General features: G+C 50.2%; 155 protein-coding genes, 1 tRNA gene, 81 pseudogenes, 1 riboswitch and 2 other annotated features (1 of these 240 running past the window's edge). Of the genes and pseudogenes, 125 read left to right on the top strand and 112 right to left on the bottom strand.

Annotation, left to right across the window (positions count from 1 at the left end):
• Positions 1–463 precede the first annotated feature (463 nt).
• The 4 genes and pseudogenes from ACMZI0_RS05695 to ACMZI0_RS05680 all read left to right on the top strand — a co-directional run bounded on the left by ACMZI0_RS05695 (position 464) and on the right by ACMZI0_RS05680 (position 4,753).
• Positions 464–1,015: a VOC family protein gene (locus tag ACMZI0_RS05695; RefSeq protein ID WP_415672236.1), complete on the top strand. Its 552-nt coding sequence runs from the start codon at positions 464–466 to the stop codon at positions 1,013–1,015.
• 200 nt (positions 1,016–1,215) lie between these two features.
• Positions 1,216–1,979: pseudogene (gene cutC, locus ACMZI0_RS05690) on the top strand (copper homeostasis protein CutC).
• A gap of 721 nt (positions 1,980–2,700) precedes the next feature.
• Positions 2,701–4,202: pseudogene (gene proP / locus ACMZI0_RS05685) on the top strand (glycine betaine/L-proline transporter ProP).
• 170 nt (positions 4,203–4,372) lie between these two features.
• The gene (locus ACMZI0_RS05680) at positions 4,373–4,753 is read left to right on the top strand and encodes a DUF4354 family protein (RefSeq protein WP_415672235.1); all 381 of its coding nucleotides are present in this window, start codon (positions 4,373–4,375) and stop codon (positions 4,751–4,753) included.
• Positions 4,754–5,551: 798 nt separating this feature from the next.
• Here the strand turns inward: ACMZI0_RS05680 and ACMZI0_RS05675 are convergent.
• The 6 genes from ACMZI0_RS05675 to ACMZI0_RS05650 form a co-directional block, all read right to left on the bottom strand.
• On the bottom strand, positions 5,552–6,691 hold the full coding sequence (locus tag ACMZI0_RS05675) for a DUF1835 domain-containing protein (RefSeq protein WP_415672234.1): 1,140 nt from the start codon (positions 6,689–6,691) through the stop codon (positions 5,552–5,554).
• 276 nt (positions 6,692–6,967) lie between these two features.
• Positions 6,968–7,462, bottom strand: a complete 495-nt coding sequence (locus ACMZI0_RS05670) for a hypothetical protein (RefSeq protein ID WP_415672233.1) — start codon at positions 7,460–7,462, stop codon at positions 6,968–6,970.
• Between the two features lie 221 nt (positions 7,463–7,683).
• A complete protein-coding gene (gene cmoB / locus ACMZI0_RS05665) occupies positions 7,684–8,655 on the bottom strand; it encodes a tRNA 5-methoxyuridine(34)/uridine 5-oxyacetic acid(34) synthase CmoB (RefSeq protein ID WP_415672232.1) in 972 nt (323 codons plus the stop codon).
• Positions 8,652–9,395, bottom strand: a complete 744-nt coding sequence (gene cmoA / locus ACMZI0_RS05660; RefSeq protein ID WP_415672231.1) for a carboxy-S-adenosyl-L-methionine synthase CmoA — start codon at positions 9,393–9,395, stop codon at positions 8,652–8,654. The genes cmoB and cmoA overlap by 4 nt, the downstream gene beginning before the upstream one ends.
• 115 nt (positions 9,396–9,510) lie before the next feature.
• Positions 9,511–9,906, bottom strand: a complete 396-nt coding sequence (locus ACMZI0_RS05655; RefSeq protein WP_415672230.1) for an MAPEG family protein — start codon at positions 9,904–9,906, stop codon at positions 9,511–9,513.
• 192 nt (positions 9,907–10,098) lie between these two features.
• Positions 10,099–10,911, bottom strand: a complete 813-nt coding sequence (locus tag ACMZI0_RS05650) for a DUF72 domain-containing protein (protein ID WP_415672229.1) — start codon at positions 10,909–10,911, stop codon at positions 10,099–10,101.
• 362 nt (positions 10,912–11,273) lie between these two features.
• On the opposite strand from ACMZI0_RS05650, the gene aspS reads away from it, so the two are divergent.
• The 6 genes from aspS (at position 11,274) to ruvB (ending at position 16,560) form a co-directional block, all read left to right on the top strand.
• The gene (gene aspS / locus ACMZI0_RS05645) at positions 11,274–13,058 is read left to right on the top strand and encodes an aspartate--tRNA ligase (protein WP_415672228.1); all 1,785 of its coding nucleotides are present in this window, start codon (positions 11,274–11,276) and stop codon (positions 13,056–13,058) included.
• A 6-nt stretch (positions 13,059–13,064) separates the two neighbouring features.
• Positions 13,065–13,508: a dihydroneopterin triphosphate diphosphatase gene (nudB, locus tag ACMZI0_RS05640; protein ID WP_415672227.1), complete on the top strand. Its 444-nt coding sequence runs from the start codon at positions 13,065–13,067 to the stop codon at positions 13,506–13,508.
• Between the two features lie 23 nt (positions 13,509–13,531).
• A complete protein-coding gene (locus ACMZI0_RS05635) occupies positions 13,532–14,275 on the top strand; it encodes a YebC/PmpR family DNA-binding transcriptional regulator (RefSeq protein ID WP_415672226.1) in 744 nt (247 codons plus the stop codon).
• A gap of 49 nt (positions 14,276–14,324) precedes the next feature.
• On the top strand, positions 14,325–14,846 hold the full coding sequence (ruvC, locus tag ACMZI0_RS05630; protein WP_415672225.1) for a crossover junction endodeoxyribonuclease RuvC: 522 nt from the start codon (positions 14,325–14,327) through the stop codon (positions 14,844–14,846).
• 81 nt (positions 14,847–14,927) lie between these two features.
• On the top strand, positions 14,928–15,548 hold the full coding sequence (gene ruvA, locus ACMZI0_RS05625; protein ID WP_415672224.1) for a Holliday junction branch migration protein RuvA: 621 nt from the start codon (positions 14,928–14,930) through the stop codon (positions 15,546–15,548).
• 10 nt (positions 15,549–15,558) lie between these two features.
• The gene (ruvB, locus tag ACMZI0_RS05620; protein ID WP_415672223.1) at positions 15,559–16,560 is read left to right on the top strand and encodes a Holliday junction branch migration DNA helicase RuvB; all 1,002 of its coding nucleotides are present in this window, start codon (positions 15,559–15,561) and stop codon (positions 16,558–16,560) included.
• A gap of 7 nt (positions 16,561–16,567) precedes the next feature.
• Here ruvB and znuB read toward each other — a convergent pair.
• Together znuB and znuC are read right to left on the bottom strand one after the other, a co-directional pair.
• A pseudogene (znuB, locus tag ACMZI0_RS05615) lies at positions 16,568–17,354 on the bottom strand (zinc ABC transporter permease subunit ZnuB).
• Positions 17,351–18,100 carry a zinc ABC transporter ATP-binding protein ZnuC gene (znuC, locus tag ACMZI0_RS05610; protein ID WP_415672222.1) on the bottom strand — a complete coding sequence of 250 codons (750 nt, stop codon included), beginning with the start codon at positions 18,098–18,100 and terminating at the stop codon, positions 17,351–17,353. Before znuC ends, znuB begins: the two are co-directional and overlap by 4 nt.
• A 71-nt stretch (positions 18,101–18,171) precedes the next feature.
• Here znuC and znuA point away from each other — a divergent pair.
• The 4 genes and pseudogenes from znuA (at position 18,172) to ACMZI0_RS05590 (ending at position 23,674) form a co-directional block, all read left to right on the top strand.
• Positions 18,172–19,221: pseudogene (znuA, locus tag ACMZI0_RS05605) on the top strand (zinc ABC transporter substrate-binding protein ZnuA).
• A 12-nt stretch (positions 19,222–19,233) separates the two neighbouring features.
• A complete protein-coding gene (gene mepM / locus ACMZI0_RS05600) occupies positions 19,234–20,595 on the top strand; it encodes a murein DD-endopeptidase MepM (protein ID WP_415672221.1) in 1,362 nt (453 codons plus the stop codon).
• 140 nt (positions 20,596–20,735) lie between these two features.
• The gene (gene lpxM / locus ACMZI0_RS05595; protein WP_415672220.1) at positions 20,736–21,707 is read left to right on the top strand and encodes a lauroyl-Kdo(2)-lipid IV(A) myristoyltransferase; all 972 of its coding nucleotides are present in this window, start codon (positions 20,736–20,738) and stop codon (positions 21,705–21,707) included.
• 308 nt (positions 21,708–22,015) lie between these two features.
• Positions 22,016–23,674, top strand: a pseudogene (locus tag ACMZI0_RS05590) (methyl-accepting chemotaxis protein).
• Positions 23,675–23,758: 84 nt separating this feature from the next.
• Here the strand turns inward: ACMZI0_RS05590 and pyk are convergent.
• Both pyk and ACMZI0_RS05580 read right to left on the bottom strand, forming a co-directional pair.
• The gene (gene pyk / locus ACMZI0_RS05585; protein ID WP_415672219.1) at positions 23,759–25,201 is read right to left on the bottom strand and encodes a pyruvate kinase; all 1,443 of its coding nucleotides are present in this window, start codon (positions 25,199–25,201) and stop codon (positions 23,759–23,761) included.
• Positions 25,202–25,495: 294 nt separating this feature from the next.
• Complete coding sequence (locus tag ACMZI0_RS05580; protein ID WP_415672218.1) at positions 25,496–26,368, bottom strand: MurR/RpiR family transcriptional regulator; 873 nt, start codon at positions 26,366–26,368, stop codon at positions 25,496–25,498.
• Positions 26,369–26,733: 365 nt separating this feature from the next.
• Between ACMZI0_RS05580 and zwf the strand changes: the two genes are divergently transcribed.
• Positions 26,734–28,209, top strand: a complete 1,476-nt coding sequence (gene zwf / locus ACMZI0_RS05575) for a glucose-6-phosphate dehydrogenase (protein ID WP_415672217.1) — start codon at positions 26,734–26,736, stop codon at positions 28,207–28,209.
• Positions 28,210–28,387: 178 nt separating this feature from the next.
• Positions 28,388–29,030: pseudogene (locus tag ACMZI0_RS05570) on the top strand (bifunctional 4-hydroxy-2-oxoglutarate aldolase/2-dehydro-3-deoxy-phosphogluconate aldolase).
• Positions 29,031–29,090: 60 nt separating this feature from the next.
• On the opposite strand, the pseudogene purT reads toward ACMZI0_RS05570, so the two are convergent.
• Positions 29,091–30,270, bottom strand: a pseudogene (gene purT, locus ACMZI0_RS05565) (formate-dependent phosphoribosylglycinamide formyltransferase).
• A 178-nt stretch (positions 30,271–30,448) separates the two neighbouring features.
• Here purT and ACMZI0_RS05560 point away from each other — a divergent pair.
• Positions 30,449–32,246 (top strand): annotated as a pseudogene (locus ACMZI0_RS05560) (S9 family peptidase).
• A 285-nt stretch (positions 32,247–32,531) separates the two neighbouring features.
• Here the strand turns inward: ACMZI0_RS05560 and ACMZI0_RS05555 are convergent.
• Positions 32,532–32,762, bottom strand: coding sequence for a DNA polymerase III subunit theta (locus ACMZI0_RS05555; RefSeq protein ID WP_415672216.1), 231 nt, complete (start codon positions 32,760–32,762; stop codon positions 32,532–32,534).
• Between the two features lie 368 nt (positions 32,763–33,130).
• Between ACMZI0_RS05555 and ftnA the strand changes: the two genes are divergently transcribed.
• Entirely contained in the window at positions 33,131–33,637 is a 507-nt protein-coding gene (gene ftnA / locus ACMZI0_RS05550) for a non-heme ferritin (protein WP_415672215.1), read from the top strand.
• A gap of 57 nt (positions 33,638–33,694) precedes the next feature.
• Here ftnA and ACMZI0_RS05545 read toward each other — a convergent pair.
• A pseudogene (locus ACMZI0_RS05545) lies at positions 33,695–33,876 on the bottom strand (DUF2158 domain-containing protein).
• Positions 33,877–33,902: 26 nt separating this feature from the next.
• Positions 33,903–34,949, bottom strand: a complete 1,047-nt coding sequence (locus ACMZI0_RS05540) for a CAP-Gly protein (protein ID WP_415672214.1) — start codon at positions 34,947–34,949, stop codon at positions 33,903–33,905.
• 89 nt (positions 34,950–35,038) lie between these two features.
• Here ACMZI0_RS05540 and ACMZI0_RS05535 point away from each other — a divergent pair, with 89 nt between their 5' ends.
• The gene (locus ACMZI0_RS05535; protein ID WP_415672213.1) at positions 35,039–35,638 is read left to right on the top strand and encodes an energy transducer TonB family protein; all 600 of its coding nucleotides are present in this window, start codon (positions 35,039–35,041) and stop codon (positions 35,636–35,638) included.
• Here the strand turns inward: ACMZI0_RS05535 and ACMZI0_RS05530 are convergent.
• Both ACMZI0_RS05530 and ACMZI0_RS05525 read right to left on the bottom strand, forming a co-directional pair.
• Positions 35,521–35,781 (bottom strand): annotated as a pseudogene (locus tag ACMZI0_RS05530) (autoinducer binding domain-containing protein); the annotation flags it as partial. The gene ACMZI0_RS05535 and the pseudogene ACMZI0_RS05530 overlap by 118 nt on opposite strands.
• A 1,159-nt stretch (positions 35,782–36,940) precedes the next feature.
• Positions 36,941–37,285 (bottom strand): YebY family protein, encoded by a 345-nt coding sequence (locus ACMZI0_RS05525; protein WP_415672212.1) that lies wholly within the window; start codon positions 37,283–37,285, stop codon positions 36,941–36,943.
• Between the two features lie 218 nt (positions 37,286–37,503).
• On the opposite strand from ACMZI0_RS05525, the pseudogene ACMZI0_RS05520 reads away from it, so the two are divergent.
• Positions 37,504–37,698 (top strand): annotated as a pseudogene (locus ACMZI0_RS05520) (DJ-1/PfpI family protein); the annotation flags it as partial.
• Positions 37,699–38,220: 522 nt separating this feature from the next.
• Here the strand turns inward: ACMZI0_RS05520 and ACMZI0_RS05515 are convergent.
• Positions 38,221–38,436, bottom strand: a complete 216-nt coding sequence (locus ACMZI0_RS05515) for a hypothetical protein (protein WP_415672211.1) — start codon at positions 38,434–38,436, stop codon at positions 38,221–38,223.
• 301 nt (positions 38,437–38,737) lie between these two features.
• Here ACMZI0_RS05515 and ACMZI0_RS05510 point away from each other — a divergent pair.
• A pseudogene (locus ACMZI0_RS05510) lies at positions 38,738–39,709 on the top strand (malate/lactate/ureidoglycolate dehydrogenase); the annotation flags it as partial.
• Positions 39,710–39,750: 41 nt separating this feature from the next.
• On the opposite strand, the gene ACMZI0_RS05505 reads toward ACMZI0_RS05510, so the two are convergent.
• The 4 genes and pseudogenes from ACMZI0_RS05505 to yebS form a co-directional block, all read right to left on the bottom strand.
• Positions 39,751–39,942 carry a YebW family protein gene (locus ACMZI0_RS05505; RefSeq protein ID WP_415672210.1) on the bottom strand — a complete coding sequence of 64 codons (192 nt, stop codon included), beginning with the start codon at positions 39,940–39,942 and terminating at the stop codon, positions 39,751–39,753.
• A gap of 83 nt (positions 39,943–40,025) precedes the next feature.
• A pseudogene (locus tag ACMZI0_RS05500) lies at positions 40,026–40,904 on the bottom strand (methyltransferase RsmF C-terminal domain-like protein); the annotation flags it as partial.
• 51 nt (positions 40,905–40,955) lie between these two features.
• Positions 40,956–41,354, bottom strand: a pseudogene (locus ACMZI0_RS05495) (MlaD family protein); the annotation flags it as partial.
• Positions 41,355–41,435: 81 nt separating this feature from the next.
• Positions 41,436–42,692 carry a membrane integrity lipid transport subunit YebS gene (gene yebS / locus ACMZI0_RS05490; RefSeq protein ID WP_415672209.1) on the bottom strand — a complete coding sequence of 419 codons (1,257 nt, stop codon included), beginning with the start codon at positions 42,690–42,692 and terminating at the stop codon, positions 41,436–41,438.
• A gap of 410 nt (positions 42,693–43,102) precedes the next feature.
• Between yebS and ACMZI0_RS05485 the strand changes: the two are divergent.
• The 8 genes and pseudogenes from ACMZI0_RS05485 (at position 43,103) to ACMZI0_RS05450 (ending at position 49,910) form a co-directional block, all read left to right on the top strand.
• Positions 43,103–43,610: pseudogene (locus tag ACMZI0_RS05485) on the top strand (GAF domain-containing protein).
• Positions 43,611–43,694: 84 nt separating this feature from the next.
• A complete protein-coding gene (gene proQ, locus ACMZI0_RS05480) occupies positions 43,695–44,372 on the top strand; it encodes an RNA chaperone ProQ (RefSeq protein WP_415672208.1) in 678 nt (225 codons plus the stop codon).
• Positions 44,373–44,392: 20 nt separating this feature from the next.
• Positions 44,393–46,444, top strand: a complete 2,052-nt coding sequence (prc, locus tag ACMZI0_RS05475; RefSeq protein ID WP_415672207.1) for a carboxy terminal-processing peptidase — start codon at positions 44,393–44,395, stop codon at positions 46,442–46,444.
• Positions 46,445–46,705: 261 nt separating this feature from the next.
• Positions 46,706–46,954, top strand: coding sequence for a FeoA family protein (locus ACMZI0_RS05470; protein WP_195313017.1), 249 nt, complete (start codon positions 46,706–46,708; stop codon positions 46,952–46,954).
• 58 nt (positions 46,955–47,012) lie between these two features.
• The gene (locus tag ACMZI0_RS05465) at positions 47,013–47,240 is read left to right on the top strand and encodes a FeoA family protein (RefSeq protein ID WP_415672206.1); all 228 of its coding nucleotides are present in this window, start codon (positions 47,013–47,015) and stop codon (positions 47,238–47,240) included.
• 82 nt (positions 47,241–47,322) lie between these two features.
• Entirely contained in the window at positions 47,323–48,849 is a 1,527-nt protein-coding gene (feoB, locus tag ACMZI0_RS05460) for a ferrous iron transport protein B (RefSeq protein WP_415672205.1), read from the top strand.
• Between the two features lie 45 nt (positions 48,850–48,894).
• Positions 48,895–49,620: a nucleoside recognition domain-containing protein gene (locus ACMZI0_RS05455; protein WP_415672204.1), complete on the top strand. Its 726-nt coding sequence runs from the start codon at positions 48,895–48,897 to the stop codon at positions 49,618–49,620.
• A gap of 68 nt (positions 49,621–49,688) precedes the next feature.
• Complete coding sequence (locus tag ACMZI0_RS05450; protein ID WP_415672203.1) at positions 49,689–49,910, top strand: FeoC-like transcriptional regulator; 222 nt, start codon at positions 49,689–49,691, stop codon at positions 49,908–49,910.
• 34 nt (positions 49,911–49,944) lie between these two features.
• On the opposite strand, the pseudogene ACMZI0_RS05445 reads toward ACMZI0_RS05450, so the two are convergent.
• Both ACMZI0_RS05445 and potA read right to left on the bottom strand, forming a co-directional pair.
• Positions 49,945–50,545, bottom strand: a pseudogene (locus ACMZI0_RS05445) (extracellular solute-binding protein).
• Between the two features lie 99 nt (positions 50,546–50,644).
• Positions 50,645–51,764: pseudogene (gene potA, locus ACMZI0_RS05440) on the bottom strand (spermidine/putrescine ABC transporter ATP-binding protein PotA).
• 433 nt (positions 51,765–52,197) lie between these two features.
• On the opposite strand from potA, the pseudogene pepT reads away from it, so the two are divergent.
• Positions 52,198–53,428, top strand: a pseudogene (pepT, locus tag ACMZI0_RS05435) (peptidase T).
• A gap of 266 nt (positions 53,429–53,694) precedes the next feature.
• Here the strand turns inward: pepT and ACMZI0_RS05430 are convergent.
• The 11 genes and pseudogenes from ACMZI0_RS05430 to rluE all read right to left on the bottom strand — a co-directional run bounded on the left by ACMZI0_RS05430 (position 53,695) and on the right by rluE (position 63,120).
• Positions 53,695–54,045 carry a hypothetical protein gene (locus ACMZI0_RS05430; protein ID WP_415672202.1) on the bottom strand — a complete coding sequence of 117 codons (351 nt, stop codon included), beginning with the start codon at positions 54,043–54,045 and terminating at the stop codon, positions 53,695–53,697.
• A gap of 25 nt (positions 54,046–54,070) precedes the next feature.
• The gene (locus ACMZI0_RS05425) at positions 54,071–54,349 is read right to left on the bottom strand and encodes a pentapeptide repeat-containing protein (RefSeq protein WP_415672201.1); all 279 of its coding nucleotides are present in this window, start codon (positions 54,347–54,349) and stop codon (positions 54,071–54,073) included.
• On the bottom strand, positions 54,334–54,684 hold the full coding sequence (locus ACMZI0_RS05420) for a hypothetical protein (RefSeq protein ID WP_415672200.1): 351 nt from the start codon (positions 54,682–54,684) through the stop codon (positions 54,334–54,336). Before ACMZI0_RS05420 ends, ACMZI0_RS05425 begins: the two co-directional genes overlap by 16 nt.
• A gap of 416 nt (positions 54,685–55,100) precedes the next feature.
• Positions 55,101–56,222, bottom strand: a complete 1,122-nt coding sequence (locus ACMZI0_RS05415) for a JmjC domain-containing protein (RefSeq protein ID WP_415672199.1) — start codon at positions 56,220–56,222, stop codon at positions 55,101–55,103.
• Between the two features lie 98 nt (positions 56,223–56,320).
• Positions 56,321–57,772, bottom strand: coding sequence for a two-component system sensor histidine kinase PhoQ (phoQ, locus tag ACMZI0_RS05410; protein ID WP_415672198.1), 1,452 nt, complete (start codon positions 57,770–57,772; stop codon positions 56,321–56,323).
• Positions 57,773–57,774: 2 nt separating this feature from the next.
• On the bottom strand, positions 57,775–58,455 hold the full coding sequence (phoP, locus tag ACMZI0_RS05405; RefSeq protein WP_195313029.1) for a two-component system response regulator PhoP: 681 nt from the start codon (positions 58,453–58,455) through the stop codon (positions 57,775–57,777).
• Between the two features lie 217 nt (positions 58,456–58,672).
• Entirely contained in the window at positions 58,673–60,043 is a 1,371-nt protein-coding gene (purB, locus tag ACMZI0_RS05400) for an adenylosuccinate lyase (RefSeq protein ID WP_415672197.1), read from the bottom strand.
• A 150-nt stretch (positions 60,044–60,193) separates the two neighbouring features.
• On the bottom strand, positions 60,194–60,820 hold the full coding sequence (gene hflD / locus ACMZI0_RS05395) for a high frequency lysogenization protein HflD (RefSeq protein ID WP_415672196.1): 627 nt from the start codon (positions 60,818–60,820) through the stop codon (positions 60,194–60,196).
• Positions 60,813–61,931, bottom strand: a complete 1,119-nt coding sequence (gene mnmA / locus ACMZI0_RS05390; RefSeq protein ID WP_415672195.1) for a tRNA 2-thiouridine(34) synthase MnmA — start codon at positions 61,929–61,931, stop codon at positions 60,813–60,815. Before mnmA ends, hflD begins: the two co-directional genes overlap by 8 nt.
• Positions 61,932–62,037: 106 nt before the next feature.
• A complete protein-coding gene (locus ACMZI0_RS05385; protein WP_415672194.1) occupies positions 62,038–62,502 on the bottom strand; it encodes an NUDIX domain-containing protein in 465 nt (154 codons plus the stop codon).
• Positions 62,495–63,120, bottom strand: a pseudogene (gene rluE, locus ACMZI0_RS05380) (23S rRNA pseudouridine(2457) synthase RluE). Before rluE ends, ACMZI0_RS05385 begins: the two are co-directional and overlap by 8 nt.
• A 131-nt stretch (positions 63,121–63,251) precedes the next feature.
• Here rluE and icd point away from each other — a divergent pair.
• From icd to pelA, 5 genes and pseudogenes are all read left to right on the top strand, one after another.
• Positions 63,252–64,505, top strand: coding sequence for an NADP-dependent isocitrate dehydrogenase (gene icd / locus ACMZI0_RS05375; RefSeq protein WP_415672193.1), 1,254 nt, complete (start codon positions 63,252–63,254; stop codon positions 64,503–64,505).
• A 143-nt stretch (positions 64,506–64,648) separates the two neighbouring features.
• Positions 64,649–65,677, top strand: a pseudogene (locus tag ACMZI0_RS05370) (SDR family oxidoreductase); the annotation flags it as partial.
• Between the two features lie 354 nt (positions 65,678–66,031).
• Positions 66,032–66,827, top strand: a pseudogene (locus ACMZI0_RS05365) (DUF1460 domain-containing protein).
• A gap of 24 nt (positions 66,828–66,851) precedes the next feature.
• On the top strand, positions 66,852–68,315 hold the full coding sequence (locus ACMZI0_RS05360; RefSeq protein ID WP_415672192.1) for an SH3 domain-containing protein: 1,464 nt from the start codon (positions 66,852–66,854) through the stop codon (positions 68,313–68,315).
• A 446-nt stretch (positions 68,316–68,761) separates the two neighbouring features.
• Positions 68,762–70,090 (top strand): annotated as a pseudogene (gene pelA / locus ACMZI0_RS05355) (pectate lyase).
• Here pelA and lpxP read toward each other — a convergent pair.
• Positions 70,050–70,973 carry a kdo(2)-lipid IV(A) palmitoleoyltransferase gene (lpxP, locus tag ACMZI0_RS05350; RefSeq protein WP_415672191.1) on the bottom strand — a complete coding sequence of 308 codons (924 nt, stop codon included), beginning with the start codon at positions 70,971–70,973 and terminating at the stop codon, positions 70,050–70,052. The pseudogene pelA and the gene lpxP overlap by 41 nt on opposite strands.
• 623 nt (positions 70,974–71,596) lie before the next feature.
• Here lpxP and ACMZI0_RS05345 point away from each other — a divergent pair.
• Positions 71,597–72,418 carry a gluconate 5-dehydrogenase gene (locus ACMZI0_RS05345; protein WP_415672190.1) on the top strand — a complete coding sequence of 274 codons (822 nt, stop codon included), beginning with the start codon at positions 71,597–71,599 and terminating at the stop codon, positions 72,416–72,418.
• Positions 72,419–72,532: 114 nt separating this feature from the next.
• On the opposite strand, the gene ACMZI0_RS05340 is transcribed toward ACMZI0_RS05345, so the two are convergent.
• Positions 72,533–72,751, bottom strand: coding sequence for a KTSC domain-containing protein (locus tag ACMZI0_RS05340; RefSeq protein ID WP_415672354.1), 219 nt, complete (start codon positions 72,749–72,751; stop codon positions 72,533–72,535).
• A gap of 215 nt (positions 72,752–72,966) precedes the next feature.
• Here ACMZI0_RS05340 and ACMZI0_RS05335 point away from each other — a divergent pair, with 215 nt between their 5' ends.
• The 15 genes and pseudogenes from ACMZI0_RS05335 (at position 72,967) to ACMZI0_RS05265 (ending at position 87,557) form a co-directional block, all read left to right on the top strand.
• Complete coding sequence (locus ACMZI0_RS05335) at positions 72,967–73,173, top strand: DNA polymerase III subunit theta (protein ID WP_415672189.1); 207 nt, start codon at positions 72,967–72,969, stop codon at positions 73,171–73,173.
• Between the two features lie 237 nt (positions 73,174–73,410).
• Positions 73,411–73,842, top strand: a complete 432-nt coding sequence (locus tag ACMZI0_RS05330) for a hypothetical protein (RefSeq protein WP_415672188.1) — start codon at positions 73,411–73,413, stop codon at positions 73,840–73,842.
• On the top strand, positions 73,790–75,202 hold the full coding sequence (locus tag ACMZI0_RS05325; RefSeq protein ID WP_415672187.1) for an inositol phosphate phosphatase SopB: 1,413 nt from the start codon (positions 73,790–73,792) through the stop codon (positions 75,200–75,202). Before ACMZI0_RS05330 ends, ACMZI0_RS05325 begins: the two co-directional genes overlap by 53 nt.
• 253 nt (positions 75,203–75,455) lie before the next feature.
• Complete coding sequence (locus tag ACMZI0_RS05320) at positions 75,456–75,707, top strand: hypothetical protein (RefSeq protein WP_415672186.1); 252 nt, start codon at positions 75,456–75,458, stop codon at positions 75,705–75,707.
• A 656-nt stretch (positions 75,708–76,363) separates the two neighbouring features.
• Positions 76,364–78,529 (top strand): annotated as a pseudogene (locus tag ACMZI0_RS05315) (putative bifunctional diguanylate cyclase/phosphodiesterase).
• Positions 78,530–78,638: 109 nt separating this feature from the next.
• Positions 78,639–79,601, top strand: a pseudogene (locus ACMZI0_RS05310) (LytS/YhcK type 5TM receptor domain-containing protein); the annotation flags it as partial.
• Between the two features lie 88 nt (positions 79,602–79,689).
• A pseudogene (locus ACMZI0_RS05305) lies at positions 79,690–80,022 on the top strand (LytTR family DNA-binding domain-containing protein); the annotation flags it as partial.
• A gap of 177 nt (positions 80,023–80,199) precedes the next feature.
• Positions 80,200–81,423, top strand: a pseudogene (locus ACMZI0_RS05300) (OFA family MFS transporter).
• Positions 81,424–81,694: 271 nt separating this feature from the next.
• Positions 81,695–82,576 (top strand): protease HtpX, encoded by an 882-nt coding sequence (gene htpX / locus ACMZI0_RS05295; RefSeq protein WP_415672185.1) that lies wholly within the window; start codon positions 81,695–81,697, stop codon positions 82,574–82,576.
• Positions 82,577–82,878: 302 nt separating this feature from the next.
• Positions 82,879–84,040 (top strand): annotated as a pseudogene (ogl, locus tag ACMZI0_RS05290) (oligogalacturonate lyase).
• 325 nt (positions 84,041–84,365) lie between these two features.
• Positions 84,366–85,157, top strand: coding sequence for a DNA-binding transcriptional regulator KdgR (gene kdgR / locus ACMZI0_RS05285; protein WP_415672184.1), 792 nt, complete (start codon positions 84,366–84,368; stop codon positions 85,155–85,157).
• A gap of 81 nt (positions 85,158–85,238) precedes the next feature.
• The gene (locus tag ACMZI0_RS05280; protein WP_415672183.1) at positions 85,239–85,658 is read left to right on the top strand and encodes a GNAT family N-acetyltransferase; all 420 of its coding nucleotides are present in this window, start codon (positions 85,239–85,241) and stop codon (positions 85,656–85,658) included.
• Positions 85,659–85,692: 34 nt separating this feature from the next.
• Complete coding sequence (locus ACMZI0_RS05275; RefSeq protein WP_415672182.1) at positions 85,693–85,818, top strand: hypothetical protein; 126 nt, start codon at positions 85,693–85,695, stop codon at positions 85,816–85,818.
• Positions 85,819–85,907: 89 nt separating this feature from the next.
• A complete protein-coding gene (locus ACMZI0_RS05270; RefSeq protein ID WP_415672181.1) occupies positions 85,908–86,177 on the top strand; it encodes a YebO family protein in 270 nt (89 codons plus the stop codon).
• A gap of 124 nt (positions 86,178–86,301) precedes the next feature.
• A pseudogene (locus ACMZI0_RS05265) lies at positions 86,302–87,557 on the top strand (amino acid permease).
• A gap of 75 nt (positions 87,558–87,632) precedes the next feature.
• Here ACMZI0_RS05265 and ACMZI0_RS05260 read toward each other — a convergent pair.
• Positions 87,633–88,067: an FMN-binding protein gene (locus ACMZI0_RS05260; protein ID WP_415672180.1), complete on the bottom strand. Its 435-nt coding sequence runs from the start codon at positions 88,065–88,067 to the stop codon at positions 87,633–87,635.
• 443 nt (positions 88,068–88,510) lie between these two features.
• Here ACMZI0_RS05260 and thrS point away from each other — a divergent pair, with 443 nt between their 5' ends.
• From thrS to ihfA, 8 genes are all read left to right on the top strand, one after another.
• Complete coding sequence (gene thrS / locus ACMZI0_RS05255; RefSeq protein WP_415672179.1) at positions 88,511–90,439, top strand: threonine--tRNA ligase; 1,929 nt, start codon at positions 88,511–88,513, stop codon at positions 90,437–90,439.
• A 3-nt stretch (positions 90,440–90,442) separates the two neighbouring features.
• On the top strand, positions 90,443–90,985 hold the full coding sequence (gene infC, locus ACMZI0_RS05250) for a translation initiation factor IF-3 (RefSeq protein ID WP_415672353.1): 543 nt from the start codon (positions 90,443–90,445) through the stop codon (positions 90,983–90,985).
• Positions 90,986–91,082: 97 nt separating this feature from the next.
• Complete coding sequence (gene rpmI / locus ACMZI0_RS05245; protein ID WP_109054964.1) at positions 91,083–91,280, top strand: 50S ribosomal protein L35; 198 nt, start codon at positions 91,083–91,085, stop codon at positions 91,278–91,280.
• Positions 91,281–91,322: 42 nt separating this feature from the next.
• A complete protein-coding gene (rplT, locus tag ACMZI0_RS05240) occupies positions 91,323–91,679 on the top strand; it encodes a 50S ribosomal protein L20 (protein ID WP_415672178.1) in 357 nt (118 codons plus the stop codon).
• A gap of 236 nt (positions 91,680–91,915) precedes the next feature.
• Positions 91,916–92,040 (top strand) — a sequence feature (Phe leader region).
• The gene (pheM, locus tag ACMZI0_RS05235) at positions 91,921–91,965 is read left to right on the top strand and encodes a pheST operon leader peptide PheM (protein ID WP_415672352.1); all 45 of its coding nucleotides are present in this window, start codon (positions 91,921–91,923) and stop codon (positions 91,963–91,965) included. (Overlaps the previous feature by 45 nt.)
• Before the next feature lie 55 nt (positions 92,041–92,095).
• A complete protein-coding gene (pheS, locus tag ACMZI0_RS05230; protein ID WP_415672177.1) occupies positions 92,096–93,079 on the top strand; it encodes a phenylalanine--tRNA ligase subunit alpha in 984 nt (327 codons plus the stop codon).
• A gap of 15 nt (positions 93,080–93,094) precedes the next feature.
• A complete protein-coding gene (gene pheT, locus ACMZI0_RS05225) occupies positions 93,095–95,482 on the top strand; it encodes a phenylalanine--tRNA ligase subunit beta (RefSeq protein ID WP_415672176.1) in 2,388 nt (795 codons plus the stop codon).
• A 4-nt stretch (positions 95,483–95,486) separates the two neighbouring features.
• On the top strand, positions 95,487–95,783 hold the full coding sequence (gene ihfA, locus ACMZI0_RS05220) for an integration host factor subunit alpha (protein WP_415672175.1): 297 nt from the start codon (positions 95,487–95,489) through the stop codon (positions 95,781–95,783).
• A 14-nt stretch (positions 95,784–95,797) separates the two neighbouring features.
• Here the strand turns inward: ihfA and ACMZI0_RS05215 are convergent, their stop codons facing one another.
• From ACMZI0_RS05215 to nadE, 4 genes and pseudogenes are all read right to left on the bottom strand, one after another.
• On the bottom strand, positions 95,798–96,223 hold the full coding sequence (locus ACMZI0_RS05215; RefSeq protein ID WP_415672174.1) for a nitrous oxide-stimulated promoter family protein: 426 nt from the start codon (positions 96,221–96,223) through the stop codon (positions 95,798–95,800).
• Between the two features lie 159 nt (positions 96,224–96,382).
• A pseudogene (locus tag ACMZI0_RS05210) lies at positions 96,383–98,082 on the bottom strand (ABC transporter ATP-binding protein).
• 79 nt (positions 98,083–98,161) lie between these two features.
• Complete coding sequence (yddG, locus tag ACMZI0_RS05205) at positions 98,162–99,052, bottom strand: aromatic amino acid DMT transporter YddG (RefSeq protein ID WP_415672351.1); 891 nt, start codon at positions 99,050–99,052, stop codon at positions 98,162–98,164.
• A 77-nt stretch (positions 99,053–99,129) separates the two neighbouring features.
• On the bottom strand, positions 99,130–99,954 hold the full coding sequence (gene nadE, locus ACMZI0_RS05200; protein WP_415672173.1) for an ammonia-dependent NAD(+) synthetase: 825 nt from the start codon (positions 99,952–99,954) through the stop codon (positions 99,130–99,132).
• Between the two features lie 226 nt (positions 99,955–100,180).
• Here nadE and osmE point away from each other — a divergent pair, with 226 nt between their 5' ends.
• Entirely contained in the window at positions 100,181–100,513 is a 333-nt protein-coding gene (gene osmE / locus ACMZI0_RS05195; protein ID WP_415672172.1) for an osmotically-inducible lipoprotein OsmE, read from the top strand.
• A gap of 95 nt (positions 100,514–100,608) precedes the next feature.
• On the opposite strand, the pseudogene ACMZI0_RS05190 reads toward osmE, so the two are convergent.
• A pseudogene (locus tag ACMZI0_RS05190) lies at positions 100,609–102,007 on the bottom strand (L-cystine transporter).
• Positions 102,008–102,130: 123 nt separating this feature from the next.
• Positions 102,131–102,403 (bottom strand): annotated as a pseudogene (locus tag ACMZI0_RS05185) (metal-dependent hydrolase); the annotation flags it as partial.
• Here ACMZI0_RS05185 and ACMZI0_RS05180 point away from each other — a divergent pair.
• Positions 102,392–102,811 (top strand): annotated as a pseudogene (locus ACMZI0_RS05180) (fructosamine kinase family protein); the annotation flags it as partial. The pseudogenes ACMZI0_RS05185 and ACMZI0_RS05180 sit on opposite strands and share 12 nt — an antisense overlap.
• A gap of 49 nt (positions 102,812–102,860) precedes the next feature.
• Here ACMZI0_RS05180 and ACMZI0_RS05175 read toward each other — a convergent pair.
• Positions 102,861–103,408: pseudogene (locus tag ACMZI0_RS05175) on the bottom strand (YniB family protein).
• Between the two features lie 270 nt (positions 103,409–103,678).
• Here ACMZI0_RS05175 and hxpB point away from each other — a divergent pair.
• Positions 103,679–104,350, top strand: a pseudogene (gene hxpB / locus ACMZI0_RS05170) (hexitol phosphatase HxpB).
• 43 nt (positions 104,351–104,393) lie between these two features.
• On the opposite strand, the pseudogene ACMZI0_RS05165 reads toward hxpB, so the two are convergent.
• Positions 104,394–104,728: pseudogene (locus tag ACMZI0_RS05165) on the bottom strand (cupin domain-containing protein).
• 695 nt (positions 104,729–105,423) lie between these two features.
• Here ACMZI0_RS05165 and pelW point away from each other — a divergent pair.
• The 12 genes and pseudogenes from pelW (at position 105,424) to rlmA (ending at position 115,939) form a co-directional block, all read left to right on the top strand.
• Positions 105,424–107,052 (top strand): annotated as a pseudogene (gene pelW, locus ACMZI0_RS05160) (pectate disaccharide-lyase PelW).
• Positions 107,053–107,094: 42 nt separating this feature from the next.
• Positions 107,095–107,982 (top strand): annotated as a pseudogene (locus ACMZI0_RS05155) (carbohydrate ABC transporter permease).
• Positions 107,975–108,880, top strand: a complete 906-nt coding sequence (locus ACMZI0_RS05150) for a carbohydrate ABC transporter permease (RefSeq protein ID WP_415672171.1) — start codon at positions 107,975–107,977, stop codon at positions 108,878–108,880. Before ACMZI0_RS05155 ends, ACMZI0_RS05150 begins: the two are co-directional and overlap by 8 nt.
• A gap of 13 nt (positions 108,881–108,893) precedes the next feature.
• A pseudogene (locus ACMZI0_RS05145) lies at positions 108,894–110,022 on the top strand (ABC transporter ATP-binding protein).
• A gap of 15 nt (positions 110,023–110,037) precedes the next feature.
• Positions 110,038–111,325 (top strand): annotated as a pseudogene (locus tag ACMZI0_RS05140) (ABC transporter substrate-binding protein).
• Between the two features lie 245 nt (positions 111,326–111,570).
• Positions 111,571–112,293 carry an oligogalacturonate-specific porin KdgM family protein gene (locus tag ACMZI0_RS05135; RefSeq protein WP_415672170.1) on the top strand — a complete coding sequence of 241 codons (723 nt, stop codon included), beginning with the start codon at positions 111,571–111,573 and terminating at the stop codon, positions 112,291–112,293.
• Between the two features lie 324 nt (positions 112,294–112,617).
• Positions 112,618–113,567 (top strand): annotated as a pseudogene (gene paeX, locus ACMZI0_RS05130) (pectin acetylesterase PaeX).
• A 91-nt stretch (positions 113,568–113,658) separates the two neighbouring features.
• A pseudogene (locus ACMZI0_RS05125) lies at positions 113,659–113,967 on the top strand (metal-dependent hydrolase); the annotation flags it as partial.
• 96 nt (positions 113,968–114,063) lie between these two features.
• Positions 114,064–114,282 carry a hypothetical protein gene (locus ACMZI0_RS05120; RefSeq protein WP_415672169.1) on the top strand — a complete coding sequence of 73 codons (219 nt, stop codon included), beginning with the start codon at positions 114,064–114,066 and terminating at the stop codon, positions 114,280–114,282.
• 371 nt (positions 114,283–114,653) lie between these two features.
• Positions 114,654–114,749, top strand: a complete 96-nt coding sequence (locus tag ACMZI0_RS05115) for a DUF2627 domain-containing protein (RefSeq protein WP_415672168.1) — start codon at positions 114,654–114,656, stop codon at positions 114,747–114,749.
• 62 nt (positions 114,750–114,811) lie between these two features.
• On the top strand, positions 114,812–115,021 hold the full coding sequence (gene cspE, locus ACMZI0_RS05110; RefSeq protein WP_415672167.1) for a transcription antiterminator/RNA stability regulator CspE: 210 nt from the start codon (positions 114,812–114,814) through the stop codon (positions 115,019–115,021).
• A gap of 108 nt (positions 115,022–115,129) precedes the next feature.
• On the top strand, positions 115,130–115,939 hold the full coding sequence (gene rlmA, locus ACMZI0_RS05105) for a 23S rRNA (guanine(745)-N(1))-methyltransferase (RefSeq protein ID WP_415672166.1): 810 nt from the start codon (positions 115,130–115,132) through the stop codon (positions 115,937–115,939).
• Between the two features lie 53 nt (positions 115,940–115,992).
• On the opposite strand, the gene mntP is transcribed toward rlmA, so the two are convergent.
• The 5 genes from mntP to manX form a co-directional block, all read right to left on the bottom strand.
• Entirely contained in the window at positions 115,993–116,565 is a 573-nt protein-coding gene (mntP, locus tag ACMZI0_RS05100; protein ID WP_415672350.1) for a manganese efflux pump MntP, read from the bottom strand.
• A gap of 469 nt (positions 116,566–117,034) precedes the next feature.
• The gene (locus ACMZI0_RS05095) at positions 117,035–117,409 is read right to left on the bottom strand and encodes a DUF986 family protein (protein WP_415672165.1); all 375 of its coding nucleotides are present in this window, start codon (positions 117,407–117,409) and stop codon (positions 117,035–117,037) included.
• A 150-nt stretch (positions 117,410–117,559) separates the two neighbouring features.
• On the bottom strand, positions 117,560–118,402 hold the full coding sequence (locus ACMZI0_RS05090) for a PTS mannose transporter subunit IID (protein ID WP_415672164.1): 843 nt from the start codon (positions 118,400–118,402) through the stop codon (positions 117,560–117,562).
• A gap of 14 nt (positions 118,403–118,416) precedes the next feature.
• The gene (locus ACMZI0_RS05085; protein ID WP_415672163.1) at positions 118,417–119,217 is read right to left on the bottom strand and encodes a PTS mannose/fructose/sorbose transporter subunit IIC; all 801 of its coding nucleotides are present in this window, start codon (positions 119,215–119,217) and stop codon (positions 118,417–118,419) included.
• Between the two features lie 108 nt (positions 119,218–119,325).
• On the bottom strand, positions 119,326–120,258 hold the full coding sequence (manX, locus tag ACMZI0_RS05080) for a PTS mannose transporter subunit IIAB (RefSeq protein ID WP_415672162.1): 933 nt from the start codon (positions 120,256–120,258) through the stop codon (positions 119,326–119,328).
• A gap of 424 nt (positions 120,259–120,682) precedes the next feature.
• Here manX and ACMZI0_RS05075 point away from each other — a divergent pair, with 424 nt between their 5' ends.
• Both ACMZI0_RS05075 and ACMZI0_RS05070 read left to right on the top strand, forming a co-directional pair.
• On the top strand, positions 120,683–120,874 hold the full coding sequence (locus ACMZI0_RS05075; RefSeq protein WP_415672161.1) for a hypothetical protein: 192 nt from the start codon (positions 120,683–120,685) through the stop codon (positions 120,872–120,874).
• A 1-nt stretch (position 120,875) separates the two neighbouring features.
• Positions 120,876–122,389, top strand: a pseudogene (locus tag ACMZI0_RS05070) (TerC family protein); the annotation flags it as partial.
• A 101-nt stretch (positions 122,390–122,490) separates the two neighbouring features.
• Here the strand turns inward: ACMZI0_RS05070 and ACMZI0_RS05065 are convergent.
• The 3 genes and pseudogenes from ACMZI0_RS05065 to pabB all read right to left on the bottom strand — a co-directional run bounded on the left by ACMZI0_RS05065 (position 122,491) and on the right by pabB (position 125,626).
• A pseudogene (locus ACMZI0_RS05065) lies at positions 122,491–123,389 on the bottom strand (serine dehydratase beta chain).
• A 242-nt stretch (positions 123,390–123,631) separates the two neighbouring features.
• Positions 123,632–124,252, bottom strand: coding sequence for a CoA pyrophosphatase (locus ACMZI0_RS05060; RefSeq protein WP_415672160.1), 621 nt, complete (start codon positions 124,250–124,252; stop codon positions 123,632–123,634).
• Positions 124,249–125,626, bottom strand: a pseudogene (gene pabB, locus ACMZI0_RS05055) (aminodeoxychorismate synthase component 1). The gene ACMZI0_RS05060 and the pseudogene pabB overlap by 4 nt, the downstream one beginning before the upstream one ends.
• 125 nt (positions 125,627–125,751) lie before the next feature.
• On the opposite strand from pabB, the gene ACMZI0_RS05050 reads away from it, so the two are divergent.
• A complete protein-coding gene (locus ACMZI0_RS05050) occupies positions 125,752–125,892 on the top strand; it encodes a YoaH family protein (RefSeq protein WP_415672159.1) in 141 nt (46 codons plus the stop codon).
• Positions 125,893–125,937: 45 nt separating this feature from the next.
• Here the strand turns inward: ACMZI0_RS05050 and ACMZI0_RS05045 are convergent, their stop codons facing one another.
• Positions 125,938–126,285 carry a RidA family protein gene (locus ACMZI0_RS05045; protein ID WP_415672158.1) on the bottom strand — a complete coding sequence of 116 codons (348 nt, stop codon included), beginning with the start codon at positions 126,283–126,285 and terminating at the stop codon, positions 125,938–125,940.
• Positions 126,286–126,466: 181 nt separating this feature from the next.
• Here ACMZI0_RS05045 and ACMZI0_RS05040 point away from each other — a divergent pair, with 181 nt between their 5' ends.
• From ACMZI0_RS05040 to rnd, 5 genes are all read left to right on the top strand, one after another.
• The gene (locus tag ACMZI0_RS05040; RefSeq protein ID WP_415672157.1) at positions 126,467–128,392 is read left to right on the top strand and encodes an ATP-dependent DNA helicase; all 1,926 of its coding nucleotides are present in this window, start codon (positions 126,467–126,469) and stop codon (positions 128,390–128,392) included.
• A 57-nt stretch (positions 128,393–128,449) separates the two neighbouring features.
• On the top strand, positions 128,450–129,151 hold the full coding sequence (tsaB, locus tag ACMZI0_RS05035) for a tRNA (adenosine(37)-N6)-threonylcarbamoyltransferase complex dimerization subunit type 1 TsaB (protein ID WP_415672156.1): 702 nt from the start codon (positions 128,450–128,452) through the stop codon (positions 129,149–129,151).
• Positions 129,152–129,217: 66 nt separating this feature from the next.
• Complete coding sequence (locus ACMZI0_RS05030; RefSeq protein WP_415672155.1) at positions 129,218–129,787, top strand: Slp family lipoprotein; 570 nt, start codon at positions 129,218–129,220, stop codon at positions 129,785–129,787.
• 219 nt (positions 129,788–130,006) lie between these two features.
• Positions 130,007–131,710 (top strand): long-chain-fatty-acid--CoA ligase FadD, encoded by a 1,704-nt coding sequence (gene fadD / locus ACMZI0_RS05025; RefSeq protein WP_415672349.1) that lies wholly within the window; start codon positions 130,007–130,009, stop codon positions 131,708–131,710.
• Positions 131,711–131,832: 122 nt separating this feature from the next.
• Positions 131,833–132,960, top strand: a complete 1,128-nt coding sequence (rnd, locus tag ACMZI0_RS05020; RefSeq protein WP_415672154.1) for a ribonuclease D — start codon at positions 131,833–131,835, stop codon at positions 132,958–132,960.
• Between the two features lie 48 nt (positions 132,961–133,008).
• Here the strand turns inward: rnd and minE are convergent, their stop codons facing one another.
• The 3 genes from minE to minC are packed head-to-tail and all read right to left on the bottom strand — an operon-like array spanning position 133,009 to position 134,803.
• Positions 133,009–133,278, bottom strand: coding sequence for a cell division topological specificity factor MinE (gene minE / locus ACMZI0_RS05015; RefSeq protein WP_415672153.1), 270 nt, complete (start codon positions 133,276–133,278; stop codon positions 133,009–133,011).
• A gap of 3 nt (positions 133,279–133,281) precedes the next feature.
• Positions 133,282–134,094: a septum site-determining protein MinD gene (gene minD, locus ACMZI0_RS05010; protein WP_415672152.1), complete on the bottom strand. Its 813-nt coding sequence runs from the start codon at positions 134,092–134,094 to the stop codon at positions 133,282–133,284.
• A gap of 22 nt (positions 134,095–134,116) precedes the next feature.
• Positions 134,117–134,803 (bottom strand): septum site-determining protein MinC, encoded by a 687-nt coding sequence (minC, locus tag ACMZI0_RS05005; RefSeq protein WP_415672151.1) that lies wholly within the window; start codon positions 134,801–134,803, stop codon positions 134,117–134,119.
• A gap of 133 nt (positions 134,804–134,936) precedes the next feature.
• Between minC and ACMZI0_RS05000 the strand changes: the two genes are divergently transcribed.
• The 3 genes from ACMZI0_RS05000 (at position 134,937) to ACMZI0_RS04990 (ending at position 136,738) form a co-directional block, all read left to right on the top strand.
• On the top strand, positions 134,937–135,206 hold the full coding sequence (locus ACMZI0_RS05000; protein WP_415672150.1) for a YcgL domain-containing protein: 270 nt from the start codon (positions 134,937–134,939) through the stop codon (positions 135,204–135,206).
• A gap of 280 nt (positions 135,207–135,486) precedes the next feature.
• The gene (locus ACMZI0_RS04995) at positions 135,487–136,143 is read left to right on the top strand and encodes a fumarylacetoacetate hydrolase family protein (RefSeq protein WP_415672149.1); all 657 of its coding nucleotides are present in this window, start codon (positions 135,487–135,489) and stop codon (positions 136,141–136,143) included.
• A 148-nt stretch (positions 136,144–136,291) separates the two neighbouring features.
• Positions 136,292–136,738: a YcgN family cysteine cluster protein gene (locus tag ACMZI0_RS04990; RefSeq protein ID WP_415672348.1), complete on the top strand. Its 447-nt coding sequence runs from the start codon at positions 136,292–136,294 to the stop codon at positions 136,736–136,738.
• A 477-nt stretch (positions 136,739–137,215) separates the two neighbouring features.
• On the opposite strand, the pseudogene ACMZI0_RS04985 reads toward ACMZI0_RS04990, so the two are convergent.
• Both ACMZI0_RS04985 and ACMZI0_RS04980 read right to left on the bottom strand, forming a co-directional pair.
• Positions 137,216–138,269, bottom strand: a pseudogene (locus ACMZI0_RS04985) (linear amide C-N hydrolase).
• 264 nt (positions 138,270–138,533) lie between these two features.
• Positions 138,534–138,917, bottom strand: a complete 384-nt coding sequence (locus ACMZI0_RS04980; protein ID WP_415672148.1) for a transcriptional regulator — start codon at positions 138,915–138,917, stop codon at positions 138,534–138,536.
• A 678-nt stretch (positions 138,918–139,595) separates the two neighbouring features.
• Between ACMZI0_RS04980 and ACMZI0_RS04975 the strand changes: the two are divergent.
• Positions 139,596–139,763: pseudogene (locus ACMZI0_RS04975) on the top strand (IS481 family transposase); the annotation flags it as partial.
• A 14-nt stretch (positions 139,764–139,777) separates the two neighbouring features.
• Here the strand turns inward: ACMZI0_RS04975 and ACMZI0_RS04970 are convergent.
• A complete protein-coding gene (locus tag ACMZI0_RS04970) occupies positions 139,778–140,656 on the bottom strand; it encodes a DUF3472 domain-containing protein (protein ID WP_415672347.1) in 879 nt (292 codons plus the stop codon).
• A gap of 1,079 nt (positions 140,657–141,735) precedes the next feature.
• Positions 141,736–142,209 (bottom strand): hypothetical protein, encoded by a 474-nt coding sequence (locus tag ACMZI0_RS04965; protein WP_415672147.1) that lies wholly within the window; start codon positions 142,207–142,209, stop codon positions 141,736–141,738.
• 1,512 nt (positions 142,210–143,721) lie between these two features.
• Here ACMZI0_RS04965 and ACMZI0_RS04960 point away from each other — a divergent pair.
• Positions 143,722–143,991, top strand: coding sequence for a hypothetical protein (locus tag ACMZI0_RS04960; protein WP_415672146.1), 270 nt, complete (start codon positions 143,722–143,724; stop codon positions 143,989–143,991).
• A 71-nt stretch (positions 143,992–144,062) separates the two neighbouring features.
• On the opposite strand, the gene dsbB is transcribed toward ACMZI0_RS04960, so the two are convergent.
• On the bottom strand, positions 144,063–144,593 hold the full coding sequence (gene dsbB, locus ACMZI0_RS04955) for a disulfide bond formation protein DsbB (protein ID WP_415672145.1): 531 nt from the start codon (positions 144,591–144,593) through the stop codon (positions 144,063–144,065).
• A gap of 219 nt (positions 144,594–144,812) precedes the next feature.
• Positions 144,813–146,350 (bottom strand): annotated as a pseudogene (nhaB, locus tag ACMZI0_RS04950) (sodium/proton antiporter NhaB).
• 229 nt (positions 146,351–146,579) lie between these two features.
• On the opposite strand from nhaB, the gene fadR reads away from it, so the two are divergent.
• Entirely contained in the window at positions 146,580–147,299 is a 720-nt protein-coding gene (gene fadR / locus ACMZI0_RS04945) for a fatty acid metabolism transcriptional regulator FadR (protein ID WP_415672144.1), read from the top strand.
• 52 nt (positions 147,300–147,351) lie between these two features.
• Here the strand turns inward: fadR and ACMZI0_RS04940 are convergent.
• Positions 147,352–148,894: pseudogene (locus ACMZI0_RS04940) on the bottom strand (SpoVR family protein).
• Positions 148,895–149,176: 282 nt separating this feature from the next.
• Here ACMZI0_RS04940 and ACMZI0_RS04935 point away from each other — a divergent pair.
• A pseudogene (locus ACMZI0_RS04935) lies at positions 149,177–150,437 on the top strand (D-amino acid dehydrogenase).
• Positions 150,438–150,478: 41 nt separating this feature from the next.
• Here the strand turns inward: ACMZI0_RS04935 and ACMZI0_RS04930 are convergent.
• Positions 150,479–151,674: pseudogene (locus ACMZI0_RS04930) on the bottom strand (multidrug effflux MFS transporter).
• Between the two features lie 37 nt (positions 151,675–151,711).
• Here ACMZI0_RS04930 and ACMZI0_RS04925 point away from each other — a divergent pair.
• Entirely contained in the window at positions 151,712–151,843 is a 132-nt protein-coding gene (locus tag ACMZI0_RS04925; protein WP_415672143.1) for a hypothetical protein, read from the top strand.
• A gap of 37 nt (positions 151,844–151,880) precedes the next feature.
• Here the strand turns inward: ACMZI0_RS04925 and ACMZI0_RS04920 are convergent.
• Together ACMZI0_RS04920 and ACMZI0_RS04915 are read right to left on the bottom strand one after the other, a co-directional pair.
• A pseudogene (locus ACMZI0_RS04920) lies at positions 151,881–153,617 on the bottom strand (ABC transporter permease subunit).
• Positions 153,614–154,789, bottom strand: a pseudogene (locus ACMZI0_RS04915) (ABC transporter substrate-binding protein); the annotation flags it as partial. The pseudogenes ACMZI0_RS04915 and ACMZI0_RS04920, both read right to left, overlap by 4 nt.
• Positions 154,790–154,849: 60 nt before the next feature.
• Here ACMZI0_RS04915 and ACMZI0_RS04910 point away from each other — a divergent pair.
• Positions 154,850–155,393 (top strand): annotated as a pseudogene (locus ACMZI0_RS04910) (GNAT family N-acetyltransferase).
• A gap of 48 nt (positions 155,394–155,441) precedes the next feature.
• Here the strand turns inward: ACMZI0_RS04910 and ACMZI0_RS04905 are convergent.
• Positions 155,442–157,353 (bottom strand): annotated as a pseudogene (locus ACMZI0_RS04905) (DUF444 family protein).
• Positions 157,354–157,530: 177 nt separating this feature from the next.
• On the opposite strand from ACMZI0_RS04905, the pseudogene ACMZI0_RS04900 reads away from it, so the two are divergent.
• Positions 157,531–158,281, top strand: a pseudogene (locus ACMZI0_RS04900) (MipA/OmpV family protein).
• 121 nt (positions 158,282–158,402) lie between these two features.
• Positions 158,403–158,738: pseudogene (locus tag ACMZI0_RS04895) on the top strand (aldo/keto reductase); the annotation flags it as partial.
• A 153-nt stretch (positions 158,739–158,891) separates the two neighbouring features.
• On the opposite strand, the gene ACMZI0_RS04890 reads toward ACMZI0_RS04895, so the two are convergent.
• Positions 158,892–159,761 carry a D-hexose-6-phosphate mutarotase gene (locus ACMZI0_RS04890; protein WP_415672142.1) on the bottom strand — a complete coding sequence of 290 codons (870 nt, stop codon included), beginning with the start codon at positions 159,759–159,761 and terminating at the stop codon, positions 158,892–158,894.
• Between the two features lie 72 nt (positions 159,762–159,833).
• Positions 159,834–160,829, bottom strand: a complete 996-nt coding sequence (gene gapA / locus ACMZI0_RS04885) for a glyceraldehyde-3-phosphate dehydrogenase (RefSeq protein ID WP_415672141.1) — start codon at positions 160,827–160,829, stop codon at positions 159,834–159,836.
• Between the two features lie 336 nt (positions 160,830–161,165).
• Between gapA and msrB the strand changes: the two genes are divergently transcribed.
• Together msrB and ACMZI0_RS04875 are read left to right on the top strand one after the other, a co-directional pair.
• Entirely contained in the window at positions 161,166–161,585 is a 420-nt protein-coding gene (gene msrB / locus ACMZI0_RS04880) for a peptide-methionine (R)-S-oxide reductase MsrB (protein ID WP_415672140.1), read from the top strand.
• Between the two features lie 70 nt (positions 161,586–161,655).
• Positions 161,656–161,937: a YeaC family protein gene (locus tag ACMZI0_RS04875; protein WP_415672346.1), complete on the top strand. Its 282-nt coding sequence runs from the start codon at positions 161,656–161,658 to the stop codon at positions 161,935–161,937.
• Between the two features lie 31 nt (positions 161,938–161,968).
• Here the strand turns inward: ACMZI0_RS04875 and pncA are convergent.
• The 3 genes and pseudogenes from pncA to sppA form a co-directional block, all read right to left on the bottom strand.
• Positions 161,969–162,628: pseudogene (pncA, locus tag ACMZI0_RS04870) on the bottom strand (bifunctional nicotinamidase/pyrazinamidase).
• A 19-nt stretch (positions 162,629–162,647) separates the two neighbouring features.
• Positions 162,648–163,673, bottom strand: a complete 1,026-nt coding sequence (gene ansA, locus ACMZI0_RS04865) for an asparaginase (RefSeq protein ID WP_415672139.1) — start codon at positions 163,671–163,673, stop codon at positions 162,648–162,650.
• 72 nt (positions 163,674–163,745) lie between these two features.
• A complete protein-coding gene (gene sppA, locus ACMZI0_RS04860) occupies positions 163,746–165,596 on the bottom strand; it encodes a signal peptide peptidase SppA (RefSeq protein WP_415672345.1) in 1,851 nt (616 codons plus the stop codon).
• A 406-nt stretch (positions 165,597–166,002) separates the two neighbouring features.
• Here sppA and ACMZI0_RS04855 point away from each other — a divergent pair, with 406 nt between their 5' ends.
• The 4 genes and pseudogenes from ACMZI0_RS04855 to ACMZI0_RS04840 all read left to right on the top strand — a co-directional run bounded on the left by ACMZI0_RS04855 (position 166,003) and on the right by ACMZI0_RS04840 (position 170,105).
• Positions 166,003–167,016, top strand: coding sequence for a hypothetical protein (locus ACMZI0_RS04855; RefSeq protein WP_415672138.1), 1,014 nt, complete (start codon positions 166,003–166,005; stop codon positions 167,014–167,016).
• 298 nt (positions 167,017–167,314) lie between these two features.
• Positions 167,315–167,866, top strand: a complete 552-nt coding sequence (locus tag ACMZI0_RS04850) for an NAD(P)H nitroreductase (protein WP_415672344.1) — start codon at positions 167,315–167,317, stop codon at positions 167,864–167,866.
• 2 nt (positions 167,867–167,868) lie between these two features.
• Positions 167,869–169,797 (top strand): annotated as a pseudogene (locus tag ACMZI0_RS04845) (DNA topoisomerase III).
• Entirely contained in the window at positions 169,794–170,105 is a 312-nt protein-coding gene (locus tag ACMZI0_RS04840) for a DUF1496 domain-containing protein (protein ID WP_415672137.1), read from the top strand. The pseudogene ACMZI0_RS04845 and the gene ACMZI0_RS04840 overlap by 4 nt, the downstream one beginning before the upstream one ends.
• Before the next feature lie 46 nt (positions 170,106–170,151).
• On the opposite strand, the pseudogene xthA reads toward ACMZI0_RS04840, so the two are convergent.
• Positions 170,152–170,953 (bottom strand): annotated as a pseudogene (xthA, locus tag ACMZI0_RS04835) (exodeoxyribonuclease III).
• Positions 170,954–171,094: 141 nt separating this feature from the next.
• Positions 171,095–171,187, top strand: a riboswitch (glycine riboswitch).
• Positions 171,188–171,320: 133 nt separating this feature from the next.
• Between xthA and ACMZI0_RS04830 the strand changes: the two are divergent.
• Positions 171,321–171,971: pseudogene (locus tag ACMZI0_RS04830) on the top strand (trimeric intracellular cation channel family protein).
• A 185-nt stretch (positions 171,972–172,156) separates the two neighbouring features.
• Here the strand turns inward: ACMZI0_RS04830 and ACMZI0_RS04825 are convergent.
• The 3 genes and pseudogenes from ACMZI0_RS04825 to ACMZI0_RS04815 form a co-directional block, all read right to left on the bottom strand.
• Positions 172,157–172,241 (bottom strand) — tRNA-Tyr (locus ACMZI0_RS04825).
• 156 nt (positions 172,242–172,397) lie between these two features.
• Positions 172,398–173,246 (bottom strand): formyltetrahydrofolate deformylase, encoded by an 849-nt coding sequence (purU, locus tag ACMZI0_RS04820; RefSeq protein WP_415672136.1) that lies wholly within the window; start codon positions 173,244–173,246, stop codon positions 172,398–172,400.
• 126 nt (positions 173,247–173,372) lie between these two features.
• A pseudogene (locus ACMZI0_RS04815) lies at positions 173,373–173,826 on the bottom strand (YchJ family protein).
• 149 nt (positions 173,827–173,975) lie between these two features.
• Between ACMZI0_RS04815 and rssA the strand changes: the two are divergent.
• The 3 genes from rssA (at position 173,976) to galU (ending at position 177,171) form a co-directional block, all read left to right on the top strand.
• On the top strand, positions 173,976–174,896 hold the full coding sequence (gene rssA / locus ACMZI0_RS04810) for a patatin-like phospholipase RssA (RefSeq protein ID WP_415672135.1): 921 nt from the start codon (positions 173,976–173,978) through the stop codon (positions 174,894–174,896).
• Positions 174,897–175,002: 106 nt separating this feature from the next.
• The gene (gene rssB, locus ACMZI0_RS04805; protein ID WP_415672134.1) at positions 175,003–176,019 is read left to right on the top strand and encodes a two-component system response regulator RssB; all 1,017 of its coding nucleotides are present in this window, start codon (positions 175,003–175,005) and stop codon (positions 176,017–176,019) included.
• A 237-nt stretch (positions 176,020–176,256) separates the two neighbouring features.
• Positions 176,257–177,171, top strand: a complete 915-nt coding sequence (gene galU, locus ACMZI0_RS04800; RefSeq protein WP_415672133.1) for a UTP--glucose-1-phosphate uridylyltransferase GalU — start codon at positions 176,257–176,259, stop codon at positions 177,169–177,171.
• Between the two features lie 116 nt (positions 177,172–177,287).
• Here galU and hns read toward each other — a convergent pair whose 3' ends face one another.
• Positions 177,288–177,695: a histone-like nucleoid-structuring protein H-NS gene (hns, locus tag ACMZI0_RS04795; RefSeq protein WP_415672343.1), complete on the bottom strand. Its 408-nt coding sequence runs from the start codon at positions 177,693–177,695 to the stop codon at positions 177,288–177,290.
• Between the two features lie 564 nt (positions 177,696–178,259).
• On the opposite strand from hns, the pseudogene ACMZI0_RS04790 reads away from it, so the two are divergent.
• The 5 genes and pseudogenes from ACMZI0_RS04790 to oppF all read left to right on the top strand — a co-directional run.
• A pseudogene (locus ACMZI0_RS04790) lies at positions 178,260–179,570 on the top strand (ABC transporter substrate-binding protein); the annotation flags it as partial.
• Between the two features lie 100 nt (positions 179,571–179,670).
• The gene (oppB, locus tag ACMZI0_RS04785; protein WP_415672132.1) at positions 179,671–180,576 is read left to right on the top strand and encodes an oligopeptide ABC transporter permease OppB; all 906 of its coding nucleotides are present in this window, start codon (positions 179,671–179,673) and stop codon (positions 180,574–180,576) included.
• A gap of 11 nt (positions 180,577–180,587) precedes the next feature.
• A pseudogene (locus ACMZI0_RS04780) lies at positions 180,588–181,271 on the top strand (ABC transporter permease subunit).
• Positions 181,272–181,280: 9 nt separating this feature from the next.
• Positions 181,281–182,294 carry an oligopeptide ABC transporter ATP-binding protein OppD gene (gene oppD / locus ACMZI0_RS04775; protein WP_415672131.1) on the top strand — a complete coding sequence of 338 codons (1,014 nt, stop codon included), beginning with the start codon at positions 181,281–181,283 and terminating at the stop codon, positions 182,292–182,294.
• Positions 182,291–183,298: a murein tripeptide/oligopeptide ABC transporter ATP binding protein OppF gene (gene oppF, locus ACMZI0_RS04770; protein WP_415672130.1), complete on the top strand. Its 1,008-nt coding sequence runs from the start codon at positions 182,291–182,293 to the stop codon at positions 183,296–183,298. The genes oppD and oppF overlap by 4 nt, the downstream gene beginning before the upstream one ends.
• A gap of 44 nt (positions 183,299–183,342) precedes the next feature.
• Here oppF and ACMZI0_RS04765 read toward each other — a convergent pair whose 3' ends face one another.
• Both ACMZI0_RS04765 and cls read right to left on the bottom strand, forming a co-directional pair.
• Positions 183,343–183,666, bottom strand: coding sequence for an HI1450 family dsDNA-mimic protein (locus tag ACMZI0_RS04765; protein ID WP_415672129.1), 324 nt, complete (start codon positions 183,664–183,666; stop codon positions 183,343–183,345).
• A 94-nt stretch (positions 183,667–183,760) separates the two neighbouring features.
• Positions 183,761–185,221, bottom strand: coding sequence for a cardiolipin synthase (gene cls, locus ACMZI0_RS04760; protein WP_415672128.1), 1,461 nt, complete (start codon positions 185,219–185,221; stop codon positions 183,761–183,763).
• A gap of 203 nt (positions 185,222–185,424) precedes the next feature.
• On the opposite strand from cls, the gene ACMZI0_RS04755 reads away from it, so the two are divergent.
• Positions 185,425–185,601, top strand: a complete 177-nt coding sequence (locus ACMZI0_RS04755; protein WP_415672127.1) for a YciY family protein — start codon at positions 185,425–185,427, stop codon at positions 185,599–185,601.
• A 113-nt stretch (positions 185,602–185,714) separates the two neighbouring features.
• On the opposite strand, the gene ACMZI0_RS04750 is transcribed toward ACMZI0_RS04755, so the two are convergent.
• Both ACMZI0_RS04750 and ACMZI0_RS04745 read right to left on the bottom strand, forming a co-directional pair.
• The gene (locus ACMZI0_RS04750; protein ID WP_415672126.1) at positions 185,715–186,509 is read right to left on the bottom strand and encodes a methyl-accepting chemotaxis protein; all 795 of its coding nucleotides are present in this window, start codon (positions 186,507–186,509) and stop codon (positions 185,715–185,717) included.
• Positions 186,510–186,837: 328 nt separating this feature from the next.
• Positions 186,838–187,134, bottom strand: coding sequence for a YciI family protein (locus ACMZI0_RS04745; RefSeq protein WP_415672125.1), 297 nt, complete (start codon positions 187,132–187,134; stop codon positions 186,838–186,840).
• A 138-nt stretch (positions 187,135–187,272) separates the two neighbouring features.
• On the opposite strand from ACMZI0_RS04745, the gene ACMZI0_RS04740 reads away from it, so the two are divergent.
• Complete coding sequence (locus ACMZI0_RS04740; protein ID WP_415672124.1) at positions 187,273–187,941, top strand: energy transducer TonB; 669 nt, start codon at positions 187,273–187,275, stop codon at positions 187,939–187,941.
• A gap of 81 nt (positions 187,942–188,022) precedes the next feature.
• Here ACMZI0_RS04740 and yciA read toward each other — a convergent pair.
• The 4 genes and pseudogenes from yciA to ACMZI0_RS04720 all read right to left on the bottom strand — a co-directional run bounded on the left by yciA (position 188,023) and on the right by ACMZI0_RS04720 (position 190,435).
• Positions 188,023–188,443 (bottom strand): annotated as a pseudogene (yciA, locus tag ACMZI0_RS04735) (acyl-CoA thioester hydrolase YciA).
• Between the two features lie 27 nt (positions 188,444–188,470).
• A complete protein-coding gene (locus ACMZI0_RS04730) occupies positions 188,471–189,025 on the bottom strand; it encodes a septation protein A (RefSeq protein WP_415672123.1) in 555 nt (184 codons plus the stop codon).
• 183 nt (positions 189,026–189,208) lie between these two features.
• Positions 189,209–189,961 carry a YciC family protein gene (locus ACMZI0_RS04725; protein WP_415672122.1) on the bottom strand — a complete coding sequence of 251 codons (753 nt, stop codon included), beginning with the start codon at positions 189,959–189,961 and terminating at the stop codon, positions 189,209–189,211.
• Positions 189,962–190,089: 128 nt separating this feature from the next.
• A pseudogene (locus tag ACMZI0_RS04720) lies at positions 190,090–190,435 on the bottom strand (YkgJ family cysteine cluster protein).
• A 330-nt stretch (positions 190,436–190,765) separates the two neighbouring features.
• Between ACMZI0_RS04720 and ompW the strand changes: the two are divergent.
• The gene (ompW, locus tag ACMZI0_RS04715; RefSeq protein ID WP_415672121.1) at positions 190,766–191,404 is read left to right on the top strand and encodes an outer membrane protein OmpW; all 639 of its coding nucleotides are present in this window, start codon (positions 190,766–190,768) and stop codon (positions 191,402–191,404) included.
• A gap of 186 nt (positions 191,405–191,590) precedes the next feature.
• Here ompW and ACMZI0_RS04710 read toward each other — a convergent pair whose 3' ends face one another.
• From ACMZI0_RS04710 to ACMZI0_RS04685, 6 genes and pseudogenes are all read right to left on the bottom strand, one after another.
• Positions 191,591–192,286 (bottom strand): oligogalacturonate-specific porin KdgM family protein, encoded by a 696-nt coding sequence (locus tag ACMZI0_RS04710; protein WP_415672120.1) that lies wholly within the window; start codon positions 192,284–192,286, stop codon positions 191,591–191,593.
• A 508-nt stretch (positions 192,287–192,794) separates the two neighbouring features.
• Entirely contained in the window at positions 192,795–193,601 is an 807-nt protein-coding gene (trpA, locus tag ACMZI0_RS04705; protein WP_415672119.1) for a tryptophan synthase subunit alpha, read from the bottom strand.
• Positions 193,601–194,794: a tryptophan synthase subunit beta gene (gene trpB, locus ACMZI0_RS04700; RefSeq protein ID WP_415672342.1), complete on the bottom strand. Its 1,194-nt coding sequence runs from the start codon at positions 194,792–194,794 to the stop codon at positions 193,601–193,603. The genes trpA and trpB overlap by 1 nt, the downstream gene beginning before the upstream one ends.
• Before the next feature lie 63 nt (positions 194,795–194,857).
• Positions 194,858–196,234, bottom strand: a complete 1,377-nt coding sequence (trpCF, locus tag ACMZI0_RS04695; RefSeq protein WP_415672118.1) for a bifunctional indole-3-glycerol-phosphate synthase TrpC/phosphoribosylanthranilate isomerase TrpF — start codon at positions 196,232–196,234, stop codon at positions 194,858–194,860.
• Between the two features lie 7 nt (positions 196,235–196,241).
• Positions 196,242–197,911: pseudogene (gene trpD, locus ACMZI0_RS04690) on the bottom strand (bifunctional anthranilate synthase glutamate amidotransferase component TrpG/anthranilate phosphoribosyltransferase TrpD).
• Positions 197,911–199,497, bottom strand: a complete 1,587-nt coding sequence (locus tag ACMZI0_RS04685) for an anthranilate synthase component 1 (RefSeq protein WP_415672117.1) — start codon at positions 199,495–199,497, stop codon at positions 197,911–197,913. Before ACMZI0_RS04685 ends, trpD begins: the two are co-directional and overlap by 1 nt.
• 67 nt (positions 199,498–199,564) lie before the next feature.
• Positions 199,565–199,668: a sequence feature (Trp leader region), on the bottom strand.
• A 237-nt stretch (positions 199,669–199,905) separates the two neighbouring features.
• On the opposite strand from ACMZI0_RS04685, the gene rnm reads away from it, so the two are divergent.
• Both rnm and ACMZI0_RS04675 read left to right on the top strand, forming a co-directional pair.
• Positions 199,906–200,829 (top strand): RNase RNM, encoded by a 924-nt coding sequence (gene rnm, locus ACMZI0_RS04680; protein WP_415672116.1) that lies wholly within the window; start codon positions 199,906–199,908, stop codon positions 200,827–200,829.
• A gap of 22 nt (positions 200,830–200,851) precedes the next feature.
• The gene (locus ACMZI0_RS04675) at positions 200,852–201,472 is read left to right on the top strand and encodes an L-threonylcarbamoyladenylate synthase (RefSeq protein WP_415672115.1); all 621 of its coding nucleotides are present in this window, start codon (positions 200,852–200,854) and stop codon (positions 201,470–201,472) included.
• 49 nt (positions 201,473–201,521) lie between these two features.
• Here ACMZI0_RS04675 and ACMZI0_RS04670 read toward each other — a convergent pair whose 3' ends face one another.
• From ACMZI0_RS04670 to ACMZI0_RS04660, 3 genes are read right to left on the bottom strand one after another with little or no spacing between them, the layout of a single operon-like run.
• Positions 201,522–201,674 (bottom strand): hypothetical protein, encoded by a 153-nt coding sequence (locus ACMZI0_RS04670; RefSeq protein ID WP_415672114.1) that lies wholly within the window; start codon positions 201,672–201,674, stop codon positions 201,522–201,524.
• Positions 201,668–201,859 carry a hypothetical protein gene (locus ACMZI0_RS04665; protein ID WP_415672113.1) on the bottom strand — a complete coding sequence of 64 codons (192 nt, stop codon included), beginning with the start codon at positions 201,857–201,859 and terminating at the stop codon, positions 201,668–201,670. The genes ACMZI0_RS04670 and ACMZI0_RS04665 overlap by 7 nt, the downstream gene beginning before the upstream one ends.
• A gap of 32 nt (positions 201,860–201,891) precedes the next feature.
• Positions 201,892–202,365, bottom strand: a complete 474-nt coding sequence (locus tag ACMZI0_RS04660; protein ID WP_415672112.1) for a GNAT family N-acetyltransferase — start codon at positions 202,363–202,365, stop codon at positions 201,892–201,894.
• A 289-nt stretch (positions 202,366–202,654) separates the two neighbouring features.
• Between ACMZI0_RS04660 and rluB the strand changes: the two genes are divergently transcribed.
• Positions 202,655–203,527 carry a 23S rRNA pseudouridine(2605) synthase RluB gene (gene rluB, locus ACMZI0_RS04655; RefSeq protein ID WP_415672111.1) on the top strand — a complete coding sequence of 291 codons (873 nt, stop codon included), beginning with the start codon at positions 202,655–202,657 and terminating at the stop codon, positions 203,525–203,527.
• A 197-nt stretch (positions 203,528–203,724) separates the two neighbouring features.
• Here rluB and cobO read toward each other — a convergent pair whose 3' ends face one another.
• Together cobO and ACMZI0_RS04645 are read right to left on the bottom strand one after the other, a co-directional pair.
• Positions 203,725–204,315 carry a cob(I)yrinic acid a,c-diamide adenosyltransferase gene (gene cobO, locus ACMZI0_RS04650; RefSeq protein WP_415672341.1) on the bottom strand — a complete coding sequence of 197 codons (591 nt, stop codon included), beginning with the start codon at positions 204,313–204,315 and terminating at the stop codon, positions 203,725–203,727.
• A 13-nt stretch (positions 204,316–204,328) separates the two neighbouring features.
• Complete coding sequence (locus tag ACMZI0_RS04645; RefSeq protein WP_415672110.1) at positions 204,329–205,090, bottom strand: YciK family oxidoreductase; 762 nt, start codon at positions 205,088–205,090, stop codon at positions 204,329–204,331.
• Positions 205,091–205,406: 316 nt separating this feature from the next.
• Here ACMZI0_RS04645 and sohB point away from each other — a divergent pair.
• Positions 205,407–206,448: pseudogene (gene sohB / locus ACMZI0_RS04640) on the top strand (protease SohB).
• 51 nt (positions 206,449–206,499) lie between these two features.
• Here the strand turns inward: sohB and ACMZI0_RS04635 are convergent.
• Positions 206,500–206,784: a YciN family protein gene (locus ACMZI0_RS04635; protein ID WP_415672109.1), complete on the bottom strand. Its 285-nt coding sequence runs from the start codon at positions 206,782–206,784 to the stop codon at positions 206,500–206,502.
• Between the two features lie 536 nt (positions 206,785–207,320).
• Here ACMZI0_RS04635 and topA point away from each other — a divergent pair.
• Together topA and cysB are read left to right on the top strand one after the other, a co-directional pair.
• Positions 207,321–209,918: a type I DNA topoisomerase gene (gene topA, locus ACMZI0_RS04630; protein WP_415672108.1), complete on the top strand. Its 2,598-nt coding sequence runs from the start codon at positions 207,321–207,323 to the stop codon at positions 209,916–209,918.
• A 318-nt stretch (positions 209,919–210,236) separates the two neighbouring features.
• Positions 210,237–211,211, top strand: coding sequence for an HTH-type transcriptional regulator CysB (gene cysB / locus ACMZI0_RS04625; protein ID WP_415672107.1), 975 nt, complete (start codon positions 210,237–210,239; stop codon positions 211,209–211,211).
• Positions 211,212–211,321: 110 nt separating this feature from the next.
• On the opposite strand, the gene nth is transcribed toward cysB, so the two are convergent.
• The 9 genes and pseudogenes from nth to ACMZI0_RS04580 all read right to left on the bottom strand — a co-directional run bounded on the left by nth (position 211,322) and on the right by ACMZI0_RS04580 (position 219,822).
• Positions 211,322–211,957 carry an endonuclease III gene (gene nth / locus ACMZI0_RS04620; protein ID WP_415672106.1) on the bottom strand — a complete coding sequence of 212 codons (636 nt, stop codon included), beginning with the start codon at positions 211,955–211,957 and terminating at the stop codon, positions 211,322–211,324.
• Positions 211,958–211,973: 16 nt separating this feature from the next.
• Complete coding sequence (locus ACMZI0_RS04615; protein WP_415672105.1) at positions 211,974–212,678, bottom strand: electron transport complex subunit E; 705 nt, start codon at positions 212,676–212,678, stop codon at positions 211,974–211,976.
• A gap of 3 nt (positions 212,679–212,681) precedes the next feature.
• Positions 212,682–213,267 (bottom strand): annotated as a pseudogene (gene rsxG / locus ACMZI0_RS04610) (electron transport complex subunit RsxG).
• A 42-nt stretch (positions 213,268–213,309) separates the two neighbouring features.
• Positions 213,310–214,149: pseudogene (rsxD, locus tag ACMZI0_RS04605) on the bottom strand (electron transport complex subunit RsxD); the annotation flags it as partial.
• Between the two features lie 27 nt (positions 214,150–214,176).
• Positions 214,177–215,273, bottom strand: a pseudogene (gene rsxC / locus ACMZI0_RS04600) (electron transport complex subunit RsxC); the annotation flags it as partial.
• Positions 215,266–215,661, bottom strand: a pseudogene (locus tag ACMZI0_RS04595) (RnfABCDGE type electron transport complex subunit B); the annotation flags it as partial. The pseudogenes ACMZI0_RS04595 and rsxC, both read right to left, overlap by 8 nt.
• Positions 215,662–215,700: 39 nt before the next feature.
• Positions 215,701–216,242: pseudogene (gene rsxA, locus ACMZI0_RS04590) on the bottom strand (electron transport complex subunit RsxA).
• Positions 216,243–216,441: 199 nt separating this feature from the next.
• The gene (gene araA, locus ACMZI0_RS04585) at positions 216,442–218,091 is read right to left on the bottom strand and encodes an L-arabinose isomerase (RefSeq protein ID WP_415672104.1); all 1,650 of its coding nucleotides are present in this window, start codon (positions 218,089–218,091) and stop codon (positions 216,442–216,444) included.
• 48 nt (positions 218,092–218,139) lie between these two features.
• Positions 218,140–219,822 (bottom strand): annotated as a pseudogene (locus ACMZI0_RS04580) (ribulokinase).
• Positions 219,823–220,264: 442 nt separating this feature from the next.
• Between ACMZI0_RS04580 and ACMZI0_RS04575 the strand changes: the two are divergent.
• The 7 genes and pseudogenes from ACMZI0_RS04575 to ACMZI0_RS04545 all read left to right on the top strand — a co-directional run bounded on the left by ACMZI0_RS04575 (position 220,265) and on the right by ACMZI0_RS04545 (position 227,192).
• Positions 220,265–221,244 (top strand): annotated as a pseudogene (locus tag ACMZI0_RS04575) (arabinose ABC transporter substrate-binding protein).
• A 160-nt stretch (positions 221,245–221,404) separates the two neighbouring features.
• A pseudogene (locus ACMZI0_RS04570) lies at positions 221,405–221,888 on the top strand (ATP-binding cassette domain-containing protein); the annotation flags it as partial.
• Positions 221,889–221,908: 20 nt separating this feature from the next.
• Positions 221,909–222,817, top strand: a pseudogene (gene araH / locus ACMZI0_RS04565) (L-arabinose ABC transporter permease AraH).
• A 121-nt stretch (positions 222,818–222,938) separates the two neighbouring features.
• Positions 222,939–223,874, top strand: a complete 936-nt coding sequence (gene araC, locus ACMZI0_RS04560) for an arabinose operon transcriptional regulator AraC (protein ID WP_415672103.1) — start codon at positions 222,939–222,941, stop codon at positions 223,872–223,874.
• Positions 223,875–223,948: 74 nt separating this feature from the next.
• Positions 223,949–224,995 carry an oxidoreductase gene (locus tag ACMZI0_RS04555; protein WP_415672102.1) on the top strand — a complete coding sequence of 349 codons (1,047 nt, stop codon included), beginning with the start codon at positions 223,949–223,951 and terminating at the stop codon, positions 224,993–224,995.
• 157 nt (positions 224,996–225,152) lie between these two features.
• Positions 225,153–226,191 (top strand): annotated as a pseudogene (locus tag ACMZI0_RS04550) (bile acid:sodium symporter family protein).
• A gap of 92 nt (positions 226,192–226,283) precedes the next feature.
• Complete coding sequence (locus tag ACMZI0_RS04545; RefSeq protein WP_415672101.1) at positions 226,284–227,192, top strand: acyltransferase; 909 nt, start codon at positions 226,284–226,286, stop codon at positions 227,190–227,192.
• 96 nt (positions 227,193–227,288) lie between these two features.
• Here the strand turns inward: ACMZI0_RS04545 and add are convergent.
• The 5 genes and pseudogenes from add to ACMZI0_RS04520 all read right to left on the bottom strand — a co-directional run.
• Positions 227,289–228,363, bottom strand: a pseudogene (add, locus tag ACMZI0_RS04540) (adenosine deaminase).
• A gap of 61 nt (positions 228,364–228,424) precedes the next feature.
• Positions 228,425–228,883: a hypothetical protein gene (locus ACMZI0_RS04535; RefSeq protein WP_415672100.1), complete on the bottom strand. Its 459-nt coding sequence runs from the start codon at positions 228,881–228,883 to the stop codon at positions 228,425–228,427.
• A gap of 30 nt (positions 228,884–228,913) precedes the next feature.
• Complete coding sequence (locus tag ACMZI0_RS04530; protein WP_415672099.1) at positions 228,914–229,408, bottom strand: hypothetical protein; 495 nt, start codon at positions 229,406–229,408, stop codon at positions 228,914–228,916.
• A gap of 66 nt (positions 229,409–229,474) precedes the next feature.
• Positions 229,475–230,014, bottom strand: a pseudogene (locus ACMZI0_RS04525) (DUF945 family protein); the annotation flags it as partial.
• 36 nt (positions 230,015–230,050) lie between these two features.
• Positions 230,051–230,290 (bottom strand): annotated as a pseudogene (locus ACMZI0_RS04520) (type I phosphomannose isomerase catalytic subunit); the annotation flags it as partial.
• A 289-nt stretch (positions 230,291–230,579) separates the two neighbouring features.
• Between ACMZI0_RS04520 and ACMZI0_RS04515 the strand changes: the two are divergent.
• Positions 230,580–230,686, top strand: a pseudogene (locus ACMZI0_RS04515) (lyase family protein); its annotated part runs 651 nt beyond the window's last position; the annotation flags it as partial.

The following is a 230,686-nucleotide window of genomic DNA, read 5'->3' as shown; positions in this document are numbered from 1 at the left end:
CAGAACCGATAAAATGGCTAAAATCATAATTATTTCTCTGTATATACTATTGCGGTACGATAACAAATTACCTGTTTTTGTTAGGTGTTACAATGTGGGCCAAGCGGTTTAAGATTAATCTTTTCTTTTAAGAATATTCCCTAATTCCGTATAATTTGCCTAGGATTCCAGCGTAATTACTTATTGTGGGTCATTTACGATGCTGTGTTTATAAATTCCGCTGCCGTTTGATATCCTTATCAAATACGCTGATGTGATAAATAATGAAGGGATATAGCATAAGGTGATTTTTATCACGTTATGTTTCATGATGTTACAGTACCCGTTTCACGTATCATTAGGCTTTTTGTGCTGTGGCCTGCGCCCTGAGGCGCATGACGCCTGACATGCGCCGTAATGGTGTGAAAATGCGTGTAAAGCGTTACTATTCAAAAATTAATTATTTTTAATGTTGAGATATGCCATGTCTGGATTGCTTCCCTCCGCGCTTCAACAGGATTTGGCCCGCTTCGAGCAGGCGTTGTTACAGTTGGCAGATACGCTTGCATTGGATTTGTCGCAATTCGACGCGGATCATATAGCATTGCGCTGTAATCAAAGTACGACAGCAGAACAGTGGAAAGAAACGTTATTAACGATAGGGGTATTAATATCTGAAAATCAGATTAACGGGCGGCCCATTTGCCTTTTTTCGCTTAACGAAAAAATAGTTGTTGGTCCATGGAAGATCGATTGTATTGAATTACCTTGGCCTGGTCAGCGTTTTTATCCCAATGAAGGTTGGGAGCATGTTGAATTGGTCTTAGCAGGCGATTCTGAGACGCTGCACGCACGTGCTTTGGCGTGTCTTTCCGACCAGGCATTGGCCTCTCCGCGTATTACTCTCAAGTTCAGTCAGCCCGGCAGTGACAAAGAACGACTGCCTAATTCCACGTTAGCGGTGAGCGATGGCGCAACTACCATCAAGTTTCACCCGTACTCGATTCGTGAGGTAATTGCTAGCGAGCAGGGTTAAGCGCTGTCGCTGATGGCTGCTGAATATCTTTTGGTAAAATTTGTGTGACATGTCATGGATAGCACGGGGGCAATCCTGTCCTCTGTGACTCCGCTCTCCTTTGCATTTTTATTCAGATGCCATATTTATCCTAAAGCCATAGCGTGCTATTTGATGGTGCAATGGTCACAGCGCAATGTGACGCAGGCGGGAGAGATCAAATGTCAAAATTGGAAGTGTGCTGTTATAGCGTTGATTGCGCGCTCACGGCAGAGCAAGCGGGAGCAGACAGAATTGAGCTCTGTGCGGGCCAACGGGCAGGTGGGCTGACGCCAAGTTATGGCGTTCTGGCAGAGGCGCGCAGCAAGATATGGCTGCCTGTTCATCCTATTGTACGGCCGCGCGGCGGGGATTTCTGATACAGTAACAGTGAGTTTCGCACCATCCAGTACGATATTCAACGCATCAAAGAGATGGGATTTCCGGGGGTGGTTGTCGGCGTGCTCGATGAAGAAGGGCATATCAATCTGACGCGAATGAAGACTCTGATGGCGCTGTGTGAGGGAATGGCAGTGACGTTCCATCGCGCGTTCGATCTGTGCCTGAATCCGCATGTAGCTTTGCAGCAACCTCACCGATCTGGGCGTGGTGAGCGTGCTTACATCGGGTCAGCAGCAAGCAGAAAACGGATTAACATTATTGCGTGAACTAACCCGTGCGAGTCGTGGTCCAATTATTATGGCGGGAGCAGGTGGTACGTTTAACCAACCTGCATAAATTTCAGCGCAGCGGTATTCAGGAATTACACAATTCAGCCGGTCATTGGCTCCCTTTTACAATGCGTTTTCGCAAAGTGGGGGTGTCCATGTGTTCGGATGCTGAAAGCGATGTGGACGAGTTTAGCCATTATTGCGTTGATGGCGACATTGTTGCTGAAATGAAGCGCGTACTGAATGCCAGTTGCGAATCGGTTACCGTAGCCTGAGGCTGCTGAAAACCCGCTCAACGAGTCCTTTACCGCGCAGCGTCCCTTGATTGGGTTTGCTTGCGAATACCAAGCCCCGGCGTGTTGCCGGGGCTTTTTTTCTTGCGAATATCGCGTTATTGCTTTGGGTGCTAGAGTTATAATTCGTTAAGCAATATTGACGGCGCGCGTATGGGATAAGTAGGGGTGATGCTATTTTATCTAGGCTACGAGGCATCTCCACCCGTTGAGGCATGCTTACTCGGGTAAGATGTCGCTACAATCCACCTTGTCCGGTGTCTACGTTGTAAACGGAGAATTAACGCATTTTTCTGGCAACAATACCCCACGTCAGACACCTTATCGCTATCTATTACACCACAGGTTGCGGGGGTAAATTGATAGAGCTATTTTATTAAAAATTTCGTTTTGAATTTTCTGTCTTTGCCAATTGAAAAAAAGTTATTCGTCAACGCGTTTGTTTATGTGCATGTGGTGAATATAGACTTGATTAACTTTACGTTGCGGTATTGCTATTCATCGCAGGAACGTTCATTTTTCGACTAATTAATGCGTTAACAAATTCGGTTTTACCTTCCTCAATCGGGCACCAAAAATAAACCTGCTACGCTTGTTAGCGGAATTGCAACTGTGCACTTCCGACAATCGATGGTGATATTAGCGCAACTGCGCCTATGAATGTCGTTTGCAATTAAACAGGGCTTGGTCTACGAGGTCAGCTATGCTGAAAAGGAAGAAAGTAAAACCGATTACGCTTCGTGATGTAACTATTACTGATGATGGAAAACTGCGTAAGGCGATTACCGCAGCGTCGTTGGACAACGCGATGGAATGGTTTGATTTTGGTGTCTATGGTTTTGTTGCTTATGCATTAGGAAAGTGTTTTTCCCAGGAGCTGATCCCAGCGTACAGATGATTGCTGCGCTTGCAACCTTCTCCGTTCCCTTCCTGATTCGACCGCTTGGCGGTTTGTTCTTCGGTATGCTTGGTGATAAATACGGTCGCCAGAAGATTCTGGCTATCACGATTGTGATTATGTCGATTAGTATCTTTTTAATCGGCCTGATTCCGTCATATGCCTCAATTGGTATATGGGCCCCCATCTTGCTGCTGTTATGTAAGATGGCACAAGGGTTTTCGGTCGGAGGTGAATATACTGGCGCATCGATTTTTGTTGCCGAGTATTCACCAGATCGTAAGCGCGGATTTATGGGGAGTTGGCTTGATTCCGGCTCAATTGCCGGTTTCGTCATGGGAGCGGGGGTGGTGGTACTGATCTCTACCATTGTGGGTGAGAAGAATTTCCTCGACTGGGGCTGGCGCATTCCGTTTTTCATCGCATTGCCGCTAGGGATTATTGGCCTTTACCTGCGTCATGCTCTGGAAGAGACACCGGCATTTCAGCAGCATGTCGATAAAATGGAACAGGGCGATAGAGAAGGGTTGCAGGAAGGGCCAAAAATCTCCTTTAAGGAGATTACGACGACCCACTGGCGTAGTTTGTTGGTATGTACCGGTTTGGTGATTGCCACCAACGTTACCTATTATATGTTACTTACCTACATGCCGAGTTACTTGTCACACAACCTGCACTACTCGGAAGACCACGGGGTGCTGATTATTATTGCTATTATGATCGGGATGCTGTTTGTTCAGCCGGTAATGGGACTGCTCAGTGACCGTTTTGGTCGTCGTCCGTTTGTTATTATTGGGAGTATCGCGCTATTTGCATTGGCAATTCCGGCGTTTGCTCTAATCAACAGCAACTATATCGGTTTGATTTTTACTGGTCTGTTAATGCTGGTAGTTATTCTCAACTGCTTCACCGGGGTGATGGCTTCGTCATTACCAGCGATGTTCCCGACGCATATTCGTTACAGCGCGCTGGCAGCTGCATTTAATATCTCGGCAATGATTGCCGGTCTGACGCCGACTTTAGCCGCTTGGCTGGTGGAAAGTTCGCAAAATCTGATGATGCCGGCTTACTATCTGATGGTGATCGCCGTGATTGGTATCATGACCGGTATCACCATGAAAGAGACAGCAAACCGTCCGCTGAAAGGGGCTACGCCTGCGGCTTCGGATATTCAGGAAGCGAAGGAAATTTTGGGCGAGCACTATGACAGCATTGAGCAGAAAATTGAAGATATCGATCAAGAGATTGCAGCGTTGCAGGTAAAACGGTCGCGTCTTGTGCAGCAACATCCAAGGATTGATGATTGAACCTGGGGAAGGCGTCTTTAATGGATTGGTTGCTCAAAAGATGTCACATCATTCTACAATATCGAAACATCCCTTTAATGATGGTTTAGGTTACGCAATATACTATTTCAATAGGCTATATCTTGCATATGTACAGCGATTAAGACTTAAACCTACAGAAAGGACAAAATATGAAAATTTCTGCGATTGTTGCATCTTTTGCTCTGGTTGGCTTTTGCTTTACTGCAAATGCCGCGACGCTTAATAATATTGTGGTGTACGCGACAGCACAATCTAATGGCTCAATGTCCGTTGGTGATAAAAGCGCTTACACAAAGACCTTTGAGGTCGTTGTGGCCAAATTATCCGGTAAAGATATGGATTTATCAAAGCTTTGCTTAAAGGCTTACACCCCTGACAATAAAGCGTTCAAACTTGATACAGTCGATGAAGCATTGACCACTGGAATGTTAAAGGATGGGAAACCTGTCAAAGGGATAGCGACGTTCGCCTCTGAGGATGATGCAGTCTTTAAAGCGGCCCTGGTAAAAACATCTGACGATTGTAAATAATAAGAGAAAGCATCCTAACAGGCTGCTTTCTTCGGAATTGCCCTGTATTGTTTTTTTTCGATCGTCTCAGACTGTGATTTTATGAGCCATTGAGGGCTCGTGATTCTGTATTCGTTATGGGTTGGATATTCAATTAGTGAGACCTGAACTCAGCATAATGCTGACGGCCAATAATCATGGCGATATGGAATCGAGTTGCAGGTGGAATACCACATTGTTTCAGATAGTCACAATGCAACCGCATACTTTGAATCAGGTATAAATGCTGTGCTGGCGAAATACGTGGTTGGTTGGTGTTAGACTTTATAAAGACCTCAACGTCTGGTGGCTGTGATAGCCTCGTCGTCCTTGTACTGGCCGTAACAGGGGAATCTGTGGTTATCCAATTGAAAAAGAAAATTTCATTTCTTTGCCTACCACGCCTCAAAGGCTGCAACAGGGTTATACAGCTCGTTGCATCTGTGTAGCGCTCTCTCAGATTTCAATGTTATTTATTGTTGGCGCTTATATTTGGTTGGCACCATAAGGTTAATGCCTTGTTTCCGAGGGATGAAAACAAATTTCACTGCAAAATCTCGGCAATATTTTAAATACGTCACATTGTTCCCCGGCCTATTAACGGGGTTTTTACATATTTATCGAAAGTATTGCTGGTGCGGATAAATATTATGACAGAGGCTAAGACTGGATAATGCCTATAACGCTCGCCATACAGGATGCTGATTATTGCCAAGAGCCCAGTGTTCCTCACGTGGTGTAAGGCAAACGCCGCCCATCCAGCGAGACTGTGGTGCAAAATCAAGCCAATAAGCGCTGCCTTGAAGTACGTCGTGGCCGAGCGGGGGTTAATTCCACCGTTTGCATGGCTTCTTCATCTGCCGCTGTTTTAACACGAAGCAATGGGGTTACCCCAATCATTAAGGGTCTGACGGTGGAATAGAACATCATGTCCCCCATATAGGGCAGCGGATCGCGATGGGTGATCAGTTCTCTGAATACGTTTCTGAGTCTGGTTGGTCCGGATTGCGCAATATACTGTAACGACAGGCGTTCAGTCAGAGAAAGACCGTCGTTGATACCCGGTAATTCTTGCAGCAATCGGCGCAAGGCGCGGGAGAGATAAGGCAATATGGGGTGTTCTCGCTGAGCGAGTGTAAAGAGCGCTTCGGGTGAGGGGGAACACCAGGCTGACCAGGCAAGGCGCGCCAGTGTGAATGCATCGTCGGGCACAGCCTGACGTTGCGTCCAAAGCCAGGCCAACACATCCGGCGATAATTGCCCCAGCCCAATAAACCGTTTCACGCCGGGTATAGCAGCAACCGCGATAAGCTCAAGTTTTTGCGGTAGGCGATCCAATGCTGCGAGTGTGCGGATGAGAAACAACTGGTCGTATGGATCAGCCTCACACCATAACACGGCATGCTCTGCGTCAGGTAAACGCTGCCACAGCGCATATTCCTCGTCAAAACGCCGCGTGACGTCACTGGCATCCAACTGAAATGCTTGTTGAATAAAGGTACAGCGTGTCTTGCGGTAGAGGGAAAACGGTATATCGTCAACCGGCCCCATGGATAGAGGGTCAGTAAACGTGTGGAACGCTCCGTTAAAACCGGCAAGCCGTAGGCTGTGCTCAATATCATTGCCACAGCGCCAATGTTGGGTTTTTGTTTCGTCATCTGCGACGAAATTGGGATGACGTCTGGCAAAGGTAATCGCATCCACATGTGCTTTCAACTTTGGCCAACTGGCGAACCCTAAGTCGCGCGCAATTAACCACTGTGCGCTGGCAAGGGTGATATGGGATGTCGGGTTAAGGCGGTGAAGCAATGCTAACTTTTCAGGCTCAACGCCCGATTTGAGATGTTGAAACAGTTCTTTAGCGCGTTTGCGTTGTTGAACAAGGCTAATGTGGCCATTGTTAACCAGATGTTCAGACATACGATCTCCTTTCCAGAACCTTATCCGCATTCAGGTGGGGAGTCGTAACCTTGAGGTTGCTTACTTGTCTTGGGCACAGCCCTTTCCGCGGAAGGCGGCGCATTCCACGCCGAACCACCACTATACCCCGTGGGCGGAAAGGGTGCAATAACATGTATTAACCTATCTGTTCTTGCCAACGCATTCCTAAAAAAGGTTTCCTCCTACGACCGGTTTAAGAATATTGCGTTTTATGATGTTACAAGAACCGATATCGGGCTTCTCAATATATGACTGTTAAAATTTTCTGAAAAAACGTTTGGCTTCTTTAGCAATTTTGTCCGCGCTGCGTCTAACTTCATTTTCAACCCTTGGAAAAACACGATTAATTTCGTTTCCAATTCGTTCACCTAAACTTGTATTGTTACTATTACTTGATTGAATCAATTTCTCAATATCATCTTTTAACTGATTAAGATGGGCATAGTTTTTAGTGTTATCTTCACCGAGTTCAATATTGTTTTTAATCGCGTTTATCGTAGTTGCAGTGGTTTTTAATAACTCATTAATACTATTATTGGTTTTGCTCACGATAAGGATTTTTGCTTGATTTGTATCAAAGAAATCTTTAAAGCAATTTATTTCGCAACAGGTATAGTCGGGGTGTATTGAAGATAACTTGTTTTTAATAAGTTCAATTCTTAATGCCGTATTTGTACTTTCTTGCGAGGAACATTGAGGTGAGGAAACAGCGTGTGTTGTAACAGAGGTACTCGAAGTAGATGGTAGCATATTCATGACTCCCAGTTGATGAGTGGAAGGATGATATGACAAAAAAATTATCATTATATCAGGTTATTGCCTTGTGTTTTGTAACATAATTATGAATTATGGAATTTTCCTAAAGTAAATACAATGCTCAGTGAAAAATGTCAGATATTAGGTTCTGGTGTGGAGTCTGATGCAGCAATAAACAGGGAGTAAAAACCCGGCTCGGTGCCGGGGATGATATGCTAAGGATTACGTGCAACAATCACTGCACGCAGCGGCGCAGGGTAACCTTCACGGGTTTTGCTGTGGTCGTGAGGGTCGAGGAAATCGGCCAGCGATTCGGTGGTCATCCATGACGTTCTGCGCTGTTCCTCCAGGGGGGTGACACAATGGTCGACGATGCGCACGTCGACAAAACCGCACTTTTCCAGCCAGCGTACCAGCGCAGAGGCAGAGGGAATAAAGTGGACATTACGCATTTGCGCGTAACGCTCACCGGGCACCAGCACGGCATTCTCATCACCCTCGATAACCAGCGTTTCCAGCACCAACTCTCCGCCGGATACCAACTGATTTTTTAGCTGCCAAAGGTGATCGAGTGGTGAACGGCGATGATAAAGTACGCCCATGGAGAACACGGTATCAAACGCGGCGAGTTCCGGCAGTTGTTCGATGCTAAGCGGCAGTACATGCGCACGCTGATCGTTACCAAGCAGTTTACGTACGGCTTCGAATTGGCAGACAAAAAGCTGCATGGGATCGATACCTACGGCCAACTGAGCACCCGCGCCGACCATGCGCCACAGGTGATAACCGCTGCCGCAGCCGACATCCAGAACCAAGCGGTTCTGCAATGGGCTGATGTGGGGAGCCAGACGTTCCCATTTCCAGTCTGAACGCCATTCTGTGTCGATATTCACGCCGTAAAGCGAATACGGCCCTTTACGCCACGGCATCAGTTGACGCAGGCGTACTTCGATCCCTTCGCGCTGGCCAGCGCTGATATCGGGCAGTCGAGCAGCGGTGACGCTCTGTTGCAAATCCAACGTAGAAGGCGTTACGTCGGGCAGATGTTCCACGGCGTTAAACCACTGTTTAAACTTTCCGTGTAGCGATTCTCGCTGCCACGCGCTCAGTTGCGCTGGCAACGTGTTTAACCAATGGCTTAATGGATCTTTTGCGATAAGCTGATAAAAATTGCCGAAATCGATCACGCCTTATCCTCAGCTTTTAGCGCCAGTAACGAACCAAAATTAAAGCATTGAAACCACACTTCGCTGTGTTGAAACCCGGCTTGTGCCAGACGAGATTTGTGGGTTTCTACCGAGTCTGTAAGCATTACATTTTCCAGCATATTGCGTTTTTGGCTGATTTCTAATTCGCTGTAGCCATTTGCCCGTTTGAAATCGTGGTGCATGTTAAATAGCAGCTCACCCACCTTGGCATCTTCAAAGCTGAATTTCTCTGATAACACCAATGCCCCACCGGGGGCCAGGCCCTGATAAATACGGTCCAACAGCGTTTTCCGCTCTTCGGGTGCCAGAAATTGCAGGGTAAAATTGAGTACCACCAGGGAGGCATTTTCAATAACGATATCGCGGATATCGGCCTCGATGACGTCGACGGGGGTGGCAGCGCGGAAAGCATCAATGTGGCGGCGGCAGCGTTCAATCATCGCGGGCGAGTTATCGACAGCGATGATTTGGCATCCCGAGGCCTGAATGTTACGTCGCATTGACAGCGTAGCGGCACCCAGCGAGCAACCCAGATCGTAAATCCGAGTATTGGGTTTGACGAAACGCTCGGCCAGCATTCCAATCATGGAAATAATATTGGAATAACCGGGAACGGAGCGCTGAACCATATCAGGAAAGACTTCAGCGACGCGTTCGTCAAAGGTCCAGTCACCAAGGTGAGCTATGGGAACAGAAAAAAGCGTATCGCGATTTGACATGATGGACACGAAGTAGCAGTGCAGTTAATAAAAAAGGTGGCACAGTCTAGCAAACATCGTTGAGAAAGTCTGTGTACTTGCGGCGCGGCGTATCAAGACGCGCCGTTTAGCGCAGTTAGTAAAGCGTCAGCACCAGTTCCCAGGGGAGATAATAAAGATTGAACAGCGCCATCAATACCAGCGAAGCGTAAGTGGCTTCCATACCGGTACGGCGCCAGCGAAATTCACGCTGGCGCAGGCCAACATAGTGAAAAAGGCGTCCAATAATGAGCAATATACCGCACAGATGAATCATGATGACCAACGCGCCATTCATTTCCATCAACACTAATAAAATCGCCCCAATGGGAAGGTACTCTACCGCATTGCCATGTACCCGAATAGCGGTCTGCAATTCATAAAAACCACCGTCTCCGTACGCGACACGATATTGCATCCGCAGTTTAACCACATCAAGAGACAGCTTTACCAGCAACAATGCGCCAAGCACCACGTAGAGCGCGCTTACCATGTTCCACTCCATTGTCTGACAAAAATTGCCTGACAGAAAATATTTGACCGACTTCGGCTGGCAGAATGATAACTGTCTGTTGTCATACTGTCGCCTTTAATGTTTGCTTTTAAAAAAAAAGCAGTTCAAAACCTGAACTTATAATAAAAAATGCTAAAAAAGCCTTTTAATGCGTTGCTGTTTTAGCTTTGTTTAAAACAAAGCATCCTGTTGCGGCCAGTCAGGGCGCGGCGGGCAGGCAGTGATGACGGGTTCCAGCAGTGGCCAGATCGCCTGCGCCAGCGGTAATACATTGCCAATATCCGGGGTGTGAATAAACAGAAAAGGGGAATACCCCTGCCAGGCCTTCAGCTTGTCAATCCAGGGCGTAAACCAGCGCAAATTGTCTGTAATGTCTTCATTGCCAATAAACCGGATTGACGGTTGCTGTGCTGTCAGTAGCACATGAACTGGCAAGCGCGGTTTTTTTCGCTGGGCTTCCTGCATGGCGGGCGTATCAGGTTGCGCACGATGCACCGGGCGACTGTCCAGCATAATCCGATCGATAGCGCGCTGCGCAAGCCCTTGGTTCAGTTGGCGCTCAGCATCGCCTTTGGCAAAAAACTCAAGGTGTCGCACTTCCACGCCATAGTTGAACGTCTGCGGTAGCGTATCAAGAAAACTCCACAAATCGGGTAACTGCGCAGGCGAAAATGCCGCCGGAAGCTGCAACCAGAATTGTCCAATACGCGGGGCGAGCGGTTGCAGGCAATGAAAGAACTGACGCGTATCCTCATCACAGTGACGCAACGCTGCCTGATGGCTGATGGTCGCAGGAAATTTGAAACAGAAACGAAAATTGTCGTGGGTCATGTCCCGCCAGCGTAATACGCTTTCGGCAGAGGGCAGTGCATAAAACGTCGTGTTGCCTTCCACGCAGTTAAAATAACGCGCGTAGTCGGCCAGATCGCGCAGACCGAACTTGTGCCAGGCGGGATGTTGCCATTGTGGTAAGCCAATAAACATTCCGTTGCAACCCCTTAACAGAGTGGATAACAGTAAAACATTTTTTAACCGAGAGGGAATTCTCACGATTCTTGCGACATATCACCTCCGGAAACCTCTTCACTCTTATCGTTCCGGGGAATATCCTTTATAATAGCCACCTTTTTTTACTGAACAGCAATCCAGAATAACCATACCGCGCAAAAAAACACCGTTATTTCCTTATGCGTGGGGTAAAGCCGCTGTGATGTGTAGAACCTGTGCGTTTTATAGAACCGGGTGTTTTGCATAACACGTGATGATGCGGTCTGGCCGGTGCTCTCAGGTGTGGTTTATATCTCGTTGAGATTGTTTCTAGCGTGATTGCTCAAAAGGACATCGTAATGCGTACTGAATATTGTGGACAACTAAACGCGTCCCATGTGGGCCAGGAAGTGACATTGTGCGGTTGGGTTAACCGTCGCCACGATCTGGGTGGTTTGATCTTTATCGATATGCGTGACCGCGACGGCGTGGTCCAGGTGTTTTTCGACCCCGATCGGCAGGATGCTTTCACTCTGGCGTCAGAACTGCGCAACGAATTCTGCATTCAACTGACGGGCGTGGTGCGTGCACGACCTGAAAGCCAAGTGAATAAAGAGATGTCTACGGGTGAAGTGGAAGTGTTTGCGACAGCGCTGACGATTATTAACCGCTCAGAGCCATTGCCGCTGGATGCTAACCAAACCAACACCGAAGAAGCACGCTTAAAATACCGCTATCTGGACCTGCGCCGCCCTGAAATGGCCACGCGTTTAAAAACCCGTGCGCGTATTACCAGCTTTGTACGTCGTTTTATGGACAGCCACGGCTTCCTGGATATTGAAACACCGATGCTGACCAAAGCCACTCCGGAAGGTGCGCGCGATTATCTGGTGCCTAGCCGGGTGCGCAAAGGTAAATTTTACGCGCTGCCGCAATCCCCGCAGCTGTTCAAGCAATTGCTGATGATGTCCGGTTTCGATCGTTACTACCAGATCGTCAAATGTTTTCGCGATGAAGACTTGCGCGCGGATCGCCAACCGGAATTTACCCAGATTGACGTCGAAACCTCCTTTATGGCGGCACCGCAGGTGCGTGAAGTGATGGAGAAGCTGGTGCGTGAACTGTGGCAAGAAATTTTGAGTGTTGATCTGGGTGATTTCCCGATCATGACCTTCGCTGAAGCCATGCGCCGTTTTGGCTCCGACAAGCCTGACCTGCGTAACCCGCTGGAACTGGTGGATGTGGCCGACCTGCTCAAAGACATCGAATTTAAAGTGTTCTCCGGCCCGGCTAACGATGCCAAAGGGCGTGTGGCGGTGATCCGCGTACCGGGTGGAGCGCAACTGAGCCGTAAACAAATTGACGAATACGGCAAATTTATTGAGATCTACGGTGCCAAAGGTCTGGCCTATATTAAAGTGAATGAGGAGGCAAAAGGACTGGAGGGGATTTCAAGCCCGGTTGCCAAATTCCTGAATGAAACCGTTTTGACAGCACTGCTGGAACGTACTGCGGCGCAGGATGGCGACATTCTGTTCTTCGGGGCAGACAGTGCGAAAGTGGTGACTGATGCGCTGGGTGCGCTGCGTCTCAAATTGGGACGAGACCTCAACCTGACCGATCTGACAAGCTGGAAACCGTTGTGGGTCATCGACTTCCCGATGTTTGAAGAAGATGGCGAAGGTGGGTTGGCAGCGATGCACCACCCGTTCACTTCACCGCGTGATATGACGCCGGCTGAACTGGAAAGTAACCCGATTTCGGCCATTGCCAACGCGTACGATATGGTGTTGAACGGTTATGAAGTGGGTGGCGGTTCTGTGCGTATCTACAACAGTGAGATGCAACAGACGGTCTTCCGTATTCTGGGCATCAACGAACAGGAACAGCGTGAAAAATTCGGCTTCCTGCTGGATGCGTTGAAATACGGTACACCGCCGCATGCCGGTCTGGCTTTCGGTCTGGACCGTCTGGTGATGCTATTGACCGATACGGAGAACATCCGTGACGTGATCGCATTCCCGAAAACCACGGCGGCTGCATGTCTGATGACAGAAGCGCCGAGTTATGCCAATCCGGCAGCGTTGGAAGAGTTGTCTATTGCCGTGGTTGTGAAAACGAAACCTGCGCAGGATGCGGAGTAACAGTAGATGGCCTATAAGAGTCCCGTTTCGGCCCTGATCGTTATCTACGCTCAGGGTACCGGACGGGTGCTGATGCTTCAGCGTCGCGATGACCCCGATTTTTGGCAGTCCGTCACGGGCAGCCTTGAAGAGGGAGAAACCGCGGCGCTTACCGCGCAGCGCAAAGTGAAAGAGGAAGTCAGCATTGATATCGCCGCTGAGGGGTTATCGCTTTTTGACTGTCAGCGCTGCGTCGAGTTTGAGCTTTTTGCTCATTTGAGACGTCGCTATGCCCCCGGTATTACGCACAATATGGAACACTGGTTCTGTTTGGCGTTGCCGCGTGAACGTGAGGTCATTCTCACCGAACATCTTGCCTACCGCTGGTTAGCGGCGCCCGAGGTGGCGCAACTCACCAAATCGTGGAGCAATCGGCAAGCGATTGAAGAATTCGTTATTTATCCGGCCTGAAGAGGCTTTTTTCGGAGATTTTTATGGCAGGTCATAGTAAGTGGGCCAACACAAAACATCGTAAAGCGGCACAGGATGCAAAACGCGGCAAAATCTTTACCAAAATTATCCGCGAACTGGTAACGGCGGCGCGTCTGGGCGGCGGCGATCCAGGCTCCAACCCGCATCTGCGTGCGGCGATCGATAAAGCTCTCTCCAACAACATGACGCGCGATACGCTGAACCGTGCCATTGCGCGCGGTGTTGGTGGAGATGAAGACAACAACATGGAAACCATCATTTATGAAGGTTACGGCCCTGGTGGCACGGCGGTGATGGTGGAGTGCCTCAGTGACAACCGCAACCGTACCATATCCGAAGTGCGCCATGAGTTCACCAAATGCTGCGGTAACCTGGGGACGGACGGTTCCGTGTCTTATTTGTTCACCAAAAAGGGCGTTATCTCTTACGCTCCAGGATTGGATGAAGATCAAGTAATGGACGCAGCGCTGGAAGCGGGCGCTGATGACGTGGTGACTTATGATGACGGCGCTATCGATGTGTTTACCCCGTGGGAAACCTTCGGCCAGGTGAAAGATGCGCTGGATGCAGCCGGTCTGAAAGCGGAGTCCGCTGAAGTTTCCATGATCCCATCGACCAATGCAGACATGGATGCAGAAACGGCACCGAAACTGATGCGTCTGATCGACATGCTGGAAGACTGCGACGATGTGCAGGAAGTTTACCACAACGGTGAAATTTCCGACGAGGTGGCGGCAACGCTGTAATGGCGTTCTCTCCGCTTACGCTAGTCGTGTGCACGGGGGGCGATGCGCTATGACGATTATTCTCGGCATCGACCCCGGTTCGCGTGTTACCGGATATGGCATTATCCGCCAGCAGGGGCGTCAGCTCAGCTATATCGGCAGTGGCTGCATTCGCACTGGTGTGGACGATCTCCCGACACGATTGAAACTGATCTATGCCGGGGTGAGCGAAATCATCACCCAGTTTCAGCCCGATTGTCTGGCGATAGAGCAAGTTTTTATGGCCAAAAATGCAGACTCAGCCCTGAAATTGGGGCAGGCGCGCGGTGTGGCTATTGTTGCGGGCGTCAACCAAGGGTTACCAATTTTTGAATATGCCGCGCGACAGGTTAAACAAACCGTGGTCGGCACCGGGGCGGCAGAAAAAAGCCAGGTGCAGCACATGGTGCGTACCTTGCTGAAACTGTCAGCGAACCCGCAGGCGGATGCCGCAGATGCGCTGGCCATTGCCATTACCCATTGTCATTTGAGTCAGAATTTGGTGCGCATCGGCCCCAGCAGGTTGAATTTAGCGCGTGGGCGATTGCGTTGAACATCAAGCTGGATATTCATCCAGCTTTTTTATGCTATAAGCTAGCAAAAAAGTTTTAACGTAACGAAAAGGAAGGTCAATGTGATTGGTCGTCTCAGAGGCATCATTCTGGAAAAACAACCGCCGCAGGTACTGATCGAAGTCAACGGGGTTGGCTATGAAGTCCATATGCCGATGACCTGCTTTTATGAACTTCCTGATTTGAATCAGGAAGCGGTTATTTTTACCCAGTTTGTGGTGCGTGAAGATGCACAGTTGTTGTTTGGCTTCAACAATAAACAAGAGCGTGCTCTATTTCGTGAGCTGATTAAAACCAACGGTGTCGGGCCGAAACTGGCGCTGGCAATCCTCTCAGGGATGTCTGCGCAGCAATTCGTGAGCGCCGTGGAACGCGAAGAGATTGCCACGTTGATCAAATTGCCCGGCGTTGGCAAAAAAACAGCGGAGCGGTTGGTGGTAGAAATGAAGGATCGCTTCAAAGGGATGAGCGGGGACTTGTTTAACCCGGCGACGATTGATGTTCCGCTCAGCAGTTCAACACCCGCAGCGGACCCTGCGGAGGATCCGGAGAGTGAAGCGGCCTCTGCACTGGTGGCCTTGGGATACAAGCCACAAGAAGCTAGCCGGATGGTTTCCAAAATCGCTCGACCCGGTGCGGATTGTGAGACGCTGATCCGTGACGCCCTGCGCGCCGCACTGTAAGGGGACTGCCATGATTGAAGCTGACCGCCTGATCTCCGCGCAGGAAATACCCGAAGAAGAGGTCATTGACCGTGCGATCCGCCCACGCATGCTGGCCGAATACGTTGGGCAACCTCAGGTGCGCGAGCAGATGGAGATTTTCATCGAGGCGGCGCGCAAACGGGGTGATGCGCTTGATCATCTGTTGATTTTTGGTCCGCCCGGCTTGGGAAAAACCACGCTCGCCAATATTGTCGCTAATGAGATGAACGTTAATCTGCGTACTACGTCGGGTCCGGTGTTGGAGAAAGCGGGAGATTTGGCCGCGCTGTTGACCAACCTTGAACCGCACGATGTACTGTTTATTGATGAAATCCATCGCTTATCGCCCGTGGTAGAAGAAGTGCTCTATCCCGCGATGGAAGACTACCAGTTGGATATCATGATAGGTGAGGGGCCGGCGGCGCGCTCAATCAAGCTCGATCTTCCCCTGTTTACCCTGATAGGTGCGACGACCCGGGCTGGATCGCTAACGTCGCCACTGCGCGATCGCTTTGGTATTGTGCAACGACTTGAATTCTATAAAGTTGAAGATTTACAGCATATTGTTGGCCGCAGCGCGGCTTGCCTGGGGTTGGATCTCACGGACGACGGCGCGTTGGAAGTCGCACGTCGTTCTCGCGGAACGCCGCGTATTGCTAATCGGTTGTTGCGCCGCGTCCGTGATTACTCAGAAGTAAAATCAAGTGGTGCCATTGACGCTGGGATAGCGATGCAGGCGCTGGATATGCTGGCCGTAGACACGGAAGGGTTTGATTATATGGATCGCAAATTGCTGCTGGCGATCATCGATAAATTTACCGGTGGACCGGTGGGGCTGGATAATCTGGCGGCGGCTATCGGTGAAGAGCGCGAAACCATTGAAGATGTGCTGGAACCCTACCTGATTCAACAAGGTTTTATTCAGCGTACGCCACGCGGGCGTATTGCCACCGTGCACGCGTATCGCCATTTTGGTATTGATAAAGCATAACCCGCCTTCAGGCGGGTTGCTTGCGCACCAGACTCAACATAAACAGGAACGAGGCGCACAGCACCACAGAAGGGCCGGCAGGGGTGTTATACAAGGCTGAAAAGATTAACCCACCTGTCACCGCGAATATACCCAGAACCACCGCCAGACCCGCCATCTGCTCCGGCGTGCGCGCAAAGCGGCGCGCGGTGGCGGCTGGAATGATCAGCAATGAGGTGATGATCAGCGCACCCACAAATTTCATCGCTAATCCGATAGTCAACGCGGTCACCAACATCAAGATCAAACGCGTGCGCTGTAAATTGACGTCATCGACGTGTGCCAACTCTTGGCTGATGGTCATTGAGAGCAGCGAACGCCATTGCCAGCACATGATGGCGATCACCACCAGTACGCCAGGCCCAATCAGCCATAAATCTTGCGTGGTTACGGACAGTAGATCGCCAAAACAGATAGGCCATTAAATCAACGCGAATGTTGTTCATCAGGCTGACGACCACTAACCCCAGCGACAGTGCACTGTGCGCCATGATGCCAAGCAGCGTATCGATGGCAAGATAAGGGCGACGCTCTAACCACACCAACCCTAGCGCCAGTAACAGCGTCACCATAATAACGGCATAATAGACGTTGATATCTAACAGAAAACCCATAGCAACGCCCAGAAGAGAGGCGTGGGCCAGAGTATCACCAAAGTAAGACATCCGCCGCCATACCACAAATGAGCCGAGCGGGCCTGCTGCGCACGCCAGAAAAATACCGGCCAGCCAACCGGGAAGCAAAATGTCAATCATGCGTCGTTGCCGCCCTGTCGTTGTAAAATAACGCGTCCGTTCAAATCGTGACGATGATTATGATGATGGCGATATACCGCAAGCTGTTCTGCGCCGCGTGGGCCAAACATGGCAAGAAATTGAGGATGCATAGACACCACTTCCGGTGCGCCGGAGCAGCACACATGCTGATTAAGGCACAGCACTTCGTCCGTCTTGGCCATTACCAGATGCAAGTCGTGCGATACCATCAACACACCACAGTTAAACTCCTGCCGCAATTGGTTGATAAGATCGTACAGCGCCAGTTGGCCATTGACCGTCGGCTCATCCAATACCAGCAACTGGGGTTGATTCAGCAAGGCCCGTGCCAGTAGTACACGCTGTGTCTCCCCACCAGAAAGCTTTTGCATCGGTTGTTCCAACAAATGGGCGGCCTGAACGCTCTTGAGCGCGGGCAAGATATGCTGCTGCTTAACGCCGGGACGTAAACGCATAAAGCGGCCAACGGTCAGGGGTAGGGTGGCATCCAGATGCAGTTTTTGCGGCACGTAGCCAATGCGTAAATTCGGTTGTTTGTGCAGCGTGCCTGCCGTAGGGGAAAGCAATCCGAGCACAACGCGTACCAGCAGCGTGGATTTCCCTGAGCCATTTGGCCCAAGCAGCGTGAGAATGCGGCCCGATTGCAGGTTCAGCGAAATGTCGCTGAGCACGTTATGTTCACCAAAGGCGACGGAAATGCGATCGAGCGAAACGAGTGTAGACATAAAATTCAGTTTGCAGAGTGTCTGTGACGTTATAATTACAAAATTAACGGTAAATGAATGAGAAAACGTGCATGCAATCCAGCTACCCACCGAAAAAATGGTTAAATGAACAAAAATTGAAAGCCCTGTTTACCGCAGGCGCGCTATTCTTTGCTGGCATGAGTGCTATAAGTGCTCAGGCGGCGGTCGTCAGCTCCGTTCGTCCTCTTGGGTTTATCGCGGCCGCTATCGCAGACGGAGTAACGTCCACTGAGGTGTTATTGCCCGATGGCGCATCGACCCACGATTATGCCTTGCGCCCAAGCGATGTCCAGCGTTTTACAGTCGGCAGAGCTGATTATTTGGGTCGGCCCGGAAATGGAAGCCTTTTTAACCAAACAACTGGCACCCCATGCAGCATCGCAGCAGATTGCATTGGCGCATTCAGCGTGCACTGATAAAAGAAAATGAACACCATGGAGAAGAGCACGCTGATGAAGCCGGACACGAGCATCATGAATCTGCGGATCATGACGAAGATGACCATCAACACGTTCATGGCAGCGTTGAATCGCATCACGATCATGCAGCCGATGAGGCCGCTGACGAGCATGAAGGGCACCATCATGGCGAGTACAATATGCACATTTGGCTGTCGCCTGAGATGGCAATCGCAATTCACGCAAAATTATTGGAACTAATGCCACAAAAGAAGGACAAACTAGACGCGAATCTGCTTAATTTTACAGATCAACTCGCGCAGACAGAAGAAAAAGTTGTTAATATGCTTACGCCTGTGAAGGGGAAGAGCTACTTCGTGTTCCACGATGCCTATGGGTATTTTGAAAAGCGTTTCGGGTTAAGCCCGCTAGGCTATTTCACTATTAACCCCGCCATTCAACCCGGCGCACAGCATTTACACCAAATACGAACACAACTGGTTGAGCAGAAGGCCGTATGCGTCTTTGCTGAGCCGCAATTCAGGCCAGCGGTTATCAACGCTGTTGCCAAAGGAACGGAGGGTACGCACTGGCGTACTGGATCCATTGGGAAGCAACATCGCGCTAAGTAAGGACAGTTATGCCGAGTTTCTGTTACAACTGTCTGATCAGTATAGCCGCTGCCTGGAGAAGAGATCATGAGGATGCCGATAAGTGCAGCAGATAGTCCGAACTATCGCTATAGCGTATAACAACTTGCCGCGACCCCATCGCATTATGCTGGGGTCGTTAAGTGTCATCACCCTGGCCATTGCCGTTTGGCGACCCGTCGTTTATCCCCCCGCTGATGATACGCCCGTTACTGTCAAAGAGGTGCCTTCAAGCACCGTTCCCCCTCAAGCACAAACTGTTATGCAACCGCAGACGTTAACGCCTGAGGCCAGTGAGCCCATGGACAGCGAAAGCATTGAGCAACCCACGCCGCCAGTGGAAATTCCGGCAGACGAGCTGGGCACCACCGGCAGTGATGACAGCAGCGTGCACGAATATGTGGTTTCGACCGGTGATACCTTGAGCAGTATCTTGACTCAGTACGGTATTGATATGGCTGACGTGTCCCTGCTGGCCGATAAACACGATGACTTACGTAACCTCAAAATTGGACAGCAACTCTCTTGGGCGGTCAATGATGAGGGTGAGTTGCAAAGTTTGACATGGCAGATGTCACGTCGCGAAACCCGCATCTATGAGCGTGGTGCTAACGCTTTTAAAGAACGTGTCGAGATGCAGAAGGGTGAGTGGCATAATCGCGTTATCAACGGCCGCCTCAGTGGTAGTTTTGTGCAGAGTGCTAAAGCGGCGGGATTGACAGACAGTGAAGTCAATGCGGTGATCAAGGCGCTGCAATGGCAGCTTGATTTCCGTAAGCTACGTAAGGACGATAATTTCTCGGTATTGCTGTCGCGGGAAATTCTCGATGGTCGCAACGAACAGAGTGAATTGATCGGTGTTCGCCTCAATACCGGTGATAAAGACTACTTTGCTATCCGCGCAGCGGACGGCAAGTTCTACGATCGGGAAGGCTCTGGCTTAACCCGTGGGTTCATGCGTTTTCCCACTATGAAGCAGTTCCGTGTCTCTTCTAACTTTAACCCGCGCCGCCTTAATCCGGTGACTGGGCGTGTGACTCCACATCGTGGTGTGGATTTTTCCATGCTAGTGGGCACTCCCGTATTGTCGGTCGGGGATGGTGAAGTGGTGGCTGCATCGCATGGGCCGGATACCGGCAACTACGTCGAGATTCGTCACGGGCGCCAGTATACCACGCGTTATATGCACCTGAATCGGCTGTTGGTGAAGCCGGGGCAGAAGGTTAAACGCGGTGACCGTATCGCGCTATCGGGCAACACAGGGCGTTCTACTGGGCCGCATTTGCATTATGAGTTCTGGATCAACCAGCAAGCGGTTAACCCGCTGACGGCGAAACTGCCGCGTTCGGAAGGGTTGGCTGGCCAGGAACGTCGTGAGTATCTGGCGCAGGTGAGAGAGGTTACACCACAGCTCAAGTTTAATTGATACTCGGCCTGTTTTTCCTTCAGCCGACAGCTTGCTGTCGGCTGTTTTATTTATATCAGCCACACACTGACAGGGAAGATGATTACAAAACCTGAGCGGACAATTATCATTACCCCATGTTGTATTTGAAGAGTTAAGGCATGAATACAGAGAAAAAAAATACCGCCGAGTTTATTCCTGAGTTCAAACGCGAATTTTATCTGCCGCGTTATTGGGGGGTATGGCTAGCCGCAGGAGCCATGGCGGCAACAGCCTATGTGCCTGCCCGTTGGCGCGATCCGGTATTGGGCAAGTTAGGCAAACTGGTAGGCCGGTTTGCTAAAGGGGCGAGAAGACGCGCCCGTATCAATCTGCTTTATTGTTTTCCTGAACTGTCGGAATCAAAGCGGGAAACGATTATCGACAGGATGTTCGCTACTGCGCCGCAGGCGATGGTCATGATGGCCGAAGTGGCCGTGTGTGGCCCTAAGCATGTACAGAAAAAGTTGCGCTGGCACGGCTGGGAAACGGTTGAAGCGCTTCAGGCGCAAGAACGTAATATTATCTTTTTGGTCCCCCACGGCTGGGGCGTCGATATTCCCGCCATGCTAATTTCTGCCAGGGGCCAAAAAATTGCGGCAATGATGCATAACCAAAAAAATCCACTGGTGGATTACCTGTGGAACAGCGCGCGCCTTTGCACCAATGGCCGTGTTCATGCGCGAAACGATGGCATCAAGCCGTTTGTCAGCTCCATTCGAAATGGTTACTGGGGCTATTATTTGCCTGATCAGGATCATGGTCCTGAACACAGTGAATTCGTTGATTTTTTTGCCACCTATAAGGCTACTTTGCCTGCTATTGGTCGCTTGATGAAGGTTTGTAAAGCGTCAGTGGTGCCTTTGTTCCCAGTGTATAACGCCGCAGAAGGGATGCTGGATGTGGTGATTCGTCCACCGATGGATGATTTGCTTGACGCTGATGACGTGCGTATTGCGCGTCGTATGAATGAAGAAGTCGAGCAATTGGTCAGCCCCAATCCTGAACAGTACACCTGGATTTTGAAGATATTGAAAACCCGCAAACCCGGAGAAATAGAACCCTACTGTCGGGATGAACTGTTTCGCGACTAACGTATCCCATATCTTTGCTGTAACAGACGTGTGCTGTAGTTCGCGCCTGTTACAGCGTATCGCGTTTTTCCCTTCTGCTTTCCCAACGCTGCCATCGCCAAATTACGTGTTTTTTAATTATAATAAAAATTTTTTAACGTGAACCCTCAAGTGTATCAATAACATGTCGATAACCTTAACGCATGAGGTGTTACACAAGCATGGACGATCACGGCCTGCAGGTTGACTTGCGCGGTTTCCTCGCAAGGAAGCATGGATTTGGTTCACACCAGTGAACCCCTAATCATTACCTTTCCAGGGCTGATATTATGAATTTTATCCGCGATACTAAAATAAGAACCATGCTGGTGCTTATCCTAATCCTGTTTTCCTTGCTGTGGGGCGGTGTTTCTGCTTTTGCGCTCTATTCGCTCAGCCAGCTTAACGATGAAATTGATCTCACCAACGTACAGCAAATTAACGGCAATATTATTAACGGCGCCAGTGGTCAATATTACCGTGCGAAAAGTGCGTTGGATCGCGCTGCTGAAGCGAAAACCAGCAACAATCCAACTTTACTCGCCACTGAATTGCGCACGGCAGAAGAAGAGTTGGCCCGTCTAAAACAGGGGCTGGAAACCTTTAAGGTGACCAATCACGCCAATATCAATAACGTCACGGTAGATGAGATCTATAACAGCTCCTATCGGCTGTTTAGTCAGGCGATGGTCCCCATGTATGAGGCATTGAAAGGCGATCGACCAGATACGTTTCAACAACTCTCGAGCGGACCATACCGTGAACTGCGCCGTGATTTCACCACCGTCATCGATAAATACAACGCGGTTATCGCAGGTTTAAAAGAGCAGGCGTATCAGCGGTTTGGGTTGAGTGGTGCAAGCGTATCTTGATTGCGGCACTGACAGTAGGGGCTGTTCGTCGATCGCTATCTGGCAGCATTTGTGGTTCGCCCGTTGGAGCGCATCCAGCAGCACCTGCAAATATTGGCGGAAGGTATCTTGCACACACCGTTGGAATCGATGGGGAAAAACTGTGTGGGTAAGCTGGCTCCTTTTGTTCAGCAGATGCAAAGTAACTGGGTTAAGACTGTCTCGGATATTCGCGGTAGTGCTGAAGAAATTTACCGCAGCGCCGGGGAAATTGCGTCGGGTAACACCGATCTGTCATCGCGCACCGAAGAGCAGGCTTCCGCGTTAGAGCAAACGGCAGCCAGCATGCATGGAGCAATTGAGTGCAGTGGTAAAACAAACGCGGATAACGCTAATCAGGCAAGTCTGGTCGCCAAGAACGCTTCTCAGACCGCAAATGAAGGTGGAGACATTGTCAACGACGTGATCAAAACCATGAGCACCATCAGCGGCAGCTCGCAAAAAATTGCCGACATTATTACCGTCATCAATGGCATTGCGTTTCAGACCAACATCCTGGCGTTGAACGCGGCGGTTGAAGCGGCACGTGCAGGCGAACAAGGCCGTGGCTTCGCGGTGGTTGCGGGAGAAGTGCGCAATCTGGCTCAGCGTAGTGCTCAGGCTGCGAAAGAGATTGAAACCCTGATTGATGAGTCAGTGAATAACGTCAAGATCGGTTCCGATCAAGTTGCACTGGCTGGCAGTGCCATGGAGAATATCGTTAAAGCGGTGACCAGCGTGACGGATATCATGGGAGAGATTGCTTCTGCCTCGAGTGAACAGAGCAAAGGGATCAGCCAGGTCGGTCAGGCCGTGGTGGAAATGGACAGCGTGACCCAGCAGAACGCGGCACTGGTAGAACAATCAGCATCCGCCTCTGCGTCGCTGGAAGAGCAGGCGCGTTATTTGAATCAGATTGTCTCTATTTTCCAACTGGCAACGGTTGCATCTGCGCCAAAAGCCGTTGCGGTACGTAAACCTATGGCGACATCCCCGGTCCCTGTATTAACCGCGCAGAAAGCTGCACCTAAAACCGAAGGCAATTGGGAAACGTTCTAAGTTAGCCTCGCCTGCGTTGCAATTTGGCAGCAACAAAAAAAAGCCCCTGACTCAGGGGCTTTTTATCAGACAAATAGCAGGTAGTTATTCTACTCGCAGGATACGGCAGGTGTTGGTGGTGCCTACCGTACTCATTACGTCGCCTTGAGTGACGATAACCAGATCGCCGGACATCAGGAAACCTTTGTCACGTAGACGAATGACGGCATCGTTAGCGGCGGCAACTCCGTCGGTATAGCTGTCAAAATGCACCGGTGTAACACCACGGTAGAGCGCAGTGAGATTCAGTGTGTGCTCATGGCGTGACATGGCGAAAATTGGCAAACCGGAACTGATACGAGACATCATTAGCGCGGTGCGGCCAGACTCGGTCATGGCGATAATCGCGGTAACGCCTTCCAGGTGATTCGCGGCATACATCGTGGACATCGCAATGGATTCTTCGATGTTATCGAATTGCACATCCAGACGGTGCTTGGAAACATTGATACTCGGGATTTTTTCTGCGCCCAGACAAACGCTAGCCATTGCGGCGACAGTTTCAGCCGGGTACTGACCGGCTGCGGTTTCCGCTGACAACATCACCGCATCGGTACCATCCAAAACTGCGTTGGCGACGTCCATCACCTCGGCACGCGTTGGCATCGGGTTAGTGATCATCGACTCCATCATCTGCGTGGCGGTGATGACAGCACGGTTTAACTGGCGAGCCCGGCGGATCAGTTTCTTCTGAATACCTACCAGCTCCGGGTCACCAATTTCTACACCCAGATCGCCACGCGCGACCATCACCACGTCAGACGCCAGAATGATGTCATCCATGGCTTCATCTGTGGCGACGGCTTCGGCACGTTCTACCTTGGAAACGATTTTCGCCTGACTGCCCGCATCGCTTGCCAGACGGCGCGCGTAATTGAGGTCTTCACCGCAGCGTGGGAAAGACACCGCCAGATAATCGACGCCAATCTTGGCCGCTGTGATGATATCTGCTTTATCTTTTTCAGTTAAGGCTTCGGCAGACAGACCACCACCGAGCTTGTTAATCCCTTTATTGTTGGAAAGTGGGCCGCCAACGGTCACTTCGGTAAAGACCTTCATGCCGTCCACGCTCAATACTTTTAACTGCACGCGGCCATCGTCAAGCAACAAAATATCACCCGGTACCACGTCAGCAGGTAAGCCTTTATAGTCGATGCCGACTTTTTCTTTATCGCCTTCACCTTTGCCGAGGTTGGCGTCCAGCAGGAATTTGTCGCCAACATTCAGGAAGACTTTGCCTTCTTTAAAGGTGGAAACGCGAATTTTTGGCCCCTGGAGGTCGCCCAGAATTGCCACATGGCGGCCAAATTTTGCTGCGATTTCACGCACTTTGTCCGCACGCAACTGATGATCTTCGGGCGTACCATGCGAAAAATTCAGGCGGACTACGTTAGCGCCTGCGGCAATGACCTTTTCCAGATTATTGTCGCGGTCGGTAGCTGGCCCGAGCGTAGTGACGATTTTGGTTCTTCTGAGCCGTCTGGACATGTATAACTCCGTTGACTTGTGAAGCAATAGTGAAGTGATTAATATCGAACCGCGCGCTATAGCATCAGGTAAATATCAAACGCGGCCCGCATCCGTGGTTAAGTACGGGTGGCTATACCGGGCAATGGCTCATGTATAGCAGCCATTGTTCCTTAAGGATAGCCAACCCTTCCCCTTGTTATGGTTATCATGTTGGGTAAGTCATTAAATACAAACGCATTGTGCCAACAAAACAATATTTTAATAAAACGAATGTTTATATAAACACAAAAAAACAAAAACATGTGTTTAGTGCTAGTTACCGTAAGAGGGTCCAAAACGATCGCCCTTATCAAAGCGCGATTCCTGTAATGCTTCCTTGACGCGCTTTAAGTTATCCCTGAATTTGGCGCCACGGCGTAGAGTAAACCCGGTTGCCAGTACGTCAATCAGCGTTAATTGAGCGATACGGGACACCATTGGCATGTAGACATCAGTATCTTCCGGAACATCAACGCGTAGCGTCAGGGAAGCCTCGCGGGCGAGGGGGCTTTCGCCTGACGTAATAGCGATAACGGCCGCATCGTTTTCCCGCGTTAACTGCGCCATTTCAACCAGACTTTTTGTCCTGCCTGTGTGGGAGATAAGTACCACGACATCCCCATCGCTGGAGTTCATGCAGCTCATGCGCTGCATGACAATGTCGTTAAAGTAAACGACAGGAATATTAAAGCGGAAGAATTTGTTCATCGCATCATGCGCAACGGCGGCAGAGGCACCAAAACCGAAAAACGAAATTTTTTTCGCCTGCGTCAGAAGATCCACAGCACGATTGACGGCGGTAATATCCAGATTTGATTTAGCGTGCTCTAGCCCCGCCATGGTGGATTCAAAAATTTTGCTGGTATAGGAATCGACGCTGTCATCTTCATCGACGTTACGGTTAACATACGGCGTGCCATTGGCGATGCTTTGCGCCAGATGAAGCTTGAAATCAGGAAATCCTTTGGTTTCCAAACGGCGGCAGAACCGATTGACGGTGGGCTCGCTCACGTCCGCCATTCCAGCCAGTGTGGCAATACTGGAATGGATAGCCGTGTGGGGCGCCGCCAAAATTACCTCTGCCACTTTTCGTTCTGACTTGCTGAGGAGCTCAAGGTGGCTCAGAATTTTGTCCAGCATGTTCATATAATGAGACCATGTGTGGTTTTGTCGATTTCAACCAGAGGGAAACCGATGCAGAATTCATGGGAATATACTACGCCCCTTGCCGGGTTGGCAGGGAAAACTACGTGAGGCCGCGCATTTTTTTCTAAGAACATGACGTGTGTCTAACTTTCAAAAAAGTAACCGACTGTCAGAAAAGACAGAAAATTTCTCTTTTGGAGGAGTGCTTAAACCGTTTCAGTCATTCATACAGTGGGTTTTTTCACGATTACGTGATGCTCAATGTGAAACTTAATGACATTTATTGACGGGTTTACGGGTCCTAGTCAAAAAGAGTACATTATTGTTGTAATAAAATTACAGCATCCTGCAACGAGGAGATGAACATGGCGGTAACTTCAACAGCCCAGGCGTGTGATCTGGTTATTTTCGGTGCGAAAGGCGATTTGGCGCGCCGTAAATTGCTGCCGTCTCTGTATCAATTGGAAAAAGCCGGTCATATTCATCCGGATACGCGCATCATTGGCGTGGGCCGCGCTGAGTGGGATAAGGAAAAATACGTTAGCGTAGTGCGCGAAGCGCTGGACACCTTTATGAAGGAGTCTATCGATGACGGGCTGTGGCAAACGCTGAGCGGTCGACTGGATTTTTGTAATCTGGATGTGCAGGATACCGCGGGTTTTAAACGGTTGGGCAAAATGCTCGATCAAAAGACCCGTACCACCATCAACTATTTCGCCATGCCACCCAGCACCTTTGGCGCAATCTGCCGCGGGTTGGGTGAAGCGGGGCTGAATAAATCGCCGTCGCGCGTGGTGATGGAAAAACCGCTGGGATCGGATCTGGCCTCTTCGCGCGAGATCAACGATCAGGTCGCGGAGTATTTCGACGAATGTCAGGTGTACCGTATTGACCACTATCTGGGCAAAGAGACGGTACTCAACTTGCTGGCGTTGCGTTTTGCCAACTCGCTGTTTTCCGCCAACTGGGATCACCGCACCATCGACCATGTGCAGATTACCGTAGCGGAAGAAGTTGGCATTGAAGGTCGCTGGGGCTATTTCGATCAGGCTGGGCAGATGCGCGACATGATCCAAAACCATCTGTTGCAGATTCTGACCATGATTGCCATGTCGCCGCCGTCGGATTTAAGCACCGACCGTATTCGCGATGAGAAAGTGAAAGTGCTGCGTTCACTGCGCCGTATCGATCGTTCAAACGTGCATGAAACAACGGTGCGTGGTCAATATACCGGTGGTTTTGTGCAAGGCCATAAAGTGCCGGGTTACCTGGAAGAAGAGGGTGCCAACAAAAGCAGTAACACGGAGACCTTCGTCGCAATCCGCGTCGATATTGACAACTGGCGTTGGGCGGGCGTGCCGTTCTATCTGAGCACCGGCAAGCGTTTGCCGACCAAGTGCTCGGAAGTGGTAGTCTATTTCAAAAACCCTGCGTTGAACCTGTTCCATGATTCTTATCAGCAGTTGCCGCAGAATAAATTGATTATCCGTTTGCAACCGGATGAAGGTGTCGAAATCCAGATCTTGAACAAAATCCCTGGGTTAGAGCACAAACATCGTCTGCAAACCGTGAAGCTGGATTTGAGCTTCTCCGAAACCTTCAATCAACAGCATCTGGCAGATGCCTACGAGCGTCTGTTACTGGAAACCATGCGCGGTATCCAGGCACTGTTTGTGCGCCGTGATGAGACGGAAGAGGCCTGGAAATGGGTAGATTCCATCATGGAAGCCTGGGCGATGGATAACGATGCTCCGAAACCGTATCAGGCAGGCACCTGGGGGCCGGTGGCCTCTGTCGCCATGATCACGCGTGATGGCCGTTCATGGAATGAAGTGGAATAAGTCGTTGGCTTCTGCCGCCCTCGACAGCGTGCGGTAGTGCCCGGTAATAGATTGAATTTTTTTTTTGTAATGTTTGGCTAACACGGTGCGGTCGGACGTCTGCTTTTGGCAGATCCCTGTGGCAGGGGCGCGCTATATGACTAATGATGCCTCAGGGCATGACAGGAGATGATGACTGATGAAAAACTGGAAAACGAGCGCAGAGCAAATTTTGACCACGGATCCTGTGGTTCCAGTAATTGTGGTTAACAAACTGGAACACGCAGTGCCGATGGCGAAAGCGCTGGTAGCGGGTGGCGTTCGCGTTCTGGAAATGACGTTGCGTACTGACTGCGCAGTAGACGCGATCTGCGCCATTGCCAAAGAAGTGCCTGACGCGATTGTTGGTGCGGGTACGGTAACCAATCCGCAGCAGTTGGCCGATGTTATCGCCGCTGGCGCACAGTTCGCCATCAGCCCCGGTTTGACCGAGCCGTTGCTGAAAGCTGCCGTTGAAGGCCCGATTGCGTTGATTCCGGGTATCAGCACCGTTTCTGAACTGATGCTAGGTATGGACTACGGTTTGCGTGAGTTCAAATTCTTCCCGGCGGAAGCGAACGGTGGTGTGAAAGCATTGCAAGCGATTGCCGGTCCGGTTCTCCCAGATTCGTTTCTGCCCGACCGGCGGTATCTCGCTGAAAAACTACCGCGATTACCTGGCACTGAAAAGCGTACTGTGCGTGGGCGGTTCTTGGTTGGTGCCGAACGATGCACTGGAAAGTGGTGACTACGCGCGTATTACCGAGTTGGCTCGTGAAGCTGTCGCTGTCGCAACGGCGTAACACGTTGTTAATACGAAAGAGCCACGCAGTGCGTGGCTCTTTTTTTGCCGCAGAGGATGATTATCCGGTCACTTTTACTGCACTTGCGACAGAGACGGCCAGCGCCACGGCATCCTCAATGTTCTGTGCCATTGCCAGTGCTACGCCCATACGGCGTTTACCTGCGATATCCGGCTTGGCAAACAGGCGGATTTGCGTCCCGGGACGCAGGGCTTCTTCTAACTCACTGTAGCTGACGTCATCGCTCACCAACTCGGGCAAGATAACGGCAGAGGCAGCAGGTCCATATTGCCTTACTGCGCAGACAGGCAAGCCAAGAAATGCGCGCACGTGCAGGGCAAATTCTGAAAGGTCCTGCGAGATCAGCGTTACCATGACGGTATCATGCGGACGCGGCGACACTTCGCTGAAAATAACCTCATCACCACATACAAATAGCTCTACACCGAACAGATCATAACCCCCCAGCGCGGTGACCACATCGCGGGCGATCTGCTGCGCACGCGCCAGAGCAAGGTCGCTCATCTGCTGTGGCTGCCATGACTCGCGGTAGTCGCCGTCCTCCTGTCGGTGGCCGATAGGCGCGCAGAAGTGAACACCATCACTGGCGCTGACAGTTAATAACGTGATTTCAAAATCAAAATTGACCAGACCTTCCACGATCACCTTACCGCCGCCTGCGCGTCCACCTTCTTGTGCGTATTTCCAGGCTTGATCCCGTTGTTCTTCACGGCGAATCAAACTTTGCCCTTTACCTGATGAACTCATGACCGGCTTGACGATACAGGGGTAACCGATTTCAGCAATAGCTCGCTGAAATGCGTCTTCGCTTGCTGCAAAACGGTAGGAAGAGGTGGGCAAGTTCAGCGTTTCCGCCGCCAGACGGCGAATGCCTTCACGGTTCATGGTCAGGCGCGTGGCTTTAGCGCAAGGCACAACATGATGGCCTTCCTGTTTCAATATCTCCAGCATATCAGTGGCAATCGCTTCCATTTCCGGCACGATGTAATCGGGACGTTCGAGCTCAATAATGGCACGTAAGGCAGCACCATCCAGCATGTTAATGACGTGGCTGCGGTGAGCGATATGCATGGCGGGGGCATTGGCATAACGGTCGACGCCGATCACCTCCACGCCTAAACGCTGGCACTCCTATCGCCACTTCTTTACCCAGTTCTCCACAACCTAATAACATTACGCGTGTTGCGCCTGTGCATAGCGCTGTTCCAACCGTTAACATCATGCTTTCCCGCTCTGTATTGACATGGCGCGCAGTATAAACGAAAACGTTTGCGTACGCATTAATGGCAAAGCGGCCAGAGGCAATCCGCAATAAATACACCGTGGGTGACAGTGCCTCTTGGATTTATCAATGAATCGTGCCACGGTTTTCTTTCCAGAAAACAGGATGGCACGCAATGAAAGCACCACAAGCAGAAAAACGTCCACACTTCCTTACGACCCACGGTGATTCGCGCGTCGATAGCTACTACTGGCTACGTGACGATACGCGTGAAGATCCGGCCGTATTGTCTTACCTTCAAGCTGAGAATGCGTATTGCGCTGCGCATATGCAACCTTATGAAGCGCTCAAGGAAACGCTGTATCAGGAGAGGAGATGGTGGCGAGGATCCCGGCTCAGGATGCGTCAGTGCCTTACGTTAAACGCGGTTATCGCTATCAGACGCGCTATGAACCTGACAAAGAGTATGCAATCTATGTGCGTCAACCAGCGTCAGAAACGGGACACTGGAAGTTGTTGCTGGATGAAAATGAGCGTGCGGCAGACAGTGAATTCTATAACCTGGGGGGCGCTCTCGGTTAGCCCAGACAATCGTCTGCTGGCTTTGGCCGAAGATAAGGTATCTCGCCGTCAGTATGATATTCGTTTTCGCGATTTGAACACCGGTGAGTGGTTGCCGGAGGTAATTGAGCAGGTTTCGGCCAATATGCAGTGGAATGCCGGTGCCTAGGCCATTTACTATGTGCGTAAGCACCCGCAGACGCTGTTGCCCTATCAGGTTTATCTGCACCGTATCGGTGATGATATCGGCAATGACCGCTTAGTGTATGAAGAGCAAGATGATACCTATTACGTCGGCCTGGGAGAAACGACCTCTGAGGACTATATCGTCATTGGGGAATCTGCACTAAAAACGCTGGTGGCACCTCATGCCAGTCGTGTGCTGGAGAGCTTCGAGCTGTTCCGTGATTGGCTGGTGTTGGAGGAGCGGGAACTCGGGTTAACCGGTCTGCGTCAGATTCATTGGCAGACTGGCGAGGAAAAAAACATCCGCTTTAACGATCCCAGCTATGTTACCTGGCTTGCGTATAACCCGACGCCAGAGACTGCTTTACTGCGTTTCGGCTATTCGTCAATGACGACACCGACTTCGCTGTACGAGGTTGATTTGGACAGCGGTGAGCAGCATTTGCTTAAACAGGCCGAAGTCAAACAGTTTGCCTCCTCTGATTATTGCAGTGAGCGTCTGTGGATTCGCGTGCGTGATGGCGTTGACGTTCCTGTGTCATTAGTCTGTCGCCGTGACAGTTATCAGCCTGGCAACAACCCGTTACTGGTGTATGGCTATCGTGCTTATGGCAGCAGCATGGAGCCCGATTTTAGCGTAAGCCGCCTTAGTTTGTTGGACGGAGGTTTTGTTTTTGCATTGACCCACATCCGCGGTGGGGGGGAACTTGGCCAGTAATGGTATGACGATGGCCGCCTGCTCAACAAAATGCACTCCTTTACTGACTTCATCGATATCTCGCGTGCATTGGTAGCGCAGGGGGGCGGTTGTCAATCAGGCTCCTGAGTTGTTTAAAGGTGTGGTAGCGCAGGTCCCGTTTGTGGATGTGCTCACTACCATGCTAGATGAATCAATACTGCTGACCACGGGAGAATATGATGAATGGGGTAACCCCGAAGAGAAGCGCTATTATGACTACATCAAAGGCTACAGCCCTTATGACAATATCAGTGCTCAGGCTTATCCGCATCTGCTGGTAACCACCGGGTTGCACGATTCGCAAGTTCAGTACTGGGAACCGGCCAAATGGGTGGCGAAGCTACGTGAACTGAAAACCGACAATAACCTGTTATTGCTGCTGACGGATATGGATGCTGGGCACGGAGGAAAGTCAGGGCGATTCAAACAATACGAAGACATTGCGCTGGAATACGCATTTTTACTGATGGTCGAAGATAAGTTGTAAGAGAAGGGGCTGTGTGCTTGAGTAATCCCGCTGAGTGCGGGATTACCCGTTCAGCGCATTAAGGCATCAGCTCACAGTATCTGTTTGCTGAGCACGTTTGGACCGTTTCTCTGCCCGTTTCTCCGCAGCCGTTTTCAACGGTTTCTTTTTGCTGTTTTTCTTGCTGTCCATGCCTTTACTCATTTGATTTGCCTCTCTCGGTAAAAGGTGGTGTGCCTCACTATTAACCGCCTGTTGGGCATAATACGCAAGTGAAAAAATGTGCAATGGACATCAAATTTCGGGCTATTTCGCCTTGGGTTCGTAAGGCAGGCGCGAGAACTGCAACGATTGTTGGCGATAGAACGCAATACGCTCGTGAAAGTAGTCACGCAGGTGCTCTGGTTGCTCTCTCTCTACGACTTCGGGAATGACAGGCATGTTGTAGCGTTCTTTGAACGTCACGCCGGATGCCGCGAGATCAACATTCACTCTCTCCATCTCTTGGGCAGAGAGGTTAGCCAGATTGTACGCCATTGTTCTCATCCTCAGGGCTGTGCTCTTGAAAATGTATAATACCATTTTTTGTGAACCACGCCCATCTGCGCATGTGCAACTGAATAACGATAAACAAGAATTATTATTTTTTATGTTTTCTATTCTGCACGAGAAATGTTTTTTGTTAATTGTTTTGCATAACAGTCATTGAAACAAAAACCATTCTCAATTAAACGAATTTAATTACATTTAAATGAAATTGAAAATTGTTATCAATTGGTTTATTTATATGATATTTATGTCTTTATTTTAATCTTGAGATATTATGATAATAAGATGTTTTTTATTTTTTAACAGCAAGGCATAATGAAAAAATTGACTCGCCTGCCGAAAAGAGGGAATGTGAAATGCTTAAGAAAGAGATGATTCAAAAACTAAACGACCAGCTAAACCTGGAATTCTATTCCGCTAATTTATACCTGCAAATGAGCGCATGGTGTGGTGATAAAGGTTTTGAAGGCGCATCAGCATTTCTGAAATCACATTCGCAAGAAGAGATGGAACATATGCAACGTCTCTTTAATTATCTGGATGATACTGGCAGCATGCCAGTTCTGGGCGCTATTGCAGCGCCGCCGGTTGATTTTGCCTCGCTGGCTGATGTATTCGAGCAAACTTATGAGCACGAACAGTTAATTACGCAAAAAATCAATGAGCTTGCTCATGCCGCAATGACGCAGCAAGACTATTCAACCTTCAACTTCTTGCAATGGTATGTTGCTGAACAGCATGAAGAAGAAAAACTGTTCAAATCCATTCTCGACAAGCTGGCATTGGTCAGTGCGGCACAAGGGGGTCTGTTCTTTATCGACCAGGATCTGAAGAAAATGACGGCTGTACCCGCACAACAGTGATGCTTTGAAAGGCTCCCCTTCAGGCTAAAAATGCTAGTCAGCTTGAAGGGGATTGTTTTAACACACGCCGAAATTGCCTTCTTCTCGGTAAAGCGAGACGCTATCGGCGCTGACTTCTATCTCTTTTTCAATCTGATCGTCAATTCTGGCACAATAACTAGTGTATCGTCCTTAACGCTAAGAACCCGCATTCGTGGTCCGCCGGTTTTGCTTTGAACGATATCTCCAGGTTTAAACATCACAGCCACCTTTTGTCTGGGTAACACTATACATGGCGCTTACTTTTCGTCACATGGCGCTTACTTTTCGTCCCCCAAAAGCCAGCAAGGGTACTGATAACTGCACCGATTAATAGTGCGAAGAATGACCACAGCGCTGCTTTTGTTGCCGCTTTTGACATCTGCTCAGCCTTTTCTGCCGCCTGTTTTTTCCAGCTATCATAACGCTGTTGTGCTTGTTGTATACTGGTTTGTGCTTCGGTGAGACGCTTGCTCACCTCTTGCACCATACGATCGCGAGTATTCAGAATGTTTTCGACCATCCGGTCGGCTTCAACTGGCGTAAGATCGGTATTTTGCGTTAATGCATGCTTAATATCATCACGATTGATATTGGCCGTAATAGTCTTACTGCGCTGCGCGAGTTTTTCGGTTAATTCGGCCGCGACCTGCTCACTCGATTCTGTGCCCACTGCCATACGATGTGCTACCAGCATGATGTCATCTTTGGCACCTTGTAATTGTCGTTTGAGATAATCAGGTTGTAACGTGGGGATACCGGATTTCACCAACGCATTTTCTACTTCGCTCTGTAAGCCATCATTAGAAAGATGCGTATCAAGCACAATCTCCTCAAATAAATGTTGCCCCGCATCCCCCACCCGAGAGAGTCCATTACCCAGTGCTTCGCCACCGCTGGAAATCATGGAACCTGTTGCTAATGCGATCGAGCCTAGCGCATTTCCCGCTGTTTTTATTGACGAACTTACCAGCATGGCACCAAGCACTGAAGCAACCAGTAACGCACTGGCCCAATTCAAAAAACCGTGGATCATTCCGTCGTAACCCGCTAACCGGCCAGCGATAAATGATCCTGCAAATAAACTGATAACAATGGAGAACGCGGTCCATAAACCTACAGCCATACCTGCACCGTTTACGGGATCGTCCGACGTAGGCTCAACCATAGCGAAACCCAGACTGCTACCCAAGGTTGACAATAATATCGATGTGGCCATCACCGTTACTATGCCAGTAATGATACTGCCCCACGATATTGTTCTAATGTCTTTGGTTTCATATGCAATGCTCATAATTTCTCCAGGTTATTTATTAAGCCTTATGAATAAATATCAACGAGTATAGGTGAGGTCGAAAGAGCGTCAGGGATTAGGATTGAAATATGAAATTAATGGAAAGTGAAGTTTTAATAAGGGATTATTTTATTGTGATGTCGATACTAAGAATTGTTTGTCAGGGGGAGAAGCTGATAATATATCTTATTGATAACGATTATCAGAAAAGAACTACGATGATAAAACACATGGTTGTGGCTACTATCTGCCTTCTTTGTGCATGTTCTCAGCAAGAAAACGTGAAGAATGAATCCTCTGTGACATCCAAGTGTACGCAAGCAGTCAGGAGTCACGCGGCTAAGCTTACTGGCTGCTTCAAAGTCCAGTTTGATGTAGATAATGATGGTGTGCCGAAAAATATAAAAGTAACTGAATTTTTACTTAATCGTAGATTAGACAACGAAATAATAAAGGCAGTGGCTAAATGGCGCAAAAGTGGAGCACAATCAAACAAAGTTAAAAATGGCTCTCCATTTACAAGATTAAATTCTTTAGAAAGAGAAAAGATCTTGGTAGGATTTATTTCTAAGAAAGTTGTTATATTCTCATTCCATTCGAATGGAGAACTATGCCTGAGCACCATGATCTCAACGGGGTCTACATATTGGAATTTATTGTCCAGATATGCTTTTACCCATACATCATGACAATTGGAGATTATAAGGATTTCTGAAATAATTTTTTTGTTTATGACACTATAAGCGAATGTTACGTTACTTATAATTTTCAGTTTTTGTTCTAAAAAAGAACATAAAACATCATTGATATTATGATTTAATGTAAATTTCATATTTTCTACATTCATGATTTTTAAGAAATCCACTGTCTAAAACGACAGTAACACCTGTGAAAATGGTCTATTTACAAGTTTAAAATTAATAAGATATAGTTTTTTAAGAAAAAAACTGGCCTCAAGGGCCAGGTGGCGAAATTAGCCAACACCAGGAACTAAAATATCATTATCTTGATTAAACACATAAATAACTATTTATATATGAAAATCAAGAAATAAAAAAATCGTCATAATTATCTGGTGTGTCTAAGCAAATCATGTTGCTATTTAACAATAGAGTGTTAAGAACCCATTATTGTCTGCCTTTAATCTTAGTTTACTAATAAAACTTAAACGAAAAGTAACCAAAATACTATTTATATATCCATTATGGGGTGGAAAATATCAAATAAAAATTCTCGGCTAGAGTTTAGGGTGGTAGCAGAACACTGATGGTGAATTTGAAAACATCATTGTGGAGTTAACTTCACCTTAGAGGAGCTGGTTGTACACCATCGTCACTGAAACATTGCCGAGGTCACATTACCTGCTGTAAGGGAAATCATGAGTGTTCTGCCACACCGGCTTGCTCTGACCGAGAGCCAGCAGAGCGATATACTGATGATCGACTCAGCACTGAAATTCGGACGACAGGCGAGTGTAAGTATCTCGGCAACCCGAACCCATATACGATGATAAACTCAAGCGGGATGTGGCTCATCATCGGTATATTCAACAAAAAATTATCAACATCGGCACACGAATATGCACATATAGCTTTTGACTGATATAAGTACCCATGCTGTCGTTGAGATTGAACCCGGTAAGGCTAACGAATCCTATTTTTCCCTGATAAGCTGCCTTGTGGAGTTCTGGGAGCAGCGTATCAAAAAGCTGGGGCGATCCTACTTAATTATCACTTATCAATCAATAAAAAAAGACCGAATACGATTCCTGTATTCGGTCTAGGGAAATGGCTCTTGGGAGAGAGCCTTGCGCTAAAAGTTAGCATTTATGCAAGCTAAATCAGCCTTGCCCTTTAAAGCGTAGCCAACTTCTCACTGATTACCAGTGTTGTCGCGGAGTTCGTTTCATAAATGGAACACCTTTCACACCCTGCGGTAACGCAATATTAGCCACATATTAACATGTGGCTGAAATGTAGCCAGTTTTTAGGTCACTCAGCGGCACAAAGCTGTTCGCCGCGTTCGATGAACGGTTGTAAATCTTTCTTCTTTCCCGGTGCGTTAGGATCGTCCAGCCATATAACATCAATCGGCTGAGCATTGACCTGGCCATTTTTCATCTGTGTCTGTGCAGCGATGTTAAGTGGATATTGCACCAGAGTTCCCGTGTTCAGCGCAAAAATTGCCTTACCTGGGTGACAAATCAACCGCACCTCTTCGCGGGTAAACGCCCAGCGCTCACCATATTGCTGACGACTCAATGTCACCAGTTTGGCTGCTGCGATAGCATCTGCACCGAGGGTAGCAAGGGTTAGCGCTAAAATGATTTTTTTCATCGAAGGCATCTCTGAGCTAAGCTGATAATGCGGCAAAATTACACATCGTTAATCAGCGAGTTACATAAATGAATTCGAAAGCGATCATAAGGGGTGAGGGCAATGAAGTCGAGCTATGGATACCGTTCATTTCATTAACACCACGTATTTTCCGATTGAATCCATGGTAAAAACCTGCGCATGCTAAGCAATATCACCTAATCATAGAGGATGTTGTCGTGGCTGATTCTCCTTCGCTCTCCATCGGTTTTCTCCTTTTCCCTGGAGTGACCCAATTGGATCTGACTGGCCCTTATGAGGTGTTTGTTCGTGCGTCGGGCGCACAGGTGCACCTGATTTGGAAACAGATCGCGCCGGTTATTTCCGATCGCGGCCTGGCTATCCTGCCAACGGTGACACTGGATGAGTGTCCTGCGCCGCCGTTCAATTCTGGCTCGCCGCGCTCGGCAGAGACAGAATTAGTTCAGGCAGTACGTCTTAGGCAGGTCGCGTTTATTGAGAAACGCAAGCAAGCGACCCAACGGGCCGCAGCACGGTTATAGTCTTTCTCACATCAGGGCGCTTATGCTCCCTGATAGCTTATCGAAAACTATCCTCGTCCACCGTGCCCGCCATATCCAGGGCCTCCTCCACTGCCGCCCGGTCCCATCGGCCCTTGCATCGGGCCTCCGCCGCCATGCCCCCAGCCGGGGCCTGGCCATATGCATCCGATTAAAGATGCTGTTATCACAATGGCCATTAATACGCAGAGCATGTTTTTCATGATTCACCTCTCAGTTGATGGGCGGATTCTGCGTGCAGGTTACACAAAGCGAAATAGGCGTAAGGCGGATTTTCGATTTTTTAACACTTGATAAATATCTGGATACCTCTTGCCCGACATCACTGAGTGTTGTGGGCGAAAACGCGAAGTGATCGCGCGGTGAGGTGGGATGTTATTGGCAGTGGTAAATGGTGTACTCGTTTCTCTCGGGATTAATGATGCAGAAGGTGTTGCCAGAAAGGCGCTGTGCCAGATAGCCCTCTTTGGTCACTGCGGAAGGCACGTAGCGAGCACTGTCGGCGGAATGCAATAAGCCACTTTCAATACGCTGTTTGGGCATCAGTACGCTGAATGCCACCGTATTATCGACAATCACGGCAGACGTCATCCCAATGGGGTGGCCCGGCAGCGTTTTTACTTCACCATTGCATACCCCGCTGCGAAGAACAGCCCGTTATGAGTAACAGCGAAAAAAGAAGGGGACGATGACGCGGTAGTTCATGGCGATCCTTGGGTGATCACAGCCTGAGTTAATAATTATAGCGCAGTTATGCGGCGGACTGGGGGGACGAATTGTGCTGACAATATGTAGCGGTTTTGATCTTGATTAACGCAATAGTGCTCAACGCGTGAAGAGGCATTTAATCCATGCGATTTCAGCGGTAGGATAATGATGCAAACACAACAATCATCTGGTGAATGCCAATCTTAAAGGCCATGATAGCCATGGTGTCGGTATGTTGCCGTACTATGTGTCGTTTATCACCAAGGGGATCATGCACCCTAATACGCCAGTTCGTTTATTGCGTGACGGTGGTGCGGTATTACAGTTTAGCGGCGATCGCGGTTTTGGTCAGCGCACCGGCAAAGAAGCCATGGAGCAGGCGATTGCCAGAGCAAAAACGACCGGGGTGTGTCTAATGACGCTTGCCTCCACATGCCACCTTGGGCGTATCGGTACTTATGGTGAAATGGCGGCAGAGGCGGGTATGGTGGCGATTCATTTTGTCAATGTGAACGATTTGGATCCCATTGTGGCACCCTGGTGTGGTCGTGAAGCGCGTTTTGGCACCAACCCCATTTGTATCGCTTTTCCCAAAAGTGAACACAATGCACCGTTTGTGCTCGATTTCGCCACCAGCATCGTGGCGTTAGGGAAAACCCGAGTAGCCTATCTGGCAGGCAAGAAGTTTGATGAAGAGGTTATGCGCGATAGCCAGGGCGTCTCTACCAACGATTCCAAAGTGATGTGGGAAGATGAAAAGCAAGGTGTGCTGAAGCCCATTGCTCGCCATAAAGGGGGGGGGCTGGTGCCGGCGGCAGAGATGCTGGCTGGGTTACTTTCCGGTGGCGGCACTATCCAGCCGGAAAACGAGCGCAAAGGGGCGATAGTCAATAACATGACCACCATTGTCATCGATCCGACCGCAATGGTGTCGATGGACTGGCTTCAAAAAGAATATGACGCCATGCTGGAATATGTACGGGCCTGTCCGACTGCTGATACCGAACAACCCGTACTGATAGCCGGTGAGCCGGAGCGCATTACCTATGCGCAACGTCAGGCTAACGGGATTACGCTTTCCGATCAGGAGTGGGCAAATATTGTCGCTGCGGGGGTGTCATTAGGTATGGCAGAGCAAGAATTTGCCGTAGTCTGATGCCCTTATCATGACGCGTGTGCCTGCGCAGAGCATGCGCGTCAAAACTCCGCTCGTTTATGGGCTGGCATCCAGTAGCCATCGATAAAATCCTCTATCGGAAAACAGCCCGCCCGACGTAAATACTGCTCATCCATTGCTCTCAGGCATTGTGCTTCGTCAAGATAGGCATCAACAACCAGATTTTCGCAGCCGTGCCCGAGATAGCAGATAAAGACAACCAGTGCGTACATAGGCGCTTACCCTCCCAGACCATTGTGCTAACAATAGTGAGAGTGTAGATGAAAATGGTTCAAGCGGAGTGAAACACTCCCCATTAAACGTCCTGTATGCAGGCACCGTCGCGTACTAATTCGCGCGGAAGATTGTTTTTTATACGGCTGCCGATGCGTTTGGCTAACCCGATCGGCGTATGCTGATAGGTAAGCACTACCTCATCGTGGGTAGGTGGCACATCAGGGTAACTGTCGCGCCCCTGAAGTCATTCACAGGCGAGAGCGTCGCTCAGTGCATAAGCCTGCTTTGCCTGCGCACTTGCCAATGCGACGACCGCTTCATGCTGCCAGCGATAGCCCTTGGCATAACGTTCCGCGAGCTTGAGACCAATACGCGAGAAACGGATTTTGCCAAACAGCTCACCCAGTGCGGTGGGAAAAAGCCAGATTTCATTATCCCGTTGCCAGAGTTGTTGCTGTTCTGTGTCCCAAACTAAGCCCGCTTGATTGGCATGAGGTGTCACGGCTTGCTTGTCTTTGCCATTTAATGGCGTAAAGGGAAATTTGCCCACGTTAAAACGCGGTGCAGGCAAGGGAGCGATGGCTTGTGTTTTGCGTAACCGCGCCACAAAGAAGCCTTCACTGTCATAAACTTGCGGAAACACATGCAGAAACCCCTCTTCAGTGAGCGCATTTTCTGCGCCGGGGAAGAGGTCAGCTAACGAGTCAATCGTGCAGGCATTAGGGAAGGAATTAAGTAGGTGCTGACACACCTGCTGATTCTCCTGCGCATTGAGCGTACACGTTGAGTAAATCAACACGCCGCCGGGTTTTAACGCATGAAATGCGCTGACGATCAGTTCCTTTTGGGTTTGCGCCAGCTCCGCCATACTCTCCGGCGACCAGTGCCGCATTGCATCCGGATCTTTGCGAACCACGCCTTCCCCGGAACAGGGCGCATCAAGCAGAATGGCGTCAAAACACGGCACGTGGCTGCCGTCGCTAATCAAGCGACGGCAGTATCATGTGATTTATTCAGGAATAGCGGTGCCCCATTGACGCCACTCTTTCGGTTCTTCACCCAGTAGCAGGAAATGCTTGCCGGATGTAGCGATCGGCGCCAACGGAATGGCCGGTGGTGTAGCAAAGGCGATACCGCCGCGAATGAATTGCTGGAAGGTACCGGTTTTTAATAGACCGCCGCCCAGACCGAATTGCAGGTTATAGCCTGATGCCAGCCAAAATACCGAGTTGCTACGAACCAGATGCTGGTGGCGCTTGCTGATACGCAGTGCCACCATTACCCGATCCGATAACGGTCCCAGCGATAAGCCGGTTACCGTACCCACTTCAACGCCCTGATAGCGCACGGGGGTTCTGCCAGCCACGATGCCGTCGGCGGAGATAAAATCGATGGTGACGCTGGTGCCGCGCTCCTGCTGGTTGGTGTAAAGCAACCAACCAGCAGGAGCGCAATAAACGGCAGCAGCCAGAATGGCGAAATACGACGCTTATGCTTGATCGCGGTTCGTGTTGACTCGGGTGTTGCTGAATCTTGTTCCATGGGTATCCCATATTAATCGGCTATCCAGCCATTCTGTGGCGAGAATGGTCAAAATAACGGCCGCACCAAAATAGAAGGCCGCCGGGCCTAAGGTAAAAGCCAACAGTTGGTCGCGGTGTACCAGCGACATCATCAAGGCGATGACGAACAGATCGAGCATCGACCATCGGCCAATCCAGATCATGGCACGTAGCGGGAGCATTCGCGTCATAATACCGCGTTGTATGCGCAACTGTATGCTCAACAATAATGCGCTGAGCACGACAACTTTGGTAAACGGTACCAGTATGCTTGCGATAAACACCACCGCAGCCACGGGAACATTACCGTGCGCCAGCGAAATAATGCCGGAAAGAATGGTGTCCTCTTTGCGTGCGCCGTTGACATAAAGAATGGAGATGGGAAGCCAGTTGGCAGGCACCAGAAACACCATCGCACTGATCAATGCCGCCCAGGATTTTTGCAGGCTATGGCGTCGACGTGCGCGTAGCGGGGTATGGCAACGTGGGCAGCGGCCGCGCGCATCCGGCGCGCTGGTAAAATGGCAGGCCAGACAGAGTCGATAACGTTCTGCGTTGATCACCGGATGCAACTGCGGATAGAAACGCAGCCAAAGCTGATCGGGGTTAAGGTGAATGAGCGTTAACAGACTGAGCAGAGTCAGCGTCAAATAGGCCACCATGCCATGCCCCAACTGAATATCGGAAAACTCGCGGATCTTGATGGCGGCAACCGCCAGCCCGACCAGATAAATATCCAGCATCATCCAGGCTTTCAATTTTTCCAGCAGCAGTATAGGACGCAGATTCATGCCAATACGCGGAGCAAAAAAGAGGTAAAGCAACGACGCCATTAGCGTAACTGGAACGCCTACCGTGCAGAATGCAACAATGCTGGCAGTAACCGGGTGGCCTTGTTTGGTCATCTGCCAGATACCCTCAAACAGACTGGTATTGATCGCCACGCCCAGCAGGCGGATATCGAGTAGTGGAGCGGTATAGGCGAAGGGCATCAAGAGCAGCATGGCCATGGCCATTGCGGCCAGACGTGTCATTGACCAGTCGCGTCCAGAGCCGACCCAGGTTGCACACTGCGGGCAGGTAGCATACTCTCCTCTCGTCATTGTTGGCAGAAGGAACAGCATGTCACTGCCGTGGCAACGGTGATAGCGCCCGTCGACAACGACGGAACGTGCCTTGGTCACGGGTGGGCGCGGTGCGTGGCGGAACCGACTATGCTGTATATTCTCATTACGCTGAATTGCGATGTGAAGGTCGTCAGCATGATAGCCTACTTCTGCGTTCACGAGGTAATTGAATCCGTTTACCCGGTGTCAGAAAAATATTATGCGCAGAAGGTTGAATGAATTGTGCGCGACACGCTGACGAAGCGAATGCTCTTGTGGCATGCTGTATGTCTCAATTCAGCGTGTCACGTTTATGTGAATAAAAACGCAAAAGCGTATATCCTTCTTCTCTTGGGTTATACATCGCCAGTATTGTCAGGCAGGGTGATTCAAATCATAGGATGATGCCGCAGAGCGATTGATGTGTTTTTGCACCAATGGGCTGTGGCTGGCAGGCTAAGGTATCTGGAAAAACTGAATTATTATTTATGAATAAACCATCATTTTATAGGGCTCTTGTCAGCGATCTTATCCGCACTGATTACGGGTGAACGCCGCTTCATCACTATTTTGGCCAATAGCAGTGCACTCCTGTTTGAACGCCTTGAGAGCGTCAATTGGGCGGGCTTTTATCTTCTGGAGGGTGACACGCTGTTCCTTGGGCCCTTCCAGGGGCGAGTTGCCTGTGTTCGCATTCCGGCGGGTAAGGGGGTTTGTGGGAGCGCAGTCGTGGAAAATCGGATTCAACGTGTCGGTGATGTGCACGCGTTCCCCGGCCATATCGCCTGCGATGCCGCCAGCAATGCCGAGATCGTACTGTCGCTTTCGGTGAACGGTCAACTGATTGGCGTGCTGGATATTGATAGCACGTCCTATGAGCGTTTTGACGCTGAAGATGAAGAAGGTCTCAAAGCGGTGGTCGCCGTGCTCTGCACGCAATTGCAACAGAGCGATGTGCTGACTTTTATCAATTCTCTCACGCAGAGAGAAGGATAACGTAGCAATTGCTGATGGCGTCATTATAATGTCGCCTGTTCATGCCTGCGCTGGTTGGCAAACCTGTTGTAATCAGGAAATTTCATGGAAAATCAACCTAAGTTGAACAGTAGTAAAGATGTCATTGCCTTTTTGGCAGAACGGTTTCCGCTTTGCTTCACCACTGAAGGTGAAACGCGGCCCTTAAAAATCGGTATTTTTCAGGATCTTGTCACTCGCATGTCAGAGTCTGACAGTGTGAGTAAAACGCAATTGCGTTCTGCGTTGCGCCTTTACACGTCCAGTTGGCGTTATCTGTACGGCATCAAACTGGGCGCACAACGTGTCGATCTCGATGGTAATCCATGCGGTGAATTGGAACAGCAGCATGTCGATCACGCTCGCAAGCAACTGGAAGAAGCTAAAGCGCGCGTTCAAGCGCAGCGAGCTGAACAGCAGGCGAAACGCCGCGCTGCGGGAGAAACCGCTGAGCAACCCGCTCGTCGGCGTAAACCGGCCCCGCGTCGCGAGCGCCCCGCAGCCGACAGTGCACCGCGTTCTTCCGCACCTCGCCAACCTAAAGCCGCTACCGAGCGTGCGCCGCAACCACAGCGTGTTAACGTAACGGATATTACCGCATTGAAAATTGGTCAAGAGATCAAAGTCAGAGCAGGTAAAGATGCCATGGACGCTACGGTGCTCGAGATTGCCAAAGGTGAAGTTCGGGTTCAACTGGCTTCCGGTCTGGCGATGATTGTGCGCGCAGAACACTTGCAGTTCTGATACGGAGGGCCAATCAGGGCATGAACACATTAATCCGAATGACGGTGATTGCCGCCGCATTGCTGGCGGGCGTGAGCGTTGCCAAAGAAGCGCCCGTCTCACGCAGCGAAGCGATTGCACGCAGTGAGATGATCACGCGTGCAGATCAGATTCCCCAACTGCATCAGGAACTTCAGCATGCCACTGAGAGCGATCGCATCACGCTGCGTTTTTTGCGCTCCCATTATCGGCAGATAGCTCTTGATGAGCAGTTCTCCGAGAAGATTTTCAAACGCTATCTCAATATGCTGGATTACAGCCATAACGTGCTGTTGGCCTCCGATATTGCTGAATTTGCCAATCAAAAAGGGCAACTGGGCGAAGATCTTAAAAGCGGTAAACTGGACGTGCCCTACGCGCTTTATAATCTGGCGCAAAAACGTCGCTTTAAGCGTTTGCAATATGCGTTATCCGTGTTGGAAAAACCGATTGATCTGACGGGAACAGACACGATTGAGCTGGATCGCAGCAAATCGCCCTGGCCACAAAATGTGGGAGAGCTCAACCGTCTTTGGGATGCCAAGGTAAAATATGACTGGCTGACCTTAAAACTGACTGGCAAAGACGACAAAGAGATCAAAGAGACGCTCACCAAGCGTTATCAGTTCGCTATTCGTCGTCTGGCGCAAAGCAACAGTGAAGATGTTTTCCAACTCATCATGAATGCGTTTGCGCGGGAAATGGATCCCCATACCAGCTATTTGTCGCCGCGTAATATGGAACAATTCAATACCGACATGAGCCTTTCTCTGGAAGGCATTGGCGCGGTATTGCAAATGGATGACGACTACACGGTCATCAACTCCATGGTAGCAGGCGGTCCGGCGGCAAAGAGCAAAAGTATTACCGTGGGCGATCGCATTGTCGGCGTAGGACAAAATGGTAAACCGATGGTGGAAGTGATCGGCTGGCGGCTTGATGATGTGGTGGCGCTGATTAAAGGCCCCAAAGGCAGCAAGGTGCGGCTTGAAATTTTGCCTGGTGGCAAAGGCACGAAAACCAAAACCGTGACCTTGACCCGTGAGCGCATTCGCCTGGAAGATCGGGCTGTGAAAATGTCGGTCAAAACGGTGGGCAAAGAAACCGTTGGTGTGCTGGATATTCCCAGTTTTTACGTTGGTTTGACGGATGACGTCAAAGTGCAATTACAAAAGCTGGAAAAACAGAATGTGAGCAGCATCGTCATTGATCTGCGCGGTAACGGCGGTGGGGCGCTGACCGAGGCGGTAGGGCTCTCTGGCCTGCTCATTCCCAGCGGTCCTGTGGTGCAGATCCGTGACAATAATGGTAAGGTACGTGAAGATAGCGATACTGATGGCGTGGTCTACTATAAAGGCCCTCTGGTGGTGTTGGTCGATCGTTTCAGTGCTTCGGCATCAGAGATTTTCGCCGCCGCAATGCAGGATTATGGTCGTGCATTGGTTGTCGGTGAACCGACCTTCGGTAAAGGCACGGTACAACAGTATCGCTCTCTGAACCGTATTTACGATCAGATGCTGCATCCGGCATGGCCGGGACTAGGCTCGGTTTCTTACACCATTCAAAAATTCTACCGTATTGATGGCGGCAGCACCCAGTTGCGCGGTGTCACGCCGGATATTTTGATGCCAACCGGCACAGAAGCGGTTGAGACCGGTGAGAAATTTGAAGATAACGCCTTGGTCTGGGACAGTATCAATGCAGCGCGCTATGGCAAACTGGGGGATATGAAACCCTATATTGGTGGGCTGAACGAGCAACATCAGGCTCGTATTGCCAAAGATCCTGAATTTCAATATATCATCCAGGATGTTGCGCGCTATAATGCGAATAAAGAGAAACGTAACATTGTTTCCCTCAATTATGCTCAGCGTGAAAAAGAAAATAATGACGATGAAGCATTACGTCTGAATCGACTTAATGAACGCTTCAAACGTGAAGGTAAAAAGCCGCTGAAGTCCCTGGAAGATTTACCTAAGGATTATCAGGCTCCGGATGCCTATCTGGAAGAAACGTCACATATCGCCAGCGACCTGTCTCATAGTGTGAAGTAGACAGTTGCTACGCAGTAAAACACCCTGTCAGCCTTACGGTTGACAGGGTGTTTTTTTGTGGCGTTTCTTGCAGTTTTTAAGCGCTGTCATCAGGGGAATGAGCGATATTTAATTTTTGTTTGATATGTATCAAGTAGACATATACCCATATATTTATTATTGATAATCGTTATTACTTTTGTTTGTTTTCTGAGCATTTACAGCAATTATACCGTAAGAATTCACCACCGGGTTCTGCGGTTTTTCTTTAAGAGCCCAACTATGACGCCAGGTCTTCACACCCTTCTTGATATTCCTCTCAATGTTAGCGCTGTGGTTGCGCGAATTCGTCTCAGCGGTGAGTATCACCAACGTTTAATGGAGTTGGGTATTCGCGTTGGGGGGGAAATTCGGGTTATTCAGCGTGAAGTAAACCAGCCATTGATGTTAGCGGCGGGCGATGGTCGTATCGCGATTAATTGGGATATGGGTAAGCAAGTCTGGGTAGCACCTCAGGTCACACAAGGTTGATGCCATCTGGCAGTAATGTGTGTCGAAAGAGGCCGTCATTCAGCGAGGAGAAGTATTCATGACAGAAACCGTATTTCCCGTAGGGAGTTCCTGGCGTGTGCAGGGTTATCAAAAAGAATCGGCAGATTACCGCAAACGTCTGTTGGCGTTGGGCGTTACGCCGGGAGTGACATTTACGGTCACCCGTGTAGCACCGTTAGGCGATCCTATCGAGTTGCGTTTGCGCGGAGCCGCCATTAGCGTGCGCAAGAGCGAAGCGCAGATATTGATTCTGGAAGCATGTTGATTCTCCGGGTCTGTTGATTCGCCAGGCATGTGGCTTATCGGCACGCCTGTCTGATAAAAGTACGAGCAAGTAAGGAATCGTTATGGTCGCACATCCCGTCATTGGTGTTGTTGGCAACCCCAACTGTGGTAAAACCACTTTGTTTAACCTGCTGACCGGGGGGAAACAAACGGTAGGAAACTGGCTCGGCGTCACCGTCGAGAAAAAAGTCGGCCAATTTCTCTATAAAGGACAACGATTCACGCTGGTCGATCTTCCCGGCGTTTATTCTCTCAATCCGGCATTGGAAAGCTCAGAAGACGAGCGCGTTGCCCGTGATTATATTCTCTCTGGCGAAGCACACCTGGTGCCCAATATTCTCGATGCGGCCAATCTTGAGAGCAATCTTTATCTGACGGCGCAACTGTTGGATATGAATGTGCCGATGATTATTGCCGTTAACATGATGGATATCGCTTCTTCACGTAAGCTGGAGATAGATATCGCTGCACTGCAAAATCGGTTAGGTTGTCCAGTGGTGCCCATCACCGCCAGCCAAAACAAAGGCATTGATGTGCTGCGCCAGGTCTGCATGTCTGCACTGGCGGATATTCGCTCTCCCAACGTTGAGGTGCCGTACGATGCGCCACTGAAAAATGCCGCCGTACAAATGGCGTTACGCATGACGGATATTCCCGGCGTAACGCACCCTTATTGGCTGGCGCTGCAATTGCTGGAAGGGGACACCACGGTACGTTCCCGCTTGCTCGCACCGTTGTTGGCAGAGATGGATGCTCAGGTTGCCGCCCTGACGGAACCCTATGAAGATGAACTGGATATCTTTCTTGCCGATGCACGCTATCAGTTTGTCTCCTCCATTGCCAATCAGGCGGTGATCCGTCGTAGCAATGTCTCTGCGACGCTTACCGATAAAATTGATCGCGTGGTATTGCACCGGTTTTTCGGCATTCCCATTTTCTTGTTGGTGATGTACTTGATGTTTATCTTCACTATCAAGGTGGGGAGTGCGTTTATTGACTTTTTCGATCAGTTTGTCAGCGCGTTGCTGGTGGACGGATTAGGTACGCTGCTGCGTGCGATCAATACGCCGGAATGGCTGGCGACGCTTGTGGCGGATGGCATTGGTGGTGGTATCCAAACCGTCTCCACGTTTATTCCGGTCATTGGCTGTCTCTATCTTTTCCTCTCCTACCTCGAAGATTCCGGCTACATGGCGCGTGCGGCGTTTGTTATGGATCGCTTTATGCGCAGCATCGGATTACCGGGTAAAGCCTTCGTGCCGCTGATTGTCGGCTTTGGCTGCAATGTGCTCGCTGTTATGGCCACGCGTACCATGGAGAAACACAGCGATCGCATTGTTACGGTGATGATGGCACCTTTTATGTCGTGTGGTGCGCGCTTGCCGGTCTATGTGCTGTTTGCGACGGCGCTATTCACCAGCGGCGGACAAAACCTTGTATTCGGACTTTATCTGGTAGGGATTTTCGCAGCTATTGCCACCGGCTTTATGTTGAAAAATACCGCGTTACAGGGCGATACGTCCGCGTTTGTGATGGAGATCCCGCCGTACCATTTACCCGGGCTGCGTAGCGTGCTGATTCGTATCTGAGATCGCTTAAAGAGTTTTATTCTGCGAGCTGGCAAGCTGATTGTCGTGGTCGTGACGATTCTGAGCTTTTTCAACTCCATGGGCACCGATGGTTCGTTTGGTAACCAGGACAGTGACAAATCGGTGCTTTCTTCAATCGGGCAGAAGATTGTGCCGGTATTCGCACCGATGGGGATAAAAGCGGAAAACTGGCCGGCTGCCGTCGGTGTATTCACCGGTATCTTCGCTAAAGAAGCGGTAGTCGGTACTCTGGATTCGCTTTATGGTGCCATGGCGGACAGTCAGGCGGACACACAGGAAGAGGAAACGCCGTTCAATCTGGGAGAAAGCGTTATCGGTGCGCTGGCGACGATCCCAGAAAATTTCTCCAAATTGGGCGGTGAGCTTCTTGATCCGTTGGGCATCAACGTTGGGGATTTGAGCGATACCGCGACGGTAGCCGAACAGAATGAGTTTTCTGTCTCATCACTGGATATCATTGTCCACTTATTCGACGGACGTTTAGGGGCGGTGGCCTACTTATTGATGGTATTGCTGTATGTGCCCTGCGTCGCAGCACTGTCAGCTATCTGGCGCGAAGTGGGCACGGCGTGGGCTCTGTTCTGTTTCGTTTGGACAATAGAACTGGGCTATGGTGCGGCGGTACTGGTGTATCAGGCAGGACGTTTTGCCAACCATCCACTCTATTCTACCAGTGCCATCGCTACGGTGCTGGCCGTGTGGGCGATTACCGTGTTTTTTCTGCGCCGCAATGGCAATTTGCGGCAGTAGTCTGCGGTTGTGCGTGTGGTGAATCCTGTTGTGGAAAGGTATAGCGCTGTGCGGGGTGGGAGGATGACATGGCACTGATTGAACTGCGCAATTTTGTGAAAGAAAGACAGCGCGTTTCGTTGCAAGAGGTGAGCCAAAACTTTCACGTCGAAACGGGCGTGGTTGAAGGCATGATGGAAATCTGGATCCAGAAAGGAAAGATTCACAGTCACGAAAATGCCAACGGCGGTTGCAGCGGATGTTGTTCCTGCGAAAAAGGGCTACGGCTTTACTACGAATGGGTAGGGTGACGCTCAATCGCTGAGGGCTAGCGGCATGGCGCGGCTAGCCCTCAGACATCAACGACCGGCAATAGTTTTCGTACAGTGAGCTTGTGCTGCCAACGTCGTTTTGCCATTCCCCTTTCTGAATAGTCTCGTCATCAGGGTAGAGTATTTTATCACCTGCAACTTCGGCGGGCAGTAATTTTTTAGCCGCCTTCTTTCGGCCAGATAACCTCCAGCGGTGTGCCAGCCTGGCGGGCTACGTAAGCAGAGCCGTTCCAGACCATGCCCAGATTCACTTCACCTTCCATAAACGGGTTGCCGGGATTGTCGGAGTTGAACGCCAGCACATTCGGCATCAGTTTCTTCAACTCGCTGTAAGTGGCTTCGATCTCTTTCGGGTCGGTGGTATTGGCCGAATAACCCAGTTTACGCAGTGCGATCTGGAACACTTCGCGCGCGTCGTCGGTTAGCAGCAGGCTGCCTTTGTATTTTGCATCCCAGAAATCACTCCAGCAGGTTACCGTTGTCGGGTCGATAACATCACGGTTGATGCCGAAGCGTGCCTGGTTAAATGAATTCACAATCAGAATGATGATCGGAATGTACAGGTAGGCGTAGATCAGGCTCATAAAACCGCCGCGCAACAAACGTCCTATCATTCCAGGTCCACCTTTTTATTCAATAAGCGGGCTGCGCGATAGTACACAAACAGCATCAGCCAGGCAACAATGATGGTGACGATGATGTTTTGGAAATGTTTACGCGGTGGCTTCATCGTGCAGCACGACCTCCCAACTTTCTACCCATGTGATAGCAACCTTCTGGTTGAGTGAGTGATCGACATCGGGGTCATCTTCGTTGAAGAATTCGCTGACCATCACCATTTTGCCGTTTTCTAATTCGATTGTGGAGTCAAGCGTCATGCCTTTGTAGTTACGTTCGCGCACGTAACCGATCATGCCATCGGCAGCGGTGTCATCATTGATTTCCTCTACGCACAGATCTTCGGGGCGCAGCAGAACTTTCAACGACTGCCCGGCGCTCACCGGAAAGTTGACGGTGATAGGGCAGGCGCGTCCTTCCACCATGGCATGCGCGCGGGTGCCTTGCTGCGCTGCGATCACCGTAGCATCGAAAATATTGATTTCGCCAATAAAGCTGGCTACGAACAGATTACTAGGCTCTTCATAGATTTCTCTCGGTGTGCCGTCCTGCTCTATCCGTCCTTCTCGCATTACCACGATGCGATCTGACATGGTGAGCGCTTCTTCTTGATCGTGGGTGACAAAGATAAAGGTAATGCCCAATTTACGTTGCAGCGCTTTAAGTTCGTTTTGCATCTGTTTGCGCAGCTTGTAATCAAGGGCCGAAAGTGACTCGTCGAGCAGTAATGCCTTGGGCTTATTCACCACTGCGCGGGCAATAGCAACGCGCTGTTGCTGTCCGCCGGACAGTTGATGTGGGCGACGCTGGGCAAACTCGTCCAATTGAACCATTCGCAGGGCTTCCATGACGCGTGGTTCAATTTCAACTGGGGGGGTTCTGCATTTTCAACCCGAATGCCATGTTGTCAAATACGCTCAGGTGGGGGAACAGCGCATAGCTCTGAAAGACGGTGTTGACATAACGCTGTTCGGCGGGCTGATGGGTAATATCCTGCTGCTCAAGCAGAATGGTACCGCTGTCGACATTTTCCAGCCCAGCAATCAAACGCAGTACCGTGGTTTTGCCGCAGTCAGAAGGACCAAGAATGGTCGAAAACTCACCGTGGTTAATGGTGAGATCAAAATGGGAGATGATGTCTTTGCCATCAAATCCTTTACGTACATCGCGCAGTTCAACAACCGGTGCGGATGCGGGGGAAAGGTTTTCATTCATGGTGGTTTTGCTCAGTTTCCATCGTTGGCGCATGCATGTTGTGTAAAACAATCCATGACTAGGGTTATCACCTTTGCGTGTGGAGCGTCGTTAGGGGGGCATTCTACGGGAAACCCCAGTGTACGCCAACTTATACGCGCACTCTTGCGACGAAGAAAGCATGTTAATCATGAGATTGGCGATTGTCTTGTACTGCGTTGGCACAGGGATAAAGTGTTGTGAGCATTATGTGTTCTTGACGTTAAAATAATGCGACAACAACGCGAATAAAGCATCCTCAGAAAATCCGTTTTTCCACGAAAAGCGTTATTTGTCTGCCCGCAAAAGAGGGTTTAAGCGCATTCGGCATCTAAGATGGTAAAAACTGACCTGACGCAATATTTGCCAGGAAAGCCATCCGCATAATACCCATCAGGGTTCAGGGGGTAGGAATATGGAAAAATTACTCGATCGTTTTTTGAATTATGTGACCTTTGATACTCAGTCTAAACCGGGCGTAAGGCATGTGCCGAGTACGGAGGGCCAACTCAAGTTGGCGCGCGCCTTGCAGCAGAAACTGGTAACGCTCGGGTTCGATCAGGTTAGCGTGAGCGAGCATGGTTGCGTAATGGCGACGCTGGCTTCCAATGTGGCGTGGCAAGTACCCACCATTGGCTTTATTTCTCATATGGATACCTCGCCGGATTACAGCGGGAAAAACGTCAATCCACAGATTCTGGAAGATTACCGCGGTGGTGATATTGCGCTTGGGATCGGGGATGAGATCCTGTTGCCCGTGATGTTCCCTGTTTTGCATCAACTGCTGGGTAACACCCTAATCACCACTGACGGAAAAACGCTGCTGGGTGCAGACGATAAAGCGGGAATTGCAGAAATTATTACGGCGATGGTGCGGTTGAAACACCATCAAACACCACACGGTACGGTGCGCATCGCATTTACCCCCGATGAAGAAATTGGCAAAGGGGCGCAATTTTTTGACGTCGCCGCCTTTGGCGCGCAATGGGCTTATACCGTCGATGGTGGCGGGGTGGGTGAGCTGGAGTTTGAAAACTTTAATACAGCTTCCGTCGGAATAAAGATTGTCGGTAATAACGTTCATCCTGGCAGTGCCAAAGGGGTGATGGTTAACGCATTGGCGTTGGCTGCACGTTACCATCAGGAAGTTCCGGCGCAAGAAGTGCCTGAGCAGACTGACGGTTACCAAGGTTTCTACCATCTGCATAGCATGAAAGGGACGGTTGAGCGGGCTGAAATGCACTATATCGTGCGTGATTTTGAAAAGCAGGGTTTTGAGCTATGTAAAAGTAACTGTTTGATATTTCTTAAAAATATGTCTTGACTTGCCGCCAGATTGCTATATCGAAGTGACCATCACCGATAGCTATTACAACATGCGCGAACAGGTGGAGCAGCACCCCCATGTGATTAGTCTGGCCCAGCAAGCGATGCGTGATTGTGATATTGAACCTTGCCTGAAACCAATCCGCGGTGGTACGGATGGCGCGCATCTCTCTTTCCAGGGGTTGCCTTGTCCTAATTTGTTTACCGGCGGCTATAATTTCCACGGCAAACATGAATTCATCACACTGGAAGGTATGGAAAAAGCGGTGTCGGTGATTATGCGTATTGCTGAACTGACCGCATTGCGGGCGAAGAAGTAAAACGAAGTTCGTAATTTTAAAAATATGTGAAATGCGTTTCGATGCTGGTCGATGAAAACGACCAGCGTTAACTTACTGTTTATCAGATTTTTTATTGAGAGGCCAGATTTGTCGAATAAAACTGACAGATCGCGGAGTTTTGTGTAAATGGACCATATCGCCGTCGAATGAATACGCAGTAAGAAGCTCTTTTAGCATTACGACTATTTTCGCTGTAAGTTCTTTACTCTCTGTCGGGCTGAACGATTTATTAAGCATAATAGGCTCTAAAAAAAGTGAGTCAGAGAGAAAAGAACCACTCTCTTGTTAAACGATGAATTTTCATCGTCTTCTGCATTTTTATAGGCATCAGAGTATAGTTCTAATGATTTGGATAACAACTTCTCTTCTATAGGATGCATTTCCTTGATTTTTTGATGCAACAACTTAGCAGCGTTCGCAGGTTGAGCGATCATTTTTTCGGCTAAGGCAACGTCAATGGGTATTAGTTTATTAAATTCGTTATTGAGTATTTTGGTTAAGCAGCTTAAAGGGGTTTTTTTTAAATCAAGAATTTTGTCATTGAAAGCTTGCGATGCAAATTTTAATTCTTCTACGTGTGATGTCGTTCTAAACAATCCATCACTTTTGGCATCTCTTTTTTTAACTTATCTTTTTATAGCTGTTCTTGATTAAATTACATATTTCAGAAATCGTTTCCTCTCGGTATTTTTCATTTCTGGAATACATAATGGGACAAGAGGTGCTCGATTGCATTTGCGCAACGCCATTCATTATTGCTTTAGAAAGATTGGTATGTTGCCTGTCTACGAATTCTAAATTAGCACCTGTAAAATCAGCATCGTCTACACAGGCGTAATCCAATTTCGCATTTGTTAAGTTAGTTCGTGAAAAATCTGCGCCTCTCAGGTTAGCACCCAATAAATTGATACCGGAAAGAGCTTTTTATAAAAATTGGTTTCCTGTAAGTCTAGCGCTCCGGTTGTCGTGAACTTGATCTTGTCTTTAGATAAAACCCCTCTATTGATGGGCACCTTGGCAGTATAGAAATTTGAGAGGATTTCATCTTTAAGATAAAAACTTACATCATCTTCTTTTCTCGACTGAATTTCTATCCGGGTATGTGTATCAATAAGGGCTGCTTCAAAGTGATTTTTAGTCATTATGATTTTGTGTTGTAAATGCCAAAATTCAATACACTCTGGTATTTTATATGAGGATGGGCTTTCATTTTTCTTATCGATTGCCTTAAGCATGTTTAATGTGAATGTTTCTTTAAACTCATCATAACCCTCTTTTAATTGATGCCGAATTGAACCACAGGAAATGTGATCAAAGATATGCTCGATTATGCCTTGAGGCGTTAGCGCATCGTTGTTTTTAATCCCTCAGCTTTCATCAATATAATGGTTAATAAATGCAGAATAAGGATCTCTGTTTGATATAAAGACATTCATATAATTCCCTTGCGTTAAAAAATGATAGGTTTATTGTATGAATGTTGGGTCTGTTATTAATAAGGGGAATACCGCATTTTCATCAATTTTTTGCGGAAGTATTAAACCTTGATGTGGGGGTTGAAAATAAAATGATTGCTTTATGCTTTATTTCGATAAAATGATTTTTTGCGTACCGCTCAGAAAAATGAACGGTACGCAGGTAATATCCAGCGTTAATCCATAAAATACCAATAGCCACTGTTAATGAATACAGCCAGTTTAGCCAGGAAAGAAGGATCTTCCAGCGCTTCACCCAACATGCTGCCTTCTATTGTCAATTGTTCCGCCAGCACTAATGCCGCATCATAGTGCGGTGTATCAATGCACTCACCATTAACAAAACAGTGCTCCCCAATGCAAAGCACTCGCAGCCCGTTTAACCGGCGCAGCGTTGCTCCTTGCTGAAGTAGCTCATAAATCTCATCGGCCTGATAAGGAGGTTCAGGTGGCTCAATATCCAGCTCATGGCGTGATTGCGAAATAAATTCCCCAAACCAGCGCTGAAAATGTTCCGGCTGTTGTACCAGATCCAGCATCATTTTTTGCAATGCATCCAACTCGTTAGGCAAAACAGTAGCGGGGTGTTCGCGTGCAGCAATATCGGGATCGCTGTAGCGGTAACTCCCCAGTTCGCGGGCCAGCACATAATCAGCAAAACCGCTGACCAATTCACGCCCGTTCGGGGAACGGAAACCGACCGAGTAGTTAAGCGCATTCTCCAGCGAATAACCTTCATGGGGAAAGCCGGGGGGAATATAGAGAATGTCACCCGGAGACATCAGTTCATCAATAATCGGTTCGAACGGATCAACCTGTAGTAGATCCGGATGAGGGCAGTGCCGCTTCATCGGGATTTTCTCCCCGACACGCCAGCGGCGTTGACCCGTACCTTGAATGATGAATACGTCATACTGGTCGATATGGGGTCCAACACCGCCGCCTGGAACGGAGAACGAGATCATCAAATCGTCAGTGCGCCAGTCAGGGATATGGCGGAAGGGACGCATCAATGCCGCTGAGGCATCATGCCAATGGTCAACCGCTTGCACCAGTAAAGACCAGTTATGTTCCCCCAAATGGTCGTAGCTGTCGAAAGGGCCATGGCTGACTTGCCACTGTCCTTCTTCGTGGCTGACCAAACGGCTGTCAACTTCGTTTTCCATTGCCAGACCGGCAAGTTCGTCTGGTGATATGGGGTCGATGAAATCAGTAAAACCCTGCTTGATCACTACAGGGCGTTTTTGCCAGTAATTCGCCATAAAGGATGGCCAATCGAGATTCAGTTGATAATCCATACCATGTGTTCCAACAAAGGGGGGCAGTAAGAGTATAACCACTTCGGCGCAGTAGTTGCAGCGCCAAGGAAAGAGTCTCATTCACGATAAGACGTTGGTTAATCAGGATGTGGGTGCTGGCGGCCAAAAATGGTTTCAACGCGGGCACCGCCAAGAACGCTGTCGGTAATGATGATCTCACCCTCATATTGCTCGATAATATCAAGCGCCACGGACAACCCAATACCTTGACCGGGACGGAGCGTATCAGCCCGTTGACCACGCTGGAAAATCAACTCTCGCTGGCTGCGCAGAATGCCTGGGCCGTCATCATCGGTCAGCAAATGCAGGCGATGGTCCGAATATTGTACGCTGACCTCGACAAATTCAAGGCTGTATTTGCAGGCGTTATCAAGCACGTTACCCAGCACTTCCATAAAATCGTTTTTCTCCCCAACAAAGGTCAATTCTGGGGAAATGTCTAACGTGATGACCACGCCTTTACGCTGATACACTTTATTAAGCGCGGAACAAAGCCCATCGAGCAATGCCGGGACGGAGTGCACCTCACGCAGCAGCAGGTTATGTTCATAACGCATACTCGCGCGATGCAGGTAGTAACCTATCTGTTGTGAAATACGGCTGATCTGCGCGAGCATCACGGGTTCTGCCTGCTCGATGTGCACTTCTTTGTCGGTGCGTAGCGCGCGTAATGTGGTTTGCAACACGGCGAGCGGTGTTTTTAAGCTGTGTGTTAAATCGGTCAAGGCCGTGCGATATTTTTGATAGCGCTTGCGCTCGTTATTCAGCAGGATATTGAGGTTGCGTACCAGACTGTATAGCTCGCGTGGAGGATTTTCATCAAGCTGTTCGCGGGTACCATTTTCCAAGTCTGCTACCTGTTCCGCCAGCGTTTTGATCGGATGTAAGCTCCAATGGGCGGCGAGCCAAAGTAAAGGTAATACTAATAACAGGTTGGCAATAAAAACATAGCTAAACCATTCCCAGACCATATCTGCCTGTTGCAATTCCTGTGGAATTTTATCAATCACCACAATGGTCAACGCGGGCAGGTTTTCTGTCGCCGGATAGGTATTGACGGCGATGGAGTGGGTGAAGGGCGTTTCTTCCACCTTGCTGCTGAAATGGGTCAATTTGCTGAGGACCTGAGCATCGCTCTTTAGCACGGCACTGCTGGTCTGGGTATTGGTGTCGAGTTCATGATAATCTGTTTTCGCTAGCCATTCCGGCTTAATCAGGGCTTCCAGCTCAGGAACTTCACGTTCGCGCCAAAGAATTTTGCCGTTCTGATCGTAAATCAGTACCAAAGTGGGATAGATGACATCCATGTCAGACAGCATGGTTACGCTAAGATGATTGTTCTTCCACTCTGCCAGGCGGTAAAACAGGTTGCTTTCACCGCGTAGCAAACGGAGTGATGTCTTATCGAAACTTACGCTATAGCCAATGATGGCTACGGCCCCATAAGACAGCGACAGGGCCAGCACAATAGCGACAGCAGCAAGCAGAAAACGAACACGTAAAGAGAAGGGCAGTCTTTTTGCACGCATAGCTATGATGAGGCGACCAAATCGAAACGGTAACCTTGACCTCGTACAGTAGTGATGACGTCAGCATCATACACCAGTTGCAATTTCTTGCGCAGACGGCCCATCAATACATCAATGGTGTGGCTTTCGCGCAATTCCGCATCAGGATAGAGTTGCAGCATCAGTGACTCTTTGCTGACCACTTTACCGTTGTTACGGATCAGCGTCTCGATAATAGTGTATTCAAATGCCGTGAGTTTAATGGGCGTGCCAGCGACCATCAATTCACGACGCGACAGATCAATTTCGAACGGCGGCAAACTGATAAGCTGGGATGCCAGGCCGCTATTGCGCCGCATTAGTGCCTGCATTCGGGCAACGACTTCCTCAAGATGAAATGGTTTGGTTACATAATCATCAGCACCTGCTTCAAGCACAGCAACTTTATCCTGCCAGCTTTCTCGAGCCGTCAGCACCAAAATTGGCAGTTTTACTTGCTGATTGCGCCAACGGCGAATCAGCGTCATACCATCTTCAACAGGTAATCCCAAGTCCAGAATAGCGATGTCAGGGGCATGTTCATGCAGGAAATAATCTGCTTCTTTAGCATCGGCAGCTGCATCAACCTGATGGCCCATTTCTTTCATCTGAACGGTGAGGTGATGGCGCAGCAATACATTATCTTCAACAACCAATACGCGCATGACTTTATCCTTCATTGAACTACAGACGATCCGGGCTATGCCTCCTAATTCTAACAAAAAAGGCAGAATTGAGCATTGGCGGTGGCGATGTGAATTATCCACAATCGCAGTAAACTAAATGTAAACAAACGTAGAGGGAATAGAGAAAAAGCCTAACGTGTACTAATAATCAATCGCAAAAAATGGCACGGGTGGCGTTACCACCCGTGCGTACTGATTACTTTAACTTGTCTACCAGCGCGACGGCGTGGCCAATATATCTGGCCGGTGTCATCGCTTTTAGGCGTGTTTTTTCTTCTTCTGGCAGTGCGAGTCCGTCAATAAAGGCTTGGATTCCTGCACCATCAACGCGTTTGCCACGCGTCAGTTCTTTTAGTTTTTCGTAGGGTTTCTCGATACCATAGCGGCGCATTACCGTTTGGATCGGTTCTGCCAACACTTCCCAGTTGTGATCCAATTCATCCAGCAGGCGATCGCGATTTACTTCCAGTTTGCTGATGCCCTTAAGCGTCGCTTGATAGGCGATCAACGCATAGCCGATGCCAACCCCCAGATTACGCAATACCGTTGAGTCGGTTAAATCACGCTGCCAGCGCGATACCGGCAACTTGGTTGCCAAATGACTCAACACGGCATTGGCCAGTCCAAGATTGCCTTCGGAGTTTTCGAAGTCGATAGGGTTCACCTTGTGCGGCATGGTGGAGGAGCCAATTTCACCGGCGATGGTTTTCTGCTTAAAGTGATTCAGCGCGATATAGCCCCAGATATCGCGATCGAAATCGACCAGGATGGTATTGAAACGGGCCACGCAGTCAAACAGCTCGGCGACGTAATCATGCGGCTCGATCTGTGTGGTGTAGGGGTTCCACTGGATACCTAGAGAGGTGACGAAACTTTCGCTGAACGCGTGCCAATCCAAAGCCGGGTATGCCGACAGATGAGCGTTGTAGTTACCCACTGCGCCATTGATTTTACCCAGAATTTCTACCTGTTGCAGTTGGCGGTATTGGCGCTCCATACGGTAAACCACATTAGCAAACTCTTTGCCAATGGTGGAAGGCGTTGCGGGTTGACCGTGGGTGCGGCAGAGCAGGGGAATGTCGCGATATTGCTGCGCCAATGTTTTAATGGCATCAATGATTTGCCGCCAGAACGGCAGAATCACATCGCGACGCGCGCAATCCAGCATTAGGGCATGAGAGAGATTGTTGATATCTTCAGACGTGCAGGCAAAGTGAATAAACTCGTTAACCGCATGCAGGCTGGGCACAGCCGCGACTTTCTCTTTGAGAAAATACTCTACCGCCTTCACATCGTGGTTGGTCGTGCGTTCGATGGTTTTAATGCGTGCGGCATCAGTTTCATTGAATTCTGCGACAATCTTATCAAGGAAAGCGTTTGTGTCGGCGTCAAATGCAGGAACTTCCTTGATTTCTGCACAGGCTGCCAATTTTTGCAGCCAGCGGACTTCAACCTGCACGCGAAATTTCAGTAAGCCAAATTCGCTGAAAATAGCGCGCAATGTGCTGACTTTATCACCGTAACGACCATCAATCGGGGATACGGCGGTCAGTGAGGATAATTCCATCGCAAGCAACTCCTGGGTGTGTTTATCAAAGTATAGGTTTAACAACGCATAAATTTAATAACGGATAAATTTAACAACGTTCGGAAGTCGTGATTCAGCATTGCACAGCCGCATTGCCATCGCTCTGTGTTGCAATGGGCTGCTCATGGGTCAGCAACGGGCCAGCATCAGTTTGGCTTCTTTGACCAAACGTGCACGAGAAAACATCAGTTGCAAACGTCCGCCGCCGACCTGCTGCCACAGCACCGCCGCGCGGATACCGGCTAACAGCGCTGCGCGCACTTTGGCTTGCACCTGTGCATTTTTCAGGACTTCTGGTGAGCCGGTTACCTGAATTCGCGGGCCTAACGCGCTGATGACATCGACATAAATGCCAGCCAATGCGCTGATTATGGTCTCTGACATCAAATCGAAATGTTCGAGTTGACGAGAGAGTTGACCAATACGGTTGCCCAGCTCGTCAAGCGCCGCGCGATTACCGCTTAGCTTACGTTCAAGAGCTATCAGGCTAAACGCATAGTGGGATAATTCTGCACCTACGCCCTTGGTGCTGCTGTTTAAAATCCCCAGCAGTGTTTCCAAACCGACTTTTACGTTACGCTCATCCCCGCCAAACACTGCCACTGTAGAGCCCGGATTCATATCCAACAGACTGTTAAGTGAGGTTTGCAGAACGTCATTGTCGCAGTGTCCGTGGTGCGCCAACTGTTGCACCAGATGGGCGGATTGGCAAACACCCGCCAGAGCCAGCGTGATGTCCTGATAATTTTTAGCCACAGGCTACTCCTGAACTCGTTCTTCTAATGATGCCGCCGCCAAGGCAAACCTCTCCCTGATAAAACACCGCGGACTGCCCCGGCGTTACGGCTGCAACCGGCACATCAAAACGAACGCTGATACGTTCGCGATCCAACGGTGTTACCGTGCAAGGAATATCTTCCTGACGATAACGCGTTTTCACTACGCAACGGAAAGGCTCAAGGTGCGGTTGGCGATCGACCCAATGCAACTGCTGCGCGATGAGACCCTGAGACATCAGGCGTGGGTGATTATGCCCTTGGGCAACATACAGAATATTATTGGTGACGTCTTTATCAACCACATACCAGGGATCTTCGCCGCCCTCTTTGACACCGCCGATACCCAGACCCTTGCGTTGACCAAGTGTATGGTACATCAATCCTTGGTGCTGTCCCATTGGCTTACCATCATCAACAGACAGAATTGGCCCCGGTTGCGCGGATAAGTAGCGTGCCAGAAAATCTCGGAATTTGCGTTCACCGATAAAACAGATTCCGATGGAGTCTTTCTTCTGCGCAGTAGCGAGCCCAAGACGTTCGGCAATACGGCGCACTTCGGGTTTTTCCAGTTCGCCCACCGGAAACAGGCTCTGGGCAATTTGCTGGTGGCTCAGCGTGTAAAGGAAATAGCTTTGATCTTTGTTACCGTCCTTCCCGCGCAGCAAGCGTGTTGCACAACCGCTGTCGTGACGGCGAACATAGTGACCGGTGGCGATATAATCTGCCCCTAAATCTTCGGCGGCAAATTCCAGGAATGCTTTGAATTTTATCTCTTTGTTACACAAGATATCGGGATTTGGCGTGCGGCCGGCACGGTATTCCGCCAGAAAGTGCTCGAACACATTATCCCAATATTCCGCAGCGAAATTGACGGTATGCAGCACAATACCCAATTTGTCACATACGGCTTGTGCATCGGCGAGATCGGTCGCGGCTGAACAATATTCCGTGTCGTCATCTTCCTCCCAGTTCTTCATGAACAGGCCTTCAACCTGATAGCCCTGTTGTTGTAACAGGTAAGCGGAAACGGAAGAATCGACACCGCCGGACATCCCGACAATGATTTTTTTCTGGCTGTTATCTGACATGGGCGTCTCACGAACTGAAGTGCTGCCGCGCTGCTCAAAGGGCATCAACGCGTCAGCATGAAAAACAAGCGGCGTATTTTATCATGATGTTGCCGGGGGGGCATGGCTAATCCTGCGCAATGGGAATTTCGAACGGCCAGTTAAAGGCACCCAACAGGCTCAACGGGTAGCGTTCTGGCATCAGATAGCAGCGAATACTTTCCGCCACCAGCGGCAATCGCAACTGCGTTGAATGTAAAATTTCCTCGGCGGTGAGCCAATGACAGCCACTAATATCACTGTCATGCGGGGGGGGCAGCCTGGTGGGTAAGTCAATGGCAAAGCAAAAACGCAGAAAAGGCGTTTGATCGGGGGCAATCCATTGGTGAAGACGCAGAAAAGTTTGCGGTGCAGCGCTAAGGCCGGTTTCTTCCCACAGTTCGCGCCTTGCCGCCTGGATCAGCGTTTCATTGGCTTCAAGGTGCACTGCGGGTTGGTTCCAGGTAGCTTTACCGCGGATCTCTTCTTCAACAATTAAAAAATGATTTTCAGCCTGCACCACACAGGCGACGGTAACATGCGGTTTAAACATCGATAATCTCTCTCCAGGCGCCGGGCTGTAAATTGTCCAGTGTTTGATTGGCCATACCGTAACGTATCAGGCGTAGCGTTGGGTAGCCTATGTGGGCCGTCATGCGACGAACCTGACGGTTTCGCCCTTCATGTAGCGTGATTTTTAGCCAACTATCTGAAACGGTTTTTCTTTCACGAATCGGCGGCACGCGAGCCCATAGCCACTCGGGTGGCGCAACGATTTCTGCGCCTGCTGGCAACGTCATGCCATCTTTCAACTGTAAACCGTGGCGAAATTGCTGCAAATCTGCCTCTGTCGGGGTGCCTTCTACCTGAACATAATAGATTTTTGCGGTTTTTTTCCCGGTTGAGTGAGTCGGGCTTGTAGTTTTCCGTCATTAGTGAGAATCATTAGACCCTCGCTATCACGATCCAACCGCCCTGCAGCATAGATATCAGGAAAAGGGATATAGTCTTTCAGGGTGGCGCGACCCGCTTCATCGGTAAATTGGGGAGGCACGTCATAAGGCTTGTTGAACAGAACGATGCGGCGAGGCGTGGCAGAAACTGCTCGTTTACGTGAAGTTTGCGAGCTGAATCGCTTAAGGTTGTGATTTTTAACCGAGAATTTATTCATCATATTTATAGCCGTGAGTCACGAAGGTATTATACTCGAAATGGTTTGCGATTGGCGCGGGCAAAATATTCAAGTAGTATTGACGCGCATCTTACAAATCATTAACAAAATTGCGCTCGAAGGAGAGGTTAATGGAAAGCAAAGTAGTTGTACCAACAGACGGACAAAAAATCACTGTTGATGCCCAAGGTAAGCTGAACGTTCCTAATAATCCGATCATCCCCTTTATCGAAGGCGAAGGTATCGGCGTGGATGTGACTCCTGCGATGATCAATGTTGTTAATGCCGCAGTGAAAAAGGCTTATGACGGCAAACGCGCCATTTCCTGGATGGAAATCTACACCGGTGAAAAATCCACGCAGGTGTATGGTAAAGATGTCTGGTTGCCGGAAGAAACGCTGGACCTGATCCGTGATTATCGTGTTGCCATCAAAGGCCCATTAACCACGCCGGTCGGCGGTGGTATTCGTTCCCTGAACGTTGCTCTGCGTCAACAACTCGATCTTTACATCTGCCTGCGTCCGGTACGTTATTATGAAGGTACGCCGAGCCCGGTTAAACAGCCTGAGCTGACCGACATGATGATCTTCCGCGAGAACTCTGAAGATATCTATGCGGGTATCGAATGGAAAGCCGGTACGCCAGAAGCGGACAAAGTGATCAAATTCCTGCGTGAAGAGATGGGCGTCAGCAAGATTCGCTTCCCGCAGCAGTGCGGTATTGGTATCAAGCCTTGCTCTGAAGAAGGGACTAAGCGTCTGGTTCGTGCAGCCATTGAGTATGCCATCGTTAACGATCGTGAATCGGTAACGCTGGTGCACAAAGGCAACATCATGAAATTTACCGAAGGCGCGTTTAAAGACTGGGGCTACCAGTTGGCACGTGACGAGTTTGGTGGTGAACTGATTGATGGCGGACCGTGGGTAAAAATCAAGAACCTGAACAGCGGCAAAGAGATCATCATCAAAGATGTGATTGCTGATGCATTCCTGCAACAAATCCTGCTGCGTCCGGCGGAGTATGACGTCATTGCCTGTATGAACCTGAACGGTGATTACATTTCCGATGCGCTGGCCACTCAAGTGGGTGGTATCGGTATCGCCCCTGGTGCCAACATTGGTGATGAATGCACGCTGTTTGAAGCGACGCACGGCACAGCACCAAAATATGCCGGTCAGGATAAAGTAAACCCCGGTTCAGTCATTCTTTCCGCTGAAATGATGCTGCGCCACATGCACTGGTTCGAAGCGGCCGACCTGATTGTTAAGGGTATGGAAGGCGCGATCAAGAACAAGACCGTGACCTACGATTTCGAACGTCAGTTGGAAGGTGCTAAACTGCGGAAATGTAGTGAGTTTGCTCAGGACATCATCGATAATATGTAATCCGCTGTTAAGTGTGGATTAACAATAGGGGCCAGATTTGGCCCCTTCTTTTTTGTGCCGAAAAACTCTCCCCAAAACTGTTCATAAATTAGGCCGTTTTATTGCCGATAACCACCCAGTCCTTACCGTGATCATCGTTGTATTTGTCTGTCATTTTGCTTGTCCGTGCCAGTTCTTATGTTGATGCAGTAAAACGCGTTCATGAGAATATGCGTAAGTTTAATGTCAGTGAAGACAAATTATCAAGAGTGACGCAGGATAATATATTGTTGGGAGATCTTGGTAATCCAGATTCATATTTGGAAGATTCTCGGCTAGACAATGTAACGCATGTGATTAACTGTGCAGCCATAGCGTCCTTTGGCAATAATCCTATGATTTGGAAAGTTAACGTTGATGGCACTCTGGCCTTAGCTCAAAGAATGGCTAATGTTAAGGGATTACAGCGTTTTTTGCATGTAGGTACAGCGATGTCCTGCACTCCAGAGCCAAACACTCTGGTTTCTGAAGATAGTCCTTTGATCGAAAAGAACAATCACTTCGTCGAATACACTCACTCGAAGTTGACTATTGAAAAACTCATGCGTAAGCACTGCCCACAAATGCCTCTTTTATTCGCTCGTCCATCGATAGTGGTTGGACACACTAAACATGGCTGTAAACCGTCCAGTAGCATCTTTTGGGTTTTCAACATGGGATTAATGTTACAGAAATTCATGTGCTCGATGAAAGATCGTATTGATGTTATTCCTGTGGATTATTATGCTGAAGCGATAATTATGCTTCTTAACCGTAATCTGCCCAACGGAGAGGTGGTCCATATATCTGCAGGGGAGGCAAGTTGTGTACAGTTCATGGAGATTGATAATGCAATCGCTCATGCAATGAGCCGAAAACCGGTCGGGGATAAATATGCAAAAGTGAGTTACGATGTTTTGCTGAACATGCGGCGAGACTTGAAAAAAATCTTTGGTCCATGCAATGAGCGCATTATGCTTAAAGCAATGTATTTATATGGACAATTTGCAGAATTAAATGTCCGATTTGAAAATCATAAGCTATTAAATTTTGGGATGCCAAAGCCACCGAGATTCACTGATTATATTGAATTATGTGTAAACAGCACTCGCCATTTATCCATACCTCAACAGATGATGGTTGATTTCAAATAAAATCCAATAATTATACATGGCTTTTTATGTCACGCTAAAAATAGCAGGGTCAAGGGGAGGCAGTGATGCCTCCAACTTGCTGCTTTAGTTTTAAGAAGAACGTTGAAGTGTCTCAGTGGTTATCTGTTTGCGTCATTACTTCTTCCTGTTCAGCATCGCAGGGATGCTTTGCAACGGGATAACTGGGCTTATATTGGCGCTAAAGCGCGGCAGCAAATATTTTCATGTGATGAACCTCACGCATGGCAACATCATTGCGCAGTTTCTTTAACAAAAAAATCAACCAATCTCGTTTTTTGATAGCCACAATATCCATCTTCGGTAAAAGAAGGGGGGCCACACTTTTACACGGAGATGATGATGAAGATAAAAGCATGTGCAGTTGTGATTATGTCGGTGTACCTAACGGCATGCGCCTCGCCTGCTGCAGAAAGTTATCAAACAATCATGGACAGCGTCACGGCGGGAAAAGTAAACTGCATTGTCCGGTCGGAAGTCATCCCATCTGCCGGGGAAAACCACGGTGAAATTATCAGCCGAGTATCGTCGACTTTTCTCGGAACTCCCTACAAAGCAGGAACACTCATCGGTGGGGCTGACGTTCCTGAAGCCCTTGTCGCTGACTTTAACGGTGTAGACTGTTTCACTCTGGCTGATTACGTTCCGGAGTCGTGATCAGAAAACGTTTCTACACAATCTCGTCAGTACGCGTTATGTCGGCGGCAAAGTTGGCTACCTCAACCGAAGACACTTCTTCTCGGACTGGTTTGCCGCCGCACCGCGCAATGCTCGTGACGTTACGCCGGACATTAGCTCCGACTATGTGATTGCTGAAAAGCAACTTAACCGCAGGCCTGATGGCGGAGAATATGTGCCGGGGCTGGGGATTCATCCACGCAAAATAGATTACATCCCGGGGAAAGCGATTAATGAACAGGTGCTAAGTCGTCTCAAGACAGGAGATTATGTCGGCGTTTACTCTCCGCTTGAAGGTCTGGATGTCTCACATGTTGGCATTGTCGTTCGGCATAATGGGCAGGTGTGGTTTCGAAATGCGTCCTCGCTGGCATCAAACAGAAAAGTGGTGGACTCGCAATTTATGGAATACATGCATTCAAAGCCAGGCATCGTTGTGCTGCGAGCTGACTGACAGGTGAGTGACCGGAGAGTTCGTATGAAAAAAACTCAGACGCCAGACAAAATAAAGCCCTTTTGCTTGATTCTTCCGCTGCTGCTCTCAGCATGCCATACCGCTCCATCCAAACCAGACGTAAATGACTTGATTTCTCCTGGTTCTGCGACATCGAATTATATTGATCCAACCAAATCCCTTTTCTCGATGGAGAACTATTCACAGTCGGTCGATAAATGGCTTCCTCCTGGTTCGGATAGTGCGCATGTCCCCGTTATCGATGCCGCCACACAGCAAAGGTATTTTTCTGCCCTTAAATCCCACTTGTTTGGTCTCGGGCCTGAGGATCGGTCACCTTGGAATCCCTACTACATTACATCAATCCTGAGTAAAGAGGCTGAAAACGTCCGAACTACCAACTTTAACAGATTCCTTGATAAAGACCGTGTTTCCTGGGGGGAAAACTTCAGAGCTCATTCATTCCACTGGAAGGAAAATGTGAGGAATAATGCAGGTACCGCTATTGATGATGTTTATCACTCCTCTGGTCGAAATATTGTCATCAGGGAAACGCTGGTAAGGGGGCTTCCGACGGCAGATCCTGCTTATGACGATCCTCGTCAAGCGGGGCAGGGATATCCCTTTGATAATTTTCAGATTTCCTCTCTTCGTGCTGGTACCCCAATATACGTGCTTGCGGATAGCCGCGATAAACGCTGGAAGTACGTCGTGTCCCCCACGGTAATTGGATGGGTCCACAGCGAAGATATCGTCAAGGTGGATCAGAAATTTGTAACGAAATGGGTATCACTGGCCAGAAAAAATCTTGGAGCCTTTATTAAGGAACAGATTTCTGTCCATGAGCATGGCCAATATTATTTTACGGCAAGACCCGGAACAGTTTTACCCTTCAAGAATAAGCAGCCCGGTCTTTTTCTGGTGGCTGTGCCTGTAGATAACGGTGATGGTAATGCGAAAATTCTCTGGGTCAGACTGAAGGACGATGAGTTTGTTGCCATGCCATGGGAATTGACGCCTGTCAATATTGCGACAGTGATGAAATCGATGAGCGGCAGGCCCTATGGTTGGGGAAATTATAACTTCTATAATGACTGCTCTGCTGAACTACACAGTCTGCTGATGCCTTTTGGTATATTCCTTCCCAGGAATTCAGCAGACCAAATACAGGCGACATCCAGGGTTGTGGATCTCAGTAAAGAAAATGTCAGCGTGCGAATAAGTTACCTCAATGCGCACGGTAAGGCGTTCACCACATTGGTTTACATTCCGGGGCATATCATGCTGTATATCGGTAGCGCAGTGATCAACGGTCAGTATATTCCCATGACGTACCAGAATATCTGGGGATTGCGTCCTGAAGGCGTTAAAAGCCGGAGTATTATTGGTGGTTCTGTCTTTTTCCCTTTGCTTCCCACTTATCCAGAGAACATAGGGTTAACGTCGCTGGTTGATAAGGCTCAGTTTAAGCTCGGTTTTATTGAGTAACTGATTTATTGCCAATTATTATCCTGTCCTTCATCTTTGGATTGAAGGACATTAAGCGTAAACGTCAATATTGCGATTGTTTTCACTCTTCGTGTTCTGCGGTGACTCTGCATTGGTCGTTTTTGTAACAGCATGACACCATGCAGCCCTTTTCTGCTTTGTTCTCATCAAGGAGTCAGCTCGTTGTATTGTAGGAGCGTAATGATCCTCATAACAGCGTGTTGCATAAAACCATTTTTATTATTTTCATGTAATAAATAAAAAAGAGGAATAATCTTATTTTTTGGTGAAGTATCGCTGATGCTGCTAGTTTGAAGCCTATTATTTTTCGGTGAAAATGAATTTTGTTGTGATTGTTATCACGCTTATCACGCTTATCACGCTTATCACGCTCGAGTACTTGTTGGAACTGTATTCTATTAAAAACAAAAAAGTGGTTTTATTTTATGAAAAAATATTCAATATCTCTCATCACCATTCTCTCGATGGTACCTTTGTATACCGGGGCATCAGTAAGCATTGATGGCTTTGCTGATGCAATTCATCACTATCAGAATAAAAACGGAAAAGAATATAATCGCCTTCCTATCGATGACATTAAGGGTATTTCTGAAAATATTCTAATGTATCAAAAGAATGTCGGCGGTTGGATTGAGAGCCAAGACCCACTACGCGTGCTTTCTGTGCCAGAAAAGGACAGTTTTATTAAAGAAAAAGCCAATATAAGGGTTTCATTCGATAACAGGAATACCTATTCTCAAATCGAGTATCTTGCTCAGGTATATAAACAAGTGCCAGATGTACGTTATCGCGATGCGGCACTGCATGGGATAAAGTATACATTGAACCAGCAATATAATGTGTGCGGTGGCTGGCCGCATACCATTCCACCAAAATCCTCAACCGAGACGGAAAATACTGATTACCAGCGCGCGATTACACATGCTGATGATGTCACGTCCGGTATACTGCGTTTATTCAGAGATATCGTGGAAGATCGAAGCACCTACAGTTTTGTTGATGAGAAACTGTTAGATAAGGTGCAAGTTGCGCTGAAAAACGGTGACGCGTGTATTTTAACGCTACAAATCGTTCAAAATGGCGTTAAGGCCGGTTGGGCTGGGCAGTATGATCCTGAAACACTGCAACCGCTAGGCGGGCGTGCATTTGAACTGCCAGGCATTTTGTCTCAAGAAACAGTGGGTGTACTGAATTATCTGACGTCGATAGATAAGCCATCGCCGGAAATAAAAGAGGCGGTTAATGCGGCCTCTGAATGGTTGATTCGTTCAGCGTTCACAGGATTTAAAGTGGTGAAATTTGACGCGCCAGAAGAAAAGTATGCTTATCACTCAACGAATTGGGACTGAAGAATCGAAAAAGATGAGAAGGCTCCACGTATCTGGGCGCGCTTCTACGACATTAAAGACAATTCTGCCATCTTCGCCAATCGTGACGGAAAACGCGGGTATAACTACAGTGACATAGCGCGGGAACGCAGAACTGGGTATGGCTGGTATGGAAGAAGAAGCACGGAATTAATTGATATCAACATCGGCCCTGCGGTAAGCGCAGGGCTGCCAGTCATTAATGCCTGGTTTGCTGTGATCAGTCTATATCTCTCTCGCTTACCACCACCCCAGATAGCTGCCAGCACTTACTACGATAGCCACAACAATCATTATCATTGTGACTTTACTTATTCGTTTTCTCCTCGTTTCCCTGGCCATATAATTATATATACAGCGATTTTTCGCCTTGAGGTCGCGTTTTAAAACGTCGATGAACCCAAAGATACTGCTCAGGAGCACGCAATATTTCGCGCTCAATGACCTTGTTGATGTAAGTCGCCGCTGCAGATTCGCTATCCTTCGGGTAATCCATCAACTCAGGCTCGATGATTAAGGTATAGCCAGTGCAGTCTGGTTTTCTGATTAGTGTAATGGTCAGCATTGCCGCACCGGATAAACGGGAAAGCACGTAAGTACCATTGGTCGTTGCAACATCGCTGACGGCAAAGAAGGGGGCAAAGGTACTGCCTTTAGGGCCATAATCCTGATCGGGAGCAAACCAGACTGCTTCCCCTTGGCGTAATGCTGCGACCATGGCTTTCAGGTTTCGGCGGTCGATCATCGTTTTGTTGGAACGCATTCTGCCTTTGGTTTGTACCCACTCCAGCAGGCGATTATTGTGTGGGCGATACATCGCCATCATGGGTTGGCACTGACCCATCGCTCGTCCACCGAGTTCTAACGACATAAAATGTACGCCAACCACCATCACACCACGTTTATTTTTTTGCGCATGCTGGAGGTTGTGCAAACCCTGTACGTCAAACAGTTTACGAATACGCTCGTCGGACCAAAACCAGGCGATCCCTGTTTCAACCAGTGCCATCCCCAACGACGAAAAGTTACCAGCAATAAGTCTTTCTTGCTCTTCATCATTTAATGTGGGGAAGCAGAGTTTAAGGTTTCTACGGGCAATGGTTTCACGGCGTTTGAGAAATGGACGTGATAACCTGCCACAGAATGCACCCAGACGAATAAGTACGGGGTAGGGGAACTGGACCAAAAGGAAAAGCACGGTAACGCCAAACCAGGTCAGCCAGTAGCGAGGATGAAAAAGGGCAGGGCAAAAACGAACGGTCGAACTCATGATGTTCCTATATGCGCTGTACAAAAAAAGGGGATGTATCGCATAAAGAAACAGACTTTCTGTAAGCGGCACACTGGGACGAAAACCCCGATACCTGGGGGGGGGGATGTCCTCTCTCCAGCAAGCAATCTGACCTGATGGTATCAGGAAACGGCGCACTCCTCATTTACGTCCGCTATGATAGAGGTAAGGTCTTCTGCTTATCCAGTGATTTCCATCATTGTTACGCCAAATTGCACTTTCTTTACGTATCCATTCGATGGCGCTCTGATTTTATTGATGTTGAACCGTGCGAGGTGGGGTAGCGTAATCGTGTGAAGGGGTTACAGTCATATGGAGCACATACGGAGCAAAGCGCTATAAAATTTGATCTCCATAGCTTTTTCACAAAATATCGCTGCTTATAAAATGAAACAATGTTTTGTTTTTTTGGTGTGTGGTATTTTATGACTCTAGGACTGGATATGATTACGTTGTTCTAACGCAGTAGCCTCACAGTAAGCGCCGCGCTTCTGGTTAATCGGTATCAGATGACGGGAGTATGAAGGGGCGATTACAGAGATGCGATGATGTGAATCATATCGCTCTTAATCTCTTCGCTAAATCGATATGGGAATGGTTAAATGAGTAATTATCAGCAGCAGTTTTCTCTTGAAGGTAAAGTGGCTCTGGTCACAGGGGCCTCTTACGGTATTGGTTTTGCCATTGCCATTGCCATTGCCATTGCCAGTGCATTGGGCGAAGCTGGGGCGACAATCGTTTTTAACGATATCAAACAAGACGCGATCGAAAAAGGTCTGGCCGCTTATAAAGACGCTGGTCTGAAAGCGCACGGCTATGTCTTTGACGTAACTGATGAAGCTGCGGTAAACGCAACGGTCAAGAAAATCGAAGAAGAAGTGGGTGTGATCGATATTCTGGTCAACAATGCCGGCATCATTCAGCGCACTCCGATGCTTGAAATGGAAGTTTCTGATTTTCGTAAAGTGATTGATGTTGACTTGAACGCGCCTTTCATCGTCTCCAAGGCTGTTCTGCCATCAATGATCAAAAAAGGCCACGGCAAGATCATCAACATTTGTTCCATGATGAGTGAGCTGGGTCGTGAAACTGTTGCCGGATATGCAGCAGCAAAAGGCGGCCTGAAGATGCTGACCAAAAATATCTGTTCTGAATTTGGTGAAGCCAACATTCAATGTAACGGTATCGGCCCTGGCTACATTGCTACCCCGCAAACTGCACCACTGCGTGAAATTCAGGCTGACGGCTCTCGTCATCCGTTTGACCAGTTCATCATCGCGAAAACGCCAGCTGCACGCTGGGGGACGACTGACGATCTGAAAGGGCCTGCGGTATTCCTGGCATCTAACGCATCCGATTTCGTGAATGGCCATATTCTGTATGTTGACGGCGGCATTCTGGCTTACATCGGTAAGCAGCCGTAATCGTCACTGACCAGGCGTTTGTCTTGGTTGATTCATTAGCAAACGGGAGCGCTGCTCCCATTTGTATTTTTGTTACTCCCAACGTTCAGTCATTGAGAAACGTCGAAGGTTGTATTATGCCAATCGGCGGCATAAAAACTTACCTTTGATCACGCCATCAAAAAACCGCCCCTTTGAAACCACTGCATCGGAAATGTATTTTTTATAAATTTTTTCAGGAACATCCAGATACTGATAAATCTCACCATTATGAAAGGCGATTTCTAATATGCGTTTTGGGGGATCGTAACTGATCGCGCGAATTCTGGACGATGTGACTGAATGCCGCAACACCACGTATGTCCTCTATACCTGTCAGCAAAGACAAACTATACGGCATTTAGGAAGTTGGCATCCAGCGTTACCCGCATATCTTATGATAGGAAAATTGACTGCTCACTTTGTGATCGACTGCAATGTTTTTCTGCAGCGTTTACAGCGTGTTTTTCACAGGCTGTTGTATATTTTTAATACAGCATGGTGCTGACCACAAGGGAGGATCTGTCGGTATGATCAATTTTGAAAAGATGATTCTCGAATACAGTGACAAGTATGCAGATTTTGCTGCATCCACAGTCGCCTTTATGGAAAGCCAGAAGCGTGAAATATGCGCAGATACAATCGCCCAGAAAATCCCTCCGGAAAAAAGAGCCTATTTTGAAGCTCGGTTGGAGCATTACCGGAGCATCTATAAATCTCAATCACTGGTCGAGTGATGTGAGGATTGCAGCGGCAATCTGTTTTTCTCAATGCCTCATGTCGCTATGTTTTCTTAGGGAATAGCATTCAGGGATGAAAAATAGGTTATTTATCAGTCCACTGCCACGCTTTTCCCTGTCAATGATTCTTCGTGTCAGCCAGTATCTCCGTTGCCGTTAAATTGGGCGTTTATTAGTAGTTAATTCCAACTGATACCAGTAACGTTGTCGCTCAATGAACGGAGGCGTTATCAGATGGGCGTGAATGGTTTTGTCGGCGGCGTTAGGCAGCAGAAGTATTATGTGAATAATCCACTCAATTTAAAGACGAAAATGGAGGGTGTAGGGACTTTAGAAGGTAGAAAGTCATGGACGAATCACCTGAAGTCTGCAGTGCAGGTAATTGAGAAACCGAAGTTGGCCATTGGGGCTGATAAGAAAAAGATCTTCACAGGCTTAGCGGAACAGCTTATTAAAAATTACCAAGCTCGCCAGGCCGCGCAGCGAGAGAATGTTGAAAATCACCGTCAATTAACCACAAAGTCTCGCACACTAGAAACGCTGGGTGTATTTAGAGGGGCATTATCTGAGTGCGGCGACCAACGCGATGTTGGCATTAGGGCGAGATCCTACGGTGTTACTGGATCAGGCTCATCAAAAACTGCATGCGAAAAACACGAAAAATAGAGCACTCACCAAGCAGGATTTACAGAAAGCTAAAACGATGAAACCCCTGTTGATAAACATGTTGAAGAAAGAGTTTATCGATATGGGATTTTGCGAAAATGATGCCAAAGTGCACGCTAAGCAAGCATTTGCAGAGGGTTTACGCGAGGTGTTCAATACCCGTAAATGGGAAACAGTCGAGACGCAATTTCAGCATAATGATGTGGGCTATCAATGTACGTTCATACCTGCCGGACAGATGAAACGGGGGGAATATAACGTTTTTTATACACCTTACAATGATAAGGGGATCGCTTCATCCTCCTCGCAAGAAACGGCCCATGCCTCGAACCTATGGATATCAGCATTAAGTGTCCCTGGCGAAAAGGGGTCAGATGAACATCTATTTACAGGCATACGCCACGGCACACTATCTCCCTACGGCTTGGCAAAAGGTTCGGATGCACGCTTTTTAGGCGCGCAAACGCGCGCCATGGAGGTGGTTACCGCAGCGCTTTTTGCTCGCCCTGAGTTGCTGCGTGATGCTGAACAAGGAAAAACCGTGTCGCTGAATCTGGCATCGACATCATTGGTTACTGGTGGTATTGGGGCTGAGAAAGAGATGATGGACGACCAGATGAATGCATGGAGGGTACTGGGAAGTCAGCAACCGTTGCTGGTTCCGTTAAGAGACTCGCTGGGTAATGTTTATCACGCTTCGGTGAATCTAAGCGTTGCGGCATTCAACTTTGGTGTCAACGAGTTTGCGCTCATAGGCAATATGGGGTGGAAACAGGCAGATCGTTATAACGAAGTGGCACTGAAAACGCTGCTCGGCGATGATTTAAGTGTAACCGCACCGCCTAGAGGATGGGTTGGAGACTATTTGTCTAAACATTCGACCACGGAAAATGCACAAAAGGTCAGAATATTAAGTCAGCAGTTAAAAGCTATTTGGGCCAATAAGACACACCATAGCGATGGAGGAGAACCGTATAAAGCGGCATTGCGCGTTTCCTTGTTGGCGCATGAAATTGGCGCTATGCCTTGCTGGAATTGTAAGAGTGGCAAAGATCGAACAGGCATGCTGGATGCAGAAATCAAACGCGAAGCAGTGAAAATGCATCAGCATGAAATCGGTTTATTGAAACAAACCTCAAGTGTCAGCGTACCGGGAAGTTCACTGGACCGTGACGAACAAAAACGGTTGCAAACCATTCTGCTTCACGGGGGCAACAAGGAAGTTCAAGAGTATAACACGGGCGTTCCAGGTAATAAGGTCGCAAAACAATTACCCAACCTTCTGTCGTTGTCAACGCGTCAAAGAATCGGTGATGATCATGTGTTTGAAGATACGCGTGGATTATCTGAATTTGTGTAATAATATCGTTATTGTTGCGATGTTGTGTCCGTGGTGTGTAATAAGTGTGGGTATGATATTGCTAATTTAGGGTTGTTGCGCGAGCCGTTTTAATCAGTTTGGCTTACAGTAAAAACGTGAGTAAACCTTGATCTAAATCACAATCGATGAACTCGCTTTTTGTTGTTATGAAAATCCCGTCATCTGGGAAATGGCCTCATTAATTTAAACTGATTCGAGAAGGTATAACATTGCGTTATGCTGCGGAGGAAATATGTCGGTTATTCGCACATGCCTTAACCTGTTTGGTGGTGATACAGTAATTGTTCGGTGTTCTAATTCGTTTAATATTCATATGAGCGATTCTACACCGGAATTGAACATCACACCGGAGGTGGTGCAGAACAACAGTATTAGTGCTGAAAATGAAGTGTATTTAACTGTACCTTATACTGGCGAGTGGAACCTCACCATTCACGCAAAGAATGATACGTCCGAACATTCCATTAGCTATTTCCCCGTATAATAACGGTGATACTCAGGGATGAGATAACCAAAAATAGTCAGAATAGCGGATATTTGCTATCGATAGTGTATTATATCGACTAAAACTGATAGTTGTGTTGCATGTAGTGAAATATGCTGAAGGATATTTAAGTCAGTCTATATATTGATTCTGCTTAGCGCTGCATACGTGATTATGGCGAGTGCTATGCCACGAAACGGTATTATCTTATTCAATCTTTTTTTGAAGCCGCTTATATTATTAAACTACCCTGATATGCGCATGTTGACACCGTGCGCGATTTTTCAATGGTAAGACCAATTCCTCTAGATGCCTGCCATGTTGTGATGTTTATCACGCCTCAATGATGCCACCGTTGCCAAGGATATGCGATGTTTCTTAATTTTTAATCTCTTTAGCTACAGAGGTAAAAAACGCAGCCATACTATCAATACTTGCTCAGATTTTTACCTATTTTTTGCTACGCTTGAAAACAGGGTTTAGGCACCGAAAACCCGGTTCTGAATTTCGAACGAGCGTATGAAGATCAGAGCCAGAGTCAAGATAGGGCGATCCAACTCTTGTGAATAGGAGAAGCGTTATTCATCCGCACTCTTGATCTTATAATGGCATAATTATCTGAAAGTCATGATGATAGGCAGCGTAGAAGGCATTGTATGGGCCAGGCACCAACCAGTAAAGAAGAGGCAAAACGCTTGGCTGCCTTAAGCGAATATGGTATCGACCATACCCTTTCCGATCCTGGTTTGAATAATCTGCTCAATTTGGCGGCAAACGTATTTAATGTACCGATCGTACTGGTGTCATTGATTGAAGAGCTGCGCCAGTTGCTTGCTGCCGGCTTGGGAATATCGATTTGTGAAACGTCACGCGATGCTTCTTTCTGTGCGCATACTATTTTGCGACGCAAGCTTCTGGTGATTCCGGATGCGCGTCTCGATTCCCGCTTTAAAGACAATCCAATGGTGGTCGGAACTCCCCATATCCGTTTCTATGCGGGGATACCGTTACGCACGCTATCAGGTTATGCTATCGGAACCTTGTGCATCATTGACCTTAAACCCCGGCGCAAGCTGAGCGCCCGAGACGAACATAACATGCAGGATTTAGCCGCACTAGTAATGGATAGACTGGAAATGCGGCGACTTGAACTGGCACGAAATGCCAGTCAGGTTCGCTTTGAGAATATTGCCAATACCTCACCAGATTCTATTATATGTTTGAATTAAAAGTGAATTATCACATTTTGGAATGCGTCTGCGGAAAAAATGCTCGAATACTCCCGCGCGCAAATTATCGGCAATAACATTGATACCATTGTGCCCAAGGCCTTCATCGACAAATTCAACGCCGTGGTCAGCGACAAGGAAGACCTCATCAAAGGCGTAACCGTTGAGTTAAACGTGCAAAGTCGGAACGGTACCATGACTCCTGTAGAGCTTTCTGTTTCCATGTGGGCAGATGACTATACCGTGAGTTATGGGGCTATTCTGCGTGATATCACTGAGCGGAGACGTAATGAAGAACGCCTGTTTTTATTGGCGCATATGGATCCGCTGACAGGATTGGCAAATCGAACGTTGCTGACCACTAGTCTGGAACTGGCGCTGAAAGATGAGCTTGCCATTTGCGTCATGATGGTCGATCTGGACGGCTTTAAGGATGTTAATGACAGCCTTGGGCATGCGCGGAGTGATGAAATACTGGTTAGCGTGGCGAAAAAAATTCAGTCCAGTGTGCGTGCGGGAGATCTTGTTGCGCGCATGGGCGGTGACGAATTCGCAGTATTGTTACCGGGCGTTAGTGATTTCAAACTCGCAGCCGAGACGGCGGAGCGCATTATCCAGGAAATTTCGCAGGCGATGATCGTGGAGGAGCACCAGATCAACATTAGCGCCAGCGTAGGTATGGTGCTTTATCCCACGCATGGCATTACTGCACAGGATTTGCTGACCAGTGCGGATTTGGCGTTGTATCAAGCGAAAGGGCGTAATTGTCACCGTTTCTTCACGCGCGAAATGCGTGAAATCTTTCAAGCCAGGCATGCATTTCAATTGGAGTTTATTCGTGCTTACGAACAGAGCGAATTTGGGGTTTTTTATCAACCGCAAGTCAATTTGATCACCAATGAGATTATCGGTGCCGAGGCTTTATTGCGCTGGCGTCATCCCCAAAAAGGGTTGCTGGGACCCGGTGCTTTTTTAGCGGCGCTGGAGCGTGGCCCATGGGCTGAACGTATCGGCGACTGGGTGGTTGAAACCGCGTGTCGCCAGGCCGCGCTGTGGTGTGATTCTGGAGCAAAAAATTTTCGTATCAGCATCAATTTGTTCAGCGCCCAGTTTCGTTCCGGTACGTTGGCACAAAAGATTGAGCTGGTGTTGGCGCTGATGGGATTGGATGCTGGTTCGCTGGAACTGGAAATCACTGAAAACATCATTTTGCGCTATGACGAAAACATGTTACAGCCGTTAAAAGTATTGCGCGATGCGGGGATTGGCATTGCATTTGACGATTATGGGACGGGCTATGCGTCGTTAAGCATGCTGAAGAACTACCCGGTAACACGGCTGAAAATCGATCAAACCTTTGTGCGTGCCATGTGCGACTCTCCCCCAGATGCAGCGATTGTGCGTGCTATTCTCTATTTAGGGAAAAGTTTTGGCCTGAACGTCATTGCTGAAGGAGTTGAGACCATGGAACATTGCGAACGTTTACGCAATAAAGGCTGTGAAGAAGCGCAAGGATACCTGTTTGGTCACCCCATGACAGCAGAGGGTTTTACTCAGCAGCTAAGTGCGCAGATGGCCTCCGAATCTCGCTAACGCAATTCATCTCCTCTATCTCATCCGTTATGCCTAAACAAAAAATGGCATATAGATCACGTTTTTTCTATAGTGGTAGGCTTGTGTTGCGGTAGATGTGGGTTTAGGTGTGCACGAAATCTTCGAAATGTTACTGGCAGTATTTGAACGCACCGCGTTAATGTTGATTTTCCTGTTTTTTTTAACGCGGACGCGGCAATTTCGTCAACTACTGCAAAAAGAGGAGCACTCCCTACGCGAACGCGCAGCGGTCACGGTTATCTTCTCCTTGTTTGCGCTCTTTGGCACCTATTCCGGGATTAACGTCGAAGGCTCCTTGGTTAACGTCAGGGTGATTGCCGTGATGTCGGGAGGGATTTTGTTTGGTCCTTGGGTGGGGATCGCCACCGGCACTATTGCTGGCGTGCATCGCTATCTGATCGATATTAATGGTATCACCTCAGTACCTTGCCTGATTACCAGCATTATTGCGGGCATTACGTCGGGTTACATTAATCGTAAGGTGAAAAAAGACCAGCAATGGAGCATCGGTATTTTTGGCGGCATGATGTGTGAGTCGCTGACGATGTTACTGGTGGTGCTCTGGGCAACGCCGATCGCACTGGGACTGGATATTGTCTCCAAAATTGCGGTTCCGATGATCACCGGTTCGGTTTGCATCGGGCTCATCGTATTGCTGGTGCAGAGTGTGGCGAATGAGAAAGAGGTTATCGCCGCGCGGCAAGCGAAACTGGCGTTGGATATCGCCCATAAAACGCTGCCGTATTTTCGCAATATCAATAGTCATTCACTGGCGGCGATCTGCTGTATTATCCGCACTGAAATCAATGCAGATGCGGTTGCGATGACCAATACGCAGCATATTTTGGCTTATGTTGGCATAGGGGAAGAAAAATACAATATTGGTCATGACATCATTAGTCCCATGACGCAGCAGGTGATTCACGATGGCAAAATCATTATCAAAAATAATGATGAACAGCATCTGACACCAGAAATCCATTCAATGATTGTCATTCCTCTGCTCGAGCACGGGCAGGTCACGGACACGCTGAAGATTTATTATCGTCACCATGCTGCAAAAGCTGGAAAATGCCTGGCAGCTACGGCAATCTGGGCCTGCATTAGAAAACGCCAGTGCCGCTAATGCACCACGGCTTGGGCAGCACACCATCAACCTGATGAAAGATGAACGTATTATTGTCACCGACATCAATCAAATCTATTATGCAGCCGCTCAGGAAAAAGTCACATTGGTCTATACTCGGCGTGAGACGTTTATCATGCCAATGAATATTACTGAGTTTTGTAGTCGGTTACCGGAAGAGGTTTTCTTTCGCTGCCATCGCTCTTACTGTGTCAACCTGACCAAAATCCGCGAAATCGTTCCCTGGTTTAATAACACCTACATTCTGCGCCTGCATGAATTGGAATTTGAAGTGCCGGTAAGCCGTAGCAAGGTAAAAGCCTTTCGTTCATTGATGCGCCTGTAACGGCATTTCATTCCGATCTGGCGGCATCTCGTTCCAAATTCGATCTTTTTTCACGCCATCCCGCTTGTAGACTGGCCCCAACACGTAAGCGGGTGGTCTGTAGTGTTGGCACTATCGTCATTCTGCTTACCTTCTTTGTTGTTCCTGCTGGGAACTGTTTTACTAAGAGGTCGGCCTATGAATGCCAAACCAACACGCCTTGGCCAAATCGTACTCGGTACGATTATCGCGCAAATGGGACTGGGGACAATTTACACCTGGAGTTTGTTTAACCAACCGCTGGTGGACACTTTTGGGTGGTCGCTCAGCGCTGTGGCAACGACGTTTTCCATCACCAGTTTCAGCCTGGCGTTTTGCTACGCTGTTTGCCGGTAAATTTCAGGAGCGTATTGGCATTCGGCGTTAACGTTATGTGCCGGTATCGTGCTGGGCCTGGGATTAATGGCCAGCGCAGGGGTGACATCCTTGTTGGGGATGTATTTGCTAATGGGGGTTGTGGTGGGCTTTGCTGATGGAACCGCCTATATCACCACGCTGTCAAATTTGATCAAATGATTTCCAGAACGTAAAGGGCTCATTGCGGGTATCTCTGTCGGTGCATTTGGTACCTGGAGTCTGGTATTCAAATATATCAACAGGTTCCTGATTGCAGAGGTTGGGGCATCTCACGCGTTTTTCTATTGGGGGACTGATAGCAATGGTGATGATCGGGCTTGGCAGCACCTTGTTAAAAGAACCACCAACACAGGCCGCCAATGGAAAAACGTAAATTACCTACGGCACGCGGGATTTTACATTGGGCGACATGTTGGGGACGAAAGAAGCCTATCTGTTATTTGTGATCTTCTTTACAGCGTGCATGAGTGGCCTGTATTTGATTGGCGTGGTCAAGGATATCGGTGTGGAAATGGCAGGCATGGATCGACAAATGGCGGCCGATGCCGTGTCAGCAATCGCAATTTTTAACACGGTAGGACGCATTGTGCTGGGGGGAGATGTCAGATAAAGTAGGGCGCCTGCGTGTCGTAAGTGGGATGCTGGACTGCGTTGGCCGTTACCGTTATGGCGTTCTTGCCGCTGTCGCCGGCGCTGTTCTTTATCTGCGTCAGCGCCGTCGCATTCTGTTTTGGTGGCAATATCACCGTGTTCCCGGCCATTGTAGGCGATTTCTTTGGTCTGAAACATCACAGCAAAAATTATGGCGTCATCTATCAGGGATTCGGGATCGGTGCGCTATCGGGCTCTTTTATCGCAGCACGGTTTGGCGGCTTTCATGCCACCTTTATCGCCATTGCGGTACTGTCAACGCTGTCTCTGCTGATTGCGTTGTGGATTAAACCGCCGAAGTACATTCGCTCGCAACCCGAGGTGTCGGCGACAATCGCGCATGCGCGTGGGTAATACACTGTTTTTATCTCATCAATGCCTTATCATACTGAGCCCCTGGGTTACCCCCAGGGGCTTTTTTATAGCACGGGATCACCGGTATGATTCGACAGCCACTCCACGACGCACCGTTACGCGGGCCGTCGGTGAGGGCAAGGTTATTACAAAATGTAAAGTTATGTCGTTTTAGCGATGGGAAGATTAAGAATGCTTGAAAACGGCGCGATAACCCATACCATCGTGTTGTGAGTGATGTTAATCCCTTTAGAGAGGAAATCAGACTGTTATGATGCGTATTGCGCTTTTCCTGATCACCAACCTGGCGGTGATGTTGGTTTTCTGGCTGGTTCTCAGCCTGACGGGAATTCGTTCCAGCAGTGTCCAGGGGCTTATGATCATAGCTGGCCTGTTTGGTTTTGGTGGTGCGTTCGTTTCACTGCTGATGTCCAAATGGATGGCTTTGCGCTCGGTGGGCGGTGAAGTGATCGAACAGCCGCGTAATGAAACAGAACGTTGGTTGCTTGAGACAGTGAGAGTGCAATCACAGCAGGCGGGCATTGCAATGCCGCAGGTTGCCATTTACCACGCACCAGATATCAACGCTTTCGCGACGGGCGCACGGCGCGATGCGTCGCTGGTGGCGGTAAGCACCGGTTTGCTGCAAAACATGAGCCGTGATGAGGCCGAGGCAGTCATCGCCCATGAAATCAGTCACGTGGCGAACGGTGATATGGTCACCATGACGCTAATTCAAGGCATTGTGAACACCTTTGTTATCTTCATCTCACGCCTGATCGCTCAGGTAGCATCCGGTTTCCTTTCCGGCAACCGTGATGAAGGTGAAAGCAGTAACGGCAATCCACTGGTCTATTTTGCGGTGGCAACCGTACTGGAACTGGTGTTTGGTATTCTGGCCAGCATTATCACCATGTGGTTCTCCCGCTACCGCGAGTTCCATGCGGATGCCGGGTCAGCAAAACTGGTGGGCCGCGAGAAGATGATTGCCGCCTTGCAGCGTCTGAAGACCAGTTACGAACCGCAGGAAGAAAGTAGCATGATGGCGTTCTGCATCAATGGTAAATCGAAATCTTTCAGCGAGTTGTTTATGTCGCATCCGCCGTTGGATAAGCGTATTGAAGCGCTGCGCAGCGGTGCTTATCTGAAATAAAACTCCCGCAAAAACAAACCGTTCCACAACAAGGAGTCCGTTATGGGCTCCCTGTCTTCAATAACGTGTTATCCTCTATATCTCTGTCTTGATAGCATAAATTCCTTTTTTACTAGGAAAACAGGGGATGAAAATCAGCAGAATGTTTCATAAAATAAAACCGTGATCACGGAAAAATGAAACATTGTTTCTATAATTCTGGTATTACAGATCTATCGCATCAGAGTGACGGCTGGTCACGAGACACGTGTCGTCCGCTGGTGCTAGCCGTATCTCTTTTCGATATGTTCTAAGGATTTACGATGGCCAAAGGCAAAAAGATTCCCCTCTCGTTTCATACCTATCAAGACGCAGCAACCGGCACCGATGTGGTGCGTTTAACGCCTCCCGATGTTATTTGCCATCGCAACTATTTCTACCAGAAGTGCTTTTCCAATGATGGAAGCAAGCTACTGTTTGGTGGCGCATTTGATGGCCCGTAGAACTATTACCTGCTGGATCTCAACACACAGGAAGCCACGCAGCTGAAGGAAGGTAAGGGTGACAACACATTTGGTGGTTTCATGTCGCCTGAAGATGATGCGCTCTACTTGTGAAGAACACGCGTAATCTGATGCGTGTCGATCTGAACACATCGGAAGAAACCACCATCTATCAAGTACCGGACGAGTGGGTGGGTTACGGCACGTGGGTGGCCAACTCCGATTGCACCAAAATGGTCGGTATCGAGATCAAGAAAGAAGATTGGCAGCCGCTGACTGGAAAAAATTCCAGGAATTCTATTTCACCAATCCGTGTTGCCGCCTGATCCGTATCGATCTGAAAACCGGTGAAGCGCAAACCATTCTTCAGGAAAAACGCTGGCTGGGTCACCCCATCTACCGTCCAGGCGACGACAACACAGTGGCTTTCTGTCATGAAGGCCCGCATGACATGGTGGATGCCCGCATGTGGTTTATCAATGAAGACGGCAGCAACATGCGTAAAGTGAAAGAGCATGCCGAAGGTGAAAGCTGCACGCACGAATTCTGGGTGCCGGATGGCTCTGCGATGATCTATGTATCTTACCTGAAAGATGACACTAACCGTTATATCCGCAGCATCAACCCGGTTACGATGGAAGATACGCAACTGCGTGTCATGCCGCCATGTTCTCACCTGATGAGTAACTATGACGGTACGCTGTTGGTGGGTGATGGTTCTGATGCACCCGTTGATGTACAAGATAACGGCGGTTACAAAATTGAAAATGATCCGTTCCTGTATGTGTTCAATCTGCAAACCGGTAAAGAACACCGCGTGACGCAGCACAACACCTCCTGGAAAGTGTTGGAAGGCGATCGTCAGGTAACGCACCCGCACCCGTCCTTCACGCCGGACAATAAGCGCATCCTGTTTACCTCGGATGTGGATGGCAAGCCAGCCCTTTATCTTGCCACCGTGCCTGATTCAGTTTGGAAGTAAACCCAGAACCCCATCCCGGCAACGGAATGGGGTTTCTTCTATCGTCACCGGGTTACCGGTGACGAATAAGCCCTAAATAATTCGCGTTGCAGTAAGGCGGCAAGGAAGTGAAGCCCGCTGAGCTTACATCGGTAAGTGATTCGGGTGAGTGAGTGTAGCCAACGCCACTGTAATGTGAAGTATGACGGGTATAATAACTTTAATAAGTAAGAAAGTCCCTTGATTATCGTTATTGTTCCATTGCCATAATCAGCGTGTTCCCTTTATACTAAAACCATCGTTCTATTTTTTTAAAACAAAAAAACTGAGTAGGGTACCCAAAAAAATGGCTATTGCAGATTTAGATAAACAGCCCGATTCCGTGTCGTCCGTTTTGAAGGTTTTTGGTATTTTGCAGGCATTAGGTGAGGAAAGAGAGATCGGTATTACAGAACTCTCCCAGCGCGTCATGATGTCTAAAAGTACAGTGTACCGTTTTTTGCAGACGATGAAGTCCTTGGGATATGTCGCGCAAGAAGGCGAATCCGAGAAGTACTCGTTGACGCTAAAGTTGTTCGAGCTGGGCGCCAAGGCATTGCAGAATGTGGATTTGATTCGTAGTGCTGATATTCAGATGCGCGAATTGTCCGCGCTGACGAAAGAAACTATCCACCTTGGTGCGTTGGATGAAGATGGTATCGTTTATATTCACAAAATCGATTCCATGTATAACCTGCGTATGTATTCACGTATTGGTCGCCGCAATCCACTGCACAGCACGGCAATTGGTAAAGTCCTACTGGCATGGCGCGATCGTGACGAAGCAGCAGAGATTCTGAGCAAAGTAGAATTTACCCGCAGCACACCGCATACGGTGGGCAGCGCTGAGGATTTTTTGCCTTTGCTTGACACTGTCCGCCAGCAGGGGTTCGGGGAAGACAAGGAAGAGCAGGAAGAAGGCTTGCGCTGTATCGCTGTACCCGTCTTCGATCGTTTCGGCGTAGTGATTGCTGGGCTGAGTATTTCATTCCCCACTATTCGTTTTGCAGAAGATAGCATGCACGAATATGTTGCTATGTTGCATCACGCAGCAAAAAATATCTCCGAGCAGATGGGCTATCACGACTATCCGTTCTGAACCGCCTTTTGCTGTACAAGCGGTTACTGCTGAAAAGGCCTGCCTGATGGTGGGCTTTTTAACATCTACAGGGAGAGAATTATGGGCCAGAATGTAAACCACTATGGGCAACCTGTTGGCGAAGCACTTCCCTTGTGGACTTACATGCCGGTTGGCCCGTTTCAGAGCAGAGATGAATACCGCGATTATTTAACCCTGACTGAGCAACGTCAGGATGCTAAATGCTACGTGATTATCGATGCGCTAAACAATAAGGCGGTCGGTACGTTCTCGTTAATGCGAATAGATGTGGGCAATGGGGTTATCGAAGTGGGTTTTGTCGCTTTTTCTCAGTTGTTAAAACGCACGCCGCTTGCGACGGAAGCCCATTATCTGCTGATGGGTTATGTTTTCGAGCAATTGCGCTATCGGCGTTATGAGTGGAAATGCGATAGCCTCAATGCGCCGTCGTGCCGTGCCGCTCTGCGTTTGGGCAATTTTCCGCCAAGCCGTGGTTTATAAAGGACGTTCACGTGATACCGCGTGGTTTTCTTTGTTGGATAACGAGTGGCCGCAACTTAAGCAAAGATTTATCGCCTGGCTGGCGCAGGAAAACTTTGATGCTGAAGGTAAACAGATCCAAACGCTGGCCGATTTTAGGCTGTCTCAGCCGAAAGGATAGTCATGAGCAGGATGTAATAGGCGTAGGCGGTTACGAAGTGATAGTATGGCCCCGATATGCTTGGGTTGAGAGTATGAGTTGGGGTTGTTGTGAATATTTTACAGATTGTTTTTATCATGTTGATGGTACTGTTCGCCGCGCTGGTGTGGTTTTTTGTCAACAGAGCCAGCGTCCGTGCCAATGAAAAGATCCGCCTGTTACAAGAAATTTTGGAACAGCAACGTATTCAAACGGCGCTGCTCCAAACGTTAGCACCCGCCACTGCGTTTAGTACGCCGCTTGAGCCTGAAACCGCGATGCATCAACCTGATGATCCCGTGCCAGAATTGGATGCGTTTAACGTTATTCCCGAACGCTAAGACGGATTGTAAAAGGGGCAGACGCTGCTTCTAACAGCGTTGCTTCTACATGACGTATAAACGCTGCAAGCGTAGTGATGTGCGTACAATAATCAAAAACAGCAAATGGAAAAGTGAATAAAATATGGCGGTAGAGAGTGAGCTGGTTTTAAAACGGGGATTGAAGAATCGCCATATTCAATTAATCGCGTTAGGCGGCGCGATAGGCACCGGGTTCTTTTTAGGTATATCCCAAACCATTCAGATGGCCGGGCCTTCTGTGCTATTGGGTTACGGTGTTGCAGGCATTATTGCTTTCCTGATTATGCGCCAGTTAGGTGAAATGGTCGTTGAGGAGCCCGTTGCGGGATCGTTCAGCCATTTCGCCTATAAGTATTGGGGCAGCTTTGCTGGCTTCCTCGCTGTCTGGAACTATTGGGCGATGTTTATCCTGGTGGGAATGGCTGAGCTTACGGCAGTAGGGATCTATATCCAGTATTGGTGGCCTGATGTGCCTACCTGGGTGTCGGCAGCCGTCTTTTTTATCCTGATCAATGCGATCAACCTGGTGAATGTGAAGGTGTATGGTGAAACCGAATTCTGGTTCGCCATCATTAAGGTGTTAGCCATCCTCGGCATGATTGGTTTTGGCGCCTGGCTGCTGCTAAGCGGGAAGGGCGGAGAGCAGGCTACGGTGCGCAATCTGTGGCAGCACGGCGGCCGAGGCGGCTGATCCTAAACGCTCTATTCCGCAAGCAACCAATCAGGTGGTATACCGTATTCTGATCTTTTATATCGGCTCACTGGGTATTCTGTTGTCGCTCTATCCGTGGCAAAACGTCGTCAGCGGCGGCAGTCCTTTTGTAATGATTTTCCATGCGTTAGACAGTAACGCGATCGCTAATGTACTGAATCTGGTGGTATTAACCGCTGCGCTATCGGTATACAACAGCGGGGTGTACCTGCAATAGCCGTATGCTATTTGGTCTTGCCACTCAAGGTAATGCGCCGCGTTGGCTTTCGCGCGTGAATGAGCGCGGCGTACCAGTGCGCTCCATTGCGCTTTCCGCGTTGGCAACGTCTATTGGCGTGCTCATTAACTATGTGATGCCGGGCAAAGCCTTTGAGCTCCTGATGGCGCTGGTCGTGTCAACGCTGGTGATTAACTGGATCATGATCTGCATGGCGCACCTGCGTTTCCGTAAAGCGATTCTCTATCCTTATGGCAACTACCTGTGCCTGCTCTTCTTGGCTGCGATCTTGATTATCATGTTAATGACGCCGGGCATCCGAATTTCTGTGCTGTTAATCCCTGTCTGGGTCGGCGTTATCTGGTTGGGTCTCTACCTGTCTCAGCGGCGTAAAGCAGCAGAAGTGCTGGCGCATGGTGTGAAAGAATAGCAGGATTAAGTTGGTTTTTGCGGATATCGCCGGTGGCATATAGTAGACACCGGCGATGAAGTGCAGAAGTGTGTGTTACTCGACTTTTGCTACGTCGGTTTTGCCTGCTTTTGCATTAGCAATGGCGGCATTTGCCAGCACGACAAAATCTTCGCTCGAGTGAGTGGCGCCAGTTACGCCATCAACGTTTTCCGGGTTTTGTTTTTCGACCAATCCTTGAGCCAGTTTGACCGTATACTCCTCAGGGTTCGCACCGGTTGCTGCCTTCATCTTTTTGTTGTATTCCACATCAGTGGTTTTCAGGTGACCATCTTTTTGGCTGTTGTAGTCAAATTTTACTGCGGCAATCTTGTCGTCTTTATAAGTGACTTCTACAAACGGTTTCCATCCTTTATCATCAAAATTGACGGTTTCCGCACGGTATGTTCCATCTTTGATAGCGCCATCAGCGGCGTGGGCACCCACAGCGAAAAGGCTAGCCATAACAATGGGTATGAACTTCATTTTCATGGTTTCATCCTCAAAATTCTTATCAGTGTATTTGTGTGTAAATGCGTGAAGTAATCTGTCTGCTGGGGCCAATTTCGGGCACCAATAGTGGACAAAGCGTACCGCTGACTTTAGTTAAATAGTGTTCTGCTTAACAAAATGACGTTATAACCATTATAATTTTATGGTTATTTGTGACCGGTAAGACAAACTGGCATCAGTAATCGGGAAAATGTGGCTATTCCACCCAATAAGAGACGCTGTAAGTGGCTGGTTCATCCCTGCTAATGGTGGTAGCATGATGTTTGTCACCAATCCCACACTCAGTGGGATTTTGATTTTTACCAGGTGTACCAATTTAACGACGGTTGGTTAGATGGTTACACAACGTTTTGAAAAATAAATGAATTAATTTTCGTATGTGATCTTTCGTGCGGGTCACCACTGCGAATAAGGGAACTAGAATGCCTGTTATTACTCTTCCTGATGGAAGTCAGCGCCATTACGATCGTGCCGTTTCTCCTCTTTATGTTGCTCTGGATATTGGCCCGGGTCTGGCGAAAGCCTGTATCGCGGGACGCGCGAACGGTGAACTGGTAGATGCCTGCGACCTGATTGAATCCGACGCCCAATTGGCGATCATCACCGCCAAGGATCAAGAGGGGCTGGAAATCCTGCGCCACTCTTGTGCACACCTGTTGGGACACGCTATCAAGCAACTGTGGCCTGATACCAAAATGGCAATCGGTCCGGTCATCGATAACGGTTTTTATTATGATGTTGATTTGGATCGCACGCTGACGCAGGAAGATATCGATCTGCTTGAAAAGCGCATGCATGAACTGGCCGACAAAGATTACGACGTCATCAAGAAAAAAGCCAGTTGGCAAGAAGCGCGTGATACGTTCGCTGCGCGTGGCGAGACTTACAAAGTTGCTATTCTGGATGAGAATATCAGCCACGACGATCGCCCCGGTTTATATCACCACGAAGAATACATTGATATGTGCCGTGGCCCGCATGTGCCTAACATGCGTTTCTGCCATCATTTTAAATTGCAGAAAACCTCGGGCGCTTACTGGCGTGGCGATAGCAAAAACAAGATGCTGCAACGTATCTACGGTACAGCTTGGGCAGATAAAAAACAGCTGGATGCCTATTTACAGCGTCTGGAAGAAGCCGTCAAGCGCGATCACCGCAAGATTGGTAAACAGCTTGACCTGTATCATATGCAGGAAGAAGCACCGGGTATGGTGTTCTGGCACAACGACGGCTGGACGGTATTTCGCGAACTGGAAGCCTTTGTGCGCATGAAGCTCAAAGAGTACCAGTATCAGGAAGTGAAAGGGCCCTTTATGATGGACCGTGTGCTGTGGGAAAAAACCGGGCACTGGGAAAACTATAAAGAAGCCATGTTCACGACCTCTTCAGAGAACCGTGAATATTGCATTAAGCCGATGAATTGCCCGGGTCATGTGCAGATCTTTAATCAAGGTTTGAAATCTTACCGTGATTTGCCGCTGCGTATGGCCGAGTTCGGCAGCTGCCATCGCAATGAGCCATCGGGTTCTCTGCACGGTTTGATGCGCGTGCGTGGGTTTACTCAGGATGACGCCCATATTTTCTGTACTGAAGAACAGGTTCGTGCAGAAGTGAATAGCTGTATCAAGATGGTGTACGACATGTACAGCACCTTCGGCTTTGAAAAAATCGTTGTTAAGCTTTCCACGCGCCCTGAAAAACGCATTGGCAGCGATGAAATGTGGGATCGCGCTGAGCATTATTTGGCGGCTGCGCTGACGGAGAATGGCATTCCGTTCGATTATCAGCCGGGCGAAGGGGCATTCTATGGCCCGAAAATTGAATTTACTTTGCACGATTGTTTGGATCGCGCCTGGCAATGTGGTACGGTGCAGCTCGACTTCTCGCTGCCGGGCCGTTTAAGTGCCTCTTATGTTGGCGAAAACAACGAGCGTCAGGTACCGGTGATGATTCACCGCGCCATTTTGGGATCCATGGAGCGTTTCATCGGTATTCTTACCGAAGAGTTTGCTGGATTCTTCCCAACCTGGCTGGCACCGGTGCAGGCTGTGGTGATGAATATCACCGATGGACAGTCCGAATATGTCAGTGAATTGACGCGAAAACTGCAAGATGCAGGTATTCGTGTAAAAGCGGACTTGAGAAATGAGAAAATAGGCTTTAAAATCCGCGAGCACACTTTACGACGTGTTCCCTATATGCTTGTTTGCGGTGATAAAGAGGTGGAAGCAGGCAAAGTGGCCGTTCGCACCCGTCGTGGCAAGGATTTGGGAAGCATCGACGTTAACGAAGTGATCAAGCAGCTGCAGCAAGAAATTCGCAGCCGTAATCTTCATCAGTTGGAGGAATAAGGTATTAAAGGCGGAAAACGAGTTCAACCGGCGCGTCCTAATCGCATCAACAGAGAAATTCGCGCGCAAGAGGTACGCCTAACAGGCGTCGATGGCGAGCAGATTGGCATTGTCAGTCTGAATGAAGCGTTAGAGAAAGCCGGGGAAGCAGGTGTTGATTTAGTTGAAATCAGTCCGAACGCCGAGCCGCCGGTTTGCCGAATCATGGATTACGGCAAGTTCCTCTACGAGAAGAGTAAGGCTACCAAGGAACAAAAGAAGAAACAAAAAGTTATCCAGGTTAAGGAAATCAAGTTCCGTCCTGGTACCGATGATGGCGATTATCAGGTCAAACTACGCAACCTGGTTCGCTTTCTGGAAGACGGTGACAAGGCCAAGATCACCCTGCGTTTCCGCGGGCGTGAAATGGCGCACCAACAGATTGGTATCGAAGTGCTTAACCGCGTTCGTGACGATCTGAGTGAACTGGCAGTGGTCGAATCCTTCCCAACGAAGATCGAAGGCCGCCAGATGATCATGGTGCTCGCACCGAAGAAGAAACAGTAAGGCATTCAAGTAATAGAACCCGTGCGGTGTCCGCATCGCACGGGTTTTGTTCGCCTTAGCTGATTCGTTATATCAACAATGCGAAGTGGAAATTAACATGCCAAAAATCAAAACAGTACGTGGCGCCGCTAAACGCTTTAAAAAGACTGCCAAAGGTGGTTTTAAGCGTAAGCATGCTAACCTGCGTCATATTCTGACCAAAAAAGCGACTAAACGTAAACGTCATCTGCGTCCGAAAGGCATGGTCTCCAAAGGAGATCTGGGCCTGGTTGTCGCATGTCTGCCGTACGCATAAGTAACCTTTTTGAATCAAGAATAAGACTTTAGGGGAGAGCATATGGCTCGCGTAAAACGTGGTGTGGTTGCTCGTGCACGTCACAAGAAAGTTCTGAAACAAGCGAAAGGTTACTACGGTGCCCGTTCGCGCGTTTACCGTGTTGCCTTCCAGGCAGTAATCAAAGCTGGTCAATACGCTTACCGCGACCGTCGTCAACGTAAACGTCAATTCCGCCAGCTGTGGATTGCACGTATCAATGCAGCAGCTCGCCAAAATGGCTTGTCTTACAGCAAATTCATCAACGGCCTGAAAAAAAACTCTGTTGAAATTGACCGTAAGATTCTGGCTGATATCGCTGTATTCGACAAAGTGGCATTCTCTGCTCTGGTCGAAAAAGCGAAAGCAGCCCTGGCGTAAGCCAGTGGAAAGAGGGAGCCTGGCTCCCTCTTTTCGTTTAAGGAGACGTCAGTGCGATCCTGTGTCATATTGAACGATATCCGCAACAGTAGTGATTGACTTTTTATTCGCGTCGATTTCCAATAAGGCATTGCTGTTTTTGATAAAATTTTTATAGCAAGCGTGTTTGTTGGTAATGGTATTGACTGTGAATATTGACACGGGTGACGCGCAAGAGTATTGACGTTAAGGTAACGCAAGTATGACTACTGCTATTTTCCGTTTCTTTTTTTACTTTATCACCTGATTTCAGGAGGCTTTGCGCGTAAGAAAAGAAACGAAAAATAGCGCTTGAAGCCTCCCGCCGGGAGGCTTTTTTGTTTGCTTTTGGTTCTAATCATGATAACTGGCCATACAGGCAGAAGAAGAGGAATGCAATGCCACATCTCGCAGGGCTGGTAGCGAATGCCAGAACAGCCATAGACGCGGCTCAGGATATTGCGACGCTGGAAAATGTGCGTGTCGAATACCTGGGCAAAAAGGGGCATTTGACCCTGCAAATGACATCGCTACGTGATTTACCTACCGAAGAACGTCCCGCAGCGGGGGCGGTTATCAATCAGGCGAAGCAGGATGTGCAAGAAGCATTGAATGCCCGTAAACAGGCGCTGGAGTCGGCAGTTTTAAACGCACGTCTGGCAGAAGAAACCATCGATGTTTCCCTGCCGGGCCGCACTATGGAAAATGGTGGCCTGCATCCGGTAACGCGTACGATCGATCGTATCGAAACCTTCTTCGGCGAATTGGGTTTCTCTGTGGCAACCGGCCCGGAAATCGAAGATGCCTATTACAACTTCGATGCGTTAAATATTCCTGGGCACCATCCTGCGCGCGCCGATCATGATACCTTCTGGTTTGATGCCACGCGTCTGCTGCGTACCCAAACTTCTGGGGTACAAATTCGTACCATGGAAAAACAGCAGCCGCCAATCCGCATTATCGCCCCAGGTCGTGTCTACCGTAATGACTACGACCAGACACACACACCGATGTTCCATCAAATGGAAGGGCTGATCGTGGATAAAAACATCAGCTTTACCAACCTGAAAGGCACGTTGCACGATTTCCTGCGTAACTTCTTCGAAGAAGATTTACAGGTGCGCTTCCGCCCCTCTTATTTTCCGTTTACTGAGCCATCAGCCGAAGTGGATGTGATGGGTAAAAACGGTAAGTGGCTGGAAGTGCTGGGCTGCGGCATGGAGCATCCGAATGTATTGCGTAACGTCGGTATCGATCCGGAAGTGTATTCCGGCTTCGCATTTGGCATGGGGATGGAGCGTCTGACCATGTTGCGCTATGGCGTAACCGATTTACGCGCATTCTTCGAAAACGATCTTCGCTTCCTCAAACAGTTTAAGTAAGGCGGGTACAGCATTATGAAATTCAGTGAACATTGGCTGCGCGAGTGGGTGAACCCGGCGATCAGCAGTGAGGAACTGTTAGAACAGATTACCATGGCCGGCCTGGAAGTGGATGGCGTTGAAGCGGTTGCCGGTGCTTTTCATGGCGTGGTGGTGGGTGAAGTCGTTGAATGTGGTCAGCATCCCAATGCCGATAAGCTGCGCGTAACGAAAGTCAACGTAGGTGGTGAGCGCCTGCTGGATATCGTGTGTGGTGCACCCAATTGCCGTCAGGGACTGCGCGTCGCCGTCGCCACTATCGGTGCCGTGTTGCCGGGCGATTTTAAAATCAAGGCCGCTAAATTACGCGGTGAACTGTCAGAAGGGATGCTGTGCTCGTTCTCGGAACTGGGTATTTCTGAAGATCACAGCGGCATCATTGAGCTGCCGCACGATGCGCCGATCGGTACCGATATTCGCGCTTATCTGGGACTGGATGATAACGCTATCGAAATCAGTGTGACGCCTAACCGCGCTGACTGCCTGAGCATTATTGGTGTGGCACGTGATGTTGCGGTGTTAAACCAACTGCCGCTGACGGCACCGGAAATTACACCGGTCACTGCGACCCTGTCTGATACCTTCCCAATTCGCGTAGAGGCGGCAGACGCGTGCCCACGCTATCTGGGCCGTGTGGTCAAGGGTATCGATGTGACAGCGGCTACACCGCTGTGGATGCGCGAGAAGCTGCGCCGTTGCGGTATTCGCTCCATCGATGCGGTCGTGGATGTCACCAACTACGTGCTCCTGGAGTTGGGGCAGCCGATGCATGCCTTCGATCTGGACCGCTTGAATGGCGGTATCGTGGTTCGTCTGGCGCAGGAAGGGGAAACCCTGACACTGCTGGACGGCAACGAAGCGACGCTCAATGCGGATACCTTGGTGATTGCCGATCAGAGTAAAGCGCTGGCCATGGGCGGGATTTTTGGTGGTGAACATTCTGGCGTAAACGGTGAAACCCGTAACGTGCTGCTGGAATGCGCTTATTTCAACCCGCTGGCTATTACCGGACGTGCCCGTCGCCATGGTTTGCATACGGATGCGTCTCACCGTTACGAACGCGGTGTCGATCCGGCGTTGCAGTATAAAGCGATGGAACGCTCTACCCAATTGCTGCTCAGCATCTGCGGTGGTCAAGCTGGACCGGTGGTGGATGTGACCAGTGAAGCACACTTACCTGTGCGTGCCACGATTACACTGCGCAGAGAAAAACTGGATCGGTTGATTGGGCATGTTGTTTCGGACGATCAGGTGAGCGATATTCTGACTCGTCTCGGTTGCGACGTGGCACGTATCGAGGCAGGCTGGACTGCTGTAGCACCGAGCTGGCGTTTTGACATGGAGATCGAAGAAGATCTGGTGGAAGAGGTTGCCCGCGTATACGGCTACAACAATATTCCTAATATCCCGACCCATGCTCCGCTGACCATGACGTCACACCGCGAAGCGGATCTCTCGTTAAAACGCGTGAAGACGCTGCTGGTCGATCGTGGCTATCAGGAAGCGATTACCTACAGCTTCGTCGATCCTAAAGTGCAATCGCTGATTCATCCCGGCGAAGAGGCACTGATTCTGCCGAGCCCAATTTCTACAGAAATGTCAGCAATGCGTCTGTCGTTGTGGAGTGGTTTGCTCGGTGCCGTTGTTTATAACCAAAACCGCCAACAGAGCCGCCTGCGCCTCTTTGAAAGCGGTTTAAGATTCGTTCCTGATAGTCAGGATAAACTTGGTATTCGTCAGGACGTTATGCTGGCTGGCGTGATTACCGGGAATCGCTATGATGAGCATTGGGATCTGGCGCGTCAGACAGTTGACTTCTATGATCTCAAAGGGGATTTAGAAGCTCTGTTGTCACTGACGGGTAAACTTTCGGAAATTACGTTCAAAGCCGAATCGCATCCGGCGTTGCATCCTGGTCAGAGTGCAGCTATTTATCTGGCAGGGGAACCGGTTGGTTTTATTGGTGTTATCCATCCGGAACTGGAACGTAAGCTGGATCTGAACGGCCGTACTGTGGTGTTCGAATTGAGCTGGAACAAGGTCGCAGACCGCGTGGTTCCTGAGGCGAGCGAAATTTCTCGCTACCCGTCGAACCGTCGTGACATCGCTGTTGTGGTGGCAGAAAACGTGTCGGCAGGGGAAGTTTTGTCAGAATGTAAGAAAGTTGGCGAAAATCAGTTAGTTGGCGTAAACTTGTTTGACGTGTACCGAGGCAAGGGCGTGGAAGAAGGGTATATGAGCCTGGCGATCAGTCTGGTATTGCAAGATACCTCTCGTACACTGGCAGAAGAGGATATTGCCGCTACCGTATCACAATGCGTAGAGGCACTAAAACAGCGATTCCAAGCATCCTTGAGGGATTGAACCTATGGCGCTTACTAAAGCTGAAATGTCAGAATACCTGTTTGAAAAGCTTGGGCTGAGTAAACGGGATGCCAAAGAACTCGTCGAACTTTTTTTTGAAGAGGTTCGCCGCGCTCTGGAAAATGGTGAGCAGGTAAAGTTATCGGGATTTGGTAATTTCGATCTGCGCGATAAGAACCAACGGCCGGGACGTAACCCTAAAACGGGTGAAGATATTCCGATTACGGCGCGCCGGGTGGTCACCTTCCGTCCAGGGCAAAAGCTCAAAAGCAGAGTCGAGAGCGCCTCTCCTAAAGAGTAGTTTTCACATGCTATTCACAAAAAGGCCGCGTCAGCGGCCTTTTTTATGTCGTTATCTGAAGGTGTTGTGGAAGGTTGGCGCGTGCGCACCGCGACTTCCTGCCGTGGGGAATGCACCGGTACAGGGCGATGATCGTCAATCAAGTGGCGTATCGCCAGAATAGGGTGGTGCAGCAACATCCGCGGCCCAGACCAACGCATGATGGCCCGAATCTGTTCTCGTTTGGCCGGCTGGTAGCAATGGATAGGACAGTGCTTGCAGGCGGGCTTATCTTCGCCAAACTGGCAACGTTCGAGGCGATTGGTAGCATAGGCAGAAAGCTGTCGGTAGCGATCGTCACTCTCAGCATCTGCGCGATGGTGCTTCTCATAGAGGTCTATCATCAGCAGAACGGTACGTAATTCTCGCAGACGATATTTTCCCATTGGTTTTCGTGCCACGGTTCGCACCTCAATGCATTTGTTATTATTGATGTATTTTAAATGCATTTTATTGGGTGATAAACCATGGATGTCAAAAAGTAGGGAAAAAAAGGGGGAGAATGAAAAAGGCGAGAGATATATCTCTCGCCTCTAAATCATGGGTATTGAATGAAAAGGTTAGGCTTGACCAAACTGTGCCTGGTGCAGAGTGGCATAGCTGCCGTTGTTATCCAGCAGGGTCTGATGACTGCCTTGCTCAATAATGCGGCCCTCATCCACCACCACGATACGGTCTGCGTTTTGAATGGTTGCCAAGCGGTGTGCGATCACCAAGGTGGTGAGTCCGCTTGACAGTTCACTTAACGATTGCTGAATAGCCTGCTCTGTCGCGGTATCGAGTGCTGAGGTCGCTTCATCCAAAATCAGGATCGGCGGATTCTTGAGGAAAATCAGCGCAATATACAAACGCTGTTTTTGCCCGCCGGAGAGTTTCACCCCACGTTCGCCGACGACGGTATCCAACCCGTCTGGCAGCGTTGCGATCAACTCATCCAGCTTGGCGCGTTGGGCGGCATGCATCACTTCTTCATCGCTCGCCCCCAGCTTGCCGTAGGCAATATTTTCGCGGATGGTGCCGCCGAACAAAAAGACATCCTGCTGCACGATGCCGATCTGGTGGCGTAATGACGCCTGCGTCATGCCACGGATATCAATACCATCAATGGTGATAGCCCCTGCGTTTAAATCATAAAAGCGTGGCGGCAGAGAACACAGGGTGGTTTTGCCAGCGTCAGAAGGACCGGCAAATGCCACTGTTTCTCCTGCGCTGATAGAGAGGGTAATATCATGCAGCGTCGGGCGATCGGGAGTGTAGCCAAAGCTAACGTGATCGAAGCGAATATCGCCGTTGAGGTGCGTGATGGCACGTGCATCGGGAGCATCTTTGATTTCAGGCACCGTGTCCAGCAATTGGGTAAAGTGCTTAAATCCCGCAATTCCTTTCGGATAGCTCTCTAGCACAGAAGTGATCTTGGCGACAGGGCGGAAGAACACTTCAATCAGCAACAGGAAACCGATAAAACCGCCGTAGGATAACTCACCTTCAATGACGTACCAAATCCCTGCCAGCATGATGATCAACTGAATCAGTCGTGTACTCAGATAGCTCAGCGTCAGACTGGCGGTCATGATGCGGTAGGCTTGCAGCTTGATGGTGCGGTAGTTCTCGTTGTCCTGTGCAAACAGTGCCTTTTCATGAGACTCGTTGGCAAACGCCTTAACCACGCGGATGCCGCCAATGCTCTCTTCGATGCGGGCATTAAAGTTACCCACCTGACCGAACAGGCGCCGCCAGGTGTCGGTCATCTGCGCGCCATAGCGGCTGGCACGATCACCACGGTAATCATCGCCAGAGGAAGATGCACAGTTGCCATGAGAATAAAGGCACCGATGAAGGTCATGATGGCGAGAAACAGATCTTCCGGACCGAGGTGGGCGACTTCGCCAACCTCTTCAAGATCTTTAGTCACATGAGTGATGATATGCCCGGTTTTCATATTATCGAAATAACGGAACAGCAGGTTTTGCAGATGCTCAAAAGCCTGGCGACGCATATCGGTTTCGATGCCGACGCCCAGCGCATGCCTCCAATAGTTGACGACGGCCATCAGCGCCGTATTGAGCAGATAGACCAGCAGCAAGGCAACAGAGGCGAGCAAAATGAGTGACCAATCCTGAGCAGGCAACAGCTTGTCGATAAATGCCTTAATGGCCATTGGAAAACCAAGTTCGAGCAAACCGGCGATGATGGCACAACCGAAATCAAGAACAAACAGCCCCTTGTAAGGGGCATAGTAAGCAAAAAAACGCTTTAACATACAATACGATGAACTGAGTTAAATAAATGTGAAAAGCACTATAACAGGTATTGCCTGCTGAAGGGAGTGATACAAGTCCCTACGTTTTTTGTGCCTCGCGTGTTGCCCACCAACAGACCAGTGAACCCAGAGTAATCATGGAGACACCCTGCCAAAAGGCCAGATCGGGCACGGTACGCAGCCAAAGTGCTGCCAGCAGCGTCGAGAATACCGGGGTAAAGTAAGAGGCGGTGGCGAGTAATGTCATGTTGCCGCGTTGAATTCCGGTATTCCAGGCGGAATAGGCGATGGCAGTGGATGCCCCCATAAACAGTAGTTCCAGTCCCGTGATCACGGAAAACGTCATCGTCGGCGTGGTAGAAACGGCATACTGGATCCACAGCACCACGCTGACTACAAAGAAGAACAATGTATTGCCACTTTTCCCCTGACCGAGACATTTGGTGATGTTGCAATACAGCGCCCAGGAAATAGCCGCAGCGAAGGCGAGATTGTAAGCCAGCGGGTTGGTCTGAATGTTATGCCACATTACTAATGGCGACCACTGGCTTTCGCCTTTCATCATCCAGATGATACCTACCAGTGCAAGCGCGACTCCCACCCATAACCCAATGCTGCTCTTTTGTTGGTTGAAAAAAACGGCGAACAGCAGCGTCAGGCTTGGCCAAAGGTAATTGATCATGCCCATTTTCATCGCTTGAACGCGATTATCGGCAAAGCCGATGGAGAGTGACAAAAAGATTTCGTAACAGACGCAAACCAAGCCGCCGCCGAACAGATACCCTTTGGAAAAACCGCGCAGCGTAGGTATTCCAGAAAACAGCACCAGACAGAGAGTACAGGTGCTGTATATCATCGCCGCGCCCCCTACGGGGCCGAGGGCCTCGGTCAAACTGCGTAGCAGGCCGACAGAGGTGCTCCAGAGCAGAATGGCTAACAGGCCTGCCAGCATGGCGCGTTGTGGAGTCATATCCATGTTGATTATCATTGTTCCAAAAGACAACGGATGCCGTCTCCGGCATCCGCAGAAAGTGTAATGCCCGTTAATCAGTGCCAGAAATCGTCGAACACTGTAACCGGAGGACGGCGCTTGTGTTCGGTCTTTTTATACCAGTTTTCGATAATGGCGGCGCGATCGGCGTCGAGAGTTTTGCCTTCCAGATAGTCATCAATCTCGTTATAGGTGACGCCAAGGGCCGTTTCATCGGGTAACGAAGGGCGATTCTCTTCCAAATCTGCCGTAGGGGCTTTGATATAAAGATGCTCTGGGCAACCGAGAGTCTTCAGCAACACTTTCCCCTGCCGTTTGTTTAAACGAAAAATAGGATTGATATCCGTACCGCCGTCGCCGTATTTGGTAAAGAATCCGGTGACGGCTTCTGCCGCATGGTCAGTGCCGACCACCAGACCCGCATTCATGCCCGCGATGCTGTATTGTGCCTTCATGCGCTCGCGTGCCTTTTCGTTGCCTTTGATAAAATCGGACAGTGACACTCCAATGGCTGCCAGCGTGGCCTCGCTGGCTTCAACAGCAGGTTTGATATTGACCGTTAACACTCTGTCCGGTTGGATAAACGCGATAGCATCCTGGCAATCGGCTTCGTCGGCCTGAATACCGTAAGGCAAGCGCACGGCGATAAACTGGTAACGTGTATCGCCGGTTTCAGCACGTAACTCGTCGATGGCTGTCTGACACAATTTCCCTGTTAGCGTGGAATCCTGACCGCCGCTGATCCCCAGCACCAATGAACGAACAAAGGGGTTAGCCTTAAGATAATTCTTTAAAAAATCAACGCTAATACGAATCTCGGCGTTGGGATCGACGGCAGGCTTAACACCCAGCTCCTGGATGATCTCTTGCTGCAATGACATGATGGCCCCCTTCCTGAACCTGTTGATACTGCGAAATAATTACCCTGATAGTCAGAGTGTAAAGCTAATCGGCATGAAGAAAAAGGACAAGCAGTGCGCACGTATTTTTCCTTTTATTGGCGTAAAAACGACCATTTAAACAAAAAATAGGGCCTTTATCTGATTTGAAAAATTGCGACGAGCCATCTAGCCTTGACAGTGACCCATTAATGAATGAGGTAATGACATGAAAAATAATCAACTACTGATTTGTCTTGGTGCGGCAGGGGCTATCCTTCTCTCTGGGTGTTCGGCCTATAATCGTGCGGAAAGCAGTTTTACCGAGCCGGTGGTTAAAGAGGTGAAAACCGGACAGACCAAACAGCAGGTACTTCAGATTGTAGGCGCGCCAGCGTCAGAAGTGCGGTTAAAAAATGCCAGAGGCACCTGCTTTAACTACTTGTTGAAAAACCGTGATGGTACCGCACAGAACTATTTTGTGAGCTTCAACGATCGTGGCCAGGTGCTGAACAAAGGCTTCCAAAGTTGCGAAGCCTATGACACCAACCCACAGCGCTAATCACCTTCTCTGCGCACATCCTTTGACATAAACAATAAAAAAACCGACAGGGTAAACCTGTCGGTTTTTTTGTGCCTGAGGTAAATCACCTTGGATCAGGCGTGAGAGGTATTCAAGGAGGACTCATCCTCGGCAGCAAAACGCGCCTTGTCAGTTTGATTCAGCAGTTGGCTGGTTCACGGTACCCGCTGTCATGGAACCGTTCACATTAAGTGCTGTACGCCCCATATCAATCAAGGGTTCGATAGAGATAAGCAGCGCGACTAACGTTACCGGCCCATGGCAGGCAGTACGATGAGCGCTGCGAAAGTGGCACCGCCACCGACGCCGGCGACCCCCGCGCGGAACTGATGGTCACAATACCTACCAGGGTGGCAATCCATACCGGATCCAGCGGGTTAATACCGACAGTTGGCGCAACCATTACCGCAAGCATGGCGGGATAAAGTCCGGCAAACCGTTTTGCCCTATGGTGGTGCCAAAGGAGGCGGCAAAGCTGGCGATGGATTCCGGTACGCCGATGCGCCGTGTTTGCGCTTTAATACTGAGTGGAATGGTGGCGGCGCTTGAACGGCTGGTAAAGGCAAAGCTCAGCACGGGAGCAATCTTGCGAAAGAAACGCAATGGATTGATACCCGCCGTGGCCAACAGTACGCCATGGATCACAAACATGATACTGAGGCCGAGGTAAGAGGCGACGACAAAGCTGCCCAGCTTGAGAATGTCCTGCAAGTTTGAGGTAGCGACCATTTTGGTCATCAGCGCCAATACACCGTAAGGCGTCAGCCTCATCACCAGACGAACCAGTTTCATCACCCAGGATTGCAGCGTGTCGATAGCGGCCAGTACACGCTCCCCTTTGGCAACATCATCACGATGAAGTTGCAACGCCGCGATGCCGAGCAGGGCGGCAAAAATTACGGTACTGATGATTGAGGTTGGGTTAGCGCCAGTAAGCTCAGCAAACGGGTTTTTGGGAATAAACGACAGGATCAATTGCGGCACATTCAAATCGGCCACTTTCCCGGCATAATTGTTCTCAATCGCGCTAAGACGGGCGGTCTCCTGCGCGCCTTGCACCAGGTCTGACGCGCTAAGGCCAAACAACAGAGTAACCAGAACGCCAACCAGCGCGGCGATCAGGGTGGTGAATAGCAACGTACCCAGCGTCAATACGCTAATTTTTCCTAATGATGGTGCATTGTGAAGTTTGGCAACCGAATTCAGGATTGAAACGAAAACCAGTGGCATGACAACCATCTGTAACAGTTGGACATAACCGTTTCCAACGATATTGAACCAGGCAACGGAAGCCTTGATGACCGGATCGTTGCCCCCATACACCAGATGCAATGCGAAGCCGAACACCACGCCGATAACCAGACCAAGCAGAACTTTTTTCGCCAGACTCCAAGTTGGGTTACGGCTGGTATAAGCGAGCAGGACAATCAACGCCAAAAAAGCGACAATATTAGCCAATAGCGCAAAGGATATGCCTTCTCCTCCCTAGAAATAAAAATGGGCGTTAGGATAGCAGTTCCTTATGGGTTCCGTTATACCAATGCGCAGTATCTTCTACTGAAATCGCATATGGTTGATGGTTTGCGCGCGGAGCGGCTATCTGAGGAGTTGGATAAACTGACTTCGGGCAGAATCATACCAGCGGCATGTCTGCTCATAGCCGTAACAGGCACCCACGCGCGGTGTGTGATAAAGCAAAAAGCCGATCAGCGCCAGGCACAGTACGCGCTCTAGTTGGTTGCCTTTCTGACCATTAATCAGCGGCAAGCGAAAGCGCCAACGGCACGGCCACAGTAGAGGAACACCCGCAGAGGTCAGCATGTCGGCCATGATGTGGCTGAGATAGCCAACCAGCATAGCGAGCAACGCATTGGCTGGCAGTTGCAGTTGGCAGCAGAGAAAGGGATGTACTTCGGGGATATCGATACGTTGATAGCGCAGGTAAAGTCACGCCTGGCCGGACATCAACCACAACCCTCCCTGCTGCATGGCGATCTCTGGCCAGATAACTGCGCCAGCTATCACGATGGCAGTTTCCTATTCGATCCCGCCTGCTATTGGGGCGACAGAGAGTGCGATTTGGCAATGTTGCCCCTCACGCCTTCCCTGCCGCCCCAAATCTATGACGGCTATCAAAACGTCTGGCCGTTGGATAAAGGCTTTATTGAACGCCAGCCGTTGTATCAAATCTATTATCTCCTTAACCGAGCGAATTTGTTCGGCGGGCAGCATGTTACCGCCGCACAGCAAGCTATCGAGCAGCAGTTGACTACCTGAATCCGGCGGTCGCGCTCCCCCTCTGGCATCACGCCGGAAGGGGCAGTTTTCATGGGGGAACGCCCAATAAGCGTAAAACAACGTAGCCAGCAACTGCGGTAACAATCGGCAGGATGTAAAGCGGGAAATATTGTAAAAAGATGGTGTGGTGTGGCACCTCAGCGCGCGACGCCAGTTCTTCGCGGGTACGCCCCTCACTCCCTTTCATTTTCTCCAGAATCACTTGATCTTCAATGAATTCACGTACTGCACGTGCCTGCCTTGTCATGCGTGCACCGATGACTTGCAGCGCAAGCCCGACAAAAATCAACAAATAGATAATCCAGAACATAATACTGGCGGCAGTAAACGGCCGAGAGAAATCCGGCAGCGGCGAGTTATACCAAAACAAGTTAAGAAACGGTGTGTTAAAGCGTGTCATGTCGATCATCAGGTGCAAGAAATCCAGGAGTACCGCATCGATGCCCTGTTTTTTTGCGGGTATTGATATAAATAGTTCGCCAGCGAAATGCAGGTTGAGAGCAGAGCCGGGATAAAAAGGATCCATCCTGCAATGCGTTTTATAATCGCAATAAGACCCGCCTGTTGGTACGTCATGAGTTCCCCTTATAAATGACGCGATAAAAATAACCCTCACCCGGTACGATCGGCTCCAGGAGAACGGACAGGTAACACCGAAACAGAGGCCGCTGGCATATCCCATTGCATTATAACCATAATAAACGCCGATAGGCAGCGTACACACAAAGACGCAATGTCCCATGACACGACGAACGGTGGTAGCCTGCAAGAGACCGGGCTGAAATGAACCGTCCACAAACCGCTATTATCCTTTAACACCCTTCTCTACCCGATAGGAGACATTGCATGACTGTAGCCGGTGCGCCTCAGGCCGCGTTGTTTGATATGGACGGCTTGCTGATCGATTCCGAGCCTTTGTGGGAACAGGCCGAAGTTGAAGTGATTACCGCATTGGGCGTTGACACCTCCGTACGCGACACCCTGCCCGATTTGTTAGGGTTGCGTATCGATCTGGTGGTTGACCTGTGGTATTAGTATTCCCCCTGGCAAACCCCAAGCCGTAGCGAGGTGGTCAAACGCATCATTGCGCGCGCAATCGAGCTGGTAGATGAGCGCCACCCGTTGCTGCCGGGCGTGGAGCATGCATTGCAGCTATGTCGTGAACAGGGTTTTTGTATTTGGCTTGCTTCCGCTTCTCCGCTGTTTATGCTGCAACATGTTTTGCAATCCTTTGGTCTGACGCACTATTTTGATACGCTTGCTTCAGCTGAATCACTGCCGTTCAGCAAACCACACCCTCGGGTCTATTTAAACGCGGCACACGCGTTGGATATTTCGCCGTTGCGCTGTGTCACGCTGGAAGACTCAATCAATGGAATGATCGCGACTAAAGCCGCTCGCATGTGCTCTATCGTGGTACCAAGTATTGAGCATGCTCAGGATCCGCGTTGGGTACTGGCTGACACAAAGTTGAATTCACTGGAAGCGTTAAAGCTTGAAGATTTGACAGGAAACTGATCGGGAGGGTAAACCGGCCAATCACTTGGCCGGTTTGCAAAGCTTAGAGAAAATCAGCACGTTTCAGATTGAAGGTATCAATCAGGATGCTGCCATCTTCCAACGATACCACGCCGTGCATTTCATTCTTGACAGCCAGATAGGCATCACCCGCTTTCAGAATGTGTTTTTCCCCTTCGATCACCACTTCAAAGCTGCCCGCGGCAACGTAAGCGATCTGATCGTGGATGTCGTGTTTGTGCGGCGTACCAATAGCGTCTTTGTCAAAATGTACCAGCACCATCATCAGGTTGTCGGTCCAGGTCATGATTTTTTGCGTTTGATACCGCCGCCCAGCTCTTCCCACGGGGTTTCATCATCAATAAAGTAGCGTTTCATGGTCACTCCTTCCTATTAATTGTTATTGCCCAATATCCAGCAGCATGCGGGTGGGCACAGCATACGAATTCCGCCATTCTAGTAACATTCATGCCGAACGAAACTGAAAATGTGTAAAAGCATGACGGCCCTCAAGAAATAAATAAAATAATATTTTACTTTTATTAAATTACTATACCATCTGCATTACGCTTCTCCAAACATGAAAGCGCCGGGCGCGCACCGGAACAGGCCATGTTGTTACTGCCACACAATCTGACCTGTTTCGCCCGGCGTTTTCGTTTTCCCTGTTACGAGCAAGCGTAAACGTGGCGTACCAAGAACCAGTATGAACAAGCAAACTTCGCTAGCAGCATCACGGTTCTTTACTACACTTCTCTGGTTTCACCAATGAAAGCAGTACGGTAGCAATACTGGCTGATAACACGCTGACAAGCGCACACATTTTTTTAACAGACAATGTCAGATGTTCCAACACTGCATTTTCTTCTATTTATATTTCATATAGTTAGTTAAAGATGGCGGTTCACCCCTTGCTAAAACCGCCTTATTAAAAAAATCAAAACAACGCTCCTACTTTGATCACGCTTTCGAGATTGCGTGCATGACGAGGGAGTAAATAGCGCAATATAATCAATCGAAACAGTGTTTCTATTTATAAGGAACTGCAACGCAGTTCGATAAGAAGGTTCTCGATGAGTCTTTTTACGACTTTACGCACCAGCTCTGAAACGACACTCAACGAATGGTTGGCCGCATTGGATAGCCATATCGCTCGTGTATTGCAGACTGCACAAAGCCGTAAAAATCCTTCCCCCCCTGCTGGCAGATGGCGTTGATGTCTCCACGCAGGAACCGGTGGTGTGGAAATTCCCGGATGGTCATGATGCCCCCATCGCGAATTTCGCCAGCCAACAAAACTGGTTAAGAACCTTAAGCGCCATGAGCGCCATCACGGGGGATTCCCGTTATGAACAGCAGGCAACGGCGTATACCGACTACTTCTTCCAACACTATGTTGATGATAATAGCGGCCTGTTTTATTGGGGGGGGCATCGTTTCACCAATCTCGATACGTTGCGCAGCGAAGGGCCAGAATCAAAAGCCATGGTGCATGAATTAAAACACCATCTGCCCTATTACACGCTGTTGCATCGCGTCAGCGCAGAAAAAACGCTGAACTATCTTCAGGGGTTCTGGAATGCCCACGTAGAAGATTGGCAACAACTAGATCTTGGCCGCCACGGCGATTATGCCAAAACGCGCGATCCGCAGGTCTTTGAACACGCACGTCGCGATGTGGTTGATCCAGCGCTGTGGCCGCAACTGCCGCTGACCAAAGGGTTAACCTTCGTCAACGCGGGCACCGACCTGATTTATGCAGCTTTTGCTTATTCCCACTTTACCGGCGATGCATCAGAGGCGGCGTGTGGCAAACATTTATATCGCCAGTATGTTCTGGCGCGTAATCCCGAAACGGGCATGCCGGTATATCAGTTCAGTTCACCGCTGCAACGTCAGCCGGTACCTGAAGATGACAACCAGACCCAATCCTGGTTTGGCGATCGTGCACAGCGTCAGTTTGGCCCTGAATTTGGCGTTATCGCCAAAGAAGCCAATGTGTTGTTCCGTGACATGCGCCCTTTATTAATTGATAACCCGCTGGCCATATTGGATATTTTTCGCCAGCAGCCCGATAGCGAAATTATGGCATGGGTCATTTCAGGCTTAAAGAATTATTACCAATATGCCTACGACGTGGTCAGCAACACGCTGCGTCCGATGTGGAACAACGGGCAGGATATGACCGGTTTTGTTTTCCCACGCGATGGCTATTATGGCAAAAAGGGCACCACATTAGCCCCCTTCGCACTTGAAGGCGATTATCTGCTGCCGTTGGTACGTGCCTATAGCTTGAGCGATGATGACGAGCTGTACGCATTGATTGAGACAATGGCAAAGCACGGTGAGCAAGACGGCCTGGAAAAGAGTGCGACGCCTTTCCTGTTAGTCGCTTTGACTGAACTGGCAGAAAAAACGCAGTCGCCGATATGGGCAGAGCGTGCCTGGCGCGTAGCGGAAACCTTATTCAAACAGCAATTTCATCATGGTTTGTTCGTTCGGTACAACATCGTTATTTACGCCTGGATGATCCTCTTCCGCTGGCATTACTGACGTTTGTTGCCGCTTGTTACGGTAAACGTGACGCGGTACCGGCACTTTTAACGCAGGGTGGATACGTCCACGGTGATTTTCGCTTTAATGAGGAAAACAGAATTGTTTATGACGTGGAATTAATTTATCCAGAGTTATTAACACATTGATTTTTATTTTAATGGTTCTCAATTACTAAGTAGGTAAGCATTATGAATGAAAACAAAAGGCTGGGGCTAGCCTATATCTCCCCTTATATAATAGGGTTGATAGTTTTTACCGCTTTCCCCTTTATTTCATCGTTTGTGCTCAGTTTTACTGAATATGACCTGATGAATCCACCTGAGTTTACCGGCCTGGAAAACTATCACCGGATGTTTCTGGAAGATGACCTCTTCTGGAAATCCCTGTGGGTTACCTTTGCCTATGTATTCCTGACCATTCCATTGAAATTGATTTTTGCACTGCTGATTGCATTTGTGCTCAATTTTAAATTGCGTGGTATCGGTTTTCCGTACTACTTACTATGTACCGTCTATCCTCGGTAGTAGCGTAGCCATTGCCGTATTGTGGCGCGCCCTGTTCGCCATCGACGGTCTATTGAACAGCTTCCTTGGTGTGTTCGGCTTTGACGCAATCAACTGGCTGGGCGAACCGTCTCTGGCGCTGATGTCCGTTACCCTGCTGCGCGTATAGCAGTTTGGTTCCGCGATGGTTATCTTCCTGGCTGCATTGCAGAACGTTCCGCAATCGCAGTATGAAGCCGCCATGATCGACGGTGCATCCAAGTGGCAGATGTTCCTGAAAGTGACCGTACTGTTGATCACGCCGGTTATTTTCTTCAACTTCATCATGCAGACGACACAGGCATTCCAGGAATTTACCGCGCCATATGTCATTACTGGTGGTGGCCCGACCCACTACACCTATCTGTTCTCGCTCTATATCTACGATACGGCATTCAAGTATTTCGATATGGGCTACGGTGCAGCACTGGCATGGGTACTGTTCTTGGTTGTAGCTGTATTCGCATCAATATTGTTCAAACCGTCTAAATACTGGGTGTTCTACTCCGCCGATAAGGAGGAAAAAATGGCTGATATCCATTCCAATCTGTCATCGGCGCAAGCCCTCGCAGAAGCAGAAGTTCGTCGTACGTTGCGTAAAGAGAAGATCAGTGCGGCAATTCGTTACACGATTTTGCTGTTCGTCGGTCTGTTGATACTCTACCCACTGGCGTGGATGTTCTCTGCATCGTTCAAACCAAACCACGAGATCTTTACCACGCTGGGGCTATGGCCTGAGCACGCAACCAGTGACGGTTTCGTTAACGGCTGGAAAACCGGTACTGAATACAACTTCGGTCATTACATGTTGAACACGTTCAAATTTGTAATCCCGAAAGTGATTCTGACCATTATCTCTTCGGTTATCGTGGCATACGGCTTTGCCCGCTTCGAGATTCCTTGGAAAAACTTCTGGTTTGCGACCCTGATCGCTACCATGCTGCTGCCCAGCATCGTACTGTTGATTCCTCAGTACATCATGTTCCGTGAAATGGGCATGCTGAATAGCTACATGCCGTTATATTTGCCTTGCACATTTGCAACCCAAGGATTCTTCGTCTTCATGTTGATTCAGTTCCTGCGCGGCGTACCGCGTGATATGGAAGAAGCAGCACAGATTGACGGTTGTAACTCCTGGCAGGTGCTGTGGTATGTGGTCACGCCGATTCTGAAACCGGCGATCATTTCCGTCGCGTTGTTCCAGTTCATGTGGTCTATGAACGACTTTATCGGCCCGCTGATCTATGTCTACAGCGTGGATAAATACCCGATTGCGTTGGCTCTGAAAATGTCCATCGACGTAACAGAAGGCGCACCCTGGAACGAAATCTTAGCAATGGCAAGCATTTCGATCCTGCCATCCATCATCATTTTCTTCTTGGCACAGCGCTACTTTGTTCAGGGCGTGACCAGCAGCGGAATTAAAGGTTAATTGAGGATTTATCATGGCTGAAGTAGTTTTCAACAAACTGGAAAAAGTTTACTCCAACGGTTTCAAAGCAGTTCACGATATCGACCTGACCATCAAAGACGGTGAATTCATGGTTATCGTTGGGCCGTCTGGCTGTGCCAAGTCCACTACCCTGCGTATGTTGGCGGGTCTGGAAACCATTAGCGGCGGTGAAGCACGCATCGGCGAACGCATTGTCAACAACCTGGTGCCGAAAGATCGCGGTATTGCGATGGTGTTCCAGAACTATGCCCTCTACCCGCACATGACGGTACGTGAAAACCTGGCGTTCGGTCTGAAACTGGCTAAATTGCCGAAAGAGAAGATCGACGAGCAGGTTAACGAAGCGGCCAAGATTCTTGAACTTGAAGAGTTGATGGACCGTCTGCCGCGCCAGTTGTCCGGTGGTCAGGCACAGCGTGTGGCTGTAGGCCGTGCCATCGTGAAAAAACCGGATGTGTTCCTGTTCGATGAACCGTTGTCCAACCTGGACGCCAAACTGCGTGCTTCCATGCGTATCCGCATCTCTGACCTGCACAAACAGTTGAAGAAAAGCGGCAAACTGGCAACCAGCGTATATGTTACCCACGACCAGACCGAAGCCATGACCATGGGTGACCGTATCTGCGTCATGAAACTGGGCCACATCATGCAGGTGGATACACCGGATAACCTGTACCACTATCCGAAAAATATGTTCGTGGCAGGCTTTATCGGCGCGCCAGAAATGAACATCAAGCTGGGTAAACTGGTTGAAGCTGACGGTAAGATTGGTCTGCACGTGGGTGCCTACACCCTGCCGCTGAATTCCGCTCAACAGGACAAAGTTCGCTCTCATCTGACACAAGATATCTTCTTCGGCGTGCGCCCCGAATATGTGTCAGTCTCCGATACGCCTTTCGAAGACAACCATTCTGTCGGCGAACTGGTACGTGTAGAGAACATGGGTCATGAATTCTTTATGTACATAAAGGTTGATGGCTTTGAGATAACCAGTCGTATTCCTTCTGAGGAAGCGAGATTGATTATTAAGAATGGGCCTGAACCGTCAGGTGTTCTTTAAGTTTGATATGGATAAGTGCCATATCTTTGATGCAAAAACAGAACAAAATATCTCTCTTTAACAAGAGTAGTTACCGATGAAAAAAGCGATCCTACACACGTTGATAGCCTCATCTCTGGCATTGCTGGCGCATCAATCTTTCGCAGCGGATAACGTTGAACTGCGTATGTCCTGGTGGGGCGGCAATGGTCGTCACCAGCAGACGTTGAAAGCGATTGAAGATTTCCAGAAGGCAAATCCGAACATCACCGTTAAAGCGGAATACACCGGTTGGGACGGCCACCTGGCACGTTTGACCACACAGATCGCCGGTAACACCGAGCCTGATGTGATGCAGACCAACTGGAACTGGCTACCGATCTTCTCCAAAAACGGTGAGGGTTTCTACGATCTGAACAAACAGAAAGGTGTTATCGATCTCGCTCAGTTCGAACAAAAAGAACTGAATAACACCACTGTTGACGGCAAACTGAACGGTATTCCGATCTCTGTGACTGCTCGTGTGTTCTATTTCAACACCGACACCTGGCAGAAAGCAGGACTGGAATATCCGAAAACCTGGGACGAACTGCTGAACGCCGGTAAAGTGTTCAAAGAAAACTGGGTACTCAGTACTACCCTGTTATTCTGGAGCACCAGGATACGCTGGCGCTGCTGAACTCATACATGGTTCAGAAATACGGCATCCCTGCTATCGATGTGAAAACCCAGAAATTCGCGTACAACGATGCGCAATGGGCTGATTTCTCCGGCATGTACAAAAAACTGGTTGATAGCCACGTTATGCCGGACATGAAGTACTATGCCTCTTTCGGCAAGAGCAACATGTATGAAATGAAGCCGTGGATCACCGGTGAATGGGCAGGTACTTACATGTGGAACTCCACCATTACCAAGTACTCTGATAACCTGCAACCGCCGGCCAAACTGGCTCTGGGTAACTACCCGATGCTGCCGGGCGCCAAAGATGCAGGTCTGTTCTTCAAACCGGCTCAGATGCTCTTTATCGGTAAGTCTTCCAAACACCCGAAAGAAGCAGCAATGCTGATCAACTTCCTGCTGAACAGCAAAGAAGGTGTGCAAGCGCTCGGTCTGGAACGTGGCGTACCGTTGAGCAAGGCTGCTGTAGCGCACTGCGTAGCGATGGCGTGATCAAAGATGATTCCAACGCCGTTGCCGGTCTGAACCAGGCATTGACATTACCGCACGAAATCGGTGTATCTCCGTACTTTGATGACCCGCAAATCGTAGCGCTGTTTGGTGATACCATTCAGTCTATCGACTACGGTCAGAAAACGGTTGACGAAGCGTCTAAATACTTCCAGCGTCAGTCTGAACGTATTTTGAAACGTGCAATGAAGTAATATATTTTATGTAATCTCTACGTTAAATCCCTGTCATGCTGCGTGGCAGGGATTTTTTCATTTTAATTGAAACACACTTTATTTCCATACCGATCAATTTCACATTTTGAAACAATATTTCACTTTTTTTACTATGTACGATCAATATCACAAAATATAATTTTATAATAAATAAAATATAACTTGCTCCAATAAGTACAAATGCGTATTTTAGCATAATGTTATTACTCGATGGGAAATATAAAATGAAATTAAAATTATTAGCTCTGGCCGTGACTTCGATCGTTAGCGTTAATGCAATGGCAGTCACAATCGATTATCGTCATGAAATGAAAGATACTCCAAGTGCTGATCATAAAGATCGTTTGTCCGTATCACATCGCTTTGCCAACGGCTTTGGTTTATCTGTTGAAGCTAGATGGAAACAAAGTGGTAAAGATGACAGTGTAAACAAACCTTTTAGCGAGCCTGTCAGCAATGGCACCGAAGTAGTTGCCAGCTATGTTTACGACTTCAACAAAACCTGGTCTATTGAACCTGGTTTCTCCCTGGATTCCACCTCTGAAACTAACAACTACCGTCCTTATCTGCGCGCTAAAGTAAATATTATCGACGACTTGTCCTACTCTCTGCGCTATCGTCCTTACTACAAGCGTAACAGCGGTAAAATCGGTTCCACCAAAGCAAGTGATTACACGTCAGAAAGTGGTTATAACATCACCGGTGTTCTTTCTTATAAATTCCTGAAAGATTGGCAAGTTGATTACGAAATAGATTATAAGAAAACCACCAAAGCCGGTGTGACTTTGTTTGACAATGACAACTGGTCACTGGAACATGACGTAAAACTGTCCTACAAATGGGATAAGAACTGGAAGCCGTATACCGCTATCGGTAACGTTGTCCAGGATGGCAAATCTGATCACCGTCAAACACGTTTCCGTGTAGGTGTTCAATATAGCTTCTAATCGTCATTAGCGATTAAAAGTTAGGCAAAAGCAGTACAGGGATATTCAGGTTGACAATTTGCTATAGTGTTCCGGAATATCACTTTTTACGTCTTGGCAGTTAGCAGTTCAATAGTTAGTTTAGCAGTGCGATAGCTAGCTTTAGGTTATGTATTCTGTATCTGAATTACCCTCTTCGTGCATGAACGTTATTTTTTGATATATATTTTGTGGTTTTTAGGGTGTTCGTTTTCTCTCCGATGTGATGAATACCCTTTTTTTCCTTTCGAATTCCCCATGCTAACTCACCCGTTCCCCTAATGACTTTTTTGCGAGTGATATACTATGATTTCGCGTTCTCTTATTGCTGGAGCCTTATTGGTATCAATGTCTGGAATCAGTTTTGCCAACGCCACTTTTCCTGTCTGGCCACAGGGTGAAGCACCCGGTGCGGCTACCTCAGCCGCTAAACCAGAAGTCGTTGAACGCAGTAAAGATCCGGCGTTGCCCGATCGCACCGCAACAGGAATTCGCGCGCCAGAAATCACTGTGTATGCCCCAGAAAAACCGAACGGCGTGGGTATTCTGGTCACCCCCGGTGGTTCTTATCAGCGCGTGGTACTGGATAAAGAAGGTAGCGATCTGGCACCCTACTTTAACGCACAGGGCTATACGCTATTTGTTATGACCTACCGCATGCCGGGAGAAGGCCACAAAGAGGGAGCCGATGCCCCGCTGGCTGATGCGCAGCGCACATTGCGGGCACAGGCAGCAAACTGGAAGCTTAACCCACAACGTATTGGTGTGATGGGGTTTTCTGCCGGCGGGCACGTTGCTGCCAGCCTGGGCACCCAGTTTGACCGTGTAGTAACGCCACCTCTGGATGAGATCGATAGCCTGAGCGCGCGTCCAGACTTTATGGTGCTGATGTACCCTGTCATTTCCATTCGCGACGATATTGGCCATACCGGTTCGCGTAAACAACTCTTGGGTCAGCATCCTGACGAAGCGGGTATTGTGCGTTACTCTCCCCCGATCAACATGTCAACACGCAGACACCTCCGACGTTCCTGGTGCATGCCGTGGATGACCCCTCAGTGTCTGTCGAGAACAGTATGGTGATGTTTTCTGCGCTAAAGGCCAAACATATTCCGGTGGAAATGCATCTGTTTAAAAAGGGAAAACACGGTTTTGGCATTCGCGGCACGAAAGGGTTGCCTGTCGCCGTCTGGCCACAGCTGGTGCATACCTGGCTGAGCGCATTACCCGTTGACGGCACAAGCAGCAATAAATAAGAGCACGACATAAATAGTTACGCCGTCACAACTTCCGCAGTCAGGAATATTTCTCTATACTGTATAAAATTACAGCTTACCGAGAGACCCCATGACTGCGGAAGGACATCTGCTATTCTCCGTTGCCTGCGCTATTTTTGCCAAAAAAGCAGAGATCACGCCAGCACTGGCGAGCGGAGACTGGTGGCATATCATTCTGGGAGCCCTGCTGACAGCGTTACTGCCGGATATTGATCACCCCAAATCCGTATTGGGGCAGCGGCTACGGTGGTTCTCAGTGCCTATCGCGCGCGCCTTTGGGCACCGAGGTTTCACCCATAGCTTGCTGGCCATTGTGGCGGTCATCTGCTTTATTCGTCTTCAATTGCCCGCAGATTGGCCGATCCCTACCGATGCCTATCTCGGCAAAGAACGTTGCTCTGTTGTAAAATCGTGATCCCGGTTAACAAGTCTTACTTAACGTAACGAATGAAGTCTAACTGTTGCTGCCCTGTTTATGGTGTTTTTTGCTCGGCAGCTGAATGATGAATGGCGGCACAACAAGCGTAAAAAAATGCTGATTGGCCGATATACAAAAAAGTGTTCAATGGAAGTATTTGATATTGTTATGATATTCGCAATGGGAGCAAAATCAGAAAGGCGTTGGAAGTTGGCAAGCATCGTTTTATTGGTGGTACTTGCGTTATTAATTGGCGTAATGGTTCAAGGGTATTAATGGATCGTACTCGAAGGAAAGTGCGGCATGAGAAGCATTTTCCTCCGGGTAGCATAATAATAAGAATTCGCTCCTTTTATTTTCTTATCGCGAATAAGTTCTAAATTTATAACATTTTGCTATGGAAAAGTGCTGCTAACAGTAGCAAGATTGCTTAACAAGTTACATTTAATGGACTAATAGATAAAACCACAATTACTCAATAGGTTATAAGTGCCTTGTCTGTGATGATAACAACGGCTTCAGTACGGTTGTTACAGGGGTTGAGGCCTTATTCTGTGCGGCGCGTCTGTGACTGAACAAAAATGGCTTGCCATCGTTTTCAGAGTGTGTAATAACGCATTTGGGTGAAACGAGGTACAGTTCTGTATATGAGTGGCATTTTCAGTAAGGAAGTTAATGATACAACCGTTAGCGTTGCGCACTATTTCTCTGCCGATCCTTATCTTGGTGCCTCAAAGCAGTAACGACTTTGGTTTGTCTGTATAACGCCTTTGGGCGGTTTAAACAATTAAAGGAAATGTGTAAAATGGTAAAGATTAAAGGTCAGGTTAAGTGGTTCAATGAGTCCAAAGGTTTTGGTTTCATTACGCCTGCTGACGGCAGCAAAGACGTGTTCGTTCACTTTTCTGCAATCCAAGGTACCGGTTTTAAAACGCTGGCTGAAGGCCAGAGCGTAGAGTTCGAAATTCAAGACGGCCAGAAAGGTCCTTCTGCTGTTAACGTAACCACGCTGTAATTTACCGTTTCCAGTGCAAAACCCGCCATGGTGCGGGTTTTTTGTTTTCTGCCTTTTACTTGCCGCGTATCCGCATTTGTTTTTATCGCCCTGTAGGAAATTATGTCCATGTTTTATCAATGTCCGCTCTGCCATCAATCGTTAATGGCTAACGATCGCCAATGGTCATGTGGCCATCATCATTTCGATCGCGCCAGAGAGGGATACGTCAACCTGTTGCCGGTGCAGTTTAAACGTTCAAAAATGCCAGGCGATAATGCAGATATGATGCGTGCTCGCCGCCTTTTTCTTGATGCGGGCCATTATCAGCCGTTGCAGGCAGCGTTGCTGCAACATATCGATCGCCTGCTTCCGCCACAGGCGCAGGCACTGCTCGATATTGGCTGTGGCGAGGGTTACTACACCGGTGCGCTGGCGGAGCATTTGCGCGCCGTCCAGGTTTTCGGCCTGGATATTTCTAAAGCAGCCATTCAAAGAGCGGCGAAGCGCTATACCGCCGTTGAATTTTGTGTTGCCTCAAGTCGGCGCTTGCCGTTTGGTGATGCAGTGCTGGATGGAATACTGAAAATTTATGCTCCCTGCGAGGGGGAGGAGCTGGCCAGAACCGTAAAAGCGCAAGGGTGGGTAATCACCGTTTCTCCTGGCCCGCGCCATTTGTATCAGCTAAAAGCACAGGTTTATGATTCTGTCATGCTTCATCCGGTAAAAGCAGAGGAACTGCCTGGCCTTACGCTGCGTGAAGAACATACGCTGGCGTACTGGATGTCACTACGCGGTGATGAAGCGGCTTCATTGCTGCAAATGACGCCGTTTGCCTGGCGTGCGGCGCAAGAGGTGAAACAGCAGCTTTTAGATACTGACAACTTTCAGTGCGAAACGGATTTTATTCTTCGCTTCCATCAGCGTGATGTCGGATAAATAGAAAGGGGGAGCATTGGCTCCCCCTCTATTATTAGCGATGAATAAATGCATCAGGCGATGCCGATAAGATGCTCATAGAGAATGTTGCTGCCAATACCGATTAACACTATCCCGCCAAAGATTTCAGCTTTTTTTCCCACGAGAGGACCGATATAGCGGCCAATCAACATACCCAGCGTAACCATGATCATCGTGGCACAACCGATAACCATGGCGGTATGGAAGATATTGACCTGCAAGAATGCCAGACCGACACCGATGGCCATGGCATCAAGACTGGTCGCGATGGCGGTGCAAACCAGAGCAAACAGGGTGTGGCGCCTCACCGGTTCATCATTCTCGTCCCGTGAACTACGCATGCCTTCCATGATCATGCGACCACCCAGAATGACTAGCAGTGTAAAGGCGACCCAATGATCCCACTCAAGGATATATTGACTGGCGAAGAAACCGAGTGCCCAGCCGATTAGTGGAGTGATGGCTTCAATCAACCCGAAGATTAACCCAGTGCGAATCGCATCACGGAAACGGGGTTTGTGTAAGACGGCACCTTTACCGATGGATGCAGCAAACGCATCCATCGACATGCCAAAAGCAAGAATAAGCGTAGCATAAAGATTCATAGCAATAGCCTCGGCTGGGCGATTCTCCATATCCACATGCCACCTTCCCAACCTAAATAGGGGACATGTGTCTATGGTCTCGCCTGCATCACTGCCGCCCGCACCACGTTTTTACTATACCTATTGTCGCACGTCCGCTTCTGCATAACTGACGTACTGAACGATTTTCGGTATAAAACGAGTATGTTGATACGGGCATTTCTGAATCCAATATTCAGAAATTGGCTACTCCCCAAATAACGGCGCAACCTTACCATAATATTTACGCGTGAAACAACCGATAAAAAGCAGGGATTTCACTATTCACGCTTCAAATGTAATTGATAATTTTTTTCATTATCAATTGATTCGTAAAATTCACAAAATAATAACAGTATCAACAGGGGTAAATATGACTTGCCATCGTGTGGGTATTCACAGCGAGAAAAAATATATCAAAAAATTATTATTGTTAACTTACTAATTTCAATCATAAAATTATATATTTTTCAAGGTCGTCTAATTGTTGCACGCTAATCAGTAAGAGACGTTTTTCCAGCTCAACCACTAAAATGCCGTCTTCCGATAAATTCATGTTACGAATGCGGGTATAAGGAATAAAGATGTTGGCATAGATAAATCCGCTTGCCTTAAATAATAATTTAGGCCGGCGAATATAAGAGAGATATATCGATATCACCACCAGGGAAATTAATAACGTGGTGGTTAACAGACGATTGGTGCGACGCAGAGGCACCAGCAAGCGAGTGCCACCCTGGCGCAGCGGTTGGATAAATTCATCATAAATGGCATAGGCCAACATAAGAGCAATAACGACAATCAGCACAATATCCGTTGTTGACATAGCATTCCCCTGAGTCTTCGCGTTAGGCAGGTAGTACCGTACTGCGTATAAAGAAAGGACGTGGCGTGAGTCACGCCACGTCCGGTAGTTTACCACAGGCTCACCGACGATAAGCGGTACAAACATCGCGCATCGCCGTTGCCGTCTGGATTAAACCCCCAGCAGGCCAATCCAGTAGCCAAAGATACCAATGGCAAAGAAGCCGATGATCAGCCACAGTGCGTTAACTTTACGCCGCAACAGCCACATACAGCCGAATGTCAGTAATAACGGCACTAACCCCGGCATCAACTGATCGAGGATCGATTGCACCGTGGTGACGGTTGTTTCGCCGTTCTGATTGGTGACGCGGGAAACCACCATGGGGATGTTCACGTGGGTCCATTTGTTAACCAGTGCCCCCATGACAAACAGGCCCAGAATAGATGCCCCCTCGGTCATCTTTTGTAGGAGGCCGCCGCCCATATCACTCACAATATCGATGCCTTTACGGTAACCGTAGGCAACCCCGTAATAACGCACTAACAGGCGTACCAGATTAAACAGCACGAAGAACAATATGGGGCCCAACAGGCTACCGCTCATGGCGATACCGGTACCCAGCGCAGCGAACACGGGACGCGCAGTTCCCCAGAAAATCGGGTCGCCAACCCCGGCTAATGGTCCCATCAGGCCCACTTTCAGGCCGTTAATTGCACCATCATCAATCGGGGCCCCATTGGCGCGTTGTTCTTCCATTGCCATGGTTACACCCAGTACCGGTGCTGCCACGAAAGGCTGGGTATTGAAAAACTCCAGATGGCGTTTGATGGCCTGTTTACGCTCTTCCGAGTTTTCCGGATACAGGCGACGAATCACCGGTACCATGGAAAAACAGAATCCCAGCGCCTGCATACGTTCGAAGTTCCACGATCCCTGAAACAGGTTTGAGCGAATAAACACCGCACGGATATCGCTGGCCGTCAGTTTTTTCTCTTGCGTTGTATCAACCATTTCTCTCACCCCTGTTAGTCCAGTTCATTATCAAGGTCATTGCTACCCTGCGCAGCGACGGGTTGTCTCTGTGCCTTGTTGTATTTCGGGCTCAACTGGATATACATAATTGCCATGACGATGCCGATCACGCCCAGAGCAACCAGGTTGAACTGGGTGAAAGCAGCCGTGACGAAGCCGAGGTAGAAGAACGGCATCAGGTAGCCGGCACTCATCATGTTGATAACCATTGCATAACCAACCACGACGATCATACCGCCTGCGATATTCAGCCCGTTGGTCACCACTTCAGGGATAGAATTCAGCAGAGAGTGGACAGCTTCAGTACCGACGGACACGGCGACAATCAGCGCCGGAATGGCGATACGCATAGCCTGCAGCAGCAGGGCAGAGACGTGAATCCAACTGATGGCGCTTAAATTGCCGCGTTCTGCTGCGCTGTCAGCAGCATGCTGGAAAGCGACGGTGATAGTACGTACGATAATGGTTAAAACCTGACCTGCGGCGGCAAGCGGAATAGCCAAAGCGATACCCGCGCCGACGCCTTGACCACCGGCGATAACCAGAATCGTAGAGATGATAGAAGCGAGTGCGGCATCTGGTGCTACCGCTGCACCGATATTCATCCATCCCAGCGCGATCATTTCAAGGGTCCCACCGATGATTATCCCGGTTTGCAAATCACCGAGCACGGCGCCAATCAACGTACAGGCGACCAGAGGGCGGTGAAACTGGAATTCATCAAGAATAGACCCCATCCCTGAGACGCAAGAGACGAGAAATATCAGCACAAGTTGAAGTGTTGTTATCTCCATTGTACTTCTCCTATGAGAAAACTGTCTGAGTAAACATTGTCAAAATAAACATAGTCGAGACACAGCATTATCGTGCAAAGGTGCAGTAATGCTATTGTCGCTGCCAAGTTAGCTATTCACCTTGGCAATCAAATCCATCATTTTAAGTTTCGAATCGGTTGATACTTTTCTGACTTCCAGTTCAATGCCGCGTGCATCCAGCGCCTTAAAGGCTTCGATGTCTTTGGCATCGATGGAGACAGCGTTATTGACCTGTGTTTTACCCTGACGATAGGCCATGCCACCAATATTGACGGACGTGATCTCAACGCCGTTCTCAACCAGACGCTGAACGTCGGTCGGATTGGTGAAAAGCAGCATCACGCGATCGTTGGCATATTTCGGATTCTCATAAACACGAATCGCTTTGGCGACATCCACCACATGGGCAGTCACGCCGGGAGGGGCAACCTGTGTCAGCAACGTTTTACGCACGTTATCGGCGGCGACTTCATCACTGACAACGATGATGCGGCTGACGTTGGTCTCCTTGGTCCAGCGCGTGGCGACCTGGCCGTGAATCAGTCGGTCATCAATACGGGCAAGACCGATCTTCATATGTCCACCAGGGCCAACCTGCGCGGGTTTGGCGGCAGGCGCGGGTTCCGCTGCTTTCAGCGCTTTTATGCCAGTGCGGCCCGCTTCGAGTGCGATGGCAATCAGTTCCTCGAACGTGGGGTCGTCATCGCGTGCCATAAACGTTTCTGCGAGCATCGGGATATTAACCCCAGCAATCACGTCATGGTTAGCTTTATCGGTTACCAGGCGGCTGGCGGCATTGAACGGGCTGCCACCCCAGGTATCAACAAGAAACAGCACGCCAAGCGACGTATCCAACGTCTCAAGCTTAGCCTGATATTTCTCGATCAGCGTTTCCGCATTTTCACCGGGAACGAAATCAATCCAGGCAACGTTACTTTGTTCACCCAGAATCATTTCCGCTGTTTTCAGCAGCGGTCCGGCGGTGGATCCGTGAGCGCATAACATAATTGCAATACTCACTTGCTACCTCCTCATTCTCTTTAGGGTACTCAATATTCTCTTTAGGGTACTCAATGCATCCGATTAACGGGTGTGACTATTAACCGAAGTGATATCAGTATGAACGCAAGTTTTTACTCAAGAATCATAAAAGAATGCGCTGTAGCGTTATATGTTATGAAACGATTCAGGCTCCCCATCTTGGGTGACATGTCCGATTTATTTTACCCACTGAAAAAATAAATAGTGTGACGCTGCTTACGTATTTGTTGGTTTAAACGCCGTTTGTTATGCGATTGAGAACAACATCACGGGCATGTTAAGAAACAATCAATCGTGCGCGTTTTTTGGTAGCGAAGAAATCTTTGTAAAAAATGGAAACAACCTGCTAGAGTAACATTCTGTTTAATTGCTTAGGAGCACAGGGTTTCGACCCACTCTATATATGGACCGTCACCGACAATCCTTTCTTACTCAGCCGGCCTTTGCCGGTGCTGTTTCTGGGGCTGACCTGACGGGTCACCCAACTCTCGATAGCCGCCAGGGCGGTATTTATACTCTTGCTGTTTCCCCGATGCTGCGCCACATCACACCGATGGTGTTGATGCTGTCTGCTTGCGCCATTTCTGGAGTCTGACATGGAATTTTTGCTGGATCCCTCAATCTGGGCGGGCCTGTTGACACTGGTGGTACTGGAAATTGTTCTGGGTATCGACAACCTGGTGTTTATCGCCATTCTGGCGGATAAGCTGCCGCCGAAGCAGCGCGACAAGGCCCGTGTCATTGGCCTCTCGCTGGCGCTCTTGATGCGTCTGGGGCTGCTGTCACTGATTTCATGGATGGTGAAACTGACCAACCCACTGCTCACTATCGCAGGTTACAGCTTCTCTGCGCGCGATATGATCCTGCTGGCGGGGGGGCTATTTTTGCTGTTTAAAGCCACCACGGAGCTGCATGAACGGCTGGAAAATCGACCGCATGAGCATAACGGGCCGAGGGTTCATGCCAGTTTCTGGGCGGTTGTCGCACAGATTGTGGTGCTGGATGCGGTCTTCTCGCTGGATGCGGTGATTACGGCCGTCGGGATGGTCAACCATATCGGTGTGATGATGACGGCGGTGGTGATTGCGATGGTCGTCATGCTGCTGGCATCCAAGCCGCTGATGAACTTCGTAAATGACCACCCTACGGTAGTGGTACTGTGTCTCAGCTTCTTGCTGATGATTGGTCTGAGTCTGGTGGCAGAAGGTTTCGGCTTCCATATTCCGAAGGGGTACCTGTACGCCGCGATCGGTTTCTCGATTCTTATCGAACTGTTTAACCAGATTGCGCGCCGCAATTTCATCAAACACCAGTCGCGCCGCCCAATGCGCGAGCGTACTGCCGAAGCGATCCTGCGTCTGATGGGCACACGTAAAGCGACGGACGATGAAGAAGAAAAACCGGCATCTCCGGCGATGGAAACCTTCGCAGAAGAAGAGCGTTACATGATCAGCGGCGTATTGACGCTGGCATCGCGTTCACTGCGCAGCGTGATGACGCCGCGTACCGAGATCTCCTGGGTGGATAGCGAACGCTCGATTGATGATATTCGCGTGCAACTGTTGGATACGCCGCACAGTCTGTTCCCGGTATGCCGTGGATCCTTGGACGAGTTGGTCGGTGTCGTGCGCGCCAAAGAATTGCTGGTGGCCCTGGATAACGGTGTGGATGTGGAAAGCTTTGCCGCTGCCACGCCGCCGCTGGTGGTGCCGGATACGCTGGATGCCATCAATCTGTTGCCGGTATTGCGTCGTGCCAAGGGGAGTCTGGTGGTGGTTACCAATGAGTTTGGTGTGGTGCAGGGGTTGGTGACGCCGCTGGATATTCTGGAAGCGATTGCGGGGGAATTCCCCGATGAAGATGAAACGCCGGATATCGTGGTCGAAGAAGGCGGTTGGCTGGTGAAAGGCGGCACCGATTTGCACACGCTGCAACAGGTGCTGGACAGCCATGAACTGGTTGATCCGAAAGAGGAATACGCCTCGCTTGCCGGTTTGTTACTGGCACATAGCAATGAAATCCCTAAAGTGGGCGAGGTGTGATTGAGCTTCATCACTTCCGCTTTGAGATCATGGCGGTGTCGGAATACCGCATCGAACTGGTGCGCGTTTGGCCGATCCCCACGCGGATGAAGAAGAATAATCGTCTGCCGCAGATAATAAAAAAACCCCCTCAGCAGAGGGGGTTTTGCTTTCTGGTCGTTACATCCGGTCAATCACACTGTACTTTCCTGCCAAACCGCCGCGCGAGGTTTCGCGGTATTTGGCATTCATGTCTTTGCCCGTTTCGTACATGGTTTCAATCACTTTATCGAGCGATACGCGTGGTTCGCTGGTACGGCGCATGGCCATACGTGTTGCGTTGATCGCTTTGACAGAGGCAATAGCATTGCGCTCGATGCACGGTACGAACCTGCCCGGTAACACGCCTTCAGTATTCATACCGCGATCGATGCAGGCACGCATGGTTTGCCACACATCAGCAAAATAGTGCTCAATCTCACCGCGACTGTGCAGCGCCAGTTCATTGCGCATCACTAACCCGGAAAGCGAAAGACCGTGCTGTTTGCAGTTTGCCAGCATTTCTCGCGCCAAATGGAAAGGAAACGGCACCTGAACGTCGCCAGCGGAGGTTTGACCAAAGTGGGCTTCATCAACGATAAACCCACCGCCAATCGAGTAATAGGTGTTGCGATACAGTGGGAGATCGCGCCAAAGGCGGTAATGGTCATGCCGTTTTCGTGCAATGAGAGATTCTCACTGCGAAAGTTCATGCCACCGTGCAGGGGGAAATCCACTTCATGGCTGACCGTTTGCCAGCAACAGACGTTCGCGCTGCTCAACGTCACGAATAAATCCCGGAATGGCATCAATAGCGATGGTATCCGGCATATTGCCCGCAAGCCCCATAATAATCGCGATGTCGGTATGGTGGCCTTTCCCCGTCAGGGAGAGCGAACCGTAGACATCAACGGCGATGCGGGTGACATCGTTAAGCTTACCCAGCTCAATCAAATCATCGAAAAATTGCTTACCGGCTTTCATCGGTCCAACCGTATGAGAGCTTGAAGGGCCAATACCGATCTTGAACATGTCGAAAACGCTTATCACGCGAAAGCTCCTCAAAAAGCGCAGGTTTAGAATAATACTCCTTAGATCGCGCTATTGTAGTGGGGAATATATGGCAAGACTCTGCTTTTCGCATGAAAAAATCTTATGCAACAGCTAAACATAACTTATAGCAGATCCCCGTCACACTTATGCATAAGCGGGAAAACCAGATAGATAGAAATACCCTGATTTATGTGTGGGAAAATGTGATGTGCAACCATATCAGAATAAAATGCTAAATTTTAGACTGTTGGCGTGGAGACTTGAAGGGCAAGCTGGTGAATGATAGCGGCGGTGAGCCCCCAAACAAACTGTTGCTGATACCAGGAAAGATAAACACGGTGTGTTTGGCGCTGCCGCTCAATATCTAACGGGTAGTAACGTGCCAGCGAAAAGGCATCAGCTAGCGGCATCTCAAACAATTCTGCCACCTCATCGGCATTGGGTGCCATACGAATATTGGCCGGTAACAGCCCAACAACTGGCGTGACCTGAAAGCCGCTTACGCTATCCAGCGGCGGCAGCGTGCCTAATACGGTTACCAACTTCGGCGAGATGGCCACTTCCTCTTCGGCCTCCCGTAACGCCGTGGCGATCAGGCTGGCATCACCGCTATCCGCCGCGCCGCCAGGAAAGGCAACTTGACCTGCATGTTTGCGCAGTGTGCTGGAGCGCCGAGTCAGCAGCAACGTCGGGGTATCGGCGTGGCAAACAATCGGCACCAATACCGCAGCTTTGCGCATCTGACGCACTGGTTTGGCCTGCGGTGCGCACTGTAACTGAAAGCGCGTCACAAAATTAGCCAGATCGCCGGTAGCAAGCTGAGTTAAGGGAACGGTGGCGGGCTGAATAACTGTGGTCATGACGTTTGCACTGCTTTCAGTTCGGGAAGAATACGCCCTAGTTTATCAAAAGTTTCCTGATATTCCGCCTGTTCTTGACTGTCGGCGACGATACCTCCGCCTGCCCAGCAGTGGATATGGCCCTGTTCGGCGATCAACGTTCGGATGGTAATATTGGTATCCATAGTGCCACAGGCGCTGATATAGCCAATACTGCCGCAATAGGCATTTCGACGATTCGGCTCCAGTTCTTCGATAATCTCCATGGCACGAATTTTGGGGGCACCGGTGATAGAGCCGCCGGGGAAACAGGTGCGCAGTAAATCAGCGGCGTGGCTATTTTCTGGCAACCTGGCCTCAATGGTGCTGACCAAATGGTGTACTGCCGGAAAAGGCTCAACGGCAAACAGCGCTGGCACCTTCACGCTGCCGGGGACGGCGACGCGGCCAATATCGTTACGCAGCAGGTCGACAATCATCAGGTTCTCCGCCCGATCTTTCTCTGAGGCGGCGAGGGCAGCGGCGCGACGAGCATCTTCCTGCGGATCGGCGGCGCGCGGCAGTGTGCCCTTGATGGGACGCGTTTCAATGCGATGGTTTTGTAACAGTAGGAAGCGCTCGGGTGAAACGCTGATTACGCTGTGGGCAGGTAAACGGATAAACGCAGAGAACGGAGCCCGATTGGCGTTGGAGAGCGCGAGAAAGGCCTGCCATTCATCACCGCGGTAACGCGCGCTGAAACGCTGCGCCAGGTTGACCTGATAACAATCTCCCGCGCGCAGAATAAGCTTGAACACGTTGAAATTTGGTGCCGTACTCTTCCCGCGTCATGTTGGACTGCCACGGGGTCGTTAACTGAAAATCGCCATAGGATGGCGCATCCGGCGGTGCAGATAACCAGGCAAGGCGTGCATCGCGGCGTCCGTATGTCACCAGCGTAAGCGTCTGCTGCTGGTGATCGGCGATCAGCGCCCAGTCGTAAATGCCCACCGCCATGTCTGGCAGATGGATATCGTGCGCAGCAAGCGCTGGTAGCGTTTCAACGCGTCGCCCGAGATCGTAACCAAACAGACCAAGCGCACCGCCCAGAAAAGGCATATCAGGGTGCGTTTGTGCAGTTATCCCAGCCCGAACCATCTCCTGACGTAACAATAAGAAGGGATCCAACGTAGAGCGCTGTGTGGTTTCGGAGTGCGTGATGAGCGTCTCTTCCCCCTGAGTGATTAACGTTGCAACCGGATCGGCCACCATAATATCGAAACGATTGTGCTGGTGATCGGCAAATCCGGAGTGCAGCAGCATGGCCCACGGCTGGTGGGAGAAGGGCGCAAACAGGCGTAACAGGGCATCGGGCTGATAAGGCAGTCTATGAAAGTCAGGCAAACGAGAATCCATCGGTTGTAATGTCATGGTGCAGGTGCTGATTAATATCGTGGTTAGCGTTATGATGCGCGCGCAAACGGCACGCCAGTGCGTCAGCCTAGCATAATTCGCCAACGTCGTATAAGGAACCTAACTGAATGTTTAACGATATGCCCCCCTTGACCCACGCGCAGCAGCAAGATGCGATTGGATACGCCATCGCATTGGTTGCCGCTGACTTACGTCGTCAATATGGAGGTGACACTGTCACTGACGATGAAAGCGACGCTGAAGAATAATCTCAGCGACGGACTCTCTCCGGGCAGTAACACCATGGTCACGCACTACAGGGCCGCGATGGCCTTGATTTCCACTTTGTATTTCGGATTCATCAGACGGGCCTCAACCGTGCAACGTACCGGGGCGCTGCCTGCCACAACCCAGGCATCCCAGGCTGCGTTCATGGCTGAAAAATCTGCTGCATTAGCGAGAAAAATGGTGACATCCAACAGACGTGTTTTATCTGAACCGGCCTGAATCAACATGGCATCAGGCAGCGCTAATGCATTCTCGGTTTGCGCCTGCGCATCGGCGTCCAGATTCTCCGGCACGCTGGTGTAGTACAGGGTGCCATTATGGATCACCGCCTCGGACCAGCGGGCTTCAGGCTGAATTCTGATAATTTCTGTCATGGACTGTCTCCCTGAGTCATTGAATTAGGATAATGAAATCGCTCAGTAGCCTACCATAATTCCGCGGCCAGAGGCGTGGTTATCAAGATGCAGGGTGGCTGCCAGCGCAGACAATAGGCATAATTGACAGATTGCCTTACAGCAGCAATCTGATTTCGTAGCGACAAGATAGAGGGCGTGTGTGACAAAACATTCCGTACAGGACGATTTTTCTCCCGAAGGCACCCTGGCGAAAGCCATTGAAGGCTTTAAACCGCGTGAGCCTCAGCGTGACATGGCCGCTGCGGTGGAGCGTGCTATCCGCGAGCAGCACGCGCTGGTGGTGGAAGCGGGTACCGGTACGGGTAAAACCTACGCCTATCTGGTACCGGCGCTGCGCTCAGAGCGCAAGGTCATTGTTTCCACCGGGTCGAAAGCCCTTCAGGATCAGCTCTTCGCGCGTGATTTGCCGCGCATTGCGGCGGCGTTAGGCTACACCGGGCAAGTCGCGTTGCTCAAAGGTCGTTCGAACTATCTGTGTATAGAGCGGCTGGAGCAGCAATCACTGGCCGGGGGCGATCTTAGCGGAGAAGCACTGAGCGAACTGGTGCGTTTGCGCGGATGGTCATCAGCCACGGTGGACGGCGATATCAGCACCTGCACCGACGTAGCGGAAGATAGCGCCGTCTGGCCATGGGTCACCAGCACCAACGACAACTGTTTGGGCGGCGATTGTCCGCATTATAAAGACTGCTTCATGGTAAAGGCGCGCCGTAAAGCGATGGAGTCGGATGTGGTGGTGGTTAACCATCATCTCTATCTGGCGGACATGGTGGTCAAAGAGAGCGGATTTGCTGAGCTAATTCCCGACAGCGACGTGGTGATTTTCGATGAGGCACACCAGATCCCGGATATCGCCAGCCACTACTTCGGCCAGCAACTCTCCAGTCGACAATTGCTCGATCTGGCGAAAGACATTATCATTGCCTACCGCACCGAAGTGCGCGATGCTGCGCAACTGCAAAAATCTGCCGATCGGTTATCGCAAAGCACGCAGGATTTCAGGCTGGCACTGGGCGAACCCGGTTTTCGCGGTAATCTGCGCGATGTGATGGCACAGCCAGCGCTGCAACGTGCGCTGCTGCTGCTCGATGACGCGCTTGAACTCTGTTATGATGTTGCCAAACTCTCACTCGGGCGCTCTGCATTGCTGGATGCCGCTTTTGAGCGCGCTACCTTATATCGTGCTCGCCTCAAACGACTGCAGGATGTGCAACAGGCCAGTTACAGTTACTGGTATGAATGTAATGCACGGCATTTTGTGTTGGCACTGACACCGCTTTCAGTGGCCGATCGTTTTCGCGAACTGATGCAAGAGAAGAAGGCGGCCTGGATATTTACCTCTGCAACGCTGTCGGTCAACGATCGGGTTGAGCACTTCACCGAGCGTTTGGGATTGGACCATGCGCAAGCCATGCTGCTGCCGAGCCCGTTTGACTATGCGCAGCAGGCATTGCTCTGCGTGCCGCGATTTCTGCCAGAGATGCAGCAACGCGGTGCAGCACAGCGCTTGGCGACGCAGTTGCGCCCGCTCATTGAAGCGAATCGCGGGCGCTGCTTCATGCTGTGCACGTCGCACCAAATGATGCACGATCTGGCGGCGGAGTTCCGAGCTTCGCTAACGTTGCCCGTGCTGCTTCAGGGGGAAACCAGCAAGGCGCAGCTGCTGGCGCAGTTTGTTTCTGCCGGGAATGCATTGTTGGTGGCGACCAGCAGCTTCTGGGAAGGGGTGGATGTGCGTGGCGATACGCTCTCTTGCGTGATTATTGATAAGCTTCCGTTTACCTCGCCTGACGATCCGCTGCTGAAGGCGCGCATAGAAGATTGCCGCCTGCGTGGTGGCGATCCGTTCGACGAAGTACAACTGCCCGATGCGGTCATTACCTTAAAGCAAGGCGTTGGTCGCTTGATTCGCGATATGGACGATCGTGGCGTTATCGTTATCTGCGATAACCGCCTGGTGATGCGACCTTACGGTAAAACCTTTCTGCAAAGTTTGCCGCCTGCTGCCCGCACACGAGATCTGGCACAGGCGATACGTTTTCTTTCCCATGCGGAGACAGTATGACGCAACGAAGTGTGCTACACTGCGCCGCGTTATTACGTTTCCCCGCCTGAGGTCGGCATGTCTACGCGAATTTTAGCGCTTGATACCGCAACGGAAGCCTGTTCCGTTGCGCTCTGGAATGATGGTCAGATTTTCTCACTGTACGAAGTATGCCCCCGTGAACATACCCAACGCGTGTTGCCGATGGTGCAACAGGTGCTGGCAGAAAACGACGTGGCATTGAGCAGTCTGGATGCGCTGGCATTTGGACAAGGTCCGGGCAGTTTTACCGGTGTGAGAATCGGTATTGGTATTGCCCAAGGGCTGGCGCTGGGCGCGGATTTGCCGATGCTGGGCATCTCCACGCTGGCCACCATGGCGCAGGGTGCCTGGCGTCGCACCGGGGCAACGCGTGTGCTGACGGCGATTGACGCCCGCATGGGGGAAGTCTACTGGGCCGAGTACCAACGCGATACTGATGGCAACTGGCAGGGTGATGAGTGTGAAGCCGTGTTGACGCCAGAGCAGGTGCTGGAGCGCACAATGGCGCTGCGCGGTGAATGGGCAACGGTAGGAACCGGGTGGGGAACCTACCCGACGCTGGCTGACCACGCGGATATCTCCCTGGTATCGGGCGATATGCTGTTACCACAGGCGCAGGATATGTTGCCATTAGCCTGTCACCAGTGGCAGTTGGGCAACGCGGTTGCCGTCGCTGATGCCTTGCCGCGCTATCTGCGTAACGATGTTGTATGGAAAAAATTACCCTGTCGCTCCTGATCGATGCGCAACTTATTGCATTACTGCCTACTCTAATGGGTAGGTAACTGCATAGGGATCAGTATTATGACGATGTCTTATTGGTCAAAACAGGTGACGTTTGCGGCGTTGGCCCTCTTGCTGGCTGGCTGTTCCTCAATTCCTGAGTCTATCCAGGGCAGTTCGGAAAGACCTTACGATCGTCTGTCGCAGATAACCCTCATGCCGCAGATGGCACTGGGGCAAGAAGCGCGCCTTGGTGGTCGTGTTGTCGCAGTGCATAACGAGAATGACAGAACTCGGCTGGTGATTGTCAGCTTGCCATTGGATCGCTGGGCACGTCCGCAGTTAGAAAGCGTTTCAGAAGGGCGATTTATTGCCAATGTCAAAGGATTCTTGGAACCGCTCGATTTTCAGGGCCGACTGGTGACGGTGGTTGGCGCTGTGGCGGAAATGGAGCAAGGGCAGATTGGCAGTAAGCCCTATCGTTTCGTGGTTATCAATGCAACCGGTTATCAGCGCTGGAACGAAACCCAGCAGGTGATACTGCCGCCGGGAGCGGCGGACCCGTGGGGATGGGACTGGCGCTACAGACGCGGTTGGGGCTTTGGCAATGACTGGGGTCCGGCACGTATTGAGACCATCGTGACACAATAATTTTTTGCGGGCCGTTTTTCTGTTTAGAAAAAGCGGGAGCAACGAGGCGACGCAGGTCGCCTCATTTTTTGATACATATGGTTAACAATAAGGCGTGATCAAACTCTCAACCTCGATATTGTCTCAGCAGAAACTGGTAAGCTGAGTTAAAATAATGTTAATTATTCGAGCACTGCGAGAATCATCATGCCACTAAAAAAATACCTCGGGAGTGATGCCTTGGAAAAAATCTGGTTAACGCGTTATCCAGCGAATGTGCCCGCCGAAATTAATCCGGATAACTACACATCGTTAGTCGATCTTTTTGAGCATGCAGTCGTCAGATATGCTGATTTGCCCGCCTTTATCAACATGGGCGAAGTGATGACCTTTCGCAAACTGGAAGAGCGCAGCCGCGCCTTTGCCGCCTACTTGCAAAATCAGTTGCATCTGCAGAAGGGCGATCGCGTGGCCTTGATGATGCCGAACCTGTTGCAATACCCGGTAGCACTGTTTGGCATTTTGCGCGCCGGACTGGTGGTGGTTAACGTAAACCCGCTTTACACGCCGCGTGAGCTGGAACACCAGTTGAAAGACAGTAGTGCCACCGCGATTGTCATTGTTTCCAACTTTGCACACACGCTAGAGAAAGTGGTGTATAACACTGGTGTTAAACATGTGATCCTGACCCGCATGGGCGATCAGCTCTCTACCGCGAAAGGGACGCTGGTCAATTTTGTCGTCAAATACATCAAACGTTTGGTGCCGAAATACCATTTACCTGATGCGATTTCGTTTCGCAGTGCACTGCAACAAGGGCGACGTCTTCAATACATCAAACCGCAGATAGTGAATGCCGATCTGGCGTTTCTGCAATACACCGGTGGCACGACCGGTTTGTCAAAAGGTGCGATGCTGACTCACCGCAATATGCAGGCGAATCTGGCGCAGGCAAAAGCCGCTTATGGCCCGGTGTTGCAAGAGCGCCACGAGTTGGTTGTAACCATGCTACCGCTCTACCACATCTTCGCGCTGACGGTAAACTGTCTGTTGTTTGTCGAACTGGGGGGACAAAACCTGCTGATCACCAATCCGCGTGATATTCCTGCGGTGGTGAAGGAACTGGGTAAATATCCGTTCACGGCGGTAACGGGCGTTAACACCTTGTTTAACGCACTGCTGAATAACAAAGCTTTCCACGAACTCGATTTTTCCACGCTGCGTTTGTCAGTCGGCGGCGGAGCATCAGTACAGCAATCGGTGGCAGAACTCTGGGAACGGTTGACGGGAAAACACCTGCTGGAAGGCTATGGGTTGACGGAAAGCTCATCGCTGGTGGCCGGTAATCCCTATGATTTAAAACACTACAGCGGCAGTATCGGCTTGCCGGTGCCTTCCATCGATGTGCGGATCGTGGATGATGACGGACACGATGTCTCACCAGGGGAGCCTGGCGAGCTATGGGTGAAAGGGCCGCAGGTGATGCTGGGTTACTGGCAGCAACCCGCAGCCACGCAAGAAGTGCTTAAAGAGGGCTGGCTGGCGACCGGTGATATCGTGACGGCGGATGAAGAGGGCTTCCTGCGCGTTATCGATCGCAAAAAAGACATGATTCTGGTGTCCGGGTTTAACGTCTATCCGACTAAAATTGAAGAAGTGATCGCGCGCCATCCAAAAGTGTCCGAGGCGGCGGTGATCGGTGTGGAAAGTGAATTGACCGGTGAAGCGGTAAAAGCCTATGTCGTGACCCGTGACAGCAGCCTGAGTAAAGATGAGCTGATCACCCATTGCCGACGCAATCTGACCGCTTACAAAGTGCCAAAACTGGTGGAATTCGTAGAGGAATTACCGAAATCGAACGTGGGGAAAATTCTGCGTCGCGAATTACGTGCTGAAAATAGCAAAAAAATATCAACCGATGAGGCCGCAACGAACGTTTCCTGATTTATCAATAAAACGTCTGCCAGTTCACGGCAGGACAGGCTATGATAGCAAAAGGTTAACAACGCCGGTTATACCGGCGTTGTTTTTGCAGTAGCCGACAGCTAAAAACAAGAGAACATGTTTTGAATTATCAGTTAATCAGCGACAACAATGGCCTGGAACAGGTTTGTCAGCAGGCGCGTCAGCACACGCAGGTCGCGCTGGATACCGAATTTGTTCGCACTCGCACCTATTACCCGCAGTTGGGACTTATTCAGCTCTACGACGGTGAAACCCTCTCTCTGATCGACCCCCTGACTATCAGCGCCTGGCAGCCGTTCATTGCGCTGTTGCAGGATGCGCAGGCCACCAAGTTCCTGCATGCCAGCAGTGAAGACCTGGAAGTGTTTCTTAACGCGTTTGGCGTGTTGCCGCACCCGTTTGTTGATACGCAGATTTTGGCTGCGTTTCTCGGCAAACCCTTGTCGTATGGATTTGCTGCGTTAGTGGCAGATTATCAGGGCGTGATGTTGGATAAGACGGAATCGCGCACTGACTGGCTGGCCCGCCCGTTGAGTGAGGAGCAGTGTGACTACGCGGCGGCGGACGTCTTCTATTTATTGCCGATGGCAGAGAAGATCGTGTCTGATACGCGTGAAGCGGGACGGCTGGAAGCGGCGTTAGATGAATGCGGGCTGTTGTGCCTGCGTAAGCAGGATATTCTTGCCCCAGAACTGGCTTACCGCGAGTTTGGTAACGCCTGGCAACTGCGAGGTAAACACCTGGCTTGCCTGCAAATGCTTGCTCAGTGGCGTTTGACGCTGGCGCGCCAGCGGGACAGTTCGGTCAACTTTGTGGTACGGGAAGAGAATTTGCTTCAGGTTGCTCGCTGCATGCCATCTTCTCTGGGCGAATTGAGTTCGCTGGGACTCAGTGGGCCGGAAATCCGTTATCACGCTAAAACGCTGTTTGATATCGTTGTACAGGCGAATGCGCTGCCGGAATCTCAGTATCCTGCGCCGATTGTCAACCTGATTGACTACCCAGGCTACAAGCGCGTGTTCAAGGAGATCAAAAGTCTGGTGACACAGGTGAGTGAACAGACTGGGCTTTCTGCCGAATTATTGGCGTCACGGCGTCAAATCAACCGCTTGCTGAATTGGCATTGGAAGCTGTTTGCGCAGGAAGGAACAACGCCTGAAATGTTGAAGGGCTGGCGAGCTGCGTTATTCGAAGCACCATTGCGTGAATTGTTCACGCGCGAAGGCTAACGGCAAAATAACCCCCGCATTAAGCGGGGGGTTATTCATACCATTGACTCATTTAGCGGGCTCTTCCGGTTCCGGCAAGGTGACGTTAAGTTCAAGCACGGAGATATCATCTCCTTTTTGCTCCAGCTTTACCGTCACCATTTCTGGATCGATCTGTACGTATTTACAGATCACCTCCAAAATATCCCGTTTTAATTGCGGCAAATAATGCGGCTCGCTATCGCCACGGCGGCGCTCCGCAACAATAATTTGCAACCTTTCCTTGGCAATATTAGCGGTATTTTTTTTGCGGGACAGAAAGAAGTCGAGTAAGGCCATAATTTATCCCCCAAAAAGGCGTTTAAGAAAACTCTTTTTCTCTTCCTCAATGAAACGGTAGGGACGATCTTCACCCAGCAAGCGATCAACGGTGTCAGCATAGGCTTTACCCGCGTCGGAAGCGGTATCGAGAATCACCGGTTCCCCCTGGTTTGATGCACGCAGTACGGACTGATCTTCGGGGATAACGCCAACCAGCGAAATGCGAAGAATTTCCAGTACATCTTCCATGCTTAACATATCACCGCGACTGACGCGGCCTGGATTGTAACGGGTGAGCAGCAGGTGCTCTTTAATGGCATCCTGACCCCGTTCGGCCCGGCGTGATTTGGACGCGAGGATACCGAGAATACGGTCGGAATCGCGTACCGAAGAGACTTCCGGGTTGGTGGTAATAATGGCTTCGTCGGCGAAGTAGAGCGCCATCAATGCGCCGGTTTCAATCCCTGCCGGGGAGTCGCAGATAATAAAATCAAACTCTATCTCCGCCAGAGTATCCAATACCTTCTCCACACCTTCGCGCGTAAGCGCATCTTTGTCGCGCGTCTGCGAGGCGGGCAGGATATAGAGGTTTTCCGTGCGTTTATCTTTGATCAACGCCTGGTTCAGTGTGGCATCGCCTTGAATCACATTGACGAAGTCGTAAACCACACGACGTTCGCATCCCATGATGAGGTCTAGATTACGCAACCCAATATCGAAGTCGATAACAACCGTCTTTTTTCCTTTCTGGGCTAAACCGGTAGCAATGGCCGCGCTTGAAGTAGTCTTGCCAACGCCCCCTTTACCCGATGTTACAACAATAATGCGTGCCATAAATAGTTCCTTGTTAAAGGGCTTAGTCTAGAGGTTGTATGGATAAATCGTTTGCGAGCTGATCGAGTTTCAGGCGTGCAGCCTGCCCGAAATGGGCCGCTGGGATCTTGTCGCTGAGCCAGTAACGGCCGGCGATCGACACCAACTCGGTGGCGAGATGCGTACAAAATATCTGGCTTTGCACATCACCGGAAACGCCCGCCAGTGCCCGGCCACGCATCATGCCGTAAATATGGATGTTGCCATCGGCAATCACTTCCGCACCGGCGCTGACGCTGCTCAGTACGATTAAATCGCCATCTCTGGCATAAATTTGTTGGCCGGAGCGCACCGGCGTGGTGATCACTTTGGTTTTGGCTATCGCAGGTAACGCGGGAATAGGTTCTGGCGCCCGACGCGGCGACTTGCCCTCGTTTAGCAGCGGTAACCCAGCCTTGATAATGGCTTTTTTAAGTACGTCGTCTTTACAACCGCTCACGCCAACCACATGTAAACCGGTGGAATTAATAGCGTGCTGGATAGATAACCAGTCTATTTCTTCCGTCAAGGCGGCAACATTAATAACCACAGGCGCATTTTTGAGAAATGCGGGAGCCTGCTCGATCTTTTCCTGTAATGCTTGAATAATTACCTCGGGTTGCGACTCATACAAATGAACAACCGATAAGGTAAAATTGCTGCCTTTTAGCTCAATTGGCGTTTGTGACATCTATCCTGACTCAGTTTCAGCCTGTTAAATCCCTGGATTTGCATGGCAACATGATATTCCAGAGTGCTGTAAGCGTGTTATAGTCACAATTATATACAGGCAAGATGACATTCCCAGCTAATCGAGTAAAAAAATGTTTTGTGTGATCTATCGAAGTACGAAACGCGATCAAACTTATCTTTATGTCGATAAAAAAGATGATTTTTCCCGCGTGCCGGAAGCGTTGATGGAAAGTTTTGGCACACCGCATTTGGTGATGCTATTACCGCTTGATGGCAGTAAAAAATTAGCGTCAGCTGATATTGAAAAAGTAAAGCAGGCGCTTAAGGAGGAGGGGTTTTATCTTCAACTGCCTCCACCGCCCGAAAATTTATTATCCCCGCGACACGATGCCAACAAATAACGCTGATGGTCTGTTGCGCAGGGAAATTCGGTTTTTTCTTAACCGGCTCCTCGCCTGAAATTGCGTATGTTAAGGGGATTTTTCGTGCGGAACGGTGGTGAAAAAGTATAATATGGTATTGAATTACTTAATTATATTTTTCTGCATTACTGTCAACGGACTTGTTTTATCGGCTCAGAGACGTATAAATAAACCCCTAGCGTAAATGGGATACCCACCGGTTTACATGATGCCCTGGGTATCTGAGCGTGATTTTCAACTGACAGGGCAGGAGATATCCATGTACCAACACAGAGACTGGCAGGGCGCGCTGCTCGATTTCCCGGTTAATAAAGTGGTTTGCGTAGGCAGTAACTACGCGGACCATATCAAAGAAATGGGAAACTCGGTTGCCCCTGAACCCGTGCTATTTATCAAACCAGAAACCGCACTGTGCGACTTGCGCCAGCCAGTAGCGATCCCGAAAAATCTGGGATCGGTGCATCACGAGGTGGAATTGGCGGTGCTGATTGGCACGCCGCTTAAGCAGGCGAATGAAGAGCGCGTGGCGCGAGCAATTGCCGGATATGGCGTGGCACTGGATCTAACGCTGCGTGATATTCAGTCTGAATGTAAGAAAGCGGGGCGTCCCTGGGAGAAAGCCAAGGGGTTTGATGGCGCTTGCCCGATTTCCGGGTTTATTCCCGTTGCCGAATTTGGCGATCCTCAGCAGACCGATTTGGGCGTGAAGGTCAATGATGAGATCCGCCAGCAGGGTAATACGCGCGATATGATCACGCCGATTCTGCCACTGATTGCCTATATGAGCCGCTTTTTCACACTGCGCGCCGGTGATGTGATTCTGACCGGAACCCCTGCGGGCGTTGGCCCAATTGTTTCCGGCGATATGCTGACCATCACTGTCAATGACCGCAGCCTGTCAACGCGGATCATCTGACTTTTCTCTAACCCGTTCCCGCCGGGAACGGGTAAATGACTTGCTTCATCTTGCTAAATCCGTTATACACGTCTTCCTTCACGTAGCAGGTGTGGTTAGCGTCCCGTCTGCACTGTCTGACAAGATAATGACTGATGAGATACTGTGCATGAGCGAGTGCGAGTTTTGGAAGCAAAAAACGCTGTCTGAAATGTCTGACCAAGAGTGGGAATCCCTGTGTGATGGCTGCGGGCAGTGCTGCTTACACAAGCTCATTGATGAAGACACGGAAGAACTCTACTTTACCAACGTTGCCTGTAATCAGTTAAACATCAAAACCTGTCAATGTCGCAATTATGAACGGCGGTTTGAGTATGAGCCAGATTGCATCAAGCTGACGCGCGAAAATCTGCTGTCGTTCGACTGGCTGCCCGCTACCTGTTCTTACCGACTGATTCATGAAGGGAAGGGACTGCCGGGCTGGCACCCGCTGCGTGCCGGTTCCAAAGCGCTGATGCACAGTGAACGCATTTCCGTGCGACACATTGCCGTACGTGAAACTGACGTTGTCGACTGGCAGGACCATATCCTGAATAAACCGGAGTGGGCGCGATAGTTTTTGAAGTAAAGCGTTTTTTATAATTTGCAAGATGATTGGGGCATTGCTGGGGTATGGCGCGCCAGCCTTAATAGTTTCGGTAACGCAGAAATGAAATATTTTTGCGTCAGCGTCGCGGTGTTGAGGGTTAACAATAACTTTACCACAAGGTCAAGTATTTATAGATTAGGATGGTAAAGTAAAAACTGACTGAATGGAGAGAAGTACGGATACGGGGATTTTTGGATACTAAAATCCCGCAGGAACTGGATGGGGAATAAGTTTGTAAAAATGGTAGATCAAGTGTAGCCCTTTTATATCCCCGCGATGAAGGCCGGGGATGTAAGACACACCAGATAAATTCATTTATCAATACGTTTTTAGAGTACCTAGTGATACAAAAATTTTTCGATCAATATACAGTAATAATACATACTGCAATTATATACGCCACTTTCTGTCTTTTCTAACCATAAAGGACGTTGTAAATTCTGTTTACTGGTTCACATTTATTCTTTCAAAAAAAGGCGTTTTCTTATCTTTGATTTTATCAAAAGAGAATTCTGTATAGTTAATGTCAGCATATCCTTTAACCAGCATCTTTCCTCCATTCAGGTCAGACAAGCTTGTCCATACGGTATATTCCGTCTGCGACGTTTTAGCATCTCCCCGCAAATTTCTCTCGTCCACAGTAATATCTTTTACACGGTCAAATCGGTTCATAATATGTGCCAGAGTATTCATCGCGAGTTGCGAATTTACTGGCTTTTGTACATAGGTGGTATAAAATACACCGCGAATGAATCGACCTACAGATGTGTCTGATGATGGAAGTGCCGAAACTGCAATACCGCTCTGGCTGGCTGATCGATATGTTCCCCAGCGTCGCGTTTGAACGATCAATATTGGTCAACTGCGTGTAGTTATTCAGATTCTGCAAATGCCAAGAAAAATCAGGTCCATTTGTCATAACACGAGTTGGATTGTCATAAACTTTTATTTTACCGTCAACAACTTAAATAACTATGCTGCCGCCACTTTTATCGTAGAACGCATAATGAAATGGAGCCTTGATATTACCAAATCCTTTGATAATTGGAGAACGAAATTTAGTCTTCTCTACAGATTGCCTCACTTCGTTTACGCTAGCGAATTGAGATAAAGCCCATTCACCAATCGCCGTTACTGGGATGGTTTCTTGATATTCATTAGGCTTTAAATCATCGAGTTCAGCTCGATTTATCATATTTGCACTAAATGAAAGCCCCCCACTATTCATACCTTGGAAAATGTTATAAACATCACCGTCGTCATATACTTTAGTGCTAATAGCAAGTATTTTATAATGAGACTGATAGCCAATTCCATTTTTACCATCTGGTGTTTTCTTCTGAAAAATAGTATTTTCAGGATAATAAGTTATCCAAGAAGGTAGATCTGTCGTTAATTCAAGCGTGCGACCATGATATAGATTATTGTTTATATCCTGAATGGCCAGACTAGTACAAGATTCTACTCTAAATTGCACAGAAAATATCAGAGGGAAAATACAAAAAAGTAGGTGTTTTTTTCATTCATGATACTCCTCATAAATAATTTTCAGAAAATAAATTTGAATGTATTAAAATTAAAAAACTCCTTATGATTAAAACCATTATTGTATCAAACAAGTGTCTTTATAGCCTTTAACTAATTGCCTGTTTTAATCATGACCTATCATAGGACTCCATCAGATCAAGTTACAGCAATACACTACAGAAAATATTCAATTAATTGAATTATATCAGAATACCCAACTTTTTCGAGTAGCGGATCACTCATCCGCAGATTTGTACCTTCCTTGCAGGTACTTATCTACATAGTCGTCAATTTCTTTCAACCGTGTCTGGAATAATGAAATCATCTTGTCCTGTTCTGTTTCTGGAAGTTGACGAAAAAGAGCCAGCATTTTGCGCTCATGCTCTTTTAACCCTGAATCCTGATCAACATCCTCACCAAGCAGCCAGGCAACAGATACGCCACCAGCCTCTGCTACCGCAAGTGCGGATGCTTTGCTGATCGTTCCAATTCTGAACCATCCTGTCACGGCTTGTTTGCTCACATTGGCAACGCGGGCCATATCAGACTTTGAAAGCTCTTTGTTGTTCAGTTCTGTAAGCCTTGTGATAAGGCCATTATCCGGAGTTTTTTTTGTCATAAACAACATTGTAAACCTTTACTTTTCGCTGGCATAGAAAGGTATTTATTGATTGATTAGTAAATCATTACTTTACCATGTTTGTTATTAAAAGGAGGTTACATATGACAGGTCTTGATAATGCAACTCAATCAGCGGGTTCTGCGAGCAAGCCCATCGCTGCCCTTGGGATCAGTAAGATGTTCAGCTTGTGGAAAAGAAATGGTGTTCCAGCTGATGGCGTCCTGGCCATTTACAGCGCCACTGACGCCACCCCACGAACTACGCCCCGACCTCTATCCAAATCTCACTGATGGGCTACCGAATCTGGATCCATGATTATGCAGACTCAAGTTTATAGAGATGGTAACAATCTCAAACTGAGATTGTTGAGATCGCAGAATTAATCACGTCAGTCAGTGATAACGCATACTGCTATTCGCAACGCTGTAGATACGTGGCAAAAGACGCTACCAGGTAAGGCACAGGAAACGATCACCGTGCTGGTAGTCGATGAATGGCATGGTCGTGGCGGGCGAGGGCTGCAACTGGGCCCACGGTATTCGATATGGTGTCCAGCGCGTTTTCAACCACTGCGTAGTAACATTCCTGACAGTTTGATAGCTTGTCCTTGTCAGCGAGTACACAGATTTGGGCTGACAAACGGGAAGATTATCGACTGCTGGTACTCGAAATGAGGAGCTCACCGTCACTGACCTGAAGGAGGTGCTGGCGGAATGGCAGAGCTTTTACAACAGGGAGCATCCCCATAACACTCACAACGGCAAAAAAACGATGGAGCGCCATTTCGATATTGCTGAGCAAACACCGTATTCTGATGCTGCTCATGCAAATGATCATCCCGATAACTAGCGGGATTTTTAGCCAGGGTTAATAATCTTCCAACGGTTACCATCGGACATATACATCTGTAGCCTTCCCTTATTTGCCTTCGTAACTGCGCCATTTGCATGAATAATAGATGAACTGCGAGCAGAGCTATGATTCACAAATATTGATTTCCATTTAAACGTTCTAGGTTCCGGAAAATAGATGTTTGGTGCCCAATTGCCATCCCAAGAGTGAATAACGACCAAATCGGCTTTGTCTAATTCGCTAGAAATGGTCTTCGCAGTCAAGTCGTTGTTGTTAATAATCGCTACTGTAGGTGCATCAGGGGAAGCAATCGCACCAAGATTGCTTACGTTATTGATGCAAGCGTGATCATTACATGCGGCTTGTACTACATAAGGGTCATTACAGTTTTCATAGGTACGGGTACTTTGTCCCGCCGTTGTTGCATCATCGCCTATTGGGTTAAGAAAAGTTGAACTTTGAGCCCCCATCACATAGCAGGAAGAAAGTTGACCATTCCCTTGTGAATACTCTTCAACAAAACCGGAAGATGAGTGTAGCTTGCCAAATGTATCTGGAACTTCGATAACGCCAACCGTTATCGCTGTACCATCCATCAAGTCTGTCACTACCCCTGTAACCAGATTTCCTTTTTTTGAAACATCTAATTTGTACTGATGCCCCGTTTTCCATGGCACAACAATCTGGCATTGCACTCCTGAGCCTTCATGGTTGAAGTAACTACATTCACCGCTCTTCCATCCTTTTGCTTTCCAGATAGAGTAATTGAAAGCATGCACTCCATTGCCCCTGTTTTGTAAGCCAATATAGCCAGCATCTCCTTGTTTAAAATAAAACTGATTTGCCCAGAAGTAGTTGGAATCTGTTCCACCATCGGTACTTATCTTCTGGAAGAAAGATAATTTATTAAATTCTTAGTTAGCAGGCCATGAATGCTCTACTGCAACAAAAACAGCGTGACTTGACTGGTTTATCAAAAACAACAAGGAGGCTAAGGATGTTTTTTTAATTATACATATCATGTATCTTACTCCTTAATTAATGTTGACTTGTCTGATGAATTTAAATTTAGTTAAATTAACGTCCGGGATACTTTCATTTTTCGGCTTTGTTCAATAAATCAAATATTGGATGGTGAGAATAATTATGTATTCATTCGTATATAACTGCAATGGTTGCTATGTGGTAATATATAAGAGCATGCATAATCAATGCACGGATTATTTATTATAAATAGGATTTATCTCACCCTGTCTGGCTATAATGTCGTCAGTCTCCATCATCTGTCATTACTGCTCTGCCTATGGAGGAGTTATACGCAACATTTGGCGATCAACGCTACCTCAGCAACCAGTGGCTTACAACATGTCAGATTTCCTTTATCTATATCTCGCCACTGCCCGTAAAATGAGTATTTGCTGCGCCATCTTAAAAACGGGTGCTCCTGCCGGTTTCCTCAACGATATATCCCGGCAGTGACATTGGCGGAAATGGATGGATAACTGGTGATGTAAGCACGAAAGCGTGTCAGTGGTAGTTGTTAACGTAAAGCTTTAATTAATTGTAAAGAAAGAGGAGCAGTAATTTGTTTGCCTGGAAATCACCAACTGTAAATTTATCAAAGTACTGGTTGTTGATAAAATACAAATGACAGGCTGCTTAACCTGATGTTTGAAAATGAATAATCATTGGTCCTATATAATTTTTATTTAGCGTGATGTGATTTAATTCCATGAGGTTTTAATTTGAGAGTGGATTGTTGTTTATGTAAATCTCCATACCTTTAGGCATGTTGGTAATGTTTACAGGGAGTTCCTTTAGATTGTTATCATTCAAGTTTAAATATTGTATGGATCGTGGCAGTATATCATGAATGCTATCCAGTTCGTTATCGCTAAGATCCAGGTGCTCAATGTGTTTAGGTAATTCATGAGGTATGTTTTTAATCTGTTATCGCTTAGGTCTATATATTTAATGAATTCAGGGAGTTTGTTTGGTATGGTTTTTTTAATTTATTGGTACTTAAGTCCAAATGAGTTGTCGATTCAGGAAGATTTCCAATAGCGCCCTCCATCTGATTGTCACTTATATCTAGCATGTAAATAGATGATGGTAAGTGTTCTGGAAAGGATTTAAGGTTGTTATAACTTATATTAAGTTCCACTAGTCCCTTGGGTAAGTTATTTGGCAGAGTGACAAGTTTATTTTGAGCCGCGATAATTCTCAGGAGGGTGGGGGGAAGACACTCAGGCAACATATAAAGTCGGTTTTTACTGACATCAATCGTCGGAAGTTGTTCAGGAATAGCTTCGGGTAATGAACTGAGTTTAAGGTGAGATAAATCAAGATACGGACTGTTCCTTTCCAAACTGTCACGCATTAATGCCATTGCCAAATCACGTAACTCACCATCGCCATAAGGGGCATTTTTTCCCATGCTGACCAGATCGCATAATACTCATCGTTACTTAGTGGTGCCGTCGCTGCTTGAGACGCGCTATTCGAACTCGCAGATGTCATTATAGGCGTTGTGTCTGTTTGCAAAGCTGAATGTGAGGGTTTACTGCTATTAATCGGCATCATGATTTTTTCTCCAGGCAAACTCATTGCCCTATCTTCGCCTATGAAGGGAAAAATCAATATCAAATAAAAAGCGTTATCTTTGTAATTTACCGAGATTGAAAAGATCGATGCATAAATAGAACGTGATACGCAGTTGTGTTTACCAAGAGCAAGTTCCGCTGGCAGTTTAGACGAAAATCCCACGGCGCTTGGCTATGATGTCGAGCGCATCTTCAAGTGTAAGGACTGGGTCGGGATGGATGGTCCATGCGTCATTCCCCATCACTAGCATAACGATATAGTAGCCTGCGTCTTCAATCACGGCGTAGGAACCTTCCGGACAATCTCTCAGAACGTCATTCGCTGCGAGGACGCAGATCGTTGTATCGTTGAAAGCAGTAATCTTCATAGTGGCAAAATTAAGTCGATATAAAACATAAAGTTAAAAATAATATGATTCTTGCATGCGCTAAATTTGCGGGGCATATAGGGGGCAAAATGCTTCACGTCAGCCACGTTGCGTTCTTACCCCCCAATTATTAGGGTATATACATTCTGTTTGATGTGTTCTTCCGTACGTACTGTTCCATTATTTTTCCTAAGCTCTGGTCTATTTGACCATTGTACGTGCCCGACCACGTGGATTGGTTCCACTTCCACCGTTGATCGCGTTCGTCTCGCGCTTGCCGCAACCTGTGTAATGTGTTGTTCGTATCACCATAAATGTGGTAATCGCGACTATTGATATCCATTTGTGACAACGTGTAGCAACGCTCTTGATTAAGACTTGCGCCTTTTAGCTCTTGTCCATCTGACAGGCGAAGTACTTTGGGGCCATCGCTCGTGTATATCATCAGTGAATTACAGGCGGCATCGTTGTTAAACGCAGATATCTGCTGATGAGATACGGGAGCGTTTGTTGCGTTACAGCCTGATAAAATTAGAGCCATGACGAGAACTGACTTCATAAAAACTCCTTGAAGAATGACACGTTGCAAGCGTGGTTAGCCTGCTGGTTTGGCGGTGCTGGTATAAAAAATGTGAACAAAAGACTCCTTCTACATATCTCAATATATTATCAATATGCTTTTTTTATAACATGAATGGGAAATCAACCAACCGACTGTTGCTCGCAAATCCGGCAATCACCAATGGCGATAAGCCGCAATTCGGAATAAATAATTTCATGAGTGTGGTGACGGGCTAACTGACAAGGGAGCAAATAGCCCCCTTTCTTTGTTTGTGGCTCGTGGGGGGAGAAAAAAGATGGCGCAATATCTGCCAATGCGTTGGCAGTGAAGCGTTAATTTATCCTTGAAAACTTGCCGGTATGCACTGCGGTTAACTACATTTTCAATTCATGTGGTTAACGGTAGTGTGAGGCTAGATGCTTTGGTTAGAACAAGGTTTATACTTAAAAATTCAGGAGTTAGATAACGGCCTCCGGCCATTACCCTTGCAAAGCGGATTTTCAGCGGGAATCGTGTATCGCGTTCTGGGCTGTTTTAACCCATCTGAAACCGCTGATGCCTATTACATATTGGCAAACGATCGTTATGAGATATGGTTTATTTGCAACCGACACGTACGCGTTGTGGTGTTAGACGCGTCGCGTAAAGACTTTAGGTATCCTTTGAACTTCTCGATTCATCACTAACTCTACCGACTGCTAAAAGTCCCTATTGGGCTGTTATGGGGCCAGATGGCGTGGGCCATCTGGCGACAGGATTAACGGCTAAACAGATTGCGACGTTTAGGCTTGAACGGCTGGGCAATCAGTACCAGTACGCCCATCACCAGAAACGCACCGAAAATCACCAGCATCCACTGCGGCATAACCAGTGAAAGGAACTGCCATTGACGTTCGGCGCAGTCACCTGAAGCGACGAATACGGACGGCAGCCACTTGTCCAACGGCAGCCATGACGGGAAGTTGACAAAGAAATCACAGACGGCAAACGGTGAAGGATGCAGCATGACATTGGTGTGTTCCCAAGCGAGCTTCAACCCTTCGACTGCGCTATAAATCCACAGGAAAATTGCCGGATAACGCAACAGCGTGGCCGGCGCGATAGCGCCCAACAACCCGGCCCCCATCACGCCAAACAGCGCACTGCGCTGATAAATACAGAACACACAAGGTTTGAGTAACATGACATGCTGAAAATAAAGCGCGACCAACTCAAAGGCAAACGCCGTCAAAGCCATTAACAGCCAGGCACCGCGCCCGCGTGAGCAGCGGTTAAGAAATCGCAACATAACGAATATTCCATGCTTAAAAAAATGATCGATTTGGCGGCAAAGACGGTACAGGCAATGCCGCCATCATTTCACTGAGCAAAACGTAACAATCTATTATTTAATACTGTTTAATATATCATTTTTGCGCTCGTCATCCTTTGACAAATCGCACGCTACGGTTAACCGTTGCAACGTGTTCACTATACACGATAGTTGTGCTTAGCGATGCGTCTGTATCTAGAGTTTTGGCAGCGCTATCCATTGCCATTCGGTAAGCAGTTCTGTTGCAGGCACTAACGCGAAGGCAGCGCACAGCCAGCCTACCAGCGTCATCACAACGGTATAGGGCAGCGCCATGACCACCATTTTGCCATAAGAAAGTCGAATGAGCAGTGCCAGGGCCGAGGTCAGCAAAAAGAGAAAAGCCGCCTGTCCGTTTGGCGTCGCTACTGAAGGCAGGTTGGTGCCGATATTGATTGCCACGGCCAACAGCTCAAATTGTTCCAGTGAGATACGCCCTTGTTCAAGGGCCTGGTGTGCCTCATTAATATAAATGGAACCGACAAATACGTTGTCGGAAATCGAGGAGAGCAGGCTATTAAACAGGTAAAACATCGTAAGCTGAGATTGTGCCGACCCCTGTAACACAAACTGAATCAGCGGCGTGAACAGTTGCTGGTCAATGATGACTGCCACGATAGCGAAAAATACAGTGAGCAGCCGCCGTAAAAGGCATGGCATCCTGAAAGGCTTTACCGATGGCGTGCTCCTCGGTGATGCCGCAAAACGAAGTGACCAGAATAATCACACTGAGCCCGATTAAACCCACCTCTGCCATATGGAAGGCCAGCGCGGCGATCTCAGCCAGATGCCAATAACACCTTGAACCCATAGCATAATGCGTTCCTGCGGTGCGCGATCGGCACTGGTCTGACGTTCATAATCCTCCAGTACCTTACGCACTGTATCGGGCAGCGTGGCACCGTAGCCGCAGATTTTTACGCGCTCTACCAGAATGCAGGTGGCGATGCCGCACAGAAATACCGGAATAGTGACCGCAGACATGCGCAAGAAAAAGCTGGCGAAATCCCACCCGATTGTTTTGGCAATAATCAGGTTTTGCGGCTCGCCAACCATAGTCATTACGCCACCAAGGGCGGTACCCACGCCGGCATGTATCAACAAACTGCGCAGAAACGCGCGAAATTGTTCTAACGTCTGCGCGTGCTCCGTACTGTCGATAAACTCTGCATTTTGGTCCAGTCCGGTGACGTAGCGGTGATAAATATCGTAAAACCCGGTCGCGACACCAATCACCACGGCGATGACCGTCAGCGCATCAAGAAAGGCCGACAAAAATGCCGCCGCCAGACAAAACGCCAACGCCAGTGCCACCTTGGAACGGATACGCAACAGCAGGCGCGTGAACACAGATAGCAGCAGCGGTTTCATAAAGTAGATGCCTGCCACCATAAACATCAGCGGCGTAATGACAGGAATGTTGCGAGAAACCTCATGCCAGATTTGCTCTGGGCTAGTCATGCCGATAAAGACCGCCTGCAACGCGAGCAGGCCGCCTGGTTGGAGGGGATAGCATTTCAGTGCCATGCCGAGGGTAAAAATAAACTCCGCGACCAGCCAGCTAAAAACGGGCTTACCAAAAAGAACACCAGAGGATTAATGATAAGAAAACCCAACAGGGTTAATTTGTACCAGCCGGGACACTGCCCCAGAAAATTATTTTGCAGCGCACGGCTTATGGACATGTCCGTCATGTTTTCGCTGTTCCCTTTTTGTCGAGCAGTGTGAAATCAGATTTACCCTTCACCGCAGTGAAGGGATCGGTAAATACTAAGCTCATTACCACGACTTTTAAATAAACCAACTTGTGGAGTGTCACAGTTTCTGGCGGAATTCTGTTTTTGTCTCCCCGCCGCGCTATGTGATAGCCGGTCGCTCTGGTATGATGAGTCCGCTTTTATATCGCAACGGAACATCACACACATGGTTATCAAGGCGCAAAGTCCTGCCGGATTCGCGGAAGAATATATTATCGAAAGCATTTGGAATAATCGTTTTCCTCCCGGCTCCATCTTACCCGCAGAACGTGAATTATCAGAACTGATTGGGGTAACCCGAACCACGTTACGCGAGGTGTTACAGCGCCTGGCTCGTGATGGCTGGCTGACAATTCAGCACGGTAAGCCCACGAAAATCAACAATTTTTGGGAGACTTCCGGGCTGAATATCCTGGAAACGTTGGCGCGACTCGATCACGACAGCGTGCCGCAGTTGATTGATAATCTGCTGGCCGTGCGTACCAATATTGCCGCAATCTTTATTCGTACCGCCCTGCGTCAACACCCTGATAAGAGCCGGGAAGTGCTCGTACAGCGTGCGAGTGTCGAAGACAATGCCGATTCATTTTCACAATTGGATTATGATATTTTCCGTGGACTGGCGTTCGTTTCAGGCAACCCGATTTATGGCTTGATCCTTAACGGGCTGAAAGGGCTGTATATGCGGGTTGGCCGTTACTACTTTTCTAACCCGGACGCGCGCAAGCTGGCTATCGATTTTTATGCTCGTCTGGAAGCCATCGCCAAAGATGGGCAGCACGAACGCGTGATGGATGCGGTGCGTACCTATGGGAAAGAGAGTGGGGCAATCTGGCACGGTATGCAAAACCAGATTCCGCGCGATATTGCAGAAGCTCGTCGTTAATTGAAATCACCGCATGTTGCGCCATGTGTGAGCTCGACATGCGGTGTTAGCCTCAATTGACTCCAGCATTACGTGGCGGGCAGCGCTCAATCACTTCTACGCTGCCATCCGCATTCTGTTGCTCCAGATAGACATCAAACCCCCACAACCGGTGCACATGCTTCATCACATCGTGGCTGCTTTTATCCAGTGGCGCACGGTGGTGAGGAACATAGCGCGGCGTTAGCGAGCGGTTGCCGCGCAGATCCACATTCCAGACTTGAATATTGGGCTCCTGATTGCTGAGATTGTACTGCGCAGACAGCTCCTGACGGATCATCCGGTATCCTTCCTCATCGTGAATAGCCGTAATCTCCAGATAGTTGTTATGATCGTCATCCAGAACGGTGAACAACCGGAAATCACGCATCACTTTGGGTGACAGGAACTGGCTGATAAAGCTCTCGTCCTTAAAGTTTTGCATGGCGAAATGCAGGGTTTCTAGCCAGTCTTTGCCGGCAATGTCCGGGAACCGGTAGCGATCTTCTTCCGTCGGCGTCTGACAAATACGCTTGATATCCTGAAATATGGCGAACCCGAGGGCATAAGGGTTGATGCCATTGTAATAAGGGCTGTTATACGGGGGCTGATAAACCACATTGGTGTGGCTGTGCAGGAATTCCATCATAAACCGCTCTGTCACTTTCCCTTCATCGTAGAGATGATTGAGAATGGTGTAGTGCCAGAACGTCGCCCATCCCTCATTCATAACCTGAGTCTGTTTCTGCGGATAAAAATATTGGCTGATTTTACGCACGATACGCAACACTTCGCGTTGCCAGGGTTCCAGTAACGGCGCATTTTTCTCCATAAAATAGAGAATGTTTTCCTGTGGTTCGCGTGGGAAACGGCGTGACGCTTCGGGCGAAACGCCTGGATCGCGCCGTGGCAAGGTACGCCACAGCTCATTCACCTGGCTTTGCAAATAAGCCTCACGGCTTTTCTGACGCAGCTTTTCCTCTTCCAGCGAAATTTTTTGCGGTCGTTTGTAACGATCAACTCCGTAATTCATCAGGGCGTGGCAAGAGTCAAGCAACTGCTCGACTTCTTCTACACCGTAACGCTCTTCGCACTGGGCAATGTATTGGCGGGCAAAAATCAGGTAGTCAACGATGGAGCCAGCATCCGTCCAACTGCGAAACAGATAGTTACCTTTAAAAAAGGAGTTGTGGCCATAGCAGGCGTGCGCCATCACCAATGCTTGCATGGTAATGGTGTTTTCCTCCATCAGGTAGGCGATGCAGGGATCGGAGTTGATAACAATCTCGTAAGCCAGCCCCTTGCTGACCGTGTTTGTAGCGCTGTTCGGTTTCAATGAAGCGTTTACCGAAAGACCAATGGGAATAGTTGATGGGCATACCTATGCTTGAATAGGCATCCATCATCTGCTCTGACGTGATCACCTCGATTTGATGCGGATAGGTGTCGAGACGATAGTGCTTCGCTACCCGGTCAATTTCCTCAAGATAGGTTTGCAGTAAATCGAACGTCCAGTCTGGTCCATCATTTAAACGTGTTTCCGTGTTCTGTACTCGAGTCTTTGTTTTTGTCACCATCAGCGCGCCCCCCATATTGCCCTCTACACGCTTTCGTGCAGACTCTATTAATCGTAGCTCACTCTAAAAAAAGTGCCGTGAAAACGGGTGTTTGGCAGAAGATATTGTGGTGAAAACAGCAGCATAAAACCGTACTTCTTCAATGTGATAATAGATAAATAGTATGTTAGCCAAGCGTGACAACGGTAAATCCCGTGTTACATTAGTCTTTTATTTTGGGTAATGACGATTTAGGCAGCATATTGCGCCGTAAACGGCGAATTATCACGGAGATAAGTCAACATGCGGGTTGTGATTTTAGGCAGTGGCGTTATTGGCGTCAGCACGGCGTGGTATTTGTGTCAGGCAGGGTATGAAGTCACGGTAGTCGACCGACAACCCGCGCCAGCGCTGGAGACCAGCGCTGGCAACGCTGGGCAAATTTCCCCAGGATATTCAGCACACTGGGCGGCTCCGGGCATTCCCCTTAAAGCGATAAAATGGTTGTTTCAACGTCATGCGCCGCTTGCCATCTGGCCGGATTGCTCCAGCGATCAACTGCGCTGGATGTGGCAGATGTTGATGAACTGCGATTCAGCGCATTATCAGGTCAATAAGGCGCGTATGGTACGGCTGGCAGAGTACAGCCGAGACTGTTTGCAGGCGCTGCGTGCGCGCACCGCGATTCAGTATGAAGGGCGTCAAGGGGGCACGCTGCAATTGTTTCGCAGCGAACAGCAATATGAAAATGCGAGCCGGGATATTGCCGTATTGCGTGAAGCTGGCGTGCCGTACCAGTTACTGACGTCTCAGGAACTGGCGACGGTTGAACCCGCGCTTGCGTCTGTGGCGCATAAGCTGAGCGGCGGTTTGCGATTACCTAACGATGAAACCGGCGACTGCCAACTTTTTACCCAGCGTCTGGCTGAATTGGCGCAGGCTGCCGGTGTTACCTTTCGATTTAGCGAATCCGTTGAGCAACTCCAGGTTGAAGGTGGGCGTGTGGCTCAGGTGCGTTGCAATGGGCAGGCACTAGCGGCAGATGCCTACGTGGTGGCGTGGTGCGGTTCCTACTCAACGGCACTGATGCGCCGGTGGATGCACCTGCCGGTTTATCCGCTCAAGGGGCTATTCGCTAACCTTGCCACTCACTAATGAGGCGGCAGCACCGGTGTCAACTGTGCTTGATGAGACCTACAAAGTGGCGGTAACACGCTTTGATCGCCGTATACGTGTTGGCGGCATGGCGGAAATCGTTGGCTTTGACACGGCACTCAACCCTAAGCGTCGTGAAACGTTGGAAATGGTGGTGCGTGACCTTTACCCTGACGCCGGACCGGTGGAGCAGGCGACCTTCTGGACCGGACTGCGCCCGATGACGCCAGATGGCACACCGCTGGTGGGGCGCTCACCGCTAGCCAATCTTTATCTCAATACCGGACACGGTACTTTAGGTTGGACCATGGCGTGCGGCTCAAGGCAACTGTTGGCAGATATCATTTCTGGAAAAACACCCGATATTGCCCATGATGATTTGTCGATTTTTCGTTACGCCAGCGCCTAAGTGGACCGGGTTATCAAACACGATCGGTGAACGCGGCGCCATCAGGTAAGGGCTGTAATCGTACCGCGCATTTTTCCGCTCAAGCGCTGCTCGCGCAGTGCCAACAGGGTGGCGCACAGCATGGAAAGTGCCAGCGTACTCTGCGGTGAGAAGGGCAGCGCCATGACTGCCAATCCGACGAACGCGCCCCCCGCCATTTGCACAAAGCCGACCAGCGCTGACGCAGTACCTGCCTCGTTAGCATAAGGTTCTAACGCATAGCTGGTGGCGGGACCGATGGCAAAGGCCAGACCGGCAAACTCTCCACTACGACAGGCGACATAAAGATCCACCAGCGGGCTTGTAGCGCCTCAGGCAACCACAAAATGATGGCGCACAGTAACAAAAACCCGCTGCCGATAAGTATAACGCTGAGTGTAAGACAGGCTGGCCGCCCAATTTTGACGATCATGCGCGTTGCCAGCAGGCTCATTGCCATCACCCAAAACCCATTTGCACCGAATACCAGTGAGAACTATAGCGGTGACAGACTACCGTGCACCATCAGCACGATCGATGCCATTGACAGATAGATCAGGGCCATCCCCATGATGCCGGCATTGCAGGCAGCAAAGCCGATAAAACGCGGTGTGAAAAGGATACGGGCGTATTGCTTTATGGGCAAACCCGGCAGACGTAGCGTGTCTGCCGGGCGTGTTTCTGGCAGATAGCGTAGGGCGACCAGCAGGATCACGCTGGCATACAGCGTCAAAAACCAGAAACAGGCTCGCCAGCCAAACGCGGCAGACAGCAAGCCGCCAAAAAACGGAGCCAGCGCGGGCACAATATTTAGCGTGCCATTGAGAAAGCCAAAAGTACGTGCGGCATCGTCACCGTTCAGTCGGTCGCGCACACAGCTAAACACCACCACGGCGGTGCAGCAAACCGCAACGCTTTGCAGTACACGAGAAGCGATAAATACCGCACCGTTGTATGCCAGTGCTGCCGTCACGGCACCAACGATGTAAATCACGATGCCGATTAATGCCATCGGGCGGCGTCCAACGCGGTCAACCAGCGGGCCAGCCACCAACTGCCCCCATCCCATAATCATGATGAACAACGAAATGGTTGATTGAATGGTGGTGTTATCGCTGTTAAGCCCCTGCGCTATGGCAGGGATTACCGGAAGGTAGAGATCGATGGCTAGTGGGCCGAGAAGTACCAGCACAAACAACAACAGCACAAATCTTTGCATGGTCATAGCAAGGTTAATTCCATTCCCTGGCAAGTGTATGAATAACGTGGTGCTTGCCTTTGGTCATCGTCAGGAAAAGGCAGGAAAAGGCGGGTTGCATAACCACACTGTAGCGAATGGTACGACACAACGGGGCCGTTTTACCATGCTGAAAGCGTTTTTTTGTTAGTTTAATGCGCTACGCGTATTGATGTTAAGTGACGTTGTCACTTATTGGTTTTCACTCCATTTGCCATTTGCCCCAGAGAGACTGCTAACATCGACAACAGTATCAGCGTAGCGACAGGGGCTAACACGGCCCAGGGCGCGCGCTCGATATAAGGCATGTCTTCAGCGACAATTCGACCCCATTCAGGATAAGGTGGTTGCTGTCCCAACCCCAGAAAACCTAATGCAGTCAATGCCAGTGTGATACCGGGAAAACGTACTAATGCGTGCCGTGTGACGGGGCCAATCAGTGCAGGCATCACATAGCCCGTGAAGCGATGCCAGGGTCCGATGCCCAGTAGCGGAGTGATCCGCACGTAGGGGCGGGCCTGAATCTCTTCAACCAGTGCCGCGGTATGTGCGGCGAGCGGTGCCCAACTGACCAGCGTAACCGCCAGTGCGGCACCGTAGGTGGACGGTCCGGTCAGGGTAACGACGATAAGGCCGGACATCGTAGGCGGCAGGGCATTTGCCATCTCCATCGGGCCGATAAACAGACGCGGGAACAGTCCAAACAGGATGCCGAGAGCCAGACACGCCGCGCTAACGCCAGTCGCGGTGATCAAGGTAGCAAAAGCACCGTACGCGACGCGAGCCAGCAGATCGCGCCCCGTGGCATCAGCGCCTAACGGCAGCGCGAGGCTTGGGGGTTGCAGACGAAGAAAATCGGATGCCAGCGGGTCACGAGTCAGTCCGATAGCGATCAGCAATGCCAGTGCGAGGGTAAGCGGGAAGGCGTAATGGGGGCGCGTCGTTGGGCTGATGGTCGGCGCAGGCAACGAGCCACTGCGCAGCGCGTGTCCCAGCACCATCTGGCGCAGCAGGTTTCCGGCGGTACCACTCACCGTTGCGATCAGGAGTAACAGCAGTACGCCGCACTGCAGTGCGGGCAGATCCTGAGCAGCTGAAGCCCCGAGTGTGGCACGTCCTAAACCGGGGATAGCAAAAATCTTTTCTACCGCGACAGCACCGCCGGTCAGTCCTACGATGATAAAGCCTATCTGCGGCAGCAAGACGGGCAGCGTACGGTGCAGTACGGCGATGGCACAAGCAAGTTGGCTTACGCCTGCCACACGCTAAGTGATAAGCCACGGCTCGGTAAAGGTGGTGCGCAACGCATCGGCCAGTAAACGCGCCAGTAATCCCCCGGCAGGCAACCCCAATGACAGTGCAGGCAGCACCATGTGTTGCATATCCCGCCAACCATAAGGCGGAAACAGGTGCAGCCAGACCGCACCTATCAGCAATAGTAGCGATGCCAGTAGATATTCTGGCAGAGTGGTTAACGCCATCGCCCAGGCGCCATGGCTGATATCTGTATTGCCACGTAGTCCGTTGCGCAGGGTAGAAAAGCAGAGCAGTGCGGCGACCAATGTCGCCAGCGCTAACGCCGCGGCCATCAGCGTCAGCGATACGCCTGCTGCTTCCAGCATGCTCGGCAGAATCGGCTTGCCAGAGATCCAGGAAAGTCCGGCATCGCCGTGTAACATATCGCGCCACCACTGCCAAAGCAGCGCAGCCGGGCCTTGGTCGAGGCCCAGTTGGGTACGAATGGCCAGCAGCGTTTCGGGTGTCGCCTCTTGCTCTGCGGATTTGGCACGCAGTATGCTGAGTGCCGGGTCGCTACCGGAAAGCCACGGCAACAGACCAATGAGCGCGATGACCGCAAAGGCGGTCATCGCGCGTGACAAAAACGGCGTGATTACAGCGCTGGCAGGCAAAGGATAAAGGCTCATGGCTGCTGAGTCTGCCCGCTGATGTGGGTTTGCGGTGTAACCAGCACCCGTTCACGTGGATCGCGCGCCGCCTGACGCACACGGGTCGCATCGCCCTGAATCACCCGTTCGTGCAGCAGTGGGATAGCCGCATCGGTGGTGAGAATACGATTTTCAGCAGCCATGATGGCCTGACGCCGCTTCTCTCCGGCGGGAATAGCGGTAGCGGTGAGCAGGGCTTCATCGACTGCGGGATCGCATAACTGCGAGAGGTTAAACGATCCCTTGCAGCTGAAATCGCTGTAGAGGTAAGCCACCGGATCCCCGGAATCCAACACTGTGGCGCGCGACAGGATAAAGGCATCAAATTTTCCCGCCAGCGCATCGGCTTCTATTTGGGCATATTCACGCACTCCTTGCTGGACGGTAAAACCCGCAGCGGTTAACTGCCGCGCCAGATAAACGGCGACTTCCGGCAATTCAGCGCGATCACTGAAAGTGGAGAGTTTGATGATTTCTCCCTGAGGGCGGCGCGCGGGTGTAGGTTGCGCCACGGGCTGTCGCAGCGGGGCCGCCCAGCGCAGCGCCGGGCCGAGTAAACCGCTGGCGATATCTGCACGGTTTTCGTAGACGTTTTTCACCAGCACATCCCGTTGAATGGCGTCGCGCACTGCTGCGCGCAGCCCGGCATCACGTAGTGGACCGACACGGGTGTTGAGATAAAGGGTATTGGTGCGTGGCATTGGCACCTCGTGGATCAGCGCAGGATCGATCAAAGGAGCCTGCGCGACCGGTACAGCCTTAACAATATCCGCACTGCCGGTACGCAGTGCGGCAGAACGCGCTGTGCCATCAGGCACGAAATCAACGTCGATACCTGCGGCTTGTGCGAGCGCGCCCCAATAATTGTCAAAACGATCGAGCGTGGCGCGGGTGGTGCCTTCGACAGCGGTTAACACAAAGGGGCCAGAGCCGTGTCGGATCGGGTTGACGCGGCCTTCTTGATAGGCGTTGGGTGAAAGAATAGCCAGTTGCGGGCTGGAGAGGCGCTGCGGCAGCAGGGGATCGGGCGTTGCGCTAGCAATGTGTACGGCGTTGTCACCTTCGGCGCTAATGTGCAGTGTAACACCGTCCAGAATGCGTGGTTTAGGTGCGGCGTGCATTGCAGCGTTAAGTGCATTGACCACCACCGCCGGTATCAGCCTTACTTGATTTCACGTAGCCTGTGATCGGTTTGTTTTGGGAGTAAAACCGTGGACATTATTGACGCTGAAGAACGACATATTACCGCTATCCAGAAAATTTACGCTTATCACGTTATCCATGGCACTGCATCGTTTGAGACAGAATCGCCTGATATCAACGAGATGCTCGCCCGATTAAAGAAAAACAACGATGTCAGGCTTCCCTGGTTTAGTTGCCATTAACGACGGCCGGGTGCAGGGGTATTGTTATCTGTCGCGCTACCGCGAGCGTTGTACCTATCAGTATACGCTTGAAGATTCGATTTATGTCGATCCTGAGTGCCAACAGCAGGGGGTGGGGACGGCACTCCTTGCCCACGCCATTGGCTGGGCGGATCAACACGGCTTTCGCCAACTTATTGCTGTTGTCGGTAACAGTGAAAATAAGGGATCGTTGCATTTGCACCTTCAGGCCGGTTTTTCCCTTGTGGGAACACTGACCAGCGTGGGGTTAAAACACGGGCGCTGGCTTGACACCGTGATGCTTCAACGTGCGCTGGGCAAAGGGGATTTAACCTTGCCAGAGGCTACGTCTCGGTTTGGGACGAATTGATACATGATGAATTTCCGCCAGCGAGAAGGCTGGAGGAAGGTTGGGCGATTAACCGTTAACGGTCTGTTTGCGGAACAATTCGCGGAACACCGGATAAATGTCATCCTGATCGCGAATATGCTGCATGGCAAAATTTGGATATGCATCACGCAGCGCTTCATATTCGCGCCACAGGGTTTGGTGTGAGCGGCGCGTAATTTCGATGTAGCTGTAATAACGCACAAAAGGCAGCAGTTGGTTAGCCAGAATATCGTGGCACAGCGGTGAATCATCGGCCCAGTTATCGCCATCGGATGCCTGCGCGGTATAAATGTTCCACTGTGACGGGTTGTAGCGCGCCTTGACCACTTCCTCCATCAGCTTCAATGCGCTGGAAACAATGGTACCGCCGGTCTCCTGAGAGTAGAAAAACTCTTGTTCATCCACCTCTTTGGCCTGGGTATGATGGCGGATGTAAACCACATCCACGTTCTTATAATTCCGACTCAAAAACAGATAGAGCAGAATATAAAAGCGTTTCGCCATGTCCTTGGTGGACTGATCCATCGAGCCTGAAACGTCCATCAGGCAAAACATCACTGCCTGGCTGGAAGGTTCTGCCCGGCGCTCATAGTTCTTGAAACGCAGGTCGAAGGTGTCGATAAAGGGCACGCGCGCAATCTTCTCGCGCAGTGCCGCAATATCGTGCCGCAACCGCTCCTCTTCAAGCAACTGCGCAGGCTCTGTGTGCTCAAGCTTTGTCAGATCTTCCTCAAGTTGGCGCAGTTCGCGCCGCTTGCCTGCCGTCATTGCCATACGTCGCGCCAGTGAATTTTGCAGCGAGCGTACAACGCTGATGTTGGCGGGCACGCCGTTGGCGGTGTAACCCGCACGGTGTGTTTTGTATTCGTTCATCTGGTGTTGCTGGGTCTTTTTCAGGTTAGGCAGCGCCAGCTCCTGCGGGAACTGCTCGCGCTCCACTTGCTGTTCCAGTACGTAGAATAGGTGCACCGGGTTGGCGGCCACCTCGCTGTGATCGAAGTTAAATACGCGTGACAGGATTTTGAAGGCGAAGCGTGTGGAGAGTCCGCTCATGCCTTTATCGATACCCGCGTAATCACGGTATTCTTGGTACGATTTAGCCTTGGGATCGGTATCCTTCAGACTTTCTCCATCATATACGCGCATTTTGGAGTAGATGCTGGAGTTTTCTGGCTCCTTAAGGCGCGAGAGGATCGAGAAACGGGCCAACGTTTCCAGCGTACCGGGCGCACAGGGGGCATGAGATAGTTCACTGTGATCGAGCAGTTTGTCGTAAATTTTCACTTCTTCAGAAACGCGCAGGCAGTAGGGCACTTTGACGATGTAGATGCGGTCCAAAAAAGCTTCGTTGTTCTTGTTGTTGCGGAATTGCACCCATTCCGATTCGTTGGAGTGAGCCAGGATGATACCGTTGAATGGCAGAGCGGCAATGCCCTCGGCGCCGTTATAGTTGCCTTTCTGCGTCGCAGTCAGCAGGGGGTGAAGCACCTTGATTGGTGCTTTGAACATCTCGACAAACTCCATGATGCCCTGATTGGCACGGCACAGCGCGCCGGAATAGCCGTAGGCATCGGGATCGTTTTGCGCAAAATGCTCCAGCTTGCGGATATCCACTTTCCCCACCCACCGGGCCGAGCAGATACAGGATCTGTTTCTTCTCTTCCAAGCCTTGCGCAGCGTGTTTCAGATAGGCGACGATCTGCTCTATGGCATCTTCCATGCCGTAGAACTCTTCAAAGGCGGGATAGCGCGCAATCACCCGATTAGAGAACAAACGGGAAAGTCGGGACTCATGGGCGGTATCCACCATCACAGGTTCGCCGATAGCCATTAACAATCGCTCGGCGGCACTCGCATAGGCGCTGCGATCCTGCTGACAGATGTTAAGAAATTCCTGCAACGTGAATTCTTCGTCCTTGGCAGCGTCATAACGGATCAAATATGTTCATAGCGATGCCCGTCCTTCGTCGATTAGCACAGATTTAGAGAGCCTGTTAAATAATGTGCGGCGTTATTTATGCGGCCATAGATAGGTAGCCCTCTGGAAGATGATTTCTCTGAATACAGCAACCCTTATGCCAAATTAATTCATATCAGTAATGGGAATAATAACGTTATGAAAAAATCATCTGTGATTTACACCTCTTTGCTGTTGGCAGGGTCGCTGGCGGCAACAACTGCCGTTGCGGCAGATTTTTCGCTGGGTGCTGGCGTATTAGGTTCTATTAGCCCTTACCGCGGGGGCGATAACGCACTTTATCCGGTGCCGATGGTGACGTATGAAAGTGATAACTTTTATTTCCGTGGGTTAGGCGGGGGCTATTACCTGTGGAATGACGGGCAGAACCGCCTGTCGGTGACGGCGCTCTATTCTCCGCTGGGGTTCAAACTGGGAGATAATGACGACGCGCATAATGAAGCAACTGGATAAGCGCCGTGGCACCCTGATGGCGGGCCTGGCCTATTCTCACTCCGCTCAGTGGGGGATCCTGCGCACCTCTGTGGTTGCGGATACGCTGGGTTATAGTGATGGTTATCTGTGGGATAACACCTATCTCTACCGTTTCGACCTGGGTGACTGGACGGTGACGCCAGGTGTTGGTGTTACCTGGAGCAGTGAAAGACTCAACCGCTATTACTTTGGTATCAGCGGCAAAGAGGCATCACGTTCAGGGCTTGATGCTTACAGCCCGGATGGCGGTTGGTCTCCCTATGCCGAGCTGAGCACCAACTACCGCATTAACGATAGCTGGAGCGCCTGGGCCACAGGACGTTATGTTCGCCTGTCGGATGAAGTGAAAGACAGCTCGATGGTGGATCGCAGCTATACCATGGTGTTCGGTGCGGGCGTGAGTTATCACTTTTAACGTCTGATGCGTGAAAATAGGGCAAGTGCCGCACAATAATGGGGTGATTTCACCCCATTTGTACGTTTGCGGTGCGTTGCGGTTTAGCTATCGTGGTCAATGGGATGAAAGGAGGATAGCGATGACAACCCGACAGATTCGATTTCCCGATGGTTCAAGCCTGCCTGCTATCGGTCAGGCACCTGGTTTATGGGTGAAACTGCCAGTGAGAAGGCGCGTGAGATAAAAGCCTTGCAGACGGGGCTCGATCTCGGGCTTAGGCTGATCGATACCGCAGAAATGTATGCCGATGGCCGTGCGGAGAGCATCGTGGGCGCTGCGCGGACGACGTGATGAGGCCTTTCTGGTCTCCAAGGTTTATCCCCACAATGCTGGCGGCGCGCGGGCAATTGAAGCCTGTGAACGTAGCCTGAAACGCTTGCAAACCGATGTGCTGGATTTGTATCTGCTGCACTGGATGCGGTTTTTCCCGCGCCGACGAGGAAACAGCCGCTGGATGTGGTCTAGTCTGAGCGGAGATAGTGTACCGTTTCACTCGGTATGTGCCGCCAGCAGGCGTGCGAGCGGCAATTTTTGTCTCACGGATTTACCCGAGCTAATCCATGGTGTTTCAACGTTTTACGCTAATTACTGTGGTCAAACGGGCAGGGGCTGTCGGCGTAGCAACAAACGGCTGGGTGACACGCGCCGTTTCTACGCAGACAAAGGTCTTGTAACCGTCATCCGGCATATCGGCGATGGTTTTAGACAACTCAGCCGCTGGGTTCCAGGCAACGACATCGCTATGGTGCGTGTGATGCACTTCGATAGTGCGTTTCAGCGTTGGGTCTACGATGCTGCTTACCGCCTGTGGATGCGTATAGATGCGATCGGTACTCTCTGTAAACGTGAGATCCCCACCTTGCGTCGTCAACTTACCTTGATTGACCTTATCAATGAAGGTATCGCCCAAACCGCTGACGCGGATGTGGTCGATGTCGCCAATCTGGAAGTAGGTGTGCAGGGCGCTGGTGATGCTGTATTCGCCCTGGGCTTCTAGCTCAATCGTACAGGTTTTGCCCAGCTTATAGCGCGCTGTCAGCGTAAAAGCATGTGGCCAGCTTGCCAACGTCTCTGGTGTATCACGCAACGTGAAGGTTAGCTCAACGCCTTCGGCATCTTCACGGTGTGCTGTGAATTCCCACGGTAACAGACGAGCGAAACCGTGGTTAGGTTCAGCAAACGGACCAAACCAAGGGAAGCAGATCGGCACACCGCCGCGAATGGCAACGCCCTGTGCAAACGGCGTGTTGCCACTCAACCACAGCACCGGCGTTTCCCCAAGAGGCTGCCAATGCAGCAGATGAGCACCTTGCAGCATAACAGCAGAGCGCACTTGCGGATGATCAACGACGATAACCGGCAGTTGATCGATCTGGCGTTGACTGAGAGTGGACGAAATTTCTGATTTGATGGGAAGTGAAAAAATTTTATAGTTCATGACGTTACCTTGTTTTATTTGTATTTCATGTTGCATCATGTCGCCCCTTGCATCGCTTATCGCACCGTCGCCTTATTTGGAGATGTGGGCGATCAGGTCCAGTACTTTGTTGGAGTAGCCGGTTTCGTTGTCATACCAGGAAACCAGTTTCACAAAGTTGTTGTTCAGTGCGATACCGGCTTTGGCATCGAACACAGAAGTCAGTACTTCGCCGTTGAAATCGGTAGAAACCACGTCGTCTTCAACATAGCCCAGAACGCCTTTCAGCTCGCCTTCAGAAGCGGCTTTGATGGCTTTCTTGATTTCTTCGTAAGTGGCTGCTTTTTCCAGACGAACGGTCAGGTCAACCACAGAAACGTTCGGCGTAGGTACGCGGAATGCCATACCCGTCAGTTTGCCGTTCAGTTCTGGCAGTACTTTACTTACAGCTTTAGCAGCACCGGTAGAGGACGGAATGATGTTCTGGGATGCGCCGCGGCCGCCGCGCCAGTCTTTGTGAGACGGGCCATCAACGGTTTTCTGCGTTGCAGTGGTGGCGTGAACAGTGGTCATCAGACCTTCGATGATGCCGAAGTTGTCGTTGATCACTTTTGCCAGCGGAGCCAGGCAGTTGGTGGTGCAAGATGCGTTGGAAACGATGTCTTGTCCGGCATATTTGTCAAAGTTGGCACCGCGAACGAACATCGGGGTGTTGTCTTTGGACGGGCCAGTCAGAACCACTTTTTTCGCGCCAGCAGTGATGTGCTTACGCGCCGTTTCGTCAGTCAGGAAGATACCGGTTGCTTCAGCAACCACGTCAACCCCAACTTCGTCCCACTTCAGGTTAGCCGGATCTCTTTCTGCGGTAACGCGGATTTTTTTGCCGTTAACAATCAGCTGACCGTCTTTCACTTCAACGGTGCCGTCAAAACGGCCGTGAGTTGAGTCGTATTTCAGCATGTAAGCCATGTAGTCAGCGTCCAACAGGTCGTTGATTGCAACGATCTCGATGTCAGAACGTTTCTGAGCAGCACGGAAAACAATGCGGCCGATGCGGCCAAAACCGTTGATACCTACTTTGATAGTCATATATTCCACCAGCTATGGTTTGTGAATAAAAGGTTGGTTGTAAAATTACAAAAACCTTGCTGAGCGTCAAGCGGAATCGTGTCAATAGTTGCGGCAAGTCAAATCTGAGACGCAACGGTTGCACGAAAAAGCGCCGTAATGAAACTTAGGAACATCTTTCCCTTAAATGGGCGCGTTTGCACCAATATAAAACCTGCAGGCCCGATAAATGTGATGGGCATCACAATTGCTGGGGCGTTGGGCGGTTACTACCTATTTTAGTCGGAAAAAACGTTATGAGGATGTTAATTCTTGTTAAACTATCAAATGCCAAACAGAAATGATGACGAGACAATCATGGATAAGCCAGTTTCAACTTCCGTGCCCGCAGACACGGGAACATTGACGGAGATGCAACGCTCTGTGACGCAGCAACGCGGCACAGAGCCTGCCTATTCGGGCAAGCTGCTGCATAACAAACGTACGGGCGTGTATCACTGCCTGTGTTGCCAGACGGCGCTGTTCTACTCAGACAACAAGTATGATTCCGGGTGTGGCTGGCCCAGTTTTGATCGACCCGTTGCGAAAGGCGCCATTCGCTATCTGGAAGATTTTTCGCATTACATGCACCGTATCGAAATTCGCTGCGGCAAATGCGATGCCCATTTGGGACATGTGTTTCCTGATGGCCCACAAACCACCGGTGAACGTTACTGTGTGAATTCTGCCTCGTTGAGTTTTATCGATGGCACCGACGGTGAAAAAGTGGATGGCTGAGCTAGCTGCGAAATAATCGCAGATAAAACGTTTCAGCTTGCTAATTTTCAGTGACAGGATGGCAATGACGATGCGCGACAAACAGCTTGATGAAATAGTGGCAGCGCTGACGCCGGACATCTACCAACGTCTGGCGACCGCGGTGGAACTGGGAAAATGGCCGGATGGCGTGCCATTGACGCCCGAACAGAAAGAAAATTGTTTGCAAATGGTGATGTTATGGCAGTCACGACACAATATTGATGCAGAACATATGACCATCAATACCGAAGGTGAGCTGGTGATGAAAAGCAAGCAAGAGTTGAAGCAGGCGTTTGCTATGGATAACCTGATCCAGCGGGAGCGGCGGTAGGCAAGTGCCCCTGAACGAACAGGGGCAAGTGTTATGCGCGTTGGTTTGCTGTTGCTTCTATGAATTCCGACAGCGTGATACGGCGTGCGCCTTGACGTGCCATATTCGGCCAGCGCATTCTCGCTGTCACTTGGCTGAAGATTGACGCCACGACAGCCATCTTCCACTACCTGCACCTGATACCCAAGCGCCAGCGCATCAAGCACGGTAAGGTAAATTTTACGCAATAGTCCGTTGCCAGCCCCATGACAGTCAACCGTGTGATGCCTTGCTGGCGTAATAGGTTATCCAGCGCCGTGGTGGCGCGTTTACCGTTATCAAAAAAAGCGCTGTAGCTATCAATCTCAGGTTGGGTGCCTTTCTGTATTACCGCATCAAAAGCGCCATGATGGAGGCGAGGGTGGAAATCTGCACCTGACTGTCCCTGAACACAATGAACGGGCCACCAGATCTGTGGCAATCCCGCCAGTTCACCGCACTCACCCACGATAGCGTCAGGATGATTAGCGGCAAAACTCAGATGGTTTGCCGGGTGCCAGTCCTGGCTGGCAATGACGGGCATTCCAGCTTTCTGCGCGGCGGCTATGGCGCGGTTGGCGACATCAATGGTGGCATCGCCTTCTGTTACAGGCAGTGCGCCGTTCGGGCAAAAATCATTCTGCAAATCAATCAATAGCAAGGCGTGGTTCATGGCTGCTCCGGCACAAGGGTTATGCGTCCTGCGTCAGTTCGCCGCGCAGGTCTTGTTGCATTAAGTGACGAATGGCAGCAGGTGCTAAATCAGGCTGACTCAACAGATAATGGAGTTTAGTCAGTGCCGCTTCCACCGTCATATCAAAACCGCTGATTACACCGGCCTGTGCCAGAGCATTGCCGGTAGAGTAGCCATCCATGTTCACGCGCCCAGAAATACACTGAGTAAGGTTAACGACCACAATACCGCGTGCGGATGCCTGACGCAGCTCATCCAGCAGTGCCGGGCTTTGCGGCGCATTGCCTACGCCATAAGAGCGCAAGATCAGCGCTTTGACGGGCTGACGCAGGAAATTTCGTACCACATCGGCTGAAATTCCCGGATAGATAGTAATTACGCCAATAGGCTGTGGCGTAATCGGATACACGATCAGCGCGGCGTTGGCGGTCTCTGGCTCTGGCTTAGGTGGCACCAGACGGCGTATATGAATGCCCGCTTCCAACAGTGTTGGGAAGTTGGGGGAGGCGAACGCATCAAAGCCGTCGGCATGGGCTTTGGTCGTGCGATTACCGCGCAGCAGCTTGTTATTGAAAAACAGGCTGACCTCATTCACCGGATGATTGGCCGCGACATACAGAGCGTTCAGAAGGTTGGTTTGTCCATCGGAACGCAACTCGGCCAAGGGGATTTGTGACCCTGTCACGATTAGCGGCTTTGCCAGATTCTCCATAATGAACGACAGGGCGGAAGCGGTGAATGCCATGGTATCGGTGCCATGCAGGATGACGAAACCATCGTACTCATCGTAGTGCTGTTGAATATCCTCAGCGATGGCTTGCCAGTCGGCAGGGGTCATGTCGGAGGAATCAATAAGCGGGTCATATTCATGGATGGTGAAGTCAGGCATCTCCGGGCGATGAAACTCCGGCATGTTGGCCAACTGTTGTTGCAGGTGACCAGAAACCGGGATGTATCCATTGGCAGAGCGTTGCATACCAATGGTACCGCCGGTGTAAGCGACATAAATGGATTTCTTTTGCATGGCATTCTTATGAAAAAAATGAAAAACACCCCGGCACTGGCTGGGCTGAGGGAAAGTCCTGTGTTACAACCTCTATTTTACCTCACCGCAGGCCATACAAAGTGCATAACGGTGCTGAGGATCGTTAAAGGTATTGAGCAATGCCGGTTGCGCTTGTACCACGTCTGCCAACTGTGCCACCGGACCAGGCAACATGGCCTGAAGTCTGGCGGGTAGCCATGCGTGGGCGGCAGCGTTGACGCGGTTTAGCATCATATCCAGCAGGCTTGGCTGTTCTTCAAACCAGTTGAGCTGGTATTGACCCAGTTTTGCCAGTTCTGCGGCTTTCTTCACCGCATCATCGAAGTCGCCCAGTTGATCAACCAGCCCGTTGGTCTTGGCGTCATCACCGGTCCAGACGTGACCTTGGGCAATTTTGTCAATTTCTTCCGGGCTCTTCTTCCGTGACTGTGCCACCAGATCGACGAAGTTTTTATAACCGCGCTCAATGCTGATTTGCATCATTTGAGAAAACTCAGGCGGCAACGATTTGGTGATGCTGAGATCGGCCAGCGGTGAGGTCGCCACGCCATCGGTATGGACGCCGATAGCCCCAAGCGTGTTTTCAAAGGTAGTGATTACGCCAAAGATCCCAATCGAACCGGTTAAGGTACTCGGGCTGGCGATAATGGCGTTGGCGGGGGTGGAGATCCAGTAGCCGCCGGAGGCCGCCATGCCACCCATGGATACCACGATCGGTTTGCCTGCCAGACGTACAGCCATCAGCTCAGAGCGAATCTTCTCCGAGGCGGTAACGCTGCCACCGGGGCTGTTGACGCGCAGCACGATGGCCTTGATCTTCGGATCCAGTCTTGCCTGGCGAATTTGGGCCGCCGTGGTGTCACCGCCGACCACGCCTGGGGTTTCCGGGCCATCAACGATAGCGCCGCTGGCAAAGATAACCGCGATTTGTGCGCCGGTCTGGTTTACGGGTTTTTCGGTATAGTCATAGATGCTGGTGTAGTTGAAGCTTTGGTTTTTGTTGTCCCAGCCGAAGGTTTTCACCAGCTTCTGTTCGATAACCGAGCGCGAGGCCACTTCGTCTACCAGCTTGTTATCCAGCGCATAGCGTGCCGGATCGCCTTGCACAGCCTGAAGGTCCGCGATGATCGCACTGGCGCCGGGGAAAAGCTGCTGAGGGGTAATTTGACGGTTAGCCGCTACCGTATTCAGGTAATTTTGCCACAATCCGCCAACCCAGCGCATATCTGCCTCACGCGCTTCGGGGGACATATCGTCACGCAGGAAGGGCTCTACCGCAGATTTATAGGTGCCGACGCGGAAAACATGGCTGGTCACATCCAGCTTTTCCAGCAGCGACTTGTAATAAAGGCCATTGGTAGCAAAACCGCGCAGATCAACATTGCCCTGTGGGGTAAGCGAGATAGTCGTGGCAAAACTGGCCAGATAGTGTTGCGTTTGGCTGTAACTGTCGCCAATGGCAAAGATCGGTTTGCCGCTGTCGCGGAATTCACGCAGTGCCTTGCCGATAAATTGCAGTGAAGGCTGATCGGCACCCACGAAATCACTCAGATCAAGTACCATACCGGTAATATTGCTGTCCGTTTTGGCTTGACGGATAGTGTCGACAATATCAAACAGTGAGTTTTCCTGGCGGCGATTGCTGGAGGCACCAAAGAATTCCCTGCCTAACTGGCGCAGTTTATTATTAACCGTCGGTTTATCGACCACCACACCTGTCAAGTCAACCAGCAGTGCACCCTGTGGCGTTTGAGTCGGTGCATTTTTGAACTGTGCATAAATACCGACACCCACCAGAATTAACACTATCAGAAACAGGTTAAGAATAAACTCGCGGGTAAAATTGAGCAGACGCCATATCCACTTGAAAAGTCCGCTAAAGATTCGCCACAGTGTGCGCATGTTATCTCCGAAAACGCCAAACATAATGCTTGCCTGTTGCCCATTTTGCGGGAAAGCAAACAGAAAACGGCCGCCCTGCAACGTCCACGCTGACCAGGGCAAACTTACTCTCTATCCTAATGAGCGTACAGGAAAATGCCAACTTCATTAGTAGCCTTCGTTGATAAAAATGTGTCTATTTTGTAAAAAAACTCTCTTGCTGGTGCGATAAAATTTCTGACGTTAAGGCATTTAATTGTCATTCAAGTTGAAATGCTGAAGAGAATGCGCGGTGGTAGAAATGAAATGTGGGTTTAAATAAGTAAGATTTGGAGGAAAAACTCTCGTTCATAAAAAATATTGCGAGTATAATTAGATAGTTGACAAAGGTGTTGGGTGAAGAGTGTTCTTATCAATGGAGTGAATAATGTCCTTTTTGACGCAAATCCGCGTGTTTTTTCTATTGCTGTTTACCTCGTTGTCATTTTCCGCTTTTGCCAATCCTTTCGCGGGGCTGACCTACGGCGTTTATAGCGATCTCAGAATCCAGGTCCGCGTGTTGAATCATGAAATCATACAAAAATCGTCTTCAATGGGGATGAGCTTGCATCAGTACCGCGTGGAGGGAGATACCATCAAGCTGGTGTCATTCGGTCAGTTGGTAGATTCGAAATTGAACGTATCAGTCGATGGCAAAACGATTACCGATCTCATGTTCAAATTTGTGTATCCGCTCAAGCAGGAACAGCCCTGTCTGACAAATATTCCCGAGCCGAAAACTGAGGTAGGCAAAACCTGTTGGAATGACATGAAAGCGTGTCACGATAAATTGTACGGGTTGGACACGGCCCAGTTAAAGCAACTGTGCGAAGATTATATTGAGGCCGCGTGCAGTTCCTGGGAGGCCCGCACTTCAGCAGAAAAATCGGGCCAGTCGCTCTATGGGGCCATCACCGCTATTCCGGCCGCGCCAGTGCAAGAGTATACCGATACGATGGCGAACCTTTGCCGCAGCGGTATCTCTGGCGATTTGTGTGAGAATGCTGCCAGAGCGCAATGGCTTAGCGGGCAATACCTTGCCGCCCGAGACACGTTGCAAGTTGCCTGCTCATCCCCCATCAATGATTCCAGCGCGTGCGAATATGTTGCCAATTTTGCCGCTCTGACGGAGCAAGACATTGCTTCACCCGCACCGGGTATTCCTTCGGGGGCTTTTGCTCGACGCGAAACAGGCAATCCGGATTTTACTATTGCCGAAGACGGCACGGTGGAGATGGACGGTATTGCACCGGTAAAAGCGCAAGAAGAAAAAGGCATTATTCGCATTCGTCACAATAAAGGCGGTGACTTTGCGTTCCGTCGCGCAGGGAAGGACAAGCTGATTGGCCTCGATTTTTGGAATCAGCTAAAAGTGTATCATTTGCGCCACGACGGCGAGTAATCTCGGCGCGGTACCTACCGCGATGCGTGCTGGTGCCTTAAATGTGAAAGCGAAACCCATCGCTTTCACCTTTTCTCTTGGCAACCGGCTGAACAGGGCCGGTAACAATCGGAATCTCCCCGCATTATCCCCCGTATCCGCTATGATACGATTGCCATAAAACCGTTACTGACGCACCGTGACTTGTGATACCGTGGCGCGCAATCACAGGCTATGCCCTGAGTTTTTCTAGGGCATGGCATTTTCGTGGTATCGCTTTGCGTTGTTTTTCACACGGGTCGCTAAGAGGAGAAAAATGATGGATGCACTGGACTTGTTAGTCAATCGCCGTTCGGCATCGCGCCTGGCTGCGCCAGCACCGCAAGGTGATGTGCTGGCGAACATTATTCATGCCGGTATGCGTGCGCCAGACCACGGAACATTGCAACCGTGGCGTTTTGTGATTGCGCAGGATGAAGGCCTGGCCCGCCTGAGTGATGTCTTACACCATGCCGCTCAACAGGATGGACTGGATGAAGCCGCGCAGGATAAAGCACGTCAGGCTCCGTTTCGCGCGCCAATGGTGATCACCGTGATTGCCCACTGTGAGGATCACCCCAAAGTGCCCAAATGGGAACAGGTGGTGTCGGCGGGCTGTGCGGTGCAAGCCATGCAAATGGCTGCGTTGGCTCAGGGGTTTAACGGTATCTGGCGCAGTGGCCCCTGGACCCACCATGCGCATGTGCGCGCAGCTTTTGGCTGTCGCGAGCAAGATGAAATTGTTGGGTTCCTCTATCTGGGAACGCCGCAACTAAAAGCGTCCACCACGGTTGTGCCGTTGGACTCGGAAAAATTTGTCCGTTATTTCTGATAATGCGACTATTCATTGCTGAAAAACCCAGCCTCGCCAGAGCGATAGCGGATGTATTGCCTAAACTGCATCGGCGAGGCGAGGGCTATATCGCGTGCGGTTCACAGGATGTGGTTACCTGGTGCGTCGGACATCTGCTCGAGCAGGCACAACCGGACGCCTATGATGCCCGCTATGCGCGCTGGTCATTGGCCGATCTGCCGATTATTCCCGAAAAGTGGCTGCTGATGCCGCGTCCTTCCGTGAGCAAGCAACTCAATGCCATCAAGAAACTGTTGGGGGAAGCGAGTGAAGTCATCCACGCCGGTGACCCGGATCGTGAAGGGCAACTGCTGGTGGATGAAGTGCTGAAGTATTTGGAACTGGCACCGGAAAAACGCAAGCAAGTGCGACGTTGCTTGATAAACGATCTTAACCCTCAGGCGGTGGAGCGTGCAGTAGAGCGGTTGCGCGATAATCGCGAATTTGTGCCGCTGTGCGTTTCGGCGCTGGCGCGATCGCGGGCCGACTGGCTCTACGGTATAAATATGACCCGTGCCTATACGCTGCTGGGGCGTAACGCGGGTTATGACGGTGTGCTCTCTGTCGGGCGGGTACAAACGCCGGTACTTGGACTGGTGGTACGCCGGGATGAAGAGATCGAAAACTTCGTCGCCAAGGATTACTTTGAGGTCAAGGCGCATATTGTAACGCCCGCTGATGAGCGTTTTGTCGCACTATGGCAACCGAGCGAATCCTGCAAGCCGTATCAGGATGGAGAAGGGCGACTGCTGCACCGACCTTTGGCCGAGCACGTGGTAAAACGTATCGCCGGGCAGCCTGCAACGGTCACGGACTACAGTGATAAGCGCGAGTCGGAAACGGCACCGCTACCTTATTCTCTCTCTGCATTGCAGATTGAAGCCGCGAAACGCTTTGGTCTTAGCGCCCAGCAGGTGCTGGACACCTGCCAACGCTTGTACGAAACCCATAAGTTGATCACTTATCCGCGTTCGGATTGCCGTTACCTGCCGGAAGAGCATTTTGCCGGGCGTCACGCTGTTATCAACGCGATTACGGTGCACGCGACTGGGTTATTGCCGCAACCGGTGGTTGATCTTGCGCGTCGCAACCGCTGTTGGGATGACGGTAAAGTCGATGCGCACCATGCCATCATCCCCACGGCGCGCAGCGCCAGCGTGTCGTTAAGTGAAAATGAGCGTCAGGTTTATGGACTGATTGCCAGACAGTACCTGATGCAGTTTTGCCCGGACGCGGTGTTTCGTAAATGCGTTATTACCCTCGATATCGCAGGAGGAAAATTTATCGCTAAAGCGCGTTTTCTCGCTGATGCGGGCTGGCGTACCCTGTTGGGTGCCAAAGAGCGCGACGACGAGAATGACGGCTTGCCGCTGCCTGTGGTGGCCAAAGGCGATGTTTTGCTGTGTGAGAAAGGGGAAGTGGTGGAACGGCAAACACAGCCACCCCATCCTTTTACCGATGCCACGTTGCTCTCCGCCATGACCGGCATTGCGCGTTTTGTTCAGGACAAGACGTTGAAAAAAATCCTGCGCGAAACAGACGGTCTTGGCACCTAAGCCACGCGTGCAGGCATTATTGAGCTACTCTTTAAACGAAGCTTTTTGTTTAAAAAAGGCCGTTATATTCATGCCAGTGAGGCGGGGCGGGCGTTGATACATGCACTACCGCCCAGCGCAGCGTTGCCAGACATGACGGCCAACTGGGAAGCCACGTTGACACTGATCAGAGAAAAACAGCGACGTTATCAGGATCTTATGCAACCGTTGACGCAAACCCTGAGCGGATTGATCGAGCAAGCGCGACAAAACCGGTCTGTGTCGGCGTTTCGCGGGCTGCAAGCACCACAAAAAACACAGAAGAAAACGCGTAAATCCACGGCTAAAAAAGCCGCGAAGGAGCAGAACGGATGAAATCATCACTGGTGATGTTATTTGCCGGGGCGCTGGTCTCTCTGCCGGTGTGGGCGCAATTCACAACGACACCCTCACGCGGCAATACGGACATTGTGGTTGGCGTACCCCCCAGTGTGATTTGGGGCGATAACAACGGCTCAACGCGGCGTGAGCCGCAAAATAATTGTATGCGCTGCTGTGTGTTCGAAAATCGTAACTATACCGAAGGCGCTGTAGTCAGAACGGAAGGCGTGCTGTTGCAGTGTGCGCGCGACAGGCAAACGCTGGGCACCAATAACCTTATCTGGCAGGTACTCAAGCAGTAACGGTTTTATGTGTGGCAGCCGCTTGCGGCTGCCTGATAGCTCGCTGTTACAACCCTGAGAACGTTGCCCAAATTGGTGCGTGATCGGAAGGTTTTTCCATGGCGCGAATGTCGTAATCAATATCGCTGGCCGTGCAGTGTGCGGCTAATGCCTGACTGGCAAGAATCACATCGATACGCAGGCCACGGTTGTCGTCAAACCCGGCAGAGCGGTAGTCAAACCAGGAATAACGATCGGTACTCTCTGGTGCCAGTGCACGGAAGGTATCGACCAATCCCCAATCGAGCCATCCATTCGCGCTCCTCGGGTAAGAATGAGCACTTCCCGGTACGCAGCCAGCGCTTACGGTTTTCTTCTCCAATACCAATGTCCAGATCCGTTGGGCTGATATTAATATCCCCCATGACAATCAGCGGCTGCTCCGGCGTATGATGCTGTGTCAGGTAGGTTTGCGAATCGCCATAGAATCGGGTTTTGGCCGGGAATTTCACTGGGTGATCACGACTTTCACCCTGAGGAAAATAGCCATTGATAACGGTTAGAGTGCCTGCTGGCGTGGCAAAATCCGCCATAATAATGCGACGTTGCGCGTCGGGTTCATCGGTTGGAAACCCATAGCGCACCGCAATCGGTGCTTCTTTAGACAGCAACGCCACGCCGTAATGGCCTTTCTGACCATAGTAGTAGACCTGATAGCCGAGCTTCCGCACCTCTTCGAAGGGAAACATATCATCGTGCACTTTGGTTTCCTGCAAACTAATGATATCCGGCTGATGCTGGGCGATGATGGCGGCCAGTTGGTGAGGGCGGGCACGCAGCCAATTGATATTAAAAGAAACAACTTTCATCGTCACTGCCATGTCAGGAAATTGTGGCGTTGATGGTAACAGAAAGAAGAGGGAAAGGTCACGCGGGTGAGGCGCTGCGGATGCCATTGCCGCGCGTGGATTGAACCGGAGGTTGAAGTAGCGATAGTAAGCCCTTATACTTCGCAGCCCGCAGGAGAGAGGACCGCGCAGTGCGAGTCCCGCCGAAGGCGCAAACTCCCATAATCGCTCAGGCCACCTTACTGCATTTTGTTGATACGCCGACTGGAGAGCGGTGTGCACGTTGTTTCACAACGTAGTCACCCACCGAAGGGGCAAGCGGCGTAAGCTACATAAACTCTCAGGTAAAACGGACAGGGGGAGAGGCACATTTCACAGGAAAACTTGTGTGCTTACTTACATCTATCTGATCGCAATTACCGCAGAAGTCATGTCTGGCGCATTAGCCGCTGGACGCAGAAATATGGATATCTTTGGTGTGGCGATGATCGCCTTTATTACCGCTCTGGGCGGTGGAACCGTTCGTGACATTCTGCTCGGCAATATCCTATCGGCTGGACGCAACACCCCGGCTATATCTATCTGACGATTGGTGCAGGCCTGTTTACAATTGTTATTGCCCACATAATGCACCACTTACACCGTCTGTTCCTGACTCTTGACGCTATGGGGCTGATTGCCTTTACTATTATCGGTTGCAATGTGGCGCAGAAACTCAACTATTCCTTTACTGTGGTTATTATGGCTGGGATTTGTGACCGGAATCTTCGGCGGCATTTTGCGCGATATTTTCTGTAACCGAATGCCGATGGTGCTTAGAAAAGAACTCTATGCCAGCGTGTCGCTGCTGGTGGCGCTGTTGTATCTCGGGCTGAAAGCGTTACAGATTAATCACGATATCAATCTGCTGGTTTCATTCACGCTGGGGCTGTCGGTGCGTCTGGCGGCGATCCGTTGGTCATGGCAATTGCCGGTATTTTCCTACTCGCCGGGCAGTTGGACAGGGAAATCATCGTCTTCAGAAAAGACGCCAGATTGATGCCTGTTTCAGGCTGATAGATCGTCAGTTGTTAGGTGACGTACGGCGATGGGCGTTACTGAAGCGCTACTTGCCGGAATTCAGCGACAAGGACAGGCATGCCGAAAAATAATGCCTACAAGCAGATAAGATGATGCTCTGGGAAACTTTTAATGGTGGAATTAAATGCAACGAACGTTGCTAGATGGTGGTGGGGGAAGGATTCGAACCTTCGAAGTCTGTGACGGCAGATTTACAGTCTGCTCCCTTTGGCCGCTCGGAAACCCCACCATGGCCTAACTGATTGTGTGCTTTCTGAGTAAGCGGGGCGCATCATATCAAATGCGACGCCCCTGTAAAGTCTGAACGCGAAAAAACACGTTCGTTTGCCGTTTTTTCACACGCCTTGCGGCTTTTCCACTCAGGGTTGGGTGGAAAAACAGCGGCTTAAAGAATGATAGTACGATTGCCGTAAACAAAAACCCGTTGTGCCAGTACGCGATAAAGGGCACGGCTAAGCACGTTTTTCTCGACGTCACGACCGGCGCGCATCATGTCATCTGCCGTATAAGTGTGATCGACATTAATCACATCCTGCATGATGATCGGACCTTCATCCAGATTATCGTTCACGTAGTGCGCGGTGGCGCCAATGATCTTCACACCACGCTCATAGGCCTGATGATAAGGGCGCGCACCGATAAAGGCAGGTAGGAACGAGTGGTGGATGTTGATCACCTGGTTCGGGTAGTGCTGGACAAAAGCGGGTGTCAACACGCGCATGTATTTGGCTAACACCACGTAGTCCGGTTTGTACGCATCAATTTGCTCGATCATTAACTGATCGTGTGCTTCACGCGAAAGCCCTTCATGGCTCACCAGATGGAACGGAATATCAAAACGCTCAATCAGTGTCTGCAATGTATCGTGGTTACCGATAACGGCTGCGATCTCAACGTCGAGGCCGCCGTAGGCGCTTTTCATCAACAAATCGCCCAGGCAATGCGCTTCTTTGGTGACCAGAACCACGATACGACGACGGCCTGCATCACTCAGTTCACGCACCGAACCTTCCGGCAGTGCACCATCCAGATCGGCCAGCAACGTGGCATCGTTGAAGATCCCCTCTAACTCGGTGCGCATAAAGAAGCGACCGGTACGATGATCAACAAACTCGTTGTTTTGAACGATGTTTAATTCGTGTTTGTAGCAGATGTTGGTAATTTTGGCGATTAGCCCTTTTGCATCAGGGCAAATGGTACGCAACACTTTTCGTTGTATTGCCTGGGATTGCATGGAAATAAGAACCCTGTCCAAAAACGTCTGTCATTGTTCCCGAAAGCGGCCACGTCTGTGCGGTTTGTTGCCGCGATACGGGTAAGCACGCTACCGGGTTACATTTTTTAGCATTACACTACGCGCCTATCCACGCCCGCAGCACTGTTTGTATTTTTTGTCCGAACCGCACGGACAACGATCGTTTCTGCCTGTTTGCAGATGCACGCAATCTACATAGTACCAGCGATCGAGGCGGCGAAGGAAGCGTGAGCGCTCGCGCATTAATGATGTTTGGTCTGGCTGCGAGGGATCTGCATAGCGCGCGGCAAATTCAACATAGCCTTCATCGGGTGGTCAGAACGTTCAATCCTTGCCATTGCGTGTCCTGACAGCTTTCGGTGATTGAGGCGCGCCAATTTTCCGGTTGAAGCGCTGGATCCCAGGTCGCAATAAGGTAATCAACGTCATGAGCCACGTAAGCGCAATAGCGAGAGCGCATTAATGCTTCTGGCGTTGGCGCGATGTTGGTGTGTTGCAGATAGGGAAGGCAGCATGCGGTATACTGCTTGCCACTACCGCATGGGCAACTTTGCGGCACGATGTCTCCTGTATTTTTTACCAATAGTAAAAAAATTAAAAAAATCAATATTTGCGTGAAATTCACTCAACGTCGTGGCGATATGTTACCTAACAATCTCGGTGAGTGGCAATGTGCGCTAAAATGAATAGCGAGATGAGAAGGACAGCATGAAGCAGAGAAAGGTTGGTCTTGCGCTGGGATCGGGGGCGGCGAAAGGGTGGGCCCATATTGGTGTTATCCAAGCACTAACCGAAATGGGCATTGCGGTTGATGTGGTGGCTGGTTGTTCTATTGGCGCGTTGGTTGGGTCAGCTTATGCCACTAACCGCTTGAATGCTATGGCGCGTTGGGTCAGCGGGTTCCATCATTGGGATGTCATTCACTTAATGGATCTCTCCTGGCAGCGTGGCGGATTGCTGCGGGGCGATCGGGTTTTTAACCAGATACGACACATCTTGCGTACGCAGCAGATCGAAGAGTGTGCTATCAAGTTTGGAGCAGTGGCGACCAATCTCACGACGGCGCGAGAACTGTGGCTGACCCAGGGCGATCTGCACCATGCGATCCGTGCCTCATGCAGTATGCCGGGATTGTTAGCACCCGTGCGACATAATGCCTATTGGCTGGTCGATGGTGCAGTGGTGAACCCGGTGCCTGTTTCTTTGGCTCGCGCGCTGGGCGCAGACGTGGTAATTGCCGTGGATTTGCAGCATAACGCGACGCTCGGACATGACGATATGCTGTCGGTGACGTCGATGGCAGCGGAGAGCAACGTAGATGCGACGCGGTTTAACTGGCAGCACAAACTCCGGCAGCGGCTGTCTATGGGATTGCAACGCCAGCGAGCTAATCGCGGACCGTCGGCGATGGACATCATGACGACCTCCATCCAGGTGCTGGAAAACCGATTAAAAATGCATCGTATGGCGGGCGATCCGCCTGATGTTGTGGTGCAACCCCACTGCCCACAAATTGCCACACTGGATTTTCATCGCGCGCAAGAGGCCATTCTCGCAGGGCGACTGGCCGTGGAGAAAATGTATGAAGAATTGCAACCGTTAGTAACCCGAGGCGCAGGACTGCGCTAGCTGTAGCCGCCTGCACGTATTCAATAACGTTAGCATTGCAGGCTGGCAGGGGTTAAAGCCGAAGAATGCGAGGGAATTTGCATGAAGTGGACGTATGAGGTTATCGATGGGTCAGCCATTAACAGATAAGCACATATTGATTGTTGAAGATGAGGCGGTGTTTCGTTCGGTAATTGCCGGCTATCTGACATCGCTCGGTGCGTCTGTGCGTGAAGCTGTCAATGGGGTTGATGCACTAGCCGTAATGCAAGGCTATCACCCTGATTTGATCGTGTGCGATTTGGAAATGCCTTTGATGGGGGGCATTGAGTTCGTTGAAACGCTCAGATTGCAGGATAATCGTACGCCGATTTTGGTGGTGTCTGCCACCAGTCAGATGGGTGACGTTGCCAAAGTACTCAGACTGGGAGTGCAGGACGTGATGCTCAAACCCATTCGTGACTACGCACGCCTGCGTGAAGCGGTGATGACCTGCATGTATCCCGATATGTTCACTTCTCAGGCCATTGAAGTTGAACAACTGATGCAGGATATGGATTCACTTAATCAATCGCCAGAAGCGGTAAATAAACTGCTTGCTCAATTGCAACCGCCCGTGCAACAGAACGTTGCTGGTTGCAGCGTGCGTTATCGTCAGCTGACCTCGGTGGAGCAACCCGGCTTAGTGCTGGATATTGCAGCGCTGTCAGATGATGATCTGGCGTTTTACTGCCTTGATGTGACGCAAGCAGTAAACAATAACGGCACACTGGCTGCCCTGTTGTTGCGTACACTGTTTAATGGGCTGCTACAAGAACACCTGGCTAATCAGCAACACCGCTTACCCGAACTGCCGGTACTGCTGCGGCAGGTCAATCAGCTGTTGCGCCAGGCTAATCTCAATGGACGTTTTCCTCTGCTGGTTGGCTACTATCACCGAGAGTTGCAACGCCTGATCCTGATTTCTGCAGGTTTGCACGCCATGCTTAATGCCGGGGAAGAGCAGTTGGTGTTAAACAACGGCATACCGCTTGGCACGTTGGATGGGGCTTATCTTAATCAATTAAACTACGAGTGCCCCGCCTGGGAATGTCAGGTGTGGGGGCGAGGTGGGCGATTGCGGCTCATGCTGTCAGTCGATTGAGCTTGCCCGCAGCATGCTGATGACTACGGAATTGTCTGATAGGCGCCCATCATGCAATTTGTTGCATACCCTCCGCTTTCGTTATTAATTTTTTATTTCCTACTATATAAAGCGTTGTTTTATTTTTATCATAGCCATCGCGTTTACCGGGTATCGCCGCTGGCCATCTAGGCTGGTGTATCCCGAATTAAACCCGGCAATAACGTTCATTATTTGAACGGTATATCAGAGGTTGTTATGTCAACGGTGAATAAAAAAGTTAAAAAAGCGGTGATCCCCGTCGCAGGGCTAGGAACGCGGATGCTGCCGGCAACAAAAGCGATTCCAAAAGAAATGTTGCCGCTGGTTGATAAACCTCTCATTCAATACGTTGTCAATGAGTGTATTGCGGCAGGCTTGAACGAAATTATTTTAGTTACACACTCGTCTAAACATTCTATTGAAAACCACTTCGATACCAGTTTTGAGCTGGAAGCGATGCTGGAAAAACGCGTTAAGCGTCAGCTGTTGGAAGAAGTTCAGTCTATTTGTCCTAAACATGTCACCATCATGCAAGTGCGTCAGGGGTTGGCAAAAGGATTGGGACACGCGGTTATGTGCGCGCATCCTTTAGCCGGGGATGAACCTGTCTCTGTTATTTTGCCCGACGTTATCATTGATGAATTTGCATCCAATCTTAAGAAAGACAACTTGAGTGAAATGCTGGCGCGTTTTTCCGAAACGGGTCACAGCCAAATTATGGTTGAACCGGTTGAGGAAGTCAGCAGCTATGGCGTAGTGGATTGCAAAGGACAAAAATTGCAGCCTGGCGACAGTGCGCCGATGGTGGGTGTAGTAGAGAAACCCAAGGCTTCTGAAGCGCCTTCAAATTTGGCGATTGTTGGTCGTTATGTGCTTTCGGCTGATATTTGGTCTCTGTTGGAAAAAACCCCGCCGGGTGCGGGCAATGAAATCCAGTTAACGGATGCTATTGCCATGTTGATGGAAAAAGAAACAGTTGAAGCTTATCACTTGAAAGGGGTGAGTCACGATTGTGGAAACAAATTAGGTTACATGCGTGCATTCGTGGAATACGGCCTGCGTCACAATACGCTGGGTAATGATTTTGCTGCGTGGCTTAATGAAACCGTTAATGAAAGTGATGTGAAATAATCGGCTTTAAATGGTGCTTTGCCAGTTGGTTCGCAGAGCGCCATGAAAAAGGATATAAAAAAATCCCCGTTGAACGGGGGTTTTTACTAAATAAACGTAACTGTGTCGATCAGCAATTACAGCAGGAAATCGTCCAGAGATTTACCTTGCTCTTCAATTGCTTTTTTAATCACGGCAGGAGTGCGACCCTGGCCAGTCCAGGTTCTCGCTTCGCCGTTTTCATCGGTATATTGATATTTTGCTGGGCGAGCGGCACGCTTGCTTTTGCCCGGCGTTTTAGCAGTGCCCAAAGACTGCAACAGTTCATTCGGATCGATGCCATTAGCAATCAGCATATCGCGATATTGCTGTAATTTACGCGTGCGTTCTTCGATTTCCGCTTGCGCCTGATTTTCTTCGTCGCGACGTTCATTGACGACGACTTCCAGTTTTTCCAGCATTTCTTCCAAAGTATCCAGACTACATTCTCTCGCTTGGGCGCGCAGAGTACGGATGTTGTTTAGAACCTTTAGTGCTTCGCTCATTGTGATAATCTCAAATAATATATTGGTGGCGTATGTAGGGTGATAATAGATGGCTATTTTATTTTCTGCAATAGTCAAATTTGTAAGATTGTTAAAAAATGGCATTTTTAAAACCGATATCACGTTGCAGCTTATGTAAATAAAACCACTTTGTTAACGAATGAAATAGATTTTACTTGTCTATTACTCGATGACAGGGGCAAGGGGCAACGGCGATGCTGGCAGGATACGATATAAGCGTTGATTATACCCGGCAGTGTATACGTGTTCTCGCATGGAGTGTGCCCACTAACACAAAACAAGTTACTTGTTCCTTTACTCGAAAGGGCGCGATCTCTGGTTCGTTATGGTCGATATCATACAATGCTAATTATTTACGCTAAATATCGCTCATGCGGTTAATGTTTTTACAGAGTATAAGATTTGTCACAAGTGCCCGTTGCCATATATATAGCCGCTACTCGCTGCATTGTGACAGTGATTGCCGAGTTATCACGATGCCTGACTTCCCACCGACAGGAGACGGAGTGCGGGTACTGTCACGTCGGTTATTTCAGAATATGATGGTCGAACGGCGATCCCGTTACCGCGCAGGATTTTGTTTACAGTTGGCAACGGCTAGTCGATCCAAAAACAGCATCGCCTTATGCCAGTTATCTGCAATATGGGCATATCGTCAATATTGATGACATCATTGCTGGAAAAAAAGCACCCGATGCGTTGGGGTTAAAGGCACTGGATGACCATACGTTAGAGGTGACGTTGAGTGAAGCGGTGCCTTATTTTGATAAACTCCCTGTTTATCCCGCCATGTCGCCCGTCAATCGTACTGTGGTTGAGCAGTTCGGTGAGAAATGGACCCAGCCGCAAAATTGGGTGGGAAACGGTGCCTATACATTGAAAAATTGGGTTGTCAATGAACGTCTGGTTTTAGCGCGCAATCCGCACTATTGGGATAATGCCCATACCACAATTGAGCAAGTGACTTATTTACCGATAGCGTCAGAAGTGACGGATGTAAACCGTTATCGCAGCGGTGAAATTGATATCACCTACACCAATTTACCGATTGAACTGTTTCAAAAAATGAAGCAGGAAGTACCCAATGAAGTGAAGGTTACACCTTATTTATGTTCATATTATTATGAAATTAATAACCAACGTGCACCCTTTACTGATGTACGGGTGTGCCAGGCATTGCGGTTAGGACTCGATCAGGCGATTTTAACCAACAAGGTGAAAAATCAAGGTGATATGCCTGCATATGGATTCGTGCCGCCTTATATTGATGGCTTAAAGGCCACCGTGCCCGAGTGGTTTACTTGGCTGCAGGAGAAACGTAATGCCGAGGCAAAGCGGCTATTGAGCGAAGCAGGGTATTCGCCCGAAAAACCGTTGACGCTGACGCTGCTTTATAATACGTCCGATCTGCACAAGAAAATGGCGATTGCTGCCGATTCACTCTGGAAGCAAAATATCGGCGTGAATGTGAAATTGGAAAATCAGGAATGGAAAACGTTTCTCAGTACGCGCCATCAGGGGAGTTTTGATCTGGCGCGCGCCGGGTGGTGTGCCGATTATAATGAACCCTCATCATTTCTGAACAGTATGTTATCGGACAGCAGTTCAAATACGTCACATTACAAAAGCGCAGCGTTTGATGCCTTAATGACGAAATCACTGCAAGTTGCCAATGATGAAGAACGCTCAGTCGTTTATCAGCAGGCCGAAACGCAATTAGATCGCGATGCAGTGACAATACCGGTCTTTTATTACGCCAACACTCGGTTGGTAAAACCTTATGTCGGCGGTTTGACCGGGAACGACCCGCTGAACAATGTACATGTGAAAGATCTTTATATTTTGAAACATTAACGCTGTCGCTGAATGTGCACCGCCTCTCTCTTGCTGAAAAAATGATCGGCAGAGAGAGACGCATTTCAGAAACAGGCACAATGCCTTTATAGGTAAAACAATGCTGAAATTTATTCTGCGTCGCTGTCTGGAAGCGATACCGACGCTGTTTATATTGATTACGATCTCTTTCTTTATGATGCGGTTAGCGCCGGTAAGTCCTTTTACTGGCGAACGAAATTTGCCGCCTGAAGTCATGGCGAATATCGAAGCCAAATACCACCTCAACGATCCGGTTTTGAAGCAATATGGCAATTACCTGCTGCAATTGGTTCAGGAAGATTTTGGCCCGTCATTCAAATATAAGGACTACTCGGTTAACGATCTGGTGGCAAGTGCCTTCCCTGTTTCAGCAAAGCTTGGCGCAGCCGCGTTCCTGTTTGCCGTAATACTGGGTGTGGAGGCTCTGCACCAAAATAGCCGATGGGATTACACCATCATGGGATTTGCCATGACCGGCGTCGTGATCCCCAGTTTTGTGGTCGCACCACTGCTGGTACTGGTGTTTGCGATTACTCTGCGCTGGCTGCCCGCCGGCGGCTGGAATGGTGGGGCGGGTAAATATGTGTTGCTGCCAATGGTCGCTCTTTCTCTCTCTTACATCGCCAGCATCGCACGCATTACGCGCGGGGCGATGATCGAAGTGCTTCACGCCAATTTTATTCGCACCGCACGAGCCAAAGGGTTACCGATGCGCCACATCATCCTGCGTCATGCGCTGAAACCGGCCTTGCTGCCGGTGCTCTCTTACATGGGCCCGGCGTTTGTCGGCATCATTACTGGCTCTATGGTGATCGAGACAATTTTCGATTTGCCGGGCATTGGCCAGCTGTTTGTTAACGGCGCTTTGAATCGCGACTATTCTCTGGTGCTGAGCCTGACCATACTGGTTGGCGGTTTGACCATCTTGTTCAACGCTATCATTGATGTGTTATATGCCATCATCGATCCCAAAATTCGTTATTGAGTGAGGTGAGGATGTTTAGAAAGCAGAATCATCACACGCTGATGAACGTGGGCCAATCCTTGGAAATCAAGGGCCGTAGTTTATGGCAGGATGCAGGGCGCCGGTTTATGCATCACCGCGCTGCTGATTGCTGTGCTGGTGGGCACTCTGTACGGGGCAATTTCTGGCTATGCCGGTGGCAAGATCGATTCTGTCATGATGCGCTGGCTGGAGATCCTGAACTCCTTTCCCTTTATGTTTTTTGTCATTCTCTTGGCCACCTTTTTTGGTCAGCAGTTACTGCTGATCTTTATCGCGATTGGCATGGTGTCGTGGTTGGACATGGCAAGGATTGTGCGCGGGCAAACGCTGAGTCTTAAGCGTAAAGAATTTATTGAGGCAGCCGTGGTATGCGGTGTTTCTATCATGGGCATTGTATTGCGTCACATCGTGCCTAATGTGCTCGGAGTTGTGGTGGTTTATGCCTCACTGTTAGTCCCCTGCATGATCCTGTTTGAATCGTTTTTAAGTTTTCTTGGGCTGGGAGTGCAAGAGCCGCTCAGCAGTTGGGGATCGCTACTCAATGATGGTGCGAACTCTATGGAAGTGTCGCCCTGGCTGCTGCTGTTTCCCGCTGCGTTTTGGTGGTTACCCTGTTTTGCTTTAATTTTATCGGTGATGGCTTACGGGATGCCCTGGACCCGAAGGATCGCTAAGGAGCCGCTATGATTGCAAATAACGCAGAACGGAAAGTGGATAACCTCCGCGCGCTACATCCGTTGCTCAGCGTAACGGATCTCAGTGTGCGCTTCGCCACCGAGAACGGTGACGTTACGGCGGTGAACGCGTTGAGTTTTACTATCGATCAGGGCGAAACGCTGGGAATTGTCGGGGAGTCAGGTTCTGGAAAATCGCAGACCGCGTTTGCGCTGATGGGACTGTTAGCCGCAAATGGCAGCGCCAGCGGTTCGGCGCGATTCATGGGACAAGACATTCTCAATCTGCCTGAAAAATCGCTGAATATGCTGCGGGCGCAAGAGATCGCCATGATTTTTCAAGACCCGATGACCTCGCTCAATCCCTATATGCGCGTCGGTGAACAGTTGATGGAAGTGCTGATGTTCCATCAAAAATGCAGCCGAAGTGAGGCATTCGACGGCGCTGTCAAAATGCTGGATGCGGTACGGATGCCGGAAGCTCGTCAGCGAATGAAAATGTACCCGCATGAATTTTCCGGTGGCATGCTCCAGCGGGTGATGATTGCTATGGCGCTGCTGTGCCAGCCAAAACTGTTGATCGCCGATGAACCGACTACAGCGCTGGATGTCACTGTTCAGGCACAAATGATGACGCTGCTCTCCGATCTGAAACGTGAATTCAACACCGCCATCATCATGATCACTCACGATTTAGGGGTGGTGGCAGGCATTTGTGACAAGGTGCTGGTGATGTATGCCGGGCGAACCATGGAGTATGGCAGCGCGCGAGATGTATTTTATCGTCCCTCTCATCCCTATTCGGTAGGGTTACTCAATGCCGTACCTCGTCTGGACGTTAGCGATGAGACACTGGCCACTATTCCGGGTAATCCGCCTAATCTGTTGCACTTGCCGCAGGGAGGCCCGTTCCTTCCCCGGTGCCCGTATGCCATGGCGCGTTGTCAGGAAATACCGCCTTTGACTGCGTTCGATGCCGGTCGGATGCGCGCCTGTTTTCGTGCCATTGAGGAGGTGTTATGACCACCCCGCAGGACAAACGTGTCATCCTTGATGTGCGCGATCTTTGCGTACACTTCGCCGTTAACGCGCGTAAAAAATGGTTTTGGCAGTCGCCACAATCGCTCAGGGCGGTGGATGGTGTTACGTTTCGACTTTATGAAGGTGAAACGCTTGGCATTGTCGGTGAGTCTGGCTGTGGTAAATCAACCCTGGCGCGCGCCATTATTGGACTGGTTAAAGCCACCAGCGGGCAAATTTGCTGGTTGGGAAAGGATTTGTGTCACATCCATCACGATGGATGGCGCCATGTTCGCAACGATATTCAAATGATTTTTCAAGATCCGCTGGCGTCGCTCAACCCGCGTATGACGGTGGGTGAGATCATTGCCGAGCTGTCGCGTACCTACCGCAAGGATCTGTCGCGGCAAGTAATCAATGATCGTGTCAAAAATATGATGCAAAAGGTGGGGTTACTGCCTAACCAGATTAATCGCTATCCCCATGAGTTTTCAGGCGGACGGTGTCAGCGTATTGGTATTGCCCGGGCATTGATTTTACGTCCCAAGCTGATTATTTGCGATGAGCCAGTATCGGCGCTCGATGTGTCGATTCAGGCGCAGGTGGTGAATTTGCTGAGGCAGCTACAGCGAGAGATGCAACTGTCACTGATTTTTATTGCTCACGATCTCTCCGTCGTCAAACACATTTCCGATCGCATGCTGGTGATGTATCTCGGCCATGCCGTGGAGTTGGCAACCGATGAGGCGTTGTTTGGCAATCCGCTGCACCCCTATACTCAGGCGCTGATGTCGGCGGTACCCATTCCCGATCCTGATAAAGAGCGTAACAAGCAAATACAGCTATTAGAGGGCGAGTTGCCTTCACCCATTAACCCGCCTTCTGGCTGCGTGTTTTGTACCCGTTGCCCGATAGCCAGCGAAGCCTGCACAAAGACGCGCCCCTTGCTGGAGGGAAATTTTACCCATGCGGTTTCGTGTCTTAAAGTCGATCTGCTACATGGTTAGCAAAAAAAACGGCCTGCAAATGTGCAGGCCGTTAATCAGGCTATTTATTCACGCCACAAGATGTGGCACATCTTGTTGTCTTTTTCACGGCAAATCAAAATGCGTGCAAACACGTCAGTAATCGGGTTGCCGTCTTTTTCCGCCAGACCAATCACGACTTCAGCAAAAAAATCGGGATTTAAATCAACATCAACATGTTCCTGCCAGTCTTCAGCGGGATCGAATAATTCTGCGCCGCCGTGCTCTTCAAATTGCAGGTTGAACAGGATGATATCCGCGGGATCAAGGTTGTCTGATGCCAACTCAAGAAAAATATCATAGGCTTGTTCGAGCGTTTCATCTTCCGTAAGGCGGTTGTTCAGGTCCATAAGGCATTCCCATTGATTCAGTAATGGCACTATTAGAACATGACGGCTTCGCTATTGACAGTGCTGCACATGGCGATTGTCCGGATACTGAACATCAAAGAAACGGGCTGAAAAAGTAAAACAGGCGCTCAACGATACGCTGCCAGTAGGGGCGCTGCTGCCATTTGGTTTCATCCATCAGGCGTGAGCGCGCGATATAGTCTTCCTGCACGCAGGCCAGGTCGCTGCCAAAGCCGTCGTCATCGATAACCAGGGTGATTTCAAAGTTGAGCCACAGGCTGCGCATATCCAGATTAACGGTGCCGACCAGGCTGAGCTGCCCATCGACCAACACGCTTTTGGTATGCAGCAATCCTCCCTGAAACTGATAGATTTTTACCCCTGCGGCAAACAGTTCATTGAAAAAGGCACGACTGGCCCAGCCGACCAGCACGGAATCATTTTTGTGCGGCAAAATGATGCTGACATCAACGCCGCGCTGCGCAGCCGTACAGATCGCATGTAGCAGGTCATCACTGGGCACGAAGTAGGGCGTGGTCATGATCAACTGATGCCGTGCGGAGTAAACGGCAGTCAGCAGCGCCTGATGGATCATGTCTTCAGGGTAGCCCGGACCTGATGCAACCACCTGCACAGTATGCCCGCGTTCTTGCTCGAACGGCATCAGGTTGACATCGGGCGGCGGGGGCAACAGACGCTGACCCGTTTCCATTTCCCAGGCGCAGCAATAGATGATGCCCATGGTAGTGGTGATTGGGCCCTCGATGCGTGCCATCAAATCGACCCATTGGCCTACATCCGCATCCTGTTTGAAAAAGCGCGGATCGACCATGTTCATGCTGCCGGAATAGGCAATGCGGTTATCAATCAGGACCACCTTACGGTGCTGACGCAGATCCATGCGGCGCAGAAAAGCACGAAACAGGTTAACCTTGAGGGCTTCCACCACTTCAATACCGGCATCGCGCATTTGTGTCGGGTAGGTGCTGTGGAAGAAATCAACGCTGCCCGCAGAATCGAGCAAAATTCGACATTTGACGCCGCGCTGAGCGGCGTTTTTCAACGCTGTGCTAACCTGTTCTACCAATCCGCCGGGTTGCCAGATGTAAAACACCATCTCGATATCGCTGCGTGCCAGGTCGATATCGTGCACCAATGCTTTGATGGTGTCTTCAAAGGTAGTCAGCAGTTGCAACTGATTTCCCTTGATGCCACCGATCCCCTGACGACGCTCACACAATTGGAACAATGATCGCGCTACTTCGCTGTTCTCAGTGGCGAAGATTCGACGATACTCGGTGAGTTCACGCAGCCACTTAGCCGTTGACGGCCACATGCGGCTGGCGCGCTCGGCGCGGCGTTTACCCAGATGCAACTCACCAAAAGAGAGGTAGGCGATGATACCGACCAAAGGCAGGATGTAGATAACCAGCAACCAGGCCATCGCAGAAGGAACCGCACGGCGTTTCATCAAGACACGTAGTGTGACGCCCGCGATCAGCAGCCAGTAACCCAATACCAGTAGCCAACTCAACAAAGTGTAAAAAGTTGTCATAGCAGCGCACAGATCCCTTCGGCACACGATTGACATAAAGTGTACTCATAGTTTGCCAAAAGAGGAAATTCCTTTCGTCTGAATACAATAGGAGAAAATCACACCGACAGACGCTGCAAAGTGTGTCGGGTGCTTGGATCGATTTGAGAACGCGCTATACTATCACGCCGCACCCCCTCCCGTTTTCGATGAAGAGTTTTGTCGTGAGACGCAGCAGAAATGAAGTGATCCGGTGGCGCATGTTACGCCAGGTTCAGCGGCGCAGAAGCTGTTGGTTGGAAGCCCAGTCGCACACTTATCAGCATATCCATTATGCCCGTTATCTGCAACAGAAACATCAGCGTCGTGCTTTGCTTTACGCGGTGGCTTACGAGTGGTAATCGTTCCTTAGCGAGGTACCAAACCGATCGTGCTAACGGCCACCGTGGGTGGCCGTTGTTTGTTATATCTGCACGTTGCTAGGGCGCCTGCGTAATAGTGTGGATGATGAAGGTTACCCCCTTTCCGGTGAGTTTGGCGTTGGCAGGGTGAAGAGGGTGACTGACGCGCGCAACTGCTCAGTCTGCGCCAGTAACGAATTGAAGGTATCAGCACTGGCCTCTACCTGGCTGACATTCTGTTTCACCGTGCCGTTCAGCGTTTGAATATGGTCGGTAACCGCTTGGATATGCTGCGTTTGCTGCGAGGAAATGTCGGCGATATCATTGAGAAAAGCGCCGGTGCCCTGTGCGGAGCTGATAATATTTTGCAGGTTGTCGCTCAATTTCTTAACCAGCTTGGCACCGGTCGCGACGCTGCTGTCAGGGTCGCGGATAAGCACATTAATATGCTGTGCCGACTGGCTGCTTTGCGCTGCCAGCGTGCCAACCTCGCGGGCGACGACCGCGAAACCGCGCCCCAGTTCGCCAGCTCGCGCAGCTTCAATGGTGACATTTAACGACAGAATGTGAGTCTGAAACGCCACGTTTTCTATCATCCCGATAGCCTCCGTCATCTCTTTGGTGCGCCCGGTGATGTCGGACATCGCAGCATGCACGTCATTCATCATCAATTCGCCGTGAGCGACCATGGTACTGGTATTCAGGGCATGCTGGCTGGCTTGCTCGGTATGCTGGGTGTGCTGCGCCAGTTGTTCATTGAGCTGAAGAATATTGTCAGTGATTGCTTTTAATTCATTGGCTTGCAGCCGCGCCTGATCCAAAAGTGCTTGTTGTTCACGTAAGCGATCGTTGGCCGTCGTGTCATACTGCACTTGGGTCATGGTATTGGAAATAATCGCGATTGACATCAGTTGCAGCAGTGAAACAAACCGATAATCAGCAATAACCCCAAAAAATGCTGGGTCGGAATCTGCGGAACATGTCCCTTTTCCCTTCAGAAACGCGAATCGTGGTAGCATAAGTCCTGGCTCTCAATAAACAAGAGTCAGCACCATAGCATTGTTAAATGACTATATTATTTCAGCTTTTTCTTCCGAGCGCTCATCTGTTTCAAATTTTTTGATATAGATAACGAGCTGAATGCACGTGGGGAATGCAGCAAAAGCATGCTAAAATCCAGTGCTTATGCTGCATCAAAATGCCGTCTTAAACAAAATAACCGTTGGTAACGCAGGGTTAAAATACCTTTTTGAAGGGTTTTGCGGTTACGTTCTGGTATACACCAGCAGCAACGTAAGGATCGGCATCGGTCCAACGCTGTGCATCGGTGAGAGAGGCGAACTCGGCGATGACGGCGGAACCGGTAAATCCTGCGTCACCGGGTGCTTCGCTGTCAACGGCCGGTAATGGACCTGCTGTGAGGAGTCGTCCTTCATCGCGCAACGTTTGTAAACGTGCCAGGTGGGCAGGGCGTGCAGCCAGACGATTTGACAATGAATCGGGAACGTCCTGGGCGAAAATGATGTACAACATCTTGATAATCCTCAAGGGAATAGGGAGAAAATACCACCATACTCTGCTCATGGTTTTTTTAACAAACTATCGGGTTCTTATTGAATATGATTGCTATTTGCATTTAAACTTGGGCGGCTAAGAGGACAACGAAAAATTATGCCGCAAACAACTTTATTAGGAATCCGCCGCCAATCCTGGTCTTTTTTACTTTCTGTTGGCGTTCATGGCGGGTTAATCGCCGTATTGTTATACGCATCCTTTAATGGCGCGCTTGAGCTGCCTCAGGCGACGAAACCGATCAGCGTCGTAATGGTCGCACCAGCGGCAACGGAGGCGGCTCCTGCGCCGCAGGCCGCTCAACCCGAGCCAAAACCGGAACCTAAGCCGAAACCGAAAACTGAACCGGTAAAGAAAAAGGTCGAGCAGCCGAAAAAGACGCAAGAGAAGGCGGACGAGAAACAGCCTCCATCGCCGTTTACCTCAGAGGACGCCATCAAAACGCGTGACACTGCACCGGTACGTCAGGCTCCGGCACCGTCAGCGACGGCGCAGTCGTCAGGGCCACGCCCGCTGAGTCGTGCACAGCCGCAATATCCGGCGCGCGCTTTCGCGCTACGCGTAGAAGGCAAAGCAACGCTTCAGTTTGATGTGGACAGCGAAGGACGCGTAGACAATATTCGTGTACTGAACGCGCAGCCACGCAACATGTTTGAACGCGACATTCGCCAGGCAATGCGCAAATGGCGCGATGAAACGGGGAAACTGGGCAAAGATTTGCAGGTGACCATCATCTTTAAGATTGATGGCGGTGCTGTGGTCGAATGATCGAGTAACAAAATGGAAATAAAAAAGAACCGCTGATGCGGTTCTTTTTTTTACTCAGTGACAGGTTGAGCTAATGGACGATCAGGGCTGGTCAGGGGCCGGATCGGGCGGTAATTCGCGTGGATGGCCCGCTTTATCCACTGCAACGTAGGTAAACAGCGCCTGCGTTGCGCGGTAACGTTGCCCGATAGGCGCGGAGGAGACCTTTTTGACCCATACTTCGACATTAATATCCAGCGAACTGCGACCGGTGCGAAGATAGCGGGCATAGATAGCAGCAAACCACGTCACCGACGGCAACAGGTTTGAGGAAGCTCATGCCGTCAACGCGAACGGTAACGACGCGCCCTTCAGCAATTTCTTTTGCCATGATGGCGCCGCTAATGTCCATTTGCGACATCAGCCAGCCACTGAAGATGTCCCCGTTGGCGTTGGTATCAGCGGGCATGGCCAGCGTGCGCAGAACCAGCTCACCGTGAGGTGCTGTTTGAGTAGTAATCATCATCGTCTCAGGTTAACGGTTAAATGATTACTGTTTGCTTTCATTATTATTCTGCTCGGGAGGCAGATAGCGATAGATGTAAACGCCGCAGGCCAGTGTAAACAACAACGTGAGCCCTGTCAGCCCGAACACTTTGAAGTTCATCCACAGGCTTTCTGACAGCCAGAACGCAACATAGATATTGAGCAATCCACAGGCAATGAAAAACAGCGCCCAGGAGGTATTCAGTTTGCGCCAAACCTGTTGCGGCAGTGTGATCTCTTTACCGAGCATGCTCTGGATCAGCGATTTGTTGAAAAACCACTGTCCAATCAGTAATGCACCGGCAAACAGTGCGTAAATGATCGTCACTTTCCATTTGATGAATTCAGGGTTATGGAAATAGATCGTCAGCCCGCCGAACACTGCGACCAGAACGACGGTGACCAGCATGGTTTTTTCAACTTTACGGAATTTGTACCAGCTGTAGAGGAAGGCTGCGAGCGTGGCGGCAATCAGTGCCCCGGTGGCCCAAAAGATATCGTACAGTTTGTATACGACGAAAAAAATAAATAAAGGCAAAAAATCAATAAGTTGCTTCATTATACCGACCCATTACAACGCGAGGTGCCAAAGATTAATCACATTCACCCGTAGGCGATCGTCTGCTGCTGGCTGTCATTCATCCTTGATTGCGCCATCCACTTCCTATTTTATCATAAGAATTTGCAGAACATTACTTTTCTGGCAATCATGCATGCCGTCCGCAGACGGCATGTTCATACGTTATTGACGCAGCAGCATATACAGACGGAAAAGATAGATTAAAAAGATAGCAGAGATCAGGTTACTCACCCCATTCATCAGAATCGCCATGGTAGTCGGCGATGCCAGCGGTACGCGTGCCACCAGCATCAGCAGGGCAATCTTTGCCAATAACCAAAAGAGCACGGCGGGGGCAACCAGCTTAAGATTACCATAAGCGAGCTTGGCACTAACGCGAATGGAAGCGAATACCCCTTTATTCTCAACCGCGGCAATCACCGATGACAGGCTGACGGCTATGGCCAGTAGCACCCCGGGCACGATCAATAGCAGCATGCCCAGTTGCACCAGAATAGTGCCCACCAGAATTAAAAAGAACAGCCGCGGCAGTAGTGGCGCAGAGGCGCCAATCGCACGCAGCGCGCTGGTGGGTTGCCCGGCGGAAACCTGCCTTACCAGCGTCAGTACGCCGCCAGTCAGCAACGCGTTGCCCACCAGTGCCGCAAAGGTGCTGGCCGCAGAAACTTTAAGCAGCACCATTTGCTGCTCAGGCGTCATCTGTTGAATCAGATCGTGCAGCCCCAACTGACCGGTACTGGAGAGATTGCCGCTGACATTACTCAATATTTGCAGTTGATCCGGTGCCGGTATCAATGCCTGATTTAACATGACAGTGATAACCGCCGTAAGCAATGACAGCAACAACAGGCCGATGAGTTGGTTACGTGTAAAATTCATAGTGTCACGGTAGAGGGTACCGGCCGTGATAGGCATGAAAGCTCCTTGGCTATTCAACAGTGAAAACGACGCGTCTGCGCGCCCAATGTTCCACATTGTAACCTGTTACCTCAGAAGGTTGCACCTTGCTGCACGTCTGAAAAGAGTATTCGCCGCAATTTTTATCAGGCAGGAAAAAGTGGGGGCAATCCGTAACGCGCTCTGGCGCGATTGCAGGCGCTGTTTTCCTCGCCGTTCACACCCGATCGCAAAAACTCACGGCAAGGGGATGGGAGTTGCGCTATAGATGCTGCAACTGACGGTCTGGCCAATTTCGCCTTCAAGCGCAGTACAGCGGCAGTGTGATTGACTGTTGGTGCCCTGCATACAGCGGATAAAAGGGGTGATGGGCTCTGTCGGGGAAGCCGGCGTCACACCGCCACCGTCATCAGCCTCTGCCCAGTAAAATGAGACGCGAAAAAAACCGCAGCAGGCCCCACATTGCAGGCAACTGTTGAGGTTATCACCGATATTCGATTCCTGGTTCGACGTATCCACGGTTTGCCTCTTCCACAACGTCATCACACTGTGCCGGACAGGCAGTCACTATAGCGCCAATGATTCAGCGCCGTGAAGGCTCAGAATTAGCTAGCGCACTAAATGCCATTAATGGTGAAAATTGATTTGAATAAATTTTATTGATTTGAATAAATTTTATATTTTTAAATCAGTTGGCGCATTTTTATGCGTTTAGAATTTCGCTTTTTTTAGCGTAAAAGTTGTGATCTGGCTTAAAACAAGAATACCTACTTAGAGGTATTCTGCGCACGACTTTAAACCATATAAATGGAGTGGGTAATAATGAAAAAAACCTCTTTGGCTCTACTCGTCGCAATGTTGCTGCCAGCTTTCGCGCAGGCGCATCAGGAGGGTGATTTTATTGTGCGTGCAGGAACAGCTACTGTGCGCCCGAATGCGGGTGGGGATACGGTACTTAACGTCAGCTCTTTTAAGGTCGATAACGATACGCAGTTAGGGCTGACATTTAGCTATATGGTCACGGATAACATTGGCGTTGAGTTGCTGGCGGCGACGCCGTTTACGCACAATGTTGGGTTGCAAACCATTGGTAAAATTGCGCAGGTTAGCCATTTGCCGCTGTCATTGATGGCTCAGTACTATTTCCGCGATGCGAAAGACAAACTGCGTCCGTATCTGGGGGTGGGGATCAACTACACCCTATTCTTCGATGAGAAATTCAACGATCGCGGCAAGAATTTGGGACTGGGATTGAGCGATCTTAGCGTGAAAAATTCCTGGGGCGTGGCCGGACAGGCCGGGTTGGATTATAACCTGGATAAAAACTGGCTGATTAATGCATCGGTCTGGTGGATGAATATTGATACCGATGTGCGTTTTAATTCCTCTTTGGGGCCGCAATCGATCGGCACTCGTCTCGATCCTTTCACCTTTATGTTTGGCGTTGGATATCGTTTTTAATCTTTTTACAACGTGACATTAACAATAAAACCTGCGGCGCTTTCGAGCGCCGCATTTATTTCCCAGTAAACAATCACGTACTAAATTATATTTTTACCAGAACAAAAAAACGGCGGAGAGTAATCCGCCGTTTTTCAACACAGGGTAAAACAAACCAATAAAGCTAACGTAATAACCGTTTAGCGATTAGAAGTTGTATTGTACACCAATACGGAAGCGAGTTTGACGTTCGTCAGTATTTTTGCTGCCTTCAATGTTGCCCACTTCGGCATACGGAGTCCAGTTCTTGTCATATTTGTATGCCAGCTTAACGTTGTGGGTCATGTTATCGTTTTCATTGTCTGAAATATAACCCGCTGAACCAGATTTGGTATTTTTAACGTACTCAAACTCATACTCAATGTTGAAGTTGGCCGGCAGTTTATAACCCAGGGTGCTGGTGATCGTATAGCCACTCATGTTGGTGTTAGCGCCGCCAATGTTACCACTGTTACGTTGGTAGAACGGACGGTAGCGCAGGCCGTAGTACAAAGAATCCGTGATGTTCGCGGTGCCCTTGATATAAGGACGATATTTGGCGCTGACAGAGTCAGATACAAAGTTCAGACCAGCTTCCAGGCCAAACGTTTTATCGAACTTGTACAGATAGCTTGCAGTTACTTCAGTACCATTGCTGACAGGTTCGCTGAACGGTCTGTTCGGCGTAGTGTCCTTACCACTCTGCGCCCCTTTGCCTTCCATAGACAGACCAAAACCGTTGTCAAAACGGTTAGAAAGCAACAAACGATCTTGATGGTTTGCAGATTTGGTATCTCTCATTTCATGGCGGTAGTCAATGGTCACAGCCATGGTGCTCATGCTGACTAACGAGGTTACCATCATCGCGAGTAATTTAGCTTTCCTTATATTATCCCATGTCAAGAGAATTATTATTGAAGAGAAGACGCTACTTTTTTATAGCAAGTCCATTGTATGTATTCTTTCTTACAGTAATGTGAACAAGATCTTCAAAATCAGATATTAGTTCAGCGGTTTCATTTTTGTGATTTTGTTCAATTAATCAAGCGAAATTTTATGTATTCAAAATTAAAATATAGTTTTGAATTTTATATATTTTTGTTTTGAAGTTTACCTTTCAAAATTTGAAATTAATTTTTTACAAATTAATGTATTTTGAAATATATTTTTTTATTTGAATTTATCAATACATCAAAAAATAACTTTTATCCGCGTTTTTATTTGCAAAAAATAATCATAAACAGGGTATTGTCAGGGCTGAAAAATAATTTTTTCGCTGCTGTGCTCGGTAATGGGATTGATTCGCTAACACAGTGAAAAATGCTGTCCCCCGCCAGAAAAATACCGGGCGGGGAAGAGAATAAAGGCAGGATCAAGTGCGCGTGGCGGCCTTCATACGGCTGACAAAATCATGCAGTTTCGCCAGCATCACATCCGGTTGATGACGATGTTGTTCAATGATACGTACAATGGCTGAGCCAGAAATAGCGCCAGCAGCACCTGAAGCGATAGCCTCTTTCACCTGTGAGGGTTCGGAAATGCCGAAGCCTTGCAGAGAAGGCGCAGCGTGATATTCCGTCAGCGTGGCGATCAAGTGGTGCAACGGCAGCTCAGCGCGCTTCTCCGCGCCCGTCACGTCCGCTCGTGACAACAGATAGGTATAGCTACGGCCATGAGAGGCTATCTCTCTGAGCAACGCGTCATCTGCGTTGGGCGGACAGATAAAGATGGGCGCAACGTTATGTCGCAACGCCGCCGCACGGAAGGGCGCAGACTCTTCAATCGGCACGTCGGCGATCAGTACCGAATCAACGCCCGCTTCGGCACAGCGCTGATAAAACGCATCGATACCGTTGCTAAACACCAGATTGGCATACATCAACAGGCCAATAGGCATGGTGGGATGCTTTTGGCGGATGGCGGCCAGCATCTCAAAGCAACAACCGGGGGTAACACCCGCTTCAAAGGCGCGCAAGGTTTCTGCCTGAATAGTGGGGCCGTCCGCCAACGGATCGGAAAACGGAATGCCCAATTCTAACGCATCGGCACCGGCATCGATCAGCGTGTCGATAATCTGCAATGATAATGCCGGGGTCGGATCGCCTAAGGTAACGAAGGGAACAAAGGCGCCTTCCTTCTTTTCAGCCAGTTGAGCAAACCGTTGTTGATAACGCTCCATCAGATCTCCCCCCGACCTTTCAAAATATCGTGAACCGTAAATATGTCTTTATCACCGCGGCCAGAGAGGTTAACCACCAGCAGTTGCTCTTTTTCGGGCTCCAGGCGGATCATCTTCAAGGCATGTGCCAGCGCGTGGGACGATTCCAGCGCAGGAATAATCCCTTCATGCCGGGAGAGTTCCTGAAATGCGTCCAGCGCTTCATCATCAGTAATCGAGACGTAGTCGGCACGACCGATGCTGTTCAGGTAGGCGTGCTGCGGGCCCACTGATGGGAAATCCAGCCCGGCAGAAATAGAGTAGGATTCCTCGATTTGACCGTCTGACGTTTGCATCATCGGGGATTTCATTCCGAAATAGATCCCCACGCGGCCGTGTTTCAGCGGTGCGCCGTGTTGTCCGCTTTCGATGCCTAACCCAGCAGGTTCGACTCCAATCAAACGCACGGAGCTCTCTTCAATGAAATCGGCGAACATGCCGATTGCGTTAGAGCCGCCGCCCACGCAGGCCAATACCGCATTAGGTAAGCGTCCTTCGTGCTCCAGAATCTGCGCTTTGGTCTCTTCACCAATCATGCGCTGGAATTCACGCACGATGGTCGGGAACGGGTGCGGGCCAGCGGCTGTACCCAATAAATAGTGCGCTTTATCATAGCTGCCAGACCAGTCGCGCAGCGCTTCGTTACAGGCATCTCTCAGCGTAGAAGAACCGCTGTGCACCGGGATCACCTCGGCACCCATCAGCCGCATACGAAACACATTGGGCGACTGGCGTTCAACATCTTTGGCACCCATGTAGATGCGACACTTCAGGCCGAGCAAGGCGCACGCCAGCGCGGTGGCCACACCGTGTTGTCCCGCACCTGTTTCGGCGATGATCTCGGTTTTCCCCATGCGCTTGGCCAACAGTGCCTGACCCAACACCTGGTTGGTTTTGTGCGCGCCACCGTGCAACAGATCTTCTCGTTTGAGATACAACGTGGCGCGCGTGCCCTGCGTCAGGTTACGACAGCGAGTGAGCGCCGTTGGCCGACCCGCGTAGTTTTTCAGCAAGTCAGTAAACGCAGTCTGAAATTCAGGATTTTTCTGTGCGTCAACAAAGGTTTGTTCCAACTGCCTTAACGCGGGGAGCAGTATCTGCGGCACATACTGGCCGCCGAATTCACCAAAATAAGGATTAAGTAACGTCATAATGTTCCTGTCTGTCCTGTCAGTACAAATCGAAAATTGATGCGTGTCGAGCTCACTACCCGGTGATTACTGCGGGTAAAGCGGGGCAAAAGCGGCGTGTATTTTCACCGCGTCTTTAATCCCGGGTTCGCTCTCAACACCGGAGTTAAGATCCAGCCCGGCACAGCCGAGCTGTGCGGCTTTGGCGCTATTGAACACATTCACGCCACCGGCCAACAGCACCTGATCGACGTCGGCACCGTGCAGAAGATTCCAGTCAAAGCGTTCACCGCTACCACCTTGTGCGTTATCAAACAGATAGCGGTTCACGCTCATCAAATCCCGTTTCGGAAGCCGTTTTTCAACGCTGAGCGTTTTCCAGATCTGGCAGGTTGCGGGCAGCAGTTGGCGCAGGGCATCAATGGCTGTCTGGTTTTCGTTGCCGTGCAGTTGCACTGCGAACAGCCCGAGTTGACGGGCAGTTTGTGCAATCTCAGCGGCGGGCGCGTTACGGAACACGCCGACGTAGTGCAATGGCGCACCGGACATCACCGTAGGCGCGAATTCCGGTGTCACATAGCGCGGCGAGGAGGGCACAAAGATCAGCCCGCCATAAACCGCACCGGCGTTATACGCTGCGGCGGCATCCATCGCACGCGTCAGTCCGCACACTTTATTTTCGCCCAAAATCAGTCGGCGCACCGCCAGGGCTAAATTGGGTTCTGACATCAGCGAACTGCCGACCAGAAAACCGTTAGCATAGGCGCTCAGCTCGCGAATTTGTGCGGCATTATGAATGCCGGATTCACTGATTACCTTAACATTTTTGGGCAAGCGCGGCGCCAGCGTGCGCGTGCGATCGAGGTCGATAGACAGGTCGCGCAGATCGCGGTTATTGATACCGACCACGCGCGCTTTGAGCGCGATAGCCCGTTCCAGTTCTGCTTCGGTACTCACTTCCGTCAACACGCCCATTTTCAGGCTGTGCGCTATCTGGGCCAGTTCTCGGTATTCGTGATCGTCCAGCACCGACAGCATCAGCAGAATGGCATCGGCCTGATAATGGCGCGCCAGATAAATCTGGTATTCCGAGATGATGAAATCTTTGCACAGCACCGGTTGTCTGACGGCAGCGCTGATACGCGGCAGAAAATCAAAACTGCCCTGAAAATATTTCTCATCCGTCAGCACAGAAATGGCGGATGCATAATCGCTATAGACACGAGCGATCGCCACCGGATCAAAACCTTCGCGAATCAGCCCTTTGGACGGCGATGCCTTTTTGCATTCCAGAATAAACGCGGGTTTTTTGTGTTTCAGCGCCGCATAAAAGTCGCGCTGGCTAGGAACAAGATCCGCTTGAAAGGTGGATAACGGCTGTTCTTGTTGGCGTGCAACAATCCAACTCACTTTATCCTGTACGATTTTGCCCAACACGGCCTTGCTCAGTTCTGATTCCTGCATAGCACCTTTACCCTCTGGCGGCGAGCGCTGTCACGCGCTGGTACGCCTGCCCGCTGTGAATAACATCCAATGCCTGCTGCGCGTTCTGGCGTAAATCTTGTTGTCCGAACAGACGCAGCAATAATGTGACGTTGGCAGCCACGGCGTTATCGTGCGCGCGCTCGCCTTTGCCTTGTAACAGACGCGCCAGAATATCACGGTTCTCTTCGGGCAGCCCGCCCTGGAGTGCAGAAAGCGGGGCACTCTCCAGACCGAAATCGCGGTGGGTCAATTCATAGGTTTCCACCTGACCATCGCGCAATTCTGCTACCTGAGTCGGGGCGTGTAGTGCAACTTCATCCATGCCGCCACCGTGTACCACTGCGGCGCGTTGATAGCCGAGTACGCGCAGCGTTTCGGCAATGGGCGTTACCAGATGCGGGCTGTAAACACCAATCAGCGCCAGCGGTGGTCGCGCCGGGTTAATCAGCGGGCCAAGTACGTTAAACAGGGTGCGCGTTTTCAACAACTGGCGTACCGGCATAGCGTGGCGGAATCCGGTGTGGTATTGCGGTGCAAATAAAAAGCAGACGCCCAGATCGTCCAGCGCTTGGCGCGATTGCGCCGGTGCCATATCCAGTTTAATGCCGAACGCAGAGAGCAGATCGGAGGAACCGGAACGGCTGGAGACGCTGCGGTTGCCGTGCTTGGCAACCTTGACACCGCAACTGGCGGCAACGAAGGCGCTGGCGGTAGAGATGTTGATACTGTTGGTGCCATCGCCGCCGGTACCAACGATATCGGCAAACAGGTAATCCGGACGCGGGAAAGGCTGCGCATCGGCCAACAAGGCTGCGGCAGCACCGGCGATCTCTTCCGGATGCTCGCCACGTACTTTCATGCTGATAAGCGCAGCGGCCAGCTGCGCGGGTTCCAGCTCACCGTGCACAATGGCGCTGAACAGTGCCTGACTTTCGTCGCGAGAAATGGTCTGGGCACCGAACAGTTTTTCCAAAATGGCCTGTTTTTCCAGTGTGGCGTCGAAGGGGGCGGCGGCCAGCGTATTCACAGAAGCTTGCATAACATATCCTTAAATTCGGTAATGATTTTCGGGGTGAGTCGCGATGAGGCTTACGCCAGCGCCTGTTCCAGCAGACGGGCACCGTGAGTGGTTAGAATCGATTCTGGGTGAAACTGGAAGCCGCAGACGCGATCGGCGTCGTGTCGCACTGCCATCACCATGCCATTAAAATGGGCATTGACCGTGAGTTCATCAGGCACCTGACTGCCCACCAGTGAGTGGTAACGCGCCACCGGCAATGGGTTAGGTAATCCCTGAAACATACCTTGGCCATCATGCTCAATGGCCGAGGCTTTACCGTGCAGGATTTCACCGGCTTGGCCCACGTGTCCGCCATAAGCTTCAACAATCGCCTGATGCCCAAGGCAAACGCCGATAATCGGCAAGCGACCGCGCAGGCGCGTCAACAGGTCGGGCATGCAACCTGCCTGAGCGGGCGTACCGGGGCCGGGAGAGAGCATCAGAACCGGGTTTTCCAATTCTTTCAGGCACGCCATGATGGTGTCAGCGGGAACCTGATTGCGGTAAATCACCACGTTGTGGCCGCTGGCGCGCAGCTGATTCACCAGGTTGTAGGTGAAAGAATCAATGTTATCGAGCAACAGGATATCGGCCATCAGAAGATCTCCTTGGCATAGTGAGCCGTGGCAATGGCGCGAAGTACCGCGCGCGCTTTATTTCGTGTTTCGTCAGCTTCCGCCTGCGGTTGTGAATCGAGCACCACCCCCGCACCGGCCTGAACGGTAGCGATGCCGTCTTCAACATAGGCAGAGCGGATGACGATGCAGGTATCCAGATCGCCGTGTGCAGTAAAATAGCCCACCGCGCCGCCGTAACTGCCGCGCCGCGTTTTTTCACTTGCCGCAATCAGTTGCATTGCACGCACTTTCGGTGCACCGCTCAGCGTGCCCATGTTCATGCAGGCCCGGTAGGCATGCAGGACGTCCAGATCGTTACGCAACGTCCCGACAACGCGGGAAACCAGATGCATCACGAAAGAGTAGCGATCCACCTTGGTAAGATCGGCCACATAGCGGCTGCCGGGTTCACAGATACGCGCCAGATCGTTACGCGCCAGATCAACCAGCATCAGGTGCTCTGCCAGTTCTTTATGGTCAGTGCGCATTTCCAGTTCAATACGGCTGTCGAGATCGCGGTCGAGTGAGCCATCCGCGCGACGGCCACGCGGGCGTGTACCGGCAATCGGGTAGATTTCAATCTGGCGTGAATCCGCATCGTATTTCAGCGAGCTTTCAGGAGACGCGCCAAACAAGGTGAAATCCTGGTCCTGCATAAAGAACATGTAGGGGCTGGGATTGTTCTCTTTCAGCGTCTGGTAAGCGGCCAACGGCGACGGGCATGGCAGTGAGAAACGGCGTGACGGCACGACCTGGAAGATTTCACCAATGCGAATCGCTTCCTGCATTTGACGTACTACGGCGCCGTACTCTTCATCGCTCTGGTTGCAACTGAGCGTCATATCCGTCAGCGTCTGACGCGGCAATGCAGGGGCCGTTTGCTGTAACTGATGCCCTAACTGTGCCAGGCGGTGTTGCAGACGCTGGCGTTCGGCGGCATCGGGCGTGAACAGGCTGGCCTGTAAATGGGTGACGCGTTGCTGGTGATCCAGAATCAACAAGGTTTCTGCCAGATAAAAGCAGTAATCCGGGCAGCGCTGTTGTTGGCTGAGCGGTGGTAACGCTTCAAATCCGGCTACCAGATCGTAAGCGAACAGGCCACCGAAGAACATCGCTTCCCGCTCATTGGCTGGGCTGGTTACCAGCGTTTGCAGCAGACGCAGCGCATCGAAAATGGAGAGCGAACGCAGGCGTGTATCTTCGTCTTGCAGGGTATCAACGGCGGGGAAAGTTAACTCGCGACCGTTGGGACGCACGGCGACGCGAATATCAGAGGGTAACAGCTTATCGAGCAGCGGCAGCAGCGTAGCGCCGTTAGCCGTCAACGCCTGAATAGATACCTGCTGTCCCAGAGCAGTAATGCGCAATGCGCTGTCAATGATCAACAGGCTTTTCAGATCCTGTTTACTGTCAATTTCAGCGGATTCCAGCAGCAGCGTTGCCGGTCGGGCTCCGCACAGCTGATGAAAGACCGCGCTCGGATTATCACGATAGGCCGCTTCGATACGCAGCAGTTCAAGCTGCGGCTTGTCGGTGGATGAAGATATCGTTGCTGATGTTTGCATCGTCGCTACTCTGGTTGTCTGCTGCCCGTTTTATGTCTATTTCACGTCTTCGCACAGCAGTAAGTCATAAAAAAAAACCGCCAATTGAGCGGGTTTAGAGATTTTGCATGTCGTGATAACAGCTATGCGTTAATACTCCACCCGCCATAGGGAAGAGCGCCACCAACCACCGGTTTTGAAGCTGCCGCTTACCATTGTGAGAAAGTGCGTTGCCATTATCACGTTTCCATTTATCTGCTGAGCTTTCGTACTAGTTAACTGGTTCATGAGCGCATTGTCAACCTGTTAAATCACTTTATTTTATCGATGCCGCTCAGCAGTCGTATGGTTCCCCTCAAGCCGTGTTTAATGGCATGATGTCCCGCGCTTCAGATCCCCTGAGAAGCGTTAACAACCATAGGTGCCTGTGTGTCCGAACTTTCCGTTGATCTGTCTCCCTGTCTGCTGTTTGATTTGCACAGCCACACTACCGCTTCGGATGGAGAACTGTCGCCCTGCGATCTGGTGCAACGTGCAGTCGAGATGCGTGTTGGTGTTCTGGCTATTACCGATCACGATACGGTGGCCGGGCTGGCAACTGCGCAGCAGGCGATAGACGCATTGAGTCTGCCGCTACGGTTGGTCGCCGGGGTTGAGATTTCTACATTGTGGGAAAACCATGAGATTCATATCGTCGGCTTAGGTCTCGAACCTGGCCACGCCGCGCTGACACAACTGCTCGAACAGCAGAAAATCCGTCGCTGGCAGCGCGCGCAGGCCATCGGTGAACGGTTGGAAAGGGCGCGCATTCCGGGTGCTTTGGAAGGCGCGCAGCGTCTTGCCGGAGAGGGCGAAATTACCCGCGGTCATTTTGCCCGTTTTCTAGTGGAGCAGGGCAAAGCCAGCAACGTGGGGCAAGTGTTCAAATCCTACCTGGCAAAAGGGAAAACCGGATATGTCCCGCCACAGTGGTGTACAATAGCTGAAGCCGTTGATGTTATTCATCATGCGGGCGGTGTAGCGGTATTGGCGCATCCGGGGCGGTATGATTTGTCGCCCAAATGGCTCAAGCGTTTGCTGGCCTGCTTTGTGGCCGCAAAGGGGGAAGCGATGGAAGTGGCCCAGTGCCAACAAGCGCCGGACGAACGTACCCAATTGGCGCGTTATGCGCGGGATTTCCAACTCTATGCTTCGCAGGGATCTGATTTTCACCGTCCCTGCGCCTGGATTGAGCTGGGTCGTAAGCTCTGGTTGCCCGCTGGGGTGACGCCGGTGTGGCAACATCCGGTGCTGGCCGCATTGCCTTTGACCGCAGAATCGCTGCAACGCAACGGATGCGAAGAACAGCGCTAAATTTGATGTTTGAGGATGTATCATGAGTCAATTTTTTTATATTCACCCACAAAACCCGCAGCCCCGGTTAATTAGTCAATCTGTAGATGTGTTGCGTAAAGGCGGCGTGCTGGTGTACCCCACCGATTCCGGTTACGCATTGGGGTGTATGCTGGGGGAGAAGAATGCCATGGAGCGTATCTGTCGCATTCGCCATCTGGACAGTAACCATAATTTCACCATCGTGTGTCGCGACCTTTCCGAAATATCGACCTATGCCTATGTAGATAATGCGGCGTTTCGGCTTATCAAAAACAATACGCCAGGCAACTACACCTTTATTTTAAAAGCTACCAAAGATGTGCCGCGTCGTTTGATGAGTGAAAAGCGTAAAACCATCGGATTGGGCGTGCCATCCAACGAAATCGCGCTGGCGCTGCTGGAAGCGCTCAATGAGCCGCTGATGTCGACGACGTTGATGTTGCCGGGTAACGATTTTGCGGAATCCGATCTGGAGGAGATTCAGGAACACCTGGGTAAACTGGTGGATTTGATTATTCACGGTGGCTTTTTAGGGCAAAAAACCACAACGGTCATCGATCTGACGGATGCCTCGCCGGTTGTGGTGCGCGAAGGTACCGGCGATATCTCACCGTTTCAGTAACAAACGCGTGTAGCATTGCATTGGGCGGGTCAATCTGCCCGCCGTGCGCTTAACCCTCGCGTTCGGAAAGTGGGTGATACAGCGTAAATTGCGTGATCGGATGCTGCTCCCAGCCTGCCTGCATAAACAATGGCGCTAACGCCTGTGGTATGGCGACCGGCGTTGGTATTCCTTCGCACTGCTCTGCCAGCAGTTTTAACAAACGTCGTGCATGACCTTGCCGCCGGGCTGCGGGTTGACGTAGAGCGCACGCAGTTGGGGTTTTGAAAACGCGGTAGCAACAATCGCGTATGCGTTATCACCCAGCCGATATCCCTGCGCTGGCAGCGCGACGGTGCCCAGAGGGTCAATCATCCATGGCAGCGCAATATCAGGTGCTGTCATCATGCTGCTGATTATTGCGATCGGATCGCAAGGCGTTAATGATGCTGGCCTTGTCGCCGTTTCACCCGCCAGCGGTGCCATAAAACCGCACACGGTTTCCTGACGTATAAATCCCATTCTGTCGTACAAGGCAATGCCTGCCGCATTGCTGGTAATGACCCCAGCCACATGGCGCTGTCACCTCGCTGGCGCGCTTCGCGCAGCAATTGTCCTAACATCGCTTTTCCTAACCCACCGCGGCGCCAGCGAGGGTGAATGGCAAAGGCAGCCAAACGGCAACGCGAGCCACGGCGCACGATAATCGCCAGTGCAACCGGATTGTTGTTCGCGCTCCAGATACGGCTTGCGGTCAACGATAATCCCTCGGCGTTAAAGCGCGTGGCAAAAATCGGGCCATCAAGGGTAAAAGGGATCACATAATCCGTGAAGCACTCGGTTAATATGGCGGCGAGCTGATGGCTGTTATAGTGCGTGGCATCACGGCAGACGAGTGGCGAAAGGGTTGTCATGGGCATTTTTACCTGTTGTGCAGACACAACGTGTCTGCGTTAACGTTTCCTTGGAAATAGGATTATCGGCGGGTATACGCACATGCTCAAACTGGATGCGCTATTTAGCCTAAAATTCATGTAGAATGATCGGCCACTCGCGGTATTTCTACGGCGATGTGGGTATAAGCAGGGGGATATTCCCCGTATTTCCCTGTCAAACAGGTACTCATCAGTGAGTTATGCGACGATTGGCGTTGACTCATTGTTTTATCCGACGCCTGTGAAGGCGACACTTTGAGGCTGCTCAATGAGCGAAAAGTTACAAAAAGTGCTGGCGCGCTCTGGCCACGGCTCACGCCGCGAGATTGAAGGCATTATCCAGGCAGGCCGTGTGAGCGTGGACGGCAAAATTGCGACGCTGGGCGATCGTGTCGAAGTGACTAAAGCAACCCGAATTCGTATCGATGGCCATGTGGTTTCCGTTAAAGAGACGGAAGAAGCGGTCTGTCGGGTACTGATCTATTACAAACCGGAAGGTGAGCTTTGTACCCGGAGCGATCCCGATGGGCGTCCTACAGTGTTCGATCGTTTGCCGAAAATGCGCGGTTCACGCTGGGTGGCGGTCGGTCGTCTGGATGTGAATACCTCCGGCCTGTTGCTGTTTACTACCGATGGTGAGTTAGCGAACCGTTTGATGCATCCTAGCCATGAAGTGGAACGTGAATATGCGGTGCGGGTGTTTGGTGAGGTAGATGAGGACAAACTCAAGCTGCTGACCAAAGGCGTACAGCTTGACGATGGCCCGGCGTCATTCTGCACGCTGCGCTATAGCGGCGGCGAAGGCTTGAATCAGTGGTATAACGTCACGCTGACGGAAGGGCGTAACCGTGAAGTGCGCCGTTTGTGGGAAGCGGTTGGTGTGCAGGTGAGCCGCCTGATTCGTGTGCTTTATGGCGACATCCCTCTGCCGAAAGGTCTACCGCGCGGCGGTTGGACAGAAATGCCGCTCGAGCAGCTTAACTATTTGCGTGAACTGGTACAGTTGCCAGCAGAAACGACGAGCAAACTGCCGGTTGAGCGCGAGCGCCGTCGGGTAAAAGCGAATCAAATTCGTCGCGCGGTAAAACGTCACGGTCAGGCGGGGCCCGCGCGGCGCAGTGCGCCAAAGCGTAATGGCTAAAGGTGATTTTAAGGTTTTAGGTTTTACACATCGGGTAGCGACGTCATTTCGCAAAAAGCGCGGGGCACGATGGCACACCCCGTGTCCGGCGCGTGCCACGTGGGTGGTAGAGAGGTGCACATAGGTTCGCGTACGAAATTGTTCACTATTCTGGCATAAATCATTAGGGATGACTTCACTGTGTCAGTGAGATCCTCCTACCAGTCAATACCCTGCTGGGCTTTTATCCCCGCATCAAACGCATGTTTGACCGGACGTATTTCCGTTACCGTATCCGCCAATTCCAGCAGGTCGCGATGGCAGCCGCGCCCGATAATAATCACGCTTTGATGCGCAGGGCGCTGTTGCAGTGCCCTCAGCACCTCGTCCAGCGCCAGATAGTCATAGCTCACCATATAAGTCAGTTCATCCAGAATCACCAGATCGAGGGTGTCATCAGCCAACATGCGTTTGCCGTGTTGCCAAACGGCCTGTGCTGCCGCTGTGTCGCTGACACGATCTTGCGTGTCCCAGGTAAACCCTGTCGCTATCACCTGAAACTCAACGGCGTGTTCAGCGAGCAGGTTACGTTCCTCGTTAGGCCATTCACCTTTGATGAATTGAATCACACCGACTCGCAAACCGTGGCCCACTGCGCGTGTCGCCTTACCGAAAGCCGCAGTCGTTTTTCCTTTACTATTACCGGTGAAAACCATAACGATACCGCGTACTTCATTGGCCGCAGCGATGCGCTCATCGACCCGTTCTTTCAGTTTTTGCTGACGCTGCTTATGGCGTTCATCGTCCATTGTCTGTGCTCCATCAAGCTGCCAGGCCAGGCTTTCTTCCGGGCTGTGCATCGAAACTCATGCCGATTTTGCGTTTGCTGTCATCGCCCATTAAATAAAGGTAGAGCGGCATAATATCGGCCGGGGTTTTGGGGTGATTAGGGTCTTCTTCCGGGAATGCGCTGGCGCGCATCGCGGTGCGCGTGCCACCCGGATTGATACAGTTGACCCGCAAATGCTGGTTGCGATACTCATCGGCCAATACCTGCATTAGTCCTTCGGTCGCAAATTTGGAAACGGAATAGGCTCCCCATTCGGCGCGGCCTACGCGGCCCACACTGGAACTGGTGAACACCAGAGAAGGGCTGGCAGCTTTTAGCAACAGAGGTAACAGTGCCTGAGTTAGCATAAAGGTCGCGTTAACATTGACTTGCATCACCTGATGCCAGATTGCCGGATGTTGCTCCGTAATGGGCGCGATATCTCCCAGCAGTCCTGCGTTATGTAACACACTATCGAGACGCGGTATCTGTTTTTCCAGATTGGCTGCCAATACCGCGCACTCCTGGTTAGTCACTGTCAATAAATCGCAGGGTACAATCAACGATTGTGTCCCTGTCTCTCGCAGAATCTCAGCCTGTACATCGTGTAGTTTACGCTCAGTACGCCCTAGCAGTACCAGCCGTGCGCCGTGGCGCGCGTAGGTGAGGGCGGCTTCGCGCCCGATACCGTCGCCCGCGCCCGTCACCAGAATCAGGCGATGTTTGAGAAGGTCATTCATGGGTTGATAATGCACGGTGCTTTCCTCTTCACGCCGCGAACAATAAGACGTAACGGCAGTTATGCCTCAATGAGTCTGTGAATTCAATGCGCGCCGGGCGCATTCTGGCGTCGCTGCGGTAAAAAACAGCAACAGGTGTAAAAAACCCATGAATAACATCGCCATATTTCACGCCATACGTTAGGCTGTCTTTTTGCTCTCGCGCCGGTTTGATGAAAAACCGTGGAGTGGCGTAAAGCGAGCGGTATGATGGTGTGGTGTGTCGCGGGCGACTGCGCAGGCAAACATCGGCGGCGTCATGATATGACTCAGTAAACGAGGGACGTTATTTGTGGAATTGCTTTCTCAGTACGGCTTATTTCTGGCAAAAGTAGTCACGATAGTGCTGGCCATTGGCGCACTGGTCGTGTTGACCTTTGGCGTAACGCAACGAAAACGCCCGCGCAAAGGAGAGTTGCAGGTGATGAACCTGGGCGAACAGTATCGCGAAATGCAAAATGAAATGCGTGACACCTGCATGAGTGATGCAGAGCGCAAACTGGTCGCAAAGCGCAAAGAGGACAAGGCTGCCGCGAAAGAAGAAAAACTGCGTGCCAAGCGCGGCGATGAGAAAGTGGTGAAAACCGCGCCTTTACGTATTGGATTTCAACGGCAGCATGGACGCAGGCGAAGTCAGTGCGTTGCGTGAGGAAGTGTCTGCGGTGCTGGCGGTGGCAACGCCGCAGGATGAAGTACTGTTACGTCTGGAAAGCCCCGGCGGTGTGGTGCACGGTTACGGGTTGGCTGCCTCCCAGTTGCAACGTTTGCGCGACGGCGGTATACGGTTGACCGTAGTAGTGGACAAGGTCGCAGCCAGTGGGGGGTATATGATGGCGTGCGTGGCCGATCGCATTGTGGCCGCGCCGTTTGCCATCATCGGTTCCATCGGCGTAGTCGCTCAGATCCCCAACTTCAATCGCTTGCTGAAAAACAACGATATCGATGTGGAACCGCATACTGCCGGGGAATATAAGCGCACTCTGACGCTGTTTGGTGAAAACACCGAGCAGGGGTGTGAAAAATTTCGAGAAGAACTGAACGTCACTCACGGTCTGTTTAAGCAGTTTGTCAAAGAGATGCGTCCTACGCTGGACATTGATAAAACCGCTACGGGCGAACACTGGTTTGGTACCCAGGCCCAAACGTTAGGGCTGGTGGATGATATTGGTACCAGCGACGATTTGCTGATCCATGAAATCGCTACGCATGAAGTGCTCAGCGTGCGTTATACGCGCCGCAAGCGTCTGTTGGACAAAATCATGGGAAACGCGGGTAATTCCGCAGAACGCTTACTGCTGCGTTGGTGGCAACGGGGCAGCCATCCTTTCGTTTAATGCTCTTATCCCTGTGCGCGGTGCGACACTCCGCGTACAGGGATTTTCCGCTTAATCTATCAGCACGTATTTTTCTGACAGCTCATGGGCCAAATGCTTGAACATGTTAAACACTGCGGTGGTTTTTAATGTCGGCAGGCCGTTGTCATCCAGAAAGTAATCCCCTTTGAACACCAGAATGCCGTTTTTCTGATCGACATCTGTGGCAATCATTCCGTGCAGATAGTCATTATAGTTCTGAATCAATCGGTTAGCTTCTTCCAGCAAGGTCTGGCGAGCGATAGGAGTCTTCTCTGCGGTGCTTTTCTCTGAGGTAATAGTCACGTTGTCCGACATGGTGTTACTCCAACTGAAACCAATGAGCGTATTCTAACGCCTGCTCGGCGGGATTCGCTTGTGCTTTTTTGCGTTTTTTTTCCTGAATGTCTGAAAACAGGTTGATAAGACAAGGTAATTCTTCTGAAGTCGGCGACGATTTTTGCCGATAGTGGTTAGCAGTATGGTTTGGCGAAAACCGCGTTTCCATGCTAATTAGGTTGCGTGGCGGCATTTATCAGGTAGAGTGTGGGATTTTGTATCGTTAAGCGGAAAAAATTCTTTACGGTGTCGCACGAGCGTTAGCGGCATCGCGGGCAGTTAACCGCCATTACAGCAAAAAAAACGTGGATGGTCATGTGGTTATGAAGTGGATGGTCATGTGGTTATGAAATAGTTTATTAACCGTTACGTAATCTTGAACCTCCACCCAGTGAAGCTGGAAGTACGCGTACAGGCGTAGCGGTAGAGAATGAATGACGTATACGCCCCTTGAAAAAGGGACCAGACGCCCTCAACAACACGTTAATTTGAAGCATTCGGTAGGTAACAATACAATGGGTAAAGCTCTCGTCATAGTTGAGTCCCCGGCCAAAGCCAAAACAATCAACAAATATCTGGGCAATGACTACGTGGTGAAATCGAGCGTCGGTCATGTGCGTGATTTGCCGACCAGTGGTTCTGCTGCAGCGAAGAAGAGTGCTGAGCCAGGTAAAGCCAAAAAAGCCGGCAAAAAAGATGAGCGCACCGCGCTGGTCAATCGTATGGGGGTAGATCCTTACCACGGCTGGAAAGCTGATTACGAGATATTACCCGGCAAAGAGAAAGTCGTTTCTGAACTGAAAACGCTGGCGGCCAATGCTGACCACGTCTATCTCGCAACCGACCTTGACCGCGAAGGGGAAGCCATTGCCTGGCACCTGCGGGAAATCATTGGTGGTGACGAGGGGCGTTTTAGCCGCGTGGTGTTTAATGAAATCACCAAGAACGCCATCAAGCAGGCTTTTGAAAAGCCAGATAAATTAAATATCGACAGGGTTAACGCGCAGCAAGCGCGGCGCTTTATGGACCGTGTCGTGGGGTATATGGTTTCTCCGCTGTTGTGGAAAAAAATCGCCCGTGGCCTTTCTGCCGGTCGCGTGCAGTCTGTGGCGGTGCGTTTGTTGGTGGAGCGCGAGCGCGAAATCAAAGCGTTTATCCCGGAAGAGTACTGGGAATTGCATGCAGATTTGTTGACGCAAAGTGCCGCGCTGCAAATGCAGGTGACGCATTTTGATGGCAAACCGTTCAAGCCTGTCAATAAGGCGCAAACCGCTGCCGCCGTTAGCGTGCTGGAGACTGCGCGCTATGTGGTCGCCGAGCGAGAAGACAAGCCCACCAGCAGTAAACCGGGAGCACCTTTTATTACCTCCACGCTGCAACAAGCGGCGAGTACCCGGTTAGGGTTTGGCGTGAAAAAAACCATGATGATGGCGCAGCGTCTCTATGAAGCGGGCTACATCACCTATATGCGTACCGACTCAACCAACCTGAGTCAGGATGCGCTGACCATGGCGCGCGACTACATTACGTCCAACTTTGGTAAAGCTTATCTGCCTGAGAGCGCGAATCTTTACAGCAGTAAAGAAAACTCCCAGGAAGCGCACGAAGCGATCCGTCCTTCTGATGTCGCGGTGCTGGCTGACGCGTTAAAAGATAAAGATATGGAAGCCGATGCGCAGAAACTTTATCAGTTGATCTGGCGTCAGTTCGTTGCGTGCCAAATGACATCGGCCAAATATGACTCCACCACGCTGCTGGTAAACGCAGAAGGCTATCAACTGCGCGCCAAAGGGCGCACTCTGCGCTTTGATGGCTGGACCAAAGTGATGCCTGCCCTACGCAAAGGTGATGAGGATCGCACGCTGCCAACGGTTGCTGTGGGCGAGGTGATGAATCTGGATAAACTGCTGCCGAGCCAACACTTTACCAAACCGCCTGCCCGCTATAGCGATGCCTCGTTGGTCAAAGAGCTGGAAAAACGCGGTATCGGTCGTCCGTCCACTTATGCATCTATTATTTCCACGATCCTGGATCGTGGCTATGTGCGCGTTGAAAACCGTCGCTTCTACGCGGAAAAAATGGGGGAAATCGTTACCGATCGTCTGGAAGAAAACTTCCGTGAGCTGATGAATTACAATTTTACCGCGCGTATGGAAAGCAGCCTCGACCAGGTTGCCAATAATCAGGCGGAATGGAAAGGGGTGCTGGATGAGTTCTTCGCTGAATTCAGCCAACAGTTGGAAAAAGCGGAAATGGATCCGGAAGCGGGCGGCATGCGCCCGAATGCCATGGTGCTGACCACCATCGATTGCCCCATCTGTGGGCGTAAGATGGGGATTCGTATCGCCAGCACTGGCGTGTTTCTCGGCTGTTCCGGTTATGCGTTGACGCCAAAAGAGCGTTGCAAAACCACCATCAACCTGATTCCTGAAGCTGAAGTGTTGAACGTGCTGGAAGGGGATGAGGCGGAAACCAATGCGTTGCGTGCGCGCCGTCGTTGTGGCAAATGCGGTACTGCCATGGACAGCTATCTGATCGATAACCAGCGCAAGTTGCACGTGTGCGGGAATAACCCGGCTTGTGATGGCTATGAGATCGAAAACGGTGAGTTTCGTATCAAAGGGTATGATGGCCCGGTGGTTGAGTGCGACAAATGTGGTTCAGACATGCACCTGAAAATGGGGCGTTTCGGTAAATACATGGCATGCACCAATGAAACCTGTACCAACACCCGTAAGATTTTGCGTAATGGTGAGGTAGCACCACCGAAAGAAGATCCGGTTCCATTGCCCGAGTTGCCATGCGAGAAATCTGATGCCTATTTCGTCCTGCGTGACGGTGCGGCAGGGGTGTTTCTGGCCGCCAACACCTTCCCGAAATCGCGCGAAACCCGTGCGCCGTTGGTAGAAGAACTGGTGCGCTTCCGCGATCGTCTACCGGAAAAACTGCGTTATCTGGCGGATGCGCCGCAGGAAGATGCCGAAGGCAATAAAGCGGTGGTGCGTTTTAGTCGTAAAACCAAGCAGCAATACGTTGCTTCGGAGAAAAACGGCAAGGCGACAGGTTGGTCTGCCTTCTATGTTGATGGCAAATGGACCCCTGAGAAAAAATAATTCGCTGCATTGTGAATAAAAGCCAGCCTTTTGGGCTGGCTTTTTTGATCTGGGTAGGAAGATAGCGATCTAGCCGAGAGGATAATGTTGCTGCGAGCTAGAATGAGCGGCAACGCAGCTCGCGTTGAGGGATCTATTTTTATCTATGAAAAGATAATAGTTATATAAAAATATTTTTTATGATTAAATGACCTTAATCTGATGAAATAACCGCCTGCTTTTCATCGCGTTGCAAGCGTTGCGGCGTCATGGAAAGTAAAGCAACGGTAGATAATTTATTCGTGCCTGATGCACATGCTCAATAACATGGGATGACATATGAAACTGCAACAGCTTCGTTATATCGTTGAAGTTGTTAATCATAACCTGAATGTTTCCTCAACGGCTGAAGGTTTGTACACCTCACAGCCGGGGATCAGTAAACAGGTGAGAATGCTGGAAGATGAGCTGGGAATTCAAATTTTTGCGCGCAGCGGCAAGCACCTTACCCAGGTAACGCCTGCAGGTCAGGAAGTCGTGCGTATTGCCCGGGAAGTACTCTCCAAAGTGGATGCTATCAAGGCAGTGGCAGGAGAACACACCTATCCCGATAAAGGTTCGATCTATGTGGCGACTGCGCATACTCAGGCTCGCTATGCACTGCCAGATGTTATCAAAGGATTTATTGAGCGCTATCCCCGTGTTTCGCTGCATATGCATCAGGGGTCGCCGACGCAGATAGCGGAAGCCGTGGCAAAAGGGACGGCAGATTTTGCCATTGCAACTGAGGCGCTGCACCTGTATGACGATTTGATCATGCTGCCGTGCTACCACTGGAATCGTGCGGTGGTGGTGAAGCCCGATCATCCGCTGGCGACGAAAAAAGACATCTCCATCGAAGAACTGGCAGCGTATCCCATTGTTACCTATACCTTTGGTTTTACCGGCCGCTCGGAGTTGGATACCGCCTTTAACCGCGCAGGGCTGACACCGCGCATCGTCTTTACTGCCACGGACGCAGACGTGATCAAAACCTATGTACGTCTGGGATTAGGCGTTGGCGTAATCGCCAACATGGCTGTCGATCCGCGTACGGAAACCGATCTGGTGACCATTAACGCCAACAGCATTTTCAGCTACAGCACCACTAAGATCGGGTTCCGCCGTAGCACCTTCCTGCGCAGTTATATGTATGATTTTATCCAACGCTTCGCGCCGCATTTGACACGCGATGTGGTGGATTCTGCCATTGCGTTGCGTTCGAATGAAGAAATAGAGGCCATGTTCAAGGACATAACGTTGCCGGTGAAATAACAGGGCTATCACGCAACAACGGCGGCATTTAGCCGCCGTCAGTTTGCCTATACGCCTGGCGTTGTGAAGGCGATTGCTGGGTGAATTTTAGAACGGTGTTATGCCACCTGTCAGGCGTAAACTTTGTCACCGAATTCGCACAGATCTTCAATCAGGCAAGAGCCGCAGCGCGGTTTACGGGCGATGCAGGTGTACCGCCCATGCAGGATCAGCCAGTGATGGCAGTCTATTTTGAACTCGGCCGGGACGACCTTCGGTAGTTTCTCTTCTACCGCATCGACATTTTTCCCCGGCGCGAAACCGGTACGGTTGCAGACGCGAAAAATATGGGTGTCTACGGCGATGGTGGGCCAACCAAAGGCGGTGTTTAACACCACGTTGGCCGTCTTGCGCCCTACGCCGGGCAGCGCTTCCAGCGCTTCGCGATTTTCCGGCACCTGGCCTTGGTGTTTCTCTAACAGGATACGACAGGTCTTGATAATGTTTTCTGCCTTGTTGTTAAATAGGCCAATGGTTCGGATGTATTCTTTCACGCCGTCGACGCCAAGGGCCAACAAGGCTTCGGGGGTGTTGGCGACAGGATAGAGCTTAGCCGTTGCTTTATTGACGCTGACGTCCGTTGCCTGTGCTGCCAGCAGCACGGCAATCAACAGTTCGAACGACGTATTAAATGATAACTCGGTGGTTGGATGCGGATTAGCGTCGCGCAGACGACGCAGGATTTCACCGCGTTTTTCCTTGTTCATCGTCTTATCCTTATGATTATTGTGCTGTCCCAGTCAGGTTAGTGATAGCCGTGGAGCTCTGTTTCGCTTCGCTGATGGCGCGGCGGAGCTTCATTCTTTCGTCAATCAGATACTTGGCTGCAAGCAACAGCGCCAGGCCGATAAACGCACCGGGTGGAAGCATCGCCAGCAAGAAAGGTGTATCGACGTGGATCACTTCAATGCGCAACACTTTAGCCCAATTGCCTAGCAGCAAATCTGCGACGTCAAACAGGGTACCGTTACCCAGCAATTCACGCAGGGAACCCAGAACGAACATGGTACAGGTTGCTCCCATTCCCATCGCGAAACCGTCCAGCGCCGAGAGGGCGACGGGATTTTGCGCAGCATAGGCTTCTGCGCGACCAATGACCAGACAGTTGGTGACGATCAGCGGAATAAAAATACCCAGCGATTGATACAAACCATAGGCGTAGGCGTTGATCAACATCTCCACTGAGCTGACTACGGCCGCGATAATCATCACATAAATAGGTATGCGGATTTCTGACGGCACCCAGCGGCGCATGGCGGAAATCGCTGCATTGGTACAGGTCAGCACCAGGGTCGTTGCCAGCCCCAACCCTAGGGCGTTGGTTGCGGTCGAGGTGACAGCCAGCAGTGGGCACATACCCAGGAGTTGCACCAGCTCTGAGTTGTTTTTCCATAGCCCCTGGGCCAGAAGATGTTTTACTTCACTCATTTATTATTCCGCTCCACAATTCGGTAACGTGGTTAAGCGCGCCGGGATTGTCTGCATAAAAAGTGCCGTGCGTTTGGTTGCGTTTACCACCGCTCGGGGCGTAATGGTGGCACCGGTAAACTGATCGTAATCGCCACCATCCTTTTTAACGGCCCATTGGCGATCGTCGACACCTTGCACTGTCCGTCCAGTAAAACGGGTTATCCAATCTGATACCCGGAGATCAATTTTATCACCCAGGCCCGGCGTTTCGTGGTGCTCCGTCACGCGCACCCCTAGCACCTTACCATGGAAATCGGTCCCTATCAGCAGATGAATGGCCCCGGAATAGCCATCCGGCGCGCTGGATTCAACGGCTGCCGCCACCAGTGCATCGCCTTTGCGTGCAATATACAGGTGTCGCGCTGCCTAGCGCTTCATCGGTGACAAGGTAACATTCTTGTAAAATGTTGTTGTTGTAAATATCGGGAGGAATCACCTGATCCAACAGCGCTTTTTGCTGCAACTGCGTTTGATGAGCGATGGTGGGTTTGGTCAGGGTATTTACCACTGCGGTTAAGCCCGTGGTCAAGGCAGCAAACAGCGCCAGTGTCGTCGCGTGGCGTCACATCGTACTGATCATGGTATTTCCTTATCGACGATGGCCATAGGCGCGTGGCTGGGTAAAGTAATCGATGAGCGGCACCGTGATATTCGCCAGCAATACCGCAAACACGATGCAGGATAGCCGCCGTAGATACGAATCAGCCACACCAGCAGCCCAATCAGTGCACCAAACACTAAGCGTCCTTTGTTGGTGGTGGAGGTGGTCACCGGATCGGTTGCAATGAAAAAGGCACCGAGCATCGTCGCACCGGAGAACAGGTGTAACAGTGGCGGAGCGGCTTTTTCCGGCGACACTAGCCAGCCAAGCGTGGCGCACAGCATCAGGGAAAAGATTATGCTGGCGGGAATGTGCCAACGAATGGTACGTGTCAGCAATAGAATGATACCGCCTAGCAGATAACCGATATTGACCCATTGCCAGCCTACACCCGCCAGACTTTCAGCGAAGATCGGGTGTTGCAGCACTTGCTCGGGCGTTTCTCTTGCGCACAGGCCGGTTTTAAATCCGTCTAACGGCGTGGCCTGGGTAATGCTGTCAATGTCCTGTATCAATCCCTGAATATGCGAGCCTGAATGGGTCTGTCCAGTGAAAATGACCTGTAATGCATCGATGAAGGTGACTGGCGTTATCTGCAACGTTGTTGGGGGGAGCCAACTGGTCATTTGCACCGGGAACGAGATTAACAGCACCACATAGCCCACCATCGCGGGGTTAAACGGGTTGTTGCCCAGTCCGCCGTAAAGCTGTTTGGCAATCACGATGGCGAAAAATGTTGCCAACACCACCATCCACCAGGGGGCTAAAGGCGGCAGGGCTAACACCGAGCAGAATAGCGGTCAGCAGAGCGGATTGATCTGCCAGTGTGGGACGTGTTCCGCCTCCGGTACATTGCATTTCGCTCACTGACGGAGCAAGAATACAGTTGCTGATTTTGACAATAGGAACGTCAAGCGCGGGCAGGGTAAAGCCCATAAGCGGCCCGCCCATGATCACCATCGGAGTTTTGTTTTCGGCATGAAATCCGGCTTGCTTGAGCAAATGGCGCACCGGCGTACCGAGGCGTGCCCAGACATTGCCCGGTTGACGCAGCGCTTCTCCCGTCAGCGTCACCACGCGTTCCGTTAAGGCTTCTCCGTCGATCACCGCGCGTTTGATGGCATAAGCGGTGCCCACGTTTTGCATCAACACACCGATGGAGGCGGAGTGTTTGCCAAACGGCACTTCTTTGCCGGTCAAAATCTTGGTGAGCTGCTTAGCGCCTCCGGAAGGGTATTTGGTGGGAATGACGCGCAGTCGGATGTCAGCGCGCCCTGCCAGTACCTGATGCAGCGCCTGAATGGCCTCCGGCTTATTATCTTCAATGCCGATCAAGGTACGTTCAGGCGCAAGCAAATGCATCAGGATCTCAATCCCTTGCACAATCTCCTCGGCGTACTCTTGCATCAGCCTGTCGTCGGCGGTGATGTAGGGTTCACATTCGGCGGCATTGATAATTAACGTCGCAATACCGCGCAGTCCACCTTTGAGTTTAGCCGAGGTGGGGAAACCCGCGCCGCCCAGGCCTGCGATACCCGCCTGATGCAAATGTGTCAGCAGGGTTTCTACCGAATGCTGCTGATAGTCAGGAAAGCGCTCGCGATCGCACCAGCGATCGTCGCCGTCAGGAATAATGATAATACTTAACTCCGGCGGTGCGCCGTCATGTGGGGACGGATGGCGTGTACGGTACCGGAGGTCGGTGCGTGTACGGGCAGCATACGTCCAGTGCCGCGCGTCAGGGGTTGGCCGCGCAGCACGCGATCGCCGACTTTCACACAGAGTTCGCCTTCCGGGCCAAAATGCTGTTTGAGCGGAATAATAAACTGTTCCGGCAGCGAAATGTGACGCATCGGCACACGGCTGGACTGGGTTTTCATCTCCGGCGGATGGATGCCGCCGTTGAAATCCCAAATGCTCTCTTTGCGAAACAGGTTTAACAGCTTAAGCATGATGTTCTACTTGGATAAGGCGAACCGGAATGGTTTCGAGATCCCATTTCCAGTTGGACGTCGTGGTGGCTACCGGGCGCAGTTCAATACAGTCTGTCGGGCAAGGGGCGACACAGAGGTGACAGCCGGTACAGAGATCGCTGACCACGGTATGCATTGCGCGGATAGTGCCGATAATGGCATCAACTGGGCAGGCTTGAATACATTTGGTGCAGCCGATGCAGTTGCTTTCGTCGATCCAGGCGACTTTCAGCGCTGGTTGCAGATCGGGCGCGTCGCCATCGAGCGGCTGTGGGTCAATATTGAGTTTCTCGGCCAGCTTCAACATCATGGCCTCACCGCCGGGGCCACATTTATTGATCTGCTCGCCGTGCAATGCCACGGCTTCCAGCACACAACGCGGCAATCGCAATCCAAATGGCATTCATTAGAATTTCACCAACCCGGTAAAGCCCACAAACGCGAGCGACACGGCGCAGGCACATCCGACACGGCGATGCGCTCACGAATGGCAGCGAATAAGACCATTACCAGTGAGAACCCGGCGGCGGCGCTGAAACCATAAACCGTCGATTGCAAAAAATTGTGTGACAGGTTGACGTTGAGTAACGCAACACCCAGTACGGCACAGTTGGTGGTGATCAACGGAAGGAAAATCCCCAGCAGTCGATAGAGCTCAGGACTGGTTTTCCGCACGGCCAGTTCGGTGAACTGCACCACGACCGCCAGTATCAGAATAAATGCCATGGTGCGCAGATAGACAATTCCCAGCGGCAGCAAAACGTACTCGTTCACCAGCCAGGAAAACATCGAGCCGAGCGTCATCACGAAGGTTGTTGCCAACCCCATACCAATGGCGGTTTCCAGTTTCTTGGACACGCCCATAAAAGGACAAAGCCCGAGAAATTTCACCAGAACAAAATTGTTTACCAGCAGCGTGCTGACGAAAAGAAGCAGATAGTCGGTCATTACAATGCCTAAAAAACAAAACCGGACTATTATCCGGCATTGTAAGGCTTTCGACAACACACCCAAAATAGGGATATTCACCAAAAGCGGATATTTACCCCGCAGTTGGCGGGGTAAATCGTCACAGTTAAAGCCTTTTGGGTCAGGAACTCAAGGCGAACATCAACAGGTCGTACAGGAAATGCCCCGTTGCCGGGAATTAAAGCACGAAACGCCAGACAGATTTGGGAATACAACCGAGATCGAACAGCTTTCCGCCGGCAGAAAGCTCAGCGCGACGATGATCGGCGGCGCGGGACATATTGATAATCTCCTTATTATCAGTCAGCGAATAATTTAGATGATCGTAGAGTTTTTCGAGGTTGTACATATCATTCCAGCGCAGAGAGTCTTTGAATGCCGGAATGCGGGTTTCATTATCGATCACCAGCAGTTCAATGTGATTCATTTCGGCATAAAGCCGCAGGTAATCAAGATCCAACGCCTGGCTGAATACGGTATGGTGCGCTCCGCCCGCCAGAATCCACGCTTCGGCGGCTTCTTCCAGCGATGGCTGGGCTTGCCAGATAGCCCGCGCGACGGGCAGTTTGGGCAATGGGTGCGGCTGTTCGATGGTGTCTACCACGTTGACCAACATACGGAAGCGATCGCCCATATCTATTACGCTGGCATTAAGCGCCGGGCCCGCTGGCGTGGAGAAAATCAGGCGAGCAGGGTCGGCTTTGCCGCCGATGCCCAGATGCTGTGCATCCAGTATCGGTTTCGTCTCTTTGGCGATGCTCGGACACACTTCCAGCATATGGGAGCCCACCACTAGATTGTTACCGGGGACGAAATGGTAGGTGTAATCTTCCATAAATGAGGTCCCGCCCAGCAACCCTTCCGCCATCACCTTCATGATGCGCAGCAGTGCCGCCATTTTCCAATCGCCTTCACCATCAAAACCGTAGCCTTTTTGCATTAGACGTTGCACCGACAGACCCGGCAACTGCTTGAGGCCGTAGAGGTTTTCAAAATCGGTGGTGAAAGCGCGGTAACCGCTTTTTTCCAGAAAACTGGTAAGCCCCAGTTCAATTTGCGCAGCATCCAACAGGTTTTGGCGGTTAGGACCATTCAGTTTCACTGTATCAGTCAACAGGTAGCTGGCTTCATACTCCTCGATCAGCGCGTCAATATCCCCTTTAGTGACCGCATCCACTTCGCCGGCGAGATCGCCCAGTCCCCAGGCGCTGACGGAATAACCAAACTGGATTTGTGCACCGACTTTATCCCCTTCGGTCACCGCCACTTCACGCATGTTATCGCCAAAACGCGCCACTTTAAGCTGTTTGCTTTCCTCGATGGCGGTGGAGACGCGCATCCATTTGGCAATGCTCTGATGGGCGTTTTTATCTTTCCAGTGGCCGACCGCGACCTGATGCGATTGGCGCATACGTGCGCCGATAAACCCGAATTCACGCCCGCCGTGCGCGGTCTGGTTCAGGTTCATGAAATCCATGTCCATGGTGTCCCAGGGGATTTCCGCATTAAACTGGGTGTGGAACTGCATCAGCGGTTTGGTTAACACGCTCAGTCCGGCGATCCACATTTTTGCGGGAGAGAAGGTGTGCAACCACACCAGTAAACCGATACAGCTATCCTGATAGTTGGCGTCGCGGCATAGCGCCAGAATTTCGTCGGGTGATTTGGCGACCGGTTTGAGGACCAGTTTGACGGGCAGTCCGGCATCCTGATTTAGCCCCTGCACCACTTTTTCAGCATTTTCTTTTACCTGACGTAAGGCCTCCGGGCCGTAGAGATGTTGGCTGCCAATGACAAACCAGACTTCACGCTGTTGTAAATTCCCCATGATAACTCCTGCTTGCACGTAGCTTCGAAAACGGAAAATAACCGGTGATCAGTTTGTCGCTTTACGCTGCGCGGCATACGTAGGTTCGGCGAGACGACACCACTGTTGATAACGTTCATACAGCACCTGATAGCATGCCACTCGTGCGGTATCCGGCGTCAATGTACGCTCTATATACGGCTGGCCATGTGGCGCTGTGCAGTCGGAATGTCCGGGTGTACCCCGGCGGCCACAGCCCCGAAGATGGCTGCGCCCAGAGCGCAACACTGATCGGAAGCCACTACCTGCAACGGACGGTTCATCACGTCGGTGCACACTTGCATGATGGTGGGGGATTTGCGGGCGATGCAGCTCAACGCCAGCAGATTTTCCACCGGCACTCCCTGTGATTCGAAGCACTCCATGATGGCGCGGGCACCAAAGGCCGTGGCGGCGATAAAGCCGCCAAACAGCGCGGGTACATCCGTGCCGAGGTTGAGATCGGTAATCACGCCTTTCAGTCGTTGATTGGCAAAAGGTGTGCGTCGGCCATTAAACCAGTCCAGTACCACCGGCAGATGATCGAGGGAAGGATGATCTGCCCAGCGTTTGGTCAAGGCCTCCAACAAGTGGGCCTGCGTTTGCGCCAACTGTGGCTGGAGTTCAGAATGTTCTTCAGCGGCAAGTTGTAGCGACCAGCTCAGCAGTCGACCAAACCAGGCATACATATCCCCAAATGCAGACTGTCCCGCTTCCAGACCGACAAAACCTGGCACTACGCTGCCGTCCACCTGGCCGCAGATCCCGGCGACAGACGTATTGCCCACGCGGGCTTCATCAGCGATCAGGATATCGCAGGTGGAAGTGCCAATAACTTTGACCAATGTGTAAGGCTGTGCGCCTGCGCCCACGGCCCCCATATGGCAATCAAAGGCGCCACCGGCAAGTATGGTGTCGGTGGGAACGCCCAGTCGCTGCGCCCATTCGGGCGTGATGGTGCCAACCGGCAAATCTGCGGTCCAGGTGTCCGTGAACAGCGGATACTGTAAATGGCTGGTCAGCAACGGATCGAGCGCGTGGAGAAACGCTTTTGGCGGCACGCCGCCCCATTCCGGATGCCACAGCGATTTATGCCCGGCGCTGCAACGTCCGCGTTTGATATGGTGCGGCGCTTGTGTGCCAGACAGCAACGCCGGAACCCAATCACACAGTTCAATCCAGGAAACGGCGGCCTGATGAACGGCGCTGTCGGCACGAGAGACGTGCAAAATCTTGGCCCAGAACCATTCAGAGGAGTACACGCCGCCGATATATTTGGTGTAATCAGGGAATTGACCGCTGCGGCATAGCGTATTGATTGCTTCCTCTTCCTCAATGGCTGTGTGATCTTTCCAGAGTACAAACATGGCATTGAGGTTGTCGGCAAATTCCGGACGCAGCGCCAATACCTGGCCTTGTTCGTCAATGGGGACGGGGGTCGATCCGGTGGTATCAACGCCGATAGCGCGGATCTGTGACCGTTGCTCAGGCGACAACCGTTGCAGGACAACCTTAACGGCCTGTTCCAATGCTTCTATATAGTCGAGTGGATGGTGCTGAAATTGATTCTCCGCGGGTAAACAATATCGTCCTTCCCGCCACCGGGGGTAGTACCTCGGTTTCCAACTCCTATCCAGATTGACAGTCAACGGCCAGCGCACGTACTGAATCGCTGCCAAAATCCAGGCCGATTGCTATTGCACCCGCGTTCATCGTTCAGCTCCTATTTTTCCGTCACTGTGGGGGTGTGGATCGCGCTTAGACGTGCGTGTTGTCATGGATCGGGATAAGCTGGAACGCACATTCCGGATGGACATACGATAGTCAGCAGAAAAGCACGGAGTGAGGAGAGGTTAGCTGGAAGTATGCATTTTCCTGCCGCCTGTCGTGGTTTTGTGACATCAATCAAAAGTTAACGGCTGGTTAAATTCGCTAAATCTATGCACAAACCTGCCATTGTTTCGGGATGTGATAATGCTCTAGATTCTTGCGCAAAATACCCGCTACAAATACAGCGTCTGAATGTTGCACTGTGGAGGATAAATACTAAGTCCGTGTTTTTTCTCTAACCAGATTGAATGTGTCTTACCGAGAGTGATAACGCAGGCTGTGGTAAGCAACCTGCAAATAAAGAGAATCCCTACCGGAGAACATCATGCATAAATTCACTAAGGTGCTGGCTGCCATTGGACTGGCGACAGTTATGTCACAATCAGCTATGGCTGAAAATCTTAAGCTGGGGTTTCTGGTGAAACAACCGGAAGAACCCTGGTTTCAAACTGAATGGAAATTTGCCGATCAGGCCGGAAAAGATCTTGGCTTTGACGTGATCAAAATTGCGGTGCCCGATGGCGAAAAAACGCTGAATGCTATCGATAGCCTGGCGGCCAGCGGAGCGAAAGGGTTTGTTATCTGTACGCCTGACCCTAAATTGGGGCCGGCTATTATCGCCAAGGCACGCAGTTACGATTGCGGTGGACGATCAATTCGTCAACGCAAAAGGTGAGCCGATGGATACGGTGCCATTAGTGATGATGGCGGCGACCAAAATCGGTGAACGTCAGGGGGAAGAACTCTGGAAAGAGATGAACAAACGCGGCTGGAAAGTCGATGAAACCGGCGTGATGGCGATTACCGCCAACGAACTGGACACCGCACGCCGTCGTACCTATGGTTCGATGGAAGCGCTGAAAGCAGCGGGCTTCCCGGAAAAACAGATTTATCAGGTTCCTACCAAATCCAACGATATCTCCGGTGCCTTTGATGCCGCCAACTCGCTGCTGGTGCAGCATCCGAAAGTGAAAAACTGGCTGATCGTCGGTATGAACGATAACACCGTGCTCGGTGGCGTGCGGGCGACGGAAGGTCAGGACTTTAAAGCCCTCAACGTGATTGGTATTGGTATCAATGGCGTAGTAGATGCAGTGAATGAATTGTCCAAAGGGCAAGCCACCGGCTTCTATGGCTCGCTGCTGCCAAGCCCGGACGTGCATGGCTGGCTACAAGAGTATTCAGATGTTGAATGACTGGGTCACCAAAGGCGTTGAACCGCAGAAATTCACCGAAGTAACCGATGTGGTGCTGATCACCCGTGAAAACTTCAAAGAAGAGTTGAAGAAAAAAGGCTTGATGTAACGACGGTGATGCCGCCTCGGTGTGAGGCGGCATCGTTAATCGTGTAACCCAATCATGACTGTGACGACCCCTTGCCCGCAAGGGTGTCCTCGTGTGGAGCACAACGACATGGCAACATCGTCGCCTTATTTGTCGTTTCACGGCATAGGGAAGATTTTTCCCGGTGCATTCGGTACGCGACAACATCAACATTAGTGCGCGCCGCAAGAGTCTCAAAGCCGGGTTCGTCATTAATAACCAGTGGGAAGAAGAGAATGCAGAGCGCCGGATTCAGGCGTTAAACATCAAAACCCCTTCCGCCAGCATTGATTATGAATCTTTCCGGCGGCAATCAGCAAAAAGCGATTTTAGGTCGTTGGCTCTCTGAAGAGATGAAAGTGATCCTTCTGGATGAACCGACGCGCGGCATTGACATAGGGGATAAGCATAAGATTTATAACGTGATTTATGCGCTGGCCAAGCAGGGGATCGCGGTGCTGTTTGCCTCGAGCGATTTACCCGAAGTGCTGGGACTGGCTGACCGTATCATCGTGATGCGTGAAGGTGCCATTTCGGGTGAACTTTCACACGATGAGGCAAGCGAACAGAAAGCGCTGAGCCTGGCGATGCTACGAACTCCCGAAATCAACTCTGTGGTCGCGTGAACGCGAAGGAGCATACAATTATGTCAACGGTTACGTCTGCCTCACCTGAGAAAAACAAGCGCGCTGGGGGAATGTCGCGTATTTGGGATAACTACGGCATGCTGGTGGTGTTTGCCGTGCTGTTTCTGGCGTGTGTGCTGTTTGTGCCCAACTTCGCCTCCTTCATCAATATGAAAGGGCTGGGTCTGGCCATCTCCATGTCCGGTATGGTGGCCTGTGGCTTCGGGTGACTTTGACCTGTCAGTGGCCTCGGTGATTGCTTGTGCTGGGGTAACGACAGCCGTAGTGATTAACCTCACCGAAAGCTTGTGGATTGGCGTGGGTGCCGGTTTGCTGCTGGGGGTCGCTTTCGGGTTGCTCAACGGTTTTGTAATTGCACAGCTCAAAATTAATGCCCTGATCACCACGCTTGCCACCATGCAGATTGCGCGCGGTTTGGCATATATCATTTCTGACGGTAAAGCGGTGGGGATTGTTGACGAGCGTTTCTTTACGCTTGGTTACGCCAACTGGCTGGGTTTGCCTGCGCCCATTTGGATCACCGTGGTGTGCATGATTCTGTTTGGCTTGCTGCTCAATAAAACCACTTTTGGCCATAATACGCTGGCGATCGGCGGTAATGAAGAAGAGGCGCGTTTGGCCGGGGTGCCAGTTGTTCGCACCAAGATCATCATTTTGCCCTGTCTGGGTTGGTATCCGCAGCGGCGGGGATCATCTTGGCATCGCGCATGACCAGTGGGCAGCCGATGACCTCTATCGGTTATGAGCTGATCGTGATATCCGCCTGCGTGCTGATCCTGGGTACAGTAGAAAATGCGATGAACCTGCTCAATATCTCGCCGTTCGCCCAGTACGTGGTGCGTGGTTTGATCCTGCTTGCGGCCGTGATTTTCGACCGCTATAAACAAATGGCGAAGAAAACTGTATAGCAGTAGCAGAGATAAGGTGTTTATGGGCTATCAGCCATAGAGGATGTCGGGTGGCAGTGACAATGTCACAAATTGCACTACTACCTGATTCTGTTTACACCCGATGATTCCCAGAGGGCCGATGTACCAGCGCATGACGCATGAATCGCAATCAAACCCGTTGCTACCAGGCTATTCTTTTAACGCCTATTTGGTCGCGGGTTTAACACCCATTCTGGCTGACGGTCCGCTCGATTTCTTTATCGATCGCCCGGATGGGATGAAAGGCTACATCATCAACCTGACCATCAAGGGACAAGGCAGGGTGTCTGACAGGGAGACGGATTTTTTCTGTAATCCGGGAGATTTGCTGCTTTTCCCGCCGAAATCTAAGCATTTTTGCGGTCGCTCGCCGCACAGTGATTGCTGGTATCACCGTTGGGTCTACTTTCGTCCTCGTGCCTACTGGGCCGATTGGCTGGAATGGCACAGCAAACAGTGTGATATTGGTCGCCTGACGCTGCCTAACAACCACCTGCTGCTGGAGTTCGATCGGCTGTTTGCCAATATCGAACAGACTCATCGCTCAGGACGGCGTTTTTCAGAAGAGCTGGGGATGAACCTGCTGGAACGTTTGCTGATTCGTGCGATGGAAGAAGATCCGCAAAGCCCGCAGCGCATTATGGATCCGCGTGTGATAGAGGCGTGTCAGTTCATTATCAGCAATCTCTCTGGTGAACTGCGCATCGATGAGGTGGCCCGCCATGTCTGCTTATCGCCGTCACGTTTGGCTCGCCTGTTTCGTGAACAGATAGGGGTCAATATTTTGCGCTGGCGGGAAGATCAGCGCGTCATCCGCGCTAAGCTGTTACTGCAAACTACACAGGAGTCGATTGCCAATATCGGGCGAGTGGTGGGTTATGACGATCAGCTCTATTTTTCACGCATGTTCCGCAAACGTGTTGGTGTCAGCCCGAGTGATTTTCGGCGGCGCAGTAGTGAAATAAACTATCCCGCAGCGGCAAAAGTTGAAGCGGGTAGCTGGCAGGGACACAGCGCGCAAGCACTCGGAGGATAACGGGGCAGTTTCCGGCGGTGCTATACTCTTGAAAACGGTTTTATGACAAGAATATGGCAACCGAGGGGACATTCATGAGTGATAGCATTCGCGTAGGGCTGGTCGGGTACGGATATGCCAGCAAGACCTTCCATGCGCCGTTAATTACCGCCGTGCCCGGTATGGAACTGGTCGCCGTGTCGAGCAGCGATGCACAGAAAGTGCATGCGGATTGGGCAAACGTCACCGTGATTGACGATCCGCAGGCGCTGTTCAATCGGCCAGACATTGACCTTGTGGTCATTCCTACCCCCAATGAAACGCATTTCCCTTTGGCTAAACACGTCCTGCTGGCGGGCAAACATGTAGTGGTTGATAAACCTTTTACTGTGACGCTGTCACAAGCAAAAGAGCTGGCGCAGGTGGCTGCCCACAGCGGCAAATTGCTCTCTGTTTTTCATAATCGCCGCTGGGACAGCGATTTTCTCACGCTAAAACAGTTAATTCACAGCGGCGTGTTAGGAGAAGTGGTTTATGTCGAGTCCCATTTTGACCGTTTCCGCCCAGAGGTACGTCAGCGCTGGCGTGAAGATGGCAGTGTGGGCAGCGGTATCTGGTATGACTTGGGGCCACATCTGTTAGATCAGGCTTTGCAACTGTTTGGCTTGCCGGTGGCGATTAATGTGGATTTAGCGCAATTGCGCCCCGGCGGTAAAGCAACGGACTATTTCCATGCCACCTTGATCTACCCACAGCGACGTGTTGTGCTGCATGCCAGTATGCTGGTGGCTGCCGAGTCTGCACGGTTTACGCTTCATGGCACCAAAGGTAGCTTCATCAAATATGGCCTTGACCCGCAAGAAGATCGTTTGAAGGCAGGTGAACGTTTGCCGCAAGCAGATTGGGGGCAGGATTCGCGCCACGGTTTGCTCACGTTGCATCATGACGGGGTTATGGCTGAGCAGGCAGTTACCACCTTGCCGGGTAACTATCTGGCTTATTACGCAGCAATCCGCGATGCGCTTCAAGGCAAGGGGGAGAACCCGGTGCCTGCTGAGCAAGCGATACAGGTGATGGAGTTGATTGAACTTGGCCTGCTCTCGCATCAGGAACGGCGTGCGGTGGTGGTTAAAAACGAGTAAAGACGCTATCGACTGCATGCAGGGTTATCTTCTGCTATTTCCTTATGAAACAACGCATTTTTTGCTATTGTTGGCGTTTCATTGATAAAGGCGATCGTAAGATTTCCTGCATTTTTTTAAAAAAATGCAGGTTCTCGTAATGGCTTCATTCTCCCCACTGTCATGGTTGCAACGCCTTCGTATTGATAAATTTTTACTGGTATTGATTGTGGTCGTGCTGACTGCATCGGTTTTTCCGTGCGAAGGTAACGTAAAAACCTTCTTCGAATATCTGACCACGGCAGCCATCGCGCTGCTGTTTTTTATGCACGGTGCAAAGCTCTCTCGTGAAGCCATTACGGCGGGCATGGGGCACTGGCGCTTACATTTAGTGGTGTTCGCCAGTACCTTTGTGCTCTTTCCGCTACTGGGCATTGGGGATGACCGCGCTGGTGCCCACCGTTTTGACACCAACGCTCTATCTCGGGTTTCTCTACCTGTGCGCGTTGCCTGCCACGGTACAATCAGCGATTGCCTATACCTCAATGGCGGGGGGCAACGTAGCTGCAGCGATTTGCAGTGCCTCCGCGTCCAGCATTTTTGGCGTATTTTTATCCCCGATTCTGGTGGGATTGCTGATGCACACCCAGGGTGGGGAGACGGACACGCTGCACGCGATTGGTTCGATCATTCTGCAATTGATGGTGCCGTTTGTGTTAGGGCATCTCTCGCGTCCGCTGATTGCAGGCTGGGTAGAGCGTCACCGTAAACTGATTAATATTACTGACCGGTCATCTATTCTTTTGGTGGTATACGTTGCCTTCAGCGAAGCCGTGGTGCAGGGGATCTGGACGCAAATTAACGGTTGGTCACTGCTTGCCGTAGTGATTTGCTCGATTGTGCTGGTGGTCAATACCTTGGCGGCGCGAAAATTGGGCTTCAATACCGCAGATGAAATTACTATTGTGTTCTGCGGTTCCAAGAAGAGCCTGGCTAACGGTATCCCTATGGCCAATGTGCTTTTTCCTGCGGCAGCGGTTGGTGCCATGGTACTGCCTTTGATGATTTTTCATCAGAAGATTCAATTGATGGTGTGCGCAGCGTTACGCCAACAAAAATGCCAACGCGCAGCCAGCAAAATCGGCGTAATGGTTCAAACCTTGCAGGTATATCATCAGGCCGGTTGTCAGACCAGCCTTAATTGCGTTACACAATAAGAACCGTTTTCTGCATTATATAATCGTAAAAATCATCAATACTCCTCAAGCGTGAGTTACCTCGGTGGATATCTCTGTTATGGGGGTGCGGTATGCGAATTTACAGTCTCGATTTGATGAAGATTGTTGCGATTTTCCTGGTTATTCTTTCACATATTTCTCTCTATTTTATGATCCGTGATCCTCAGGATTTTGGCGTACTGTTTATTCGTCAGACCGGGCAATTCGGTGTGGCGATGTTTTATATGGCGAGTGGTTATTTTTTGCTGAATAATCGCCATGAGGATCAATTTCCCTATGTGATGAATAAATCCAAAGCGATCGCGATCGCACTGATTTTCTGGCTCTGTTTTTATTATCTGTATGACACTGTGGTACTGACGCGTGTTCTTGATGCGCCGCATTACGATTTCTGGTCGTATCTCAATACAGATCGCACCGCGAGCGAGGCCAGACATCTGTGGTTTTTATTCTCGATTATCGGTCTCTATTTTGTCGTGCCGTTGCTGCGTCCCGTGTTTATTGACGCCAACCGCCAGATGCTGATTTATGTCATCGCTGCGCTCTTTCTATTGGCAAACCTGACTCTGGTAGAAAAAACCATGAATAGCCTGTTTGGTATTGCCTCGTTTATTCACCCGGCATTGTTAATGTCCAGTCAGGTATTTGGCCTGATCAGTTTTCTTATTGGTGGTTATTTTGGATTAACCTATCAGCATACTACATTATCCGTTCGCCAGTATTTCTCTGGAATAGCACTGGCATTACTCAGTTTTTGTGTGTTGACAATGCTAACCCAACAATGGGGGATCGTCTTTTTCTACAGAAAATTCTATAATCTGCCACTGCAAATCTCAGCGGTTTGCCTATTTTATTTGATGCTGCATACGCGGTTTACCTGGCTTGAAGGAATGATAAGCCGGGTGGGGAGTAAAACGTTGGGTATTTATCTGGTGCACAATATTTTCGTGATAGAGATTAATAACACCCCCACTTTATGACCGGTTGTACCTGGCATTCAGTTTTTGTCAGTCTATGGCTTTATTGTGCTCTACGGTATTGTGATTTTTGTGCTACCCTATGCGCTTTGCTGCCTGTTATGCAGACAGTGCTGGCTTGGTCGTCTTATCAGTTTGTAGGGGCTGGTGCCGCCCCTCTTGGTAGAACGTTAAACGCTGGCGTTGCACTTTTTCCCGAATACGCTGTTTATCCTGTTCGGAAAGAAACGCGACCGCCAACCCATTATCCTGCGCCTGGCGAATTTCATCGGCAGACAGACCGGCCTGCGGTGCGGCAGTCAGATATTCGTGAGCTATCTCGATCCCTTGTACTGCCGGATCGTCAGTGTTAATTGTTGCCGGGATGCCGTGGCGTAAAAGTGGGGCAGTGGGTGCTCAGACAACGACATCACTGTGCTGGTTTGAATATTTGACGTCAGGCAAGACTCAATGGCGATCTGCTGTTGCGCCATGTGCGTCATCAACGTCTTATCGACAATGGCCGCTACGCCATGCCCAATGCGCTCTGTGCTCAATTGACGAATAGCCTGCCAGATACTTTCGGCATCCGCTGCTTCACCGGCATGAACGGTAATATACCAGCCATTATCGCGTGCCTGACGAAAGTGCGAGGTAAACAAGCCCCCGGGAAACCCAGCTCATCGCCTGCGAGATTGAGTGCCACGATCTTATCGCGGCAGGCTTGCAGGGCATTCAATTCTTGCTGACACGCCTCAGAACCAAAGGTACGACTCATGATACCAATCAGTTGGATATCGGTATCGTAATCGCGACAGCCCGCCTGTATACCATCGATAACCGCTTCGACCACGCTTTGCAGCGGAAGTGCATGACGCTGCGCCATGTAATAAGGGGAGAAACGCAATTCGGTGTAGTCCAAACCTGCATGCACCGCATCTTCAACATTTTCGTAGGCCACACGCCGACAGGCATCTAGCGAACCGAGCACGGCAACACCCCAATCCAATTTTTGCAGAAAGCCGAGCAGGTTAGCGGTTTTATCGATGACCTGTACGTGTGGGATTAGATCTTCAAGCGTCTGCGCGGGGAGGGTGACGTTAAACTGGCGTGCTAAATCGAGGATCGTTTGTGCGCGAATATTGCCATCAAGGTGGCGGTGAATGTCTGTTAACGGTATTGAAGGATCGATCATAATGGCTTCTTTCGCTACGCGCACTAAGGCGCAGTGAGTATTTAAATTATTAAGGTACTGTTTAGTATAAGCAATCAGGCATGGAATGCCATCGCAGATTACACCGATGGGCGATTTCTGCGTGCGTCACGCACCCGATGAGGGATTCCGCGATCAGTTCGATCAAGGTTTGTGCGACCAGGATCGCAGGCAGTACCGGCATGGCCCCTGGGATCGAAAAGGCAAGTGGCAGGATCACTAATGAATTGCGCGTGGCGCTGCTGAATGCCACCGCGCGCCTGCTGGCGGCGTTCAGGCCAAATACGCGTGCAGCCAACGCACCAATCCACGGCGCGGCAACGGCAAACAACAGGTAGAACGGCAGCGCCTGACGTACAGGACCGATCGCTAGTTCCAGTTGCGGCAAGACAGACGCAACCACCAAAAAGATCACCACGGCAGTCACGGGCACCGGTAGCCAACCGGCGTCGTTGACTATCCGCTGCGCGATTAGAAAGCGCGATTGGGCTTTTTGTAACAAGCCTGCGCCGATAAGCGGCAGCAGGATCAGCTAGATAAACGCATCAGCAAAGGGCGCCGGAGAAATCAGCGCGGAGGCTGTATCATCAAGAAACAGGGCCAGATAAAACGGCAGCAACAGCAGCAGCGGGGTGCAGGCAAGTAATCGGGCGGAATCGCCGCGCCCAAGGTGGCAGAAAGTCACTACATAATCGATACACGGTGCTAACAGCACCAGCAGAATACCAAATTGCACCAAGGGTTCCGCAGGCAGTAACGGGCGTAAAAGCAGCAGTAACAGTGGGATGCCGATGAAATTGGCGACCAGCAGCGCGCCAATAAAGCGCAGGTTGCGTAAACCATCAACCAACGCCCCCAGCGGCACCTGCATAAGGGTTACGAACAGCATGATGGCTAATGCGGGATTGATGAGCGTGACCAAACTCTCCGTATCAGGGAAAACGCGTGCTGCCAGCCAGGCCAATGCTATCGCAGCAAAATAAAGTACGCTCTGGCGTGACTCCAGGGTGTTTTTGTCCAATGGCATGACCATTCACTCAGTCTATTTCAGAGGATTACCGCCTGCCAGCACGCACAGGCGGTACACGCACTATTATTGCGCTTGCGGGGGCACTACAGCAGGTGCATCTTGCGCTTCTGGTTCGGCATCATCGCCTTCGTCGCCGTCATCGGTCGGGATGTCGATAAACGGGGCAATGAATTCCGCCAGTGAAATTTTTCGTCCATTAAACTCGACTTGGTTGTCAGCATAGTGCAGTGAACTGGTGATGGCATCGTCTTTGGTAACGGTGAGTTGGTTCATTTCACCCACATTGGCCAACATTTTTACTTGCTCTTGCGCGCTGGCAATCAGTTGTTGATGCTCTTGTTCCGATTGCGCTTGGCCACTGGCCTGAACAATACCTTCAGCCAACATTGCCATCGGTGCGTTAAAGGTCACGTCCAGTTGTTTTACTGCACGACGGATTACGCCTTCTTCATCGCTCTGTGCCGGCGGTGTTAACTCAGTGAGCTGCGCCGGATTACTCAAATTGAGCGAGGCGTTGAGCGTTCTTTCACCTTTGGCATTCTTCCAGCTCAAGGGCGCAATGGTAAAGTTCGGGTTGCCTTTCAGTAAACTGGGCAGGGCGTTGCGTACTGATTGCCCTAATTACGGGCTGCAATAGCGTTCACCAAACTGTGCTGCGATCTTGGCACCCAATGTCTCCGCTGGCGCTTGGGCAATCACGTCGCGTAGACGCTGTTCCTGGCCTTGCTCATCCATCACCCATGAGCTGCTTTTGGGATGCGCGCCCATCCAAAGCTCTGCCATCGGTAGATTGTCTTTGTTCTCAATGCCGTAGAGTTCGGTTAATGCTGTTTTACTTCCCCAGGCGTAGTGCTGGATGCTATTACGCATTTTTTGCATGTTCACACTCGATTGTTATGTGGTTTGTTAATATATGTGACTATGGAGGTTAATAAATGCATTGAATATGAATACACTGCCTCTGCTTGCAGACGATGGCGCTTGATGTGCATGTTAATGTTTTCTCAATCACGATGCCAGACAAGGCCATGATCCCCATCCTTTTTAGGAATGTTAGGAGAAAAAACCAATGACGACACGTATCGAAAAAGATTCTATGGGCCCGATTGATGTTCCTGCCAACAAACTGTGGGGGGCACAAACGCAGCGCTCTTTGGAGCATTTTCTCCTCGAGAACAGCATTCCCCATTTGAGCGAACTGGCGCTTGGCGGCACCGCCGTGGGAACGGGGCTCAATACCCATCCTGAATTGCTGTACGCGTTGCCAGCGCACTT

The sequence above is a fragment of the Symbiopectobacterium sp. genome (assembly GCF_047692315.1).
GTDB lineage: Bacteria > Pseudomonadota > Gammaproteobacteria > Enterobacterales > Enterobacteriaceae > Symbiopectobacterium.
The sequence above is the reverse complement of the archived record's forward strand: the minus strand, read 5'-3'. Positions and strand labels throughout refer to the sequence as shown.

Excerpts from the sequence above, each read along its gene's own strand:
- rplT (WP_415672178.1), top strand. The coding sequence starts at position 91,323 with ATGGCTCGCGTAAAACGTGGTGTGGTTGCTCGTGCACGTCACAAGAAA.
- ACMZI0_RS04740 (WP_415672124.1), top strand. The coding sequence starts at position 187,273 with ATGCCGCAAACAACTTTATTAGGAATCCGCCGCCAATCCTGGTCTTTT.
- yddG (WP_415672351.1), bottom strand. The coding sequence starts at position 99,052 with ATGACTCCACAACGCGCCATGCTGGCAGGCCTGTTAGCCATTCTGCTC.
- ACMZI0_RS04730 (WP_415672123.1), bottom strand. The coding sequence starts at position 189,025 with ATGAAGCAACTTATTGATTTTTTGCCTTTATTTATTTTTTTCGTCGTA.
- araC (WP_415672103.1), top strand. The coding sequence starts at position 222,939 with ATGTACCAGCGCATGACGCATGAATCGCAATCAAACCCGTTGCTACCA.
- rlmA (WP_415672166.1), top strand. The coding sequence starts at position 115,130 with ATGTTTTATCAATGTCCGCTCTGCCATCAATCGTTAATGGCTAACGAT.
- ACMZI0_RS05135 (WP_415672170.1), top strand. The coding sequence starts at position 111,571 with ATGAAATTAAAATTATTAGCTCTGGCCGTGACTTCGATCGTTAGCGTT.
- ACMZI0_RS05330 (WP_415672188.1), top strand. The coding sequence starts at position 73,411 with ATGGGCGTGAATGGTTTTGTCGGCGGCGTTAGGCAGCAGAAGTATTAT.
- ACMZI0_RS05535 (WP_415672213.1), top strand. The coding sequence starts at position 35,039 with ATGAAATTAATGGAAAGTGAAGTTTTAATAAGGGATTATTTTATTGTG.
- ACMZI0_RS05540 (WP_415672214.1), bottom strand. The coding sequence starts at position 34,949 with ATGAGCATTGCATATGAAACCAAAGACATTAGAACAATATCGTGGGGC.
- nudB (WP_415672227.1), top strand. The coding sequence starts at position 13,065 with ATGGCCTATAAGAGTCCCGTTTCGGCCCTGATCGTTATCTACGCTCAG.
- minD (WP_415672152.1), bottom strand. The coding sequence starts at position 134,094 with ATGGCACGCATTATTGTTGTAACATCGGGTAAAGGGGGCGTTGGCAAG.
- ruvC (WP_415672225.1), top strand. The coding sequence starts at position 14,325 with ATGACGATTATTCTCGGCATCGACCCCGGTTCGCGTGTTACCGGATAT.
- ACMZI0_RS04990 (WP_415672348.1), top strand. The coding sequence starts at position 136,292 with ATGAGCGAGTGCGAGTTTTGGAAGCAAAAAACGCTGTCTGAAATGTCT.
- ftnA (WP_415672215.1), top strand. The coding sequence starts at position 33,131 with ATGCTTAAGAAAGAGATGATTCAAAAACTAAACGACCAGCTAAACCTG.
- sppA (WP_415672345.1), bottom strand. The coding sequence starts at position 165,596 with ATGCGCACACTGTGGCGAATCTTTAGCGGACTTTTCAAGTGGATATGG.
- trpA (WP_415672119.1), bottom strand. The coding sequence starts at position 193,601 with ATGGAGCGTTATCAACAACGGTTTGCTCAACTGGCTGAAAAGAAGGAA.
- feoB (WP_415672205.1), top strand. The coding sequence starts at position 47,323 with ATGGTCGCACATCCCGTCATTGGTGTTGTTGGCAACCCCAACTGTGGT.
- cls (WP_415672128.1), bottom strand. The coding sequence starts at position 185,221 with ATGACAACTTTTTACACTTTGTTGAGTTGGCTACTGGTATTGGGTTAC.
- oppD (WP_415672131.1), top strand. The coding sequence starts at position 181,281 with ATGATTGCAAATAACGCAGAACGGAAAGTGGATAACCTCCGCGCGCTA.
- rssB (WP_415672134.1), top strand. The coding sequence starts at position 175,003 with ATGGGTCAGCCATTAACAGATAAGCACATATTGATTGTTGAAGATGAG.
- ACMZI0_RS05670 (WP_415672233.1), bottom strand. The coding sequence starts at position 7,462 with ATGCTACCATCTACTTCGAGTACCTCTGTTACAACACACGCTGTTTCC.
- ACMZI0_RS05075 (WP_415672161.1), top strand. The coding sequence starts at position 120,683 with ATGGACCGTCACCGACAATCCTTTCTTACTCAGCCGGCCTTTGCCGGT.
- mnmA (WP_415672195.1), bottom strand. The coding sequence starts at position 61,931 with ATGTCAGATAACAGCCAGAAAAAAATCATTGTCGGGATGTCCGGCGGT.
- ACMZI0_RS04995 (WP_415672149.1), top strand. The coding sequence starts at position 135,487 with ATGTACCAACACAGAGACTGGCAGGGCGCGCTGCTCGATTTCCCGGTT.
- ACMZI0_RS04765 (WP_415672129.1), bottom strand. The coding sequence starts at position 183,666 with ATGGACCTGAACAACCGCCTTACGGAAGATGAAACGCTCGAACAAGCC.
- ACMZI0_RS05320 (WP_415672186.1), top strand. The coding sequence starts at position 75,456 with ATGTCGGTTATTCGCACATGCCTTAACCTGTTTGGTGGTGATACAGTA.
- fadR (WP_415672144.1), top strand. The coding sequence starts at position 146,580 with ATGGTTATCAAGGCGCAAAGTCCTGCCGGATTCGCGGAAGAATATATT.
- ACMZI0_RS05465 (WP_415672206.1), top strand. The coding sequence starts at position 47,013 with ATGACAGAAACCGTATTTCCCGTAGGGAGTTCCTGGCGTGTGCAGGGT.
- aspS (WP_415672228.1), top strand. The coding sequence starts at position 11,274 with ATGCGTACTGAATATTGTGGACAACTAAACGCGTCCCATGTGGGCCAG.
- tsaB (WP_415672156.1), top strand. The coding sequence starts at position 128,450 with ATGTCTACGCGAATTTTAGCGCTTGATACCGCAACGGAAGCCTGTTCC.
- oppF (WP_415672130.1), top strand. The coding sequence starts at position 182,291 with ATGACCACCCCGCAGGACAAACGTGTCATCCTTGATGTGCGCGATCTT.
- rluB (WP_415672111.1), top strand. The coding sequence starts at position 202,655 with ATGAGCGAAAAGTTACAAAAAGTGCTGGCGCGCTCTGGCCACGGCTCA.
- prc (WP_415672207.1), top strand. The coding sequence starts at position 44,393 with ATGAACACATTAATCCGAATGACGGTGATTGCCGCCGCATTGCTGGCG.
- ACMZI0_RS04855 (WP_415672138.1), top strand. The coding sequence starts at position 166,003 with ATGTCCTTTTTGACGCAAATCCGCGTGTTTTTTCTATTGCTGTTTACC.
- msrB (WP_415672140.1), top strand. The coding sequence starts at position 161,166 with ATGGATAAGCCAGTTTCAACTTCCGTGCCCGCAGACACGGGAACATTG.
- znuC (WP_415672222.1), bottom strand. The coding sequence starts at position 18,100 with ATGTCTACACTCGTTTCGCTCGATCGCATTTCCGTCGCCTTTGGTGAA.
- htpX (WP_415672185.1), top strand. The coding sequence starts at position 81,695 with ATGATGCGTATTGCGCTTTTCCTGATCACCAACCTGGCGGTGATGTTG.
- nadE (WP_415672173.1), bottom strand. The coding sequence starts at position 99,954 with ATGTCATTGCAGCAAGAGATCATCCAGGAGCTGGGTGTTAAGCCTGCC.
- ACMZI0_RS05260 (WP_415672180.1), bottom strand. The coding sequence starts at position 88,067 with ATGAAAATGAAGTTCATACCCATTGTTATGGCTAGCCTTTTCGCTGTG.
- ACMZI0_RS05345 (WP_415672190.1), top strand. The coding sequence starts at position 71,597 with ATGAGTAATTATCAGCAGCAGTTTTCTCTTGAAGGTAAAGTGGCTCTG.
- ACMZI0_RS05650 (WP_415672229.1), bottom strand. The coding sequence starts at position 10,911 with ATGTTTATTGGCTTACCACAATGGCAACATCCCGCCTGGCACAAGTTC.
- ACMZI0_RS04840 (WP_415672137.1), top strand. The coding sequence starts at position 169,794 with ATGAAATCATCACTGGTGATGTTATTTGCCGGGGCGCTGGTCTCTCTG.
- proQ (WP_415672208.1), top strand. The coding sequence starts at position 43,695 with ATGGAAAATCAACCTAAGTTGAACAGTAGTAAAGATGTCATTGCCTTT.
- rpmI (WP_109054964.1), top strand. The coding sequence starts at position 91,083 with ATGCCAAAAATCAAAACAGTACGTGGCGCCGCTAAACGCTTTAAAAAG.
- minE (WP_415672153.1), bottom strand. The coding sequence starts at position 133,278 with ATGGCCTTACTCGACTTCTTTCTGTCCCGCAAAAAAAATACCGCTAAT.
- ansA (WP_415672139.1), bottom strand. The coding sequence starts at position 163,673 with ATGCAAAAGAAATCCATTTATGTCGCTTACACCGGCGGTACCATTGGT.
- ACMZI0_RS05680 (WP_415672235.1), top strand. The coding sequence starts at position 4,373 with ATGAAAATTTCTGCGATTGTTGCATCTTTTGCTCTGGTTGGCTTTTGC.
- ACMZI0_RS05150 (WP_415672171.1), top strand. The coding sequence starts at position 107,975 with ATGGCTGATATCCATTCCAATCTGTCATCGGCGCAAGCCCTCGCAGAA.
- ACMZI0_RS05030 (WP_415672155.1), top strand. The coding sequence starts at position 129,218 with ATGACGATGTCTTATTGGTCAAAACAGGTGACGTTTGCGGCGTTGGCC.
- ihfA (WP_415672175.1), top strand. The coding sequence starts at position 95,487 with ATGGCGCTTACTAAAGCTGAAATGTCAGAATACCTGTTTGAAAAGCTT.
- purU (WP_415672136.1), bottom strand. The coding sequence starts at position 173,246 with ATGCAATCCCAGGCAATACAACGAAAAGTGTTGCGTACCATTTGCCCT.
- pheS (WP_415672177.1), top strand. The coding sequence starts at position 92,096 with ATGCCACATCTCGCAGGGCTGGTAGCGAATGCCAGAACAGCCATAGAC.
- ACMZI0_RS05675 (WP_415672234.1), bottom strand. The coding sequence starts at position 6,691 with ATGTCTGAACATCTGGTTAACAATGGCCACATTAGCCTTGTTCAACAA.
- gapA (WP_415672141.1), bottom strand. The coding sequence starts at position 160,829 with ATGACTATCAAAGTAGGTATCAACGGTTTTGGCCGCATCGGCCGCATT.
- ACMZI0_RS05000 (WP_415672150.1), top strand. The coding sequence starts at position 134,937 with ATGTTTTGTGTGATCTATCGAAGTACGAAACGCGATCAAACTTATCTT.
- mntP (WP_415672350.1), bottom strand. The coding sequence starts at position 116,565 with ATGAATCTTTATGCTACGCTTATTCTTGCTTTTGGCATGTCGATGGAT.
- osmE (WP_415672172.1), top strand. The coding sequence starts at position 100,181 with ATGAAAAATAATCAACTACTGATTTGTCTTGGTGCGGCAGGGGCTATC.
- pheT (WP_415672176.1), top strand. The coding sequence starts at position 93,095 with ATGAAATTCAGTGAACATTGGCTGCGCGAGTGGGTGAACCCGGCGATC.
- ACMZI0_RS05525 (WP_415672212.1), bottom strand. The coding sequence starts at position 37,285 with ATGAAAAAAATCATTTTAGCGCTAACCCTTGCTACCCTCGGTGCAGAT.
- ACMZI0_RS04890 (WP_415672142.1), bottom strand. The coding sequence starts at position 159,761 with ATGAACTATAAAATTTTTTCACTTCCCATCAAATCAGAAATTTCGTCC.
- nth (WP_415672106.1), bottom strand. The coding sequence starts at position 211,957 with ATGAACAAGGAAAAACGCGGTGAAATCCTGCGTCGTCTGCGCGACGCT.
- ACMZI0_RS05415 (WP_415672199.1), bottom strand. The coding sequence starts at position 56,222 with ATGGATTATCAACTGAATCTCGATTGGCCATCCTTTATGGCGAATTAC.
- ACMZI0_RS05470 (WP_195313017.1), top strand. The coding sequence starts at position 46,706 with ATGACGCCAGGTCTTCACACCCTTCTTGATATTCCTCTCAATGTTAGC.
- ACMZI0_RS04725 (WP_415672122.1), bottom strand. The coding sequence starts at position 189,961 with ATGCCTATCACGGCCGGTACCCTCTACCGTGACACTATGAATTTTACA.
- oppB (WP_415672132.1), top strand. The coding sequence starts at position 179,671 with ATGCTGAAATTTATTCTGCGTCGCTGTCTGGAAGCGATACCGACGCTG.
- ACMZI0_RS05120 (WP_415672169.1), top strand. The coding sequence starts at position 114,064 with ATGGTGTTTTTTGCTCGGCAGCTGAATGATGAATGGCGGCACAACAAG.
- ACMZI0_RS05050 (WP_415672159.1), top strand. The coding sequence starts at position 125,752 with ATGTTTAACGATATGCCCCCCTTGACCCACGCGCAGCAGCAAGATGCG.
- ACMZI0_RS05360 (WP_415672192.1), top strand. The coding sequence starts at position 66,852 with ATGAAAAAAACTCAGACGCCAGACAAAATAAAGCCCTTTTGCTTGATT.
- ACMZI0_RS05060 (WP_415672160.1), bottom strand. The coding sequence starts at position 124,252 with ATGACCACAGTTATTCAGCCCGCCACCGTTCCCTTAACTCAGCTTGCT.
- lpxP (WP_415672191.1), bottom strand. The coding sequence starts at position 70,973 with ATGAGTTCGACCGTTCGTTTTTGCCCTGCCCTTTTTCATCCTCGCTAC.
- ACMZI0_RS05555 (WP_415672216.1), bottom strand. The coding sequence starts at position 32,762 with ATGGCGTACAATCTGGCTAACCTCTCTGCCCAAGAGATGGAGAGAGTG.
- ACMZI0_RS04960 (WP_415672146.1), top strand. The coding sequence starts at position 143,722 with ATGCTTTGGTTAGAACAAGGTTTATACTTAAAAATTCAGGAGTTAGAT.
- cspE (WP_415672167.1), top strand. The coding sequence starts at position 114,812 with ATGGTAAAGATTAAAGGTCAGGTTAAGTGGTTCAATGAGTCCAAAGGT.
- ACMZI0_RS04750 (WP_415672126.1), bottom strand. The coding sequence starts at position 186,509 with ATGTCAATCGCGATTATTTCCAATACCATGACCCAAGTGCAGTATGAC.
- ACMZI0_RS05115 (WP_415672168.1), top strand. The coding sequence starts at position 114,654 with ATGAGTGGCATTTTCAGTAAGGAAGTTAATGATACAACCGTTAGCGTT.
- ruvB (WP_415672223.1), top strand. The coding sequence starts at position 15,559 with ATGATTGAAGCTGACCGCCTGATCTCCGCGCAGGAAATACCCGAAGAA.
- cmoA (WP_415672231.1), bottom strand. The coding sequence starts at position 9,395 with ATGTCAAATCGCGATACGCTTTTTTCTGTTCCCATAGCTCACCTTGGT.
- ACMZI0_RS05335 (WP_415672189.1), top strand. The coding sequence starts at position 72,967 with ATGATCAATTTTGAAAAGATGATTCTCGAATACAGTGACAAGTATGCA.
- topA (WP_415672108.1), top strand. The coding sequence starts at position 207,321 with ATGGGTAAAGCTCTCGTCATAGTTGAGTCCCCGGCCAAAGCCAAAACA.
- ACMZI0_RS05090 (WP_415672164.1), bottom strand. The coding sequence starts at position 118,402 with ATGGTTGATACAACGCAAGAGAAAAAACTGACGGCCAGCGATATCCGT.
- cobO (WP_415672341.1), bottom strand. The coding sequence starts at position 204,315 with ATGGACGATGAACGCCATAAGCAGCGTCAGCAAAAACTGAAAGAACGG.
- ACMZI0_RS05515 (WP_415672211.1), bottom strand. The coding sequence starts at position 38,436 with ATGACGTCTGCCGTGATTGTCGATAATACGGTGGCATTCAGCGTACTG.
- ACMZI0_RS04545 (WP_415672101.1), top strand. The coding sequence starts at position 226,284 with ATGCGAATTTACAGTCTCGATTTGATGAAGATTGTTGCGATTTTCCTG.
- ompW (WP_415672121.1), top strand. The coding sequence starts at position 190,766 with ATGAAAAAAACCTCTTTGGCTCTACTCGTCGCAATGTTGCTGCCAGCT.
- ACMZI0_RS05580 (WP_415672218.1), bottom strand. The coding sequence starts at position 26,368 with ATGAACATGCTGGACAAAATTCTGAGCCACCTTGAGCTCCTCAGCAAG.
- ACMZI0_RS04980 (WP_415672148.1), bottom strand. The coding sequence starts at position 138,917 with ATGACAAAAAAAACTCCGGATAATGGCCTTATCACAAGGCTTACAGAA.
- phoP (WP_195313029.1), bottom strand. The coding sequence starts at position 58,455 with ATGCGCGTATTGGTTGTTGAAGATAATGTATTGCTGCGCCATCACCTC.
- ACMZI0_RS05280 (WP_415672183.1), top strand. The coding sequence starts at position 85,239 with ATGGGCCAGAATGTAAACCACTATGGGCAACCTGTTGGCGAAGCACTT.
- galU (WP_415672133.1), top strand. The coding sequence starts at position 176,257 with ATGTCAACGGTGAATAAAAAAGTTAAAAAAGCGGTGATCCCCGTCGCA.
- ACMZI0_RS05505 (WP_415672210.1), bottom strand. The coding sequence starts at position 39,942 with ATGTACGCACTGGTTGTCTTTATCTGCTATCTCGGGCACGGCTGCGAA.
- ACMZI0_RS05450 (WP_415672203.1), top strand. The coding sequence starts at position 49,689 with ATGGCACTGATTGAACTGCGCAATTTTGTGAAAGAAAGACAGCGCGTT.
- ACMZI0_RS04850 (WP_415672344.1), top strand. The coding sequence starts at position 167,315 with ATGGATGCACTGGACTTGTTAGTCAATCGCCGTTCGGCATCGCGCCTG.
- ACMZI0_RS04635 (WP_415672109.1), bottom strand. The coding sequence starts at position 206,784 with ATGTCGGACAACGTGACTATTACCTCAGAGAAAAGCACCGCAGAGAAG.
- ACMZI0_RS04710 (WP_415672120.1), bottom strand. The coding sequence starts at position 192,286 with ATGATGGTAACCTCGTTAGTCAGCATGAGCACCATGGCTGTGACCATT.
- ACMZI0_RS04875 (WP_415672346.1), top strand. The coding sequence starts at position 161,656 with ATGCGCGACAAACAGCTTGATGAAATAGTGGCAGCGCTGACGCCGGAC.
- ACMZI0_RS05045 (WP_415672158.1), bottom strand. The coding sequence starts at position 126,285 with ATGACAGAAATTATCAGAATTCAGCCTGAAGCCCGCTGGTCCGAGGCG.
- zwf (WP_415672217.1), top strand. The coding sequence starts at position 26,734 with ATGGCGGTAACTTCAACAGCCCAGGCGTGTGATCTGGTTATTTTCGGT.
- ACMZI0_RS04965 (WP_415672147.1), bottom strand. The coding sequence starts at position 142,209 with ATGGGAAAAAATGCCCCTTATGGCGATGGTGAGTTACGTGATTTGGCA.
- hns (WP_415672343.1), bottom strand. The coding sequence starts at position 177,695 with ATGAGCGAAGCACTAAAGGTTCTAAACAACATCCGTACTCTGCGCGCC.
- trpCF (WP_415672118.1), bottom strand. The coding sequence starts at position 196,234 with ATGCAGGAATCAGAACTGAGCAAGGCCGTGTTGGGCAAAATCGTACAG.
- rssA (WP_415672135.1), top strand. The coding sequence starts at position 173,976 with ATGAAGCAGAGAAAGGTTGGTCTTGCGCTGGGATCGGGGGCGGCGAAA.
- ACMZI0_RS04685 (WP_415672117.1), bottom strand. The coding sequence starts at position 199,497 with ATGCAAACATCAGCAACGATATCTTCATCCACCGACAAGCCGCAGCTT.
- ACMZI0_RS04925 (WP_415672143.1), top strand. The coding sequence starts at position 151,712 with ATGAATAACGTGGTGCTTGCCTTTGGTCATCGTCAGGAAAAGGCAGGA.
- lpxM (WP_415672220.1), top strand. The coding sequence starts at position 20,736 with ATGAATACAGAGAAAAAAAATACCGCCGAGTTTATTCCTGAGTTCAAA.
- ACMZI0_RS04660 (WP_415672112.1), bottom strand. The coding sequence starts at position 202,365 with ATGACAACCCTTTCGCCACTCGTCTGCCGTGATGCCACGCACTATAAC.
- ACMZI0_RS04615 (WP_415672105.1), bottom strand. The coding sequence starts at position 212,678 with ATGAGTGAAGTAAAACATCTTCTGGCCCAGGGGCTATGGAAAAACAAC.
- pyk (WP_415672219.1), bottom strand. The coding sequence starts at position 25,201 with ATGTCCAGACGGCTCAGAAGAACCAAAATCGTCACTACGCTCGGGCCA.
- ACMZI0_RS05635 (WP_415672226.1), top strand. The coding sequence starts at position 13,532 with ATGGCAGGTCATAGTAAGTGGGCCAACACAAAACATCGTAAAGCGGCA.
- thrS (WP_415672179.1), top strand. The coding sequence starts at position 88,511 with ATGCCTGTTATTACTCTTCCTGATGGAAGTCAGCGCCATTACGATCGT.
- phoQ (WP_415672198.1), bottom strand. The coding sequence starts at position 57,772 with ATGCGTGCAAAAAGACTGCCCTTCTCTTTACGTGTTCGTTTTCTGCTT.
- ACMZI0_RS05385 (WP_415672194.1), bottom strand. The coding sequence starts at position 62,502 with ATGTTTAAACCGCATGTTACCGTCGCCTGTGTGGTGCAGGCTGAAAAT.
- ACMZI0_RS05655 (WP_415672230.1), bottom strand. The coding sequence starts at position 9,906 with ATGGTAAGCGCGCTCTACGTGGTGCTTGGCGCATTGTTGCTGGTAAAG.
- ACMZI0_RS05085 (WP_415672163.1), bottom strand. The coding sequence starts at position 119,217 with ATGGAGATAACAACACTTCAACTTGTGCTGATATTTCTCGTCTCTTGC.
- ACMZI0_RS04555 (WP_415672102.1), top strand. The coding sequence starts at position 223,949 with ATGAGTGATAGCATTCGCGTAGGGCTGGTCGGGTACGGATATGCCAGC.
- ACMZI0_RS04665 (WP_415672113.1), bottom strand. The coding sequence starts at position 201,859 with ATGATGACAGCACCTGATATTGCGCTGCCATGGATGATTGACCCTCTG.
- icd (WP_415672193.1), top strand. The coding sequence starts at position 63,252 with ATGGAAAGCAAAGTAGTTGTACCAACAGACGGACAAAAAATCACTGTT.
- dsbB (WP_415672145.1), bottom strand. The coding sequence starts at position 144,593 with ATGTTGCGATTTCTTAACCGCTGCTCACGCGGGCGCGGTGCCTGGCTG.
- minC (WP_415672151.1), bottom strand. The coding sequence starts at position 134,803 with ATGTCACAAACGCCAATTGAGCTAAAAGGCAGCAATTTTACCTTATCG.
- ACMZI0_RS04530 (WP_415672099.1), bottom strand. The coding sequence starts at position 229,408 with ATGCCATTGGACAAAAACACCCTGGAGTCACGCCAGAGCGTACTTTAT.
- ACMZI0_RS04745 (WP_415672125.1), bottom strand. The coding sequence starts at position 187,134 with ATGTTGTACATCATTTTCGCCCAGGACGTTCCCGATTCATTGTCAAAT.
- ACMZI0_RS05420 (WP_415672200.1), bottom strand. The coding sequence starts at position 54,684 with ATGCTTAAGGCAATCGATAAGAAAAATGAAAGCCCATCCTCATATAAA.
- kdgR (WP_415672184.1), top strand. The coding sequence starts at position 84,366 with ATGGCTATTGCAGATTTAGATAAACAGCCCGATTCCGTGTCGTCCGTT.
- purB (WP_415672197.1), bottom strand. The coding sequence starts at position 60,043 with ATGGAATTATCCTCACTGACCGCCGTATCCCCGATTGATGGTCGTTAC.
- ACMZI0_RS05695 (WP_415672236.1), top strand. The coding sequence starts at position 464 with ATGTCTGGATTGCTTCCCTCCGCGCTTCAACAGGATTTGGCCCGCTTC.
- araA (WP_415672104.1), bottom strand. The coding sequence starts at position 218,091 with ATGGGGAATTTACAACAGCGTGAAGTCTGGTTTGTCATTGGCAGCCAA.
- cysB (WP_415672107.1), top strand. The coding sequence starts at position 210,237 with ATGAAACTGCAACAGCTTCGTTATATCGTTGAAGTTGTTAATCATAAC.
- ACMZI0_RS04675 (WP_415672115.1), top strand. The coding sequence starts at position 200,852 with ATGAGTCAATTTTTTTATATTCACCCACAAAACCCGCAGCCCCGGTTA.
- ACMZI0_RS05095 (WP_415672165.1), bottom strand. The coding sequence starts at position 117,409 with ATGTCAACAACGGATATTGTGCTGATTGTCGTTATTGCTCTTATGTTG.